Source organism: Ruegeria hyattellae, from assembly GCF_041537925.1.
GTDB lineage: Bacteria > Pseudomonadota > Alphaproteobacteria > Rhodobacterales > Rhodobacteraceae > Ruegeria_C.
Genome location: NZ_JBGOSH010000003.1, coordinates 332,452 through 553,587, shown reverse-complemented (window position 1 = coordinate 553,587; position 221,136 = coordinate 332,452). Strand labels below are relative to the sequence as shown.

Here is a 221,136-nt window from a genome sequence, read left to right as displayed (position 1 = left end):
GATCAGGCGCTGGCCAGCTATGACATGGACACTCAGGTCGCGGTCTATCAGAACCTGCGCGCGCTGCTGCCGGACACCACGGTGATCTATATCAATGACGGGTTCCAGACGCCGGAAGTCTTTGACCAATTCATTGAAGTGAAACAGGGCCGCATCGTCAGTGAAGAGACCGCCGACATGGTTGCCGAAGACGGCGTGTCCTCGGCCGACCTGACCCGCAAATTGCGGGCGCTGGAACAGACGCCCTTGTTTTCCGGGTTGGACCGCAGTCAGCTGCGCCTGCTGGCCTTTGGCGCGCGCTGGTACAATGCCGGGGCGGGGGATGTGGTGTTCCTCAGGGATGATGAACCGACCGACGGTGCCTATGTGATGATTGAAGGCGATGCCGGGCTTTATCTGCCGAAACCCGGTGACGAGGCGGATGAGCTGATCCTCACCGTCGGCCCCGGCGCTCTGGTGGGTGAACTGGGCCTGATCCGCAAGGAGCCGCGCGCGCTGAGCATGGTGGCCGAGACCGATATCACCTGCCTGCGCATCGGCGAAGAGGAGTTCCTTGCCGTGGTCGAACATGACGCCGCCGTGGCTTATAAGCTCCTGCAGGTGGTGGCGGGGTATGTGTCGAACTAGACGGCGCGATCAGCGATCATGGCTTTCGCACTCTTCCAACTCCATGAAGGCGCGTAGACCCGTTGCCTCATCGTCCTCGAAATTCTCCCCGGTCACGGTAAGCGCCGCGATGCGGTCGAAGCGGAACGTGCGGAAATCCTGACGCAGCTCACACCAGCCAGAAAACATCCAGCCATCGGCCAGGTTCCAGATCACCAGCGGGTGCACGCGGCGATCCGATCGGGTTCCGGTGCCATTCTCATAGCTGATCTGCAGGACCTGCCGGCGGCGGATCGCCGCGCGCAGCGCGCCGACATCCGGTGTCGTGCCGGTCTTGCTTTGTAGATTGAAATAGGGCGCGTCGGCCAGTCGGCGCTCTTCGGGTTCGGGCAGGCCCGCCTGCAGCTTGGCGCGCACCTCCCGTGCCGCCACCGCCAGCACCGGATCACCGGTGCGTTCCACAAAGGACAGCCCCACGGCCAGCGCGTCGATCTGGTCATGGGTAAAGGTCACGTTGGGCAGATCAAAGCCGGGCCGTAGCAGATAGCCGATCCCGGCCTCGCCCTCGATCGGCAGGCCCGATGCCTGCAAATGCGCGATGTCGCGATAAATGGTGCTGACGCTGACCTCGAACTGTGCGGCCAGGTCGGTGGCCCGGCTGACCTGACGGCTCCGCATTTCGTTGACCAGCCTGAACAACCTCTCTGCACGGCGCATCTGCTTTGGAACTCTCCGTTTCTCAGACCCAGCTTATAGCATGACGATCGCGCCGGTGCGTCTATTCCGCAGCGGTTGCTTCGATCTCGAACAACAGTGGCGCAAGCGCAAGCCGGCTCACCCCCAGCAGCGTCATCGGCGGCGCAGCACCGGTAAGACCAAACCGCGCGCTCAGCAGGTCGAAATGCTTCATCGCCTCGTCCACATCGGTGGCATAGATTCCCAGCCTCGTGACATTGGCAAGCCCCATGCCTGCCGCCTCCAGCACCGCCTCAAGATTGTCGAGGCTCAGCGCGATCTGGCCGCGCATATCGCCGGGGTGTTGCGGCTGGCCATCGGAATCAACGGCGGTTTGGCCCGCGCAGACCAGTTGTCGGGTGCCTTCCGCAAGCAATTCGGCTTGGTTGTAGCCGAGTTTCAGGGACCATGCCCATGGGTTCACAGCAGTTCGTTGCATTGGTTTTCTTGTCCTCATCAGGAATTCAGGGACTCCCAATGAAGCACAGCACTCCTCTCACCGTTGTGAGAGGAGTGTGAGAATAATTGCCCCGTCAGCCTTTCTTGGGTGGCGCCCCGCCCATGAACGCGTTTGCACCCGTATAGTCGCAGGGCGCCTCCTGCATCTGCAGGTGCAGGCCGTCGCCTTCATAGGGGTGCGCGCGGGCCAGTGCCTCGTCGATCTCGATGCCGAGGCCGGGCGTGTCTGGCGGGGTCACGAAGCCGTTTTCGACCTTAAGCGATCCCTTGATCAGATCGGAATGGAACGGTGTGTCGATACTCTCGATCATCAGCAGGTTGGGGATTGAGGTGGCAAGTTGGATATTGGCAGCCCATTCCACCGGTCCGGCGTAAAGATGCGGGGCCATCTGGGCGTTATAAGCCTCGGCCAGTGCGGCGACCTTCTTCATCTCCCAGATGCCGCCCGCGCGGCCCAGAGCCGGTTGCAGGATCGTGGCCGCGCCCGCGCGCAGCACCGGAGCGAACTCGGCCTTGGTGCAGAGCCGCTCGCCGGTAGCGACGGGGATCGAAGTGGCGCGCGCCACCTTGGCCATTTCGTCGATGTTGTCTGGGGGGATCGGCTCTTCGAACCAGAGCGGGTCATAGGGCTCGATGGCCTTGGCGAGCCGGATCGCACCTGCGGTCGAGAATTGGCCATGGGTGCCAAAAAGCAGATCCGCCCGGTCGCCCACGGCATCGCGGATCGCCTCGCAGAACGCCACCGACAGCGTGATGTCAAGCTTCGCAGGCATATGGCCGCCTCGGATCGTATACGGCCCGGCGGGGTCGAATTTCACCGCCGTATAGCCTTGCCGCACCATCTCGCCGGCGCTTTCCGCCGCCATCTGCGGCGATGTCCAGAACCTGTCCAGCGGGTGTTGAGGTAGGGGGTAGAGATAGGTATAGGCGCGCAGCCGGTCATTCATCCGCCCCCCCAGCAGGGCATAAACCGGGCGGTCGCGGTCTTTGCCGAGGATGTCCCAGCACGCGATTTCCAACCCCGAGAACGCGCCGATCCCGGTCAGATCGGGCCGCTGGGTAAATCCGCTTGAATAGGCGCGGCGGAACATTAACTCGATGTTTTCGGGGTTTTGACCCAACATATGCCGCTCGAACACATCGCGGATCACATGGGTCATTGCATCGGGTCCGATGGAGGAGGCGTAGCATTCACCCCAGCCGGTGATCCCGGTATCGGTGGTCAGTTTGACCAATATCCAGTATCGCCCGCCCCAACCGGGGGCAGGCGGCGCTGTGATGATGACGTCGAGATCCTGCAGTTTCATCATTCTACCTCCGTCGCGCGGGGATCAGCCCGCTGCCCCGTCCCGATCAAACAGGATCACGTTTCGCTTGGCGCTGCCGGTCTTGGTATCGGCAATCGCCTCGTTGATCTGATCCAGCCGCCAGCGCCCCGAGACCAGCTCGTCCAGTTTCAGTCGCCCTTGCTGATAGAGGTCGATCATCCATGGAATATCCCGCTGGATCACTACATCGCCCATCTTCGACCCGATCATGCCTTGCCCGATTGCGGCGAGGATCACCGGCTCGTAACTGGCCTGCGCACCCGAATGCGGCATACCGATCATCACGACGCGCCCGCCACGCCCCAGATAGCGGGGCGCTTGTTCATAGACCGGGATCGCGCCAACGGTGACCAGAACCGCATCAGCACCGCGCCCGCCCAGCGCCTTGTAGGCCGCTTTCCACGGCGCGTCCCGCGTGCCCAGAACACCATGCGTGGCCCCGAACTCCTTGGCGATCTCCAGCTTTTCCTCTGTCATGTCGACCGCCACGATCCGGCGCGCACCGGCGATGCGTGCGCCCTGAATGGCGTTGAGACCAACGCCGCCCGCCCCGATCACCACCACGTCCTGACCGGCCCGCAGCTTGGCGGCGTTGACCGCCGCACCGACGCCGGTGATGACGCCGCAGGACAGAAGACAGGCGGCGTCGCGCGCCATGTCTTGCGGGATTTTCACGATCTGGCGGTGGCTGACCACAACCTTTTCCGCAAAAGCCCCGCAGGCCATCGCCTGATCCACCGGCGCGCCGCTTGCATCACTCAGAGGCCCACCCATCGTGTCATAGGGCGTTTCGCAAAGCGTGGGCGTGCCGCCCGCGCAGCTTGGGCAGTCACCGCAGGCCCGGATCAAAGTGACCACCACCGGGTCGCCCAGTTGGAGATCGCCGCAGGCGTCGCCCATCGCGGTGACGATACCGGCGGCCTCGTGGCCATAGATGGCGGGCAGATTGCCACCCCATGCCCCCTCGGCAAAGGTGATGTCGGAATGACAGATGGCGACCGCGTCCAGCGTCACCTCGACCTCGCCCAGACCGGGCGAGGCCAGGGTCACCTCTTCGATGATCAGCGGTTCCCCGAATGCGCGGCAGACCGCGGCCTTGATTGTTGCCATGAAACTCTCCCCTGATTCAGGCCAACGGTGGACCGGTGTTTTGCCCTTCGCAAGGCAGAATCCGCCAAAACAAGGTCGCTACCAAACATCTCGTTTGGGAACGCGCACAAAAACCACCAGCCCGATGGCCATCAGCCCTAGCGCCAGCAGGAAGGGCGCGCCCGGCAGGAAGATCGGCGCGCCTTCGCGGGTGAAGGCGGCGAAAACGCTGGTCATCATCAGCGGCGATAATATCGTCGACAGGGCCTGGACCGCCGCCATCACCCCCTGCAACTCTCCTTGCTGGTTGTCGGGCACGCGCTTGGACATCATCGCCTGTAATGTTGGTGTGACCACCGCGCCAATGGCCGTGATCGGTGTGAACAGCAGAGCGACCAGACCACTGGTGACAAACGCCAGCACGCCAAAGCCCGCAAACTCGAACAGGTGGCCAAGGACCACCGTGCGCCGCTCACCGAACCAGCGCGTGATGTAGCGCAGCAGACCGCCCTGAACCAGCACCAGCGCCGTGCCATAGACGCCCAGCGACAGGCCGATCATCTGCGGTGACCAGTCAAAGCGGGCAAGCGTGAAATAGGCCCAGATCGCCGGGTAGACATAGATCGCGATCGAGTAGAGCAGATAGACCCACAGCAGCGCGGTCACGCCCGGTATCCGCATCATCGCCCGGAACGCGCCCAGCGGATTGGCCCGGCCCCACGTAAAGGCGCGGCGGGTGGCGTCGGTCACGGTTTCGGGCATCACGAACCAGCCCAACGCAAAGTTCAGCCCGGCCAGTAGCGCGGCGGCGTAGAACGGGGCGCGGGTGCCCATCTCGGCCAAGAGCCCGCCGATCATCGGGCCCAGCACGAATCCGACACCGAATGCGGCGCTGAGCAGGCCGAAATTGGTGGCTTTTTCTTCGGGTTTCGACTGATCGGCGATGAAAGCCGCCGCCGTGGCATGGGTGGCCGCCGTGACGCCGCCCACGATGCGACCGATCAGCAGCAGCCAGATCGACCCGGCCACCGCCATGACCAGATAGTCCAGCGCCATCACGAACAGCGACACCAGCAGAACCGGTCGGCGGCCATAGGCATCCGAAAGGTTGCCCAGAACCGGGCCGAACAGGAACTGCATTACCGCAAACGCACTGCTGAGGACACCGCCCCACAGCGCGGCATCGGCCAGCGTGCCGCCCTCTACCTCGAGTATCAGTGTCGGCATGATCGGAAAGATCAGCCCAATGCCCATCGCGTCGATGACCACCGTGGTCAGGATGAACACAAGCGGCAGGCGCATCAGCGGGCCAGATGCCCGATTTGTGTCAGGAAGCTTGTCAGCAGGGCTGCATAGTCTTCGGGTTGTTCGACGCAAGGCAGGTGGCCTGCGCGGCGGATCAGCTTGAACTCAGACCCCGGCACCAACTCGACGGTTTCACGCACCAGATCGGGCGGGGTCGAGCCATCCTCGGACCCGGCAATGCCCAGCGTGGGCAGGCGCAACCCGCTGGTTGGTGTATAGAAATCGGTGCCCGAGATGGCGGCGGAGCAGCCCAGAAACCCCTCCAGCGGTTGCCGGGTCAGCATGTTGCGCCAGAGGGCCAGATCGGGCGTGGCGCGAAAGGCGCGCGAGAACCAGCGCTCCATCGTGGCATCGGCCAACGCCTCGATCCCACCACTGCGCGCCGCTTTGATCCGGTCGTCCCACATGGCAGGCGTGCCAATCTTGGCCGCCGTGTTCGACAATACCAGCCCGCGCACCAGATCCAGCCGCTTCACTGCCAGCCCCTGCGCGATCATGCCCCCGATGGACAGGCCCACGAACACGCATTCATGCACACCCAGATGGTCCAGCAAGCGCTCGGCGTCGCGCACCAGAGCCCCCATCGCATAAGGCCCGTCGGGCACCGAAGACAGGCCATGACCGCGCTTGTCATAGCGGATGATCTTCAGCCCGTCGGGAAGATGCGGCATCAACGGGTCCCAGAGCCGCAGATCAGTGCCCAGCGAATTTGCAAAGACTACCGGCGCGCCTTCCGGGTCGCCATCGACGCGGTAGTGCAGCTGCACATCGCCCAGATCGGCCATCCGCATCCGGCTTACCCCTCGCGCTCGCTGTCCAGCCGGACATGGGCCATGATCTGCCCGTGATCCGAGGCGAGCTTGTTATAAGGCGCCTCGGGATGACTGCCATCGGTCAGGTGGTCGTTGAAGACGCTGAAATACTCCATCTCGCCGATCGCCTTGCCATAAGCATTGTCAAAATGGCGCGACATGTAGATCTGGTCGATGCTTTCATAAACGCCCCCAAAGGCCGAGGTATAGACCATGTCACGCAGGGATTTGCGGATGAACATCTTTTCCGCCGAGCGCAGGCGCACCCGGTCGACCGCTTCGGTGATCTCTTCGTTCTCTTTCTTCGAATAACGGTCATTGGGTTGCTTGGCGTCATGGCGCAGCATCCAGGAATAGTTCTTGAACGGCACCTCTCCGGCGATGATTTCGGAACTGACCGCATGTTCGCCATCGTTGAAATCTCCCAGCACCATCACGGGATGGCCCTTGTCCAGTTCCGCCACGATCTCGCGCCGCAGCACCCAGGCCTCGGCCATGCGCCGCAGCGCCGCCCGCAAGGCCCCCATGGCGCGGCCCACCGGATCATAGGAGGTCAGCACCGCCTCGGGCGCGAATTCTGCGCCCTCGGGGCGGGGGAACTCGCCCAGTTTGGATTTCAGATGGCAGTTGAACACCGTGATCACCGTGCCGCCCACCGGGATACGCACCTTGAGGATCGGGCGCGACAGCTTCTCCAGCCGGAAATGGCCCGCATCACCGCCGCCCAGTGCGGACATCGGGATATCCAGCGGTTCCTCCAGCAGCTGGATCACCTCGGGCTCTTCGGCAAAGCCGTGGCGCGACAGCAGCGCAAGACCGGGACGCCGTTCGCCGGGCGCGCCATCATTGACATTGGGCGCAAAGGCAAGCACCGCCTGCCCATAGCCGCCAAAGGCCAGTTTCCGGAAGATCGCCTTGCGGTGATAGCGCTTCGAGGCATCGGGGATGGTCGCCTCATTGGCCGCTGCGCCCCGCTTGTCGGCCTCGTCAATCACATCCCGCAGGGTCTCGTCATCGAAGATTTCCTGAAAGCCGACGATATCGGCATCCATGGTCAGCAGCTGGTCGGCCAACCAGTCTTTCTTCCAGGCGTATTCTTCTTCGGTATAGCGCTGGAACCGGTAGTATTCCTGATCCGCGCCGATCAGGTTCTTGACGTTGAACGAGGCAATGGTGAACCGGGTCATGATCTACTCCGCATAGCGTTCAAGGGCGTGGCGAAATAGCGTGGCATCCACATTGCCGCCCGAGGCGACGACGATCACCGCCTCGCCCGCAATCTCACCCCGGCGCAAGAGCGCGGCTGCCAACGCCACCGCGCCACCCGGCTCCAGCACCAGTTTCAACCGCGCAAAGGCCAGCGCCATCACGTGCATCGCCTCATCCTCGGACACGGCCAGCCCCGGACCGCAGAGGCGTTTGATGATCGGAAAGGTGATCTGGCCGGGCTGCGGCGTCAGGATCGCGTCGCAGATATTGCCGCCCTCGCGCGGGTTGCGTTCGCGTTTGCCCGAGGCGAGCGAACGGCGCATGTCGTCAAAATCTTCAGGTTCACAGGTGCGGGCGCGCAGACCGGGGGCATGACCCTCAAGCGCCAGTGCAATGCCCGAGGTCAACCCGCCGCCGCCGCAACAGACCAGCACGTCCGCCTCGGTCACGCCTGCGTCTCGTGCCTGCCGCGCAATCTCCAGCCCGGTTGTGCCTTGCCCGGCGATCACCTGCGGTTCGTCATAGGGTTTGATCAGGGTCAGGCCGCGTGTCTCGGCCAGCTCCGCACCGATCTCTTCGCGGCTTTCGCGCTCGCGGTCATAGAGCACTATATCACCGCCCAGGGCGCGTGTGTTATCGATCTTCATGCGCGGCGCGTCGGCGGGCATTATGATGGTTGCGGGCACGCCGTGCAGAGCCGCGGCATGGGCCACGCCCTGCGCATGGTTGCCCGAGGAAAAGGCAATCACGCCGCGCGCGCGCGTCTCGGGCGCCAGCGCCGAGATCGCCGACCACGCGCCACGAAACTTGAAGCTGCCCGTATGCTGCAGGCATTCAGGCTTGATCAGAACCCGCCGCCCGGCAAGCTCATCCAGAAACGGCGAGGACAGCAGAGGCGTCTCGCGGGCATGGCCCTTGAGGCGCTTTGCAGCAGCTTCGATGAGGCTGAGATCGGTCATATCTGGTCCACCACCTGATGAATGACATGAAGCGCTTCGGGTTCGTCCAGAAACGGCACATGGCCGCGATTGGGCACCTCGGCCGAGACAAGCCCCGGATGGCTCTCCTGCATCTTTTGCAGTGTTTCGCTGGTGAAGAGGTCGGAATTCGCGCCGCGTATCACGCCGGTCGGGATGGGTTTCAGCGCCTCGAACAGCGGCCAGAGGTCTGGTGGCGGCCCGGCCTGCGCCTGTTCCAGCAATGCGTCGCGCAGCTTGGCATCATAGCGCAGCGTCAGCCCATCCTGGCTCTCGTCGTACTGAAAGTTGGCCTGCTCGCGCCAGCGCCCCAGCGGGACGCCGGGAAATTCGGGGTCCATGAATTTCTTGAGGCCCACCGCCGCCTGATCCAGTGTCTTGGAATTGGGTAGTATCCCAACATAACCCATGATCCGTTCCAGACCGGCAGGGGCGACCTCGGGGCCGATATCGTTCAGGATGACGGCGGCCAGTCGGTCGGGATGGGTCGCGGCCAGCACCATCGACACCAGTCCGCCGCGCGACGTGCCCAACAGCGACACCTTGTCCAGTGCCAGATGGTCAAGCAGCTCGATCACATCCAGCGCCTCGCGCGCGATATTGTAATGCATATGGTCGGGATCGTAATCCGAGCCGCCACGACCGCGAAAATCCAGTGTCAGCAGGCGCAGGTGCACCAGATGCGGTTTCACGAAGTTGAAATCATCGCCATTGCGGGTCAGGCCGGGCAGGCAAAGCAGGGGCACACCCGCGCCCTCATCACTAAAATGCAGCCGCAACCCGTCGGTGGTGGTGAAAGATGGCATCAGGCCCTCGCCAGTTCGGGGATGGAGGTCAGGTCGGACAGGATATGCGTCGGACGCCAGGGCAGGCGGTCGACCGGCTCGCCTGCGCGGTTGACCCATGCGGTGACAAATCCGTACCCGCTGGCACCGGCAGCGTCCCAGCCGTTGGAACTGACGAACAGCACGGCGTCACGGGGGGTGTCGAACCGGCTCTGCACGAGGTCATAGACCTTGGCATCGGGCTTGAAGACACCGACGCTTTCCACCGACAGCACATCATCCAGCACATCGCCGATCCCGGCCGATTGCACCGCCCCGTCCAGCATCTGCGGCGAGCCGTTCGACAGGATCGCGGTATTCAGCCCGGCGGATTTCAACGCGGCCAGCATCTGCGGCACTTCCGGATAGGCCTGCAATTCCCAATAGAGATCCAGCAGGCGCTGGCGCAGAGCGGGGTTTCCGTCCAGCGTGCACGCCTCAAGCGCCCAGTCGAGGCCCTCCTGCGTGACGGTCCAGAAATCGGTGTGGGCGCCGGTGATGGCGCGCAGCCAGGTATATTGCAGCTGTTTCAGCCGCCAGTGATTGGCCAGTTCGGCCCATGTTTCCACCAGCGCGGGGAATGCAGGCTCGGCCGCTGCCTGCCTTGCGGCGGCGCTTACGTCGAACAGAGTTCCGTAGGCGTCGAATACGCAGGTTGTGATCGCCATGATGCTGCCTCCCGTCCGGGGGCACACTGGCATAGGATTTCAACGGGTGAAAGATGCGTCTTGAGTGGTGGGGAAATCGCGGCTTGCCCTCAGTCGGGGCCGCCGCCATAACCAAGGAAACCACCTGTCATGTCGATCACCACGGCCAGCCGCGAGGCGTGCTCGCCACCCTCCTTCGGTTGGATCGAGGCCGGATACTGCCCGATTTGCGAGGTATCGGACTGCACCGCAGAGATGACGAGGATCAGGGCCACCGCCCCGCCGGCGCCAACAATGGCAAGGCGGATGTTGCGCAGCAGTCGGCTGAGCAGCGAGGGCGCGTGTGAGGGCGCGGGTTTTGTGAAATCGAGTGCGGTCATGACATCAGGGTGATTCACACTTGCGACAAAAAAACGGCATCGCAATGACGATGCCGTGGTTTTTGTCTCTTTGTTGATTCAGTGGAAACGATCGCTACATCGCTTCCGGCTGCGGCATGCCCAGAACATGGAACCCGCCATCGACGCGGATGATCTCGCCCGAGGTGCAGGCCCCGGCATTCGAGGTCAGGTAGACGGCCGTGCCGCCCACTGCTTCAAGCGTTGCATTACTGCGCATCGGTGCGTTCTGGTCGCAGAACTTTAGAGTCTTGCGCGCGCCGCCGATGGCCGCACCGGCCAGTGTTTTCATCGGGCCAGGCGAGATGGCGTTGACGCGGATTCCGTCAGGGCCGAGGTCATTGGCCAGATAGCGCGTCGCCGATTCCAGTGCCGCCTTGGCCACACCCATCACGTTGTAATTGGGCACAACCCGGTTCGAGCCCTGATAAGTCAGCGTCAGGATGGTGCCGCCATTGTCCTTCATCATCGGATAGGCCCGGCGCGACACTTCGATCAGCGAATAGGCCGAGATGTCCATCGAGTTCTTGAAGTTCGCCCGCGTGGTGTCCAGGAACCGGCCAGTCAGTTCGGACTTGTCCGAATAGGCGATGGCATGGATCAGAAAGTCGATCGTTGGCCAGCGTGCCGACAGTTGCTCAAACGCGGCATCCAGCGAGGCATCGTCGGTCACATCCACATCGACCATGAAATCCGACCCGACGCTCTGCGCCAGAGGCTCCAGCCGCTTACCAAAGGCTTCGCCCTGATAGGTAAAGGCCAGCTCGGCGCCCGCCTCGTGCATCGCCTTCGAGATGCCCCAAGCGATGGACCGGTCATTGGCCACGCCCATGACGAGGCCCCGTTTTCCCTGCAGTACTTGCGACATGTTCTGTTACCCGTTGTATTTCGACAGGATCATCGACCCGTTGGTTCCGCCAAAGCCAAAGCTGTTTGTCATCACGCTGTCCAGCCCGGCATCCAGCACGGTCTGGGTGGCGATTTCCTCAGGCTTCAATTCCGGATCCAGCGTCTCGACATTGATCGAACCGGCGATGAAATCATGCTCCAGCATCAGCAGCGAGAAGATCGCCTCAAGCGCGCCAGCGGCGCCCTGCGCGTGGCCGGTGAGCGACTTGGTTGAGCTGATCGGAGGCTGCTTGCGGTCGGCAAAGACGCGGCGCACCGCTTCGACCTCGCCCACGTCGCCGACGGGGGTCGAGGTGCCATGAGCGTTGATATAACCCACCTCGCGACCCTCGGGCAGCGTCGCCAGCGCCAGTGCCATCGCCCGTTCGCCGCCTTCGCCCGAAGGGGCCACCATGTCATGACCATCCGAGGTGGCAGCATAACCGGTGACCTCGGCATAGATCTTGGCACCGCGCGCCTTGGCGTGCTCCAGCTCTTCCAGCACGACGATGCCGCCGCCGCCCGAGATCACGAACCCGTCGCGATTGGCGTCGAATGCGCGCGAGGCCTTGTCGGGCGTGTCATTGTATTTTGACGACATAGCGCCCATGGCGTCGAAAAGGCAGGACAGCGTCCAGTCCAACTCCTCGCCACCCCCTGCGAACATCACATCCTGTTTGCCCAGCATGATTTGCTCGGCGGCGTTGCCGATGCAATGTAGCGAGGTCGAGCAGGCCGAGGTGATCGAATAGTTGATGCCCTTGATCTTGTAGGCGGTGCTCAGGTTGGCGCTGATGGTCGAGCACATGCATTTCGGCACCGCAAAGGGTCCGATCCGCTTGGTGGCACCGGTTTTTAGCACGGTCTGATGCGCGGTCAGCATGGCGCTGGTCGATGGCCCGCCCGACCCGGCGACCAGACCGGTGCGCGGGTTCACGACATCGCTTTCGTCGAGCCCGGCATCGGCGATGGCCTGACCCATGGCGATATGGGCATAAGCCGCACCGGGACCCATAAAGCGCAGCGCCCGTTTATCGACATGTTCCTTGACGTCGATATCCAGCGCGCCCGCGATCTGACTGCGGAACCCGTGTTCGGTCATTTCAGCGCTGGCGGTAATGCCTGATCGCCCTTCCTTGAGCGAGGCCAGGACCTCGTCAACATTATTGCCGATCGATGAGACGATCCCCAGACCGGTGACGACGACGCGACGCATGAGCGTTCTCCTTGAAAACTGGCGTGGGTTAGCTTTCGGTGGCCAAGCCCACTTTCATGTCTTTCACGAGATAAATCTCTTCTCCATCCGCCAGCACGCGGCCATTGGCCACACCCAGCTTGAGCTTGCGGTCGATGACCCGCGTGAAGTCGACATAATAGGTCAGCATCTTGCGGTCGGGTTTGACCATGCCCTTAAGCTTGACCTCGCCCACGCCCATCGCCATGCCCTTGCCGATCATGCCGCGCCAGCCCAGATTGAAGCCGGTCAGCTGCCACAAGCCGTCAAGGCCCAGGCAACCCGGCATGATCGGGTTGCCGGGGAAATGGCAGGTGAAGAACCACAGGTCGGGTTTGATGTCGAATTCGGCCACAACATGGCCCTTGCCGAACTCGCCGCCATCGGCGGACACTTCGGTGATCCGGTCCATCATCAGCATCGGCGGCTCGGGCAATTGCGCATTGCCGGGGCCGAACAATTCGCCGCGGGCGCATTTCAGCAGTTCGTCTTTGTCAAAGCTGCTCGGGTATTGGGCCATGCCGCGGCGTCTCCTGCAAATGGTCACATGCGTTTTATCTGGACCCGTCTAACACCGGCGCGCGCCCTCCTGCAAGAGGAGCGCAACGGCACAATTCGGGCCCGCAAGGTCTTGCGAATGAATTTCATTTGAACTTTTGCCCCGCTCCGCCCTATATACTATAACGACGACGTTCAGGTAAGCGATCATGACGCCAGATAGCCAAAAGATAGCCACCGACTGGCTGGTCGGGGCCGGGTTGCGGCCCACACGGCAGCGCGTGGCGCTCGCCGAATTGCTGGTGGGCGACGGAAATCACCGCCATGTCACCGCCGAAAGCCTGTTCGAATCCTCAAAGGTTTCGGGCTCTGCGGTGTCGCTGGCCACGGTCTACAACACGCTGCGCGCCTTCTGCGAGGCCGGTGTGCTGCAGGAGATCACAGTGGACGGGTCGAAAAGCTATTTCGATACCAACACCCATGACCATCCGCATTTCTACTGGGAAGACGAAAGCCGCCTGTCGGACGCGCCTTCCGAAGAACTGGTGATCCAGCGGCTGCCCGATGCGCCCTTAGGGGCTGAGATCGCCTCGGTCGATGTGGTGATCAGGCTGCGCAAAAAGCAGTAACTACGCGTTTCCAAGGCAGGCAATCAAGGCGCGTTCGGCGACAGCGACGGACGGATCGGCCGGGCCGGTGCCGTGGCGCGCCAGAACCACTGCCTCGGTTGCTTCGGGATCGGGGATTGGCAGGCTGACCAGCGGCATGTGATCATAGCTGACGTCATGGGATGGGCTTGCATAGCTGATGCAGATCCCTTCGCCATGCGCTGCAAAGCTGCGCTGCAGCTCCAGCGAGGCAGCCCGGTGCGCGACGCTTGGCGTCAGACCGTTTCGCCGGAACAACCCTAGAATGTGCTGCGCGGACAGCCCTTCGCGCGACAGGATCAGAGGATGGTCCTGCAGATCGGCCAGCGTAACATGTCGGGCCCTCGCCAGCGGGTGCTGCGGTGACAGGATGGCGCGCGGGCTGCTGTCGAACAGCTTGTGCCGGGTAAAGCCCGAATCCATTCCCAGGTCATAGGTGATCGCCAGATCGATCTGCCCATCGGTCATACCGGCAATCATCGCCTCGAACCCATCGACACCATAGGACACCGAGACATCCGGTATGTCGTCGCGCAGCCGGTGCAGGGCCGGTGCCAGCAGGAACGGGGCCAGATCGACGAAACACCCCAACCGCATCCGGGTCGCACCGGGGCCGGGTGTATTCGACCCTTCCAGCCGGGCGGCGTTGCTCAGTAACTGATCGGCGTCTTCGATGAACCTGCGCCCCTGCGGCGTGAGCGCCATGGCCGATCCCCGCTTGCGGGTGAACAGGGGATATCCCAGATGCGCCTCAACCCGCGTCAGCGCATTGGACAGGGCCGGTTGCGAGACATTCAATTGATGCGCCGCCGCCGACAAGCTGCCATGCCAACCGATGGCGCTGATATATTCATACTGGCGGAGCGAGATATATAACATGAAGTTAATACTAGCTTTGAAAGATATGATTTGAACAGGGTGCCTGGACATGCACAGAATTGACGCGCGCGACAAAGAAGGAGACTGCCATGACCCGCCCTCTGGTTACTCAAGAGATGATCGACTCCTACCAGCGCGATGGCGTGGTGGTGATCCGTGGGCTGTTCGACGGCTATGTCGATCAATTGCGCGCGGGTGTTGCGGCCAATATGGACGCGCCCGGCCCCTATGCCTCGGAAAACAAGAAGGCGGGCGAGACCGGGCGGTTCTTTGACGATTACTGCAACTGGACCCGTATCGAGCCGTTCCGGCAGGTGATCGAGGCCGCGCCCGCGGCCGCCGTGGCCGCAGATCTGATGGGCTCGGATCGGGTTCAGATGTTTCACGACCATGTGTTGGTCAAGGAACCCGGCACCTCGATGGCAACGCCTTGGCATCAGGACGGGCCGTATTATTTTGTTCAGGGGCAGCAGACGGTTAGCTTCTGGGCGCCACTCGACCCGGTCCGCGAGGCGACGCTGCGCTGCGTGATAGGCTCGCATCGCTGGGAAAAAGAGGTGCTGCCGACCCGCTGGGTGGCGCAGGAGGGGTTTTTCCCCGACGAAGGCCAGTACATGCCGGTGCCCGACCCCGATGCCGAGGGTATGGAGGTTGCCGAATTCGAGATGGCTCCGGGTGATGCCGTCGCCTTCAACTTCCGCACCCTGCATGGCGCGCGCGGCAATACCAGCGCCAGCAGGCGGCGGGCGTTTTCGCTGCGGCTGGTGGGTGACGATGCGCGCTATGTCGAACGTCCGGGCCGCACCTCGCCGCCTTTTCCGGGGCACGGGATGCAGCCGGGCGAGCACCTGCGCGAAGACTGGTTTCCCATTCTCTACGAACGCTGAGGCGACTTCCTGGCACCGGTCGACCCCGCGGGCAGAAACTGCTATCGGGGTGAAGCCCAAGCCAGCCCGCAACAGCCCGGAGTAGAAAATGGATGACGACACACCAACGGGCGAGCTGACCCTGCGCACCTTGGCGATGCCCAAGGATGTGAACGGTAATGGCGACATATTCGGCGGCTGGGTGCTCAGTCAGATGGACATGGCGGCGGGAATCACCGCCGGCACACGTGCAAAGGGCCGGGTCGCAACGGTGGCAATCGACGCGATGAAATTTATCCGGCCAGTGCAAGTGGGCGACGTTCTTTGCGTCTACAGCCATCTGCAACGGATCGGGCGGACCTCGATGGCGATCGGGCTCGAAGCCTGGGTGCTGAGGGATCGGGTAGGGTCCCGGCAGAAAGTGACCGAGGCGGTGTTCACCTTCGTGGCGATCGACAGCGATGGCCGCCCCCGCCCCGTCGAAGGCTGACCCTTACTTCGAGATCAGAACCTTGCCCGGTTTCGGTTTCGGCCATTTGCCGTTGCCCTGCTGGATCACATGGATCAGCTCATGGGCCAGCAGCTTTTCGTTCTTGGCGTCGCCCGGCTTGGCCAGAAAGATCTTGAACCCGTCGGTAAAAGCCTTGGCCTTGACCTTCTTGCAGACCTCTTTGCAATTTCCGCCCACATGCAGGCGAACCTTGTTCAGCTTTGCCTTTTTGAACACCTCTTCGACGCCTTTCTTGACGCCTGCGGGCAGTTTCAGTTCCTTGGTGTCCTTTGGCAGGGCATCACATTTCTTCAGCCGGGCTTTCTTGCCCTTGAGCGGCTCGGCGATCTTTTCGACATCTTGCGGTTTGAGGGCCATTCGGCGGGTCTCCGGTTTCAGGGCGTCCTGTTTGAGCTAAACCCTCAGCGCCGCTGCGGTCTGTGAAAATATTCACAGCCCCCCGGCAATGCCAAAGACAGGGGATGACCGGGCAGGAGGATCTGCCCGGTCTTCGCGATCTCAGGCCAGCGTGATGTCGTCGGCGCTTTCGCGGCCATCGCGACCGGCGCGCAGCTCGTAATTCACTTTCTGGTTGTCGGCCAGGCCGGTCAGGCCGGCGCGTTCGACGGCCGAGATATGCACGAACACGTCATTGCCGCCATCGTCGGGCGCGATGAAGCCGAAGCCTTTGGTGGTGTTGAACCATTTCACGGTGCCTTTGGGCATATCCGTGGTCTCCTTCAGATTATTGCTGCCCGCGGGGTGCGGCAGCCCGGCGTCGTTGTCTGGATCGAGAGACTGAACGCCGGTGGTCGGAGACAGTGATCGATAGAATAACGTAGCGCCCCAGATATGCCATCCGGCGGGCTATCGGGCAAGTGTTGCGGTCGATCGCATCCCGCGGGGCGGGTCGGTGCCTAGCAAATACGCCGGGGTGCGTGGCGGACAAAATCGCGGGAATCTGCTAAGATAGGGGCGTCACAACAACCAAGGGGAGGACAAGATGACCTATGTGACCATCACAACCTGGGAGAATGCCGACGGTGTCGATTATGACCAGACGATGAAGAAGATAACCGAAACGCGCCTGCCCGCGCTGCGCAATCTGGGCGCTTCCCGCGTGACCGTGGTGCGCACCAGCGAGCGCACCAGCGCCGCCATAACCGAATGGCCCGACGCCGCCACCCGCGATGCTGCCGAAACTGCCATTGCCGCTGTACGCAACAAAGTACAGTCCGAAGACTTTTCACGCATGACCGGAGAAATGAAGGGAGAGGTTGTCGCGGATGTGTAGGATGGGTGTTGCCACCCATCCTGAGGTCTTACTCAGCCGATTCAGGCGAGTTGGATGTTCGTCGCGCTTTCGCGGCCGTCACGGCCAGCTTCGACGTCATAGGTCACTTTCTGGTTGTCGGCCAGGCCGGTCAGGCCTGCGCGCTCGACAGCGCTGATGTGGACGAAAACGTCCTTGCCACCGGTTTCCGGTGCGATAAAGCCGAAGCCTTTGGTGGTGTTGAACCATTTCACGGTGCCATTAGCCATATCCGTGGTCTCCTGTTTTGGTCTGTTGCCCGCGTCAGTGCGGCAACCTGGCGTAGTCGGTCTGGATCGATAGACTGAACGCCCTGAGAAGGAGACAGTGGGTCGAAAAAGAATAACGTAGCGCGCATTACATGAGGGCGAACGGTTTGGATTGCAAGGTTTATTGCACACCCGACGCGAAAGCGGCGGATTTCCCGTCATTTGCACAGCACATCGCACGGCACGGGCGCTTGCCCTGCCGTTTTGACAGTAGTTTTGCCTGACCCGGTGTATAGGCCAAAGGAAATGGCGGCGCCGCCAATCCGGAAAGTTGAACGGGGCATTGTTCCCCGCGCCCGAAAACGCTTAAAGGCGCCCCTTGTGCCAGAAGGGGCCGGTTTCCTGGTGGTCCGGTATGTCAGGCCGGGCCATGTCGCGACCGGCCAAAGATGACTCGCGACCAGTTAAGGCGCGGTGAGCCGGGCGCGCGGTGGTCCGAGCGCGTGCGTCACGCTAGACTGTCGGCATTTCCCAGCCCCCGATTTGAGGAGTTCCAGATGTCCGCACCGCATATCGTCACCGTGATCGGCTATTTCTCGATTTCGTCCGAAAACGCTGCCGCCTTCCGCGAAAACTGCGCCGCCATGGTGGCGCTGCACGACAAAGAGCCGGGCCATCTGGCTACCGCCTATGGCTTTTGCTCCGACGGCACCGCGGTCTCGCGTGAGGATTATGACAGCGCTGAGGCGGTGCAGCGGCATATGCAACTGGGCAGCCACATTTTTGAGAGTACGCAGGCGCTAGTGCAGATCACCGGGGTCGAATTGCATGGACCAGCCGAAGAGATCGACAGGTTGCGCGATCTCTTCAGTGCAATGTCGCCCCGGTGTTTCGTGACCGAATATGGGTTCCGGCGCTGAGCGGCCCGGCCCTGTGCTTCACAGCATCTGATAGCTGACCGGCACGAAACGGAATCCGTCGCCGCGCTGTTCCACAAAGCCTGCGGCGGGGAAGGGCATGTGATAGCCGATCATCGGCACTCGGTCGGCAGCCAGCATGCCCAGAACATCGCGGCGCGCCTGTGTGGCGGCGGCCTTGTCCATGTCGAACCGCACCTCCCATTCGGGATGGGCGAAGGACCAGACATAGTGGTTGGCCAAATCGGCGGTCAGCACCAATTGCTGCCCCCCACTATCCAGCAGATAGACCATGTGACCGGGCGTATGGCCAAAGGCCGCTTTGGCGGTGATGCCCGCGGCAATGCTGCCGCCATCCTCGATAAAGCTCATCTTCTCGGCCATCGGCGTGACATTGGCCTTGACCATATCGCCGACCCGGTTGCCCTCATCGGCCTTGGCCCAGAAATCATACTCGGTTGATCCGGTCACATAGCGGGCATTGGCAAAGGTCGGTGTGCCATCAGTCATCATGCCGCCGATATGGTCGGGGTGCATATGGGTTATCACCACCACATCGATGGCGTCGGGGGCCACGCCTGCCGCCGCCAGTGCGGTGATGATGCCGCCCTTGCCCAGCCCGGTATCGAAGAGGACCAGCTCTTCGCCCGCATCGACTAGCGTCGGGGTAAAGAAGAACTGCGCGCCGTCGGCTGAGATGAAGTTGTCTTCGGACACCTTTTGAAAATCTTTGTCCGAGGCGCCGCCACCAAAGATATCTTTTGCGCCATCCACCGGGGTGGTGCCGTCAAGCAGCGTCGTGACCGTCATGTCGCCCAGCTTGAAGGTGCGCGCCACCGGGCCTGCGGCGTTACCGCCATGGCCCCCGGCAAACGACGGGGTGGCAAGGGCTGCGGCGGGAAGGGCGGCGGCGGATGCAAGTGCTGCACGGCGGGTGAGTTTGAGTGTCATGGTCTTCCTCCTGTGGGTCGCTTTCTTCGCGAGATAGGTCGCGCGGGCAGACTTCCCAGCCTTGTTTCATCGCATCTATGTGATTGCGGCAGAGAATGATAAAATCTTAACCCATGACGCAGAACAAAACAGTCCCGACCGGCGCCGATGTAGGTGGGTTCCTGGATGCGGTGGCGCCCGCCTCGAAAGCCGCTGATGCCCGGATGTTGGATACGCTGTTTCGCAAGGCGACCGGGTATGAACCGGTGATGTGGGGCCCGTCCATTGTGGGGTATGGCCGCTACCATTATCGCTACGCCACCGGGCGCGAGGGCGAATTTCTGGCCACCGGGTTCTCACCGCGCAAGGCAGCACATTCGATCTATATCATGCCGGGCTATGCCGATTTCGGCCCCATCCTGTCGAGGCTTGGCAAGCACAAGACCGGGCGATCGTGCCTTTATGTGAACAAGCTGGCCGACATAGATCTCGACGTGCTGGAGGAGCTGGTCCGCGCCGGGCTACGCGATCTGAACACCCATTGGCCGGTGCAGCCGACCTGAGCGCCTGACAGGTTCTCGCAGCGAATAGACGTCACTGCGCTTTGCGCGCCTGCGAGAAGGACAGCAGTTTCTTGGCGTTTTCATCCCACAGATGCAGGCGCGCATTCGACAGGCTTTCCCGAATCGTCATCCGATTGCTTTGCGCCAGCACCGCGTGATCACGCAGAACTTCGGGCAGGCGATAGAACGGGATACGGCTATAGAGGTGGTGAACATGGTGAATGCCGATATTGGCGCTCACCCATTGTAGCACCGAGGGCAGCACGTAATGCGAACTACCATGCAGGGCGGCGTCATGCAGGTCCCAGTCTGCCTCGTTGGCCCAATGGGTGGTTTCAAACTGGTGCTGGACATAAAACAGCCAGACACCCGCTGTCGCGGCAAGAAGCGTTGTGGGCAGGAAAATCAGCAGGATCGGCAGCGCGCCTCCGAAATAGTAAATCAGTGACAGCGCGGCCAGGATGCCCGCATTCGTGCACATCGCGCTGATCCAGTATTTAGCCTTGTTGGTGAACCCCAAGGGCAGTCGGTTCTGCAAAAAAAACAGGTATCCGGGGCCGAGACCGAACAAGGTGATGGGATGGCGATAAACTCGGTACATCAGGCGCTTAAGTGGCGTCAGGGCGCGATATTCGGCAACTGTCAGCGTGTGGATATCGCCCATGCCCCGCCGCCCCAGATTGCCCGAGGCACTGTGATGGATGGCATGCGATCGCCGCCAGACATCGTAGGGCGTCAGGGTCAGAATCCCGATCACGCGGCCCAACCAGTCTCCGACGGTGCGGTTGCCGAAAAAGGCGCTGTGTCCGCAATCGTGCTGGATGGCAAACAGGCGCAGCAGAAAACCCGCATTGCATAGCGAGATCGCAAGCGTCAGCCAGAGGCTGATCGACAGCGCGTACCACGCCAGCGCCCAAAGCACGATGAAAGGACCCAATGTGACGGCAAGCTCGAACGCGCTGCGCTGTCCGTCCGGTTCGCGATACTTCGATAGGACCTTGATCCAATCACGTGCATGTACCGGTCCGGGGTTTTGCCGAAAATCCTGGGGATTGTGATGCATATGCCTGCTTCTTGTCGTTCTGGGCAATCGTGATAAACGAAAGCTGCGGGTAAGCAACGCTTAATGCTTGTTCCCTTGACGATCTTTCTAAACCGAATCCCCGATCGTGCCGCGTTGCTGGACAAAGCGAAGCCGCTGTGACAACAGACGCGCCAACAGGAGACACCCATGACCACCACCCGTTTCGCCCCTTCGCCCACCGGCTTTATCCATGTGGGTAACCTGCGCACCGCGCTGATGAACTACCTGATAGCCCGCAAGGCGGGGGGCACCTTCATCCTGCGGATCGACGACACTGACCCCGAGCGGTCGAAGGAAGAATATGTCGACGCGATCAAACAGGACATGGACTGGCTGGGCCTGCACTGGGACCGGGTCGAGCGTCAGTCCGAGCGGCTGGACCGCTATGCCGAGGCCGCCGACCGACTGCGCGAGATGGGGCGGTTCTACGAAGCATTCGAAACGCCCACGGAACTGGACCTCAAACGCAAGAAGCAGCTCAACATGGGCAAACCGCCGGTCTATGACCGCGCGGCGCTGGACCTGAGCGACGACGAGAAAGCGGCGCTCCGCGCCGAGCGCGGCACTGGTGTGTGGCGCTTCAAGCTGGAACAGGCGCGTATCAACTGGACCGACGGTATTCTGGGCGACATCTCGATTGATGCGGCGTCGGTTTCCGACCCAGTGCTGATCCGGGGCGATGGCCAGGTGCTCTATACGATTGCCTCGGTGGTGGATGATACCGAAATGGGCGTCACGGATGTGGTGCGCGGGTCCGATCACGTGACCAATACCGCCACCCAGATTCAGATCATCGAGGCGCTGGGCGGCACCTGCCCGCGTTTCGCGCATCACTCGCTGTTGACCGGCCCGCAGGGCGAAGCGCTGTCCAAGCGCCTTGGCACGCTTGCTCTGCGCGACCTGCGCGAGGCCGGTGTGCAGCCGATGGCGCTGCTGAGCCTGATGGCGCGGCTGGGGTCTTCGGATCCGGTGGAACTGCGCAGCGACATGGATGAACTGGTCGAAGGGTTCGACATCACCCGCTTTGGCGCGGCCCCCACCAAGTTCGACGTGCAGGACCTTTTTCCGCTGACCGCGCGCTATCTGCAGTCGCTGCCGCTGTCAGCAGTGGCTGACACTATCGCCGGTCTGGGCGTGCCTCTGGATATCGCCGAGCCGTTCTGGCTGATGGCACGCGAGAACATCACCACGCTGGATGATCTGGCGGGTTGGTGGACGCTCTGCCGCGACGGGGCCGAGCCGCTGATCGACGACGATGACACGGGTTTCATCGCGCAGGCCATGACCCTGCTGCCCGAGGGGCCACTGGGACCCGAGAGCTGGGGTCATTGGACCGCAGCAGTGAAAGAGGCGACGGGCCGCAAGGGCAAGGGTCTGTTCATGCCTCTGCGCAAAGCACTGACTGGCATGGAGCGCGGGCCGGAAATGGCCACGCTGCTGCCCCTGCTGAAGGTGATCCGCGCGCGCGGCTAAGGCGGTGCGCCCTCCGGGTGCGGTGTTCTTGACCCGCAGGCGGGCCCGGTCCTAAGCTCCGGGACCCGTCCCGATGCCGGAGGCCATAGCCCCGTGTACGAAGACCTATTACCGCACGATCTGCCTACTGAGGCTGAGCGACTTGATCGCATGGCGCGCGCGCATGACCCTGATACCTTCGCGGTGATCGACCGGCTCAATCTGCCCGCAGATGCGACCTGCCTCGATATTGGCACCGGGCGTGGCAGTGTGGCGATCCGGCTGGCCGAGAACCTTCCCCACGCAAGTGTCACCGCCAGCGATCTCGACCTGTCTGCGGTGCGTGAAAACAACCTGGGCAATCTGACCCTCGTGCGCATCGACCTGCGCGAGAATGACCTTGGTAAGGGAATCTATGACCTGATCCATTGCCGCGCGGTCCTGTGTTTTCTGCCGACCCGGACCAACGCGCTCGCCCAAATCCTGCGCGCGCTCAAACCCGGCGGCGCGCTGGTAGTGACCGAGATGGATTTCGGGCGCATCGCCGCAGGCCCCAGCCGGTTCTGGGCGATGTTCTGGACGGCCTATCTCGACTTTGCGGCGGCACAGGGCTGGGATTTGCAGTTCGGCAGCGCCCTGCCAAGGCAGCTGTCGCAGCTTGGCTTCAGCGAGATCGATGCGAGGCATATCGAGCCCATGCTGAACCCTGCAGGAGACACTGCCGGGGCGGCGGAGGCGGAAACATGGTCGCTGACGCTGGCGACCTTGGCCCCGAAACTGATCGGGGGCGGTTTCATTTCCGAGGCGATGTTGAAGGACGCGCTGGATATCATCCGTAACCCGGACGCATGGGTGCCGGGGCCGGGTTTCATGGTGGCCAGCGCCCGCCGGCCCTTCGGATCCAAATAGCGTCGGCGGACCAGGTTACTGGAACCAGCCATCCACTGTGTCTGCGTTCTCTTCTACCCAGGTCTTGGCGAATTCCGCCGGGTCCTGGTTTTCGACCGTCAGCGCATAGGTCATTGCAGACAGCGTATCGGTGTCCAGCGAGACATTGCCCAGCATCGCCGCAACTTCGGGCTGTTCGGTCTCAAGCAAGGTCGCATAGCCGATATTGAGCGACGCGGTATCCCAGGCGACGCCCGCTGTCGATTTCTCCAGCCAACCTGGCGTGGGCGAGGGGGGTACTATCACCCACTGGCGCGCGTCAAAAGTGGGCTCTTTCAGGACAATCAGATCATGCAGGACAAACATGTGATGCGGTGTGTAGCAGAAAAAGACGATGTTCTTGTCCGCCTTGATCGCAGCCTCGACATCCGCCAGCGCCGCACTTTCCTCCATCACCTGCAGGGTCATGGTCTTGTCATAGCCGTAGGACCGGGCGCGGATCTGTTCGATCGGAGTTGATCCCCAGCCCTCTGCACCGATCCAGACCTCGCCTTTGCCATTGCCATCACTGTCGAAGTTCTTGGCCATTTCCGGGTCCCGCAACTGCTTGATGTCGGTGATCCCGGTTCTGTCGGCGGTGCCTTTTGTGACGCACATCGCCTGCGTGCCCTTGGCCGCAAGGGGCGACAGTTTGATCGATTTCTTGCCATCGACATATTGCCTCTTGAGGTGGTCGAGATTGGGCAGCCAGGCCTCGGGATGGACATGGATCGTGCCGGCATCCATCCCTTCGAACACAGCGGTGTTCGAGCCGTCCTGCAGGTCCACTTCCAGATCGAGTCTGTCCTCGACAGCGACCTTCAGGATATGCGCGGTGGCCTGAACGGAGGGCCAGTTTGGCACACCTATCACCACATCCGCAGCCATTGCGGCGGGGCCGTGGGCGATCAAAGCAGCCGCGCAGCAGAGCGTCATCAGTTTGTTGGGAAACATATCGAACTCCTCTCTGAAGGGGTTTCGATCAACGAAAGGACCCGGACACGCGCCCATGTCATCAATCGGTTCTGTCTTGATGGTACTGGCTGCGCGTGAAATTTTCCATTGCTTGCAGGGTCGCACGCGCCCAGCGGGTCCTGGCCCGGCCAGTTGCCCCGTTCAGAGCCGGTCGACCTGGGTCACGCCGATCCGCGCCAGCCGGTCATCGACAAAACGAATCTCTTCAGGGCTGAGCATTTGGTGGCGGGGATAGCGAGGCGCCGCGCGGTCGTTCAGCACCGGGCCAGTCCAGCCATCAGTGGTGGCGATGAACCGGTCGACCCCCTCGGGGCCATAGACCCGCAGATAGCCCTGAAACACCACGTCCAGATAGCTCAGCACGATGGGATGCGCGGCGCTTGCGGGCGCGTGACGATGTTCGGGCACGGCATAGACCGCGATCTCGACCTCGTGGGTCAACTTGTGCGAGATCGCATCGGTGGCGGCGATCCGGTCATAGGCCCATTCGCGTTGGTCCAGCGCCTGCCAGTCGTCGCCGGGCACATGGGCGATCATGCCGTCGATCTCGGCAGCGGGGTCGGGGATCGCGGTCAAAAAAGCCACCGGGCGCAGGCCGGTATGTCGCCATGCCCGCCGCCAGCCGCGCAATGTTGCTCTCTGGGGATCGGGGAAATCATGGGTGGCGGTGTTCACCAGGCTGCCGTAGCCAAAGAAATAAGGGTCTGCCATCGATGGTCCCGGGTGCAATGATGCGATTGATGTATGTCAAACCGGTATTTTCCCGTCTGTGCAATATAGGTGCATCACTTTCTTGCGAGGATTTCCGATGCGCATCACCAAAAGGACGAATATCGCAATCCGATTGCTGATGTATTGCACTGCGCATCGCGACCGGCTGGTTACCAAATCTGAGGTGGCGGCGGCCTGCAACATCTCGGAAAACCATCTGGCCCATGTGATCAACCAGCTTGCCCAGCTTGGGATCGTGCACACGATGCGCGGCCGCAAGGGCGGGTTGGCACTGGCGGTCCCGCCGGAAGAGCTTCGCATCGGCGAGGTGTTTCGCCAGATCGAGGGTGACCTGCCAATCGCCGAATGTTTCGCCGATGCCGACAATTCCTGCCCGTTGACCCGGGCCTGCCGATTGCGCATCGCGCTGCAGAAGGCGGCCGAAGTGTTCTATGCCTCGCTGGACGAGATCACGCTGGATGGGCTGGTTTGCGGCAACACCGACCTATTGCGCCTGTTGCAACCGGTCAGCTGCGGGCGCAACGCTACTCGCGGGCGCGCAGAATCCGGGCAGGGCGGGCCGACAAAGGACCCCATGCAAAGCAGAGCCCGGCCAGAAGCGTTGCAAGAATTCCGCCTGTGACGATGGTCAGGGCCGAGGGCCAGATTACGCTGAACCCGGTCTCGAGGATGTAGTGGCTGACCGCCCAGCCTCCGGCGATGCCCGCTGCCAGCGCCACGATCCCCGCCGCCGCGCCCAGAAGCGCCGAGCGCAGCGCAAAGCTGAGCAGGATGCGCCGACGCGTGGCCCCCAGCGTCTTGAGCAGCGCCGCTTCATAGGTGCGCGCCGTGACCGCCGCCGCCGCCGCGCCGATCAGCACCAGAAACCCGGTTACCAGCGCCGCCGACGCCCCCAGCGCGGTGGCCGCCGCCAGCCCTGACAGCACCTCGGTCACCCGGTCGATCGCGTCGCGCACCCGGATCGCGGTGATGTTGGGAAATTGCCCTGCCAGATCACGCAGGATCGCCGCCTCGGCCTGCGGTTCAGCATAGACGGTTGCGATGAAACTGTGCGGCGCGGCCTCGAGGGCGGCAGGGTTCATCGACAGGATGAACCCCATTCCGGCGGTCGAGAAATCGACCTCACGGAACGAGGTCACTTCCGCGGTGATGTCGCGGCCAAGGATGTTGACGGTCAACATGTCGCCCAGGCTCAGCCCCATCTCGGCGGCCTCTTCGGCGGCAAAACTCACCAGCGGCGGCCCGTCATAATTGGTGGGCCACCATTCGCCCGCGGTCAGTTTCGCGTCCTCTGGCCGCGCGGCGGAATAGGTGACACCCCGGTCGCCCTGCAGCACCCAGTGTTCGCCGGCAATCTCGCGTGCGGGTTTGCCGTTAATCCGGGTGATGATGCCGCGCAACATCGGGGCGCTTTCGACGCGGCCGACGGCGGGGTCGTCGGCCAGCCGCTGGTTGAAGCCCTCCATCTGGTCCTTCTGGATATCGACGAAGAAATAGCTTGGCGCGATATCGGGCAGGTTGCTGGAGATTGCCCGGCGCAGGTTGCCATCAATCTGGCCCACTGTTGCCAACACAGACAGGCCAAGCCCCAGCGACAGCACCACCGCCCCTGCGCCCTCGCCATTGCCCGAGATCGCGGCCAGCGCCCAACGCAGCGCCGGGCGACCCTGCGCGCGCGGTTTGGCGGCGCGGGCGGTACGGCGGATGAGGACGGCAGCAATTGTGAGCGCCAGCAACGCACCAGAGAGCCCCCCGGCGGTCCACAGCGCCAGCCGGGCCGAGCCGCTGAACCACGCCGCCAGCCAGACCAGCGCCGCCAGTCCCGCCAGCGTGGCGAGGATGTATCGCGCGCGCGGCAGGCCGTGCAGCCCGGTTATGGCGTCGCGGAACAGGGTCGCGGGGCGAATCTCTTCGGTGCGCGCCAGCGGCCAGAGCGTGAAGATCAGCGCGGTGAGCATCCCGTAAACGGCGGCCTCGGCGAGCGGGGTCGGGTAGATCGTGAAGTCTGCCGGGATCGGCAGACGGGACTGGATCAGCGGGCCGAATGCCAGCGGCGCACCCGCGCCGATCACAAGGCCGATCCCGATGCCCAGCACCGACAGCACCCCGATCTGGATGAAATAGACCTGAAACACCGTCGCGCGATCCGCCCCCAGCGTGCGCAACGTGGCGATCGTGGCGGTCTTGTCACCCAGATAGGCACGCACGGCGGCTGACACACCGATGCCGCCCACCGCCAGCCCCGACAGGCCCACAAGGATCAGAAACGCGCTCAGACGGTCGACAAATTCGGCAATCCCCGGCGCGCCGTTGCGGGCATCGGTCCAGCGCATGCCGGTGGTCTCGAAGCGGTCTCGGGCGACCGAGGCCAATTTTGCAAGATCGACTCCCTCGGGCAGATCCAGCCGGTATTTGGTCGAATAGAGCGTGCCCGACGCCAGCAGGCCCGAGGCCGCAAGGCTGCCTGTGCGCAGCAAAGTGCGTGGGCCCAGCCGGAACCCGTCCGCCGCACCGTCGGGTTCATGCGCGATGGCCGCGCTCAGGATGAACTCTTGCGTGCCCAGCCGGAAGCGCTCGCCCATGGCAAGCCCCAGCCGGTCGATCAGCACCCGCTCCATCACGGCGCCGGGGATGCCGTCTTGACCCCCAAGAGCGGTGTCGAGCGGCATGTCCGGCTCCAGCCGCACCGCGCCGACCAGCGGATAGGCACGGTCCACTGCCTTGACCTGCGTCAGCGCGCGGGTGGGTTCCACGCCATCCACTACGGCCATCGAGCGGAAATCGACCACCTCGGACACGGCCCCGGCAGTGGCGTCCATCCAAGCGCGCTCGTCCGCTGTGGCGAAGCGATAGGTGAATTCCATCTCGGCGTCGCCACCCAGCAGCGCGGCCCCTTCGCGGGCCAGTCCGGCATCAATGCCCGAGCGGACCGTGCCGACCGCGGCGATGGCGGCCACCCCAAGCGCGAGGCAGGCCAGAAAGATGCGAAACCCCCGGACGCCGCCGCGCAGTTCGCGCCGTGCGATACGGGTGGCGACCGCAAGGCTCATTCCGCCGCCTCGCGGGCGGCGTCCGCGACAATGCGGCCATCGCGCAACCGGACCACCCTGTCGCAGCGTTCCGCCAACGAATGGCTGTGGGTGACCAGCACCAGCGTTGCGCCATGCCGGTCGCGCAGGTCAAAAAGCAGCTCCATGATCGCCGCCCCGTTGGCCTCGTCCAGATTGCCGGTCGGTTCATCCGCCAGCAGGATCGCCGGGCGCGGGGCCGAGGCGCGGGCCAGCGCCACACGCTGCTGTTCACCCCCCGAAAGCTGCGCCGGGTAGTGATCCAGCCGGTGGGACAGCCCCACCGCCTCCAGTTCCGCGCGCGCGCGGGGCAGGGCGTCTTTCGCCCCGGCCAGTTCCAGCGGCGTTGCCACGTTTTCCAGCGCGGTCATGGTCGGGATCAGATGAAAACTCTGGAACACCACGCCCATCCGGTCGCGGCGGAACCGAGCCAGCGCATCCTCATCCAGCGCGCTCAGGTCCTGACCCAGCGCGGTGACCTTGCCGGATGTCGCGCTCTCCAGCCCTCCCAGCAGCATTAGCAGCGAGGATTTGCCCGATCCCGACGGCCCCACGAGGCTGAGCGTTTCACCGCGCGGAACCCGCAGCGTGATGCCGCGCAGAATTTCCACCCTCCCCGCATTGCCATCCAGCGACAAACACGCATCTTCTAGGTGTAGAACGGGGTCGGTCATTGCTGGATCCTGTGGTGGCCTCAAATGGATATGGAGTGGTTGGCACGATGCGCAAGGGTCTGATGAGTGGTCTCTTTTGTCTATGGGCTTTTGCGATCCCGGCAGAGCCGGTGCAGATCGTGGCGCTGGGTGACAGCCTGACGCAGGGCTATGGGCTGGTGCCCGAGCAGGGCTTTGTCGCGCAGCTGCAGGGTTGGCTTGTCGCGCAGGGCGTCGAGGCCGATCTGATAAATGCGGGTGTGTCTGGTGACACCACCGCGGGCGGTGCGGCGCGGGTGGACTGGGCGCTGACACCCGAGGTGGATGCGATGATCGTGGCGCTGGGCGGCAACGATCTGCTGCGCGGGCTGGACCCGGCAGAGGCGCGCGGGAACCTGACGGTAATCCTTGAGGCCGCGCGCGGGGCAGGTATCCCCGTGCTTTTGGTCGGGATGGACGCGCCGGGCAATTTCGGGCCGGATTACAAGCGGGCCTTCGATGCTATCTATCCCGATCTCTCGGCGCAGTTCGACACGCTTTACGCTAGGGATTTCTTTGCCGGGCTGGGCGTGGACACCCCGGCTGAGGCCCGTGCCTTCATGCAGCCCGACGGCATCCACCCCAATGCCGAAGGTGTGGCGCGGATCGTGGCGGTCCTTGGCCCGCAGGTTGCGGAATTGGCGGAACTGGCCGAAGATCGGGGCAATTGAGCCCAGACAACTGACCTCGGCACCGGAGCCTTGCATGCCCGGACGTTTCTTTCTGACCACCCCCGTCGCGCGGGTTGCGCGGGCGCTTGGCGTGCCCGACCCGAGCGCGGCAGACGGCGCGCGGCGCAATATCCAGCCGGGGCAGGAGGTCTGGGTGCTGACGGTGAACGGGCTGCAGCGGATGCGTTGGGGTATTATTCCGGTGGGCCGGGTCAATGCGCGTGGGCGGCCGGTGATGGAAACGATCATCAATGCCCGCTCGGAGACAGTCTTTGATAAATCCGCCTTCGAAGGTGTGGGCCGCGTCGTGATCCCGGTGGATGGCTGGTACGAATGGACCGGCAAGACCCGCCGCAAGACCGCCTGGCGCCTCTCGGCACGGGATGGCGGATTGCTGCTGTTTGCCGGGATCGCCGATGTCTGGACCGCGCCGGGTGGGCAGGCGCTGCACCAGGTGGCGGCGGTGACCTGCACACCCAACGCGGATGTGCGCGAGATCCACCATCGGATGGGTGTGATCCTGCAGCCCGGCGATGTCGGGCGCTGGCTTGGAGCGTCGGAAAACGCGGCGCGAGACCTGATGCAGCCCTTGCCCGACGGCATGTTGCTGGTCGAGGTTGCCGATGATGTCGACTGGTCGGGCGCCTAAGGTTCAGAGGCCCCGCTCCAGATTGGCCAGTTCCGCGCGCGTGTAGCTCTGCGCGATGACTCCGTCATCCCCGGGCTGAAAGTATGGGTCCTGCGGCAGGCAGTTCAACTCGCATAGCTGGGTGACCCGCCTGGTGCGGCTGTCGATGAACCAGAGCCGCCCACCCGGCGTCGCGACAAAACCGTTGACCCGCTCGCGCTTGTCGCTGTCGATATCGATGACGGTGGGAAACTCGGCGGGCACTTCGGGGTCGTAGGACCCATGGGTGTGCATCGAGGCCAGCAGCGTCGATCCCGGTTCAGGCAGTTCCGGAGTGCATCCGTCATGCCCGCCGCGCACCATCTGGGAAAACCCGAGGCTTTCATCCGGCATCCGCAGCAGATAGCCACAATATTCCACATCGGTTTCGAAGGATAGCGCTTGCATTCCGGCAAAGCGCATCTTGACTGCCGCAACCACGTCCGGAGTGGGGCGCACGGGGTCTGTCGGGACCTGTCCAACGGTGCAGCCGGCGCAGAGCAGCAGCGCCGGCCAGGCCCGGGCAGGATATGACCGGGCGGGGATCAGAGCACCGTGACCACAGTGCCGACTGGCACCCGCTCATAGAGGTGGACCACATGCTCGTTCAGCATCCGGATGCAGCCGTTCGAAACCGCATGACCGATGGTCTGCGGCTGGGTGGTACCGTGGATGCGGAAATAGGTGTCGACGCCGTTCTGGAACAGGTAGAGCGCGCGCGCGCCGAGCGGGTTGTCGGTGCCGCCCGGCTGGATGTAGTCGTTGTCAACGAATTTGGAGTAAGCCACCGGATCGCGTTCGATCATCTCGGGCGTGGGTCGCCATGTGGGCCATTCCTTCTTTACGTCGATAGTGGCAGTGCCGGTGAATTCCAGCCCGGCCTTGCCGACGCCGCAGCCATAGCGGATCGCCTTGCGTGGCTCGGTGACGTAATAGAGGTAGAAGGACCGCGGCAGCACCAGCAACTGGCCGGGCAAGTATTCCTTCTTGATACGCACCTCTTGCGGGGTGGGATCAAACACGGCGGGGTCTTTGGCCAATGTAATCTGCGGCAGGGCGGTGGCCGCTGCGGTGGCCAGAAATGTACGGCGGGAAAGCATTAGATACTCGTCGGTTGCTGTCGATATGCCACAAGTGTTGCGACGGCGGGGCTTGCGGTCAACTCCTCAGCCTGTTTTAGCGAATCAATCGCGGAATTGTGTGATCGGTCTGCACTCGCCGCGCGGCTTGATGCGATAAATCGGTTCGATTGTCGGAGGCTTCCCCTTGGATGGCGGACGGAAGTGCTATTGTCTTGTCGACCGATCCAGCAATGGATCAGAAAGGAGTTCTTCGACAAAGTAGCTCAGCAATTGCAGCCGGCCGCTGACCCCGGCCTTTTTGTAGACCGCCGCACTTTGCGCCTTGATCGTGCCTTCCTTTGTCTGACGCAGGGTGGCGATTTCGGCCATCGACAGCCCTTTGATCGACAACATCGCGACATCGCGTTCGGCCGCGCTCAATCGCCATTCGTCGAATTGCCGGGTGATCACCTCGGCAAAGGCCCCGCTGGCAACGTCGATCTGCCGCCGCATTTGCCGCGCGCGCGCTCCCTGCGCCCGGATCAGGGTGATCGTTGCAGCCAAGCCGCCGATCAGCGCCAGCGCCAGCAGCATCTCGAACCGGTGCAGATGCCGGAAGCCAAGCGCTTCGCCGCCGGTCCAATCCATCACCGCATCGGCCAGAAAGAAGGTGGCGCAGAACCCCTGCACCACCAGAAGGAGCCATAGCAAAGACGTCTGTGATATCCGCATCCGGCTCCCTTGGTCCTAGGCCGTCAATCGTCGTTTTCGTCCTCGATCTCGATGGCGGTGACAACGCCATCAGATTTTGAAAGGACCAGTTCAGTTTCGACGCCATCTTTCACAAGTTCAACCTCGATCTCGCCATTCTCGAACTCGATCTCTTCCACCACATAGCCCTGCGCCTCCATCGCGGAGCGGATTGCAGCCTCGTCCGTGCCCAGCTTGTCGCCGAGGCTGACATTCGCCAGGACCAGGACCGGCGTTGCCGCAAGCAAGGTAGTCAGTGTCAGTGTCTTGAGCGTTTCCATATCGCATCTCCTTCATGCTGCGTGTTGGGTGAGGCCGACCTGTGCCCCGGCCTGCGCTATTGCGATTGGATTTCGGTTGGTTTCGGGGGCGATTGGACCAAAGTTTATGCGAGAAATTCGGTTGTTCGTTCGAATCCGCGGTGTAGCGTGCCAAATGGCTAGAGGAGGCCGGATGTGATCGAATTCAGACCCGCCAGAACGCAGGACCTTGACGCCTACTACCGTATCTCGCTGCTGACCGGAGATCTGGGCCGGGATGCCAGCGCGCTTTATGATGACCCCAAACTGATGGGTCATATCTATTCGGCGCCCTACCTGCTCCATTCGCGCGATCTCTGCCTGTCAGTGATCGCGGACGGCGCGGTCGCAGGGTATTGTGTGGGGACGGCCGACACCACCGGCTTTGCGGATATCCTGGAGCGCGACTGGTGGCCAGCGCTGCGGCGGCGTTACCCGGTGCCAGATCCGACCCGTCAAACGGTCTGGACCGCTGATGAGCGGCGTATCGCGGCGGTCCACCACCCTGTCTTTGCTCCCCGAACCATCACAGACTGCTATCCTGCGCATATCCACATGAATCTGCTGCCCCGGTGTCAGGGCCATGGCGTCGGGACGCGCCTGTTGCAGGAGTGGTTCGGCATTGCGCGGGCGCAGGGGGTGGAGGCGGTTCACCTCGGCGCCAATTTTGGGAATCGGAGCGGCATTGCGTTCTGGAGCAGTCAGGGCTTCGTGCATCAATCCGTCGAAGGTGATCGGCGCACCTTTTGGATGGCGCAGGATTTGCCCCTGACCTGATAGCCCGCATCAACAAAAAAAGCCCCGGCGCGGTGGCCGGGGCTTTCTGATCAGTCAGAGAGGCAGATTATTCTGCGCTTTCCTCTTTCTTTTCTTTCTTCTCGGCAACGACTTCTTCGCCGGTTTCCTGATCGACCACTTTCATCGACAGGCGGACCTTGCCACGGTCGTCGAAGCCCAGCAGCTTGACCTTCACTTCCTGACCTTCCTTCAGAACGTCTGAGGGATGGTTCAGGCGGCGGTTTTCGATCTGGGACACGTGAACCAGACCGTCGCGCTTGCCAAAGAAGTTCACGAAGGCACCGAAATCGACGATCTTGACGACCTTGCCGGTATAGACCGCGCCTTCTTCCGGCTCTGCCACAATCGCGTGGATCATGTCATAGGCCTTCTGGATGGCGTCCCCGTTGGGCGAGGCGATCTTGATCACGCCATCGTCGTTGATGTCGACTTTGGCGCCCGACACTTCGACGATCTCGCGGATCACCTTGCCGCCCGAACCGATCACTTCGCGGATCTTGTCGGTGGGGATGTTCATGGTCTCGATGCGCGGGGCGTGGACCGAGAATTCGTTGGTCTCGGACAGGGCTTTGCCCATCTCACCCAGGATGTGAACACGGCCGTCCTTGGCTTGCGCCAGGGCTTTCTCCATGATCTCGGGCGTGATGCCCGCGACCTTGATGTCCATCTGCAGCGAGGTGATGCCGTTCTCGGTACCAGCCACCTTGAAGTCCATGTCGCCCAGGTGATCTTCGTCACCCAGAATGTCGGACAGGATCGCGTAAGAGCCGTCTTCTTCCAGGATCAGACCCATCGCGACACCGGCCACCGGTGCTTTCAGCGGAACACCCGCATCCATCATCGACAGCGAACCACCGCAGACCGACGCCATCGAGGACGAGCCGTTGGATTCAGTGATCTCGGAAACAATGCGCACGGTGTAGGGGAAGTCGGTCGCGGCGGGCAGAACCGCCTGCAGGGCGCGCCATGCCAGCTTGCCGTGACCAATTTCCCGACGGCCCGGAGGGCCCACACGGCCCACTTCACCAACCGAGTAGGGCGGGAAGTTGTAGTGCAGCAGGAAGTTGGATTTGAAGTTGCCATGCAGCGCGTCGATGAACTGTTCATCGTCGCCGGTGCCCAGCGTGGTCACAACCAGGCCCTGCGTCTCACCACGGGTGAACAGTGCCGAGCCATGGGTCCGCGGCAGCAGGCCGGTTTCGCTGACGATCGGACGGATTTCATCGGTCGCACGACCGTCGATCCGCTTGCCGGTTTTCACCACGTCGCCACGCAAAATACCCGCTTCGAGCTTTTTCATGGCCGAACCGAGATTGGCGTCGTCCAGTTGCTCTTCGCTCAGAGCACCCTTGATGGTCTCACGCGCGGCGGCAACAGCGGCGGTGCGCTCCTGCTTGTCGGTGATCGCAAATGCGGCGCGCATTTCGGTCTCACCGGCCGCTTTGACGGCTTCGTACAGCTCCGAGTAATCGGCGGGCTGGAAGTCGAACGGCTCTTTCGCGGCGTCTTCGGCCAGATCGATAATCAGGTCGATCACCGGCTGGATCTGCTCATGCGCGAATTTCACTGCGCCCAGCATTTCCGCCTCGGACAGCTCATAAGCTTCGGATTCGACCATCATCACGGCGTCTTTAGTACCGGCGACAACCAGATCAAGGCGCTGTTCGGGGTTCAGGCGCAAGTCCTGCATGTCGTCCACGGTGGGGTTCAGGACGTATTCGCCATCCTCGAAACCGACGCGGCAACCGGCGATCGGGCCCATGAACGGGGCGCCGGAAATGGTCAGCGCAGCAGAGGCGGCGATCATCGCAACCATGTCCGGGTCATTGACCAGATCGTGGCTGAGCACGGTGCACATCACCAGAACTTCGTTCTTGAAGCCGGGAACAAACAGCGGGCGGATCGGACGGTCGATCAGACGCGCGGTCAGCGTCTCTTTCTCGGTCGGGCGCGCCTCGCGCTTGAAGAAACCGCCCGGAACCTTACCGGCGGCATAGTATTTTTCCTGGTAATGCACGGTCAGCGGAAAGAAATCCTGACCGGGCTTTTGCTGGCGGGCATAGGTCACGTTGGCCATGACACTTGTTTCGCCCAGCGTGGCAATGACCGAGCCGTCCGCCTGACGGGCAACCTTGCCGGTTTCCAGTGTGAGCGTTTCCTCGCCCCACTGCATGCTTTTCGTCGTTACATCAAACATATGCGTATCCTAGATGGGAGCACTCCCGGCCCTCCGGGTCTCCCGTTTGCATGGCGGCCCCATTGCCGCCGACCCCTTCCATCTTCTTTGGGAGTGCCGGGGTCCGGGCACACCGTCTCAGATTCTGCGGCCATACCGCAGAATGGGCCGGATTGGAAGTGCCAGCAGACCGGATCGCACATCTGGCTGTTCCATGCCGAATGCGTGGCTAAGGTCGTTGAGAATTCGGGGCCGGTGCGCGCCCGCATCAGGGTGTTTCACACTCTGAGCAACACCCGCGCCGGAGACCCGCTCAGTCCCGTCAAGTTCAGAGGCACGGTCGCGATCTGGCCGTGATCGGGCATGTCGCCAAGGCGCGCGCAGCACAGATCCTCAGCCAGAAACTTTCCCGCCTGCGCCAGGGTCAGGTGCAGCCAGAGCGGGTCGTCATCTGCCACGCGCAGTTCTCCGGCCAGAACCCAGACGCTTGCGGGCAGCTCGAGCAGGGCGCGCAACGCTTTGGTCTGTGCCAGATGCGGCGCACGGGCGTCGAGAAACAGGTGGCTGGCTCCGGTCCAGTCCGGCGTGGCGCGGTTGTCTTGCAGCGTTCCGGCATCGACGCGTTGGAATGTGCCGAGCATGTCGCCGGGCTTCATTGCTTCGATTGTCGCGCCGCTCGCGACGAAATGGGCTGGGGCGTCGATATGGGTGCCGGTCTGGGTCCCGAGTGCCAGCTGCCAGACCTCGAACCGGTTCTTGTCAATGGTTGCCCAGGGCTTCGCAGCAATCGGCGGGTCGGCATAGCCATCCTCGGCATAAATCACGGTTTGATCGTTAAGCGGGGATGTCAGGTCGATCCAGTTGGACATGCGTCGCTCCCTCCGTTGCCGGAAACAGAAATAGCGGAGCAGGTCACCGCCACAAAACGCAAACGCCTGCTCCGAGGAGCAGGCGTTTCGGTGCCGATCGGGTCCGGGTTTAGCGGCGCAGGCCCAGACGCTTGATGAGGTCCTGGTAACGGGCCTCGTCCTTGCCCTTGAGGTAGTCCAGCAGCTTGCGGCGCTGGGCAACCATCTTCAGAAGGCCACGGCGGCCGTGGTTGTCCTTCTTGTGGGTCTTGAAATGTTCGGTCAACGTGGCGATGCGTGAGCTGAGAACAGCAACCTGAACCTCGGGCGAACCAGTGTCGCCGTCCTTGGTTGCGAATTCTTTCATGACGCGTGTTTTTTCTTCGGTAGTGATCGACATCGGGGTCTCCTTGTAGGGTAAGAGTGAATGGCGCAGGCCGGGATGTCGTCCAGCACAGGCCCATGGAGAGTGAACCGACCCGGTGATTCCGGGACGGATGCGCGCGTATACGGGGATTTTCAAGCAATGGCAAAGGAATTATGCGCCGTCCTCGGGCCGCGCGATCCGGGGCTATAATGGCGCCGCCCCCGTGGCTATCAGCTCCGGCAGGCTTTGGGCGTCGACCAGCAGAATGTCGGCGGGGTCGATCACGCTTGCCGAATTAAGTGTTGCGACTGGGATGCCGTCGAGCAGGATGCGGGTCAGGCCGTTCTGATCGGGTTCGGACGCGACAGTAATGTCCGCGCCGGTCTGTTCCGGGCTGTCGACCACCAGAACGAGACGGTCCTCGAGCGGGTCGAAATCCATGATCCCGGTCTCGTCCCCCTCGTCCTCGCCGGGACTGACATAGATCTCATCCGCGCCCGCGCCACCGGTGACAATGTCGCCCGCGCCGGCAAGGATCGTATCCCCGCCATCGCCACCATTGAGATAATCGGTGCTGTTGTCGCCGGGGTCGTCCGTTCCGATCACCAAATCATCCCCTGCACCGCCAAAGAGGCTGTCCTGTCCCGTGCTACCTGCCAGCGTATCCTCGCCATAACCGCCATGCAGCGCGTCATCCCCGCGCCCGCCATCCAGACTGTCGGCGTCCTGACCGCCGTAGATTGTATCGGCCCCGTCATCGCCCTGCAGGTGATCCTGCCCGAAATGGCCGAAAAGGCTGTCGTCCCCATCACCGCCATGCAGGGAGTCATCACCGTCCTGCCCGTGCAGCGTATCCGTGCCTGCGTCGCCGGACAACAAGTCCTGCCCATCCGCTCCGTGCAGGTCGTCATTGCCATCCCCGCCAGTCAGGGTGTCATCGCCGCCATAGCCGTTGATCTGGTCTTCGCCACTGGCGCCCTCGAGCACGTTATCGGCAGCATCACCGGCTATGATCTGATGAATCAGATCCGGAGGGTCCTCCGTCGTATCGGTGCCTTCTCCTTCACCGTTCCGCGCCTCCTCGGCTATTAGAGTATCCTCGTCCGGTACCAGATCATCTTCATCCGTTTCGTCACCCTGCTCGGGCTCGATCGAGGTCAGTAGGACCGCGCCGCCCGCTGCCATCAGGCCCATAACGCTGGCAAATACGATCATCCTGCACCTCCGCCTGTTGTCGCACCGGGCCTCTGCATCAGAACATACAGAGAACGATTGGGTCAAAGCTATAAACCAAAGGTGGTTAATATCTGATTAAACAGGCCAGACTTCAGGCTGCTGCGCATAGGCCACATAGAGAGGATGTCGCGGGTGACCCTGTTTGGTCAGGCCCACGTGATACAGCGTGTGCCCTGCTTCGCGCAGCAACGCCTCGACCCGCGGACCCCGGTCCAGATGCGCGCCATGGGTGCCCCAGGCGGCGACCACCTGATCGGCCCAGGCGGCCCCGTCCAGAATCGCGGCATCGTTGTCCGGACCGACCGGATCGGCGGTGGCGCGCATCTTGCGCGGGTCGGTCTCGCGCCAGGCGAAGATGTTTGTGACCTGAAACGCACCGAAGCCAAGCGTCCGCGCCCGCCGCTCGCAGCGTTCGACTGTAGGGTCGTTTTGCACCTCGGTCGCAGTCGACGGGTTCAGCATCACAAAAAGCGCCTTGCGCCCAGCCGGATCCCAGACCCGTGTGAGGCTGTAGCGATAGCGCTCGCAATCGGAATAGACCGCGGTCGAAGGCGCATCGCCCTTGGTATGGGTACGGGTGATCATCCATGCGCCTTAGCATGTGGCCTGAACGGTCGCAAATTCGTTTTGGCAACGGGAAATTGGCTGTACTGACAAATGGGATTGGCGTCAGGTGCCGAACGCAATTCAAGCTGTCATATGCCAAGGAGACCTGCGTGGCACGAGACCCGATGTCGGACGGGAAGAAGTGTTTTTTGAGTGCTTTTCCTGACAGACCACGCCCTGATTACCCGCAGGATAGTTCCGCCCAGACAGTCGCTCGCTCTAATCCATGAAAAAACTAGCGAAAGAACCGCGGTATCCCCTCCATCACGGTCGTTTCGTTCCCAGCGTCTTACGTCTGGCTGGTGGGCCGCGCCGGTGCAGTCATTGCCGTTCACGTCATTTATCGGGTCGCCTATTTCGGGTCAATCCGGCCGCGCATGAAGTTGGATGAGGCCTAAGCGCCGACGATCTGCGTGGCGTTGGCGGCGATGTTTGCGGGCGCCTACCTGCTGCAACTGCTCCCCTAGGTAGCGCTTGCGGCATTGCTAGAAACACGCGAAGGTCGATGACTATGGCAGGTTTCTTCGAGTTCTCGCACGAAACGCAGGCCCTCATGACATTAGGTGTTGTGGCGGTCATGTTCACGCTGTTTATCCGCGAGGTCTATCCCCCCGAAATCACTGCAATCGGTGGTGCGGCGGCAATGCTGGCGCTGGGGCTTTTGCCATACGATGACGCCGTCGAGGTGTTGTCGAACTCGGCCCCCTGGACAATTGCAGCGATGTTCATCGTAATGGGCGCATTGGTACGTACGGGTGCCTTGGAATGGTTCACCAAACTGGCCATGGCCAAAGTTGACACAAGCCCGGTTTTGGCCATCGGTTCGTTGATGGTTTTCGTTGTGCTGGCGTCAGCTTTTGTCAACAATACGCCTGTCGTGCTGGTAATGATCCCAGTCTTCGTACAACTTTCATCCAGATTGGGGATTTCGGCAAGCAAGCTGTTGATCCCACTCTCTTATATGGCCATTCTCGGCGGTACGCTGACGCTGATCGGCACATCGACTAACCTGTTGGTCGATGGTGTGGCGCGGGCCCGTGGAATGGAACCGTTCTCGATTTTTGAGGTTACACCGCTGGCGGTGCCGCTTGTGATCTGGGGCGGTTTCTATTTGCGGTTCATCGCGCCGCGGCTTCTCCCAGATCGCGCGAGCATGGCAAGCATGCTGGGGGGCAAATCCAAGAAGAAGTTCTTCACCGAAGTCGCCCTTCCTGAGGATAGCTCGCTGATAGGTAAAAAGGTAACCGATGTTGATCTTCTTTCAGGCCAAGGCGTGCGGTTGATCGATGTTCTGCGCGGAGACCGGTCGCTGCGACGCGATCTGGCGGCTATTGAACTGCTGGCCGGTGACCGGATCGTTCTGCGGACGCAGATGCAGGAATTGCTGGGCCTGCAAGCCAGTCCGGACGTGCGTTTGGTCGACAAGCTCAGTTCGCGCGAGACAAAGACCGTCGAAGTGCTGATCACACCAGGTGCAACGTTGGTCGGCCGATCCCTAGGCAATTTGCGTTTACGGCGGCGTTACGGCGTTTACCCACTTGCCGTGCATCGGCGCAATGAGAATATCGGCACCAAACTTGACGAGGTGATCGTCCGTGTCGGCGACACACTGCTGCTGGAAGGTGCGGCCGAAGACATCGCCCGCCTGGCTGCTGATGCCGGGCTAGTGGATGTGAACCAGCCTGCGGAGCGGGCATATCGGCGCAGCCACGCCCCGCTTGCAGTGGCAGCCCTTGCTGGCATCGTCATTCTTGCAGCATTTGGCGTGGCACCTATTCTGCTACTGGCCGTGCTGGCAATGGCGGTTCTATTTTTTACACGGTGCATTGACGCAGACGAGGCATTTTCGGTGATCGACGGGCGGTTACTGGCTCTGATCTTTGCGATGCTGGCGGTTGCTATGGCGCTTGAGACCTCAGGAGCAATTGAGTTGGTCGTCGAGATCATTGCGCCACCGATTGCGGTTCTGCCGCCGTTCCTGATCGTCTGGGCTATCTATCTACTGACATCCGTGCTGTCTGAGTTGATCAATCACGCGGTTGCGGTGGTGCTGACCCCGGTGGCCATTGGTTTGGCGGTGAACATGGGCATTGACCCCCGGCCGCTGGTGATCGCGGTAATGATCGCGGCCAGTGCAACCTTTGCCACCCCAATTAGCTATCAAACCAATATGATGGTGTACGGACCAGGAGGATATCGTTTTACAGACTTTCTCAAAGTTGGCATCCCGCTGAATCTGTCAGTCGGGCTGCTGGCCTCTGCGCTAATCCCGCTGATGTGGCCGTTGTAAGACGGGCCCCAGGTGTTCAGTCTCGGCATCTGGCGCCTTTGATTTTGCCTTAGCGAGGACCTCACCCAACCGCTTCACGGCTCCGTCATAATCTCGTCGCTGCGCTTTGCTCACAATTGGAAAGTTGTCAGCGAAGCGCTCGAAGTTAGTCATAGGAAACGTAGACATAAGGTCGTTGTGTGCTGCTATTGCCTCGTCTGATTGACCCAGCATCGCATAGGACAGGCAGCGGAATACAAGTGCCGAGATTTCTTGTGGCCCGGATAAGGAACTCGAAACGCAACGCTCGTATTGGCCTGCCATAAATGCAATGCCTGCTTCAGCAAAATAGAACCAGCTTGGGGGAGCCGTGTTCGCCTTGAGCACTTTGTCAAGAATGGAACTGGCGCGTTCAACATCGTCGGTCAGTACCGATTTGGCAGTCGCCGTGCATACCATTGCATCCGAGTCTCCTGCCATTGTAGCTTCGGCGCGTTCCAACATCACAAGTGCGCTGTCCAAATTACCAATGCGTGCAGTATTCATCGACATTAGAGCGAGATTAACCGGATCGGTGGGGGCAAGATTGAAGGCAGTTTCAAATGCAGTATTTGCCCGTTCCAAGTATCTACGATCACGTCCAGGAATGATCGCAAAAGCCCAGCGAAGCTCTAGAGCATAGACAAGCCAAGCTCTTGCGAACGTTGGGTCGAGTCGCACGGATTGTTCAAGGTGATACAAGGACCGCTGGAGGTTTTCGGCGTCCAGCCGCATTTCAAGATCACATCCCAAGACAAAGTGCTCAAAGGCATTCAGTTTGCTTTCCCGTTTGCGCGTAACTGACTTAAATTCAGCGCGGTGTAGTTCTCCGTGCCAGCCAGTCAAAGCCAGGACGACGGTATTCACGACCTCATCAACGACTGCCAGAGGATCATCGCCTTGGAGATCAAGGCGCTCCCCCCACAGGCTGTTGCCGGTTCTGGCATCGACAAGCTGGATGCGTGCGCGGATGACATGCGCGAAACGCGCGAAATTGCTTTCAAGGATGTAATCCGCCTGAACGTCCTGTGCAAAGGCGCGAATATCCGTCACTTCGTTCGAGGAGAAGGTGCTCTGGCGTGCCACCACGCCGACATAGTGGAACCGCGCGAGGTGATTAATGATGTCCGACGCGATTGCATCAGCAATGTCGCTCATGTCTTTGTCGTCGTTTGCCTCAGGTTTCAGCACCGCAACCGTCGGGCGGTTTTCTTGTTGTCGCGGTGGGTGTGCCACAAGATCGGCAGGAGCAACGTCGATCTCGTTAATCAACCGAAATCCTTTGCCACGAACGGTTTCGATATATTTTGGTTGCTTGGCGTCGTCTTTAAGCGCTGCACGTAGATCATGGATATACTCGCGCACCAAGTCGGGCGTGACATGCAATCCTGGCCAGACCTCTTCAAGGAAGGTTTTGGTGCTGACAATCTCGTCTTTGTACTTCCTAAGGCATGACAACACAGCCGCCGCCTTCGGCGTGAGTTGAACGATCTGTTCTGGGCAAATCAAACGATCATCGGATTCTGAGAAATACCACCCAGACACTGTAGCACTCCCATATTCTCTTCAAGCCTAGCAATAAAGACCTTGCCTTTACAGATAAATGTTAGGCGCAAGTGGCCTACGCAGCGAAGAACCCGCAGCTTTCAACCAGCTTTGTTCGGGTTTTGATCTTGCTTCGATTGGATTGTGTCCACCGCGACGCTGGAGCCAGGGCGGTAGTGTTTCAAGCTATCGACAGACCCGTTGATCTGCCGGTTCAAATATCGCCAAGCCATCAAGAACATCGAAACGCCCGCGAACCATTCGGACCGCGGGCGTATCGATCTTTGCGCCGAGTTCAAAGCAAGAAAACAAAATCGCTGTCGGTCAGTGCGGTCTGGTCCTCGACGGTGATCACGAAGTCCGTCCCGAATGGAATCTGATCAATGATCGATTGCGTCAGGATCGGCTGATCCGGATTTTGGGTGCCGAGAAAGTCAATGACGGTGTCCCCGTTATCGACCGAGATGCCGATGTCGTCATCGTCCAGAAACCCGTCACCGTCGCTGTCCATCGAATTGAAAGTCATTGCGAAATTGCCGGAGTCAAAGCCGATCAACGCAATCTGGTCACCCGGTCCAAACTGGTGGATGGTATCATGGCCAAAGCCAGCATCCTCAATGGCAAAAAGATCATCGTCGATACGGAAAATGAACATGTCGTCCGCACCATCTCCGCCAAACAGCTCGTCGTCGCCTCTGCCGCCTTCAAGATGATTTCGTGATCCGGCTTCGATCCCGGATTGCGCAACACCTTCCTGCTGGACCACGTCGAATGGGGCAAATCCATAGATGTCGTCGTCGCCACCGCCGCCGCGTACGGTGTCACTGCCGCCCGCACCATAGAGGACATCATTGTCATTGCCGCCTTCGATCAGGTCATTATCGGCGCCACCATTGATGACGTCCCGACCGGTGCCGCCAAACAGTTCATCTGTACCATACTGGCCCCTCAGAAAATCATCACCGGCATCCCCGTTAAGAATGTCCGCCTCAGCACCACCTTCCAGCGTGTCGTCTCCATCACCGCCGCTCAGCGTATCTTCACCGGATCCACCACGCAGGGTATCTTCACCGGAGCCCCCACTCAGTTCGTCGTCTCCTGAGGCACCGCGCAGCATGTCATTTCCTGAGCCACCCTCCAGCGTATCATTGCCGTTGTCACCATAGAGCTGGTCATTGTTGGCTCCGCCATTGATCTCATCATTGCCACTGCGACCCCGGATGATGTCGTTGCCTCGGCCGCCGTCCATGGTGTCATGGCCAGTGCCGCCGTCCATCCGATCGTGACCCCAGCCGCCGCTCATCCGGTCATTTCCTGACCCACCCAACATGCGGTCGTTTCCACTACCCCCGTTTAGCGTGTCATTGCCGCCGCCCGCGTCCATGTAATCGCTGCCGGAGCCACCGTTCAGAAGATCCCGACCGTTGCCTATCCCGCCGCGCATATTGTCGTTACCGCGACCTCCGCGCAGGACATCATCTCCTGATCCGCCATCCATGAGGTCCTTGCCACCTTCACCCAACAGAGTGTCGTTGCCGTTCACGCCGCTCATGTTATCGTTGCCGACACCGCCCTGAAGCCGGTCATTGCCCGATCCGCCGACAAGAGTGTCTGCTCCCCTGCCGCCATAAAGCGTGTCATTGCCCACTTCACCAAAGAGCTTATCGTTCCCATACCCGCCTGACAGGCGGTCGTTGTAGGTCAGTATTCCGATGACCGGTGGCAAAAAGGCAGTTGAAGCCGACATCGCAATTGGCCCAGCGGATGCCCCCGCAGGCCGAAACGCCTGTTCAAATCCGCCAGGACCAACCGGACCACTTGGTCCGATCTGGTCGCCATAAATCACGTCATGTCCGCGCTGACCAAAAATCACATCGCTGCCCGAGCCGCCGTACACAGTATCGCTGCCATCGTCTGCTCGTATCGTGTCATTTCCGGACAATCCGCGAATTCGGTCTGCGAATTCGCTGCCGTTTAGGATGTCTGCAATCGGGCTTCCGTTGATAATCATCTGGTTCTCCAATGAAATATTGAAAGTTGAAACGTGGTCTCAAGCGGTTATGCCGCTTGGCCGTTGCGATAAAATATGCGCGTCATCAGTCTAGGGGTGCGCGCGGCTCCTGTCCGTTGTGCTTGTGTTGATTCTTCGTCCAACGTTCAGACAACGCCCATTTGCATATCGATAGATGCCGGAAGGCCACTGCGAACGACCGTGATAGCATGGGTACCCCCACTCAACGGCATCGTTTTGTGCCAGAGTGGTGAAGTATCACCAAGCAATGAGAAGCGTATCCACGGGCGATTTTACATTGATCGGGGTCGATCACTGAGAGGTTGTTCAAGAGGGTTTTTCATTTGCACGGTGCCGCTGAAGATGGCTCGGTTGTGTTTCACAAGAAGCTGTCCCGCATGTCTTGATCGCTCCCTCTCGTGACAGTGCTGCGCGATGCACTGTCGGGCAAGGGACAAATTGCGCTCGTACGGGGCGGCGAAGCGGAAGACCATGCCGAGCGTCGAGCATCGATCGCATAACTGCTTGAACAACCCGGCTGAGAATTCCTACCAGCCAACGCGACAACGAAAGAAGGTGGTGAAGCGGTTCAAGTCAGCAAGGCGCCTGCAACGCTTCGTACTCATCCACGACCCGGTAGCCAACCTGTTCCAGCTGCCCCGCCACGAAATGACATCAGCCGACTTTCGGGAAATGCAGTCTCTTGCTGCGCAAACCTGGCAGTAAATTGCACAGGCCTCAGCAGCCTAATCCCAAAGTTGGTGGAACTCGCTGGCCCGAAGAACTTAAGCTTATGGTGCCTTCCCCACCAATCCCTGCTGATAGTGCCGATGATGCGCAACAACACGGTGGTCGCCTACCGGATCGAATAGGTGCTTCGCCTCTAGTAACCTGCCTCGATTGATTGGTTGAAGCGCCTAGATAGATGCGCGTCTGCTTTGGGCTCAAAGCTGGCCTTGGGCGACACTAGGAAAGACTAGGCGGGGTTCAAGAGAAGGCTCTGCCAGGTCGGCGCTCTTGTGTCAGAGCGGTGGAATTCATGACCTAGCGCTCTTGTCCGGTCGGCGCATATTGTCGGATATGATAGGGCTGTGATCGAAACAGACGTTTCTTCGGTCCGGGTTGTCGGTTGCGATTGCAAGGCGGAGGTTCGATGAAGAAGTTTGCGCGACGCGCGTTCCTTGTGGGCGCGGGCGGTGTGGCAGGCTGGGTCGCGGCAGAGCGGTTCGGTGCAAAGCAGCCGGTTTATGCCGGGGCGAAACGTATCGTGCCTGCCTCGGGGGAGGGTGTGCTCAACGATGCCAGCGGGCTGTCGGCGACCCCGATCCATAAGCATATCGTCATCGGCGAAGACCCCGGCGACATGCTGGTGCAGGCTCTCCGAACCCAGATGCGAATGGCGCGCCAGGACGGGCGCGCCTTCAATGTTGGCGCGGCGCGGCACTCGATGGGGGGGCAGGCCATTCCACGCGACGGGATTGCGGTCACGTTCGAGAACAACCAGATTGAACCGGATGTCAATGCGGGCCTGTTCCGCGCCCATGCCGGCGCGCGCTGGTCCGATGTCATCGCAGCCCTCGATCCGATCGGTTATTCGCCCAAGGTCATGCAATCGAACAACGATTTCGGGGTGGCAGCGACCTATAGCGTGAACGCCCATGGCTGGCCGGTGCCCTTTGGTCCGATGGGTTCGACGGTCCGCTCGCTCAGGATGATCCTGCCTTCGGGTGATCTTGTCACCTGTTCGCGCAGCGAGAACGCCGATCTCTTTGGCCATGCGATGGGCGGCTATGGCCTGATCGGTGCGATTGTCGACATGGATATCGAAATGGAGCGCAATGCGCGGCTCTATCCGCTTTATGAGGTCATGCCTGCGGATGAATTCAGCAGGGCGTTTGAGGCAGCGCTTGCAGACCCCGAGGTCATGATGGCCTATGGTCGATTGAACGTGCAGCGCGCGGTGTTTTTTGAAGAGGCGCTGCTGGTCACCTACCGCAAAGCCGACGATCAGCAAGACCTGCCACCCGCTACCGGTTCGGGTTGGATGTCACATCTGGCAAGCCGGATCTACCGCGCCCAGCTTGGCAGCGAGCCGATGAAGGATTTCCGCTGGTGGAATGAAACAACAATCGGCCCCAGCCTGAGCACAGGCGACGTGACCCGCAACAGCCTGATGAACGAACCGGTTGTGACGCTGGATGACCGCAACCCGGACCGCACCGATATACTGCATGAGTATTTCATGGGCTTCGACCGGTTCAACGATTTCCTGATCGCCTGCCGTGAGGTGATCCCGGCCTCGTACCAGGAATTCCTCAACGTAACCCTGCGGTATGTGGCGACTGACACCGAAAGCACGTTGTCTTATGCGACGGTGCCACGGATTGCGGCGGTCATGTCTTTCTCTCAAGAACTGACCGAGCGGGCCGAGGCCGACATGGCGCGGATGACCGAGGCGTTGATCGACCGGATCGTGGACATCGGCGGCAGCTATTATCTGCCATATCGCCCGCATGCGCGGCTCGATCAACTGGTTGCGGCATATCCGCAGGCCCCGGCATTCACCGCGGACAAGCGCAGACTGGACCCCGATCTGGTGTTGCGGAACAACTTTTGGGACAGGTATCTGAGCAAGCTATGAGCAAACTCCAGAAAATCGCGATCTTCTATTTTGTTGCGCTGATGATCGCGGCCTCGATCAACTACATTCCCGGTCTGACCGATGAGAACGGGTTGGCCTTTGGTATCTTCGCGCTGGATTTCTACGATGATGCGCTGCACGTGGCCTCGGCGCTGTGGGCGCTTGTTGCGGGTTTGATGTCGCGCAATGCGGCGCGGATGTTCCTTGTTCTGTTTGGCGCGGCTTATCTGGGCGACGGTATATTCGGAATATTCACCGGGTTCGGGTTTCTGGATATGGGGATTTTCACCAACGCTTCGCTCGGCATGGATCTGTCGCTTGGGCGTTTTCTGGCGAACCTACCGCATCTGGCCCTTGGCGGTTTCGGACTTTATGCCGGGCTCTTCATCGAGCGTCGCGCATGAGGGTTCTCTGGCGCTGGGTTGGACGTCTGTTCTTGGTTCTTGCTCTGCTTGGCGTCGTGCTGGTGGCACCGGTCATATATGTCGAGGTGCGCTGTCAGGGCGATCCGATCGCCCAGGACTATGCCGCGCTGCTGCCACCTGAACACCACCGGGCGGAATCGCGCACGTTCATGACCTATCCGGAATGGCACATCGTTCACGCCTATGACGATTACGGCAAGGTGATCAGCACCGGTGATCCGCACGACTATGGCTATCTGCGCAGCATCGGAGCGTTCTGGTCCTCGCTCTGTCACCTGTCCGAACGATCCGCTGCGCATGGCGGCATCGACGGGTCGACCAAACAGATGGTCTATGTGATCGGGTCGAGCTTCACGCTCGAACTGATGATGAAGGCCGCGTATGAGGAAACCATCGGACGCGTGGCCACGATGATCCGAGGGTCCGTGAGGACCGAAACGGATGATCTATCGGCGCAGCAGGCGGCGGGGTATGCCCGGTTCCTGCAGCAGATTCCGTGGTACAAATGGGATTTCCGCATGGATTCCGAGGCGTTGGACGCCGTGCAGGGCCAGGGGTTTCGTGACACTGAACGCAAGACGGCGCTTGGCCTCGAATACGCGGCAAAGGCGGCTTATGCGGATGTGATCGCTGCTGCTGTCGAGGGGGTCGGGGCGGATGAGTTGACCCTGCGCATGGTGGTGCGCGGTACCGACCCGATTGGCCTTGCGTCTTACAACGGTGTGGAGCTTGTCGAAAGGCATAGCGAGGGTTTTGTCATCGAAACGCCACGCTATCGCGCGCTCACCACCCTTCTGGTCGATATGGCGGGGGATGGCATCGACTTCGTCGAGATCGCCGGCAATGACGATATCCTTCTCACCGCGATATCGTCACAGACCGAGCATTCCGACGCGCTCTACAGCTTTGCCCGGCAGGGTTACGGGGATTACCGCCATCTGATTGTGGTAAAGGTCACGGATCTGGCCGAACGGCTGCGGCAGTTGAATAGCGATGGCCTCGAACTGGAACATATCCATGACTATTAGGCAGGTTCTGCTCGCCCTGCCACTGCTCGTTTTGGGGTGGCTGCTGACGCTGGTTGCGGTCAGCCTGATGACAGATGCGGCCCCGGCCTATGTCGTGGTGTTGCCGTCTTCTGAGTTCGTGGACCAGTTGGACGCGGACATGTCGGTGCTTGCGGCAGGTTCGGTCACGGTGACGCTTGCCGCAGAAGACCCGCGCGCGGCGATGCGACTCTACCGGGCCGGGGCGCGACTGGTGTTGCCTGCGGGCCTGCCGGGATGCTTGCCCCTGCCCAAGCAAGCGCTGAAACAAGGCCGGGGCTAGGCGGGGCGCTGCCCGCCCTGCGCGAGAACGACCCCAAGTGCCACGATGCCCGCGCCCAGTGCCTGCAACCAGTCCCACCCGGCACCCAGAACCACCATGAGGATCATCACGTAGAAGGGCGCGGTGTTGATGTGAAAGGACGCCACCGTCACACCCAAATTGCTGATCGAGGCGACGAACAACACCTGGCTTAGCCCCAATGCAAGGCATGCATAGATCAGCAGCATGCCCATCTGGCCGGTATCGACAGGTCCAAGCGGCATCAGGTCATGTCCAAGGGCAAAGCCGGTCAGGCAGATCACCGACATTGCGATCAACCCCCCGGCAAGCGTGATCGTGCCACGCCCGATGGTGGACAGATTCGGGAAATCGCGCGCGGTCACCATGCCAGCCCAGGTAAAAAGGATGGTCGCAATCACAGCACATGCGGCACCGACCCCGATCTGGCTGGGCTCCAGCGCGCTGGTCGCAACCACGCCGCCGGTGATCGACGCCGCAACCCCCAGCGCAAATCGCCAGCTCATCCGCCTGGCCTTTGCAAAAAGCTCCAGCACCGCGCCAACCAGTGGCGCGCAGGATGCGATCAGCGCGACGGTGACCGGATCGGTCAGAGATTGCGCCAGCAGCATCAGATAGGTCCCGGCGCCAAAGCCGATGCCTCCGACCCAGCACGCGCGCATCCAATTGGCGTCCAGAACCTGCCGGTGGCCGTCCAGCCAGAGCCAGATCGCGATCATAAGCGACACTGCAACCGCAAAGCGCGCGGTGATCAGGGTAAGCGGCGGCCATGTCTGCAACAGGACCTCGGCCGCAGGAAACCCTGCCGCCCACATCATCATCGATGACATGCCCAGCAGGTTGCCGTTCAGCACAAAGCTGCGCCCCCCGTAACCGGTATCATGGCCACGGACGGGATCGGGTCCGAAAGTCACTCCGCGATCCTTTTGAATGTATGAAGACTTGGGCCGAATCGCCCTGTCCCGATCATCTCAGATCATCCGGCTTCCGCGATCTGGCCTGATTTCGACAAAAGGTCGTTTTTGATCGTTTGGGTCTTGCCGCGTGACCAGTTTGGCGGTTTTGTCTGTCGGACAAAGAGGTCACATGCCCCGATTTGCCGCCAATATCAGCCATCTGTTCCGCGAACTGCCCTATCCCGAGCGGTTTCGCGCGGCGGCAAAGGCGGGGTTCGCAGGGGTCGAGGTTCTTTACCCCTATGAACACCCCGCCAAGGAAACCCATCGCGGGTTGCTGGCCAATGGGCTTGAGCTGGTCCTGATCAATGCACCACCGCCCAACTATACCGGAGGCACGCCGGGTTATGCCGCCATTCCCGGCGGCGAAGAGCGGTTTCGGTCCGATATGCGGCGCACCCTGCGCTTTGCCGGTGAGATCAAGCCGGGCTTCATTCACGTCATGGCCGGGTATGATCTGGGACCGGAGGCATTTGAGACCTTTGTGCAGAACCTGCAATGGCTAGCCGATCAGGCTCCGGCGCAGCGCTTCACTATCGAGCCGCTGAACCCGGTGGCGCAGCCGGGGTACTTTCTGAACGATTACCAACTGGCCGAGGATGTGCTGACGGCGGTCGTGCGAGACAATGTCGGGCTGCAATTCGACAGCTTTCACGCGCAGATGATCCACGCGGATGCGGCGGGTATCTGGGAGCGTTTTGGTGCAAGCGCCTTCCATGCCCAGATCGGCGCCGCGCCGAGTCGCAGCGAACCCGGGCCAGGCCCGATCGATTTCCCGGCGCTTTTTGCGGCGATCGACGCCAGCGGTTATACCGGCTGGGTCAGCGCCGAATACACCCCCTCACGCGCCAATACCGACGAGACGCTGGATTGGATGTCATGGAGTTAAACCGGTCATGATCCCACCCCGTTACACCCATGCTGTAATTTGTCTGATCACTTCCGGGCTGATGTCCTGCATCGTGACCTGTGTGGCCACGATCAAGGCCATCGGTATGGGGCCGCAGACCTTCGGCGACTGGATGGCAGCGTGGAGCCTAAGCTGGCCGATTGCCTTTGTCGTGATCTTGATCGCAGGGCCGCGCATCCGGCAATGGGTAGACAGCAAGACGCGCCGCGACTGAGGCTCAGTGCGCCTCTGCCCAGTTCGCGCCTTGACCTGCATCCACCACAAGCCGCACATCCAGCTTCACTGCCGGGTCCGAGGCACCTTCCATCACGTCGCGGGCCGCCTTGGTGGTTGCGTCCACTGCGTCTTCGGACACTTCGAATAGCAATTCGTCATGCACCTGTAGCAGCATTTTTGCAGGCAGATCGGCGATTGCCGCAGGCATCCGCACCATTGCGCGACGGATCACATCGGCTGCCGTGCCTTGGATCGGCGCGTTGATGGCGGCGCGCTTGGCAAAGCCCGCATGCGGGCCCTTCGCATTGATCTCGGGTGTGTGAATCTTGCGGCCAAAGAGCGTCTGCACATAGCCGTGTTCCTTGGCGAATTTGACCGTTTCATCCATGTAGGTGCGGATGCCGGGGAAACGCTCGAAATACCGGTCGATGAAGCCCTGCGCCTCGGCTCGCGGGATTCGCAGGTTGCGCGCCAGACCAAAGCCCGAAATGCCGTAAATCACCCCGAAATTTATCGCCTTGGCCTGACGGCGTATGTCCGGCGTCATCTCGTCCAGCGGTACGTCGAACATCTCGGACGCGGTCATGGCGTGAATGTCCAACCCGTCGGCAAAGGCCTGTTTCAACGCGTCGATCCCGGCGATATGGGCGAGAATGCGCAGCTCGATCTGGGAATAGTCGAGCGAAAGCAGCACATTGCCCGGCTCGGCCACAAACGCCTCGCGAATGCGGCGGCCTTCTTCGGTGCGCACGGGGATGTTCTGCAGGTTCGGATCGGTCGAGGCCAGGCGGCCCGTGTTGGCCCCGGTGATCGAGTAGGACGTGTGGACCCGCCCGGTATCGGGGTTGATATGGGTTTGCAACGCGTCGGTGTAGGTCGATTTCAGTTTGCTCAACTGCCGCCAATCCAGCACCCGGCGCGGCAGTTCATGTTCGGTGGCGAGGTCTTCGAGGATATCCGCGCCGGTCGAATATTTTCCGGTCTTGCCGCGCTTGCCGCCGGGCAGCGACATCTTGTCGAACAGGATCTCGCCCAGCTGCGCCGGTGAGCCGACATTGAACGTCTCGCCCGCCAATTCGTGGATTTCCGCCTCAAGCCCGGCCATCTTCTGGGCGAATGCGTTGGACATGCGGCTCAAGGTCTCGCGGTCGACCTTGATTCCGTGCATCTCCATCTCGGTCAACACCGGCACCAGCGGACGTTCAAGCGTCTCGTAAACCGTCGTCACCTGCACTTGATGCAATTGCGGTTTGAAGTGCTGCCAGAGACGCAGGGTGATATCCGCGTCTTCGGCCGCGTAAGCGGTGGCGTCGTCGATCGGCACCTTATCGAAGGTGATCGCCGATTTGCCCGACCCCAGCAGCGGTTTGATCGGGATCGGTGTATGGTTGAGATAGCGCTCGCTGAGCGTGTCCATGCCATGCCCGTGCTCACCACCATGCATGGCGTATGACATCAGCATTGTGTCATCGATTGGAGCTACGGTGACGCCATAGCGGGCAAAGATCTTGGCATCATACTTCATGTTCTGCCCGATCTTGAGGATCGAGGGGTCCTCGAGCAGCGGCTTCAGCAGCGCCAGCGCCTCGTCCAGTGGCATCTGTCCCTCGGCCAACGCGTCCGAGCCGAACAGGTCATCGGTGGCACTCGCGCGGTGGGTCAGCGGGATGTAGCAGGCCGTGCCCGGCTCGACACAGAGCGAAATACCGACCAGATCCGCGATCATCTCATTCAGCCCGGTGGTCTCTGTGTCCACTGCGACCCAGCCGCGCTCCCGGATCTGGTCCAGCCAGGGCTGCAGCGCGGCGGCGTCGCGCACGCATTCATAGTTGGAGGCGTCGAAGGGGATGTCTTCCTGCGGTTCGGCCTCGGGCTTGGCGGGCGCATCCTTGATGGTTGGCGGTTCGACACCCAGTTGATCGGCGATCCGTTTGGTGAGGGTGCGGAACTCCATTTCGGCCAGAAACGCCATCAGCGCCTCGGGCTCGGGGTCTTTGACCTCAAGATCGTCGAGGGTGAAATCCAGCGGGGTTGCCTCATCGAGCTGCACCAGCTTTTTGGACAGCTCGATCTGGTCGCGCTTTTCCAGCAGGGTCTGGCGGCGCTTGGGTTGCTTGATCTCTTCGGCCCTGTCCAGCAGCGTTTCCAGATCGCCATATTCGTTGATGAGCAGCGCTGCGGTCTTCACGCCGACCCCCGGCGCGCCCGGCACATTGTCGACGCTGTCGCCCGCCAGCGCCTGCACATCGACGACACGGTCCGGCCCGACGCCGAATTTCTCGAACACGCCATCGCGGTCGATCCGGCGATTCTTCATCGCGTCAAACATCTCGACACCGCCGCCGACCAGTTGCATCAGATCCTTGTCCGAGCTTACGATGGTCACCCGGCCACCGGCGTCGCGCGCCTGAACGGCGAGCGTGGCGATGATGTCGTCAGCTTCAAAACCCTCCAACTCTTTACAGGCGATATTGAAGGCTTCGGTCGCCTGACGGGTCAGGGGCATCTGTGGGCGCAGATCCTCGGGCATCGCCTCGCGATTGGCCTTGTAGAGATCATAGAGATCGTTGCGAAACGTGTGCGAGCCCTTGTCGAAGATCACCGCAACATGGGTCGGTGCGTCGGGGCCTGCGTTATCCTCGACATATTTCTGCAGCATGTTGCAGAAGCCGGCCACAGCCCCGATCGGCAGCCCGTCGGACTTGCGCGTCAGCGGCGGCAGCGCGTGATAAGCGCGAAAAATGAAGGCCGAGCCGTCGATCAGGTGAAGGTGGCAGCCTTTGCCAAAGCTAGAGGTCATCGCGCGTGCCTTTGTCGAAATTCAGGTGTCAGGGGTGTTATCGGGCATTTGCGCATTGGCCGCAATCATTGCCAGAGTGCAGGGCGGCTCAGGGCATTGAAAAGCTGCGGGCAGCCTTGTCCCAGATTAATCCGGTCCGGGTGGCAATATTGCGCATCTGCTTGTGCAGGGACCGGTCGTTCAGTCTGCGGCTCATGCTGCGCAAGGGGATCATGTTGCGTTCACCATAGCCGTCGATCAGAAAGAACCCTTTGACCTCGCCGCGGTTACCATAGACGATATTGGCCTCGTGAATGTCGCGCGCGACGACCTGCAGATGGAACAGCCTGCCGACCATCGCATTGAGGTCCCGCAGCATCTCGTCACTCAACTGGTCATCGTGACAGATCGAGGACAGGTGGGTCGCAAGCTCTCCGGTCTTGCTGGTGATGCGTTCAAAGACCGAACCCGGCCCCAGATCGGTCTGCACCACCCCGAGCGAGCGCGCCAGTGGGGTATGCGCGATCTCTTGCCCGACCTTCAATGCGGTTTTCAACTCGCATTCGATCTCTTTCAGCGTGTTGCGGTGGACGGAATCGGGAAACATCTTCCATGCCAGTCGCTTCGCCCAGGTGTGGTTGGTGTAATGCTCCCTGATCGGTTTGATCTTGATCAGCAGGTCAGGCTCGCCCGGGCAGGCATAGACGGTTCGGTGCCCGCCGCTGGCAACCGGTTCCAGGTCGGACAAATGGAAGAGCTTGGCGGCAAAGAGCATCCGGCCTCCGTCAACTAGGTCAACCTTGCGGGGCGCGGCCCTTCAGGACGTATTTGCAGTCGCAATAGGGGCACTCGACCCAGCCGGTGTCTTCGGGGATCTGCAACCAGACGCGGGGATGCCCCAGAGCGCCTTCGCCACCATCGCAGGAAACGCGGCTGGTCTCGGCGGTTCTGGTTTCCGGCGCGTCTATACTCATCGCTGGCAGTCCTTCTGGTGTTGTCGGCCCGGCGGGCTTGGATTAGGTGCCTTTTATGAGCGATGAGCCAGCAAGGGGCAAGACCGTCAGATGACGCAGGACGCCATTCGGATCGAAGGACTGGTCAAGACCTACAAGGGCGGTCGGGGCATAGCAGACAATCGGGCATTGAATGGCATCGACCTGCAGGTGCCGCGCGGGTCGGTCTTTGGCCTTCTGGGGCCGAACGGCGCCGGGAAATCGACTCTGATCAACATTCTGGCGGGGCTGGTGCTGAAGACATCTGGCAAGGTCACGATCTGGGGTTTCGATCAGGACGCCAATCCGCGCCAGTCGCGCGCTTCGATCGGGGTGATGCCGCAAGAGTTGAACCTCGACCCGTTCTTCGGTCCGCGCGCGGCGCTGGAGGTGCAGGCCGGGCTATACGGCGTACCGAAATCGCAGCGGCGCAGCGACGAGATCCTTGCGCTTGTCGGTCTGAGCGACAAGGCCGAGGCCTATGCCCGCACGCTGTCGGGCGGGATGCGGCGACGGCTGCTCTTGGGCAAGGCGCTGGTGCATCATCCGCATGTGCTGGTGTTGGATGAGCCGACGGCGGGGGTGGATATCGAGTTGCGCCAGATGCTCTGGGCCAATGTGCGCCGTTTGAACCAACAGGGTATGACCATCATCCTGACGACGCACTATCTGGAAGAGGCCGAGGCGATGTGCGACGAGATCGCCATTATCGACCATGGCGCGTTGGTGGCGCGCGACAGCACCGCAAATCTGCTGGGACGCCTTGATGCGCGGTCGATGGTGATCGTGCCCGACGGGCCAATAGCGACCTTGCCACGCGCAGACGGCATCGAGGTGCACATGCGCGAGGACGGCGCATTGGTGCTGAGCTATTTTAGCCGCCGCACCAGCGCCGAACAGGTTCTGGCCGCCGTCCGCGAGGCTGGGATCACGATCCGCGACGTCAAGACCGAGGAAGCTGATCTTGAGGATGTCTTTCTGTCCCTGACCGCCGCGCGCTGATCCGCGCTACGCGTCCCGATCCAGCCGTGCCTGGTAACAATTGTTGCGGGACGAGCGGATGTGGATATAGGCGATCTCGGGTTTAACAAAGATACTGCTGGCCGTCTCCATCAGGGACTCTGCCGGGATGATGGTTCCGGTGCCGTAGACGATCCGATTTTCCATGCCATAACCCTTGATCAGGTAATCGGGTGAGGTGGTGAGCACTTCGGGCAGCGTGCCGGTATCCTGATGCCGTTCGCATTGTGTGGCGCATAGGAAAATCGGCCCGGTTTCGGCATAGGGCTGAACCTCGTCAAATGGCCGATGCGCCAGGATCAGCATTTCGGCACCTGCGGGAATATTGCGCAGGCAGTGACGGCAGGGATTGCCGGTTCCGGTCGAAGTGGCGCGCTCGGGCGGAGTGCCATAGGCGTCGGGCGCGCCCGACTGGTAAGCGCGGACCTGATCGGTGGGCAGGGCGGTAATTCTGGGCATGGTGATCTCCTTCTTCCGACAGTCTGACTGATCCGTGCGGGCCGGGGCGATCCGATTCCTGCGCAATGAAGGTTGCACTCACTTTGTTATCTTGGTACCAAGATAATCTTGTAGCGCTGAGGAGCGAACATGAAAAACATTACGCGGGTGCAGACCGGGCTGCGCCTTGAATCGAGGCTGCTGAAGACGATGAAGGGGCTGGCCGAGTATCTCGATATGTCAGTGGCCGAACTGATCGAGGGCATGGTCCTGCATGCCTTCGAAGGTAAGGCGCCGTTCTCGGAGGCGACTTTGAAGAAGATTACAGCACTCAAGGCGGTCTACGATCTGGACCTGACCGCCGAGGACAGTCACCGACTGACGGAGGATCCGGCATGACGCAGGAAAGATACGATTACGCAGTTATGGCGCACGAAATGGCCACCGGGACGTTGAAGCCCGATGGGTTCACCCACCGCGCCCATCTGGGCGTGGCCTATGAGATTTTGTCACGCCACGAGGTGTTCGAGGCGATGGCGATCTATGCCGGTGGCTTGCGCACTCTGACCGAGGCGGCGGGTGTGCCCGAGAAATTCAACGCAACCGTCACATTCGCCTTTCTCAGCCTGATCGCCGAGCGGATGGCGCAGGCGTCTTATGACAGCGTCGAGGCGTTTCTGACCCAAAACCCGGACCTGCTGAGCAAGGGCTTGCTGGACGGTTACTTTTCATCCGACGCCCTGTCCTCACCGTTGGCACGGCGCGTGCCGCTGCTGCCGGGAACCGGGCGGGCAGGGCTGCATTAAGGCAATTTAATTTGACCATCACGTGCGCGGACGCGACAAAGGCGGTTCACCATGGGGACGCCTGAGGATAGAAGGCAGCAAGAGCAGCTTCCGGAGTTTCAGATCATGTCCGCGCCCAAGCCCGTTGTTTTGTGTATTCTCGATGGCTGGGGCCTGTCCCATGACACCGCCGCCAACGCCCCTTATCTGGCCAGAACCCCCACATTCGATGCGATCATGGCGCAAGACCCGCATGCCCAGCTGATCACCCATGGTCCCGATGTCGGGCTGCCGAGCGGCCAGATGGGCAATTCCGAGGTCGGCCATACCAATATCGGTGCGGGCCGTGTGGTGGCGATGGATCTGGGTCAGATCGACCTGGCCATCGAGGATGGCTCATTTTTCGAGAATGCCGCGCTTCTGGACTTCATCGAGCACATGAGGGCCGCCGGTGGGACCGCCCATCTGATGGGGCTGGTCTCGGCCGGGGGTGTGCACGGCCATATCACCCATATCTTCGCTGCGGTGAAGGCCATCACCGATGCGGGGGTTCCAGTCGCCCTGCATGCCATCACCGACGGGCGCGACGTGGCCCCGAAATCCGCCGACGGGTTTGTGGCAGACTTGCAGGCGCAGCTGCCACCCAACGCGCGCGTTGTCACTGTCTGCGGACGCTACTATGCGATGGATCGCGACAACCGGTGGGAACGGGTCGGACAGGCCTATGCCGCCATGATCCGCGGCGAGGGGCGCAAGGCTTCCAGCGCCACGGATGCGGTCGCTGCGGCTTACACGGCGGGCGAGACCGACGAGTTCATCCTTCCCACAGTCATTGGCGATTATGCAGGCCTGAGCGACGGCGACGGGGTCTTCTGCCTGAACTTCCGCGCCGACCGCGCCCGCGAGATTTTGCGGGCCATCGGCGAGCCGGAATTTTCTGAGTTTGATACTGGCCCTCGCCCGAAGCTCGCGGCGCTGTTGGGCATGGTGGAATATTCCGATGGCCATAACGGCTACATGACAACCGCCTATCCCAAGACCCGGATCGTCAACACTCTGGGGGCCTGGGTTGCCAAACAGGGCCTGCGCCAGTTCCGGTTGGCCGAGACCGAGAAATACCCGCATGTGACTTTCTTCCTCAACGGCGGCAAGGAGGTGCCGGAGGTTGGCGAAGACCGTTTCATGCCGAAATCGCCCAAGGTCGCCACCTATGACCTGCAACCCGAAATGTCGGCGGGCGAGGTCACCGACAAGTTCGTCGAGGCGATCGAGGCGGGCTATGACCTGATCGTCACCAACTATGCCAACCCCGATATGGTCGGTCATACTGGCGATCTGGATGCCGCGATCAAGGCCTGCGAGGCGGTGGATCAGGGACTGGCGCGGGTTGCTGCGGCATTGGCCAAGGCGGGGGGTGCGATGATCGTGACCGCTGACCATGGCAATTGCGAGAGGATGGTCGACCCCGCAACCGGCGGGCCCCATACCGCACATACGCTGAACCCGGTGCCGGTCGCTCTGGTTGGCGGGCCCAAGGGTGCGCGGCTGCGTGACGGGCGGCTCAGCGATCTGGCGCCGACGCTGCTGGCGCTGATGGGATTGGAGCAGCCCGAAGAAATGACCGGCGAGAGCCTGCTGGCATGAGGTGGGCCGGACCCATATTCGGGGTCTTTCTCTGGGCCACAGCGGCCAGCGCCGAAAGCAACCCGTCCGAAGCGGCGCGGTTGGCGTCTCAGATGTTGCAAGATGCGTCGATGGCTCTTGACGAGGCAGACGGCGCCCGCAATCGGGTCAGGGCGCTGACAGCGACGGTGCAGGCCTATGAGGCCGGGCTGGAGGCGATGCGCGACGGGCTGCGCCGGGCAGCGATCCGGGAGGCCGAGCTGACCGCCCGGCTGCAGGCCCGCGAGGACGAGATTTCGGAATTGATCGGCGTGCTGCAGACGATGGAAAGTGCGCCGCCGCCGGTGCTGCTGCTGCACCCGTCCGGCCCTCTGGGCGTGGCGCGGTCGGGCATGATGCTGGCCGAGGTGACGCCGGGGCTCAATCAGCGCGCGCAGACCCTGTCGCAAGATCTGGCAGAGGTCAGCGATCTGCGCAGCATCCAGCAGAACGCACTCGCCACCCTGCAGGAGGGCCTGACTGGCGTGCAAACCGCGCGGTCGGAACTGAGCAAGGCGGTTGCTGATCGCACCGACCTGCCGAAACGCTTTACCGAAGACCCGGTGCGCACCGCGATCCTGATCTCGTCGACCGAGACGCTGGATGCCTTCGCAGGCGGGTTGTCCGAGATCGCAGGCGCGGACATCGCCGCGACCAATGCCGATATCTCGGAACGCAAAGGCGGGATTGAACTTCCGGTGGCGGGTGTGCTGCTACACAGGGCTGGGGAGGCGGATGCGGCGGGGGTCAAGCGGAACGGCATGCTTGTAGCCACCCGCCCCCGGGCGTTGGTCACGACCCCTACGGCGGCGACGATCCGCTATCGTGGACCGCTGTTGGACCTGGGCAATGTGGTCATTCTGGAGCCCCAGCCCGATCTGCTCTTTGTGCTGTCGGGGCTGAACGAGGTCTATGGCGAGTCCGGGCAGGTCATTCCAAGGGGGACGCCCGTGGGTCTGATGGGAGGTGCCGCCCCCGAAACCGGCACGATTTTGTCACTAAGCGGTGATGGCACTGGAACTGACAGGTCGGAAACGCTCTATATAGAAGTCAGAGAGGGCGGCAGCCCGGTGGACCCGGAGACGTGGTTCCAAACCGAGAAGGATGGATAAACCAGCATGAAGAAATTCGTGATTGCGGCCCTGAGCGGCTCATTGGCGGGGATCATCGCCACCTCACAGGTGGCGGGCCCTCTGGTCGCGCAGGAGGCCAAGAAAAATGCCAGCGTCTATGAACAGCTTGATCTGTTCGGCGACATTTTCGAACGTATTCGAATTCAATATGTCGAAGAGGTCGAGGCCGGTGAATTGATCGAGGCGGCCATCGACGGCATGCTCACCTCGCTTGACCCGCATTCCAGCTACCTCTCGCCCAATGATGCCGAACAGATGCGGGTGCAGACCCGGGGCGAGTTCGGCGGTTTGGGCATCGAGGTCACGCAGGAAGAGGGTTTCGTAAAGGTGGTCTCGCCGATGGATGGCACACCCGCCGACGAAGCCGGTGTCGAGGCCGGGGATTTCATCACCCATGTGGATGGCGAAAGCTTGCTGGGCCTGACGCTGGACAAGGCGGTGGACCTGATGCGCGGGCCGGTTGGTTCTGAAATCGTCATCACAGTGGTGCGCGAAGGCGAGCAGGAGCCGTTTGATGTTTCGATCATCCGCGACACGATCAAGCTGACCGCCGTACGGGCACGCACCGAAGGCACCAGCGTCGTGCTGCGGGTCACAACCTTCAACGACCAGACCTTTGCCAATCTCGAAGAGGGCCTGATGGAGCAGGTCGAGGAAGCGGGAGGCATGGACAAGATCAACGGTGTCGTGCTGGACCTGCGCAACAACCCCGGCGGTCTGCTGACGCAGGCGATCAAGGTGTCCGATGCCTTTCTTGAGGAAGGCGAGATCGTCTCGACCCGGGGCCGCAACCCCGAAGATGGCGAGAGGTTCAACGCAGGTGACGGGGATCTGGCAGATGGCAAGCCGATCGTGGTGCTGATCAATGGCGGCTCGGCCTCGGCCTCTGAAATCGTCGCGGGCGCGCTTCAGGATCATCGCCGGGCAATCGTTGTCGGGACAAAGAGTTTTGGCAAAGGCTCGGTACAGACCGTGATGCCGCTGCGTGGTGACGGCGCGATGCGCCTGACCACGGCGCGCTATTACACGCCCTCCGGGCGCTCGATCCAGGCGCTGGGCGTGTCGCCCGACATCATCGTGGAACAGCCACGCCGTGCGCCTGCCGAGGAAGAGGAAGAAAACGACCGTCCCTCGCGCTCTGAGGCCGATCTGCGCGGTAGCCTGAACAATGACAGCCTGACCGAAGACGAAATCCGCCAGATCGAAGAGGATCGCGCCAAGGCCGAGGCGACCGCCGAATTGCGCGAACAGGACTATCAGATGGCCTACGCCATCGACATCCTCAAAGGGTTGTCGGCCTTCGGCAACGAATAAACCGGGGACGACCGCCAGGATAAAATGAGCAAGCCGCGCCAATACATGGTGCGGCTTTTTTTGGTGGCCGAATGCAGCTCAGAACTCGTTCCGACTTGATACTTTATGCACGGAGGCCGATGGCATAGACTGCTGGCGAAGGAAGAGGGGGCCCATTGCGATGGAATACTACGACCTTGGCACGTACTCCCGGCCGGTTTCGACGTCGTCGAGTGAAGCACAATTGTGGTTCGACCGGGGATTGGCTTGGACCTACGCATACAATCACGAAGAAGCGATCGAGTGCTTTCGGAAGGCCTTGGCTGCCGACCCCGGCTGCGCAATGGCGCATTGGGGTATCGCGTATTGCATTGGTCCCAACTACAACAAACCCTGGGAGACCTTTGAGGAAGAAGAAAAGCCCGATTGCATCGACCTTGCCAAGACCTCAATCGAAGCGGCAAACGCGTTGCTGGCCAGTCTGACGCCTGTCGAGCGTGCTCTGATCGATGCAATATCCGCACGCTATCCCGCGACATCGGACGTTCAAGACTTTGGCCCGTGGAACGACGCCTTCGCCGAAAAAATGCGCACAGTTCACGCGACATATCCTGGCGATCTCGATATCTGCGCAGTTTTTGCCGAATCGATCATGAACCGAACGCCGTGGCAGCTTTGGGATCTGCCGACCGGCCAGCCAGCGGAAGGTGCGGATACGCTGGAAGCGATCGCTGTCCTCGACACGGCGTTTGAAACCCTTTCGGGCGCCTGGCAGCATCCGGGGTTGTTGCATATGTATATCCACTTGATGGAGATGTCGCCGCATCCGGAACGCGCGTTGCGGCACGGCGATGCGCTCAGCAGACTGGTGCCCGATGCAGGCCATCTTCTGCACATGCCAACACATGTGGATGTGCTTTGTGGGGACTACATGAATGTCGTGTTGCGGAACGAAGCGGCGATCGTAGCGGATCGGAAGTTTCTAAAGCGCGCAGGCGTAGACAATTTTTACTCAGTCTATCGCTGTCACAATTATCATTTCAAAATCTATGGCGCGATGTTTCTGGGCCAACCCAACGTGGCGCTGGAGGCTGCAGAAGAGTTGATAGCCACGTTACCTTCCAACACACTTCGCCCAATGGCAGACTGGTTCGAAGGCTTCATTCCGATGAAGCAGCATGTCTTAATCCGGTTCGGGCGTTGGCAGGACATTCTCGATCAGGTGTTGCCCGAAGAAGAAGAACTTTACTGCGTCACGCTGGCCATGATGCGCTATGCGCGCACAGTAGCCTTGGCCAACACCCAGCGGACCGCGGAGGCGGAGGCCGAACGGGTGCTGTTCTATCAAGCGCTCGAACGGGTTCCGGAAAGCCGTATGCTGTTCAACAACACCTGTCGCGATATCCTGATGGTCGCAGAGCAGATGATGCTGGGCGAGCTGGCTTACCACCAAGGCGACCATGAGAATGCCTTTGACCATCTGCGCAAATCTGTCGAAATTGATGACAACCTGCCCTATGACGAGCCGTGGGGTTGGATGCAGCCCACGCGCCACGCCTTGGGCGCGCTTCTTTTGGAACAGGGACGGGTCGAGGAAGCAGAGGTAGTGTATCGCGCGGACCTTGGGCTCGATGCGACGCTAAGCCGGGCCTGCCAGCATCCGGGCAACGTTTGGAGCCTGCATGGGTTGCACGAATGCCTCACCCAACGTGGTGAGACGGTAGAAGCGGCACATATCAAGTTACAGCTCGACAAGGCCGTTGCACGCGCGGACGTGCCAATCGTGGCGTCCTGCTATTGTCGGCAGAAAAACCTGGCAGCGGAGTGATTTCCCCGGCCGGAGGGCAGTTGGACACGACGTTTGACTGCCGCTTTTTCTGTATGCCGCGCCTGTCTGTTTAGAACAGTTGTATGGCTGTGCTGCAATTTCTCTTGCCTCTTGTTGCGATGGTTGCCGCACTCCGTGAGAAATTGGGATTACCGGTTGGTTTGAGCTGACAGTACAACCGGGTCACCGCCCTCAGCTTCCCCATTCGACGCTTTGCATCTCATGCAGGCGCGAGGCGGTGCGTTCAAACTCGAATGTGCCCTCACCCTCGACATAGAGCATGTCCGGCGCTGCCGCCGCTGAGCAAATCAGTTTCACCTTCGCTTCATAAAGCGCGTCGATCATGGTGACGAAGCGTTTGGCCTCGTTGAAATTGTTGCGCGAAAGGCGTGGAATGTCCTCCAGCACCAGAACCTTCACGGCATCCGCAACCGCCAGATAGTCGCCTGGCCCCAGCATGTGACCGCATAGATCATAGAATGTCGCCCGCGCCACGCCATTTCGAAAGGCGGGCAGGGTGACCGCGCGGCCTTTGACCTGCAGGGTCAGCGGCTCTGCCTGTCCGCCTGCCAGATCACTCCAGACAGACTGAATTTCTCGCCGTGCCTCGGGGCCGATCGGTGTGAAGTAAACCTGCGAGGCCTCCAGCCGGTTCTGGCGGTAATCGGTCGGGCTGACCATTTCCCAGACCTCCATTCGCTCCTTGATCAAATCGATGAAGGGCAGGAAAAGCTGCCGGTTCAGCCCGTCCTTGTAAAGGTCGTCGGGGATGCGGTTCGAGGTGGTGACAACCACCACTCCTGCGTCGAAGAGGGCTTCAAACAACCGCCCGACGATCATCGCGTCGGTTATGTCCGAGATCTGCATCTCGTCAAAGGCCAGCACCTTGGCCGAAGCGATCACCTTGTCCGCCACCGGCGCCAGCGCGTCCTCGACCCCGTCCTTGCGGGCCTGATGCATCTGGCCGTGGATTTCCTGCATGAAGGCATGGAAATGCACTCGGCGGACCGGGATATCACCCAAAGTCTCGACGAACATGTCCATCAGCATGGATTTTCCTCGCCCGACCCCGCCCCAGAGGTACAGTCCCTTGGGCGGCGGCGGTGCCTTGCGGAAGAGACCTCGTTTGATGGGGGCGGCGAGAGCGGCACGGATGCGTTCGAATTCCGGCAGGACCGCCTCCTGCGCCGCATCGGGTGTCAGGGTGCCGTCAGCGACGCGTTCAGCATAATGGGCGATCAGGTCGGTCATGCCGCAGCCATAGCGCAGCGGGGACGGGGTTGGAAAGCGCGCCCATATCAAATTCCCTGATCGTTGCCCGCAAGACTCCTGATTTGACCGCCGCGAATATCGCCGTAAGCTCGGCCCGCCTGAATTGAGACATCAGATGAACCGTGACACCCGCCTGATCACTCCCGTCCTGATCGTGAGCTGCATCATCGTTACCGTCAGCTTTGCAGTGCGTGCCTCTTTCGGTGTGTTCCAGATTCCGGTTTCCGAAGAGTTCGGCTGGATGCGGACCGAGTTCTCGCTGGCCATCGCAATCCAGAATCTTGCCTGGGGGATCGGGCAGCCGATTTTTGGCGCGATCTCGGAAAAGCTTGGCGACCGGAGGGCCATCGTTCTGGGGGCGCTGCTCTATGCCTTGGGTATGGTGCTGTCGGCGGCCTCGACCACTCCACTGGGGCATCAGCTGAACGCCTGGCTGGTGGGGTTCGGGATTGCGGGCACCGGTCTTGGCACCGTGCTGGGCGTGGTCGGCCGTGCCTCAACGGATGAGCACCGTTCGATGTCGCTGGCGGTTGTCACCGCCGCTGGCAGTCTGGGTCAGGTGATCGGTGCGCCCGCCGCCGAATGGATGATGAGCTTTCTCAGCTGGCAGATGGTGTTTGTGGTCTTTGCCGTCGCGATCCTGTCGCTCGTGCTGACCCTGCCAATGATGCGCGCGCCGGAGCGCGCCAGCAAGCAAGAGGTCGAGGAAAGCCTGAGCGCGATCCTGCGAAAGGCGTTTCGCGATCCGTCTTACACCATGATCTTTCTGGGCTTTTTCAGCTGTGGCTATCAACTGGCCTTCATCACCGCGCACTTCCCGGCCTTTGTGGCTGAGATGTGTGGCCCTATCGAAGTTGGCGGCATATTGCATGGCATCGGCATCACCACAACCTCGGCGCTGGGTGCCGTGGCTCTGTCGCTGGTGGGGCTGGCCAATATTGCCGGAACGCTGGCCGCAGGCTGGGCGGGCAAGCATTTCACCAAGAAGTATCTGCTGGCCGGTATCTATACGGCGCGCACGATCATCGCGGCCGTCTTCATCCTGCTGCCGATCACGCCCAGTTCGGTCATTATCTTCTCGGTGTTGATGGGGTCGCTTTGGCTGGCGACGGTACCACTGACCTCGGGGCTGGTCGCGCATCTTTATGGGCTGCGCTACATGGGCACCCTTTACGGGTTTGTTTTCCTTAGCCATCAGATCGGGGGCTTTCTGGGGGTCTGGCTGGGGGGGAGGATGTACGACATCTATGGCAACTATACGGCCGTCTGGTGGGTGGGCGTCGCCGTGGGCGCGTTCAGCGCCGTAGTACATCTGCCCATCCGCGAGACTCGCATGCCCAGCCCGCAGGCTGCCTGATCAGTTCAGACCTTCGCGCAGCCGTTCGCGCATGATTTCCAGCACCTGATCGGAGTGGGTATAGGTCAGACCGTGGCCTGCGCCCTCGATCATCTCTTCGCGGGCCATGCGGCTCCAGGTGGTGAGCTTGCCCATCGCAGAGATCGGGATGATCTTGTCTTTCTGTCCCCAGATCGCCAGGACAGGCAGCCCGGCCTGATGAATCTCGCGATGCTCGACTTCCAGCTCTTGCATGAGAATGCCGCGCAGGCTGGACAGAACACCGGCGATGAAGCCTTGATAGTTCAGCTCCCGCTGTTGCAGATCGACCATGCCGGGGACCGAGCAGGGCACCGAACGTTCGGCATCGGTTTCCCTCTGATGCTTGTATGGGAAGAGAAGCATCATCAGCCAGTCGCCCAATACTGGCATGTCGCGGATGAACCGGGACAGCCCATCAAGCTTCATCATGATGCCTGCCGGGGCGATCAGGACAAGATGACGGATCTTTGGGGCGTGTTTCGCCGCATAACAGGTGGCAATGGAGCCGCCCATGGAATAGCCGATCAGCGTGATTTCATCGGTGACCTCTTCGACCGCAAGCACCTCTTCCAGCTGCTGCAAGAAGAACTCCGCATCCTGTTCGCCTTTGGGCCGGTCCGAAAAACCCCGTCCATAGAGGTCATAGGTCAGCACCCGATAGCCCATCGCGCCCAGCCCTTCGGTGATGCTATCCCATACGAAAGAGGGTGTGGTCAACCCGTGCACGCACACTGCGACCGGCCCGCGCACGGCACCGCCCCATTTGACATGCGTCAGCCCTTGCGACAATTGCAGGAAATGGCCGGGCGCATCGGCTCTGGCATCGTCATCCATCACCTTGCGCCGCGCCTCGGTATAGTAGGGCAGCGCCACGATCATGGCCAGCAGGATCAGGACGAGAAAAAGGATCATTGGGCCTCCTGCCATTTTTCAAGGATATAGCGGCTGGTCATCAGATCCAGATGCGCACCGCCGCCATTCTTGAACAGCGTGGGTCTGGCGGGGTCGGGGATGAAGGCGCTCAAATCATAGTAGTCGGCCAGCAGGTCGTCGCGGGTTATGACACCCGCATCGAGCGGCGTCTTGATCTCGCCGATATGGCCGACGGTTGTGTCGAAACTGTCCACGTAGACCCGGCTCATGCGCAATGCGTCATCATCCGCCTCGCGCATATCCGCACGATAGGCGCCGATCAGGTTGATATGCTGGCCGGGGCGCAGCCATTCGCCCTTGATGATCGGGTCCGACGACATGGTGGCCGTCACAACGATATCCGCCGAATTTACAGTATCAGGCAGAGACGTGGCGACATCGGCGTATCCGACAGTCTTTGCCAGTTCTTCAGCCTTGGCAGTGGTGCGGTTCCAGATCGACAGGCGCGCCTGCGGGAACCCCGCCGCGAACGACTCGCAGAGCGACTGACCCACAGTGCCAGCTCCGACGATCAGAATGCGTTTGCTGTCGGGATCAGCGAGGCGCAAGGCAGCCAGCAGGCTGTCGCCAGCGGTTTTCCATTTGGTGACCAGATGAAAATCGATAAGCGCCGACAGAGTCCCGTCGCGATCGGCAAACAGGTTGACCGCGCCGTTAATCATCGGCTGGTCCTGATCGGGATTTGCGGGAAAGACGGTCGCGGTTTTCACCGCCATGCCCAGCCCGTCGATCCAGGCGGCGCGTGACAGCAACGTGTCCTGCCCGCGATAGAGGAATGTATCGCCTATCTCGGCCTTGGGCAGGCTGTGCCCGTCCGCCAGCGCCTGGGTCAGTTCGACCCAGTCCAACAACGCTTCGCCCTCGTCAAAGGGGATGATGGGGATGCTCATGCCGCCTGATCCGATGTCACCAGACCATCAGAGACCAGCCGCTCTGCCCAGCCTTGCGGCCCGTCGAAATGGTGCGTTTGCCAGCCGCGCGCCTGTGCGGCTGCGATGTTCTTGGGCATGTCGTCGGTGAACAGAAGCGCCTGTGGTTCGACGCCGCAATCACGCTCGACCCGGGCATAGATATCCTCGCGCGGCTTCACGGTGTTCATATGGCCTGAGATATAACGGCGGTCGAATTCGCTGAGGAACGGATAGACCTGTTCGGCCTGCTCGAAGGTCTGGATGCCGAAATTGGTCAGCGCAAATACCGGCACGCCATTGGCCCGCAAGGCCCGCAGCAGGCGCACGGAATGGGGGATTTCGGGTGCGGCAATCTCGATCCATTTGTCGTGCCACATGCGGATCTCGTCGGCCCATTCGGGGTGCTTGTCGACCCATTCATAAACCGTCTCGGTAAAATGCCCGCCCAGATCGACCAGTTCGTTCATGCCGTGCAGGTCAATCTCTTCGAACATGGCGCGGCGGCGGTCTTCACCGATCACGCTGTCATAATAGCGTTCGGGCTGCCATTCGATCAGCACATTTCCGATGTCATAAATGACGGCCTGCGGTTTCACTGCGCGCGCTCCTTTTGCCGTGAGAGCCCGCTAGCGCTTCGCCGCCCGGACCTCCCGCTCCAACACGTCCAGAAAACGGGAGCGGTCGGCTTTTGTAAAGGCTTTGCCGCCGCCCTGCATACCCAACGGGTTGGCGGCGCGCAGATCGGCCATCAGATCGCGCATCGCCAGTTGCTGGCCGATATTGGTGGCGGTGAAGGCCTCGCCATTTGGCCGCAGACAGCGCGCGCCGGCCTCGACGCATTTCGCAGCGAGCGGGATGTCCGAGGTGATCACGATATCGCCCGGACCGCAGCGCTCGGCGATCCACTTGTCGGCCTCATCCGCACCCTGATCGACCACCACGATCTGCACCAGAGGGTTCTGCGACGGGCGCAGCCCGCCATTCGAGACCAGAACCAGCGGCAGCTTGTGGCGGGTGGCCACCCGCTCAGCCTCGGCCTTGACCGGGCAGGCATCGCCGTCGATGTAGAGCGTCACGACCAGAGATGTTCCGCGTGGAATGTCACGTGATCCTCCATGAAGGAGGAGACGAAGAAATAGCTGTGGTCATAGCCCGGTTGCAGCCGGTTGACCGCCTGTTGGCGCCGCGCTGCCATGGCTTCGGCCAGTGCCTCGGGGCGCAGCAGCTTGATAAACTGGTCATGGGTGCCGGTGTCGATCAGGATCGGCCCGTCGAAGCCGGTCTCGCGCATCATCAGGGTCGAATCGTGGCGCGCCCAGTTGCTTTCGTCATCGCCCAGATAGGCGCTGAGCTGCTTGCGGCCCCAGTCTGACCCGGTCGGGTTGGAAATCGGCGCAAAAGCCGAGACCGAGCGAAAGCGGCCCGGCAGGTTCATCGCCAGCGTCAGCGCGCCATGCCCGCCCATGGAATGCCCGGTGATCCCCTGCCGCTCGCCATCGATGGCGAACTTGCCGGTCAGCAGTGCGGGCAGTTCCTGGGCCACGTAATCCCACATGTTGAAATGCGGTGCCCAGGGCTTTTGCGTGGCGTTGACATAGAACCCGGCCCCCTGGCCCAGATCGTAATCGTCATGATCGGCCACGCCGTCGCCACGCGGCGAGGTGTCCGGGAAGACCAGCGCGATGCCCTGTTCGGCAGCCCAGCCCTGCGCACCCGTTTTGGTCATGGCATTTTCATGGGTGCAGGTCAGACCAGAGAGATACCACAACACCGGAACTGGACCATCCTTGGCCTCGGCGGGCAGGAACAGACCAAAGGTCATGTCGCATTTGCACGCCTCCGAGGCGTGTTTATAGACGCCCTGAACGCCTCCGAAACAGGTGTTTTCAGATACGGTTTCCATATGTTCCATCCTTGACCCAGCCGCTGTGTCGTATCGCTATCCTTGCCGGACGGACCTGTAAAGGGTGCCGGACGCTAAGGGGCGGAGGTCAGCGCAATCAGAACGGGTACCGTGAGGATGCTGAGGCAGGTCGATACGAAGATCGCCGCCGACGCCCGGTGCGGCGCGACCCCGTAATGCGAGGCCAGCATGAAGATATTGCCCGCCACCGGCAGCGCTGCCGCCGCGATCACCACCGAGGCCGGGAACGGATCAAGCGGCAGGATAACCAGCACCGCCAGCGCCACGAGCACGGGATGTAGCACCAGCTTGCAAAAGCTGAGCCAACCGGCCACCGCCAGCCGTTCGGTCGATTTCGAGGCCAGCGAGGCACCAATAGCAAACAGCGCGCCGGGCGTGGCCGCGCCGCCAAGGATCGTTAGGAACGACTCCAGCGGCCGATGAATCGGCAGGCTCAATGCCGACCAGATCAATCCGATACTGATCGACACGATCATCGGGTTTTTCAACAGGCCAACCCCGATCAGCCGCAGCATCTGTGCCACCGGAACCCGTTCGCGCCCGCCATTGATCAGGATCACGATCAGGGACGAGAACACGATCAGATCGGTGGCCAGTACCAGCATCACCGGCCCGATCGCCGCCTCGCCGAACAGGAGCGCCAGCATCGGCAGGCCCAGAAAGCCCACATTTCCAATGGCCGCGCATTGCGCCTCGATCGCGGTGGTTGGCACATCCTGACGCCGCAGGAACCCTACGATGCTCGCCACGATATAGACCGTTGACGTCCCCAGCAGGTAGGCCAGGATCAGCCGCCCGCTGAAGATCTCGTTGAAGGGCAGCGTTGCGGAAAACCTAAACAGCATCGCCGGAAGGGCGAAGAAAAAGACGAACTTGGTCAGATAGGTCGTCGCCTCTTGGGTGAAAAAGCGGGTGCGCCCCGCCCAGTAGCCCAGACCGATGATCGCAAAAAACGGCAGCGTTCTGAGAAAGATCTCGACCATGACGCGATTGGTAACACCAAGCGGTCAAAGCTCAACCGGATAATTCACATGTTAAAGCATTTCGCGAAGGGCCCTAACCGCTTCCGATCAGGATACCGGCCGCCAGAACCAGCGACCCGCCCAGAACCACCTGAAACGCTGCGCGAAAGAACGGGGTCTGCATGTACCGGTTCTGAATCCAGGCAATCGCCCAAAGCTCGCAGAATACAACCAGAAAGGCGATTGTGGTTGCGGTCCAAAACTCGGGGATCAGATAGGGCAGCGCGTGTCCCAGCCCGCCCACGGTGGTCATCACCCCCGAGGCCAACCCGCGTTTCACCGGTGAGCCGCGCCCTGACAACTCACCATCATCGGAGGCGGCTTCGGTAAAGCCCATCGAGATACCCGCCCCGACCGAGGCCGCCAGTCCGACAAGAAAGGTGGTCCAGGTATCTTGCGTGGCAAAGGCGGTCGCGAAGATCGGCGCCAGGGTCGACACCGACCCGTCCATCAGACCGGCCAGCCCCGGCTGCACCCAGGTCAGGATAAACTGCCGGTGCGAATTGGCCTCTTCCGAGGTGCGCGCGTCATGATCCAGAAACGTGTCCGCCAGATGTGAGGCGGTTTCCTGATGCCCGGCCTCCTCCACAGCGAGATCGCCCAGCAGCTTGCGGGTGGCGGCGTCGCTGGTGCGTGCTGCAGCCGCCAGATAGAACCGCTCGGCATCGCGCTCCATTCCCTCGGCCTCTTCGCGGATGCGTTCGATGCCCAGATTCTCCACCAGCCAGATTGGGCGGCGTGTATAATATCCTGCCACATGTTCGCGGCGGATCAGCGGAATGGTCGGGCCAAACCGGTCCTCGTGCAGGGCAATCAAGCGCCCTCGGTGGGTGTCTTCCTCGGCAGCCATGCCGTCGAACACCTTGGCCGAGGCGGGATAATCCGCCCTCAGCCGCTCTGCGTAACTGCGATAAATACGGGCGTCGTCCTCTTCTGACGAGATGGCAAGCGCCAGGACCTCCTGCTCAGTCAGGTCCCTGAAGTGTTTGCGATGAGAGAGAAATTTCATGTTTAGCTCGACGCATTAGAATCATTCTAATACACACTATCGTGACGTTAATGAAAGTTCATCCAGAAAGTCATTGAAACTGAACTGATCGGTTTTATTCTCTAGAGGCTTTTCAATCAGGAGCCCTCATGACCGATACCTCGACCATCCTGCGCACCGGACGCAAATTCGACCAAGTGTTGAAAGGCGCCCGAGAGGTGTTCATGGCCGACGGATTCGAGGGGGCCAGCGTCGACGATATCGCCCGCGCGGCGAGTGTTTCCAAGGCAACACTCTACAGCTATTTCCCCGACAAGCGCCTACTGTTCCGTGAGGTAGTGCAGACCGAATGCTGCCGCATGTCCGAACAGATTCTGTCGATGGTCGATGAAACGCAGCCCGCGCGCGAGGTCCTCTCGGTCGCGGCCCAGCAGTTGGTTGCGTTTCTGATCTCGGATTTTGCACAGCAGATTTTTCGTATTTGCGTCGCCGAACGCGACCGGTTCCCCGAACTCGGGTTGGCGTTTTATGAGTCCGGTCCCAAGAATGGCAGGCAACAGCTGGTGGAATACCTGGAAAAAGCCATCGCAAAGGGCGAGTTGAAGATTGACGATGTAGCGATGGCTGCCGAGCAATTCTCGGAGCTTTGCAAGGCCAAGCTCTGGATGGAGGCGGCCTTTGGCATCCGCAACCGTTTCGAACAATCTGAGATCGACGAAGTAGCCAAAGAAGCCGTCGAGATGTTCATGGCGCGCTACGGGATTTAGGCGGCCTTCAATCGAACCTTGAAGCCGCTAGAAACTTTCTTGAGCTCGAATTTTCCGGAATTGCGCAGAAGCGTACTGAGATTGCTGCATCCGTAAGTGCGTGAATCGAAATCTCGGTTATTAGCTATTATTATGTGGCCGAGTTGTCCAAGATGGTACCATTCGTCGTCTTGAGCCATTTTTACCATTGCCCCCTTTATCAGCGGTACCGCATTCTTGGGGCTCACTTTGGAAGAGGTACTTTGGCCGGAACTTATGGGTTTCTCAGGGTCTTCCGCCAAGTTTTCGATTAGCACGAAGCGATTGCAGGCGTTGCGCAATGACGTTGGCGTCTTGCTTTCTCCGATGCCGACAACAGTTAAGCCCTGTTCCCGTATTCTGTTGGCAAGCGCCGTGAAATCGCTGTCGGAACTGACAAGAACAAAGCCGTCAAATCTACCGGAATGCAGAAGGTCCATAGCGTCGATTACAAGGCCTATATCGCTCGCGTTTTTGCCCGATGTGTTTGCCGTTTCTTGCCGGGCAACCATCCCCAGATGTACGACAGTGTCCTTCCAGCCATTCAAATTACCGTTTGACCAATCTCCATAGACTCGCTTCAGCGCGGGTGAACCGAATGAGTTGATCTCTTTCAGGATGGGCTCCGCAAATTTGGAAGAGACATTGTCTGCGTCGATCAAGACTGCAAGCAGTGAGTTCTCGGTTTGGGTCAATTGGTTGTCTCGTGGTTGGATTTTCGGTTTTGGCTGTAAATTGTCGAGGCGGTGAATCGGCCGGGCAAGTATATCCCCGGCTTGAGTCCAATAATTCGTTCAATCGTCAGTACACGACCACCGACCGAATACTCTCACCTGCATGCATCAGGTCAAAGCCTTTGTTGATGTCATCCAACGACAGCGAGTGGGTGATCATTGGATCGATCTCGATTTTGCCGTCCATATACCAGTCCACGATCTTGGGTACATCGGTGCGGCCGCGGGCGCCACCAAAGGCAGTGCCGCGCCAACTGCGGCCGGTAACCAGCTGGAAGGGGCGGGTGCTGATCTCGGCGCCAGCAGGTGCCACGCCGATGATGATCGATTCACCCCAACCCTTATGGGCCGATTCCAAAGCTGCACGCATCACGCCCACATTGCCGGTGGCATCGAACGTGTAATCCGCGCCGCCCTTGGTCAGATCGACCAGATAGGGCACCAGATCGCCCTCGACCTCGGACGGGTTTACGAAATCGGTCATACCGAATTTTTCGGCCATCGGAATCTTGTCGGGGTTCAAATCGACGCCGACGATTTGGTCGGCCCCGGCCAGACGCAGGCCCTGAATCACATTCAGACCGATGCCGCCCAGACCGAAGACGATGGCGCGCGAACCGATCTCGACCTTGGCGGTGTTGATCACCGCGCCGATGCCGGTGGTGACACCGCAGCCGATATAGCAAATCTTGTCAAACGGCGCGTCCTCGCGCACCTTGGCCAGCGCGATTTCGGGCAGTACCGTGTGGTTCGAAAAGGTCGAGCAGCCCATATAGTGCAGGATCGGATCGCCATCGAGCGTTGTGAAGCGCGAGGTGCCGTCCGGCATCACACCGCGCCCCTGGGTTTCACGGATCGCCTGGCAAAGGTTTGTCTTGGGATGCAGGCAATAGTCGCATTCCCGGCATTCCGGTGTGTAGAGCGGGATCACGTGATCACCCGGTTTCAGGCTGGTCACACCCGCGCCCACCTCAAGCACGACGCCTGCGCCCTCATGGCCAAGGATGGCCGGAAACAGCCCTTCGGGATCGGCCCCCGACAGGGTGAATTCATCAGTGTGGCAGATGCCGGTGGCCTTGATTTCCACCAGAACCTCGCCCGCCTTTGGCCCTTCCAGGTTCACATCCATGATTTCGAGCGGTTTTCCGGCTTCAACGGCCACCGCGGCACGTGTGCGCATCACATGTCTCCTTCTGATTTTTTGTGAGCCTGCGTTAAACTTTGTGAGTTTTCAACACTCGTTTCTTAGCCGCTGATGGCGGCCTGCACGCAAGCAGCGCAAACACTTAGTTTTTGCATTGCCTCCGGAATTGACTTAGCCTTTCGCGCAACGCCCAGGCAACAGGGGCCTCTCTTTTTACAAGAAGAAACACGAGCAATGAACAGGCACACATTAGACCTCGCGCTTTCGTCTTTCACGTTTGACGGACAGCACCCCTCGCATTATCGCGACCGGGTCGGGGTGATCGAAGAGCGGGATCCGAATTACGACAATCGGTATGATTTCCATACGCTGATCTATGATTGCTACTTCGACCCCGACGTGGGCGAGGTCATTCTGATCTGCCCGGCATTGCTGAACTTTCGCCGTCTGGTCGAGCAAGCCCGGTTTTCGATTGACGGAACAGAGGTGAAGATCAAGGCTATCGAGGCGCTGTCACGCGGCAACGTGATCCGGTTCCAGTCACCTTCGGGCGCCCCTGCTGAACTGGCCTTTGACCATGAGCTGTTTTCCGGCGCCCTTGCGGTGAACGCACTTCATACGGATGTGTTCGCGGGCAAGAACGCCGTTTATGCGATCTCCAAGGACAACAAGCTGGAATGGATCAGCGATTGGTTGAGCTACTACGTCAAGGAACACGGTGCAAATGCGGTCGTGATCTATGACAACCACTCGACTGACTATTCTATGGAAGCGTTGAAGGAAACGCTGGCCTCGGTCGAGGGGATCGAGGCGTCAGCAGTGGTGCGTTCCTGGTTCCCCTTTGGTCCCGGCGGGGCGGGGAACACCAATTTCAACTCCAAGTTCCTGCATATGACCATGGTCGAGCTTGGACGCCGGCGTCTGCTATCCCAAGCCCGCGCAGTGCTGAATGTGGATATCGACGAGCTAGTTTATTCCCACTCGGGTGCGTCGGTCTTCGATGCCACAGTGGCCTCCGAACAGGGCTATGTGCGCATCGACGGGCGTTGGGCCTTTGCCGACCCGCCCGAGGATGGCACGCTGATCCGGCACAGCGATCACCAGTTCATCCGCAGCGATGGCAAGCCGAAGGTGAACCGTAAGTACTGCATTGCGCCACAGGGCCCTCTGAAAGGCCGCCCGTGGCTGACGCATCGGATCATCTCGCGACGTGATCCCACCGATCCCGATTTCGGGTTTTGGCATTTCCGCCGGATCACCAACAACTGGGACTACAACCGCGAAGATTTCGACACCAACCTGCTAGAGGTCGATCCGCGCCTGACAGACACGATGAGCCGAGCCTTCGGCACCGCGCCCAAAACCCCTGCAAGGCCCAAACCCGACGCCGAACAGACTGAGCGGTGCAAAGCGGAAACGCCGCTGCTCATCACGTCGATGAAAAACGAAGGCCCCTATATTCTGGAATGGGTGGCCTATCACCGGGCCATCGGTTTCGAGCGATTCCTAGTCTACACAAATGATTGCTCCGACGGCACCGACCTGATCCTCGACCGCATGGCCGAGCTGGGTTTGCTCACCCATGAACGGAACAAGGTTCTGCGCCGTGGCCCGCAGAAAAGCGCGTTGAAATACGCCTTCGATCACCCGGAGACGGCGCGGGCCGACTGGATTCTGGTCTCGGATGTGGACGAGTTCCTCAACATCAAGATCGGCGATGGCAGGTTGGATGACCTGCTGAACGCCGTGCCCGAGGCGGATGTGATCCCGGTGACCTGGCGGCTGTTTTCCAACAACGCGCGGGTCGATTTCTCCGACGATCTGGTGATCGAGGATTATACCGACGCCGAGTTGCCCATCGAAAATGGCGGACAAGAGCGGCGCTTTGTCAAATCGCTGTTCCGCCCGCGACCCGAGATCACCCGCTTTGGCACCCATGGGCCGGTGCATGAGCCCGAGGATTTCGCGAAAATCCGCTGGGTCGCCCCCGATGGCGGCGTTGTTGACCCCAAGACCTGCACCCGGCCGCGGGCGCGGTTCGCTTATCCGGTGGCGCAGATTAACCATTATGCCACGCGATCGGTGGACAGCTACCTGATCAAGCGTGACCGGGGCCGGGTGAACCATTTCCGCGAGGTGATGGGTATCGAATACTGGACCAAGATGAACCAGGGCGGTCAGAAGGACACCAGCATCACGCGCTGGATCGACCCGACGCTGTCCGAGATGGCGCGCATCGCCCGGGACAGAAAACTGGCGGAGTTGCTGGAGGCCTCGACCGAGTGGCACAGACAGCGCATTGCAGAGCTGCGGGCGCAGCCGGAATACGAGGCGATGCGATCTGAAATTCTCGGCGCTGGCGCGCCTGCCGTAGCAGAGTGAACCCAACCATTTTCAACCCTTTATAAAAGGAGCCGGCAATGGATACTGGCCTGTCCAAGAATCCGATTGACCACTTGCACCACAGAGCCGCGTCCCGGTCCGCGGAGTTCATCGAAGAGCAGGGGGCGACCTCGCTGATCTTTCCCAAGAAGCAACGTCTCTGGCCGTGGCTGGCGACGCAGATCCCTGATACCGGCCTGATGATGGAGTGCGGCGTGTGGAAAGGCCGCTCGATCAATGCAATGGCGCGGTTTCACTCAAACAGGACGCTTTATGGTTTTGACAGTTTCGAAGGGCTGTCGGAAAGCTGGGTCGGGGTCGATCTTGGCGAAGGCGCATTCGACCTGAAAGGGCAACTGCCCGAGGTGGAAAGCAATGTGGTGCTGACCAAGGGCTGGGTTGAGGACACGCTGCCGCCGTTCTTCGAGAAAGAGCAGGGCGAGATCGCGTATCTGCATGTCGACACTGACACCTATTCCCCGGCTAGGACGATCCTCGGCCTTGCCAAGTCGCGGTTCGTGAAAGGCACGATCGTTCTCTTTGACGAGTTGATCGGCTACCCGTTCTGGGAGGCAGGCGAATACAAGGCGCTGACCGAAGAACTTGACCGTGACCAGTATGAATACATCGCCTTTTCGCAGATGCAGGCGGCCATCCGAATTCTCGGGTAAGGCTGCGGGCCGGGGCCCGGCCCGGCCCTAATGCTCGGCTTCGCCTTTCTTGACCGTGAAGAAGAACGGTTCTTCCAGATCCGACTCGAGCATTTCCTGCGGCACCGCGCCCGGTCCTTGCAGAAAAACACTGGCGCCAAAATGCGCGTGCATGCGGGACAGTTTTTCCATCCGCGCGCTGGTGAGTTCGTCGAAGAAGGTTGAATAGGCCGGCGTCTGCTTCAGTGTATCGATCTTGTTGCGATGCGCCGCCAGCGCCGCGTTATGGGCCGCCGCGATGTCGGGGTCCTGCATCAGAGCGTCGAACTCGGCCTGAAGGCGCGGCAGCATCCGCTGGATGGATTTGTCCGTTTCTGCGTTGTTGTTCATCCGAAACCAGTAGGCGAGCCCCTGATCGCGGTCGACATGGTTCACGCGACCCCGCTCGCGCTTGACCAGAAAGCTCTCGGCCGACCGCACCGCGTAGTGATTGAGCTGCACCAGATCATAGCCGTAGCTGTCCATCGTCGACCGCCAAGCATTGCGGTACATCTTTCGCGGCAGAGGCTTGCCCGATCCGTTGACCCAGCGGATCTGCTCCCAAAGCTGCGGTTTCAGTCCCTTGGGTCGGTGCACGCCGAGCTTCTTGAAGAGGCCGGAATTCCGGTAGAGCGTCTTGAATCCCCAGGCCTGATGCGGTTTGCGGGCAAGCTCGGGCGCGCAGGTGGTGAACCGGCTTGTGACGAAATCGGGGGTGAAATCATGACGGTCATCATTTCCGAACAGCCGCCATGTCATCGAGATCAGGTTGACATCACCAAGTGCGTCAAACAGCGCGTCGAGCGTCCCGTCGCCGCATTTGATGTTGATGAATTCGTCCACATCCATGCAGACAACCCATTCGGCTTGCGCAATCACCGGCTCGCTATCCGCCGCGCTGAGGGCTGCGTGCTGTGGTTTCATCGTCGTGTCGCGATAGGGGTTGTCGCGATGCTGAACGATGCCCTTTGCCTGCAAAACGTCCAGCAGCGTGTCGGTGCCGTCGGTGCAATCGTTGGTATAGACCAGAAAATCGTCGATCCCGATGGCACGGTGATAGGCGATCCACTCCAGTATGAAGGGACCCTCATTCTTCATCGTGGTGACGATGGCCCGGCGTCCGTTGGTTTTGATATCCGTCTTCACAGCAGGGGGCAGGACCGGTTTGGTCTCGAAATGCCGCCCAAGCATCTCGATCAGCGGAGGATGCGCGATCAGGCTGGATTTTGGCACGATGCGAGATACCGCGCTGGTTCGGTGCCGTAGCGCCATGCAGCGGTAGAAGGGCTGTATCTGATCGGGGTCGGGCACCGCGCCGCCCACCCGGATGGCGCGCCACATGCTGTCCTCGGTCAGCGTATCCGGTGCCACGCACCAGCGCCGCCGCGCCCGTTGCGCGTCGAACTGGACGCAGGCGTGATCGCTGAAATCCGGCTTGTCCCCGTTGCGAATGCGCCAGGGATAACAATGCCGCCCGGCCATCGCGACATAGCCAGACGGGCTGGCCGCCGCGCGATCAAAAACGCTTGGCCCGGGCGCGTCGGTCAGCAGGTCATGTACATCGAAATTCGCCACTGCACGGGCCGAGCCGAGATACCGCGCGCGCGCCCATTCATAGAGGATGACCTCGGCGAAGGGCGCATGCCAGGGATTGGCTGGCGGGACCTCCATCCGGTCCTTTCCCGGCGCTTCGGGCACGCTATAGGGGTGAGTCTCCGCAGGCTGGTCCTTGTGTCCCAAGGGGTGGTCGGCCATGACCACCAGAACCGTGCAGTCCGGCCCGTCGGCCAACAGCCCGGCCTCGAGTTCATGGACAAATGTCGGGTCCCCCCCCGGTTCGTCACGGTCAAGGATCACCGCGCCGTTCAACCCATGGGTCCGGTGGTGATAGCGTAGCCAGTCCAGCGCCAGATCCGCCCGCTCGCCATTGCGCAGGGCCAGCGCCACGTCGCGCCCGGCAAAAAGCCCGGTCTCGGGCGGGGTCGGATGGATCGTGACCGGCGCGCTGTTGAGCAGCATAACCAGCGGCCCGGACCACCTGACTGTGACCATGGGGGAGCCGCCCAAAGTTCGCTGCCCGACGATCTCGGCGCGCGGGCCCGCGGCGATCGCCTCAAGTGGCGTGTCGTGGGTGAAGAACAGCTCTGCCTGACCGGGCCGGGTGGCCACCGCGTCCAGCAGCGTCACTGTGCCCTTCTGCACCTTCCGCAATCTGCAGAGCGACAAGGTGCCGGATGATGCTGGCTTGGTCATGAGATGTGCTGCCCGCAATGTGTTTTTCGGTTCCCGGGTCTGACAGCCCGTTTCCCTAAACGTTCTAATGGTCGCGGTCAGCGCTGCCAACGCCTTTCCATTTCGTGCTCGATTCTGGCATTGCGCACGTTGGTGATCTCGACCTGCTTCACGTGCTTGAACAGGCTGTGCCAGAGGTCATATAGGCAAATTTACATGGGTGGGGCTTTTCAAATATATTTAGCAAAGACAGAGATTTGCGATGTAATCCCACATTTACTAATTTTTTAGTTTGACAAATCCGTACTGCCTTCGGATGCTAATCGCGTTCAGGCCTGGCCTGACAATAAAATCTCTAGGGAGGAGAATTATGCGGAAGTATCTGCTATCCGCTGTGGCGGCGTCTGCTGTCATGGCCGGAGGAAGTGCGGCCTGGGCCGATGAGGCCGCCGCGCAACGCTGGATCGACGAAGAGTTCCAGCCATCGACCCTGTCCAAGGATGAACAGCTGTCCGAAATGCAGTGGTTCATCGACGCGGCAAAGCCGTATTCGGGCATGGAAATCAACGTTCTGTCCGAGGGCATTCCGACCCATAGCTACGAATCCGAAGTGCTGACCAAGGCCTTCGAGGATATCACCGGCATCAAGGTCAACCACCAAATCCTCGGTGAGGGTGAGGTCGTGCAGGCGGTTCAGACCCAGCTGCAGACGGGCCGGAACCTCTATGACGGTTATGTCAATGACAGCGACCTGATCGGTACTCATTCGCGGTTGCAACTGGCGTATCCGCTGACCGACATGATGGGCGGCGACTGGGCAGGCACCACCTCGCCGACGCTGGATCTGGATGACTTCATGGGTATCCAATTCACCACCGGTCCCGATGGCAAGCTGTACCAGCTGCCCGACCAGCAATTCGCTAACCTCTACTGGTTCCGCAAGGACTGGTTCGACGACGAGGCCAACAAGGCCGCGTTCAAGGAAAAATACGGCTATGATCTGGGTGTTCCGGTCAACTGGTCGGCCTATGAGGACATCGCCGAATTCTTCACCAATGACGTGAAGGAAGTCGACGGCGTGGCTATCTATGGCCACATGGATTACGGCAAGCGCGCGCCCGACCTTGGCTGGCGCATGACCGACGCCTGGCTGTCGATGGCCGGTGCCGGTGACAAGGGCGAACCCAATGGCATCCCGGTCGACGAATGGGGCATCCGCATGGAAGCGGGCACCTGTAACCCGGTCGGCGCCTCGGTGTCGCGCGGCGGGGCAGCCAACGGCCCGGCTGCGGTCTATGCGATCCGCAAGTGGGATGAATGGCTGCGGAACTATGCGCCTCCGGGTGCCGCGTCTTACGACTTCTACCAGTCGCTGCCGGCGCTCAGCCAGGGCAACGTGGCCCAGCAGATCTTCTGGTACACCGCCTTTACCGCAGACATGGTCAAGCCGAAGTCCGAAGGCAACAACACCGTGGATGACGAGGGCACGCCGCTCTGGCGGATGGCGCCCAGCCCGCATGGTCCCTACTGGGAAGACGGCCAGAAGGTTGGCTATCAGGACGTGGGGTCCTGGACCTTCCTGAAGTCGACCCCGGCGGATCGTGCACAAGCTGCCTGGCTCTACGCTCAATTCGTGACCTCCAAGACCGTCGATGTGAAGAAGTCCCATGTGGGTCTGACATTCATCCGCGACAGCTCGGTCAACCACGAGTCGTTCACCGAACGCGCACCAAAGCTGGGTGGTCTGGTCGAGTTCTACCGCTCGCCTGACCGTGTGGCATGGTCGCCGACCGGCATCAACGTGCCGGATTATCCGAAGCTGGCCCAGATCTGGTGGCAGCAGATCGGTGACGTGAACTCGGGTGCCTTCACCCCGCAAGAAGCGATGGACCGCCTGGCCGAAGAGATGGACATCACCATGGGCCGTATGCAGGCTGCTGATGAAAGCGCCGGCGTCTATGGCGGCTGTGGTCCGCGCCTGAACGAACCGCAGGATGCGGCCTTCTGGCTGGAGAAGGAAGGCTCGCCAAAGGCCAAGCTGGAAAACGAAAAGCCGCAGGGCCAGACCGTCAACTATGACGAGCTGGTGGCGCGCTGGCAGGCCCAGTAAGCCTATGAAACACGGGTCGCCGCATTTGCGCGGCGGCCCGATCTGGGGACAGGACCTGCCGGTGACCGGCCCGGTCCATCTTGGAACCTTCGCAATATGATTGAACTACACGACGTGACGAAGCGCGTGGGTCAGGTGACCCATATAAAGCCCACCACGCTGACGCTCGAGCCCGGCCAATTCAACGTCCTGCTGGGGGCGACCGGTGCGGGCAAAACCTCTTTGATCAAACTGATGGCCGGGCTTGACCCAATGGCGAGCGGCCGCATCCTGATGGATGGCGAGGACGTCACCAAACAGTCGACGCAGAAACGCCGCATCTCTCTGGTGCACCAGTTCTTCGTCAACTATCCGCATATGTCGGTCTTTGAAAACATCGCCTCGCCCCTGCGCGTCGCGGGCATGACCAAAAGCGAGATCGAGGGCCGGGTGGAAGAGGCCGCAGACCTGCTGCAACTGCGTCCCATGCTGCAACGTCGCCCCAGCGAATTGTCGGGTGGTCAGCAACAGCGCACCGCGCTGGCGCGCGCCATCGCCAAGGACAGCCGGGCGGTGTTTCTGGACGAACCGCTGGCCAATCTGGACTACAAACTGCGCGAGGAATTGCGCGAACAACTACCCGACCTCTTTGCCGGGCGCGGTGCGGTGGTTGTCTATGCCACCTCCGAGCCGGAAGAGGCGCTGTTGCTGGGCGGCAAGACCGCCCTGATGGATGACGGGCGCGTGACACAATTCGGCACGACATCCGAGATTTATCGCAACCCCGAGAACCTGAGCGCCGCGCGCGTCTTCTCGGACCCACCGATCAATTCCGCTGCCGTGACTAAATTGGGCAGCGAGGCGCAGCTTTCAGGTGGGGCCTCGTGGAGGCTGACCGGAGCGGCGGCTGACTTGCCTGACGGGCTTTACTCCGTAGCGATCCGTCCGCACCGGGTGCTGCCAACTCGGACAAGCGACGCGGATGTCGAACTCAAGGGCCGGGTGATCGTCACCGAACTTTCGGGTTCGGATTCCAGCGCGCATTTCCAGTTGGGCGCGGATGCCTGGGTCTCGCTGTCCTCGGGCGTGCATCCCTATCAGATCGGCGAGGATCACATCTTTTACATGGACCCTGGTCACTGCCGTTATTTCGGGCAGGACGGGAAACTGGTGGCCTGACATGGCGCAAATCACGCTTTCGAACCTGAAACACAGCTATTATCCCAACCCGAAAGGGCCGGATGACTACGCGTTGAAAGAGATCGACGTGACCTGGCGCGACGGCGGGGCTTATGCGCTGCTGGGGCCGTCGGGTTGCGGCAAGTCAACGTTGCTCAACATCATCTCCGGGCTGCTCACCCCGTCCGAGGGGCGCATCCTGTTCGATGATCGCGACGTGACGCAATTGCCGCCCGATCAGCGCAACATCGCGCAGGTGTTCCAGTTCCCGGTGATCTACGACACGATGACGGTGCGGGAAAACCTGGCCTTCCCGCTCAGGAACCGGGGCGCGGAACCCGGCAAGATTACCCAGCGGGTGCAGGAAATCGCGCAGATGCTGGACGTGGTCGAGATGCTCGACATCCGCGCCGCCGGTCTGAGCCCCGACAACAAGCAGAAAATCTCGATGGGCCGCGGGTTGGTGCGCGATGATGTGAATGTGGTGATGTTCGACGAACCGCTCACAGTGATCGACCCGCATCTGAAATGGAAACTGCGTTCGAAACTCAAGGAGCTGCACCAGCGGGTGCAGGCCACGATGATCTACGTGACCCATGACCAGACCGAGGCGCTGACCTTTGCCGACGAGGTGGTCGTGATGCAGGAGGGCGAGGTGGTGCAGATCGGCACACCGGTAGAGCTGTTCGAGCGGCCCCAGCACACATTCGTGGGCCACTTCATCGGTTCGCCGGGCATGAACGTTCTGCCCTGTCAGGCCGTGGGCGACCGTGCCATGTTCGAAGGGCACGAAGTTGCTTTGGAAGGCCCGGTGACCGGCGATGGTGGCACGCTGACCCTGGGTGTGCGCCCGGAACATGTGGCGATCTCTGACCGCGGCGTGCCCGCCCATGTCACCAAAGTGTCCGATGTCGGGCGGCATTTCGTCGTCGATGCAATGGTGGGCCAGACGCCTCTGAAAGCGGTGTTGGACCATGACGCTCCGGAACAGGGCAGCGAAGTGCGTCTGAGCTTCAAACCCGCGCAAACCCGCGTTTATCGCGACGGCTGGATCGCAACGCAGGAGCGCGCGTCATGAAGACCGAAAACCAGAAAGCGTGGCTGTTCGTGATCCCGGTGCTGGCGCTGGTGGCGTTCAACGCGTTGATCCCGATGATGACGGTGGTCAACTATTCGGTGCAGGAAACCTTCGGCAACAACCAGTTCTTCTGGGAAGGGCTGGGCTGGTTTGAACAGATCCTGCGCTCCGACCGGTTTCAGGCCGCTTTGGGGCGGCAGTTCATGTTCACCATCATCATCCTCTCAATCGAGGTGCCGCTGGGCATCATCGTGGCGCTTTCGATGCCGCGCAAAGGGTTCTGGGTGCCGGTCTGTCTGGTGCTGATGGCCCTGCCGATGCTGATCCCGTGGAACGTGGTTGGCTCGATGTGGAACATCTTTACCCTGCCCAAGATCGGCCTGCTGGGCTACTTCCTGAATGACGTTCTGGGCATCAATTATGACATGACTCAGCAGCCTATCTCAGCCTGGATCACGGTGGTTGTGATGGATGTCTGGCACTGGACGTCGCTGGTTGTGCTGCTGTGTTATGCGGGGCTGGTGTCGATCCCCGACGCTTATTATCAGGCGGCCAAGATCGATGGGGCCAGCGCCTGGTCCGTGTTCCGCTATATCCAATTGCCCAAGATGAAGGCGGTTCTGACCATCGCGGTGCTGCTGCGGTTCATGGACAGTTTCAACATCTATACCGAGCCCTTCGTGCTGACCGGGGGCGGCCCAGGCAACTCGACCACGCTGCTGTCGATTGATCTGGTGAAGATCGCACTCGGGCAGTTCGACCTCGGCCCGGCGGCGGCGATGAGCCTGATCTATTTCGCGATCACTTTGCTGGTCAGCTGGGTATTCTACGTCTTGATGACAAAGGACGATCAACAATGAAGAAACGATCCGTCATCCCGATCCTTTATATCGCGTTCCTGATGCTGCCGATTTACTGGCTGGTGGCGATGTCGTTCAAAACGACGAACGAAATCCTGTCGGGCTTTTCACTGTTCCCGCAGACCTTCACGCTGGAGAACTATACCGCGATCTTCACCGATCCGACCTGGTATTGGGGGTACATCAACTCGATCATATACGTGACGCTGAACACGATTCTGTCGGTCTGCGTGGCCCTGCCTGCGGCGTATGCCTTCTCGCGCTATCGGTTTCTGGGCGACAAGCAGCTGTTCTTCTGGCTTTTGACGAACCGGATGGCCCCGGCGGCGGTGTTCGCCTTGCCGTTCTTCCAGCTCTATTCCTCGATCCACCTCTTCGACACGTATCTGGCTGTGGCACTGGCGCATACGCTGTTCAACGTACCGTTGGCGGTGTGGATTCTGGAAGGCTTCATGCGCGGCATCCCCAAGGAGCTGGACGAAACCGCCTATGTCGACGGCTATTCCTTCCCGGCCTTTTTCGTGAAGATCTTTCTGCCCAACATCAAGGCGGGTGTCGGTGTCACGGCGTTCTTCTGCTTCATGTTCTCCTGGGTCGAGATGCTGCTGGCCAAGACCCTGACCGCAGTCGAGGCCAAGCCGATCGCGGCTGTCATGACTCGCACCGCCTCCAGCGCGGGCTATGAGCTGGGTCTGCTGGCCGCCGCCGGTACGCTGACCATCATTCCGGGCGCCATCGTGATCTGGTTTGTCCGCAACTACATCGCGCGTGGTTTTGCGATGGGGAGGGTCTGATGCTGGGACGTTTGACACTGACCGTCGCCCTTGTGCTGCCTTTGCAAGCGATGGCGCAAGCGAAGGCAGGCTGGGGGAATGTGGGCGAGCCCGAAGAGAAAGGTTTTTCCTGGACTGACCCTTTGTGGCCCGATTTCTGGATGGCCTGGACACCGGCAACGCTGGTGGTGTTCATCGGTATCTTTTCCGCCATCGCGGTGATCGGCCTGCTGGAAGGGGTCAAGTACCGGGACGGGATCGAACGAAAGGGCGTGCTGGGTCTGACCACCACGCTGGGTGACCGGCTGTTCATCACGCTGTTGGGGTCAGTCTATATCTTTCTGGCCTGGCTTGGCATCATGGGTCAGCCGATCTGGATCCCGCTCTTCATCGCGATCGGGTGGGGAATTTTCGTGTTCTGGAAAGTTTAGGCTTTGAGAATGCGCGCCATGCTGGTTTGTTTGGACCCGAAGCGCGTGAATGAACTGGTAGCTGGACGGAAATGAGGAAAAGAAAAGCGGGAAATCTGCTGACGGATGTCGAGCTGGAGTTCATGACAGAGCTTTGGGAGCTTGGCGAAGGATCGGTGCGCGACGTGCTTGGGCAACTGCCTCCCTCGCGGGGGCTGGCCTATACCTCTGCCGCGACGGTGCTGCGAATCCTCGAGGACAAGGGATTCGTCAAAAGCCGAAAGCAGAACAAATCACTGATCTACACGCCGCTTCTGGCAAAGGACGCCTATCAGACGCGTTCATTGAAAAACCTGTCTCAGACCCTGTTTGACGACACCCCGGCCACCCTGGTCGCGCGGCTTGTCGACGATGCCGGGCTGACCGAGGCTGATCTTGAGGAAATTCGGGCGCTGGTGGAGAGGAGGCTCCGGAATGATGGCGGCTAAACAGATCCTTGAGGTTTTCGTCAACCTGAACATCATGCTTGTTCTGGGATGTCTCATCTGGTTGGGGCTGCAAGCGCTCGCGGCCAAAAGCGCGCTGCGGCATGCGTTCATCCTGCAACTGGCAGCGCTGAAGACTGTTCTGGTGCTGATTTTGCTCAGCCCCGTGCTTGCCATCGCGGCAACTCACGCGGTCGAGCTGTTCTCGCCGGGCCGTAGCCTCGTGCTGAGCGATATGGTGGTTGCCGCCTATCTGCGCGGTGACATCGCCATGGATGCCATCCGGTTCGAGGAGGTTCTGAACGCGCGAGAAAACTGGACCGAGCGTTTTCTGCTGATGAATACGAAAGGACCCGCCATTGTTGCCGTGCTGTTGGCAGCGGGGATGATGGTTGCGATCCTGCGCCTGGCCCGGTCTGCACTGCAGTTGCACAGGCTGCTGGCGGATAGCTATCGCTGGAAACGCGTGGGTCCGGTGGATATCCGCCTTTCGGACCGGATCGCGGTGCCGATGGCGACACGCGGGGTGTTCCGGCGGCATGTTCTGTTGCCCTCGGATCTGATCTCGGACAGCGACCGCCGCCGCATTGCGATCGCACATGAGCTGCAACATTTCCGGCAATCGGACCTCGAATGGGAGATCGTGTTCGAACTGATGCGCCCGTTCTTCTTTTGGAACCCGGCCTTCACCCTGCTCAAGCTGCGGTTCAACCGGCTGCGCGAACTGGCCTGCGATCAGGCCGTGGTCAGCCGGTACCGGGTCGCCCCGCTGGATTATGCACGCTGCCTGCTGCATTTTTGCGAAAGATCGGTGGGCCTTGCCCAGGCGCAGCGGCTGAACGTGGCGCTGCTGAGCGCTGGCCGCAAGGATGCCCGGCAGGAACTGGCCAATCGTCTGCTGTCGCTTAAATCCACGGCCAGCCAGCTTTCGGCCCCGCGCAGGCATCTGATCGCGCTTGCCTGTGTCATGGGTACATTTCTGTCCTTTGCGGGCGCTTCTCTGGAGGCACCAAAGGACTGGAGCCATGACCGGCTTATGCTGTCGACGGTGGTCAACCTTGAGCGGCTGCGCGCGGATCGTTGAGCACCACACAGGCCGGGAATTGATCGGATCGCGGCGTGCACCATTGCCTCAGTTTGCCGTGATTCCAGCGCGTCAGGCTTGATTTGACAAGAAAATGCGGCAAGGCTGAACCTATGAACATGCAGCCTCCAAGCCGGTTTCCCGCCGGACAGGCCCAGATGCAGGTCGCGTTCGACCGGCGCGAGCTTAGCCTAATTCTCTCGGTTTACGGGCGCATGGTCGCCGCCGGAGAGTGGCGGGATTACGGTATCTCAAACCTCCGCGACAGCGCCATATTTTCGATTTTCCGGCGCACGGCCGAACATCCGATCTATCGGGTCGAAAAGCAGCCCAGGCTGCGCAATCGGCAAGGGATGTATTCAGTGATCGGGATGGATGGGCAAATCCTCAAGCGCGGGCAGGACCTGAAAGCGGTGCTAAGGGTGCTCGAGCGCAAGCTGATCCGTGCGATTGATCCCGACTGAGCTTTCGCGCGACGGATCAGAGCCGTTTGTGGGCCGTGACAGGCCCGTCGCCCTGCGTCTGAATACGCGTAATCGCTGCCTCCAGTGGTTCATATGCCACCGCCATATGGCCCGCATTTGCATGTAAAATGGTTTGCGCGTCGGCGACCCAGGCCACATGCCCGTTCCAGAACAGCAAGTCGCCGCGCTCGGGCGGGGTCCCACCGGGCAGCGCTTGACCCAACTCCGCCTGCTGCAGGTCACTGTCGCCGGGGCAGGCGATACCGCAGGCCAGCAGCCCGGCCTGAACCAATCCCGAGCAATCGATGCCGAACCGGCTGTTTCCACCCCAGAGATAGGGCGTTCCCAGAAACCCTGCCGCCACCGTTACCGGTTCGCTCATCAGCGTGTTGATTCCCGACAGATGGACCAATGGCACAAAGCCCAGCGGCGTCTTGGTAAACCCGTTGGTGACTTCGGTAACCTCCATCCGGCTGGCGAAGCTGAGCGACGCGGTCTCGGGCGATTTCATATCGGGTTTCGCATAGGCATGGGTCGCGGGTGCAGAGACCCAATGCGTGGCCTGCGTGACCGGGGCCAGCGTGTCAGCGGGCAGATAACCGACATAGCGGTCCTTGTCGGCCTGTACAAACGCCCAACCATCGCGATCCTCGAAAACGCGCAGTGTTTCGCCATAAAGCAGTTGTCGATCGCGCTTGCCCTCGGGCGACCGTAGCAGATCGATTACCGGTTGGTTAACCTGTCTTGCAGAGCCCTCGACCCGGCGCACGCCCTCCGGTACATCGCACAGATGGGCTGCGGCGACCCGGGTGTTCATCGGTGTCAGGCGCGGATCGCTCATAGGTCCAGCAACGCGGGCAGGCTTTCAAGCAAGGTGCGCGGGCCCTGCGCGGCCCCGCCTTTCGGACGGGCCGGAGCCTTTGCCGGTTGCCAGCCGTAAATGTCGAAATGGATGTAACGCGAGGCTGTCACGAAGCGGCGCAGGAACAGCGCGGCGGTGATCGACCCGGCAAACCCGCCGCCTGGCGCATTGTCCAGATCGGCCATGTCCGGTTCGATCATGCTTTCATACGGAGTATGGAACGGCAGCCGCCAGACCGGGTCGGCGACCCGCGCTGCCGCTTCGCTGAGGCTGCGGGCCGCGGTCTCGTCATCGGTGTAGAAAGGGGCCAGATCCGGCCCCACCGCTACCCGCGCAGCGCCCGTTAGCGTGGCCATGGAGATGACCAGATCGGGCCTGTCCTCATCCGCCAGCGCCAGCGCATCCGCCAGCACCAGCCTGCCCTCGGCGTCAGTATTGTTGACCTCGACCGTCAGCCCCTTGCGCGAGATCAGGATGTCGCCGGGCCGGAAGGCGTTTCCGGCCACCGCGTTTTCGACCGCCGGGATCAGGACGCGCAGTTGCACCGGCAGATTCAGCGCCATGATCATCCGCGCCAGACCCAACACATTCGCCGCGCCGCCCATATCCTTTTTCATCAGCGCCATGGCCGAGGCCGGTTTCAGGTCCAGCCCGCCCGTGTCGAAACAGACCCCCTTGCCAACAAGCGTCAGGTGCGGGCCGGTGTTGCCCCAGTTGAGTTCGATCAGACGCGGCGCCTGTTCGGCAGCGCGCCCGACCGCGTGGATCATCGGCAGGTTCTGTGCCAGCAAGTCATCGCCCTGAACTGTGCTTGCGGACGCGCCGAACTCGTCGGCCAGCGCGAGCGCCGCCGCCTGCAACTGCTTCGGCCCCATATCGGCGGCAGGGGTGTTGATCAGGTCACGCGTCAGCGCCTCGGCATTGGCCATTGCCTCGATCCGGGCGCGGTCGACCCCGCCGGGGGCCACCAGACGGGCCTTGCTGCCGGTTTTTGTCTTGTACCGGTCAAAGGCATATCCGCTTATCAGCCAACCAAAGCATTCAGCCGAAAGCGCTTCACCGGTCAATTCGGCTTCAAGCCGGAATATACCTTCTGGCAAATTCTCGGCTGCAGCGGCCAAACAGAACCGCTTGCGTGCCCGGCCTTCGGGCGTTCCGTAGCCTAGCAGGGCACAGCGCGGCCCGCCCTGGGCCGAGGGGATCAGCAAGGCCTGTCCGATCCTGCCTGTGAACCCGTTGGCCGCGACCCAGTCGCGGGTAACCTTGTCCTGATCGGCCAGCCAGCCCGCCAGCGCGGATTGTTCAAGCACATGCGCGGGCAAGGCGGTTTCGGTCTGATCGGCGAAGGCAAGGGTCATGATGTCTGCTCAGTCATTGGAGTTGGCCCCAGACTAGCCTCACCGTTGTCGCCCGCAAGTCCCTCAGACCATCAGATCACGCTGGTCCCAGATCGCAGTCAGCGACCGTTCGCCCACCCGGATCAGACGATAGAGCGTCGCGCCCGTCGCCACGGGATCCTCATTGTCGATCGTGTCGGTCACGTCAGCAGCCACGCGGGCCAGTGCCACCATGCCGACCTGCTCGGCGATAGCGACCAGCGAGCGCGCGCTCTTGCGCAGATCGCACCAGTCCTTGTTGCGCCAGAGCCGTTCACAGACCGACAGACGAACGGCCAGTTCCTCGACGGTGCGACACACAACGTCTTCGGCCGACGAATCGCCCAATTCCCGATAAAGCGCGGCCACTTGGCCGGGATCCAGACGAACGGATTCGTCCTGTACCAATGCGACAATCTTGTCCACCACACGCACCCTTGATTCATGTGCCCCCACGGCACGCGGCCATCCTGAGCCTTGAGTGGTTTGCAAAAGGTTGCCTTGGCTGTGCAAAAAACCTCGAATTTGCGGCAAATAGGAATTATTGCGTGTGAAACCGAACGAACAGGACAGGTCAGAGAATATGGAATACGCCCGGCCCCTGCCAAGCTATCTGGTGCAGCGCTATCACGGATGGAAGGCTACAACCTATGCCGAAAACCACGCTTGGTATCAGCGCCTGGCCACCGAAGGCCAGCGCCCGCGCGCGATGGTGGTCTCGTGCTGTGACAGCCGTGTACATGTGACCTCGATTTTCGGGGCCGATCAGGGCGAGTTCTTTATCCACAGAAACATCGCCAACCTGGTGCCGCCCTATCTGCCGGATGGCGATCACCACGGCACGAGTGCGGCCATTGAATACGCGGTGACCGCGCTCAAGGTCACGCATCTGATCGTGTTAGGCCATTCGCAGTGCGGCGGGGTGCAGGGCTGTATCGACATGTGTCATGGCAAGGCGCCGCAGCTGGAAGCCAAGGAGAGTTTTGTCGGGCGCTGGATGGACATCCTGAAACCGAAATTCGAACTGGTGGCCGACATCGAGGATGGCGAGGAACAGGCGCGCCAGTTCGAACGACAGGCGGTTGTGGCCTCGCTGGAAAACCTGATGAGCTTTCCCTTCGTCGCCTCGGCTGTCGAGAATGACACGCTAAGCCTGCACGGACTCTGGACCGATATCGGGGCCGGCGGGCTGGAATATTACGACCCATCCAGCCAGAAGTTCAAACCGGTCTGACCGGGACAGGGGCCGCTTCAACTGACCGCCATCGCAGCCATGCTTTCCGAGATCTGTTCCAGGAACTGGCTGCCGATAGTGGAAAGTGGGCGTTCCCGCGCGGTCACGATCACCACATCCAGCAGGATGCGCGGCGCGAAACGGCGCAGCACATAGCCGCTGCCATCATCGCTCGACAAGGTGAAGGGATCGACAAAAGTCGCGCCCAGACCCTCTTTCACCATGTTGAGCGCATTGCGGAACAGATCTGTCTGGCAGCGCACCCGCCAATGGGCGCCGACCGAGTGAAATGCCTCGCGGGCGCGGCGGTTGACCATGTGATCGGCCCCCATCACGATGAAGGGCACGTCGCTTAGCAGGGCAGGGGTCAGCACCTCATGTTCGGCAAGCTTGCTGCCCTCGGGCAGGGCGCAGACGATCTCAAAAAAGAACGGGATCTTGTGCAGCCCGTCATGGCGTACTGGTAGTTCGCAGATCCCGATCTCAAACAAGCCGGCCATCACCCACTCCTGTATTTTCGAGGAATATTGCGATTGGAATGCGATGGTCAGGTTCGGCTTGTTGGCGGTGAAGCGTGCGATCTGACCGGGCATGAACCCAAAGGCCATCGCGTGACTGGTCGCCACCTGCAATTGCCCCGCTTTCTGGTTCTGCAGGTCCACAACGGCCTGGTTTACATGGTCCAGCCCGCGCACGATGGTATCGATCTCGTCGAACAGAACAACCGCCTCTGGCGTGGGCAGTAACCGGCCCCGGCTGCGTTCGAACAGGCGCAGCTTGGTCCGGCGCTCCAACTGAGCCAGAAGGTTCGAGATCGCGGGCTGCGACACGCCAAGCTGTTCGGCAGCGCCGGTCACGGTGCCGGTGTCGATGACCGCGTGAAAGGCCTGATATTGGCGGAAATTGGTCTGCATGGGTAGAGTGTATAAGATTTCATGATACCCTGGCAAAAACATAATATTGGAAATGATGAGGTTTGCCGCGCACACTTCCCCAACGGCAGGGAGTACGGCGTGTCGAACCTTGATCAGCGCATTACCGGTTTCGATCTGTGGCATCTGGCATTGCCGGTGCGATCGGCACGGGATCACGGCATCGGCCGTGTCGAGGGCAGTTGCGAGGTCATCATCCTGCGGCTGACTTGCGAAGACGGGACGCAAGGATTTGGCGAGGCCTCACCCTGGTCGGTCTTCACTGGCACGCCCGAGGCAAGTTATGCCGCGCTTGACCGCTACTTGCGTCCTTTGGTTGTCGGGCGTCTCGTTGCGGATCGCTCTGCGATCATGGGTCAGGTGGCACGCGCAGTCGCCCATTGCACTGAGGCTAAGGCGGCGCTGGACAGCGCGCTGCTGGATTTGACCGGTCATCTCTCCGACGTGCCGGTCTGGGCCCTACTGGGTGGGCGCTGCCGTAGCCGAATCCCGCTCAGCTGTTCGATCGCGAACCCGGATTTCGACGCCGACATTGCCTTGATGGAGCGCCTGCGCGACAATGGCGTCGGGATCATCAAGCTGAAAACCGGTTTTCGCGACCACGCTTTTGACGTCATGCGGCTGGAGCGGATCGCCCGCGATTTCCCCGACTTCCGCGTGCGCGTCGACTATAATCAGGGGCTGGAAATCGGCGAAGCCATGGACCGTGTGCGCGACGTGGCGCAGTTCCGGCCCGATTTCATTGAGCAGCCAGTGCGCGCGGCTGAATTCGACATGATGGCGCGCCTGCGCGCGGCCACTGAGGTTCCCTTGCTGGCCGATGAAAGCGTCTTCGGCCCAGAAGACATGTCCCGCGCCGCGCGCGAAGGTATTTGCGATGGGGTGTCAATCAAAATCATGAAATCTGGCGGGCTGGGTCGCGGCCAGACGGTAGCCCGGATCGCCGCGGCGAACGGTCTGACGGCTTATGGCGGAGATATGTTCGAGGCCGGTCTGGCCCATCTGGCAGGAACTCACATGATCGCCGCGACCCCGGAGATCACGCTGGGCTGCGAGTTCTATCAGGCCAGCTTTTACCTGCGCGAAGACATTCTGGAGACGCCGTTCCCGGTTGCTGAGGGTCATGTGATCGTGCCGGGCGGAGCAGGGTTGGGCGCGGTGCCGGATATCGAAAAGCTGAACCATTACGCAGTCAGGACGCCCGAATGAACCAGGCAGGGTCAATATACCGTCGCTGCCCGCGCGGCTTGGTCATACTGGCCGGACATCAGCCGCATCAATGCGGACAACCGGCCCATCTGTTCCGCTTCGATGCCAACCTCGTTCATCGCGCGCAACAGCAACGCTTCGCGGATTTCACGGTACCGATCGCAAGCGTCTGCGCCCTGTTCGGTGGCCTCGACCGTCTTTTCTTTGCCCTGTTTGCCTTCACGCACCAGCCCCGCCTTGGCCAGTTTCTTGATCGCGTAATTGACCGTGTGGGTGTCCTCGACATTCAGCACAAGGCAAATATCCGCAAGTTTCTTGGGTTTGCCGCGATGGCGCACCGTGTGCAAGACGCACACTTCGAGCGAGGACAGGTCCGCAAACCCCGCCGCCGCCATGCAGCGTGTCGTCCAGCGGCCAAAGGCGTGGCTCGCGATGATCAGCCCGAACTCGAACTCGCTGACCTCGGGAAAGCTGCCATCGGCCAGATGGGCCGACGATACCACCGGTCCGAGAGAGGGATCTGACATGCGCGTGCTCCATCTAATTCAGATGTTTTGTAAACATTTTGTTGACGTTTTGTCAATGTGTGCGATCCTGTGTCCCGGAGAATCGGTGTGCGGCACAGACGCACCCGGTGGGAGACAGCAATGACCACAGACCGGAAAACAGTGGCCATCATTGGCGCGGGCATCGTTGGGGTGTCGGCGGCAATCTGGCTGCAACGCGCAGGCCATGACGTCATCCTGATCGACCGCAAGGGCCCGGCCGAGGGCACGTCTTATGGCAATGGCGGCGTGCTGGCATCCTGCGCGGTGGTGCCGGTCACCACGCCGGGCCTGATCGCCAAGGCGCCGAAGATGCTGTTCAGCGCCAATCAACCCTTGTTCCTGCGCTATGGCTACCTGCCGCGCCTGCTGCCCTGGCTGGGAAAATACCTCTCCCATGCCAATGCCGACGACACCACACGCATCGCCTCGGCCCTGACCCCTATCGTCGGAGACAGCCTTGAGGATCACACGGCATTGGCTGCGGGTACGGGGGCCGAGCACTATATTCACCCCTCGGATTATCTGTTCCTCTATGACGACCGCGCGCATTTCAATGGCGACGCGTTTGTATGGAACCTGCGCAAGGCAAACGGTTTTCAGTGGCAAGAAATGGAGGGCGCGGACCTCCATGCCTATGATCCGGCGTTTTCCAAAGATCTGACATTTGCGATCCGGCTGGGCGACCATGGCCGGATTTCTGACCCCGGTGCCTATGTGCAGGCGCTTGCCCGCCACCTTGAGACGCAAGGTGGCCGTTTTCTGCGCGCCGATGTCGAGGATGTGGTTCAGGAAAACGGATCACTCACCGGCATACGGGCAGGCGGAGAGACGATCGACTGCGACGCGGCCGTCCTTGCCACCGGCGCCTGGTCCGGCCCGCTGGCTAACAAGCTGGGACTGAACGTGCCGCTGGAATCCGAGCGAGGCTATCATCTGGAATTCTGGGAACCTTCGGTTATGCCGAAATCGCCGGTGATGATCGCGGGTGGCAAATTCGTCGTGACACCGATGGAGGGTCGAGTCCGTCTTGCCGGTGTGGTCGAATTCGGCGGGCTCGATGCAGGCCCCTCACGCGCGCCGCTGGAATTGTTGCACCGCAACGCGATCAAGGCGCTGCCGGGTCTGCGCGGGGCGCATGTGACCGAGTGGATGGGCCATCGCCCGGCCCCGGCGGATTCGATCCCCGTGATCGGCGAAGTGCCGGGTATCAAGGGGGCCTTCACCGGCTTTGGCCACCACCATATTGGCCTGACTGGTGGGCCGAAAACCGGGCGCCTGCTGGCGCAAATCATCTCGGGCAGGCAACCAAATATTGACCTGAGCGTCTATTCACCGGCACGCTTCGCAAAGGCGGGATAACAAAAACCAACAAGCCGACAAAACCAAAATAGGGAGAAAGAACATGAAAAGATTTACGCATCTGCTGGCCGCCACGGCCCTGACCGCGGCAAGTGCCGCACCGGCTCTAGCCGAGAAATGGGATATGCCGATGGCCTATTCCGGCTCGAACTTCCATTCGGTGACCGGCGCGGAGTTCGCCAAGTGCGTGACCACCGGCACACAAGGAGAGATCGAGATCGTGACACATCCGTCCGGCTCGCTCTTCCCCGGTGCGCAGATCAAGCGAGCGATCCAGACCGGGCAAGTGCCCATCGGTGAGCGGCTGCTGTCAGGGCATCAGAACGAAGATGCCATCTTCGGCGTGGATTCCGTTCCCTTCCTGGCAACGTCTTTCGACGATGCCGATAAGCTCTGGAACGCCGCCAAACCGACGCTGGAAAACGTGCTGGCCGATCAGAACCTGACGTTGCTCTATTCGGTGCCTTGGCCGCCGCAGGGGCTGTATTTCCGGGACGAGGTAAACTCGGTCGCGGATATGGAGGGGGTCAAGTTCCGCTCCTACAACAACGCCACGGCGCGTCTGGCGGAACTGACCGGTATGCTGCCGGTCACCATCGAAGCGGCCGAGATCAGCCAGGCCTTTGCCACCGGCGTGGCCGACTCGATGGTCAGCTCGGGCGCCACCGGATATGACCGCAAGGTCTGGGAAAGCCTGAACCACTTCTACGAAGTCGACGCTTGGCTGCCGCGCAACTACATCATGGTGAATTCCGATGTCTGGTCGGGTGTGTCAGATGGCAACAAGGCGGTTGTGCAGGCTTGCGCCGATCTGGCCGAATACGCAGGCACCTGGCGCGCGGTTCAATATACCGATTTCACTCTCAAAGGTCTTCGCGATGGTGGCATGAGCGTTGCGCCGGCCAGCGACCAGCTGAAAGGCGAGCTGCAGCAGATCGGCGAAACCATGACCGCCGAATGGCTTGAGGCAGCGGGCCCGGATGGCGCGGCCATCGTCGAGGCGTTCAAGGCGTCAAAGTCGGAATAAACCCGGCCTTTCGGGGCAGGCCTGCGGTCTGCCCCCAACCCCAACAAAACATGGACAGGGGGACCTCATGGCACTCGCAAAGCGGCTGCGCGCCGCGCTTGATTTCCTGTATCTCGGCTCGGGTATTCTGGCCGCGCTCTGCCTGATCGCGATCCTGATCCTGATCGTGGTGCAGATGCTGGCCCGCTGGACGGGAGAGGTCTTTCCCGGAGCGCCCGACTATGCCGGTTACGCCATGGCCGCCGCCTCTTTCCTGGCCTTTGCCAACGCGCTGAACCGAGGTGCGCATATTCGGGTGTCGATCCTGATCAACGCGGTCGGGCCAAAAGTGCAGCGGATCATCAATATCTGGTGTTTCGCCATCGGCACGGCGGTGGCGTGGTACTTCGTCCGCTACTGCGTGAACTTCGTGTACTGGTCGTGGAAATTCAACGATATCAGCCAGGGTCAGGACCGCACCGCACTGTGGATACCGCAATCGGTGATGCTGCTGGGCGCTGTCATCTTCGCCATTGCGCTCACCGATCACCTGATCAGCCTGATCCTGAAGGGCGATCACCGCATCCAGCGCGATCTTGTCGATCAGAGTTTCGGTGAATGACATGCCGCTCGCCAAAGGGATACCAGCCATGATCCGCACCGCCACTGCCATCGCTCTATTCGCCGTTGCCCCAGCACTTGCGTTTGCCGAGGGCGCCATCACACGGACCGAGCTGTCCCGTGCCGATGTGCCCGGCTCTGACACCCATGAGGTCATCGTCGCCCGGCTTGAGATCGAACCGGGTGCAACGGTGCCACGCCATACCCATAACGGCGACGAACACCTCGTCGTGATCACCGGAGGCACCATGCAGACCGTTGACGGCAAGCAGATTCCGTTTCCCGACGGCATGGCCGCGCATTTCCCGCAAGGCAAACCCCATGGTGGCCTGACCAATGCAGGCGATACCGTGATGATCGCCATCACCACCCACGTGGTCGAAAAGGGCAAGCCCCTGAACGTCCCGGTCGATTGATGCGGAAAGGATAAGACATGGAAGACTTTTCGATCATCATCCTGTTTCTCTTCGTGCTCTTCCTGCTGCTGGGCACCGGGGTCTGGGTCGGGCTGGCGCTGATGGGCGTCGCTTGGGTCGGCATGGAGCTGTTTACCTCGCGTCCCGTGGGTGATGTCATGATCACCACGATCTGGACGGCCTCATCCTCCTGGACACTGACGGCGCTGCCGCTGTTCATCTGGATGGGAGAAATCCTGTACCGAACCCGGCTAAGCGAAGACATGTTCAAGGGACTCGCACCCTGGATGGCCGGGCTGCCCGGTGGGCTGGTCCATACCAATATCGTGGGGTGCACGGTCTTCGCAGCCGTTTCCGGATCGTCGGCGGCAACCCTGACAACAGTTGGCAAGATGTCGATCCCGGAGCTGCGCAGGCGGGAGTATCCCGAGGAGTTGATCATCGGCACACTGGCCGGTGCCGCGACATTGGGCCTGATGATCCCGCCCTCATTAACGCTGATCGTCTATGGCGTGACTATTAACGAAAGTATCTCGAAGCTGTTTTTCGCAGGCATTCTGCCGGGCCTCGTGCTGGCGTCGATGTTCATGGCCTATGTGGCGATCACCAGCAGGGTTTCGAAGACGTGGCAACCCAAGGCCGAACCGCCACTGACCATGGGCCAGCGCATCGCCAATTCCCGCTTCCTGCTGCCGGTGATCTGCCTGATCATGGTGGTGATCGGCTCGATGTATTTGGGCTATGCCACCGCGACCGAGGCGGCGGCCTTTGGCGTGATCGGCGGGCTGGTTCTGGCCGCCAGTCAGGGCTCGCTCACCTGGCAGACCTTCACCGAAAGCCTGATGGGCGCGACACGCACCTCGGCCATGATCGCGCTGATCCTTGCGGGGGCTGCGTTCCTGTCGCTGTCGATGGGGTTCACCGGTTTGCCGCGTGGACTGGCCGACCTGATTGCACAATGGGAACTTAGCAAGTTCCAGCTGCTCATGGTGCTCTTGGTCTTCTACATCGTCCTGGGGATGTTCCTTGACGGGATCTCGTCGGTGGTACTGACAATGGCGGTGGTCGAGCCGATGGTACGCCAGGCGGGGATCGACCTGATCTGGTTCGGCATCTTCATCGTGGTTGTTGTCGAGATGGCGCAGATCACGCCGCCGATCGGGTTCAACCTGTTCGTGCTGCAGGGCATGACCAACCATGAGATGGGCTTCATTGCCCGTGCCGCCTTCCCGATGTTCCTGATCATGGTACTGATGGTCTTTGTGCTGATCCTGTTCCCGGAAATCGCCACCTGGCTGCCCGAGAACCTCAGGCAAGCCCCCGGAGGCGGCTAGCGCCGCCTACACCTCACCCCCGAGACTAACAAAAAGGGCCCGCAAGGGCAGTCCTGCCGCATGACCGCGCTCATCTTCATCGCCAGATATGGGAAATTCGCGCTGATCTGCGGGTTGCTGGCCGGGCTGCTGTTGCCTGATGTCGCACAGGTGCTGCGGTGGTGGATTCCCGAACTCGTGTCGCTGCTGCTGCTTCTGACCGCTTTTCGTATCGGGTTGGTCGATACGCTCGCCAATCTGGCAGAGCTGCGCCGGACGGTGCTGGCGGTGCTGATCCTGCAATTGGCCCTGCCGGTCGGGGTCCTGCTGATCGTGATACTGCTGGGCCTGCCGGCGTCATCACTTGTGCTGGCGCTCGTGCTGGTGATGGCTGCCCCTTCGGTCACCGGATCGGCCAATTTCGCGATCCTGCTCAACGGCGATCCAGCCCCGGCGCTGCGCTTGCTGATCCTTGGCACCGCGCTGCTGCCGCTGACCTGCATTCCCGTTTTTGCCCTGCTGCCAGGTTTCGGGGATATCGGCGACGTTCTGGCCGCCGCGATGCGCCTGCTGGTGGTCATTCTGGCGGCGGCGGCGCTGGGCTTTGCCCTGCGTCACTGGCGCGCGCCTGACTTGTCGGAGCGGGGTCGCAAGGCCACGGACGGTCTAACCATGATCGTGCTTGCCGTCGTGGTGATCGGTCTGATGTCGGCGGTCCGCCCGGCATTCGAAAACGACCCTGTGGAACTGGCCTTCTGGGTTGTGGTCGCTTTTGCGCTGAATTTCGGTCTGCAGGTGGCGGCCTTTTTCACCCTGCGCGGTCGGGGGTCCCCTGCCGCCACGCCACTGGCCATCGTTGCTGGCAACCGCAATTTTGCGCTGTTCTTTGTCGCGCTGTCGCCCGAGGCGACGGACCCGCTTTTGATCTTTCTGGGCTGCTACCAATTCCCGATGTACCTTACCCCGGCTCTGTTGCGGAGGCTTTATGACCCACGCTGACGCCTTTCCCATGATCCGCCCGCTTGGGTTGGACGGTCTACTGGTCAGTTTTGCCGACACCATGTCGGAACCGGCCAACCGCGCGGCGCTCGCCTTTCGCGCGGCACTCCTGTCGGATCTGCCCGAGGGCGTGCTCGAGACATCAACGTCGCTGACCTCGGCCTATCTCCGCTTTGATCCGCTGGTATTGCCGCACGCGGCGCTGCAGTCGTGGCTGGGGCAATTGCTCGCCATACGGAATTGGTATGCCGCGCCTTTGCCTGCCGGGCGCAGGCTCTGGCGGGTGCCCACGGTCTATGGCACCGATCTGGCCCCGCAACTGGAGGAAGCCGCAGCATTGGCGGGTCTGTCGCCGGAGGATGCGGTGCAAAGGCTCAGCACATCGCGGGTCCGCGTGCTGACCATCGGTTTTGCGCCCGGCCAACCATATCTCGGCTCGCTTGGCCCGGAGTTTAACATCCCCCGGCAGCAGGAGCTGACACCGATGGTGCCCGCCGGAGCGCTGATTCTGGCGATCTCGCAATTCGTGCTGTTTTCCGGTCCCGCACCCACCGGCTGGCGGCATGTGGGGCAGACAGCCTTCCGGTGTTTCCGCCCGGAACAGGAACACAGCTTTGCGTTGGCCGCCGGTGACGAAATGGTCTTCGAGGCGGTCTCACCCAAGGAATTTGCCGCTATCGACGATCGCGACGCGGGCGGCAATGGCGGCGCGCAGGCCGAGGAGATTCCGGCATGAGCCTGATCGTTCACAGCAACGGCCCGGCCTGTACGGTTCAGGATCAGGGGCGCCCTGGGTATCTGGATCAGGGCCTGTCCCGGTCGGGCGCAGCCGATCTTCTGGCGCTTCACGAGGGGGCGGCGCTGCTGGGCCAGCACCCCAGCTGCGCGGCGCTGGAAATGGCGGGATTCGGCGGAAGCTTCGAGGCGGCGGTCGAGGTGAGTATCGCGCTGACCGGCGCGCCGATGCAGGTCAGTATCGATGGCGCTCAGGTTGCGTGGAACGCCTCGCACAGTTTGACGAAAGGGCAGGTCCTGACCATCGGTGCCACGCGGCAGGGTACGTATGGCTACCTGCATGTCGCCGGCGGGATCGATGCGCCGTTGATGCTTGGCGCGCGCGCAACCCATCTGACCGCAAATATCGGCAGGGCGGTCGCGCCCGGGGACATGTTGCCGGCTATCGGCGGCACGGCGGCGGGCGGTTACAAGATCACCAGCACCGACCGGTTCACCGGCGGTACCCTGCGCGTGATCGCCAGCGCCCAGACCGGGTTATTCAGCGCCGCCACGCTCGAGCGGTTGGAACAAACCACGTTCCTCCGCGGAGCGCGTGCCAACCGAATGGGCATGCAACTGGAGATGGACGGCCCCGGATTTGCCGCCGAGGGGCAGCTGAATATCCTCTCCGAGGTCATTACACCCGGCGACATCCAGATGACCGGCAGCGGCAATCCGTTCATCCTGCTGCCCGAGTGCCAGACCACCGGCGGCTATCCCCGGATCGCCACGGTGATCCCCTGCGACCTGCCGCGCGCGGCGCAGGCCCCGGGTGGTGCGCCGCTGCGATTGCAGTTCGTGACACTGGAGGAGGCTCTGGCATTGCAGGCCGCCTTCGAAGCTGAGCTTGCGCGACTGCCCACTCGCCCCGAACCGCTGGTGCGCGATCCGCATGACATCAGCGATCTTCTGTCCTACCAACTTGTCAGCGGCGTGGTGTCCGCAACCGATCAGGGAGAGTAAGCGCATGACCTCAGTGGATCTGAATGCCGATATGGGCGAAAGCTTTGGCCCCTGGAAGATGGGCGATGACGAGAGCCTGCTGGACATCATCACCAGCGCCAATATAGCCTGCGGCTTCCACGCGGGCGATCCGGATGTGATGGCCAGCACCATGGCTCTGGCGGCGCGGAACGGGGTTGGCATCGGGGCGCATCCCGGTTTCGGTGACCTTCAGGGCTTTGGCCGCCGTCGCATGGTGCTGCCGCAGGACAGCCTGCGCAATCTGGTGCGCTACCAGCTCGGCGCGGCGCGGGGGATGGCGCAGGCGCTGGGGACGCAGGTGCGGCATCTGAAGCTGCACGGCGCGCTCTCAAACATGGCCTGTACCGACTACGACATGGCGCGCGCCTGTTACGAGGCGGCGCTGGAGGTTGACCCCGACATCATCATCATGGTGCTGGCCGCGACCGAGATGGAGCGCGTGGTACGCGATCTGGGCTGTCGCTGGGTGGGCGAGATCTTTGCCGACCGGGCCTACAATGATGACGGTACACTGGTGGATCGTTCGTTGCCGGGCGCGGTGATCCATGACCCCGAACTGGCGGGGCCGCGTATCCTCGAGATGGTCCGCGAAGGGGCGATCATCACCGAAAGCGGCAAGCGTATCGAGACCTCGATCGATACGATCTGCCTGCATGGCGATACGCCAACCGCCGTACAACTCGCAGGCTCTGTCCGGAGCTGCCTCACTGATGGCGGTGTTGATGTGACGATGTTTTCCGGGCCCGGTAGCTGACAAAAAAAGACGGCCACGTGGTGGGGCGTGGCCGTCAGATCGTCATGGTCCGGGTCTTTTTTTATTAGGAGGGCCCGATCATGAAACACGTGACGTTGCGGGCCTGAAGCCTGCGGCAGGCCAAGTCGGCCTGTTCGCGCGTCATGCCCTGAAACGTCGCTTCAAACCCTTTCGATGATTTGTTTACCTTGCGCAGCGTGCCATCAAGTGTCGACATCTCGGCCAGAGCGGTGCGCAGCAGTACCTTCTCGGCCTTGTAGCGGGTCGTATACCGGCCCACATTGACACCCCAATGATGTCCGCCCGAGGTCGAAAGCCGCGTGACAATCTCTGGCTTCGCGGCCGGTGTGCTCACACCGGGGGTCGCGTTCGCCAGCACCAATTTCTCGGGTCGCATGGCGGGGCGGGTAGCCGAAGAGGGCTGCGGCGTTACGGTTTTTGATCCAACATCTGCCGCCACGATGGCTGCGGTGATGCCGGCCTGAATCCGGTCGCCATTCTGCTGGGCGTTTACCGCCACCGCACTGGCGACCACGGTCGCATCCGCGCTTGGGCGGATACGTGGCCGGAGGCTTTTCTTGGGTGCACTCGCCAGACGGATAGTTTTGCCCTGGTCGGTATCGCCAAGACCCGAATTGCCAGCATAGGCCGGGCGACCCGGCTTGCGGATCGGCGCACGTGAGGGCGCGCGGCGGAACCCCATATCAAGCAGCTCGGCCACCCGTGCATTGCGCGACGCGGTGGATTGACCGCCAAAGACGGTGGCGATCACGCGCTCGTTGCCGCGTTTTGCCGACGCCACAAGGTTGAAGCCCGCAGCGCGGGTATATCCGGTTTTTATCCCGTCGGCGCCCTTATAGGCACCCAGCAGACGGCGGTTGGTGTTGTTCACCGTCTTGATCCCGGCATGGGTCGATTTGCGCGAGAACAGATTGTAATATTGCGGATAATCATACAGCAGATGACGGCCCAGATTGGTCATGTCACGCGCTGTCGACAGATGCCCCTTTTCGGTCAGGCCATGCGCGTTCTTGAACGTTGTACGCGTCATTCCCATCGCTTTGGCGGTCCGTGTCATCCGGCGCGCAAAGGCGGCCTCGGATCCGCTGATGGTGATCCCGATGGCGGTGGCCGCGTCATTGGCCGATTTTACCGCAGCCGCGCGGATCAGGTAGCGAAACGCGATTTTCTGACCTGAGCGCAACCCCAGTTTCGAAGGAGGTTCCGCCGCGGCTGCTCTGGGAATGCGCACCTGCGTGTCCAGGTCGATCTCGCCATTTCGAATCGCTTCGAACGCGATGTAGAGGGTCATCATCTTGGTCAAAGACGCGGGATGTAGCCGCGTATCCGCGTTGCGTGAATGCAGAACCTCTCCTGTTCTCGCATCTATCACCATCGCCGCATAGGGCGCTGCCGCGACACTGAGCGGCAACAGCACGCAGAGCCACAGAAGTGTGAGTATAATAAGGCCCCATCGGGCCGGTTTCATCCGCCGAACCTGCACGATCATTTCTCTATCTGCCTCTGGCCGCCTGATTATTTCGGGCTGGCTCTGTTTGATAATTGCCTCAACGCTAACACAGTGGCGGATTGAAATAAACGGTGAGATTCAGTCGAACGCAAAAATTGGGACAAATGGGAAACCCATATCTAGTGGTTGAACTCAGCTTTTCCGCTAAGAATGCGATTGCCTAAAAATTGCTGCGTTTTCTTAATGTGCCGGGCTTACCCCAACATGCGGACCAAATCCGGAAGGCCCGACAAATCAGGCAGTTCGTGGAACCGGGCCGCGTGGTCCGGTGTCTCGGCCCGTTCCAGATCCCACAGCAACGCGTGCGGTACGTGAACACCCCAGCCGCCGACCTGAATGACCGGCGCCACATCCGAGCGAATGGAATTGCCGACCATCATCGCGTGTTCCGCGCCCTCACCGTGGCGTGCAAAGAGTTCGGCATACACCCCCGCGGTCTTTTCCGAAACGATCTCGACCGCGTTGAAGAGATCACCCAAACCCGATTGGGCCAGCTTGCGTTCCTGATCCAGCAGATCGCCCTTGGTCACTAAGATGACCCGATGGGTATCTGCCACCGTCGAGACCGCTTCGCCCGCATGTGGCAGCAATTCGATAGGATGGGCCAGCATGTCGTGGCCGGCTTCGATCAGTTCGCGGATCGCCGAAGTGGGCACGCGGTCGTCGGTGACCTCCAGCGCGGTTTCGATCATCGACAGAACAAAGCCTTTGATACCATAACCGTAGCGGCCCAAATTGCGCCTCTCGGCTGCCAGCAATCGATCCATCAAATGGTCGCGTTCGGCGTGATTCGACAGCAAATCTGCAAATCGGTCTTGGGTCAGTTGGAAGAAACGCTCATTGTGCCAGAGCGTGTCGTCGGCGTCGAAACCGACAAGGGTCAGGTTGCGTGACATGCGGTTTGTGATCGCGGGCTCTTTTCGTGGGTCATGGAAAAGGTATATAACCCCCTATGTAATTTCCAAGCGAGAGCGGATTCTCTGCACCATGCAGCTTTTTCCTGTCACACTATCGAACGAGCCGGACGAGGATCCGGCCCTGTCGATTCTGGTCGAAACCCGGCCCAAGACCCAACGCCCGCCGCTCTACAAGGTGCTGCTGCTGAATGACGACTATACGCCGATGGAATTCGTTGTGCATGTGCTGGAGCGGTTTTTCGGCATGACCCATGCACAGGCCTTCGAGGTGATGCTGACTGTGCACAAGAAAGGGGTCGCGGTTGTGGGCGTCTTCAGCCACGAGATTGCCGAAACCAAGGTCGGTCAGGTCATGGATTTCGCCCGCCGCCATCAACACCCGCTGCAATGCACCATGGAAAAAGAGGAGTGAGGCGGTTGACCGCCCCGACCTCAGAGCGCAGGCTCGCCCGCACCATTCGGTGACGGCGCAGGATCAACCCACGCGATGTCAATACGCCTAGACCTTGCCCGCGACAGTGGCCTGACCTTGTCGGATGCGCTGTCCGTCATGCTGCCCACCCCGGCGCAGGACCTGTCCGATCTGCCCCGGACAACCGAGGTGGTGCAGCCGTTCAAACCGTTCCACGACCATTTCACGGATCAGGGGTTCCACTGCGCCCATGCCAGCGACGCCCCCTGCAATGATGTCATCCTGTTTATCCCGCGCGCCAAAGCACAGGCACGGGTGCTGCTGCATCAGGCCTGCCAGCGGGCCAGCGGTTGGGTCGTGGTGGACGGGGCCAAGACCGATGGCATCGACAGTCTGTTGAAAGAGGTGCGCAAGCGCGTGCCGGTCGAGGGACCGATTTCCAAGGCCCATGGCAAAATCTTCTGGTTCGGGGCCAACGCGGAGGCGTTTTCGGAATGGGCAATGGCGGGCACCGCGCTGCCCGGCGGCTACAGAACCGTGCCGGGAGTGTTCTCGTCGGGCGGGGTCGACCCGGCATCCGAGCTGCTGATCCAGGCCATGCCGGACCGCCCCGGCGCTAGAATCGCCGATCTGGGGGCCGGCTGGGGGTATCTGTCCGCGCAGCTTCTGGGTCGTGATGGCGTGCAATCGCTCGATCTGGTCGAGGCCGATCATACCGCGTTGGACTGCGCGCGCCAAAACGTCAACGACCCACGTGCCCGGTTCCACTGGGCCGATGCCCTGACCTGGACCGCACCCGAGCCGCTGGATACCGTTGTCATGAACCCGCCTTTTCACACGTCGCGCGCCGCCGTTCCCGCGCTTGGCCGTGGCTTCATCGCGGTGGCCGCGCGCGCGCTTGCGCCCAATGGCCAGCTATGGATGGTGGCCAATCGCCATCTGCCCTACGAGGCCGCGCTCGAGGCGCATTTCACCCGGTTTGAAGAACATCGCGGCGATGGCCGTTTCAAGATATTCAACGCCTCTCGCCCGCGCCGCCGGGTCGGGGCAACCTGAGCAAGAGCGGGAGGAACAGATGTCTTATTCCATTGCCGGAAAGACAGCCATCGTCACCGGTGCAGCCGCTGGCATTGGTCTGGCGATCGGCCGCCATTTCGCCGACAAGGGCGCCAATGTCGTGTTCGCCGACATGGACGAGAAACGCCTGGCCTCGGAACTGGGCGAGAACGGCGAGACCGAGAATATCCGCTATTTCGCGGGTGATCTGCGCGAAAGGCTGACGCTGGCCAATCTGCTCTCGGCATCGCTCGACGCGTTCGATCAGGTCGACATTCTGGTCAACGGGGCGCGGCAGGTGGTGCCGACCGATCCGTTGGACATGGATGACGAATCGACCCAGACGCTGCTGAACCAGAACCTGATGCCGGCCTTGCGGCTCAGCCAACTGGTGGCGAAGCGGATGATCAAGCAGGCCGGTGACAACGAGGACGCACGGCAGGCAGGCGCGATCATCAACCTGTCATCGGTGGCAGCGCGGCGCACCCACCCCAACCTACTGGCCTATTCGGTCTCAACGGCGGCGCTGGATCAGATGACCCGCTCGCTGGCGGTGGCGATGGCACCGCACCACATCCGGGTGAACGCGATCGCGCTGGGCTCGATCATGAGCGCGTCGCTGCAGGCCGCGCTCAAGGACAACCGCGAATACCGCCGCGATATTGAGAACCACACGCCGCTGGGTCGGATCGCGGCCGCCACCGAACTGGCCGAGGCGGCGCAGTTTCTCGCCTCTGAGGCGTCAGGCTTCATGACCGGTCAGATCATGACGCTGGATGGCGGGCGTACCCTGTTGGACCCCGTCGAGGCCCCGGCTCACTGACATGCTGAAGAAAGACATGGAATGACCCAGGCAATGGATGCCCAAAAGGCACAAGCGGCAGCTTGGTTCCGCAAGTTGCGCGACGAGATCGTTGCCGCTTTCGAAGGGCTGGAGGACAGCCACACGACGGGGCCGCTTGCGGACGCTTCTGCGGGCCGGTTCGAGGCTAAAGAGACCCGGCGCACATCCGAGGACGGATCGGATGCAGGCGGCGGGCTGATGTCGGTGATGCGCGGCGGGCGCGTGTTCGAAAAGGTGGGTGTGAACGTGTCCGAGGTCTATGGCACCTTGTCAGACCGCGCGCAGTCGGCCATGGCCGCGCGCAAGGGCCTGCCGGGGATGAAGGATGATCCACGCTTCTGGGCCTCGGGAATCTCTCTGGTCGCCCATATGCAGAACCCACATGTGCCTGCTGTTCACATGAACACCCGGATGTTCTGGACCCCGCATGCCTGGTGGTTCGGCGGGGGCTCCGATCTAAATCCCTGTATCGAGTATGCCGAGGACACCACCCATTTCCACGCCACCCAGAAAGCGCATCTGGACCCGCACGGGGCCGGGCATTATCCGCGGCTTAAGGACTGGGCGGATGAGTATTTCTACATCCCCCACCGCAAGCGCGCGCGTGGCGTGGGTGGGATCTTCATGGATGATTACTGCACCGGCGACTGGGACGCGGATTTTGCACTGACGCAAGATATTGGCTGCGCCTTTCTGCCCGCCTTTGTGCCTCTGGTCGAGAAGCGGCGTGTGCAGCCGTGGTCAGACGCCGACAAAGAGGTGCAGTACCGGCACCGGGGTCTCTATGCCGAATACAACCTTGTCTATGACCGGGGCACGAAATTCGGGTTGGAGACGGGCCACGATCCTGACGCGGTGCTGATGAGCCTGCCGCCGATTGCAAAGTGGTACTAGGCTGACCGCCACCCGGCCTCGCGCATCGCCGCACCATAGCTGGGGGCCATGTTCATCTGCCTACCATAGCCTTTGCCCAGCAGCAGCTTGTGCAGCTTGGGGAGGTTATAGCAGGGCACATGCATGATCATGTGGTGTTCGAGGTGGTAGTTGACCCAGTAGGGCGCCACAAAAAGCCGCGCCACGGGCCCGGCCAGTGTCGTGCGCACATTTCGGAACGGGTCGTCGGATTGTTCAGTCGCGCCATGTTCGGCGATATTGCGCACCCTCAGAACCAACTGGAACCACGTGAGATAAGGCAACAGCCAGAAGGCCAGCCCCCACCACCAGTCGCCAACCAGTCCCATGATCAGCATCACCCCCAGAAAAACGGGCACCGTAACCCAGAAATGCAAGCTCTTGAAGCTCTGGGCGAAATCGGCCTCTGCCGCTTCTATCGCCTCATGATCCCCCGCCATGCGCAGTGCCATGGAGATCTGCCCCACCAGTTGCTTCACCCCGGTCTGCCCGGTCAGATCCCGTGTGAATTTGCGCCGCATCGAGGCATGCGAGGTCGGGAATTTCGATGAAAGCGGCAGGTCGGGATCCTTGTCGGACTGGGTAAAGCGGTGATGGGTCAGGTGATAGCGTCGGTAAGCGTCGAGGTCGGCCAGAATGGGCTGTGCGCAAAACCACGAGCCCACGACATCATTGAGGTGCTGACGCTGGAACAGCGCGTTATGCGCGGCCTCATGCATCAGGATCGCCAGCCCCAATTGACGCGACCCAACGATCATCACGGCGAGCAGAAAGGTCAGCGGGTTGGGCCAGAACCCGAACAGAATAAGCGCCAGCGCAATTGTACCCCAGCAATGCAGCACCAGCCAGGCACCCCGTAAGTCCGACCGGGCGGCCAGGGGGCGAATCTCGTCAGATGTCAGATAGGTCTTTCCCGGAGTCATGGCGGGCCACCTCCCTACGCTAAGTGTCCCAGAGACAGCGGGCCTTTGTCAAACAGGCCGTGGCGTCAGTCGCGCCACTCGAAGAAGCCTTCGCCCGCTTGCCGCAGCATGTCTTCGGCCATGTCGCGGCCGAGTTCTACGCCATCCGCAACCGTGCAGGAGCGGTCTTCGAAAACCGCCTCAGACCCGTCGGGGCGCAGGACCTGACCACGCAGGCGCAACGTGTCGCCATCGATCTCGGCCAACCCGGCAATCGGCGTTTCACAGGACCCGTCCAGAGCGGCCAGAAAGGCACGTTCGGCGGCCAGCCGGCGCTGAGTTTCTTCATGGTGAATGCGGGCCAGCAATGCGCCTGCGCGATCATCATCGCCGCGCCGCTCAATCCCGATGGCGCCTTGCGCAATGGCAGGCAGCATGTCGTCCGGCGAGATCGGAGTCGCGGGCACCTCACCCATGTCCAGCCGGTTCAGCCCGGCCAGCGCCAGAAAGGTGCATTCCGCCACGCCTTCGGACAGCTTGCGCAGGCGGGTCTGCACATTGCCCCGGAACTCCACCACATTCAGGTCGGGCCGGCGATTCAGTAATTGCGCGCGCCGGCGCAGCGACGAGGTCCCGACAACCGCGCCCTCGGGCAGGTCGTCCAGCGTGGTCAGCCCAGGTGAGATAAAGGCGTCGCGCACGTCTTCGCGCTGCAGGAACGTGTCCAGCACAAGCCCCTCGGGCTGCGCGACCGGCATGTCCTTGGTCGAATGTACCGCGATGTCGATATCGCCGCGCAGCATCGCCTCTTCGATCTCTTTGGTGAACAGGCCCTTGTTGCCGATCTCTTTCAGCGGCCGGTCCGCGTCGATCAGTTTGCGATTGTCGCCGCTGGTCATGATCACGGTGATCTCGAACGCGTCATGCGGCAGGTCATGCGCCTTGGCGAGGCGTTCGCGGGTTTCATAAGCTTGCGCCAGCGCAAGCGGCGAACCACGGGTGCCGATTTTCAGCGGGTCGGACGGGGAGGGCAGAGCATGTGTCATGACGCACAGCTTTAGTCGCGTCACTTTGCCCTGACAACGGGGGAATGCTTGACAAATTGCCGCTCAGCATAGACCGGTGTTGCGCAATCAGATTTAGGGACAGGCATGGCCGTGACAAAAACGATACTGCGCGCATTGGCGGGTGAGGTTCAGGACATGCCGCCGATCTGGATGATGCGGCAGGCGGGACGCTACCTGCCCGAATACCGCGCCACCCGCGCGCAGGCGGGCGATTTCCTGTCGCTGTGCTACAATCCCGAACTGGCGGCAGAGGTCACGCTGCAACCGATCCGCCGCTATGGGTTTGATGCGGCAATCCTTTTTGCCGATATCCTGCTGGTGCCGCAGGCGCTGGGCGCGGATCTGTGGTTCGTGACGGGCGAGGGGCCACGGCTGTCGACCATCACGACACAGGCCGAGTTCGATGCGCTCAAACCGGCGATGGATATTCACGAGACTCTTTCCCCGATCTATGAGACCGTTCGCATCCTGTCGCGGGAATTGCCGTCTGAGACCACGTTGATCGGCTTTGCAGGCGCGCCCTGGACCGTGGCGACCTACATGATTGCCGGGCGCGGCACGCCTGACCAGGGTCCGGCCCATGCGCTGCGGCTGGAAAACCCGGCGCTGTTTGATGCGCTGATCAGCCGGATCACGGCGGCGACCATCGACTATCTCTCGATGCAGATCGAGGCCGGGGCAGAAGTGGTGAAGATTTTCGACAGCTGGGCCGGGTCATTGCCCGACGATGCGTTTGAGAAATACGCGGTCGAGCCGACCCGAGCGATCACGCGAGCGCTCAAAGATCGCCACCCCGGCATCCCGGTCATCGGATTCCCGCGCGAGGCCGGAGAACACTATGTGGGCTTTGCTCGCAAAACCGGCGTTGACTGTGTTGCTCTGGACAATTCCGCCGACCCGGATTGGGCGGCGCGCCATGTGCAGGTCGATGGTTGCGTGCAGGGCAATCTGGCATCGCGGCATATGGTGACCGGCGGGCAGGCGCTGGTGGATGAGACCCGGCAGATCGTGCAGGCGTTTTCCAGGGGGCCACATATCTTCAATCTGGGCCACGGCATCACGCCGGATGCTGATCCGGAGAATGTGCAACTGATGATCGACACGGTGCGCGGCAACTAAGACCCATTCAGGGCGTGGCGGGAAACTGCGCCCGGATTTCCTCGCTGTGCTCTCCCCGCTGCGGGGCGGGCTGTGGGATTGTCGTCTGGCCATCGAAGCGTGGGGCGGGCGCGGCTTGCAGAGCGCCCTCCGTCTCTCGCCAGACCTGCCGATGCTGGTTCATGGCATGGTCCCGGGCCTCTATCGGGCTCAGAACCGGTGCGACGCAGGCGTCGCTGCCCTCGAACATCTCGGTCCAATGCGCACGGCTGTGCTGGTCAAAGATCGCGCTCAGCCGTTGGGTCAGACGCGGCCAGAGCGCGCGGTCGAATTGCCGGGCAAACTCGGCGTCCTCTTCCAGCCCCAGATGGCTCAGGAATTGCTGGTAGAATTTCGGCTCAAGACATTGCACCGAAACATAGCCGCCATCTGAGCAGTGATAGGTCCGGCTCCAATGCGGGCCGTCCAGCAGGCTTTCGCCTCGCATCTCGGACAGATTGCCGGATTGCCGCAGGCTCATCAGCAGGTTCATCATATGCGCCGAGCCGTCATAGATCGCCGCATCCACGACTGTGCCGCTGCCACTGACCCGTGCCTTCAGCAACCCCGCAAGTATCCCGGACACCAGATACATCGCACCGCCGCCGATATCGCCCACCAGCGTGGCCGGTGACAGCGGCGCCTCACCCGGGGCAGAGCCATACCAGAGCGCGCCAGACAGGCCGATATAGTTCAGATCATGCCCGGCGGCAGAGGCCAGCGGGCCGTCTTGTCCCCAACCGGTCATGCGACCATAGACTAGGCTCGGGTTGCGCGCATGGCAGGTCTCGGGGCCGAGGCCCAGCTTTTCCATCACACCGGGGCGGAACCCTTCGATCAGCGCGTCGCAACCGGCAACGATCCGCTGCGCGGTCTCATAGTCGTCCTGGTCCTTGAGATTCAGCTCGATCGAGCGTTTGCCGCGATCCAACAGCGACCTGTCCGGCTGACCGGGATTTGGAGGACCTCCCTTACGGTGAATGACGATCACATCGGCCCCCAGATCAGCCAGCGTCATTGCCGCGAAGGGAGCAGGGCCAAGCCCTTCAAATTCAACGATGCGTATTCCGTCCAGCATTAACGTCCCCTGTCCCGTTTGCCTTACCGTGGAACACTGACGCGCCGCCGCGCAAGCCTTCGTGACTTCTGTTGTTCTCGCAGGAAGACGAACAGGCCCGCGCCCATGATCAGGATCATGCCGATCCAGATCTCGAGATCGGGCAATTCCGACCAAATCAGCCAGCCCCAGAACACCGCCATCGGCAACCCGACATATTCGAAGGGCGAGAGGGTGGCGGCGTCGGCCAGCCGGTAGGCCTGGCTCAGCGTGTAGCCGATTACCGCGACATTCATGCCCAACGCCAGCAGGAAAATCCAGTCGCCCTCGCCGGGCCAGACCCAGGCCCGGAACAAAAACAACAGGCTGGGGTCATCTGTGCCTTCGGCAAAGCGCCCGTCGCCCGCGATCAGGTAAAAGCCCAGAGAGACAAGGATAAACACGGCCTGCATGTAACAGGCCAGCGCCGAGGCCTTGGTCGTCGCGCCAAGCTTGCGCGTCATCAGTTGCAGCAGCGCATAGGTCAGCGCTGCGAGCAGCGGCAGCAGCAGCACAAGGCGGTTGGCCACCAGGGCGTCGCCGCTTTCCCAAGGTCGCTGCATGATGATCACGCCGATGAAGCCGACCACAACTGCGCCAATTCGCAGCGGCCCGACCTTCTCACCCAGCATCGGGATCGACAGTAGCGTAATAAAAAGCGGCGCCACGAAAAACAGCGCTGTAACATCGGCCAGAGGCATCACCGCCAGCGCCATAAAGAAGCACATGTTCGAGGCCACTACCAGCAGGCCTCGCAACAGATGCAGCAGCGGTTGCCGGGTTTTGAGGATCGAAAAGCCTCCCTCATACTGAACCAGCGCAAGGGTGAGGATCAGCCCGATCGATGCACGGAACATCACGATCTGATGCAACGGGTAGTCGCCCGACAACTGCTTGATGATCATGTCGTTGATCGAGATGCAGATCATGCCGACAACAATGCAGGCGATCCCGGCGGCGGGCCGGTTTTGGGCCAAAGTCTCCATGTGATGCTCCTCCGGCGCACCATGAATTTGCGCGCCCGGTGGTTCAGGGCTATCAGAGCCGGGCCTCATGTCCATAAGTATTGCGACGAAATCTGTCGCAATTCCCGGATCATCTGCGCATTCCTGTGGGGTTTTTTGTGCATTTGCGCCCTGTCGTCCCGATCCGTCGCGCGATAGGATCGCCGGCGGAACAGGGGCGGCACATGAGCACAATTCTCTCGATCAAGGATCTCAGGAAATCTTACGCGGACGGTTTCGAGGCCCTGAAAGGTGTCACGCTGGACATCGAAGAGGGCGAGATACTTGCCCTTCTGGGCCCGAACGGGGCAGGCAAGACCACCATGATCTCGACGATCTGCGGGATCACCATGCCGACCTCGGGCCAGGTAACCGTCGGGGGCCATGATATCCTGAGCGAGTATCGCGCGGCGCGGCGGATGATCGGCCTTGTGCCGCAGGAGATCGCGTTGGAACCCTTCGAAAAAGTGATCAACACCGTGCGACTCTCGCGCGGCCTGTTCGGGCTGGGGCGCGATGATGCACGGATCGAGGATATTCTGCGCAAACTGTCGCTGTGGGACAAACGCCGGAATGCTGTCAAAGAACTGTCGGGCGGCATGAAACGCCGGGTGCTGATCGCCAAGGCGCTGGCGCATGACCCGCGCATCCTGTTCTTAGACGAGCCCACCGCCGGCGTGGATGTCGAACTGCGCAAGGACATGTGGGAGATCGTGCGCGAACTCAAGCAAAACGGCGTGACGATCATCCTGACCACTCACTACATCGAAGAAGCCGAGGCCATCGCTGACCGTGTCGGCGTCATCAATGGCGGCGAGTTGCTGCTGGTTGAGGACAAGGACAGCCTGATGGCGCAGATGGGCAAGAAACATATCGAGGTGATGCTCACTGAACCCGTCGATGCGATCCCCGAGGCGCTGCGGGACTATGACCTGACCTTGAACGGGGCGGGGGAGTCCTTTGTCTATTCCTATGACATCCACGGTGAGCGGACCGGCATCACCTCGCTTCTGAACGACGTGGCCAAGGCCGGGCTGGTGCTGCGCGACGTGCAGACACGGCAAAGCAGCCTTGAGGAAATCTTCGTCAACCTCGTGTCAGGAGAGCAGGCATGAACTGGGCTGCTATTGCCGCCATCTACCGATTCGAGATGGCCCGCTTTTTCCGCACGCTGGCGCAGAGTTTTTTCTCGCCCGTCCTGTCGACCTCGCTTTATTTTATTGTCTTCGGAACTGCCATCGGCAGCCGGATCGAGACGATCGAGGGCGTGTCCTATGGTGCGTTCATCGTGCCGGGGCTGGTGATGCTGTCGGTGGTGACGCTGTCGATTTCGAACGCCTCGTTTGGGATCTATTTCCCGAAATTCCTCGGTACAATCTACGAGCTTCTGTCCGCGCCCATCAATTTTCTCGAAGTGGTTATCGGCTATGTTGGCGCCGCCGCGACCAAGGCGCTTTTCGTGGGGCTGGTGATATTGGGGACCGCCACGTTCTTTGTCGATATGCGGATCGAACACCCGATTGCCATGGCGGCCTTTCTGATCCTGACCTGCCTCAGCTTTTCGTTGCTGGGGTTCATCGTCGGCATCTGGGCCAGTAATTTCGAGCAGATGTCACTGATCCCGCAACTGGTGATTACACCGCTGATCTTTCTGGGTGGCACATTCTATTCGATCACCATGCTGCCGCCGGTCTGGCAGACCATCACCCTGTTCAATCCGGTGGTCTATCTGGTGTCCGGATTCCGGTGGTCTTTCTACGGTCTGGCCGATGTGCCGATCTTTTTTAGCCTGCTGGCAATTGCTGCCTTTACCGGCATTTGCCTTGCCATCATCTGGTGGATATTCAAGACTGGCTGGCGCATCCGCAACTAGGAGCACGTTGCAAATATGTCCGCCCGGCCGTTGAAACGCGCCCAAGCACGCCAATACTGCGGCTGCGTACCTTGTCTGCGACGAAACGGCAATCTACATGGGCATTCATGAAACTGCGCCTCCCATTCCTTAATAACCCGCCTCTTGTCGCCGTGGTCCGCCTGTCCGGGGCCATCGGGATGAGCGGTCGCGGCACTCTCAATGACGTCACGCTGGCCCCGATGCTGGAACGCGCCTTCCGGCGTGGCAAGCCCGCTGCCGTTGCGCTCCAGATCAACTCACCCGGTGGCTCGCCGGTGCAAAGCTCGCTGATCGGATCGCGCATTCGTCGCCTGTCCGAAGAGCTGAGCGTGCCGGTCTATGCCTTTGTCGAGGATGTCGCCGCATCGGGTGGCTACTGGCTGGCGTCGGCGGCGGATGAGATCTGGGCCGATGAAAGCTCGGTCGTGGGGTCCATCGGCGTGATCTCGTCCGGGTTCGGCGCTCATATTTTCCTGGCGCGGCAAGGGATCGAACGCCGGGTTCACACGGCGGGCCGGTCGAAATCCATGCTCGATCCGTTTGCGCCCGAAAAGGAAGAGGACGTCTCGCGCCTCAAGGTGCTTTTGGCTGAGATGCACCAGACCTTCATCAATCAGATCAAGACCCGGCGCGGTGACAAGCTGAACGACAATGGCAACCTGTTCACCGGAGAATTCTGGTTGGCACGGCGCGCACAGGAACTGGGCCTGATCGACGGCATCGGCCATCTCAAACCCAAGATGCAGGAACGGTTCGGGGAAAAAGTGCAGTTCCGCCGCTATGGCCTCAAGAAACCAATCCTTCTGCGCCTGGGCGCTCAGGTGGCGCAGGACGCTGTCGCCGGGCTGGAGGAGCGGGCGGCCTACGCGCGCTTTGGTCTCTGACGTGATTTTGAAAGTTGTCCTTCTTTTTCTAATCGGCATGGCGGTTCTGGCAATGTTCGGCAAATTGCGATTTCCGGGCCAGACTAAGTTGCGCTCGGCCCGGTGTACGGGCTGCGGACGGTTTCGTATCGGTAAGGGACCGTGCCGCTGCGGGCAGGGGGGGCGTTCATGACAGCGTGGCTGCTTTCCAGCCTCGGTCTGATCATCCTGCTGCTGGCGGGTGACGTGCTGGTCCGTGGCGCGGTCAACCTGAGCCTGCGTCTGGGCGTGCCCGCCCTGATCGTCAGCCTGACCATCGTTGCCTTCGGAACGTCGGCGCCTGAATTGCTGATCGCGATCAAGGCTGTTGAAGAGAACGCCCCGGGCATCGCGCTGGGCAACGTCGTCGGTTCGAACACCGCCAATATCCTGCTGGTGCTGGGCCTGCCCGCGCTGCTGGCCACCCTGCACACCAGCGAGTGCAACAGTCGCAAAACCTATGTTTTCATGCTGGTATCTTCGGTGCTGTTCATTGGGCTGGCCTTTCTGGGCGAGTTCACCTTCTGGAGCGGCGCGATCCTGCTGGCCGTACTGGCGCTGGTGCTGGCAGATGCGTTCCGCGATGCTAAGGCGCATCGCAGGGCCTGCGGTGCCGCGGATGAGGTGGAGGATCTGGAAGAGGCCGATCCCGATATGCCGTTCTGGCGCATTGGCCTCTATCTGCTATTGGGCATCATCGGCCTTCCGATGGGCGCGCATCTGCTGGTGGAAAGCGCCACCGTGATCGCCCGCACCTATCATGTCAGCGAAACCGTGATCGGCCTGACACTGGTGGCGATCGGGACCTCTTTGCCAGAGCTTGCGACTACGGTCATGGCGGCGCTGCGCCGTCAGGCGGATGTGGCGCTGGGCAATGTGATCGGGTCGAACATGTTCAACCTGCTGGCCATCATCGGCATTGCCACATGGTTCGGTCCGATTCCGGTCGATCCCGAGTTTTTGGAGTTCGACCTCTGGGTCATGCTGGGTGCGTCGGTGCTGCTGTTCCCGTTTGTGTTCGGGAAAAAGGACATCACCCGGATTTGGGGGGTGATCCTTACCACCCTCTACGTCGTATATATCGTGAGCGTTTTGCTGTAACCCGCAGCGGGGGAGTTTGGGCATGGCCCGTGCATTGGTCACAGGTGCAGGTATTCGGCTTGGCCGCGAGATGGCGCTCTATCTGGCGCAGCGCGGCTTTGATGTGGCAGTGCATTACGCGACCTCGGAAACCCCCGCAAATGACACGGCGGAGTCCATCAGGGCGCAGGGACGCTCAGCGGTCGTGCTGAAAGCGGACTTGGTGAACGAGGCCGAGGTCGAGGCGCTGTTGCCGCGCGCGGCGCAGGAGCTGGGCGGGCCGGTCACCTGTCTGGTGAACAACGCCTCGGTCTTTGAATACGACAATATCCACTCAGCGACCCGGCACGGTTGGGACCGGCATCTGGAAAGCAACCTGCGCGCACCCTTCGTGCTGACGCAGGCCATGGCGAACCAGGGTTTTGCGATCCGGACTGACGAAAATGACGAACCCCAGGCCACCGGGCTGATCGTCAACATGATCGACATGCGGGTGCGCAAGCTGACGCCCGAATTCATGACCTATACGATCGCGAAATCCGGACTGTGGACCCTGACCCAGACGGCGGCGCAGGCGCTGGCCCCCGCCATCCGCGTGAACGCTATCGGGCCGGGTCCGACCCTGCGCGGACACCGGCAATCCGAGGCGCATTTCGCCGCGCAACGCGCCAACACGATCTCGGGGCGGGGATCGAACCCGTCGGATATTACCGCCGCGCTGGGGTATTTGCTGGACGCGCACGCGGTCACCGGGCAGCTGATCTGCGTCGATGGCGGCCAGCATCTTGGTTGGAAAACGCCAGATGTTCTGGGCGTTGAATAAGCCTGCGCGATGCAAGTTTTGCACCGCTCGCATTTCTGTTACTTAATCGTTACAAAAATGTCTTTATTTTCATACACTTGCTACGTATCAAAAAATATTCACTTTGAAAACAATGTGTTATGTTAGCGCCTAATTTTTGTGCAAATCAACGAAGCCCCCTGTTTTCAACGAATTTCTGTGGTTGGCGGGAAGATATACGCATGGTTATCCACAGAAGCCGTGGATTTGTTTTCCCTTGAACTGACCCTCGCAAGATTGCAGCCCCCCGCCCAGAATCATATCTGTGGGCCATGAATGAAGTGCCCGACAGAATCACCGATCCCGCGCCCGTGGGCTATGCCTGCATTCAGGCCTATCTGAAAACGCTGGACAGCTCGCCCGGCGTGTACCGGATGCTGGATGCGCAGGCGCGGGTTCTTTACGTGGGAAAGGCGCGCAATCTGCGGGCGCGGGTGTCAAACTATTCCCGCCCTGGCCACTCTCCGCGGATCGAGCGGATGATCGGCGAGACCGCCTCGATGATGTTCCTGACCACGCGCACCGAAACCGAGGCGCTGTTGCTGGAACAGAACCTCATCAAGCAGCTCAAACCGAAATACAACGTGCTGCTGCGCGACGATAAGAGCTTTCCCAACATTCTTGTCTCGAAGCAGCATGGCTTTGCGCAGATCAAGAAGCATCGCGGTGCGAAGAAGGAAAAAGGCACCTATTTTGGCCCATTCGCCAGCGCGGGTGCCGTAAACCGGACGCTGAACCAGTTGCAAAAGGCGTTTCAACTGCGCAACTGCTCGGATTCCATGTTCGACAGCCGGACGCGGCCCTGCCTGCTGTATCAGATCAAGCGTTGTTCCGGTCCCTGCGTCGGGCTGATCTCGGAACCGGATTACGCCGCGCGCGTAAAGGACGCCGAACGGTTCCTGTCCGGGCGATCCACCCGAGTGCAGGAGGAACTGGCCGAACAGATGCAACTGGCCTCGGACGCGATGGAGTTCGAACGCGCCGCGGGCCTCCGCGACCGGATCAAGGCGCTGACCAGCGTGCAGACCAGCCAGGGCATCAACCCTCGCGGTGTGAGCGAGGCGGATGTGATCGCGCTGCACATGGATAGTGGTCAGGCCTGCGTGCAGGTGTTTTTCATCCGGGCCAATCAGAACTGGGGCAATCGCGATTTCTATCCCCGCGTTGGCGCAGATGTCTCAGCGGCCGAGGTGATGGAGGCGTTTCTGGGCCAGTTCTATGATAACAAGGAACCGCCGCGTCAGTTGATCCTGTCCGATGCGATCGAAAACGCTGATCTCATGACCGAAGCGTTGACCGAGAAAGCCGGGCGCAAAGTCGAGATACTGGTGCCGCAGCGCGGAGAGAAGGCCGAACTGGTGTCGGGTGCTCTGCGCAATGCGCGCGAGTCGCTGGGCCGTCGCATGTCGGAAAGCGCCACCCAGGCCAAGCTGTTGCGCGGGCTGGCCGAGGCGTTTGATCTGGATGCGCCGCCCGAACGGATCGAGGTCTATGACAACTCGCATATCCAGGGCACCAACGCGGTCGGCGCAATGATCGTGGCCGGGCCCGAGGGGTTCATGAAAAACGCCTATCGCAAGTTCAACATTCGCGGCAATGACCTGACCCCGGGCGATGATTTCGGCATGATGAAAGAGGTTCTGAATCGTCGTTTCGCCCGCCTGCTGAAAGAGGATCCCGATCGCGAAATGGCGCTTTGGCCCGACTTGCTGCTGATCGATGGCGGGGCCGGTCAGGTCAGCGCCGTGCAGGAGATCATGACCGCACATGGTGTCGATGACATTGCCATGGTGGGCGTCGCAAAGGGCGTCGACCGCGACCACGGCAAAGAGGAATTCTACCGCACCGGCCAACCCGTCTTTGCGCTGAAACGCAACGATCCCGTGCTGTATTTCGTGCAGCGTCTCAGGGATGAGGCGCATCGGTTCGCCATCGGCACCCACCGGGCCAAGCGCGCCAAGGCAGTGGGCGCCACGCCGCTTGATGAGATTGCCGGAGTGGGTGCGGCGCGCAAACGGGCTCTGCTGGCGCATTTTGGCAGCGCCAAGGCCGTCAGCCGCGCCAATCTGGCCGATCTCAAGGCGGTCGAGGGCATCTCGGCCGGGCTCGCGCAAAAAGTCTATGATTTCTTCCACGACAAAGGCTAAATCAGTGGCTGCGAGATTTATCGCACCTCATCTTCCAGTTCCCGCAACGCCGGGATAAGGTCCGGTCATGAAATGGAACCTGCCGAACATATTGACCTTGCTACGACTTCTCGCGGCGCCAGGGCTTGCTGTCATGTTTTTGTATTTCACCCGGCCATATGCGGACTGGTTTGCGCTGATCCTGTTTGTTTCCGCGGCGGTGACGGACTGGTTTGACGGCTATCTGGCACGCGCCTGGAAGCAGGAAACCAAGATCGGCGCGATGCTGGATCCGATCGCCGACAAGGCGATGGTGGTGATCGCGCTGATGATCCTTGTGGGTTATTCGACCGAGCACTGGACGCCCTGGCTGGTCCTGCCCGCAACAGTCATTTTGTTCCGCGAAGTGTTCGTGTCGGGGCTGCGCGAATACCTGGGCGACACGGCGGGTACGCTCAAGGTGACGAAACTGGCCAAATGGAAGACCACGACGCAGATGATCGCCATCGCGGTTCTATTCAGTCAGGGGATCTTCGAGCATTATCTGGTGATGTCGTCCTTTGGCATGGATCAGCAGTTGATCGACGGGATCATGGCGGGCACGGTCGAGGATCTGAACGGGCTGCGCTGGAAGCTGGATGGTATGATCTGGTCCGGTCGCGTTGGCCTCTGGCTGCTTTGGATCGCGGCGGCGCTGACATTGATTACCGGTTGGGACTACCTTATTAAATCTATGCCGCATCTCAAGGAGACGCAATGATGGACGTGCTCTATTTCGCATGGGTCCGCGAGCGGATCGGCATCCCGAAGGAGAAGCTCGAGACCGAGGCCGCGACCGTGGCCGATCTGGTTGCCGAACTGATCGCTCGCGAAGACCGCTATGCTGCGGCATTTGCCGATCTTTCGGCGCTTCGGGTCGCGCTGGATCAGGAACTCAGCGATTTTAGCGCGCCACTGAACGGTGTGCGTGAAGTGGCCTTCTTTCCCCCTATGACTGGCGGATAATTCAATGCGCGTTTCGGTTCAGGAAGAACCTTTCGAACTGGGTGCCGAGGCCAACCGCTTTGCGGCGGGTGATACTGGCAGCGGTGCCATCGTCACTTTCACCGGCGTGGTGCGCGATCTGGCGCAGGGTAATCTGGACGTGATGGAAATCGAGCACTATCCGGGCATGACCGAAAAGGCCATCGAGGCCATCGCCGACGAGGCGCGCCAACGCTGGTCGCTGAGTGACGTGCTGGTGATCCACCGCCATGGCCGTCTTTTGCCGGGGGACCGGATCATGATGGTTGCCACAGCCGCGCGCCACCGCAAGGATGCGTTCGAGGCGGCGGAGTTTCTGATGGACTATCTGAAATCCCGCGCGCCCTTCTGGAAGAAGGAAATTACGGGCAAGGGCGCTGACTGGGTCGCCGCAAAGGACGAAGACGAGGCTGCGCTCGACCGTTGGTGATCAGTTGACGCTGTGGAGCCGCGCGCGCAATTCCTCGGCCTCCAGCCGGGCATCGCGCAGCCCGTCCATGGCCGCGCCCAATTCGGCCTCGGTCTGGGTCAACTGGTTGGTTAGTTCCGCCTCGCGCTGCTGCAGATAGGTGATCGCCTGATCGCGGGTTTCCTCGGCCTCGTGCAACTCCTGACTCATCCGGTCCAGATCGGCGACATCGCTTTGCCGAACACGGGTAAAGCGGTGTACCAGCCAATTGGCGAACCAGCCCATCGCAAAGGCGACAAATAGGATGATCGCTGTGGTGATGATGAATTCGGTTCTGTTCATTTAATCGTCCTGTCCGCTTTCGGCATCCGCTTCAGTCTCGGGCTCGGGCTGTTGTTCGACCGCTTCCAGCCCGGTCTGGGTCTCGGGGATCGGATCGGGGCGGATCAGGTGGAACTTGATGCGCCGGTTGGCTTCGCGGCCCGCTTCGGACTTGTTGTCGGCGATGGGGTCGTTCTCGCCGTAACCGACCGCTGTGAAACTTGAGGTCAGCACCCGGCGGGCACGCAGCTCGTTCAGGACCGATTGCGCGCGGGCCTGGCTGAGCTGCAGGTTCATCTCTTCGCGGCCCTGACTGTCGGTATAGCCCTGAATCTCCATCCGGATGCCACCGCATTGATCCAACACATCGGCGATGCGGTTCATTGTGTCCAGCGAGTCACCGGCGATGGTGGCCGAGCCGGGTTCAAAGGTGATCTTCGCCTCGCTCTGGATCTCTGCCACCCGGCCTTCGCAAACCTCGGGGTCGAGCGGCTTGTCGGCGGGTTCGGGCGGTTCCTCATAGGTGATCGACAGGTCGAACCCTTGCGCCTCGCCCAGTTTTTCGGCGAGTAGCCGCGCCGCCTGCGCGCTGGCATCCTCAAGGTAGCTGACCCCCTGCAGCGCTACGCTGTCCGGGGTGACGGTCAGCACACCGTTACGCAGCAGCGACAGCGTTTCCAGGCCGGCCAGAACCCGAACCGGCCATTGCGCGGGCAGGTCCGGCACGATCCGCGTGGCGGTATGCACCACGTCCGAGCCGAAGGCGGCTTTGGCATAGCTGTCCACCATGTGACGCATGTTCTCGTCCGCCAGACGTCCGCGCAGTTGCACCTGTCCTTCGGGACTGAGTGTCGCAGTGAACTCGACCGGACCCGAGGGGTCGTCCTCGACCGGTTGCGGCAGTACCGCGTGCAGGGCAAAGACCGCTGGAAGGTCAGCCTGAAGCTCGCCGATGACCCGGTCGAACTGCCCCTGATCGGTGCCTTCGGCAGCGATCAGCGTGATATCTGCGTCTGACATGGTGACGGATCCCCGGCCCAGCGCGGTCACCGCGTCGATGCTGAGTTCGGCAGCCGCGCCCCATTTTGGCGAAGGTACGCCCAGTCCGATGACACAGGCCTGTTCGATCGCCACGCCAGCGCGCCGTGCGGCGGCGGCGATCTGGTCGCGCGCGCCCGCGCCGTCGGCGGAACAGGCGTCAAACCGCGCGCCGTCCTCGTCGATCAGGAACCGCAATGTGAACGGGGTGATCACCGGGCGCGGAGCGGAGATTTCAAGCCGGATGCGCAGCCCGTTCGGGGCAACGCGGGTTAGCGTTTTCTCGATGTTGGTCTTGTTTTCGGCACTGTCAGCGATGGCGGTGACACTAACCAGGTCCGGACCCACCGAAATCTTGGAACGCGGTAGCACTGACAGCGCCGTCGCGGCATAATCGATCGCGTCGCTCCAGCCTTCGGGCTCAGCATAATCGGCGGTTTCCAGCAGGTCGGTCACGCCGCCGTGGTCGGGAATGCCGCGCAGCTGGTCGATCAGGCCTTCGCGATCCATCGTTGCCGGGACCAGCCCGATGATCGAGATGCCGCTGTCATTGCGCAGGATCTCGGCCGAGAAACGTGGAGCGCGCAGATTTGCCGTTGGGATGATCTCCATCTCATCGATGACGCGCGAGGCTTCGACCTCGTTCCCGACGACGGTCAGGGCGTTGAACCGGGTCGCTTCGTCGGAGGCGGTTCCGGTCAGCACCACACGCAGCCCGTCCGCCTGCACCTCGGCCCAGTCATGTCCACTCAGGTCAAGCGCTCGGCGCACCGAGATTTCCGAGGCGTCCTCAACCGCCTGAACCGCGAAACCGGCTGCGATCACGCAAAGCCCGGCGGCCAGCGCGAAGGTCAGGGCAGCGATGAACGTCTGGGAAATACGCATGGGCCGAGTCGGTTTGTCGTCCTTTGGGTCCGGATGTCTTACAAGGCTGTTGGCCGGGGTGCAATCAGACCAGCAGCGCAGCGCAGAAGAAGACTAGCGGGATCAGGCCGGTGTCGCGATTGACCCGGAACAATTGCAGCAGTTTTGCATTGTCCTCGATATCGAGCCCGCGCAATTGCCAGGCCATGTGCCAGCCCATCGCCCAAGGTCCAGCAAGCGCCAGCACCAGGGCCATCAAGGGTGCATCGGGCAAGGTGGCTTCGATCACCGCCAACCCCATCAGGGCGACGGTAGCGGCTAGAAAATACTTCAGCCATTGCGCCGTGTTCTGCCCGAATAGTCGTGCAGTCGATTTGATGCCGATCAGTTCATCGTCCTCGGTATCCTGATGGGCATAGATTGTGTCATAAAACAGCGTCCAGGCGATCCCGGCGGCATAGAGAAAGACCGCAGGCCAGCCCAGCGATCCGCTATGCGCAGTCCAGGCCAGCAGCGCGCCCCAGTTGAAGGCAAGGCCCAGAAACACCTGCGGCCACCAGGTAAAGCGTTTGGCGTAAGGATAGATCGCGACAGGCAGCAGGCTGAGAACGCCCATCGCAATGGCAGCGCGGTTGAAGCTGAGCAGGATGCACAGCGCCAGCAGGCATTGCAGGATCATCCATACATACGCGCCGGTCAGCGTGACCTGCCCCGACGGGATAGGGCGCGACCTTGTGCGCGCGACCTGGGCGTCAAACTCGCGGTCAGAGATGTCGTTCCATGTGCAGCCCGCACCGCGCATCAGCCACGCCCCGAGGGCGCATCCCGCCACAATCCAAAGATCGCCCATGCGCGGATCGTCACCCGCCAATATGGCAAGCGCAAGACCCCACCAGCAGGGGATCAACAGCAGCCAAGTGCCAATAGGCCTGTCCGCGCGGCTGAGCCGCAGATAGGGGCGGGCGAATCCGGGAGCATAGCTATCGACCCAATTGCCCGAAACCGAGTCCGAGACCTTGCCGTCTGGTGTTGGCGCATCGCCTTGCATATGTAGGCTCTCATGAGTGCAAAGATCAGGCTTTATGTAGAGCACCCGCTGGGGCAGGGGCAATCGGTTCCTTTGACGCGGGATCAGGCGCATTACCTGTTTGGGGTGATGCGGCTGGCAGAGGGTGCGTCTGTTGCCCTGTTCAATTCGCGCGACGGCGAATGGCTGGCCGAGGTGGCCAAGGCGGGCAAGCGCGGCGGGTCTCTGACCTGTAGCGAAAACACCAAGCCCCTGCAGATGCCGCCCGACATCTGGCTGCTCTTCGCGCCGATCAAAAAGGCGCGCACCGATTTCATCGTAGAAAAAGCCGCCGAAATGGGCGCGCGTCGGATCGTACCGGTCCAGACCGCCTTTACCAACTCCGACCGAATCCGGCAGGACCGGTTGCAGGCCCATGCGATCGAGGCGGCAGAACAATGTGGCGGGACTTTCGTGCCCGAAGTGAGCGAACTGCAAAAACTCGACCGCCTGCTAGCTGATTGGCCCGAGGATCGGCAGTTGATGTTCTGCGATGAGGCGCTGGTCGGAGCCGGGCAGGCGTTGCACGACGCAGGGTCGGGTCGCTGGGCGATCCTGATCGGCCCCGAAGGCGGGTTTTCCGACAGTGAACGCGCGCGGCTTTCACAGGCCGAGTTCGCCCATGCGGTCAGCCTCGGGCCACGCATCCTGCGGGCCGATACGGCGGCGGTTGCGGCGATGACGGTCTGGCAACAGGTGCTGGGGGACTGGTAGATGCGGCGCGCGACGCAAGATGACACCGCCGCGATCGACATGTTCTTCTCGGACCATATCGAGACGTCTATGTTTCCCCTTTCCAACCTGCGGACCCACGGTCTGGATGGGGCGCATCCGCGCGGGATCTCGGTCTGGATCGACCCGGATACCGGTGGGCTGCTCGCGATCACGCGCGAAGGCATGATCCTGCCGCAACTGCCCGGTTTCATGGATTGGGCGCGACTGAAGCCGTTGCTGACGGGCCGACAATTGATCGGGTGCACTGGCGAGACATCGCAGGTCCGTGCACTGTTACCGGCATTTGGCCTGCAGGATCGGCCCGTGAATAATAACAGCGATGAACCGCTGATGCGCCTGAGCCTCTGCGATTTGGCAGAGCCAGGCGGCGAGGGTCGGCTCGTCCCGCTTGCGGCCGTGCCGCGAGAAATAATCGAGGCCTGGCGCGCGGCGTATCACCGCGAGGTTTTGGGCACTCCGGCCGATCAGGCCGAGGTAGTGGCACGCCGCGATGTCGCTGCTTACATCGCAGCGGATACCCATCGCGCCCTTATGTTGAACGAGACACCTGTTGCAATGACCGGCTTCAATGCGATCTGCGGCGATGTGGTTCAGGTCGGCGGTGTCTTTACGCCCCCGGATCACAGGCAGCGAGGCTATGCGGGTCGGGCACTTCATTTGCATCTGGCCGAGGCCAACCGTTCTGGCAAGAAGTGCGCGATTCTGTTTGCGGCTTCCATGGCGGCGGTGGGAGTCTACAAACGCACAGGCTTTGAGATCATCGGATCTTATTCGATGTGCCTGTTCAGGGACTCCGAGCGGGTTAGTTGACCCCGCATCTCGTTTATCGAGGGCTTGAAGATTGCCCGGCACTACACACCTTAACCACATTGGCGCAGCCGCCCGCTCGCAAGTCACTGAAGAAAGGCCGGACCCATGAGTTTCATCCGCCCCGAGGCAAAGCTGACTCTCTGGAAATGGCGCGAAGTGCTGGTTGCGGCGGCCCTGCTTTTGGTCGGCCTCAGTTGGATCGTCGGGCCGGGGGGCTTGCTAGCATGGCTGGGCTGGCTTCTGCTTGCTGCAGGTGTTGCGTTGATTGTTATCGGTATCCAGCGCGTGCGGTTCCGATCGGGCACAGGCGGGCCGGGTGTGGTTTTGGTGGATGAAGGGCAGATCAGCTATTTCGGCCCTCTGACAGGCGGCGTTGTCGCAGCGGCGGATCTGGATCAACTGACGCTCGACCCGACGTCGAAACCCGCACATTGGGTGTTGCGGCAGCCGGGCCAGCCGTCGCTGCATATTCCCGTCAATGCCGAAGGAGCCGAGGCGCTGTTTGATGTCTTCGCGGCGCTGCCTGGCCTGCGGACCGAGTCCATGCTGGCCGAGCTTGGCGGTAGGTCCCCACACCCGGTTGTGATCTGGGAACGGCATTCAAGTCGCCCGGCGCAGATGCGGCTGCATTGACACCCGCCGCGTTTGTGACCACGACTGGCGTTTGAACGAAGCAGTCAGCATCGGAGCGAGCCATGTCCATTCCCCAATCCGGCGGCGGGCCGATCGAACGGCACGAACAACTGGCCGAATACCTTGCGGACGGGTGCAAGCCCAAGGACCAGTGGCGGATCGGGACCGAGCACGAGAAGTTCGGCTATTGCAAAGATACGCTGAAACCGCTGCCCTTTGAGGGCGAGCGCTCGATTCTGGCCGTGCTCGAGGGCTTGCGCGATGGCCATGGCTGGGCGCCGGTGGAAGAGGGCGGTAAGCTGATCGGACTGGAGAAGGACGGCGCCAATGTCAGCCTTGAACCGGGCGGGCAGCTGGAACTCTCCGGCGCCCCGCTGGAGACCATTCATGAGACTTGCGATGAGGTGAACGCGCATCTGAGCGATGTGAAGGACATCGCCGACAAGATCGGAGTGGGTTTCATCGGGCTTGGGGCTGCGCCGATCTGGACCCATGAGGACATGCCTCTGATGCCCAAGGGCCGCTACAAGCTGATGGACAGCTACATGCAGAAGGTCGGCACGATGGGCCGGGTGATGATGCGGCGCACCTCCACCGTGCAGGTCAATCTCGACTTCTCTTCCGAAGCGGACATGGTTCAAAAGCTGCGCGTGGCGATTGCGCTGCAACCGGTGGCGACCGCGTTGTTCGCCAATTCACCATTCCTCGAAGGCAAGCCCAATGGCCACAAAAGCTGGCGCAGCCGGGTCTGGCGCGATCTGGATGCGGACCGGACCGGCATGGTGCCCTTTGTCTTCGACGATGGATTCGGGTTCGAGGCTTGGGTGCAATACGCGCTCGATACGCCGATGTATTTTGTCTATCGCGATGGTGTCTATCACGACGCGCTGGGCCAGTCTTTCCGCGATTTCCTGAAGGGCGAACTGCCCGCGCTGCCCGGTGAAACGCCCACGCTCAGCGATTGGGCCGATCATCTGACCACGCTCTTCCCCGAGGCGCGGATCAAGAAATTCATGGAGATGCGCGGCGCGGATGGCGGGCCGTGGCGTCGGCTTTGTGCCTTGCCGGCGTTCTGGGTCGGCCTGATGTATGATCAATCCGCGCTTGATGCGGCCTGGAATTTGGTCAAGGGCTGGAGCGCTGAAACGCGCGACGCGCTGCGCGTCGAAGCCTCGGTACATGGATTGCAGGCGCGGGTCGGCGATATCGATATGCTTGCTCTGGCACGCGAAGTGGTGACGATCTCCGAGGCGGGTCTGAAGGCGCGCGCGCGTCCCGGCGTGGGTGGCATGGTGCCGGATGAAACCCATTTCCTGAACGCGCTCAAAGACAGTCTGGAAAGCGGCAAAGTGCCCGCCGACGAATTGCTGGATCATTACAATGGCGACTGGGGCGGTGATCTGACCCGGATTTACGGCGAGTACAGCTACTGACGCTCAGCCCATCAAGGTGTTGGCATCGAACCAGACTCGGAGACGTGTAATGGCCAGCGATCCGATTGAGACGCGCAAGTCGACCGAGGGCATGGTTGATTACAACCGGAATTCCTCTGCGCAGCAGCAGCATGCAATCATGCAGGCCGATCATATCCGGCGTCTGGTGGGCAAGCTTGGCCGGGTCGAGCCGGAGTTGCGGCTGGTTGATTATGGCTGCGGACCGGGCATGAGCGCGATCGAAACCGTACGCCCGGCCATTGAAACCTATCGCGCGCAATTCGCTGATGCGCCGATCGCAGTTTGCCATTCGGATCAGCCGGGGAACGACTGGAATGCGCTGTTTGGACTGGTCAACGGCCCCGATGGCTATCTTTCGGACAACGGCCCGCTGCGGGTCGAGGCGGCGGTGGGGTCGTTCTATGACCGACTGGTTGCCGAGAATTCCGTGTCCCTGGGAACCTGTTTCTTCGCCAGTCACTGGCTTAGCCATGCGGTTCGGCTGAACGCGCCCGGCACGGTCTTGTTCAACGATCTGCACGGCGCGGCGCGCGTGCAATTGGCAGAGATGGCGTACCGCGACTGGGTTTCCTTCCTGCGTCACCGAACGGCGGAACTGAAACCCGGCGGGTATCTTTTGGTCTCCGCGCTGGGGTCGGTTCCGGACGCGGCAGAAGCAAACGGAGCGGCGGCCGCCGGACGCGGTATTTATCGCGCCATGCAGGCCGTTGCACAGAGCATGGCCGATGACGGTATGCTGGACGCCGAGGTGCTGAACGGCTTTGTCTTTTCCCTGTGGTTCATGACCGCGACCGAGGCGTCCGAGGCGATTTCCGGTGATCCCATACTGGCAACTGCGTGTGAGGTTGAGCATCTTGCCGTGACGCCGGCGCCCGAAAACCCCGATGATCTGTTCAAGGACAAGGTCGATGATCCGGCGGAATATGCCCGGCTTTATGTGGGTTACACAAAGGCGTTTGCCGACTCGACCTTGCGTACCCAGCTTTTTGAACCATCTGCGCAGGCACCAGATGCCGCCAGTGAACTGGCTGATGAGTTCTACCGCAGGCTGGACGCGCTCTACCGAGCGCATACGACTACATATGCCTGCGAAATCTGGCACCTGACCGTGGCGTTGCGGCGGCGCTGAGCGGTATTCGCCGCAGCCGGATTGCCAAAAAAAAAGGCGGCAGGTTTCCCCGCCGCCGATTGCACTATTCGCTAAGACCGGATTACTGCTGCAACGAGGCAGGGTCCTTGTCGGCGATGTTTTCCCAGTTCGCGCTCGCCTTTTCGATGAAACCGGGAATGTCGCCTTCCCAGCGTTCCTGAATGTCAGGCGAAATGTTCAGATACAGCTTGTCGTCGACGATCTTCCAGACATTAGGGTCACCGTCGAACTTGAACCCCATCGCAGCACCGAATGCGCAATAGCCGCCATAGACCGGCAGATAGGCCTCGGGGTTGCGCTCGAACTCGGCCTTGCTCTCTTCCGAGGCAAAGCGGTAGGTGGCGTCGTTATAGGTCGAGGTGATTTTCCAGTTTCCCGGCGTTGCCTCACCTTCAGTGAAATAGGCCACGGGGTCATGTCCCTGCAGGGCGAGGCCGGTCGAGGACGCGTTCAACTCAACGCCCGCCGCCAGAGCGGATGTCGCCAGAGCAACCGAAAGTGCGACGCCGCCGAAGAGAGCTTTTACCTTGTTCATGATGATAACCTTTGTTGTGGGGTGCATCAGCCACATTCGAAAATGCTACGCGGATGATGCGTGTGTTGTTCCGTGCGGCCCTGAATTTGCCGTCACGCAACATCACCTGTTCATCCCAGTGGTCACGTTCAAAACAAGTAATGGTGATTGTGTGCTGGTGAACGGACCCTGTGCAATCACGCTCAGGGTCCGCCGTCTGGCTGGCCCGCTCACCCGCTTTGGATCGGTTCAGGGCTTGACCCTGAACCGGCGCGGTTCCAGCCATCCGATCACGGGTTTGCGGCGCGCGGCGTATCCTGCCACCGAGCGGTCCAACCGATCCGCCAACACGGGCAGGCGGCTGACCGGAACCTTAGGGAACAGATGATGTTCGCGGTGATAGAACATCAGATAGGCCAGCCGCGCCAACAGGCCCCGCTGACTGCGGGCCGCGACGCCGCTGTCATGGGTGCCCTGATGAGTGATCCAGACCGCAAAAAGCGCGGCGAGGCACTGGGCGACGCTCATCGCGGCCACATGCAGCAGCAGGACCTGAGAACCGGTCAACAAGGCGATGGTGATGACGGCAATCACGAGGCTCCAGTCAATCAGGATGCGTCTGCGCCCCCGCGCGTTCGAGCCCGTCCATGCGGCGCGATTGATATCAACCGGAAAGAGCGGGCCATAGATCAGCACCTGGGGCAGGGACATATGCCCGCATTTCCCTTCGCAGTCGCCGGGCCCCATCGCATGCTTGTGATGCAGCAGATGGCAATGGCTGAAGGCATGGTTCGACCCTAGCATTAGGGCGCTCAGCACATGCATCACCAGATTGTCCCCCATACGGGCCAGGCCGAGATTACCGTGGATTGCTTCGTGATTTAGGCGCAGGGCGCAGAGGAAGAACATGAAGCTTCCGATGCCGCCCAGCGGCCACAGGGATGTGCCATAGAGTGCCAAAGAAAACAGCAGCCACGGCAGCGGAAGCATCAATTCCTTCGCTTTGGTCCAACGGCTCATCGGTACCAGATCGGTCCAGGTGATGCCGCGCGGCGGACGCTCCGGGTGCCGGGATGGGTTCAGATCGGTCATGTTGACGCTCCCTTTGTGAATTGCTTGGGACGAACTGCCATGCGTCCAAGTATGCAATAATGACAGTTATTTCTGTTATGAGGGAAATATCGGTGCAAATTTTTTTAAACTGACATTTCCTTCTATTTCTTGGGCAACAGGCGGGCGACGCGACCGCCCAGCTTGACGACGGCAAGCTGTATGCCGCGCGGTAGCCTGCGAACGTCGACATACCAGTCATCAAACATCTGCATCGTATCCAGGGTCTCTCCGATACGCTGACGTATTTTGGCTGAGGTGCCGTCGGTCTCGGCCTCTTTCGCCACTTCACGCAGGGCTGCCAGGGTCGGTGCGAATTCCCGTTCGCGGCGACCTTCGACCACCGCCTTTGTCAGGTCGAACATGTCTCGGATCGAGTGAAAATGATCGCGGCGATCACCCAGTTGCCGGCTGGCCTTGACCAGCTTCCAGCTCTGCAACTCTTTCAATCCGTTGGAAACATTCGAGCGCGCAAGGCCCAGCGTGTCGCAGATGTCATCGGCTGTCAGCGGGTCGGGTGAGATATGCAACAAGGCATGGATCTGCGCCACCGAGCGGTTCACGCCCCATTTGGTGCCCATATCCCCCCAGTGAAGGATGAAATCCTGCATGGCTTGCGTCAACTGCATCGAGTATTCCTGTTATTTCAGTATTATCAGAAATTACAGATAAACACGATTCGATCAAGAGACTTGTTCACCATACGCAGGTTTAGGATTTCGAGCCGATCCTGGGTTCGGTCCCGGATTTGATCCGGCCGATGTTCTCGCTATGCCGAAGATAGACCAGCAAGGTCAGAATGATGCCTAGGATGAGCGTGTTCCCAAAGCCCAGAAAAATCGCCCAGAGCGTGGACGATGCAGCAGCTACTAGCGCGCCGACCGAGGATATCCGCGAAACTGCCGCTGCTGCCAGCCATGTCAGGCAGCAGCCGACGCCGACGGGCCAGGCTAGCGCCAGCCAAATGCCCAAAAACGTGGCCACCCCCTTGCCACCCCGAAAGCCAAGCCAGATCGGAAAGCAATGGCCCAGAAAGGCGGCAAGCGCGGCAAACTGGGCGGCTTGCTCGCCTGCAAAGTGGCGCGCCAGCAGTAATGCGATTGCGCCTTTCGCGCCGTCGAACAACACGGTCAGTGCCGCTGCAAGCTTATTGCCGGTACGTAGGACATTGGTGGCACCGATATTGCCCGACCCGATCTCACGCAGGTTGCCCAGACCCATGAGGTGGGCAAAGACCATGCCGAACGGGATCGAGCCCAGCCCGTAGCCGATGATGACCCACAGGATCAGCATGTCGGATGAGGTGTCGCTTGCGAACATCAATTTCTCCGGTAGATGGCCGCTCCGGCCACGTAGGTTGCCAGCACCCTACCTTGCATCCGCTGCCCGTCAAACGGCGTATTCTGCGATTTCGACTGCAGTGTGAACCGGTCGAGGATGAAGGGCGTGTCAGGGTCGAACAACACCAGATCGGCGGGCGCGTCATAGGCCAACCTGCCGCTATCTAGCCCCAAGCGTTTCGCGGGGTTCAGAGACATCGCGCGGAACAGGGTGGGCAGATCAAGCTGCTCGCCATGATAGAGCCGCAGCGCTGCGGGCAGCAGCGTCTCCAGCGCCACTGCGCCCGAGGCGGCCTCTTCAAACGGCAGCCGCTTGCTTTCCTCGTCCTGCGGCGTGTGCATTGAACTGATGATGTCGATCAGCCCGCTGCGCACCGCCTCGATCACCGCCTGCCGGTCGTCTTCCGAGCGCAACGGCGGCTTGACCTTGAAGAACGTGCGGTAGTCGGCCACGTCCAACTCGTTCAGGGTCAGGTGGTGGATCGAGGTTCCGGCGGTAATATCCAACCCGTTGCGCTTGGCGCGCTCCAGCGCGGGCAGGGCGCGGGCGGTGGTGATCTGGTCGGCATGATAGCGGGCGCCTGTCATTTCCAGCAACGCGATGTCGCGGTCCAACCCCATGCGCTCGGCCATTGGCGACACGGCAGGCAGGCCATAAAGCGTCGCGAACTTGCCGCTGGTGGCCGCAGCACCCTGGCTTAGTCCCGGCTCTTGCGGATGGGCGATGACCAACGCGCCACAAGAGCGCGCATAGGTCAGCGCACGGGAAAACACCTTTGTGTTGCTGACAACGTGGTCGCAATCGGTAAAGGCGACGGCACCGGCATCCATCAGGAAGCCGATCTCGGTCATCTCGCGGCCCTCACGGCTCTTGGTCAGCGCCGCCATTGGCAGCACGTTGACCGGTGCCTCCGCCTGCGCCCGGCGGGTGACGAACTCCAGCGTTTCGGGCGTGTCGATCACCGGCAGCGTGTCGGGGCGGGTGACGATTGTGGTGACACCGCCCGCCGCCGCTGCCAGCCCGGCGGATTTGTAGCTTTCCTTGTGCCGCTCGCCCGGCTCGCAGACCTTGACGCCGATATCGACGATGCCGGGGGCCAAGCACTTGCCACTGCAATCGACTATCTCTCCATCGGTCGCGGGTGGCGTATCCGCGCCCCGCGCTGCGATCACGCCGTTGCGGACCAGCAGCCAGCCAGGGCTGTCGGTTTCCGCCTCGGGGTCGATGAGGCGGGCATTGGTGAATAGGGTGGCGGTCATGTCATGGCCCCTTCAATCGCGGCTCTGGTGGCCGCGGAGTCGGCCTGGAACTTGATCAAGTATTTGTCGCCCGGCCGGGTGATGATTTGCACGGCGCTGCCCAGCGTGCGCACGGTTTCGATCTGAGGCAGCGGGATCGTCTGGACCGGGCCACGCAGGGCACCGTCGCGCAGCTCCCAGACCGCGCTCAGCTCTTCCGAAGACATGTACCAGCCGCGCAGCACGATGGCCGCCAACCCGGCGGGTGCGCCTGTCCAGATATAGGGGTTGCCCATCATCCAAAGAATCGCCATGGCCAGCGCCATGCCAAAGGCAGCCAGCCAGGCATGTGCTCGGATATAGGCATGCCTGTCGGGCACGAACCGGATCACAGGATCAGCCATAAAACCCCGGCAATAAGCGCGATCATCACGATAGAGAAAATCGCAAAGCCGATGCGGACCGCTTTGGAGCGTGCCTCGCACGGCGGGGTGCGCGGGGCCGAATAGGGCGCGGCGCTCTTGGTGATCAACGGCTCTGCCGACCAGTCGGTCCGGTCCTCGCGATAACAGCCGACCGGTTCAAGGCGACTGTCCAGCGTCAGGTCCATCGCCTTGCCCCGAAACGCGGCGCTGCGCACCAACATGACCCAACCCATAATCTTGTCCAAGGCCTCAGCGTCCAGTTGATCCTCGGGAATGCCGCAGCCTTCGGACAGGTAGCCATGAAGGCCGAACCCTTCGAGATCCCAGACCGGGAAAATCTCGATCTCACGCGATTCGAGCCCCTCGACACCCAGCAACTGCTCGGCCGCCCCCGGTTCGCGCAGGAACCTGGCGTGCTCCGGCGCGATATCCAGCGCATAAACGCGCAAATAGCCGAACTCGTTTGCATCGACGGTGACCGGATCGCTCATGCCGTAGCCTCCCGGTGATGACGGGCCAGCAGGTCCATCGCCGCCATGCGCACGGCGACACCCATCTCGACCTGTTCCTGAATGACCGAGCGGTTGATGTCATCGGCCAGCGTACCGTCGATCTCGACCCCGCGGTTCATCGGCCCTGGGTGCATCACGATGGCGTCCGGCTTTGCCATTGCCAATTTGGCGGCGTCCAGCCCGTAGCGATGATAATATTCCCGCTCGGACGGGATAAAGCCGCCATCCATCCGCTCTTTCTGAAGCCGCAGCATCATCACGACATCGGCGTCTTTCAGGCCTTCGCTCATATCCTCATATACCTCTGCCCCGAACTCGGCAAAATGCCCCGGCACCAAGGTTGGCGGGCCGATCAAGCGGATGCGGTTCTCCATCTTGCCCAACAGGATAAGGTTCGACCGGGCGACACGCGAATGGGCAACATCGCCACAGATCGCGACAGTCAGCCGGTGCAACCGTCCCTTGGCACGGCGGATGGTCAGCGCGTCCAGCAGCGCCTGGGTGGGGTGTTCATGCCGTCCGTCACCCGCGTTCAGCACCGCGCAGTTCACCTTTTGCGCCAGCAGATCGACGGCTCCGGACTGCGGATGGCGCACCACCAGCAGGTCGGGATGCATCGCGTTCAGCGTCATCGCCGTGTCGATCAGGGTCTCGCCCTTTTTGATCGAACTGGCCTGCATCGCCATGTTCATTACATCAGCACCCAGCCGTTTGCCCGCCAGTTCGAAGCTCGCCTGTGTGCGAGTGGAGTTTTCGAAGAACATGTTGATCTGGGTGAGGCCTGCCAACTCATCCGCGTGTTTCAGCGATTGCCGGTTCAACTCAACATATTTCTCGGCGAGATCGAGTATTGCGGTGATGTCTGATTGGGATAGTTGTTCGATGCCAAGAAGGTGACGATGTGCAAAAGACATGGCTTGGCTCCGAACCGGTGTTGCCAGCGCTTATAGAAAGCTCGGCGGGGCTGAGCAATATCCCGCCTGCCTCAATCTGCTGTCTCAAGGCAGGCACCGTCGTTGCCACAATGCTGACCGGGCTTGCACCAGCGACCATAGCCGCAATCCACCGCCTTGAGCGGCACGCAGCCGCGCCCGCTCGAACATTTGAAGCCGGGGCGGCATTGCGACTCGGTCTCTTCGCACAGGAACCATCCCGCGCGCGGGCAGCGGCCAGGCAGGCAGCCACCGGGATCGGAGCGGTCAACAGGGCGCTGGATGTCCTGGGTGCCGGGCTTTGGCTTGCATCTGCCCGCGCCCGCGCAAACGGTGCCAGGTGTGCAGACGGTCCCGTCGGCGCATTGGGTCGAACCATGCGGTGCGCAACGAAGGCCGCCACTCATGCAAAGCTGACCAACAGGGCAGCTACGCCCGCCACCGCAGTAATTGCCACCAAGCGGGATGCAATGGCCGTCAAAGCTGCAACTTTCGCCCGCGCCGCAGCAATTGCTGGTGCCGCATTGCAATTGACCGGCACGGCATTCGCCGAAACCTTGCGCCAAAGCGGGCAGGCTCCAGCCTGTCAGAAGCGCCAACCAGAACAGGGCAACCAATCGGGTCATGCGAGGCATGCTCGGGGCAGAACGTGCCACTGACAAGCGCTTATCGCCTTTCCACTGATCACTTAAGGTTTAGACTGACACGCATGGAATCGGTGTTTGACCCATATGCGGCGAAGGCCCTGCTGGAATGGCAGGTGGAACTGGGCGCGACGGATGCGATCTCAGATACGCCGGTGGACCGCTATGCACTGGCCGAAATGGCGCCGAAGCCCAAATCCGCACAACCTGCGCAGACCCCGACGACAGTTGCCGCGCGCGACCCCGTTGCAGTGGCGAAAGAGACTGCAAACGCTGCCGGGTCGCTTGACGATCTGAAAGCCGCGATGGCGGCGTTTCATCTGTGCGAGCTGAAGAAAGGCGCGCGCCAGCTTGTCTTTGCCGATGGCATCCCCGGCGCGCGGGTGATGATCATCGGTGAGGCACCGGGGCGCGACGAGGATCGCGAAGGCAAGCCGTTCGTTGGCCGCGCCGGGCAGTTGCTGGACCGGATGCTGGATGCGATCGGGCTGAACCGGGCTGTTTCGGTCTATATCACCAATGTCCTGCCCTGGCGGCCGCCGCAGAATCGTGACCCGAAACCGGAAGAGATCGCCATGATGGTGCCATTTCTGGAACGGCACGTGGCGCTGGCGCAGCCCGACGTGCTGGTGCTGATGGGTAATATCAGTTGTCAGGCGGTGCTGGGCAAACGTGGAATCACCCGGCTGCGCGGCAAGTGGAATCAGGCGATGACACTGCCGGTTCTGCCCATGTTCCACCCGGCCTACCTGCTGCGCCAGCCACAAATGAAACGGCAGGCATGGGCCGATCTGCTGGAACTGAATGCCAAGCTCGAGGGGCACTAGTAATGCGCATTCTGGCCTTTTCCGACCTGCACATGGCGCGCAACCGGGCCGCCGCGATTGTCAAGGCCAGCACCGAGGCCGAACTGGTGATCGGTGCTGGCGATTTCTGCAACATGCGGCAAGGATTGGCGCAAGCGATGGAGATGCTGTCCGGTATCTCGGCCCCGCTGGTTCTGGTCCCCGGCAATGCGGAAAGCGCCGAGGAACTCACTGATGCCGCCAGCGATGGCGTGCACGTGCTGCATGGTCAGGCGGTGGACGTGGATGGCTTGTCTGTCTTTGGACTTGGTTATGGGGTTCCAGAGACGCCCTTCGGATCATGGTCCTGCGATTTGAGCGAGGCAGAGGCCGCTGAACTGCTGGACCGCTGCCAGACCGCCGATGTGCTGATCACCCATTCACCTCCCAAGGGGACCGGAGATGTGACCTCGCAGGGGGTTTCGGTCGGCTCGACCGCCGTGCGCGATGCCATCGAACGCTTGCAGCCCCGGCTATCGGTCTGCGGGCATATTCATGACAGTTGGGGTGCGCGGGGCCGGATCGGCCGCACCGAGATCGCCAATCTTGGACCAACGGTCAACTGGTTCGAGGTCGATGCATGATCGACCCGGTTGTGCTGCTTACGTTTCTGCCGGCAGCTCTGGCGCTGAACCTGACGCCGGGTGCGGATATGATGTTCTGTTTTGGCCAGGGGCTCAGGTCCGGCCCGACGGCCTCGATCGTCGCTAGCGCCGGGATTTCGCTTGGCTCGCTGGTGCATGTGACGGTCGCCGGGCTTGGGCTTGGCGCGGCGGTGGCAGCCATGCCGTGGCTCTTCGACGTGATCCGATGGGTTGGCGTCTTGTACCTGCTCACTCTGGCCTGGTCTGCCATTCGCAACGGTGCTACTCCACCCGATGCGCCCGCAAAGCCGGCCAGACACGCGTTTCGCGACGGGCTTCTGGTCAACCTGACGAACCCGAAAGTGATCCTGTTCGTTCTTGCCTTCATTCCGCAATTCATCGACCCCGCAGCAGGACCGATCCTGATGCAGTTCATGATCCTGGGTACGGTGATCGCGCTGGGCGGCTTTGTCATCAACGCAGGTATCGGGCTGATGGCAGGCGGTGCCAGTAGGCATCTTGTTGGAAATCACCGCGCCGGGCGCATCCTCGGATGTGTCAGCGGCGGTATCTTCACGGCGCTTGCCGTTCGATTGGCCATAATGGAAAGGGCTTAACCACAGATGTCTCGCATTGACGAAAGCATGGATTTTGTCCCCATCCGCGTCGCCGTACTGACCGTATCGGATAGCCGCACGCCAGAGGATGACAAATCGGGGAAAACTCTCGTGGACAGGATAGAGGCGGCGGGCCATTCGGTGGCTGACCGCATGATCCTGCCTGACGAGCGCGCCGAGATTGCCCGCCAATTGCAAAACTGGATTCAGGACCCGCAGATCGACGTAGTGATCTCGACCGGCGGCACTGGGCTCACGGGCCGTGACGTGACGGTCGAGGCACACAGGGACGTCTATGAGAAAGAGATAGAGGCGTTTGGCACGGTCTTCACCATCGTATCGATGGAAAAGATCGGCACATCGGCGGTGCAGTCGCGTGCGACAGGGGGCGTTGCGGGGGGCACATATCTCTTTGCGCTGCCGGGCAGTCCGGGGGCCTGCAAGGATGCCTGGGACGGCATCCTACAAAAACAGCTCGATTATCGCCATCGCCCCTGCAATTTCGTCGAGATCATGCCCAGATTGGACGAACATCTGCGACGGAAGTAAACTCTTCGTACGTTCAAGGCTTTGCAGGCGTCGATAGGGTTGGCAAATTCACCAAGCCCGCTAACCTTTGGTGAGGCAGCACAACGCCACCGGAGAAGGATGTAAGATGCGGTTTTTACGCCAGAGTCTGCTCGGCGTTTTCTTGGTGTCGATGACACTGGCCCTGTTCCTTTATGCCGGTCATCTGGTGTTTGACGCGGTCCGGACCAGCCTTGCCGACAAGGCGCGGCCCGTTGAAGTCCGTGAGCGGGTGTTTGCAGTCAATGTCGAAACCGCTGAGCTGCAGGATGTGGTCCCGGTTCTCGAAGCCTTCGGTCAGGTGCAGAGCCGCCGCACGCTGGAACTGCGTGCGGCTGCGGGCGGGCGGGTGCTGGAACTGTCACCGGAATTCGAAGAGGGAGGTACTGTCTCGGCGGGCGACGTGCTGGTGCGGATCGACCCGGCGGATGCCCAGACCGTTTGGGACCGCGCCTCATCCGACATGATGGACGCCGAGGCCGAAGAACGCGACGCCGAGCGCTCCCTTATTCTGGCCCGCGACGAGTTGCAGGCAGCCATCGACCAGTCTGAACTGCGCGATAAGGCCTTGCAGCGGCAGCTGGATCTGGCCGAGCGCGGCGTCGGAACCGCTGCGGCAGTCGAATCAGCAGAGCTTGAGGGCGCCTCGTCCCGGCAGGCCGTACTGGCGCGCCGAATCTCGGTCGCGCAGGCCGAGGCGCGGGTGGACCAGACCGAAACCCGTCTGATGCGCGCCCGCAGCGCCTTGTCACTGGCCGAGCGCGATCTGCGAGAAACCACCGTGACCGCCCGGTTCGATGGCACGCTGAACGACGTCAATCTGGTCGAGGGGCGGCTGGTTTCGGCTAATGAGAAACTGGCCGAACTGGTCGACCCCGACGCGCTCGAAGTGGCGTTTCGCGTCTCGACCGCGCAATATGCGCGGCTGCTCGATGACGAAGGGGATTTGATCGCGGCACCTGTGATCGTGTCGTTGGAAATCACCGGTACCAACCTGACTGCCCGCGGTTTGATCAGCCGCGACAGCGCGGCTGCCGGTGAAGGCCAGTCCGGGCGGCTCATCTTTGCCCGGCTAGAGGCGGCACGCGGCTTCAAACCCGGAGATTTCGTCACCGTTGCGGTTGAAGAACCCGCATTGCAAGCGGTCGCGCGCCTGCCCTCCTCGGCCCTGGATGCGGCCGGTACCGTTCTGGTTCTGGGCGCCGATGACCGGTTGGAGCTGCTGCCCGTCCGCCTGGTCCGCCGGCAAGGCGACGAGGTTCTGCTGCGCGGCGACGGGTTGGCCGGGCGCGAGGTGATTGTCGGGCGCACGCCGCTGCTGGGGCCAGGAATCAAGGTGCGCCCGGTCCGCAGCGAGGCGCAGGTGGTACCGGCGGTCTCACTGCTGGAACTCAGCGATGAGCGTCGCGCGCGGCTGGTGGCCTTTGTCGAAGGCAGCGATGGTATGCCGCCTGATGTGAAAGTGCAGGTTCTGGGGCAATTGGCGGAACTGCGCGTGCCCGAAGATCTGGTGCTGCGGATTGAATCCCGGATGGGGGGATAGCCCACCATGGTCCGCGAGATCCCAGGCGCGGCGGGCGGGCTGCTCAGTTACTTCACCCGGCATCGCACGGCGGCCAACCTGTTGTTGGTGGTAATGCTGGTTCTGGGTGCGGCGGCGATCCCGAACATGCGGGCACAGTTTTTTCCCGATGTGATCATCGAGGATATGCGCATCAGCGTCGATTGGGATGGCGCGGGCCCCGAGGATGTGGACAGCGCCATTGTTCAGGTGATGGAACCCACGCTGCTGGCGCTTGACGGGGTGGCCGGCTCCGAAGCGCGATCCCGCGAAGGGCGGGCCAATCTGACACTGGAATTCGAGGCGGGCTGGGACATGTCGCGCGCCTCGGACGATGTACAGGCAGCGGTTGACGGAATAACCACGCTGCCCGAGGACGCCGAAGAGCCCAAGGTCCGGCGCGGCGGCTGGCGTGACCGGGTCACCGATGTCGTCATCACAGGCCCCGTTGAGCCGGCGCAGCTTGGCCTGCTGGCGGATGAGCTTGTCACGCGCCTGTTTGCCGCCGGTGTGGCGCGGACCGCCATTCGAGGTGTTGCTGCACCGCGCACCATCATCGAAGTGCCCACGATGCAGCTGATCGCCAATGACATAACGATGGCGCAGATCGCCGATGCCATCGCGGGCGAGGTGGACACAAACCCGGCCGGCGATGTGACCGGTGCTAATGCGCGCGTGCGCACCGGTGTTGAAAAACGCTCGCCCGAAGATATCGAGGGCATCGTGCTGCGCTCGAACCCGGACGGCTCGAAACTGCTGGTGAGCGATCTGGCCACCATCCGGGTCGAGGGGGTGGACCGCGAGCGCAGCTATTTCGTGGGCGATGATCCGGCCATGTCGATCCGCGTCGACCGTGCCGATGGCGGAGACGCGATCGAGGTGCAGCGCCTGGTCGAAGAAGTCGCCGCCGAGATGCAAGCCAGTCTGCCGCAGGGCGTAACGGTCGAACTGATCCGCACCCGGGCCGAGGCGATCACCGGGCGGTTGAACATTCTGGTCGACAACGGGCTGGTCGGGCTTGGTCTAGTGGTCTGCCTGCTGTTTTTGTTCCTCAATGCCCGCATCGCCTTCTGGGTCGCGGCGGGCATTCCGGCGGCGATGTTTGCGGCGATCGCGCTGATGTATATCGGCGGTCTGACCATTAATATGGTCAGCCTCTTTGGCCTGATCATCACGCTGGGCATCGTGGTGGATGACGCAATTGTTGTGGGCGAACACGCCGATTTCCGCGCTCGGCGACTGGGTGAGAACCCCGTTGTCGCCTCGGAACGCGCAGCGCAGCGCATGGCGATGCCGGTTCTGGCGGCGACCCTGACCACGATCATCGCCTTCTTTGGCCTTACCGCTATCGGCGGGCGGTTTGGAGAGTTGATACAGGACATCCCCTTCACAGTGATTGCAGTACTCGCCGCCTCGCTGGTGGAGTGTTTCCTGATCCTGCCCAACCACATGTCCCACGCCATTGCACATTCCGCCAAAGAGCATTGGTATGACGCACCCAACCGCATCGTGAACCGGGGCTTCCGCTGGGTGCGCGACACCTGGTTCAGACCGCTGATGGGTTGGGTCGTACAGGCCCGCTATGTCGTGATCGCAGGCGCATTGGTGCTGCTTGCCAGCCAGATTGCTTTGTTCATTCAGGGCGATGTGCAATGGCGCTTTTTCAACGCGCCGGAACGTGGGTCCGTAACCGGCAATATCGCCATGGTCGAGGGGGCGAACCGCGCCGACACGATGGCCATGCTGGCCGAGTTGCAGCGCGCCACGGATGCGGTCTCGGACCGGCTAGAGCGGCAATATGGCTGGTATCCGGTTGACTATGTCATGGTCGAGATCGGCGGCAATGCCGGTCGTGCCCTGTCGGGAATGGAGGGCAAGGAGACCGACCTCCTGGGCGGGCTTTCGATCGAACTGATCGACGCCGACCTGCGCCTTGACCAGGACGAAGTCCCCTATTCCAGCTTCCAGTTCATTGCCGAATTGCAGGAGGAGATCCGTCGCCACCCGCTGGCCGAAGTGGTCAGCTTCCGCGGCTGGCGGTCCGGCCCCGGCGGCGATGCGCTGGATGTGCAGTTCTACGGCGCCGATGTCAGCACGTTGAAAGCTGCGTCCGAGGATTTGCAGGCCGCCGTACTGCGCTATCCGGAGGTGTCAGCCGTCGAGGACAATCTGGCCTATGACAAGGAAGAGGTGATCCTGGATCTGACCGCGCAGGGACAAGCGCTGGGCTTTACCATCGAAACGCTGGGCCGCGCGCTGCGCAACCGACTGAACGGGATCGAGGCAGCCACCTATCCCGACGGCCCGCGCAGCGCTGAGATTCGCGTGGAACTGCCCGAGAACGAATTGACCGCCGACTTTCTGGAACGCACGCTGATGCGGTCTCCCTCGGGCACCTATGTGCCGCTCGCCGATATTGTCACTGTCCAGCAGCGGACCGGGTTCTCGACCGTGCGGCGCGAGAATGGCGTGCGGGTGATCTCGGTCACTGGCGACATCTCCGAAGATGACCCGGCCCGCGCAGCGGAAATCGAGACCGCCCTGCGCACCGAGATCCTGCCCGAGATCGCCAGCACGCGGCAGGTCGAATGGCGGCTGGCGGGACTGAGCGAGCAGGAAGACGAGTTCCTGACCGACGCACGAACCGGCCTGATCCTGTGCCTGACTGGTATCTATCTGGTGCTGGCTTGGGTCTTCGGCAGTTGGACAAGGCCGGTGGTGGTGATGGCGGTGATCCCCTTTGGTCTCGTGGGCACGATCTGGGGGCATTATGTGTGGGAAGTTCCACTGAGTATGTTCACAGTTGTGGGCCTTCTGGGCATGACCGGGATCATCATCAACGATTCGATCGTGCTGGTCACGACGATCGACCAATATGCCGAAGAGCGCGGTCTTGTCCCCTCGATCATCGAAGGCGCGGCGGACCGATTGCGACCGGTGATGCTGACCACGCTGACCACAGTCCTGGGACTAACTCCGCTTCTATATGAAGGTTCGCAGCAGGCGCAGTTCCTGAAACCCACGGTGATCACGCTGGTCTATGGCCTGGGCTTTGGCGTCTTTATGGTGCTGCTGCTGGTTCCGGCTCTGATTGCCATACAGCGCGATGTCGGGCGGCCCGTCAGCGCCTTGCGCCGGGGGCTGCGCAGTTCCGACGCGCGAATCCGCCTGGCGATTTTGGGCAGCGGAGTTGCAACGCTCGGCTGGTTGGTACCCACCATGATCTGGCCGCTGGTCACCGGCGCACTGCCCGCGCCACTGGCGGCTTTCACGTCCGGAGGCGGAATACGTAGCGGGCTGGTCCTGTTCTTTGCGGGTGCTCTAGTGATCCTGCTACTGAGCTGGCTGGCCTCGGCGATTTATGCGGCACGGCTCACCAGAACCCGCTCCTGAGCGCCAGTTGTAGAAGGTCTGGCACGCGGGCACTCATCGGCAGATCTTTTGCCAGAACCTTGCCCACATCGAACCATTGCGCATCCGAGACATCATCGGCCGCCTGAACGGTGCCGCCGACATAGCGGCAGGCCACGCCAACCAGCAGGTAGTGCAGATCGACATTGCCATCCTCGCCATGCTGCAACAGGTCCAGATTGGTCAGGTAATCGATCGGCTCGGCATGGATGCCGGTTTCCTCGTGCAACTCGCGCGTTGCCGCCAAAAGCGCGGTCTCGCCCCATTCCACATGACCACCGGGAAAGCCCCAAAGACCGGCATCGGGCTTGTTGCGGCGTCTGGCCAGCAGCACCTCGCCGTCGCGTAGAACCACGGCAAGCGCTCCGATCTTGGGAACTTGCGTCATCCGGGCGCCGCTGGGCAGCCCTGAATGTCGACCGCGTGTTTCGAGCCCAGCACGGTGATCCGGATCTCGGACCGGTCCAATGTCATCGGGCCGTTGCGCTCGCCCACAAATTCCGATGACGAGATCAACGTGTTGCCTTGTCTGCGGGTATCAGATGGAGCGGCCCAAATTGCAGGATCGCCGGGTTCAAATATGGCAACCTCAGTGCCACCCGCCGATGGCATGGCGATCCGTGCCTCGATGCGGACGCCCTGACCGGTGGGTTGCAGGCGGCAGGCGACCGAAGTTACCCCGGCCTCTTTGCTGGAATAGGGGCGTTGCGCGAAGGCAGCGATAATCGCGGGGTGGCGGCCCGCCCCGGCATCGAGCTTGTGATCGAAATCGAGCGTGCTGGGGATGCAGACATCCTTGCAGATGCCAAGCTCCATTTCGCCGCGCAGGCGCACCGGTTTGTTTGCGTTGCGCGGCGAGATCTCGATCGGCAAGACAAGCTGGTCGGTATAGCCAATGCTGCGCAATCCGTTCTGGTCGTGGATTTCGGGTGTGGGCCAGGTGATGTCGATCCCGCCCAGATTGCGTGACGCCCCCCAGTCAAAGCGCGGCGGTATCCCCGCGTCGCCGGGCGCGCGCCAATAGGTCTTCCAGCCATCCGCAAGGGTCAGGCGCAGCGCACTCAGATAGGTGCCCCGTTCGGTCCGCCCCCCGTCCAGCACATCGAGCTGCACAATATCGTCCATGTTTTGCGACAGGGCCGGGGTGGCTGCCAGCGTGGCGAGCAACAAGAGGGGGAACGCGTGTTTCATCATGGTTCCTAAATGCGCTCTCGCCGGGGAAATTCCAACTCACGTTAAGGTCAGTGCCGGTAATTTCAACCCACACGTGCCGCTGCCCTTGCGTCCGGCAGCGGGCGGGGCCATTGTTGAATCAGCAAGGAGATTTGCCGGAACATGATGGACCTTACCGGACAGCTGCTGATCGCCATGCCAGGCATGGGTGATCCGCGTTTTGAACATTCGGTTGTTTTCATCTGCAGTCACGGTGAAGACGGGGCAATGGGCCTGATCGTGAACAAGCCCGCCGATCTGCGCGTTGCAGCCCTGCTAACGCAACTGGATATTCCCTGCGAGATGCCGGTGGTGAACGACACGCCGGTGCGGTTTGGTGGGCCGGTCGAAACGGCGCGCGGTTTTGTCCTGCATTCCCCCGACTACGACGCCAACCTGCATTCGATGACTGTCGACGACGGATTCAGCATGACCGCGACGCTCGACATTCTCGAAGACATGGCCAAGGGCACCGGACCCGAGCGGAGCCTGCTGATGCTGGGATATTCCGGCTGGGGACCGGGGCAGTTGGAGGATGAGATCGGCGAAAACGGCTGGTTGACGGTTCAGGCCGACCCGGCGCTGATCTTCGATATCGCCGATGATCGCAAATGGGAGGCGGCGCTAAAACTGCTGGGCATCGATCCGCTGACCCTGTCGGCCAGCGCCGGGCACGCCTGAGGTGAACTAGATATTGCGCGGCGCGGCGGCGCGACGCAGGCGGTCGTTGATCGCGGCGCCAAGCCCATACTGCGGGATCATTGCGACTGCAATCGGCCGGCCGGTCTGGTCCAGTTCATGCAGCGCCGCAAAAAGCCGTGCCGCCGCTTCAATCAAATCGCCCGATTGCGACAGGTTCACATCGCAATCCATGTCGCCAAAGCCCAGCAATAACTCGTCGCCACGCCGGTCCAAGGCATTGAGGCGCACACTGGAGGATGGCGCATAGTGCGACTGCAACTGACCCGGCGCGGTGATAGCCTCTGCCCCGTTGCGGGTCAGCGGGGCCGCGCCGAGTACCTCAGCGACTTCATCAGCGCTGATTCCACCGGGTCGCAGCAGGGTGGGCCGGTCGAACAGCCCCAGGATCGTCGATTCCAGCCCGACCGTGCAGGGCCCGTCGTCCAGAATGGCCTCGATCCGGCCGTCCAACCCCGCGCGCACATGGGTGGCACTTGTCGGGCTGATCCTACCGGAGGGATTGGCCGAGGGTGCCGCAATTGGGCCGTCGAACGCGCTTAGCAACGCGCGCGCCGCCGAATGGGCAGGTACCCGCACTGCCAGCGTGTCGAGGCCGGCGGTGACGAGGGGCGATATACCATGCCCCTCCAGCAAGGGCAGCACCAGCGTCAGCGGACCTGGCCAGAACGCCCGCGCCAGCCTTTCGGCCTGATCGGACCAGGACACATATCGCTTTGCGGCCTCAACCGAAGGCAGATGGGCGATCAGCGGGTTGAAGCTTGGCCGTCCCTTGGCCTCATAGATCGCGGCCACCGCGTCATCGTTGCGCGCATTGCCGCCCAGCCCATAGACCGTTTCGGTCGGAAAGGCGACCAGACCACCGGAGCGCAGGATGCCGGCCGCCCGCGTGATGTCGGCGAGCGTGGCGCTCAGACGTTCGGTTTTTGTGCCCATCATTGTCGGTGACGCCGCGTTCTGGTTGCTTGCATTAGGGTGTCGGTTAGATATTTACAAAACTAAGTTCAATACAGAATTGACTTAGGCGCTGCCCTGCCGACGTGGCAGCCCCGCCCTATGTGACCGAGGTTCTCATGCCCTATACCGCACCGCTCTCCGACTATGAATTCCTGCTATACAACGTTGCGGGACTGGATGGGATCGCCGCGACCGACCGGTTCGCCGATGCTGACCGCGATGTCGTGTCCGCCATCCTGAACGAAGCTGGAAAGATGTGCCGCGACGTGTTGGAGCCGTTGCGCCGGGTAGGCGACCTGCATCCCGCGACGCTGGAAAACGGCGTGGTGCGGACACCTCCGGGCTTTGGCCACGGCTGGAACGCGATCGCCGAGGGAGGCTGGGTCGGCATCAGCAGCGATCCGGGTTTTGGTGGCATGGGGCTGCCGATGACCGTGGCAACCGCCGTGAACGAGATGATGAGCGCCGCCTGCCTGTCGCTGCAGATCGCGCCGTTGATGACCCAGGGCCAGATCGAGGCGCTGGAACACCATGCCAGCGACGAGCTTAAGGCGCTGTACTTGCCCAAGCTGATTTCGGGCGAATGGGTTGGTACCATGAACTTGACCGAACCGCAGGCGGGATCCGATGTCGGCGCGCTCAGCACGCGGGCGGAACCGAACGGGGATGGCACCTATGCGGTGAGCGGCCAGAAGATCTTCATCAGTTGGGGCGACAACGATTTTTCTGAAAATGTCTGCCATCTGGTTCTGGCACGGCTGCCGGATGCAGCTCCGGGCACCAAGGGCATCTCGCTATTCCTGGTGCCGCGCAACCTGCCCGACGAAAACGGCGCGCCCGGGGTGGCGAACACCCTGAACGTGGTCTCGCTGGAGCATAAGCTGGGCCTGCATGGCTCGCCAACATGCGTGATGCAATATGACGGTGCCAAGGGATGGCTGGTGGGCGAGCCGCACAAGGGTATGGCGGCCATGTTCACCATGATGAACAACGCGCGCCTGGGCGTTGGTGGGCAGGGTGTCGGGATCGCCGAAGGTGCCTATCAGCACGCGCTGGCCTATGCGCAGGAACGCAAGCAGGGCCGCAGCGCGCCGACTGGGACCATCCTCGATCACGCCGATGTCCGCCGCATGCTAATCGAGATGCGGGCCGATACCTTTGCCTCGCGCGCCATTCTTCTGGCATGTGCCGGGGCCATCGACATGGGTCACGCCACCGGTGATGCGAACTGGATCGCCCGCGCCGCCTTTCTGACCCCGATCGCCAAGACCTTCGGCACCGAGACCGGCATCTGCGTGGCGGAAACCGGTGTTCAGGTGCATGGCGGCATGGGCTTTATCGAGGAAACGGGCGCGGCGCAGTTCTATCGCGACGTGCGCGTGACGGCGATTTACGAGGGCACCAGCGGCATTCAGGCGATGGATCTGGTAAGCCGCAAGATGATGGATGGCGGCGAGGCCGCAGCCCGTCTGCTGGATGAGATCGAGGACCACGCCGAACGCGCCCGCGCCACGCTGCCCGAACTGGCAGGTCCGGTGTGGGAGGCCACGGAATCCTTGCGCGAGACCACCGAATGGCTGGTTGCCCAGGGCGACATGAATGAACGTTTCGCTGGTGCGCTGCCTTATCTGCGGGCCTTTGCCCGGGTGCTGGGCGCGCATTACCACCTGGTTGCGGCGCTGGCCGAACCCGAGGGACCGCGCGCCAAGCTGGCACGGTTCTACATCCACGCCCTGCTGCCCGAATATACCGGTCTACTGGTGCAGGCGCAGAACGGTTCCGCCGACCTCTTTGCACTCAGCGCTGACGATCTGGCCGCGTGATGGACGGATTGCCACCAACCGGTATCCGGCACCCGTGGCAGGACCCGCCCTCGTCGGGCGATGCGATCGAGGTGGCCGACGGCGTGTTATGGATGCGCCTGCCGCTGCCGATGAAGCTGGACCATGTGAATGTCTATGCTCTGGATGACGGGGATGGATGGACGATCGTCGATACCGGGTTCTCGTCGAAGAAGACCCGCGCGATCTGGCAGGGGCTGATCGACGGGCCGCTGGCGGGCAAGCCGGTGCGGCGGGTTCTGGTCACCCATCACCATCCCGATCACATCGGCAATGCCGGTTGGTTCCAGACCGAGTTCGGCGCGGAACTGGTCACCACCCGCACCGCCTGGCTGTTTGCGCGGATGCTGACGCTGGACGTGCAGGAAACCTGGCCCGAGGAAACTCTCGATTTCTACCGCAGCGCCGGGATGGACGCGGAGATCCTTGCGGCGCGCATGTCGCAGCGCCCCTTCAACTTTGCCGACATGGTCTATCCGATGCCGCTGGGTTTCACCCGGATCAAGCAGGGTGGCCACATCCGGATCGGCGGGCGCGACTGGGAGATTCACACCGGCAACGGCCACGCGCCCGAACATGCAACGCTGTGGAGCCGCGACGGGGATCTGGTGCTGACCGGCGACCAGATCCTTAGTTCCATCAGCCCCAATATCGGCGTTTATCCAACCGAGCCGATGGCCGATCCGCTGGCCGAATGGCTGGAAAGCTGCGAGCGGCTCTCCGGTCTCGCCCGGCCTGGCCATCTGGCGCTGGGCGGGCACAAGCTGCCGTTCAGCGGATTGCCCTTCCGGATGCGGCAGTTGATCGACAACCACCACGGCGCGCTGGACCGGCTCAAGGGTCATCTGGATGTGCCGAAACCAGCCTCGGACTGTTTTCTGCCGCTGTTCAAACGCAATATCGGCGAGGGCGAATACGGGCTGGCGCTGGTCGAAGCGGTTGCGCATCTCAACCATCTTTACCACATTGGAGCGGTAGATCGTGACCGCCGGGCCGATGGCGCCTGGCTCTATCAGCGCAAGGGGTAAGGCATGGGCGACCAGATCGAGACGGCGGCAGAAGCGATTGAAAGTGACGCGCTGCCGCGCTGCCACGAAGTGCATGCCGATCCCAAGAGCCCCGCGCGGATGGATCAGGGACCGCATCCGGTGCCGGAATCCGCGCAGAAAAAAAGTCCGGCGCAATGGGCCTATGAGCGGCTGATCATCTATATCCGCAATTTCGAGAAACAACTCGATGCAAAGCACGAGGTCGCCATGGGCTTTACCGGCGGCGACGCCGGTGTGCTGCGGATCGAAGGTATGGGTTATTACGACCCCGATATTGTCACTTTCTACGGTAGCGATGCGGGTGGTGCAAAAACCCAGCTGGTCCAACATGTGAGCCAATTGAACGTGATGCTGCGCGCGCTGCCCATCCCCTCGGAAGAGGAACCGGCGAATCGCATCGGGTTCCGTCTGGCCGCCGATCTGGAAAACACCGCGAGTTGAGCGGTTTCGCTTGCCCTCCGGGCCGTTGACCCATTCTATGAGGGCAAACGGACGGAGGGACAGAAATGGCGCATTTGACCGCGGTGGTGCGGGCGTATCGTGATGCCTGGGGAAGGCGACGCATCTTTGTGCCGCTCTATGTCGTCCTCCGCCTGTTGACCGTTGCCCTTATCGCTCCGGGGGTGGCCGTTGCGATCAATCTTGCGGTTTCGCTGTCCCATCAATCTGCGCTGACGGATCAGGAAATAGCGCTCTTCCTGCTCTCGCCGGTAGGGTTTGTCGTTGGTGTGGTCGTTTTGAGCATCGTTCTGGTGGCCGAGATACTGGGCTTTGCCGTCATGGCCGCCAGCTTGCGAGTCGAGACCGGCAATCTCTGGCAGGCGGCGTCTGTTGCGCTGCGGCTCGTATTGCGCAAGCTGGCGCGGCTACTGGAATTTGCGATGCGGCTGGTGTTGCAGGTATTGCTGCTTGTGATGCCGTTTGCCGCCGTTGCCGGGTTCATCGCATGGTGGGCGCTGACGGAATATGACATCAACTATTATCTCACTTTCAAGCCACCCTCGTTCCTGATTGCGGCGGGCCTGATCGGACTTGTTTGCCTCGTCTTGGCCTGGGTTCTGATCCGACGCCTGTCGGGCTGGGCGCTGGCGCTGCATATGGTGCTGTTCGAAGATATGCGCCCCAAGGCGTCCTTTGCCGTGAGCATGTCCCTGATGCAGGGCAAACAGACCGCGCTCAAGCTGCGGCTGGCGCTGTGGCTGATCGTTCGCGCCGCGATCGCTGCGCTAATCGCGGCGCTGGCGGGCGCTGCGCTGGGGCTGATGCCAGTGCCGGATGAGGGTGGGCTGGCTCTTGTGTTGCGGCTGAGCATGGCTGTGGTCGTGTTGTGGTCGGTACTGGGCCTTGTGCTGGCGGCCACGGCGCTGGGGGCGCTGGCGGTACTGCTGGACGGGTATCTGGACCACCCGGTGCATCTGCAGCCGCATCAAGGTAAGACGGGATTGCGGGGCCGGCTGATCGTGGCGGCGGGTCTGTCGATACTGGCGGTGATCGCAGGTGGATGGGTCGGAAACGCGGTTCTCGCGCGGGTACAGGATGACAAGCCGGTTGCGGTGATCGCGCATCGAGGGGCTGCGGGTCTGCGTCCGGAAAACACCATGGCATCGATACAAAAAGCCATCGAGGATCAGGCCGATTGGGTTGAGATTGACGTCCAGGAGACCGCCGACGGCGTGGTCGTGGTCATGCATGACAGCGACTACATGAAGCTGTCCGGCGTAGACCTGAAGATCTGGGACGCAACCATGGGGGAGCTGGACGGGATCGATATCGGAAGTTGGTTCGACCCGGCTTACGCGGACGAGCGTACCCCAACACTGCGCGATGTTCTGGCCGCCGCTCGGGGCAAGTCCAATGTGCTGATCGAGCTGAAGTATTACGGCCATGACGAGGATCTGGAAAACCGGGTGATCGCCATCGTCGAAGAACTTGGTATGCAGGACCAGATCGCCACCATGTCGCTGAAGTATCAGGCGGTGCAGAAGATGCTCAAATTGCGTCCCGAGTGGCGCACCGGCGTGCTGGCGGCGACCGCAATTGGCGATATGGCAGGGCTTGAGGGCAATTTTGTCGCGGTCAGCAGCACGATGGCGCGTCCGGGCCTGATCCGCTCAGTGCAGGAGGCGGGCAAGGATTTCTATGTCTGGACGGTGAACGACCCACTGGAAATGTCCAAGATGATTTCGCTAGGTGCCGACGGCGTGATCACCGATGAACCGGCGCTGGCCAAAGAGGTGATCCGCATCCGGCAGGACCTGGGCCCGAGCGAGCGAGTGCTCTTGTGGTTTGTCGAGGAAATGGGCGTTGATCTGACACAGGGCAACTACCGTGACAACAGCCCGTAATCTCGCCTTCGGTTTCTGCCTTCTGGCGCTGCCGGCCTCCGCGCAGGACTTTGGCAAAGCGCTGGAGATGCCCGCGCATCGCACGTTGATGGAGCTTCGCGCAACTGCCGATCTGCGCCCGTTCGAGACCGATGGTTGTTCGGGCGGTCTGTCCAGTTCCTGGGAACTGGTCGCCGAAACCTTCCCTGATTTCGAGGAAAGTTTCGACGGTGCCCCGCCATGGGAGGCGTGCTGCGTCACCCATGATCGCGCCTACCACGATGCCTCGGGCGCGGTAGAGGCAGATCAGAGCTTTGAGTCCCGGCTGGTAGCTGATCAGGCCCTGCGCGCCTGCGTGATAGCCACCGGGGCAGGGCAGGAGCAGGCGCTGTCCGAGCAATATGACGTTTCACAGGACAGCGTGCGGCAGGCTTATGCCAATATCGCCGGGGCGATGTATCTGGCGGTTCGGTTTGGCGGCGGGCCATGCTCTGGCCTTCCCTGGCGCTGGGGCTATGGCTATCCGGCCTGCGACCCCTTCGGCTGGACCACCCCTACACGCGATTGATGTGGTGACACGGGTCTGCGAATGCAGTATCCACCTGTTAAAACGCGAATAGGATAGTGACCCATGGCAGATCATAAACACGGCGAAATGGACATCAAAGATCAGATTGCAACCTTTGACGGGTTCGTCAAGTTCACCACCTGGACCGTTATCGTGATCCTTGGGATCCTTGTGTTCCTGGCCGTATTCGCTACCTGATCCGGCAGTAGTTCCCCTTGTTCCGCTCGCTTCTCGCCTGCGCGGTGGCGCTGACGCTTGTCGGCTGCACCCAAAGCGCGCCCAATGCCGATCCCCAAGCCATTGCGGCGGTGTCCTACCGCGATGCAGGACCGGCCTATCTGACGCTCTACACGATGGTGAACAACCGCACCGGTGGTGGCGGCCACTCGTCGCTGATGATCAATGGCAGCGAGCGGGTGATCTTTGACCCGGCGGGATCGTTCAATGCCGATATCGTGCCAGAATACAATGATGTGCTCTACGGGATCACGCCGGCGGTCGAACGCGCCTATCGCGGCGCCCATGCCCGCAGCACCTATCACGTGGTGCGCCAAAAGGTCGAAGTGACGCCGGAGCAGGCCGAGATCGCGCTGCAGCTGGCCAAGCAGAATGGCCAGGTGATGGGGGCATGGTGTTCCAACGCCACGGCGCGACTCTTGAAGCAGGTGCCGGGGTTCGAGCAGATCGATATGGTCTATCAACCCGTCAAGTTGCAGGAACAGTTCGAACAGATACCGGGCGTGGTGACCGACCGGTATTACGAGGACGACGATGAGGACTTGCAAAAGGGTCTGACCGAGGGCAATGCCGACCTGAACCAGCAGGTTCAAGGGTAGGCGTTACCCCGCCAGAAAGAGCAGGCCGTATAGCGTTGCGGCCCCGGCGAGAATGCCGAAGATTACGTTTTTGCTGACATACCCAACCACCAATGCCATGGCTGCGGCGCTCATATGGGCGATGTCCGGTTTGCCTCCAGTGGCGCTGGGCCAGACAACCAGGGGTGCCACCATGGCCGGAATGATCGCGGCAGCGGTATAGCGCAAATGCCTGAGCAGCCAATCCGGCATGGCGCGCCCGCCGACAAACCCAATGAACACGAAGCGCAGGGCGAAACTACCCACCGCCAGGCTGGCAATCACGATCCAGATCGTCGACGAGTCAAGGCTGATCATGCCGCCGCCCTCCGCCGTTCAAGCACCAATTCGCTGCGCGCGCCCGCCATCATCCCGGCACAACCCGCGATCAGCAGCCCGAGATTGTAGGGAACGGTGGTGGTCAGCAAGGCGACGATGATGGCGACCAGCGCCGCGACCACATGCGAAAAGGTGCGCAACATCGGCCCGACCATGGCCAGAAACGTGATCGGCAAGGCGAAATCCAACCCCCAGCTTTCGGGAATGCGCGTGCCCACCACCGCGCCCAAATAGGTGGCGACCAGCCAGGCAGGCGTCAGCGGCGTCACGACGCCAAAGAAATAGCGAATGCGTTCGGGTACCCGCATCTTTGGCTCTTTCTCGAATTGCATCATCGAACAGGCATAGCTTTGATCGATGGTGAAATAGGCCGCGAACGCCCTCTGCCAAAGCGGCGCGGCCCCCAGGTAAGGCGTCAGCGAGGCCGAATACATCGCCACCCGCAGATTGACTGCCAAGGCAGACAGGATCGCCACGATAGTGGGGGCATCGTCGCGCAGCAGGTGCAGCGCGGTGAATTGCGCGGCCCCGGCAAATACGGTGGCCGAAAATGACATGGTCTGTACCACGTTCAGCCCGGACTCGGTCGCGAGCAAACCAAAAAGCATGCCGAAGGGGACAGCCATCACGATAAAGGGCGACCCGTCGCGGAAACCTCTCCAGTAGTAGGATTTCGTGGTGGTGATTGCCATGATCCGATCCTAAGTTGGCCCAGACCGCAGTAACGGGCTTGCGAAAGGGTTGCAATTGGCCAGATCGGACAATGTCTCGGACTATATCATCGCCCCCGACCCCAAGGCGGCCCGCCTGACGCGATCCGTTGAGGGCGTCGACCAGAACGGCACGTCCGAGGTCATTTTGGTGGTCGAGGAACGACCGCTGACCATCTACCTCAACGCGCAGGAGATCGTCACCGCCATGACCATCGGGGACTATCCCGACTATCTGGCGCTCGGATTCCTGCGCAATCAGGGCATGTTGCTGGAGGATGACGAGATCACTGGCGTGGACTATGACGAGGATCTTGAAACCATTGTCGTCCGGACGCAGCGCGAAACCTCGTACGAGGACAAGCTCAGGAAAAAGACCCGCACCAGTGGCTGTGCGGTAGGTACTGTCTTTGGCGACATGATGGAGGGGCTGGAGGGTGTTCGCCTGCCGCAGACCGCTGTCCGCACCTCTTGGCTCTATGAGTTGGCGGCCAAGATCAACCGTACCCCCTCGCTGTATCTGGAGGCCGGCGCCATTCACGGCACGGTTCTGTGCCATCAGAACCGCCCGCTGGTCTATATGGAGGATGTGGGGCGGCACAATGCGGTCGACAAGATCGCTGGTTGGATGCTGTCCAAGGGTGTGCAGGCGGATGACAAGATCCTCTACACCACCGGGCGGCTGACCTCGGAAATGGTGATCAAGACCGCAATGATGGGCATCCCGGTCCTGGCCTCACGCTCTGGTTTTACCGCCTGGGGAGTCGAGATCGCGCGGGAACTGGGCCTGACCCTGATCGGCCGCATGCGCGGACGGCGCTTTGTGTGTCTGGCGGGTGAGGAGAGGCTGCTGCGCGACGTTGATCCTTCAACCGTGCCTCATGAGGACAAGAAACAACGTCGAAAGAGCGCGGAGTGATGGCGGGGGACGATGCATCATGAAACAACCGCTTGGTGTTATATTGGCCGGAGGGCTGGCCACGCGGATGGGCGGTGGTGACAAGGGGTTGTTATCCTTGGGCGGCACAACCCTGCTGGAACGGGTGATCGACCGGTTGGAACCACAGGTCAGCGGGCTGGCGCTGAACGCCAATGGCGATCCAGCGCGGTTTGCCAAGCTGGGCCTGCCGGTTCTTGGTGACAGTATCGATGGCTTTGTCGGGCCGCTGGCGGGCGTGCTGGCCGGGATGGACTGGGCTGCCGGGCAGGGCGCGGAGACTATCGTGACAGCAGCGGCGGACACGCCGTTTTTTCCGTGCGATTTGGTTCCGCGCCTGTTGCTCGCCGCCGAAGGAATGCAGCACCCGCTGGCGCTTGCCGCGACGCCGGACCCGAAACGGGGCATCGCGCGGCAGCCGACATTCGGGCTGTGGCCGGTTGCGCTGCGCGACGATTTACGCGCGGCGCTGGCGGGCGGATTGCGCAAGGTCGTGCTCTGGACCGAGGCGCATCAGGGGCGCGAGGCGCTGTTCGAGACGGGCAGCATTGATCCCTTCTTCAACGTCAACACGCCCGAGGATCTGGCCCGGGCCGAAGCGATGCTGGAGCACGGATGAAGATTTATGGTGTCACCGGCTGGAAAAACGCCGGCAAGACCGGGCTGATGGAGCGGCTGGTGGCCGAGATCACCGACCGTGGCCATTCGGTCTCGACTATCAAACACGCCCACCATGCCTTCGATGTGGATCAGCCCGGGCGCGACAGCTATCGCCACCGCGTGGCGGGCGCACAGGAGGTTTTGCTGGCCTCGGGCCATCGCGTTGCGCTGATGCAGGAGTTGCGCGGCGCGCCCGAGCCCGCATTGTCGGACCTGCTGGCGCGACTCTCGCCGGTCGATTTGGTGCTGATCGAGGGTTACAAACGCGAACCGCACCCCAAGATCGAGGCGTTCCGGGCCGAGGCGGGCAACGACCTGATCGCGCCGGATGATCCCAGCATCCGGGCGGTGGCGAGCGATTGTGCCCTGACCATCGACCGACCGGTATTCGAACTGGGAGATACCAGCGCTATCGCCGATTTCATCCTGTCCGAGGTGGATTTGTGACACCGTTCCAGACCATTGCCATGGTCGATTGGTCCGGCGGCAGCGATACCGGGCAAAAACCACGCAAGGATGCAATCTGGGCCTGCGTTGCCCGCAATGGGACCCATGAGACCCCGGTTTACCTCCGCAACCGGGGCTTGGCCGAGCGCTGGCTGGCGGACCTCATCGCGGAGGAGCTTGATGCCGGTCGCCGCCTGATGCTGGGCTTCGATTTCCCGTTTGGCTATCCGGTGGGCTTCGCGCGGGCGGTCACCGGCACCGACGATCCGCTGATCCTCTGGGACTGGTTTGCGGACCGGATCGAGGATGCACCGGATCGCAACAACCGCTTTGATCTGGCTGGGCAGATCAACCGGGGATTTGGCGGGCAGGGGCCGTTCTGGGGCAATGGCCTGAAACGCGATGTCACGGGTTTGCCGCGCAACAAGCAGGGTTACGAAAACCCGTTTCCCGATCGCCGCGCGGTCGAGCACCTGGCAAAGGGCAGCTTCACCTGCTGGCAGATGTCGGGGGCGGGCGCGGTCGGCGGGCAGGTGATGATGGGGCTGCCGGTGCTGGCCCGGCTGCGCCATCGGTTCGCCGCGCAAATCGCGGTCTGGCCGTTCGAGGCGCTGGACAAACCCGTTGCCTTTGTCGAAATCTGGCCCTCGCTGACGCTTGGTGCCTCTCCGACGGACAGGATCAAGGACGCCTGGCAGGTTGAACGTGTCGTGCGGCACATTGCGGGGTTGCCGTTAAACGCGCTGGCTCAGAGGCTGACGGTAGATGCACCAGAGGAGGGGTGGATATTGGGTGTGGATCAGAACCGGAGCACGATAATGCCCCCACCGCTGCGCAACGACTGCTTCTCGCTGCCTGCCGGAGTGACCTGGACACCGGTCGACGAGGCTCTGGCGCTTTTGCACGACCGGCTCAGCCCTGTCGCGCCCATCGAAGAGATACCGGTCATCGAGGGGTTGGGTCGCGTCCTGGCCGAGGGTTGCGTCGCCCTGCGCGCCAACCCGCCACAGCCGAACACTGCGGTGGACGGCTATGGGTTCTCGGGTGGACTGCCCGAGGGCGTGCATGTGCTGCCACTGGTCGAGGGGCGCTCAGCGGCAGGTGCGTCGTTCGGGGGGACGGTGCCCGCAGGCCATGCGATCCGTGTGCTGACCGGGGCCACGCTGCCCGAAGGGGTCGACACCATCGCTCTACAGGAGGATGTTACCGTCGAGCCGGGCAGGATTGCCCTGAACGGGCCGCTTAAGACAGGCGCGAACGCGCGGCAGGCAGGCGAGGATGTGGCGCAGGGCGACATCGTGCTGGCGGCGGGTCGCGTGCTGAGTGCCGCCGATTTGGCGCTGGCCACGGCTGTCGGGATCGCACACCTGCGCGTGCGAAAACCGCTGAAAGTGGCGGTTCTGTCCACCGGCGACGAGTTGACCGACCCCGGCGAGGATGCCGGACGCGACGGGATCTATGACGCCAACCGCCCCATGCTGTTGGCCGCCCTGCGCGCCTTCGGGCATGAGCCGGTGGATATGGGTCGGGTAGGCGATGATCGCGCGGCCCTGAAACAGCGTCTGGACGCGACCGCGAAGGCGGCTGATGCGATCCTGACCAGTGGCGGCGCCTCGGACGGGGATGAGGACCATATGTCCGCGCTCCTGCGCGAAGCGGGCGCGATGCAGGAATGGCGCATCGCGATCAAACCCGGACGGCCTCTGGCGCTGGGCCTTTGGGGGGGCAAACCGGTCTTTGGCCTGCCCGGAAATCCGGTTGCGGCACTGGTCTGCACGCTGATTTTTGCCCGACCGGCACTGGCACAACTGTCCGGGGCGGGGTGGTCGGAACCACAGGGCTATGACCTGCCTGCTGCATTTGAGAAGCGCAAGAAACCGGGCCGCCGCGAATATCTGCGCGCTCGGGTTCGGGAGGGCCGGGTCGAGGTCTTTGCTTCGGAAGGGTCGGGGCGGATCAGCGGGTTGAGCTGGGCAGAGGGGCTTGTGGTATTGGACGACGGGGCCTGCCACATCATACCGGGCGACGCGGTGAGATACATTCCTTACGCCAGCTTCGGCCTCTAGCGGGCTACGCAAATTGGTCTAATAACCGGTTTCCAATTGTCGGTTTGCGCCTCAGTCGAAGGTCCCCGCAACACGTCCCAGCAGCATGAAAGCCCGTGAGGTGCGGGTATCGCTCAGCGCCGAGATTTCCGCATCGCTCGCGTCCGGTTCGAACTCGGTGAACATCTGGTCGAAGCGGCGCAGGAAGTGATGCGCAGCGTCGCGAAAGATCGGGTCCTGCTTCATCCGCCCCGAAGTCAGCGCCAGCGACGACCGATCGCGCACGCCACCAAGAGAGGCCACCGCGCGGCCCCGTGTGCCTTGCGCAAACTGCCGCCAGATTTCGGGCCGGGCCATGTCGGGGCGCAAATCGTCCATATAGATCCCCTCCTGGCTGAGCAGGGTCAGAACATCCTGCGCGGCCTGGATCAGCTGAGCGGATTGGCGATTTTTCAAGGCGCGCCGGAGCGCGGAAAAACCTGCCGTGTCGTCGGCGCTTTCGGGGAAATTCAGCGCGTGGATGAAATCACCGCGCGGCAGCGGAGGTCTCAGATCCTCCGGGGAGTTGCCGAGGGCCAGCGTCGCCTGATCCTCGGTCTCGGTCGAGGCGGGTTCCGCCTCGGGTTCGGGCTCGGTCGGGTCCGAGGCCCGCCGCTTGGTCGAGAAGGTCGCCAGCGTGGTTTCGGTCTTCTTTGCGGTCTTGACGATTTCATCCAGTTTGCGCGTTACCGAAGGCTCGGAACTGATTGCGGCGTTCTGCTGCTGGCTGACATAGGCATTGCGGATTGCGTCGATCGCGGCCTGCAGGCGCTGGCTTTCCTCGCGCATCACCCGGCTTGCCCGTGCCGTCATCGCGGCCACCCAGATCATCGCCACAGGCATGAAGATCGCCAGCATGGTGACAAACATGCTGACACCGCCAGCATTTGCGCCATCTGTCGGAATTACCACAAAGAAGATCACCGAGATCGTCAGCCAGGCGATGCTGAGCGCCAGCGCGGCAATCTCGATCCCCGAGACCGAGGGCCGCTGCGGCGGTCGGTCATAGATCCCCAACGGGGTCGGACGTGACTTGTCGGCGCCGGGTGTCTTGCCGGTCATGAGAGCGCTCCGTCAGGCGTAGGCGACTTTGAGAACCTCGTAGGCCCGCTCGCCGCCCGGGGTGCGGACCTCGACGCTGTCGCCCTCTTCCTTGCCGATCAGGGCGCGGGCGATGGGCGAGCGGATGTTCAGCAAGCCGGCCTCGATATTGGCCTCATGCTCGCCGACGATCTGCCATGTCTTTTCCTCGTCGGTGTCTTCGTCCACCAGCGTGACCGTCGCGCCGAACTTGATCGCGCCGTTCAATTTGGCCGGGTCGATCACATCGGCAAGCGACAGCACACCTTCAAGTTCCTTGATGCGGCCCTCGATAAAGGACTGCTTTTCGCGAGCGGAATGGTATTCGGCATTCTCCGACAGGTCGCCATGTTCGCGGGCTTCTGCGATGGCTTTGATGATGGCCGGACGCTCAACGGATTTGAGCTGCTTGAGTTCACTTTCCAGCGCGGCGTACCCGGCTGGTGTCATCGGGATTTTTTCCATGGTCGTCTTGCCCGCACGCTACAAATTGAGTCGCCCCGCCGCGCAGAGCGCCGGGGCGACAGGAAGGGTCAGCGTTTACCTGACCCAAACCGGGGGTGGATTGCAAGGGCGCAATGCCCGGTTGCGGGCGGATTGCAGCCTATTTGTAGGACACGACCTCAAACTCGACGCCGTTGTCATCGTCGAAGTAGAACCGCTTGCCCGGTTCGTAATCCGCGTGGGATTTGGGTGTGAAGCCTGCTTTGATGACGCGTGCCTCGATTGCGTCCAGATCTTCGACGACGATGCCGACATGGTTCAGTCCGCCGATCACGTCATAGCTGCGCTCGCCTGAGGGCGACGCGCGTGGCGGGGTATAAAGCGCCAAATAGCTGGATCCGGTGCCGACATGCACCGTATATCCGCTATCTATCGCGGCGCCCTCCCAGCGGATTTTCCAGCCGAATACGGCCTCCATCCAAGCGGCGGTGGCCTTTGGATCGGCGACGGTGAAATTGGTGTGTTCAAGGGTGGCGGTCATCTGCGAGCTCCATTGAATTTCATTGCCACGGTCCATTTTATTTTCTAAACCTAGCTTGAGGTCAAGCTATTTGGGGTGAACAGAATGGCAGTATCAGAAGGGTTGCCGATCGGAGCACTTGCCGGGCGTACGGGGCTGGCGGTGTCGGCCATTCGCTATTACGAGGCGCAGGGCCTGCTGAAGCCCTGGCGCAATGCAGGCGGGCAGCGCCGCTATCAGCGCGCCGATATCCGCAGGCTCAGCTTTATCATGATTGCGCAGCAATTCGGGTTGTCATTGCCAGAGATTCGCGAGGTTCTGGCAAGCCTGCCCAACAACCGCACCCCCACGCCCAAGGATTGGGCGCAGATCGGGGCCGCGCTACGGGGGTACCTTGATGCGCGAATCGATACCTTGCTGCGCTTGCGCGACAATCTGGATGGTTGCATCGGTTGCGGGTGCCTGAGCTTGCCGAAATGCAAGCTGTATAACCGTGACGATATCGCGCAGACCAAGGGAACCGGGCCCCGATATTTGCTTGGTGATCGCCCGGATGTCTGAATTTGCCGCATTGCTGAGGTGTTACGCCGTGTTCTGATTGACCCGATGGTCCTTTGACAGGTAATCAGCCTCGAATCAAAGTTGCGCCCGAGGGGCGAGTTCGGACAGGAACCAAGGAGTCCGCTATGGCCGAGATTGAACGCGAAGCGATGGAATATGACGTGGTGATCGTCGGCGCGGGCCCTGCGGGTCTGTCGGCGGCAATACGCCTGAAACAGCTGGATGCGGACCTGGATGTCGTTGTCCTGGAAAAGGGCTCGGAAGTGGGCGCGCATATCCTGTCGGGCGCGGTGCTTGATCCCTGTGGCCTGGACGCGCTGATCCCCGACTGGAAGGAAAAAGGCGCACCGTTGAACGTGCCGGTGGAAGAAGACAATTTCTACATGCTGGGTGAAGCGGGTAAACTCCGTGTGCCGAACTGGCCGATGCCGAAGCTGATGAACAACCACGGCAACTACATCGTCTCGATGGGCAATGTCTGCCGCTGGATGGCCGAACAGGCCGAAGAGATGGGTGTCGAGATCTTCCCCGGCATGGCGTGCTCGGAAGTTGTCTATGGTGACAATGGCGAAGTGAAGGGCGTGGTTGCCGGTGAGTTCGGCAAGAACCCCGACGGCACGCCGGGGCCGGGCTATGAGCCGGGCATGGAACTGCACGGCAAATATGTCTTCCTGGGTGAGGGCGTGCGAGGCTCGCTCAGCAAGGAAGTGATCGCGAAATACGACCTGCAAGCCGGGAAGGAGCCGCAGAAATACGGCGTCGGCATGAAGGAAATCTGGGAGATTGACCCGGCCAAGCACAAAGAGGGCACGGTCACCCACACGATGGGCTGGCCGCTGGGCAGCAATGCCGGGGGCGGCTCGTTCATCTATCACCTGGACAACAACCAGGTCTATGTGGGCTTCGTCGTTCACCTGAACTACAAGAACCCCTACCTGTTCCCCTACATGGAATTCCAGCGTTTCAAGCACCATCCGATGGTGGCCGAGTTGCTGAAAGGCGGCAAGCGCGTAGCTTACGGCGCGCGGGCGATCACTGAAGGCGGGCTGCAGTCGATGCCCAAGCTGGTCGCGCCCGGTGTGGCGCTGCTGGGCTGTTCGGCAGGCATGGTAAATGTGCCTCGCATCAAGGGCAACCACAACGCGATGCTCAGCGGTAAGGCGGCGGCCGAGGCGGCGTTCGACGCGATCAAGGCAGAGCGGTTGGGTGACGAGCTGTCGGCCTATGAGACCGACGTACGCGATGGCGCCATCGGCAAGGACCTCAAGAAGGTGCGCAACGTCAAGCCGATGTGGTCGAAATGGGGTCTGCTGCCCTCGCTGGCGCTGGGCGGGCTGGACATGTGGACCAACTCGGTTGGATTCTCGTTGTTCGGCACGCTCAAGCACGGCAAGACCGATGCGGCGGTGACCGAAGAGGCCAGCAAGCACAAGCCGATCGACTATCCCAAGCCCGATGGCAAGCTGTCCTTCGACCGGTTGACCAACGTATCGTTCGCGATGACCAACCACGAGGAAAGTCAGCCCTGCCACCTGCAATTGCTCGACCCCAATGTGCCGCTTTCGGTCAACTTGCCGAAATTTGCAGAACCGGCGCAGCGCTATTGCCCCGCCGGAGTTTATGAAGTGGTCGAGGAAGAGGGCAAGGATGCGCGCTTTGTGATCAACTTCCAGAACTGCGTGCATTGCAAGACTTGCGACATCAAGGACCCGAGCCAGAATATCAACTGGACCACACCGCAGGGCGGTGATGGGCCGAATTATCCCAATATGTAGGCAGAAACCCGGGCAATGGCGCGCTCGTGAAGCGTGCGCCATTGCCTCTTGCGTCGCGACTGCTTAGCTTGTCTGCCGAACAACGATAAAAGGCAGGCGGTTTCGTGTTTTCCATCCTTCGACCGGCGGCAGGTGCCGCCATCGCGTTGACCCTGATGGCATCGCAGGGGCTTCTGGCCGATTCGGGCGCAGGCGCATACCTCGCCGGACGCCAGGCGGTCTATGAAAAAGACTTCGAGATTGCCGCGCGCTATTACAGCCGCGCTCTGTCCGAAGACGCCCAGAACCCCGCATTGATGGAACGGGTCGTCCAGTCGAAACTCGCGCTAGGAGATGTGGATGGCGCGCTGCCCGTGGCGCAGCAGATCGAAGAGGCGGGCCTGCGCAGCCAGTCGGCTCATATGGCCGCCGTAGCCGGGCTGATCGCCGATGAGGATTACCAAACACTGCTGGCGCGTGAACCCGAGAAGCTGGGCGTCGGCCCGCTGATCGACGGCTTGCTGGCGGGCTGGGCGCATCTGGGCACCGGCGCTGCTGCGAAGGCGCTTGCGCAATTCGACGAGGTGGCGGCGCAGGAGGGCCTGAAGGGGTTTGCGCTCTATCACAAGGCGCTGGCGCTTGCATCGGTCGGGGATTTCGAAGGGGCCGAAGCCCTGTTCTCGGGCAATGACGGTCAGTTGACCACCATTTCGCGCCGCGCAGCGATCGCGCGGGCCGAGATCCTGTCGCAGCTTGACCGCAATGAAGACGCGCTGATGATGCTGGCGGAGGTGTTCGGGGCCCGTACCGATCCCGGCCTGGATCACGTGATCGAAAGGCTTGAAGCGGGCGAGCGGCTGCCCTTCTCGATGGCGCGCAACGCCAAAGAGGGTATGGCCGAGGTGTTCTTCACCATCGGGGCGGCGCTCAATGGCGAGGCCGCAGACGACTATGCGCTGATCTATATCCGCACGGCTACCTATCTGCGCCCCGGCCACATCGACGCGCTGCTGCTGTCGGCCGATCTACTCGAGGATCTGGGCCAGCTCGATCTGGCCGTCGAACTGTACAAGAAAGTGCCCTCGGACAGCCCCGACCACCACGCCGCCGAACTGGGCCGCGCCGAGGCTTTGCGTCGTTCGGCCAAACCCGATGCGGCGATCGAGGTGTTGGAGCAGCTCTCGGTCGATTACCCGGATCAGCCGATGGTGTTTTCCTCGCTGGGCGATCTGTTGCGGCAGGAAGAGAAGTACGAGGCCGCAGTGGCAGCTTATGACCGGTCGCTGGACCTGACCGAAGCCGACGATCCGGGGCTCTGGTTCGTTCTCTATGCGCGCGGGATTTCGCATGAGCGGCTCGATCACTGGGACGAAGCCGAGGCGGATTTTCGCAAGGCGCTGGAACTGAATCCCGATCAGCCGCAAGTGCTGAACTATCTGGGCTATTCGCTGGTCGAGAAGCAAACCAAACTGGATGAGGCACTTGACATGATCCAGCGTGCCGTTGCCGGGCGCCCCGACAGCGGCTACATCGTCGACAGTCTGGGCTGGGTCCTTTTCCGCCTGGGCCGCTATGACGAGGCGGTTGGCCATATGGAAACGGCAGTGGAGTTGATGCCCATCGACCCGGTCGTCAACGATCACCTGGGCGATGTCTATTGGGCGGTCGGCCGCACGCGAGAGGCTGAGTTCCAGTGGAAACGCGCGCTGTCCTTCATCGACCCCGCCGATACCGACGGCGAAGCCGACCCCGAACGCATCCGGCGCAAGATCGAGCTGGGTCTGGACGCGGTTCTGTCCGAAGAGGGCGCCAAGCCGCTGCAAGTGGCCAATGACGGTTAGGGCCTTCGCCCCCGCCAAGATCAACCTGACCCTGCATGTGACCGGCCAGCGCGACGACGGTTATCACCTGCTGGATTCGCTGGTTGCGTTTGCGGATATTGGCGATCATCTGGAATTTAGGCCGGGACCGGAGCTGTCAATCGAGGTCACTGGTGAACACGCCCAGGGAGTTCCTGCGGATGAGCGCAATCTGGTCTGGAAGGCGGCGCAGGCGGTCGGTTGGAAGGGGGTTGTGCGTCTCGACAAGGTTCTGCCGCATGGCGCAGGGATCGGGAGCGGCTCGTCGGATGCAGCCGCGACAATTCTGGCTTTGTCTAGTCTAGGGGTAGGTATTACGCCGGAACTGACAGTGTCACTGGGGGCGGACGTCCCCGTCTGCATGGCGGCAAAGGCCGCGCGGATGCAGGGTATTGGCGAACAGGTCACGTCCCTCAGACTGCCTCCCCTGCCGGCGGTGTTGGTCAATCCCGGGGTTCCGGTGCCCACCGGTCCGGTGTTCGCAGCGCTTGTCTCACGCGAGAACCCGTCAATGCCGACCGATCTGCCGGAGTTTGAAACAGTTGAAGGGTGCGCCCTTTGGCTTGGGGCTCAACGCAACGATCTGGAGATGCCGGCTGTGGGCGTAGCGCCCGAGATCGCGCAGGTCCTTGATGAATTGAGATCGACCACCCGTGCCCTGCTAGCCCGCATGTCCGGGTCCGGGTCGACCTGCATTGCGCTCTATCCCACCATGAAAGCTGCCCATTCAGCAGCCTATGAGATCGGCGCGGCGCATCCCAACTGGTGGTGCCGCGCGGTTGAACTCAGTTGAGCCGCGAGACGACGTAGTCGGTCAGATCGCTCAACAGGTGGCGGATCTCATGATCCGGCAACACGTCCAGCGCGGTCTTGGCCTTGTCCGCCCAGCGGTTTGCATCAATGCGGGTCGATTCGAACGTGCCGTATTTGCCCATCAACGCCAGCGCGTGCTCCAGGTCGCCTTCTGACTGACGGCCCCGTTCGATGGTGCGCTGCCAGAAGGCGCGTTCCTCTTCGGTAGCTTGCGCCACGGCCTTGATTACCGGCAGCGTCAGCTTGCGCTCGCGGAAATCGTCCCCGACATTCTTGCCGGTCGCTTTGGCATCACCCTGGTAGTCCAGTAGATCGTCGGCGATCTGGAAGGCCACGCCCAACGCATCGCCAAAGTTGAAAAGCGCCTTTACCTGCGCTTCCGGCGCGCCTGAGATCACGCCGCCCACCTCGGTCGCCGCCGAGAACAGCGCCGCGGTCTTGCCGCGCACTACCTGCAGATAGACATCTTCGTCGGTGGCCAGATTGCTGGCCGCCGTCATCTGCAGCACTTCGCCCTCGGCGATGGTGGCGGCTGCATTGGCGAGGATGTCCAGAACCCGCAGCGACTCGGTCTCAACCATCAACTGGAAACTGCGCGCAAACAGGTAATCGCCTACCAGAACCGAGCTTTTGTTGTCCCATAGCAAATTGGCGGTCGGGCGCCCGCGCCGCTGGCCGCTTTCATCGACCACGTCGTCATGCAGCAGCGTCGCAGTATGGATGAACTCCACCGTTGCGGCCAGCTTGATGTGATGGTCTCCGGGATAGCCAAACAGCCGCGCCGCCGCCAGTGTCAGCATAGGGCGCAGGCGCTTGCCACCTGCTTCGACCAGATGCGCGGTGACCTCGGGGATGCGCGGCGCATGACGCGACGCCATCCGCGTCTGGATCAGGGTGTTCACCCCTTCCATCTCGGTTTCCAGCAATTCGGCCAACCGCTCATGCGGCTTCGAGATCGTGGCGCTGTCCATCACACCCCCGTTGCAAGGCTCGACATTGGTCTCACCTTGCCCTTACATCCTGCTCCATGAAAGAACTTCTGCGCAGCACCGATCCGACCATCATGGCTTTCGCAACCGCCCTTCTTGAGGGCGAGGGTATAGACTGCTTTCAGATGGACGTAAACATGAGCATCCTCGAAGGCGGCATCGGCATTTTCCCGCGCCGGATGATGGTGCGCGAGGGGGATTACGACCGCGCGATTCGCGTGATGCAGGACAACGAAATCCCGCTGGGAAAATGACCCGTTTCACCGAGCAGGAGCTGAGCTGTGACGCCTTTTTGGGCGGGAAGTTTCATCTTTTTCAACCACATAACGGTTACCGCGCTGGAGTCGATCCGGTGTTTCTGGCGGCCAGCGTTCCGGCGCAGTCGGGACAGGCGGTTCTTGAACTGGGCTGTGGGGCGGGCGCGGCGATTCTCTCGCTGGCCACAAGGGTGCCCGATCTGGTGCTGAGCGGCGTCGAAATTCAGCCCGCCTATGCTGATCTGGCGCGGCGCAATGCCGCGCATAACGGTGTCGCGCTGGAGGTGATCGAGAGTGATCTGGCCAATCTGCCTGCGCCCCTGCGCAAACGCCAATTCGACCATCTGCTTGCCAACCCGCCCTATTTCCGGGGCGGTGCCCACTGTCCCGCGCGTGATGCGGGACGCCGCAGGGCGCTGGGTGAGGAAACACCGCTCACCCTCTGGATAGATACAGCCGCGCGTCGTCTGAGATCGCGCGGGTATCTGCATATGATTCAACGGGTTGAGCGGTTGCCGGACATGGTGTCCGCCTGCGAGGGCCGGTTGGGTTCGCTCGAGGTATTGCCGCTGGCTGCCCGCACCGGACGGCACCCAGATCTGGTTATCTTACGTGCCCGCAAAGGGGGCAGGGCCGACTTCCGCCTGCTCGCCCCGCTGATTCTGCACGCGGGTGCGCGGCATGAGCGCGATGCCGAAAGTTACCGTCCCGAGATACAGGATGTGCTGCGCAACGGCACGGCCTTGCGCTGGCCATAGGCGAAGATCGGCGAAAGCGCGCAATTCCTGATAAAAACCGTGCGCCTGCAGCGTGACAGACGCGAAAGGATATGTTCAAATCGTTCGGCAACTTATTCAGAGGAGGATTGCTATGAGCCTGAGTGCGCACCTGACCGAACTGAAGAAGAAGCATGAACATCTCAGTCATGAAGTCGAAGAAGCGCAGCGTGCACCAGGAAGTGACGGGCTCCACCTGTCTCAACTGAAGAAAAAGAAACTGAAGCTCAAGGAAGAGATTGAACGGCTGTCCGCCTAAGCGGAGAGACTGGCGCGCGCCGCAATCAAGGCTCCGCCAGTGACCAGTGCGGCCGCGATTGCCAGAGCCCAAGTCGGCTCGGCAATCCCGGTTAACACAAGGACGGCGGTAGATAGGATCGGCGCAGCATAAGAGCTGGTGCCGAGTAGTTGGATATCGCCGCGCTTGATTCCGATATCCCAGACATAAAATGCCAGTCCCACGGGCCCGAGGCCGAGCGCTGCCACTGACAGCCAGCCGATGGTGCTCTGTGGCCAGACGGTATCCTCAAGTGCAAAATGTAGCCCCCAAGACGCGATGGCGGTAATCACGCAAAACACCGCAACCGAACTCGTGGGCGTGTCGCCCAGGCGCCGGGACAGCACCGAATATCCCGACCAGGTGAGTGCGCAGAGAAAGGCCAGCCCGTAGCCCGCCAGATACTCTGCCTGAAACCCGGAGCCGGTCCCGCTTGCGATGATCAGCGCCGCGCCGGCAAAGCCGATCAGGGCACCCAGCAGGTGGCCCGGACGTAGTTGTTCACCGGGCAGCAGGCCGGAAAACAAAACGATCAGTAGCGGCCACATATAGGCGATCAGCCCCGCCTGAGCCGCCGGCGCCAGCCGCAAGGCCGAAAAATAGAGCGCGTGATACCCAAACAGGCCAACCGCGCCGAACAGGAAGACCTTTGGCGGCACTGTCTGCAACCTGCCGAACCCGCCGGAACACCCGGTCCAGATCAGCCCGAGCGTGCCGCCGATCGTGAAGCAGATCGCGTTCATCAATAGAGGTGGGGTCGGCGCCGACCCAACCGTGAACAGGGCCAGCAGCGACCATAACAGGACGGCGACAAATCCAATGGCGGTGGCGCGGTGTTTGGTCATGCAGGGGGGATATCCTCGACAGGAACGATCTTGAATGCGTCCGAGACATGGGCGGTTTTTTCGATCTCGGTGACAAACCAATCCCGGAACGCGGCAATCTGCGGGCGCATTTCCGCTCCGGGCAGGCACAGGAATCGGAAATGGCCTGCGGTTTCAATGGCGATTTTGAACGGAGCGACAAGGCGGCCCTCGATCATGTCCTTGAGGATCATGGCGCGGCGACCCAAAGCAACCCCGATCCCGGCCAGCGCGGCATCGACGGCGTGATCGGCGTTGGAAAAATGCGCGCCATGGGTCGGCGTGAAATCGATCCCAACCGCCCGAAACCACGTTGGCCAATCCGCTGGCGGTTTCAGAAAACCGATCGAATCGTCATGGATCAACGGTGCGTCTGTCAGGCTTTCGGGGGTCGGGAATTGCGCCGCCAGTTCCGGCGTCATGACAGGTGTCAGCCATTCTTTTCGCACAGGCACCGAATACAGCCCCTCGTCCGGGCCGTATCCAAACCGGATCGCCACATCCACGTCGTCACGTTCCAGGTTCACAACACGCAAGGTGGCCGAGAACCTCAGATCGATCTCGGGATGTTCACGGGCAAAGTCATAAAGCCGCGGCGCCAACCATTTGGCTGTCAGGGCGGGGCCAGCGGTCACCGTCAACGTTGTGTTGTTGTCCTGCAGCCGCCTTGTGGCCTGCCACGCGGTCTGTAGGGCAGCGAACCCGTCGGCGGTGCCGGGGGCCAGGGTGCGTCCGGCGTCGGTCAGTTTCACGGCGCGGTTCAGGCGCCGGAAAACCGGTTGGCCCAGTTGCTCTTCCAGCGACTTGATCTGAAAGGACAGCGCCGCCGGGGTGACATTCAGTTCCTCGGCTGCCTTGGCAAAAGACATGTGCCTTACGGCGGCATCAAACGCACGCAGGGCGGTCAGAGGGGGCAGGCGATCCGGCATGGTCGGTTAAGAATATCTTGTGTGATGCTGCAGAATGTCTTGTTTGTGCAAATGAAATGCAACGATCATATTTGGGTCAAGTCAAACGAAACTTTTCTGACAGGAGGCCAGGATGATCGAAGTGACGACAAATCCCGCTGCACACCGAGCATTTCTCAAGGCGCATGAAGAGCGTTCGAAAGCTCTCAGGTCGTTCTGGCATTGGCTGACAGGTTCCCGCTGAAGCAGCGCGCGCGTTCTTACGGGATGAAGGTGAGGGCCGGTCACGTCGACCGGCCCTCTTTCGTTTATTCAGACGAAGAACTGTGCGCCGTTGGCTGAGATGGTCGAGCCGTTGACAAAGCCTGATTCGTCAGAGGCCAGGAACGCGACGCAACGCGCGATCTCTTCCGGTTCGCCCAGGCGACCTGCGGGAATCTGGCTGATGATCGAGTCGCGCACCTTCTCAGGCACTGCCATCACCATTTCGGTCGCGATATAGCCGGGGCAGACCGCGTTGGCCGTGATGCCGGCCCGCGCGCCTTCCTGAGCCAGCGATTTGACGATGCCCAGATCACCAGCTTTGGTCGCGGCATAATTCGCCTGCGCGAACTGGCCCTTTTGGCCGTTGATCGAGCTGATCACGATGACACGGCCGAATTTGCGCTCGCGCATGCCCGGCCAGACCGGGTGGACAGTGTTGAAGACACCGGTGAGGTTGGTGTCGATCACCTGATGCCACTGTTCCGGTGTCATCTTGTGGAACGGTGCGTCCTTGGTGATGCCCGCATTGGCCACCACGATGTCGATCGGCCCCAGATCGGCCTCGACCTTTTCGATGCCGGCCTTCGATTCGTCGTAATCGGCGACGTTCCATTTGTAGGTGGCGATGCCGGTTTCGGCGGTGAAGGCGGCGGCCGCTTCTTCATTGCCGGCGAAGGTGGCGGCGACATTGCAGCCTTCCGCTTTCAGAGCCTTGGAAATTGCTGCGCCGATGCCGCGTGAGCCACCGGTGACGAGTGCCGTTCGTGCCATTGAGGGGTCCTCCAGATTATTCTGACCTTGGTAATGTTGTTACTGCCCTGATCCGGGATGCGCAATTATATTGCTGCCGTTTTGTTGTCTTTTGACGTGTCTATTCTGTCGCAGGTCCAGCGTACCGATTGGATCGCAAAGAAAAGGGCGCCCAAAAGCGCCCTATTCGGTCCTGATTGACGCCGCTCAATCCCGCTCGACGCAGAGGGCGACACCCATCCCGCCGCCAATGCACAGCGTGGCGAGGCCTTTCTTGGCGTCCCGACGCTTCATTTCGAAGAGCAGCGTGTTCAGCACCCGGCAGCCCGATGCACCGATCGGGTGGCCGATTGCGATCGCGCCGCCGTTCACGTTCACGATTGACGGGTCCCAACCCATGTCCTTATTCACGGCGCAGGCCTGTGCGGCAAAGGCTTCGTTGGCCTCGACCAGGTCAAGGTCGTCCACCGACCAGCCCGCTTTTTCCAGCGCCTTGCGCGAGGCATAGATCGGACCGACGCCCATGATCGACGGGTCCAGACCGGCGGTGGCATAGGACGCAATTCGCGCCAGCGGCTCGATGCCGCGCTTTTCGGCATTGTCTGCCGACATTAGCAGGGTCGCTGCCGCGCCATCGTTCAGACCGGATGCGTTGGCAGCAGTGACCGAGCCGTCCTTGGCGAAGGCCGGACGCAGCTTGGCCATGGCTTCCATGGTCGCGCCGTGGCGGACGTATTCGTCGCTGTCCATCACGATGTCGCCCTTGCGGGTCTTAATGGTAAAGGCGGTGATTTCATCGGCGAACTTGCCCGCTTTCTGGGCGGCTTCGGCCTTATTCTGGCTGGCCACGGCGAACTCGTCCTGCATGTCGCGGCTGATCTGCCATTTCTCAGCGACGTTTTCGGCGGTCTGGCCCATGTGATAGCCGTTGAAGGCGTCCCACAACCCGTCGCGGATCATGGTATCGATATATTTCATGTCGCCCATCTTTTGGCCTGCCCGCAAGGCAGCGGCATGGGGGCTGAGCGTCATGTTTTCCTGTCCGCCCGCGGCCACGATCTCGGCGTCGCCCAACTGGATGTGCTGCGCGCCAAGCGCCACGGCCCGCAAGCCCGAACCGCAGACCTGATTGATTCCCCAGGCTGCGCTTTCCTGTGGCAGTCCGGCATTGATATGCGCCTGCCGGGCTGGGTTCTGACCCTGAGCCGCAGTCAGGACCTGACCCAAGATGGTCTCGCTGACCTCGCCCTTGTCGACGCCCGCGCGCTCGACCACGGCTTCCAGCACAGCCGCGCCAAGATCATGTGCAGGTGTGTTGGCAAATGAGCCGCCAAAACTGCCGACGCCCGTCCGCGCCGCCGATGCTATTACTACGTTTGTCATGTGGTCAGTCCTCTGCCGTCAGGGTCAGCGGAACGTATTTGACGCATTCGGGATCCTCACAAGGTCCCCAGAGCGCCCAATCATCTCCGCTCTGACACTGGCAATAGCGCAACGCTGCAGATGCAGCAACCGGTAGCTTTGCAGCATCGGCACGGATCATCCGACGTGAGAGGCAGGTTCAGGCTGTACGGCGTTCGCTGTCCGTCTGCCAGGGTGGTTTGACGCTGGGCGCGCCAAACAGATAGCCCTGCAGGGCATCGACGCCCGCCTCGACCAGAAAGCGGGCATCGTCCTCGGTCTCGACCGATTCGGCCACGATCAGCATGTCGAACTCACGGGCGAGCGCGATCAGCGACCGGACCACAGATTGATTGTCCGAATCGGAGCTGACCTGGCGGACGAACTGGCCGTCGATCTTCACGGCATCGAAGAAGAAGTCACGGAACAGGCTGAACGACACCGGGTCGGCACCGTAATCGTCGAGCGCAAAGGCGATTCCGAGACCTTGCAGTTGGTCAATGAAATCGATCACCAGTTCAGGCACAGTCATCGCCGACCCTTGATTGATTTCAAGGATCAGCCGCTCGCCCAGCGTTTCGTCCTGTTTCAGGAAACGTTCCAGGATACGCATCCAACGCCTGTACCCGATGGACCGCGCCGACATGTTGATCGACAGGCGAATCTGCGGTGCCTTCGAAAGTGTTTTCAACCCGGTTTCCAACGCGATACAGTCGAGGTCGCGCCCCACTTCGGTATTTTCGACCGCCGGCATGAACTCGCGCGCGGGAATCACCCGGCCGGTTTCGTCCAGAACCCGGATGAAGCCCTCATAAAACGCGACCTGATTAGGCGCGCGGGCCTGCATCACCGGCTGAAAGGCCAGCATGCATTGCTTGTGCCGGACCGCATCCTTAGCCATTTGCAGCACTGATCTGTCGCGCCGTTCAACCGCGTTGTTGAGCGGGCTCTCGGCACCTTCTGGAAGATCGTTATTCCGGCGTTCTCGTTTCAGGATCATGACCTGGGTTCCTGCGCGACAAAGGGACCGGGCCAGCTTTTATCAAAACAGTTAACAAGCGCCTAAAGCGCGAATTTTTGGTGAATTGGAACTATTAGTGCAGGGCTGGCTGTCACCGCCCTATTCGTTGTTCGGTTCGTTCGGCCATCGGTGCCGCATTCCGATTTGCGGACCCTGCGGTGCCGACGTAGCTTGCCTTCTGCATGCGCGCGTCATCGAAACGCGGTTTCTGCGGGTTCAGGAGCCGCGGCAGACTGACCAGTACGCAGCCCATTGCACCCGCACCCATCAACGCCAGGCCGGTGACATAAAGCAGCGGAACGTCGGGTAGCACCTGCACAGCAAAAGAGGCAAGCAGAATCCCAATACATCCGGCAAACAGAAAAAAGCGCATCGATGTGGTCATGACCATCGTCATCCCAGTTCTGGTTGCTGCGGGGCAACACTCACCCGGCAGGATTTTTGCCGCTCTTGAAGTGACATCTATTTAGAAAGCCACCTGCCGGTATTCAATGGAAGGAGGCTGCAGCGATACCTCATCTATCCCGCAAGTCTTTGGCAGAATGTGGAAAGATAATGGGAAACATAAAGGCGTTTCCGACCAATTGGTGCCAGAATTGACTGCCTGATAGGTATAGTTCACGACATCGCGCCGCACAGATACGGCCTGACTATCCCGCGGCAGGGACATGTTGGTGCTGATACCACAGGTTTTCTTGGTTAACTCCCGGACTTGACCAATTCGGTGATGATGGCCTTGGCGCTGTTCGAGTTCCAGTCGGCGTCGCCACGCATGCGCGCGATCTCGTTTCCGTCGGGGTCGAGGATGACAGTGATCGGCAGCCCCAGAACCGCCATGTCACGGGCGACCGCCTGTTTGGGGTCTTGATGACGTGGCAGGTTGTCAATGCCGGCCTCGTCGAAAAACTTCCGGATTCCCGCAGGCGCGTTGCGGCCGGTTGCAAGCGTCAAAACTTCGAACCGATCGCCGCCGAACTCCGCCTGAAGCTCGGACAGCATCGGCATTTCCTTGCGGCAGGGGGCGCACCAGGTAGCCCAGAAGTTCAGCAGAACATATTTGCCCTGATAGTCGGCAAGCGACCCGGTTCCCGCGCCATCGGCCAGCTCGAATCGGTTGGCCGAAGTCGCCTTGGGTTCCAGATGAAAGACCAGCTTTTTCATCGAGCCTTCGCGCAGCGCTTCCAGCGCGGCAATATCTTCGCCAGCCGCATTTGCACCCGAGGCGAGGGCGGTATAGACGAGCGCAAGCAACAGTTTCTTCATATCCCCTCCGAAGGGTTTTCAGACCAATGACCGACACGACCTCGAACCAGATGTGGGGCGGCCGCTTTGCCGCCGGACCAGACGCGATCATGGAGGCAATCAATGCCTCGATCGGGTTCGATCAGCGCATGGCCGCGCAAGATATCGCAGGGTCGCGTGCCCATGCGGCGATGCTGGCCGCGACAGGTGTGATAACTGATAGTGACGCGCAGGCCATTCGGGAAGGGCTGCTCACCGTTTTGTCAGAGATCGAGGCGGGGGAATTCGTCTTTTCCACCGCGCTGGAAGACATCCACATGAATGTCGAGGCGCGGCTGAAAGAGATCATCGGCGAACCTGCAGGGCGTCTGCATACGGGCCGAAGCCGGAATGACCAGGTGGCGACCGATTTCAAACTCTGGGTGCGCGATCAGTTGGATGCGGCCGAATCCGGCCTGCTGGCCCTGATCGCGGCACTATTGTCGCAGGCCGAAGCGGGCGCCGATTGGGTGATGCCCGGCTTCACCCATCTGCAGACCGCGCAGCCGGTGACCTGGGGGCATCACATGATGGCCTATGTCGAGATGTTCGGGCGTGACCTGAGCCGTGTGCGCGACGCGCGCGCCCGAATGAACGAATCGCCTTTGGGGGCGGCGGCGTTGGCGGGCACTTCCTTTCCGGTCGACCGGGACATGACGGCCACGGCACTGGGCTTCGACAGGCCCGCTGCCAACTCGCTTGACGCGGTCAGCGATCGGGATTTCGCGTTGGAGTTTCTGTCTGCGGCCTCGATCTGCGCCATGCATTTGTCGCGCTTTGCCGAAGAACTGGTGATCTGGTCTTCGGCGCAGTTCCGGTTTGTGACATTGTCCGACCGGTTTTCAACCGGCTCATCGATCATGCCGCAAAAGAAGAACCCCGATGCCGCCGAGCTGATCCGCGCCAAGGTGGGGCGCATCTACGGGGCGAATACCGCGCTGATGATGGTGATGAAGGGGCTGCCGCTTGCCTATTCCAAGGACATGCAGGAAGACAAGGAGCAGGTCTTTGACGCCGCTGATAGCTGGATGCTGGCGCTGGCCGCGATGGAGGGCATGGTGCGCGACATGACCGCTAATCGCGAATGCCTTGCGGCGGCGGCAGGCAGTGGGTTTTCCACCGCTACCGATCTGGCCGACTGGCTGGTGCGCGTGCTGGGCCTGCCGTTCCGCGATGCCCATCACGTGACCGGCGCGTTGGTGGCGCGTGCAGAAACCCGCGGCTGCGATCTGCCGGACCTGACTATTGAAGAGATGCAGGAAACCCATGCTGGCATCACGGAGGATGTCTACAGTGTTCTTGGCGTCGAAAATTCGGTAAACTCGCGGACATCTTATGGTGGAACCGCCCCGGCTCAGGTGCGGGCGCAGGTTCAGAGATGGAAGGACATGCTGGGATGAAACGCGTTGCCGCACTGACCGCGATCGTTCTGCTGGCCGCTTGTGAGTCGACAAGTACCGGCGTCGGCGCCTCGGTTGGGGCCGATGGCGGTGCGGTGGGCGTTGGCGCCAGCTCCGGTCCGGTGAACGTCGGGGCGGGAACCGGTGGCGTTGGGGCCAGCGTGGATGTCGTCGATACCGGCAATGCGGCGGTGACGGTCGGGACCGGTGGTCCGGCGGCCTCGATGCGGGTTGGCAATTCGCCGATCCGGGTGGGTCTCGGACTGGGCGGATTGAGGTTGGGAATATGAAGCAACTCAGCCTGCTTGCCCTGCTTGCCCTCGCGGCCTGCGGCGCCGATGGTGAACCGGTGCAGCCGACGCTGAACGCCCATGGCGGTCTCGGCAGCAGTGGCGGCTATGTCGGCGGCGCGGTTGGTCTGAACAAGGGGCCGCTGAGCATCTATCTGGGGTTCTGAGCCAGTTCAGGCTGGCGGCATCCCGGTGGCGTGCTATCTCCGCCAAAACAACGGAGACCTCACCATCATGAGATTTCTCTTCCTCACGCTCGCCATCTGGGGCGCGATTCATCCAATGTACTATTTTTTGCAATGGTTCCGCGAGAACGGCTTTGACCTTTTCGCGATGACGGAGGCCTGGCACGCCAATGCGGCAAGTTCGGGTCTGGTTTGGGACCTGACAATCGCGGCCGTCGCCCTAACCCTGTGGATCATTGCCGAGACCGTCACCCGCAAGGACTGGATCAACCTGATCGCCATCCCCGCAACTTTCTGCATCGGGGTCAGCTGCGGATTACCTCTTTATTTGTTTCTGCGGTCCCGACCCTAAGGGGACGCTGAGAGTATTGTCTTATTGAGATCGCGGCGGCTTTTGCGATTACGTTCCTGCGTGATCGCAATGCGGACGAACCTGCTATTTGGAGCTTTGACGCTGGTCTCACTGTTCACCTAGTTTGGACGAAAGTAATCCAAGGCAAGGACTGGCATCATGATTAAGATAAGCCTTCGGTATCCCGACAGCGAAGACGGGCGCTTCGATATCGACTACTATGTGAACAAACACGCACCTTGGGCTCGGAAGCTGATGGGTGCCGCGCTGAAGGGATTTGAAATTGAACAAGGCGTCAGTGGCCGGGAACCCGACTCAAATCCAACCTATGTTGCAATTGCCAATCTGTATTTTGACTCTGTAGACGACTTCAAATCATCGTATGGACCAAACGCAGTCGAAATCCAAAGCGACATTTGTAACTACACTGGTATCCAGCCCACGATGCAAATCAGCCAGGTGAAGGACTCACATGTGCCAACAATGGCGTAGCCGCGGACTTAACCGAGCGGGATTCGGCCATGTATACTCCGGCTTGATACAGTCGTTCTCTACCACGTGAAGGTACGTCCGCTGTGGGCTCTTAACACCCATTCGTAGCGCCCGACCTGAAAGACCAATCTAGATTCGAAGATACGGCGATCTGCTAGAAGATCTGGCCAGTGTAAGAGCAACAACCCCATTGATCCGGCAAGGCATTTCAGTCTAAGCGCGGGCGCATGGATCATTTTCTTTATCGCGACGGCTGCCTCTATGCCGAAGATGTGCCAGTAACCGAGATTGCTGCCTCGGTGGGTACGCCGTTCTATGTCTATTCCACTGCGACCTTGCTGCGCCATTTCCGGCTGTTCGACGAAGCGCTGGAAGGGACCGAGCATCTGGTCTGCTATGCGATGAAGGCAGCCAGCAATCAGGCGATACTGATGACGCTGGCGCAGGCCGGGGCGGGCATGGATGTGGTCTCGGAAGGGGAGTATCTGCGTGCGAAAGCGGCAGGTGTTCCCGGTGCCAGGATCGTGTTTTCCGGGGTCGGAAAGACGGCGCATGAAATCCGCACCGCCCTGATCGGCGGCATCCGGCAGTTCAACATCGAATCCGAGCCCGAGATGCAGGTGATCTCGGCTGTGGCATCGGAACTGGGCGTGACCGCCCCGATCACCATTCGGGTGAACCCGGATGTCGATGCAAAAACCCATGCCAAGATCGCCACCGGCAAATCCGAGAACAAATTCGGCATCCCGATCGCACGTGCGTCGGAGGTCTATGCGCTGGCGGCCTCGCTGCCGGGGCTAAAGGTGATCGGCATCGACGTGCATATCGGCTCGCAACTGACCGAGCTCGAGCCGTTCGAGCTGGCCTATAAGAAAGTCGCTGAACTGACCGAGCAGCTGCGCAGCGAAGGCCACGATATCCGCCGCCTCGATCTCGGTGGGGGGCTGGGCATTCCTTATGCGCGTTCCAACGAAGCCCCGCCTCTGCCGGTGGAATATGGCGCTCTGATCAAGCGGACGGTGGGCCATCTGGGCTGCGAGATCGAGATCGAGCCGGGTCGCCTGATCGCGGGCAACGCGGGGCTGATGGTGTCCAAGGTGATCTATGTAAAATCGGGCGAAGGGCGGGATTTTCTGATCCTCGACGGGGCCATGAATGACCTTATCCGGCCCGCCATGTACGAGGCGCATCACGATATCGTACCGGTGATCGAACCGGCACCGGGGGTGGAACAGCGGCCCTATGACATCGTAGGTCCCGTCTGCGAAAGCGGTGATACCTTTGCCAAACAACGCAACATGGCGACGCTGACCGCGGGCGATCTGGTCGCCTTCCGTAGCGCAGGGGCTTACGGCGCGGTCATGTCGAGCGAATACAATACCCGCCCGCTGATCCCCGAAGTTCTGGTGCATCAGGATCAATTCGCGGTTATTCGCCCACGTCCGACCTTTGACGAAATCATAAACCGCGATACCATACCCGGGTGGCTTTGACGCTTTAGCGGCGCTGGCCCGTCAGGAGGCCAAGTTACGTGTCAAACCGGTCCAAATACCTGCCTGTCCCGCGCTGGTCGCTGGGACTGACCCGATTGGGGATGCTCTCGGAACGGGTATTGCGCAGTTTCTGGCCCCTGATTTCGATCCTTCTCACGGTCTGTGCCCTGTTGATGTTGGGCATTCACGATCTCGTCCGGGTCGAGTTTGTGTGGGCCAGCGGTGCGGCAGCTGTTGTCGGATCGTTGGTGGCGTTGGTCTGGGGCGCGCGGCGCTTTCACTGGCCCACGCGGGCCAAGGCGCTGGCACGGCTGGACCAGACCTTGCCGGGTCGCCCGATTCAGGCGCTGATGGACGATCAGGCGATCGGGGAACGGGATACGGCCTCGGTAGCGCTCTGGCACGCGCATCAGGACCGCATGGCCGCACGGGCCGCCACCGCCGCACCGGTGCAGCCAGATTTGCGGCTGGCCGCGCGTGACCCATACGCACTGCGCTATGCGGCTTTGCTGCTGTTCTGTGTAGCGGTTCTGTTTGGTTCGGTCTGGCGGGCCGGGTCGATTACCGAGATGACGCCCGGCGCGGCCACCGCCGCTCACGGCCCGACTTGGGAAGGTTGGGTCGAGCCGCCGCGCTATACCGGGTTACCGACACTCTATCTGAACGACATCTCCGACGCCGATCTGGATACTCCCGAAGGCAGCCGTATCATACTTCGCTTTTATGGCGAGGTCGGCGCACTGCGCCTGACCGAAACGATATCGGACAGCGGGGCCGAGGCTGCATCTGAGCCCGAGCAGGCACTGGTCGTCACGCGGGACGGAACCCTGACCATCGACGGCAATGGCGGGCGCACATGGGCGGTGAGCGTGGTTGCAGACACCGCACCGCAGATCGCCGTGGCCGGTGTGGCCGAGGCGCAGGCAGCAGGGCAGATGACGTTGCCCTTCACCGCCAGCGACGACTACGGCGTAGTGTCCGGCATGGCCGAGATCGCGCTTGATCTAGCCTCGGTGGACCGCCGCCATGGGCTGACCACAGTGCCGGACCCGCGCGAGGCGGTCTCGGTGGATCTGCCGATGCCGATCACCGGCGACCGCGACATTTTTACCGAGGACCTGATCGAGGATTTCTCGCAGCATCCATGGGCCAACCTGCCGGTGAAGATCACGCTCACCGCCCGCGATGCAGCGGATCAGCTGGGCGCAGCGGAACCGCTACAGACCAACCTGCCTGCACGCCGCTTCTTCCAGCCCTTGGCGGCGGCGGTCATCGAACAGCGGCGCGACCTGCTTTGGGCGCGCTCGAACGGACCGCGCGTCGCGCAAATCCTGCGGGCAGTCTCGCACCGGCCCGAGGAAGTGTTCCGCTCGCAGACCGCCTATCTGCGCCTGCGGGTGACCTTGCGGCGACTTGAGACCTTCAACGAATACGGGCTGAAGCCCAAGCAGCAGGAAGAGATTGCGCAGGCGCTCTGGGATCTGGCGATCATCCTAGAAGAAGGCACGCTATCGGACGCGCTGGAGCGGCTGCGTCGCGCGCAGGAGCGGCTGTCGGAAGCGATGAAGAACGGAGCTTCGGATCAGGAGATCGCCGAACTGATGCAGGAGTTGCGTGAGGCAACTGACGACTATCTGCGCCAATTGCAGCGGCAGGCCCAGCAGGACGGGGAAAACAGTGACGAGCGTCAGCCGGGCCAGGATAGCGAGACGATGCAGATGACCCAGGACGACCTGCAGCGCATGATGGACCGCATTCAGGAGTTGATGGAACAAGGCCGCATGGCCGAAGCACAGCAGGCGTTGCAGGAACTTCAGGAAATGATGGAGAACATGCGCGTCACCCAGGGCCAGGGGCAGGGTCAGCAATCCGAAGGTCAGCAGGCAATGGAGGGGCTGGCCGAGACCCTGCGCAATCAGCAAGGCCTGTCCGATCAGGCGTTCCGTGATCTGCAGGAACAATTCAACCCCAACGCAAACCGTGGCGAAAGCCAGCAGAACGAGGGCCGCAGCGGTGGTGCCGGGCGCGGTCAAAGCCATGAGGGCGAGGGCGGACAGGGTCAGGGCGACGGCCAACGGCAGGGAGAAGGCGCGGAGCAAGGCGGAGACGGGCAGGGCTCGCTTGCCGACCGCCAGCAAGCGCTGCGCGATGAGCTGCGCCGCCAACAACAGGGCCTGCCCGGCGAAGGCACGCCCGAAGGCGACGCGGCGCGCGACGCACTCGATCGCGCCGGGCGCGCCATGGACGGCGCGGAAGAATCGCTGCGGCAGAATGACATGGCTGATGCCATCGACCGGCAATCCGAGGCGATGGAGGCGTTGCGCGAAGGCATGCGCGCATTGGGAGAAGCGCTGGCGCAGCAACAGCAGCAGCCCGGCCAAGGTACGCAAGAGGGCGACATGCGCGCCCAAAACCGCGACCCGTTGGGCCGCAACCCGGGATCGCAGGGGTCGATCGGAACCGATGAGCAGCTGTTGCAAGGCGAGGACGTCTATCGCCGCGCCCGCGAATTGCTGGACGAGATCCGTCGCCGCAGCGGTGAGGGCGAACGTCCGCAGATCGAGCTGGACTATCTCAGACGGCTGCTGGACCGGTTCTGACCGGCCTCGCAGCGCTTGTTGCTAGGGCAGAAAACCTGATGCCTGCGAATCCAGCCAGATCCGCGCCTGATCGACAATTGCAACATAGGCGCTGACCATCGGTTCGGCCTGCGGAATCGTCTTGGCGATCGGTGGGGCGTAGAGATACAGCAGCGCCAGAACCAGCCCCAACAGGATCATCGACATGAAGCCACGGCGGAAGCCGCCGCTTTGGCGGGCTGGCGGGGCCTCTTCCGTGACTTCGGATTCGGTGGGCGCGGTGTCGGCCTCGCCATTGTTGCGCAGGGTCGAGTTAATCTCGTCGATATTGGGAAATAGCCCGCGCCGCGTGCCGGTTTCGGCAGCGGCATGATCGGCGACTGGCTCTTCGCCGCGAATGCGTGCCATGCGGTCGCGGGCCTCGCGAGCGCGGCGTTCGGGTTCGTCACCGGGATGGGTTTCTAGCCCCAGTTCGGGCTGGGTTTCCAGGCTTTCAGCCTCGGAAGACCGCAGCTGCTCTTCGCGCTCGGCCTCTGCTCGCAGAATGTCGGATACAGCAGTATCGAGGTTGCGCGTGGCGGGTTCCGGCGCAATGTCCTCTGGCTCTGGCTCTGGCTCTGGCTCTGGCTCTGGCTCTGGCTCTGGCTCTGGTTCCGATACCATGTCCGGCACAGGGGGCTCAGCGTCGTGGTGGTATTCCGACCCGGCCGAGCCTGGTGCGGGCTCAACGCTGTTTTCGGGGGCTGCCGCAGGGGGTTCTTGAGGATGCTCTTCTGCAATATCCGCCTGCGCGACGGGGTGGTCGGGATGCGTCTGATACCAGGTATCGCCGCAATTGGAGCATTGCACATCCCGTCCCTCTGGCGGGATGACCTCGCTCGGGACCTCGTATTGAGCGCCGCAATTCGGACAAGTAAGACGCATTCTGCCTCCGGGTTCGGGATCTGCCTGTTTTGGTTTTTGCGTGATGATAAGTTCTTAATGTCTGGGCGAAAAGGGAGATTTGGAAAATCTCACCAGAAGTGTCGCCAAACCGCCCCGGTCGGGGCATTGAAACCGCATCCCGACTAGGGCAAGAAGGCGACCAAAGAAACAAGGGGGCGGTGTTGATCGAGCTCGAAAACGTGGGCTACAGCTATGGCGGTGGCGAATTGCTGAGCAATGTCTCGGTGTCGCTTGCGCCTGGTTCGTTCCATTTCCTGACCGGCCCTTCGGGCGCGGGCAAGACCACCTTGCTGAAACTGTGCTATGGCGCGCTGCTGCCGACGGCAGGGCGGGTGCAGGTGTTTGATCGCGACATGGGCGCGTTGGACCGCGATGATCTCGCCATGCTGCGGCGCCGTGTCGGCGTCGTGCATCAGGATTGCCGCTTTCTCGACCACCTGCCGCTGTCAGAAAACATTGCCTTGCCGTTGGTTGCGTCGGGACGCGGCCAAGGGGGGGAAGGCGACAATCTGAAAGAGCTGATGAGCTGGGTCGGTCTGTCGTCGCGGGCCGAGGCCTTGCCACCCGAACTTTCAGGTGGTGAGCGGCAGCGCGCGGCGTTGGCCCGCGCGGTGATCATGTCGCCGGATGTGGTTCTGGCGGATGAGCCCACCGGAAATGTCGACTGGGACATGTCGCAGCGCCTGCTGCATCTGCTGGTCGAGTTGAACCGGATGGGCAAGACGGTACTGATCGCGACCCATGACCTGAGCCTGATCCGCGCCGCAAAGAGCCAGATACAGGCCCGCGTACTGCGAATCTCGAACAAGGGCTTGCAACTTGCGGGGGCCGACTTGTGAGTAACGGAACCATCCGGGGATTGCTGCTGAGCGACAAGCAGGCTGACCGTGTTGTCCCGCCGACTGGCTTCACCGCGCAACTGACGGTTTTTGTCGCCGGCGCGATGGCGTTTCTGGCGGTGTTTGCACTGGCGCTGTCGCTGGCCTCGGGCCGGCTGGCCGACCGCTGGTCGCAGGAGCTCGCGAAAGCGGCAACCATGCGGATCAATGCTCCCGCCGAGCAGCGCACGGCACAGACTGAGACTGCGTTGAAAATCCTGCGTCAGACACCGGGAGTTGCCAATGCCCGCGCGTTGTCGACCGAGGAGCAGGCCGCGCTCCTGTCTCCGTGGTTCGGCCCGGACCTGCCCATCGACGCGCTGCCGGTGCCGCAACTGATCGAAGTCACCGCAGGCGAGCCGGGCTATGACATTGCCGGGCTGCGTCTGCGGCTGAACGCCGAGGTGCCGGGCGCGGTGCTCGACGATCACACCCGCTGGCGCGAACCGCTGGTCGATGCGGCCAATGGGTTGCGCCGTTTGGGCCTGATCGCGATCCTGCTGATCGGCGGAGCGACGGCGGCGATGATCTCCCTGGCTGCTAACGCGGCGCTGGCGGCGAATGCGCAAGTGATCGAGGTTCTGCGGCTTGTGGGCGCCAAGGATGGCTATATCGCCGGGGCTTTCGTTCGCCGCTTCACCCTGCGCGCCCTGATCGGAGCAGCAGTGGGAGTTGTGTTCGGCATGATCGGCGTGATGCTGTTGCCCGCCGCTTCGGACGAGGGCGGGTTTCTGACCGGCCTGGGCTTTCGCGGCATCGGCTGGGCGCTACCATTGCTGATCCCGGTCTTGGGGGCTGTGGTCGCCTTTGCCGCCACTTGGGCTGCAGCCCGGCGCAGATTGAAGGAGTTGAGTTGATGGCAGTTCAGTGGCTTCGTTCGCTTGTGTTCACGATCGTCATGTATCTGTGGATGGCGGTGGTAGGCATTCTGTTCTCGCCCTATGCGCTGCTGTCGCGTAACGGCGCTTTACACGCCTGCAAGTTCTATGCGCGGTCGGTGATCTGGATGGCGGGCTGGATGATTAACCTCAAGGGCCAGGTGCGCGGTCCAGTGCCGACCGGAGAAGTAGTGATCGCGGCCAAGCACCAGTCGTTTTTCGATATCATGCTGATCTTTGCCGCGGTTCCGCGCGCTAAGTTCATCATGAAACGAGAACTGCTCTGGACGCCGTTCATCGGCCTTTATGCCAAGCGGCTGGGCTGTATTCCGGTCGATCGCGGTAAAAGGGGCGCAGCGGTCGCCAAGATGGTCAAGGATGTGGCGTCTGAGTTCTCGGAAGCGGGGCAATTGGTGATTTACCCGCAAGGCACCCGTGTCGCGCCGGGTGTGTACAAGAAATACAAGGTCGGGACGGCGATCCTCTACGAGGGGCTGAATTACCCTTGCGTCCCGGCGGCGACCAATGTGGGCGTCTTCTGGCCCCGAAGTGGCATCCTGCGCAAGCCGGGTATGGCAACGGTGGAGTTTCTGGAAACGATCGAACCGGGTATGGACCGCGACGCCTTCACGGCGAGGTTGGAGCAGATGATCGAAACACGGTCCAACGAGTTGATACGCGAGGTGGGGTTCGAGGTGAAAGACCGTCCTTGACGCCAGTTCGTACAAGCAAAGACCGGCCAGACGGGCCGGTCTTTTTTCTTAATTTGACCCTGATCAGCTGTGGATCGGACCGTCACCGCAAGCCAGCGCCGCCTCGCGCACGGCTTCGGAATAGGTTGGGTGGGCGTGGCAGGTTAAGGCCAGATCCTCAGCCGAGGCACCGAACTCCATCGCCACACAGACCTCGTGGATCAGGTCGCCTGCGCCGGGACCGATAATATGCGCACCTAGGATGCGGTCGGTGTCCTTGTCGGCCAGAATCTTGACGAAGCCATCACCGGCGAAATTCGCCTTGGCGCGTCCATTGCCCATGAACATGAACTTGCCGACCTTGTAGGCGCGACCCTGTTCCTTGAGCGTAGCCTCGGTTTCGCCCACATTGGATACCTCGGGCCAAGTGTAGATCACTCCGGGAATGACGCCATAATTTACATGACCATGCTTGCCCGCGACCTGTTCGGCGGCGGCCATGCCTTCGTCTTCGGCTTTGTGAGCCAGCATCGGACCGTCGATGCAGTCGCCGATCGCATAGATGCCCTTGACGTTGGTCTGCCAGTCCTTGCCCACCTTGATCTGACCGCGCGGGCTCATCTCGACACCCAGCGTGTCCAGACCCAGACCTTCGGTATAGGGTTTGCGCCCGGTGGCAACCAGAACCGTGTCGGCATCAATCACATGCTCACTGTCATCCTTGCGCAGCTTGTAGGTGACCTTGGCCTTGGTCTTGGTGGCTTCGGTCTTTTGAACCGCAGCGCCCATGATGAATTTCATGCCCTGTTTCTTGAGGATGCGCTGGAAGGTCTTCTGCACCTCGGGGTCCATGCCAGGCGTGATTGCGTCGAGGAATTCGATCACCGTCACCTCGGCGCCCAGACGCTGATAGACGGAGCCGAGTTCCAGCCCGATCACACCTGCGCCGATCACTACCAGCTTCTTTGGTACTTTGCCCAATGCCAGCGCACCGGTGGAAGTAACGACCACCTTTTCGTCCACGTCAACACCAGGCAGTGACGACGGTTCCGAGCCGGAAGCGATGATGATGTTCTTGGCGCTGTGGGTTTCGTCGCCCACTTTGACCTGACCGGCGGCGGGGACGGAGCCCCAGCCTTTGAGCCAGTCGATCTTGTTCTTCTTGAATAGGAATTCGATGCCCTTGGTGTTCTGGTCGATCGTGTCGGTTTTGTACGCCAGCATCTGCTTCCAGTCGACCGAGGGCGACTTGCCCTTGAGGCCCATCTTGGCGAAGTTGTGCTCGGCCTCATGCAGGGAATGGCTGGCATGCAGCAGTGCCTTGGAGGGGATGCAGCCGACGTTGAGGCAGGTGCCGCCCAGCGTTTCGCGCCCTTCGGCGACGGCGGTTTTCAATCCCAGCTGGGCGCAGCGAATAGCGCAGACATAGCCGCCGGGGCCAGCTCCGATTACGATGACGTCATAACTTGCCATTTTGGTGGTCCTTCACGATCTTGAGGCCTGAGCCTCGACAGTCTCGGTACTAGGGTATTTGCCTATGCTTCCGGACAGTGACATTTACACCCATCCTGACCCTAATAGCCGAATTCTTCGAAATCTTTCGCATAAATCACTTCGATCCGTGAGAGCGCCTCTGCGGAAAGCAAAGTCTCTGGATCAAAGTCCGACACGTTTCTATTCGCCCTTGGTGTGACCCAATTGTCTGGTAGAGGCCGGTCCAGACGTTCCGCGATGTCCCGGTAGAACGTCTCCATCTCTTCTGTTTTGCCAATTAGATGGGGCCTCAAAACGCGAGGTTTGATACTTGCCACCTGTGGTCGCCAGTGACGGTTGATGGTGTCAACACCATGATTTTCGATCATGATCTGAATGTAGTTGAGGAATTTATCCATCCCCCGCGAGGTCCGAACATCACGCTGCCAATCGAAACCGACCAGCGCGTTCATTCGCAAGCGCTCGTCCGAGAACCACACGTGCCGCTGATCGCTGGACGCGCACAGATACAGGAAAGCCGAAGTTGCCCTGCTGGTCGGGTTTCGAACTGTAGTCAAACGCAGCGTGGTTTCGAGTACCGCGAGGCCCGAGGACAAAGCGGATATTTCCCGATACACGTTGGCTGACGTCAGCCGATGAGCCGCGGCGTCGGGATTGATGTCGCTGGGCGGATCAATTTGCGTGGTGAGCGAAACGCCGAACTCCAACTCGAACAAGAACCTTTTGGTCGAGGACGTGCCGGTCTTGCCGTTGCCCTTGTAAGCCCAGCGCAGGCTAGGGGGGACAACAACTTCACTCATGAAGATGCGCGCTGAATCGATTGTCGGAAAGTCCTCTGGAAAACGCTGCACCGCGGCTTCCAATTGGCTGTACCGTTCGCGAGGTCGCAATTCCGGTTCGTGAAATATCGTCGCCATGGATCGAGCTACCGCAACTTGAGAATTCTGGACAGAAGGTGCCTCCTGCCGGGCGCAGTGTGGAATGGGCACACAGGTTTGATTGCCTTTCAGGTTTACACAGGTTCCAGTAGCTTCACCTCAACATGCGCCACACCACCGCGTTCGTGGTACATGGCGAGGTCTTCGGACTTCAGGAAGGCGCTGGCCTTGTTCAGATTAGTAATCTCGAACATCGCGATAGCGTGGTTGGCGCGATCGGGGTCGCGCCACACATGCAGGTCCTTGATCCCGGCGGCTTTGCGCGCCGGTTTGTCTTCGTGAAACACCTTGAGCCAGACGTCAAAATCGGCCACATCGGCCTGCCAGAGTACATGTGTCGCCATGGTTACAGATCCATCAGCAGGCGGCGGGGGTCTTCCAGCGCTTCCTTGACGCGCACGAGGAAGGTCACCGCACCTTTGCCGTCGACGATGCGGTGGTCGTAGGTCAGCGCCAGATACATCATCGGGCGGATGACAACTTCGCCGTTGATGGCCATCGGACGGTCCTGGATCTTGTGCATGCCAAGGATACCCGATTGCGGCGGGTTCAGGATGGGTGAGGACATCAGCGAGCCATAGACGCCACCGTTTGAGATCGTGAAGGTGCCACCCTGCATTTCGGCCATGCTGAGTTTACCATCACGGGCACGTTTGCCCTTTTCGGCGATGGCCTTTTCGATGGCTGCGAAAGACATCGCGTCGGCGTCACGGATCACCGGAACGACCAGACCCTGCGGCGTACCGGCGGCGACGCCCATATGCACGAAGTTCTTGTAAACGATGTCGGTGCCGTCGATCTCGGCATTGACCTCGGGCACTTCTTTCAGCGCGTGGCAGCAGGCCTTGGTGAAGAAGGACATGAAGCCGAGCCGCACGCCGTGCTTCTTCTCGAACTGGTCCTTGTACTGATTTCGCAGCGCCATCACCTCGCCCATGTCCACTTCATTATAAGTGGTCAGGATCGCGGCGGTGTTCTGGGCATCCTTCAGCCGTCTGGCGATGGTCTGGCGCAGGCGGGTCATCTTGACGCGCTCCTCGCGCGTGGCATCCTCAGCGGCTACCGGCGCGCGCGGTGCCTGGGCGACGGCGGGGGCGGCGGCTGGTGCTGCGGTTGCTGCGGCGGCAATGGCGCGGGTCACGTCCTCTTTCATCACGCGCCCATCTCGACCGGTGCCTTGCATCTGATCAGCGCTCAGCCCAGCCTCGGCCATGGCTTTTTCGGCCGAGGGCGCGTTGGCGATGTCCTTGCCGCTTGTCGCGGCGCTTTCCGCTGGTACTGCCGCGGCCGCGGGGGCAGGTGCCGCGCCGCTGGAAGAGCCCGAGATCACCGCCAGTTTGGCGGTGGCGTCCACGGTTGTGCCTTCGGGCGCGTTGATTTCCGCCAACACACCCGATGCGGGTGCGGGCACCTCGACCGAGACCTTGTCGGTTTCCAGCTCACACAGCATTTCGTCCTGCGCGACACTGTCGCCCACCTGTTTGAACCAGGTGGAAACTGTCGCTTCGGTGACCGATTCTCCCAGCGTGGGCACCATCACGTCGACCGATCCGCCGGAGGCTGCGGGCGCCGTGTCGGCGGCGGGGGCAGCGGCAGGCGCGGGGGCCGCGCCTTCACCGGCGCTGATGGTGGCGAGCAACGCATCGACGCCAACGGTTTCGCCTTCAGCGGCAACGATCTCACCCATCGTGCCAGCGGCGGGCGAGGGGACCTCGACCGTGACCTTGTCAGTCTCCAACTCGCAGAGCATCTCATCAATGGCGACGGCATCGCCGGGTTTCTTGAACCAGGTGGCGACCGTGGCTTCGGTCACGGATTCGCCAAGCGTGGGAACACGAACTTCGGTTGTCATCGGTTACTTTCCTTCGATGCTCAGCGCTTCGTTCACGAGCGCCTCTTGTTGGAATTTGTGCTGACTGGCCAGACCGGTCGCGGGTGAGGCCGAGGTGGCGCGTCCGACATAGCGGGGACGCGTGTGTTTGGCTTTGATGCGGGTGAGCACCCATTCGATATTGGGTTCGATGAAGCTCCAGGCGCCTTGGTTTTTGGGTTCTTCCTGACACCAGACGATCTCTGCCCCCTTGAAACGCTCCAATTCGTTGATCAGCGAATGGGCCGGGAACGGGTAGTATTGCTCGATCCGCATCAGGTAGACATCGTCGATGCCACGCGCATCGCGTTCTTCCAGCAGGTCGAAATAGACCTTGCCCGAACACAGCACCACTCGCTTGATCTTGTTGTCGGGTTTGAGCTTGGTGTCGGAATTGCCGTGCTGAGCGTCATCCCAAAGAACCCGGTGGAAGCTGGACCCGGTGGTGAACTCCTCGGTCTTGCTGACCGCCAGCTTGTGACGCAGCAGCGATTTTGGCGTCACCAGGATCAGCGGCTTGCGGAAGGTGCGGTGCAGCTGACGGCGCAGGATGTGGAAGTAGTTTGCGGGTGTGGTGCAGTTTGCCACGATCCAGTTGTCCTGACCGCACATCTGCAGGAATCGTTCCAGCCGTGCCGAGCTGTGTTCGGGGCCTTGCCCCTCGAAACCGTGCGGCAGCAGGGTGACAAGGCCCGACATCCGCAGCCACTTGCTTTCACCCGAGCTGATGAACTGATCGAACATGATTTGCGCGCCGTTGGCGAAATCGCCGAACTGCGCCTCCCACAGGACCAGCGCATTGGGTTCGGCCAGCGAATATCCGTACTCAAAACCCAGCACTGCATATTCGCTGAGCATCGAGTCGATCACATCATAATGCGATTGCCCGGCACGGATGTTATTGAGCGGGTAATAACGGTCTTCTGTGTCCTGATTGACGAAGCCGGAATGCCGTTGTGAGAAGGTGCCGCGCGTGGCGTCCTGACCTGATAGGCGGACCGGATAACCCTCGGTCAACAGTGAGCCGAAGGCCAGCGCTTCACCGGTCGCCCAATCGAACCCTTCGCCGGTTTCGAACATCTTCTTCTTGGCTTCCATCAGCCGGCCCACGGTCTTGTGCATGGGGAAGCCTTCAGGAACACGCGACAGAGCGACACCGATCTCGGCAAAGGTCTCGGGATTGATGGCTGTGTCGCCGCGGACATATTCGTCTTTGCTCTTGTCCATATGCGACCAGCGCCCATCCAGCCAGTCGGCCTTGTTGGGCTTGTAGTTCTTTCCGGCCTCGAACTCTTCGTTCAGATAGGCCTGGAAGGCGGCCTTCATATCCTCGATCTCGCCCTCGGGAAGCAGTCCGTCCTTGACCAGTCGCGCGGTATAGAGGCTGAGCGTGGTTTTGTGGGTCTTGATCCGCTTGTACATGATCGGGTTGGTGAACATGGGCTCGTCGCCCTCGTTATGCCCGAAGCGGCGATAGCAGAAGATGTCGATCACCACGTCCTTGTGGAACTTCTGCCGGAACTCGGTCGCCACCTTGGCGGCATGCACGACCGCCTCGGGGTCGTCGCCGTTCACGTGGAAGATCGGTGCTTCGACCATCAACGCGATGTCGGTGGGGTAGGGGCTGGAGCGACTGAAATGCGGCGCGGTGGTAAAGCCGATCTGATTGTTCACCACGATATGCATGGTGCCACCGGTTTTGTGCCCTTTCAGACCTGATAGGCCGAACCCTTCGGCCACCACACCCTGACCGGCAAAGGCCGCGTCGCCATGCAGCAGGATGCCCATCACCTTGGTGCGGTCGGTGTCGTTCAGCTGATCCTGCTTGGCGCGAACCTTGCCCAGAACCACCGGGTTCACCGCCTCAAGGTGACTGGGGTTGGCGGTCAGCGACAGGTGTACCGTGTTGCCGTCGAACTCCCGGTCGCTGGACGCCCCGAGATGGTATTTCACATCACCCGAACCATCGACATCTTCGGGCTTGAAGCTGCCGCCCTGAAACTCGTTGAAAATCGCCTTGTAGGGCTTGGCCATCACATTGGCGAGGATGTTCAGACGCCCCCGGTGCGGCATGCCGATCACGATATCCTGCAGGCCCAGCGCACCGCCGCGCTTGATGATCTGCTCCATCGCCGGGATCAGGCTTTCACCGCCATCCAGGCCGAACCGCTTGGTGCCCATATATTTGACATGCAGGAATTTCTCGAACCCTTCGGCCTGCACCATTTTGTTCAGGATCGCCTTACGCCCTTCGCGAGTAAAGCGGACCTCCTTGCCGAACCCCTCGATCCGCTCTTTCAGCCAGGCGGCCTCGTCCGGGTTCGAGATATGCATGTATTGTAGCGCGAAGGTGCCGCAATAGGTGCGTTTGACGATCTCGACGATCTGCCGCATCGAGGCGACCTGCAGACCCAGCACGTTGTCGATGAAGATCGGTCGGTCCATATCACCATCGGTGAACCCATAGGTTTTGGGATCAAGCTCAGGATGCGGGGTGCCGGACCGCATGCCCAGCGGGTCCAGATCGGCGACCAGATGGCCCCTGATGCGATAGGCCCGGATCAGCATCAGCGCCCGGATCGAATCGAGCACTGCACGCTTGATCTGATCATCGCTGACTTCGACCCCTGCGCTTGCCGCCTTGTCCTTGATCTTCTTGCCCGCTGCCTTGGTTTCAGTCACCGGCCATTCCCCGGTCAGTGCGCCGGTGACCTCATCGGCAGGCACCGGCGGCCAATCGGCCCGCGCCCAGGACGGGCCCGCCGCATCGGCCTTCACATCCAGCTCGGCATCGCCCATTTGTCGGAAAAACTCGGCCCAGGCGGCATCCACCGCGTTGGGGTCGTTGGCGTATTGGGCATAGAGCTGCTCCAGATAAGCCGCGTTGTGCCCCTGCATGAAGCTGGAAGCATGGAACTGGTCGTTGGGCGATTGGTCGGTCATGGCGTTACCTCATATGGGTTGGGACCGTATTTGTTGGTGCCGGGTTGGCTGGGGCGGGTCAGCCACCACAGCATAAGAAGCGGCGATAGCACGAGAATGACTAACGTCGGGATCACGATCAGGAGCGTGGCGCGGGTAAAGAGGATGTCGAGCTTGTGCGCGCCGCTATGCCCAAAGGTCGAGGCAAGGCCGATGCCAAAGACCAGCATGGCAAGCGCGCCAAGCGCCAGCAGAATGGGAAACAGAGCATAAAGTCCGCTGCGCCCGCTATCATGCATCCGCCGCCACGCGACGGCGAGGTGGGGCAGAAAGACGATCAGCGCAACGATGCTTTGAACCGGGCCGTTCGAACTGGCCGTCACGGTGGTCGTGTCATTCACCTGCGTCTCGGTCACTTGGGTGAAGAATTGCCAGTCGATGAACCCGGCCAGCACGCTCCAGATCACGACGAAGAGGAAAAAGAACCAGTATTCGGGGCGAGAGGCCCGCCCCGAAAAGGTGAGGAACTTTGAGAAACACGTTCTGACAGCTTCGCCAAACGTCATAGGTTCCGACCCTCCCAGATCAGCCAATTGGTGACCAAGCGGCCTTAACCAATCGCTTCCAGCACGGCCTCACCCAGCTGCGCCGGGCTTTCGGCCACGACGATACCGGCAGCGCGCATGGCTTCGATCTTGTCCTCGGCGCCACCTTTGCCGCCGGCGACAATCGCACCCGCATGGCCCATGCGTCGGCCGGGAGGGGCTGTGCGGCCGGCGATGAAGCCTGCGGTGGGTTTGGAGCGGCCCTTCTTGGCTTCATCGGCCAGGAATTGCGCGGCTTCTTCCTCCGCTGAACCGCCGATTTCACCGATCATGATGATGCTCTCGGTCTCGTCATCACCCAGGAACCATTCCAGCACGTCGATGTGCTCGGTGCCTTTGATCGGGTCACCGCCGATGCCGACGCAGGTGGACTGTCCCAGACCCACATCGGTGGTCTGCTTGACGGCCTCATAGGTGAGCGTCCCCGAACGCGACACAACACCGACCGAGCCGCGCTTGTGGATGTGGCCGGGCATGATGCCGATCTTGCAGGCGTCGGGCGTGATGACGCCGGGGCAATTGGGCCCGACCAGACGGCTGCTGGAGCCTTCCAACGCGCGCTTGACCTTCATCATGTCCAGAACCGGGATGCCTTCGGTGATGCAGACGATCACCTCCATCTGTGCGTCGATCGCTTCGAGGATCGAGTCGGCGGCAAAGGGGGGCGGCACGTAGATCACCGAGGCATTGGCCTCGGTCACATGCTTGGCCTCGTGGACCGAGTTGAACACGGGCAGGTCAAGATGCGTCATCCCGCCTTTGCCCGGCGTCACACCGCCAACCATCTTGGTGCCATAAGCGATGGCCTGTTCGGTGTGAAATGTCCCCTGCGAGCCGGTCAGGCCCTGACAGATGACTTTGGTGTTTTCGTCGATGAGGACTGCCATTTTTAGGAGTCTCCTTGATTATGCAAATTTGTGGCTTTGGTCGCCGATTGATAGGCCCAGTGCGCGTTGAAGACTGCGCGATACACCTGATCGAAGTTAGCCTTTAGAAGAGTTGCCCTGAACTTTAGCTGATTTCGCCCCGCCCAAAAGTTCCGCCGCGCCGAAGCCTCTGGTGAAAAGTTGAGAACAATGTAGCTGTTCAATCCAACGGTCTTCGAAGAGATTGAGGCTATGTCTTTCCAAGGCATCTCGGTTAGAGATTTCGGAAAGACAGTGATCCCCGTGTCCGAGATGCGGCAGAGCATTTTGGGAAACCTCATCAAATTGATGATTTCCTTGATGCCAATCCAGCCAAAGACCAATGCAGCAAACCAACCAGAAAGGTACGCCCGTGTTGGGTTATGAAATGTATCGGAGGTTTGAACCATCCAAATACCGCCAACAAAGAACAAGACGCAAACTCCGAGCACGAGTGTGGTTTCATCTTTTGAACGCTCAAACACCACAGAATGCTGATTGGTTGTGCTATTGGACAAAGCTCAGCCCTTAACCGCCTTGACGATTTTTTCGGCACCATCTTTCAGGTTGTCCGCCGCGATCACGTCCAGGCCAGAGGTGTTGATGATCTCTTTGCCTTTCTCGACATTCGTGCCTTCCAGACGCACGACCAGCGGAACCTGCAGGCCGACCTCTTTCACCGCGGCCACAACGCCCTCGGCGATGACGTCACAGCGCATGATGCCGCCGAAGATGTTGACCAGGATGCCTTTGACCTGCGGGTCCGAGGTGATGATCTTGAATGCCTCGGTCACTTTCTCTTTGGTGGCGCCACCGCCCACGTCGAGGAAGTTGGCAGGCTCGGCCCCGTAGAGCTTGATGATGTCCATCGTCGCCATCGCCAGACCCGCGCCATTGACCATGCAGCCGATCTCACCATCCAGCGCGATGTAGTTCAGGTCGTATTTGGAGGCTTCAAGTTCCTTGGGGTCTTCTTCGGTCGTGTCGCGCAGCTCGGCGATATCCGGGTGGCGGTAGACCGCATTGCCGTCAAAGCCGATCTTGGCGTCGAGCACTTTCAGGTCGCCGCTGTCGGATACGATCAGCGGGTTGATCTCCAGCATCTCCATGTCCTTCTCGATGAAGGCTTGATAGAGCTGGCCCATCAGTTTGACGCATTGCTTGACCTGCGCGCCGGTCAGACCCAGCGAAAAGGCGATGCGGCGGCCGTGATAAGGTTGATAGCCGGTGGCGGGATCAACCGAGAAGGACAGGATTTTCTCGGGCGTTGAGGCGGCGACCTCTTCAATGTCCATGCCGCCCTCGGTCGAACAGACGAACGAGACGCGGCTGGTCTGGCGATCCACCAGCAGGGCGAGGTAAAGCTCGGTCTCGATGCCGGACCCGGCCTCGATATAGATGCGGTTGACCTGTTTGCCCGCCGGGCCGGACTGATGGGTGACCAACGTGCGGCCCAGCATCTTCTTGGCTTCGTCAGCGGCTTCTTCTACCGATTTGGTCAGGCGCACACCGCCTTTTTCACCGGCGTCAGCCTCTTTGAAGCTGCCTTTGCCGCGTCCGCCCGCGTGGATCTGGGCCTTAACGACCCAGAGCGGTCCGTCAAGCTCTCCGGCGGCGGTCTTGGCTTCGTCGGCGCGGGTGATGACCTGACCGTCGGACACCGGAGCGCCGTAGCTGCGCAGAAGCGCTTTCGCCTGATATTCGTGGATGTTCATGAAAACTGTCCCGTGTGGCTGCGTTTGGGACTTTCTGGCGTGTGTGATATGTGGATTTAAAGGGTTTTTTGCAGGAACTGTGGAAAAACAGTCGATTTTCGGTATTTGTGATCACACGAAAAAATGTGTGATCACAAATTTACGACACCAGGTGTTCCGAGGGTTTTGTAACCCGTCTGAAACGGATGATTCTGGCCGGAACGAAAAATGCGCGCCCGCTTGGACGCGCATTCACTATGTGCGATAGATCGGGGCGGTTAAGCCAGTGACGAGTCGATTCCCTTGCAGGCCTCGACCAGCCCTTTGACCGCATTGACCGAATTGTCGAACATCGCCTGCTCGTCCTTGGTCATCTTGATGTCGATGACACGCTCGATCCCACCTGCGCCGATCACGGTCGGAACGCCCACATACATGCCTTTGAGGCCAAGTGCACCGTCCACATAAGCCGCACAGGGCAGCACACGTTTCTGGTCTTTCAGATACGCCTCGGCCATTTCGATTCCGGCGGTTGCGGGCGCATAGAAAGCCGAGCCGGTTTTCAGCAGGCCAACGATCTCGGCGCCGCCATCACGGGTGCGCTGCACGATTGCGTCCAGATTTTCCTGGCTGGTCCAACCCATCTTGACCAGGTCGGGCAGCGGGATGCCTGCAACGGTCGAATAGCGCGCCAGCGGCACCATCGTGTCGCCATGGCCCCCCAGAACAAATGCGGTGACGTCTTTCATCGACACGTCGAACTCTTCGGCCAGGAAGTGGCGGAAGCGCGCGCTGTCCAGAACGCCGGCCATTCCGCAAACCTTGTTGTGCGGCAAGCCCGAGAATTCGCGCAGGGCCCATACCATCGCATCCAGCGGGTTGGTGATGCAGATGACAAAGGCGTTCGGCGCATTGTCGCGGATGCCTTCGCCGACGGATTTCATCACTTTCAGGTTGATGCCCAGCAGGTCGTCGCGACTCATCCCTGGTTTGCGCGGCACGCCGGCGGTCACGATGCAAACATCCGCGCCCGCGATGTCGGCATAAGACTGGGTGCCCTTGAGGGCGGCGTCGAACCCTTCGGAGGGACCGGATTCGGCAATGTCCAGCGCTTTGCCTTCGGGGGTTCCCTCGGCAATGTCGAAAAGAACAACGTCACCGAGTTCTTTCAGGGCTGCGAGGTGGGCAAGTGTGCCGCCGATCTGACCTGCGCCGATAAGCGCGATCTTGGGTCTGGCCATTGGAATGTCTCCGCTTCCGAGATTGAAATCGCGGCTGTGCTAGTCGTTAATGGCGCGGCATGCAAGTGTTCTGCAACGCGGCATGGGCGCAGGGGCGCTCTATCGCTCTGCACTTGGCTGGGCTAAACCTCGGGCCGGACAGTTCTATTTGGGATGGCGCGATGCCTGAGCTTGACCCCTGGTTTTTTGCAGTCGCCATACCGGCGGTGATCTTTGCGGGCTTTTCCAAGGGCGGCTTTGGAGGCGGCGTGGCCTTTGCCTCGTCGTCGATCCTGGCAATTGTATTGGAGCCGGGGCAGGCGCTGGCGCTGATGTTGCCGCTGCTGATGTTGGTCGATGTTGCGACGCTGAAACCCTATTGGAAACGCTGGAGCATGCGCGATAGCTGGGTTCTGATTCTCGGCGGACTTCCGGGCGTCGCGTTAGGGGCGTGGCTCTACAAGGCGACCGATGCCGATCTGCTGCGCCTTCTGATCGGGGGTATTTCCGTGGGATTCGTGATCTGGCACCTGTCGCAGAGCCGTGGCTGGGTGCGCGGATTCCAACATGGGCTGACGGCACCGGCGGGGCTCTTTGCGGGGCTTGTGGCGGGGTTCACCAGTTTTGTCAGCCATGCGGGCGGTCCGCCAGCGGCGGTCTATCTGCTGGCCCAGCGTCTGGGCAAGACCGAGTATCAGGCCAGCACCGTGCTTGTGTTCTGGGTGATCAACTTTGCCAAGGCGATACCCTACGCTTATCTGGGGCTGTTTACACTGGAAACGATTTGGGCCGATCTGCTGCTGGCCCCTTTTGCATTGCTGGGGGCCTGGCTGGGTGTGCGTGCGCATTGGATGGTGCCAGAGCGGCTGTTCTTTTCGCTCGCCTATCTGTTGCTGATGATCACAGGTTGCAAACTGATCTGGGATGCGCTGACCTGACCCCTGTACGCGGCAGCTGAAAAGCTGCGCGGCGCGTCTGCATCAGGCATCCTTGCCCTGGGCCGGCGCGGCCTCGGCCAGTGTTTCATAGGACTGGCCCGAGGCAACAAGGCAGGTCATCCCGTTCGGCAGTGTGACCGTGATGGTCCACGTCCCGGTGGTGTCCGAAGCAAAGACCTCCATCACCGATCCCTGTTGCACCAGCCCGATGCCACGGCGGCTTTCGCCATATTTGTCGGAAAGCCGCTCCAGCACCACGTCGCGCGGTGCACAGTTGTTTTGTTCTGCCTGTAGCTGCTGTGCGGCCAGCGCCATCAGGCCCAGCCCCATTGTCATCTTGATAAACCCGCGTGTCATTGGTGGCCTCGCTAATCTGAAACGGTGAGAACAGGCTGCGCGACGGGCACTGATACAGGGTTAACGTGACGTTTCACGCGGATGCAACGGGCTTTTGCTGCGCTGCGGCGAAATTGTTCTTGAACTTTCCGGCAGAAAATGCACCTTTCCGCGCAATTATATTGCTCAGGAGAGGCTCATGGATCAGCGCCAGCGACCCTATCGTTCCGTTTTGTACATCCCGGCATCGCGTGAGCGCGCGCTTGAGAAAGCCAAGACGCTGCCGGTCGATGCCATCATCTTTGACCTCGAAGACGCGGTCTCGACCGACGAAAAGGATGCCGCGCGCGAAACGCTGAAATCCGCGCTTGCGCAGGGTGGGTATGGCAACCGTTTCAAGATCGTGCGGATCAACGGGCTAGACACGCCCTGGGGCCGGGCCGATGCCGAGGCGGTCCGCGAAATGGGTGCGGATGTGGTTCTGGTTCCCAAAGTCGGATCGGCGGCGGATGTGGATGCGGTCGCGGCGATCACCGGCAACATGTCCGTCTGGGCAATGATGGAAACACCGCGTGGTATGCTCAACGCCGCCCAGATTGCGGCGCACCCGCTGATGGCGGGGTTCGTGATGGGCACCAATGATCTGGCCAAAGAGTTGCAGACTAACTTCCGCCCCGACCGCGAACCGCTGCTAACATCGCTGGGCCTGTGCCTGCTGGCGGCCAAGGCTGAGGGGCTGGTCATCATCGACGGGGTTTATAATGCGTTCAAGGATGTTGATGGTCTGGCAGTCGAATGCCAGCAAGGCCGCGATATGGGTTTTGACGGCAAGACGCTGATTCACCCGGTGCAAATCGAGGTGGCGAATAAAGCGTTTGCGCCCTCCGACGGAGACATCGATCTGGCCCGCCGTCAGATCGCCGCTTTTGACGAGGTTCATGCGCAGGGTCAGGGTGTTGCCGTGGTCGATGGCAAGATCGTCGAGAACCTGCATGTTGCAACCGCACGTGAAATTCTGGCAAAAGCCGAAGCAATTCAGGTCATGCAAGCGGAGAGCTAGCTTATGGGTTTTGTCCTTTTGGTCCTTGGTCTGGCGCTCTGGTGGGGCGCCCATCTGTTCAAACGTCTGATGCCAGAGCAGCGGCAGGCAATTGGGGACAAGGGGAAGGGCGTTGTCGCTCTGGGCTTGCTGTTGGCGATCATCCTGATGGTGATCGGGTTCCGCATGACCCCGTTCATCCATGTCTGGGCACCGCCCAGCTTTCTGGTACATGTCAACAACCTGCTGGTGCTGATTTCGATCTGGATGATGAGCCCGGCGGGCCAGAAAGGCCGCCTGCTGAATGGCGTGCGCCATCCAATGCTGACAGGCTTCGGCCTTTGGGCCATTGCGCATCTGCTGGTGAATGGCGATCTGGCGGGCATGGTTTTGTTCGGCGGGCTCTGGGCTTGGTCGATTGCCGAAAAACTTGTGATCAACCGGGCTGAACCGGGCTGGATACAGGGTGAGCCGGGCACGTTGGGCAAGGACGGGATGTTCTTTGCCGCCTCTGTCGTGCTGCTCATCATCATCGGGTTGATCCACGGATGGATCGGTCCGTGGCCTTTTGGAGGCTGAAGGACGTCCGACATGCCATTGCTCTATCGCCTTCTGACCGAGGAGGACACCTCGGCCTTTTGCCACAAAGTCAGCGCCGCTCTGGCAAAGGGCTGGGACCTGCACGGTGACCCGACTTATGCCTATGACCACGCCACCGGCAAGATGCGTTGCGCGCAGGCGGTCACAAAACAGATTGATGGGGCCTACGCTCCTGACATGAAGCTAGGTGAACAGTAATGAGCAAGACCAATTCGGGCTTTTTCTTCGAGGATTACAGCGTCGGGCAGACATTGAAACACGCGGTGCCGCGCACCGTGTCGGGGGGCGAGCGGGCGCTGTATCATGCGCTTTATCCGGCACGCCACGCGCTCTATTCCTCGGACAGTTTCGCGCAGGCCTGCGGCCTGCAGGCCAGCCCGATCGACGATCTGGCGGCGTTCCACGTGGTATTCGGCAAGACCGTTCCCGATATCTCGCTGAACGCGGTGGCCAATCTGGGCTATGCCGAGGGGCGCTGGCTGAAACCGGTCTGGGCGGGCGACACGCTGCGCTCGGAATCCGAGGTGATCGGGTTGAAACAGAACTCGAACGGCAAGACCGGTGTGGTCTATGTGCGCACGCAGGGTCTTAACCAGCATGACGAGGTGGTGCTGGAATATTGTCGCTGGGTGATGGTGCGCAAAAAGGACTTGGACGCGCCCGCGCCCGAGACCGTGCTGCCGGACCTGTCCAAGGTCATCCCCGCTGAACAGCTTGTGGTGCCCGAGGGGCTGGATTTCTCGAACTACGATTTCGCGCTGGCGGGCGAGCCGCATCGCTGGGATGATTACGAAGTCGGTGAGAAGATCGACCATGTGGATGGCGTGACCGTCGAAGAAGCCGAGCATATGATGGCTACGCGCCTGTGGCAGAACACCGCCAAGGTGCATTTCGACGTCACCGTGCGGCCCGAGGGGCGGTTGATCTATGGCGGGCATGTGATTTCACTAGCGCGCACGCTCAGCTTCAATGGATTGGCCAATGCGCAGATGATCGTTGGCCTGAATGCCGGGGCGCATGCGAATCCCTGTATGGCGGGCGACACTGTCAAGGCGTGGTCCGAAGTGTTGGAAAAGGCCGAAACCAGCGTGCCCGGCGTCGGCGCGATTCGATTGCGCTTGGTCGCAACCAAGGGCGGCGAGCCGTTCCAGCTTAGAACCGAAGAAGGCCGGTATCGTCCCGAAGTGCTGCTGGATCTGGACTATTGGGCGCTGATGCCGATTTAAGAGCGGCGGCGCGCCAACCTGACAGGCTTTTGACTACACGTACGAAATTTCGTGCTAGTCTCAAGCCATGTTCGGATTGCGCGCCTTCGCACTGACAACACTCCTCTCATCTCCGGCGCTGGCATGTGATCTGGCGCTGGCGCTGGCGGTGGATGTGTCCGGCTCGGTCGATTCCCAGGAATACCGTATCCAGATGGACGGGCTGGCCCATGCGCTGCGCGACCCAATCATTTCCGAGGCGCTGGTGCGCGGGCAAGCGCAGCTCATGCTAGTCCAGTGGACCGGTTCGTCGCGCCAGCAAGTCACTATCCCCTGGACTGGGATCGACAGTTTCGACGCGATCGACCGGTTCGCGGATGCGGTCGCCGCGGACAAGCGCGTCTGGCGCAACTTCTCGACCGCAATCGGCGAGGCGCTGGCCACCACCATGGTCCGGTTCGACGAAGTTGCCGCCTGCAAGCGGCATTTGATCGATCTGTCGGGTGACGGCATGTCGAACGAGGGAGTCGAGCCGACCACCCTGCGCGCCGACCTCGCCGCCCGCAACATTACAGTCAATGCCATCGCAATCGAACAGAGCGAGCCCGATCTGACGGCGTATTTCTTCGAAAACGTGATCATGGGGGATGGCGCATTTGTGGTCACAGCAGGCGGATTTCGCGACTATCCCGAACGGATAAGAAAGAAACTACTGCGCGAGGTCACCGAACAGACCGCTGCGGCTCGGTGAAACAAGATTCGTTTTCTTTCAATAGTGTCTGTATAGAATGACGACGAAGCCGATCTTGCGCGTATTGTGTGATCACAGCCAAAGGGTGCGTGATCACAAAATGTGGAAACGCAGTGAATGTGACAAAAAACACCGGCAGTTTGCGCTCGCAGCACGTGACAGGACGATAAAATCCGCTAAAACCGTTGCAGCTAATCGAAAGGAGCCAACATGGCAGATGTTAACAGGGGCAATCGCCCGCTTTCTCCGCATCTGACGATCTATCGCCCGCAGTTGACCTCCGTAACCTCGATTCTGACGCGGATCACCGGCAACGCGCTGATCGTCGCGGCCCTGCTGATCGTCTGGTGGTTTCTGGCCGCCTCGACCTCGCCCGAGGCCTTTGCCCGGGCGGATTGGTGGATCACCTCGCTGCTGGGCGACGTGGTGATGGCGCTGTCGCTCTGGGCGATCTGGTATCACACGCTGGCCGGTATCCGGCACCTGATCTGGGACAACGCGTTGGGGCTGGACATTCCGGTTGCGGAAAAGCTGGGCTGGGCCGTTGTGATCGGCTCTTTTGTCCTGACGCTCATCACCCTCATCTTCGTCGCGTAAGGAGACACTCTCATGCGTTATCTTACCGACCGCAAGCGGGCCGATGGCCTTGGTTCTGCCAAAGCCGGCACCGCGCATTTCTGGTCCATGAAAGTCAGTGCGGTTGCGCTGCTGTTTCTGGTTCCGCTGTTTATCTTTACCTTCGGTCCGATGTTGGGCGAGCCGCATGACGCGGTGATCGCCTATTACAGCAAGCCGTTCCCCGCCATCGTAGCCGTGCTGACCTTGATCGTGGGCTTCAAACATTTTGCCGAAGGCGCGCAGGTTCTGATCGAGGACTACGTTCATGGGCTGGCCCAGAAGATCCTGATCATACTGGTCATCTGCCTTTCTTACGCAGCAGCCGCGGCGGGTGTTTTCGCCATCGCGCGCATTGCTCTCTGACGCGCCTTAGGAGTTCTAACACATGGCTGCTTATGAATACGAGAAGCATGAATATGACGTCGTTGTGGTCGGTGCCGGTGGTGCGGGTCTGCGCGCCACGCTGGGCATGGCCGAACAGGGGTTGCGCACTGCTTGCGTGACCAAGGTTTTTCCGACCCGTTCGCATACCGTTGCGGCGCAGGGCGGCATCGCCGCCTCGCTGTCGAACATGGGCCCCGACCACTGGCAGTGGCATATGTATGACACCGTCAAGGGCTCGGACTGGCTGGGTGACACTGACGCGATGGAATACCTTGCGCGCGAGGCGCCCAAGGCGGTCTATGAGCTGGAACACTACGGCGTGCCGTTCAGCCGTACCGAAGAGGGCAAGATCTATCAGCGTCCCTTTGGCGGCCACACCACCGAGTTTGGCGAAGGCCCCCCGGTGCAGCGCACCTGCGCCGCCGCTGACCGGACCGGGCACGCGATCCTGCACACGCTCTATGGGCAAAGCCTCAAGAACAACGCCGAGTTCTACATCGAATACTTCGCCATCGACCTGATCATGTCCGAGGACGGGCAATGTCAGGGCGTCGTCTGCTGGAAGCTAGACGACGGCACGATGCATGTCTTCAACGCCAAGATGGTGGTGCTGGCGACGGGCGGCTATGGCCGCGCCTATTTCAGCGCGACATCGGCCCACACCTGTACTGGTGATGGCGGTGGCATGGTGGCACGCGCCGGTTTGCCGATGCAGGACATGGAGTTTGTGCAATTCCACCCGACCGGCATTTACGGCTCGGGCTGCCTAATCACCGAAGGCGCGCGGGGTGAGGGCGGATACCTCACTAATTCCGAGGGCGAACGCTTCATGGAGCGCTATGCGCCCCATTATAAGGACCTCGCGCCACGCGACTATGTCTCGCGCTCGATGACGATGGAAATCCGCGAGGGACGCGGCGTCGGTAAGGACGGGGATCACATCCATCTGAACCTCAGTCACCTGCCCGCCGAGGCACTGCATGAGCGTCTGCCGGGGATTTCCGAGAGCGCCAAGATCTTTGCCGGTGTCGATGTCACCAAGGAGCCCATCCCGGTTCTGCCGACCGTGCACTATAATATGGGCGGTATCCCGACCAATTACTGGGGCGAGGTTCTGAACCCGACCAAGGATGATCCGACCGCGCTGGTGCCGGGCCTGATGGCCGTGGGTGAGGCGGGGTGTGCCTCAGTCCATGGGGCCAACCGTCTGGGCTCGAACTCACTGATCGACCTGGTAGTTTTTGGCCGCGCCGCTGCGATCCGCGCTGGCAAGGTTGTTGATCCCGAAACACCTAACCCAGTGCTCAACCAGGCTTCGGTCGACAAGGCGTTTGACCGCTTTGATGCCGTTCGCAACGCCTCTGGTGCGGTGCCGACTGCTGAGCTGAGGCTTGAGATGCAGCGCACCATGCAGGCGGATGCCGCGGTGTTCCGCACCTCCAAGACGATGGCAGAAGGGGTCGAAAAGATGACCGCGATCGCAGCCAAGATGGATGACCTTCAGGTCACCGACCGGTCGCTGGTCTGGAACAGCGACTTGATGGAAAGCCTGGAACTGACCAACCTGATGCCCAACGCACTTGCCACCATCGTCGGCGCCGAGGCACGCAAGGAATCGCGTGGCGCCCATGCGCACGAGGATTTCACTACGCGCGATGACGAGAACTGGCGTGTCCACACCGTCTCACGGTTCGAGGGCAACAAGGTTGACCTCAGCTATCGCCCGGTGATCGTCGACCCGCTTAGCACTGAGGCCGATGGTGGCATCAATCTGGAAAAAATCGCGCCCAAGGCGCGGACCTTCTAAGGAGAGGATGACATGGTACAACTGACCCTCCCCAAGAACAGCCGCATCACAACAGGCAAAACCTGGCCCAAGCCTGATGGCGCGACCAATGTCCGCAAGTTCCAGATCTATCGCTGGAACCCCGATGACGGCCAGAACCCGCGTGTCGATACCTATTTCCTGGATATGGATGAATGCGGCCCGATGGTTCTGGATGCGCTCATCAAGATCAAGAACGAGATCGACCCGACGCTGACCTTTCGCCGGTCCTGCCGCGAGGGCATCTGCGGGTCCTGTGCGATGAATATCGACGGGATCAACACGCTGGCCTGTATCTACGGGATGGAAGAGATCAAGGGCGATGTCAAAATCTATCCGCTGCCACATCTGCCGGTGGTCAAGGACCTGATCCCTGACCTGACCCATTTCTATGCCCAGCATGCCTCGATCATGCCGTGGCTGGAGACCAAGACCAACCGCCCGGCGAAAGAGTGGAAGCAATCCATTGAAGACCGCAAGAAACTGGATGGTCTCTATGAATGCGTGATGTGTGCGTCCTGCTCTACCTCGTGCCCGTCCTACTGGTGGAATGGCGATCGCTACCTCGGCCCTGCAGCGCTGCTGCATGCCTATCGCTGGATCATCGACAGCAGGGATGAAGCCACTGGTGAGCGGTTGGACGAATTGGAAGACCCCTTCAAGCTTTATCGCTGTCATACCATCATGAACTGCGCAAAAACTTGCCCCAAAGGCCTGAACCCGGCCAAGGCGATCGCAGAGATCAAGAAGATGATGGTGGAACGCACCGTCTGATCGGCGCAAACCAGCTCTGAACAAACCTCTGGCGCCACCGCCAGAGGTTTGTTCGTTCTGAATGCGGCGTTGCGACGCGGATGCGCCAGGCGCATGTCCAGATTGCACAGACATGGGATGCATCCGGGTGCTTGAGGATATAGTTTGACCGCAGGGAGGGTGTCGAACCAAAGGATCGGGTCATGAAACTCTCTGAAACCCTAACAACATCCGCGCAAGCGGCGCTGGACTATCTCGAGGACGCCTGGGCTTATTATTGCCCGGCGCCGGTCGAGACGACATCGGATGAGCAGGAGCCGGACCTGTTCCAATACGCCAACGCGGCCTGAACGCTTCGTAGGCAGGGCGCTTGTCGCACAGGGCGCAAACAGGTAGGGAACGGGGATGCCCGTTCTCTTGTTATTGCTCGGCCTTGCAGTCTTTGCTTATTTCTTCTGGCGGTCCAGAACGACCAGCCTGACGCGCGAATGCCGCTGGCGTGAGCATCGCAGCGAGGACCTGTGGCGGTGCAGCGCATGCGGCGCAGAGCAAAAGGGGTTGATCGAACCCAAAGCCTGCCTCAGGCAATAACACTTGCATCTTGTAGTGCACTCTGGCCCTTTCCCGATGGGAGAGGGCTCATCATGACCAAAACACCAGAAGATGCCGACGCGCGACGCGCCATAGCGCCGGTGATCTGCTATCCGAATGACACATTGCCAGAACCGGATTTGACGCTTTACGCGCAAGTCAGGCAGGGTGCGCGGAAGATCGGTGAAACACTGGTTCCGCCACGCGACGCGCGCTGCTTCGAAGTGCCGGCGGGCCATTTCTTTCGGATTACCAGTGTCGAGGGGCCGCAGGTAGGCGATTTGAACTTGTGGAACGCCTCTGAGCTGTCCGAACGTTTCTACTCCGGCAAAACCCGCGCGCTGCATGGCACGCATCTGACCACGGGCGAACGCATGTGGAGCAGCTTTCCCTATCTGCGACCCATGGCAACGATCGTGTCAGATACTCTGGAGTGGTATGGGATCGACAGCTTTGGCGGGTCTGTACATGACGTGATCGGCACGCGCTGCGATCCTTATACCGGCAATCTGCTGGCGGGCACGCAATACCATCATTGCTGTCATTCCAACCTGACGCGCGCCCTTGCGGATCATCTGGGCGTTTCGCCCGACAATGCCGAGGCGCATGTTCATGATGTGTTGAATGTCTTTATGTGCACCGGGTTCACCCGCGACACCGGACAATACTTCATGAAAGCCTCGCCGGTGCGGCCGGGGGACTATTTGGAGTTCTTTGCCGAGATTGATCTGCTGGGTGGGCTCAGCGCGTGTCCCGGAGGCGATTGTTCCGCCGAGCATTCCTCGGATACGGCACCGTGCCATCCCTTGCTGGTCGAGGTATTTGCCCCTACTGAGGGCGCGTTGGATGAATGGTCGCGGCCTGACCCTAATGGCTATGATCGGACGCATGGGTGGGGTCAGGGCGGTTGAACCGCCCCAACCCATTGTTCAGTCGGCAAAAGCGGCGTGCAAAGCGATTTCGACCATGTCGCCGAAACTGCTTTGCCGTTGATCGCTGGGCAGTGCCTCGCCCGTCAGAAGATGATCCGAGACCGTCAGAACCGCCAGCGCGCGACATTTGTACCTGGCGGCCAGATTGTAGAGCTCGGCCGCTTCCATCTCGACCCCCAGAATGCCGTGACGCACCATCTGATCATTCAGGTCAGGCCGTTCATCATAGAACACGTCGGCGGAATAGATGCCACCGACATGGGTGGGGGTGCCCTTTGCCTCCGCTGCGTTGGCGGCGGCCTTCAGAAGGCCCCAATCCGCGCAGGGAGCAAAGTTCAGCTCCTTGAAGATCCCTCGTGACGGGGTGCTGAGTGTCGACGCCGTCATTGCAAGGATCACATCGCGAAGGCCCACATCCTGCTGCATCGCGCCGCAGGACCCGATCCGGATCAGGGTCTTGGCCCCGAAGGTGCTGATCAGTTCATTGACGTATATGGAAAGCGAGGGCATTCCCATGCCGCTGCCCTGAATGGTGACGGGGTTGCCGTTCCATTCGCCGGTAAATCCCAGCATCCCACGCACGTCATTTACCTGTCGCGCATTTTCCAGAAATGTTTCTGCGGCCCATTTCGCCCGCAGGGGATCGCCCGGTAATAGAACGGTTTCAGCGATTTCACCCGGGTTGGCGCCAATATGGATTGTCATGATGAGACTTTATTCAATCAAATTTCCAGATCGGAAATATCTGCGCCCGAGGTCAGCGCGTCGTGAATCCATTGCGGCTTGCGCCCGCGCCCGGTCCACGTCTGTTCCGGATTGGCCGGGTTACGGTATTTGGCGGCCGCCTTGGTGCCTTTTGTGGATTTTTTTGCCTCGCTTTGCAGTTCGGACAGCGAGAACCCAAACTCGGCCGCCGCTTTTTCGGCCGCTTCCAATGCGTTTTTTCTTTCTTTTTGTTCGGCGTTTTTAATCGCCTTTTCGACGTCGGACTGCAATTTCAGCAATTCCTTCCGTGACATCGCTTTCAGATCCATCCCCATTTCTTTCTCCTTTGGAGTTCACCAAAAATAACGTGGCGCTACCGCGTCACCCTAGAGAATTCAATGACGCTGTTCAGCGCCTTTTTCAAGGGTATTGAGTGCGTTTTACGCCGCCATTTGATTTGGATCGGCCAAATTGACAATATCGGACATAATCGAATTCAATTCGAAGTCTTTCGGCGTGTAGATTTTCGCGACACCAGCGGCTTTCAGCTTTTCCGCATCCTCGTCGGGAATGATACCACCAACGACAACCGGAATGTGGCCCAACCCTTCGTTGCGCATTCGCTGCATGACCTCTTCGACCAGCGGCAGGTGGCTGCCGGAGAGGATCGACAGACCAACGACATGCGCGTCATCCTCGATCGCGGCGGTGACGATTTCTTCGGGCGTCATGCGGATGCCGTCATACGAGATGTCCATGCCGCAATCGCGGGCGCGGAAGGCGATCTGTTCGGCACCGTTGGAATGTCCATCCAGACCGGGTTTGCCCACCAGGAACTTGAGCCGCCGCCCCAACTTGTCGCTGACCGCATCAACCTGGCCACGCAGATCCTCGAGCCCTTCGGTCTTGTTCGACACCGAGCGTGAAACTCCGGTGGGGCCGCGATAGGTGCCAAAGGCCTGGCGCATTTCTTCGGCCCATTCACCGGTGGTGACGCCCGCCTTGGCGGCCCGAATAGAGGGCTCCATGATGTTGCCGCCTGATCGCGCCGTATCGCGCAGAGCTGCGAGTGCTTCTTTTACCGCATTGGCGTCGCGACTGCCGCGCCAGTCATCGAGACGGTCGATCTGCAGCTGTTCCACCGCCGGATCGACGGTCATGATGCCGCCATCCTCGGTTTCCAGCGGCGAAGGTTCGCCCTCGATCCATTTGTTCACGCCGACCACAATAGTCTCGTTCCGTTCGATCCGGTTCAGACGTTCGGCATTGGCATCGACCAGACGGGATTTCATGTATTCGATCGAGGCGACCGCGCCGCCCATCCCGTCGAGATTGCCCAACTCAGCCCGCGCACCTTCTTTCAGTGCTTCGACCTTGGCATCGACCGCCGGATTGCCGTCGAACAGATCGCCAAATTCCAGCAGGTCAGTCTCATAGGCCAGGATTTGTTGCATGCGCATCGACCATTGCTGGTCCCAGGGGCGCGGCAAGCCCAGCGCCTCGTTCCAGGCGGGCAGTTGCACCGCGCGGGCACGGGCTTTCTTGGACAATGTCACGGCCAGCATCTCGATCAGGATGCGGTAGACGTTGTTCTCCGGCTGCTGCTCGGTCAGACCCAGTGAGTTGACCTGCACGCCATAGCGGAAGCGGCGGAATTTCGACTCCTCGACTCCGTAACGTTCCAGCAGAATCTCGTCCCAAAGATCGACAAAGGCGCGCATCTTGCACATTTCGGTAACAAAGCGGATGCCGGCATTCACAAAAAACGAGATACGGCCGCAGAGCGCCGGGAAATCCTCGGCCGGGACACGCGGGCGCAGCTCGTCCAGAACAGCGATTGCGGTTGCAAGCGCATAGGCCAGCTCTTGTTCAGGTGTCGCTCCCGCCTCCTGCAGGTGATAGGAACACACGTTCATCGGGTTCCATTTTGGCACGTTCTCATAGCAGTATTCGGCCACGTCCGCGATCATCTTCAGCGACGGTTTCGGCGGGCAGATATAGGTGCCGCGGCTCAGGTATTCCTTGATCAGGTCGTTCTGAACCGTGCCCTGCAGCTTGGTGACATCCGCGCACTGTTCCTCGGCCACCGCAACATAAAGCGCCAGCAGCCAAGGCGCCGTCGCGTTGATTGTCATCGAAGTGTTCATCTGTTCCAACGGGATCTGGTCGAACAGCGTGCGCATGTCGCCCAAATGGCTGACGGGAACGCCAACCTTGCCAACCTCGCCGCGTGCCAGCACGTGGTCGCAGTCATAGCCGGTCTGGGTCGGCAGATCGAAGGCGACGGACAGGCCTGTCTGACCCTTGGCCAGATTGCTGCGATACAGCGCATTCGAGGCTTCGGCGGTGGAGTGACCGGCATAGGTACGAATGAGCCAAGGGCGGTCTTTCTGCGGCTGCGTCATCTTGGGACCTCGCGATCAGATAGGGCAATAATGTTTCACGAGATTGGTGTAGATCGTAATTTTCGGTCAATGTCAATTCGCTGCATTGCGGCACAAAAGGGTTAAATCGTTAGATTGTGGTGGGTTTCGATTGGTGGCAGTTTGGCCGCATGACTGAAACCATCGAGATGCCACTCTGGCTGTTGCTGCTGATTCTGGGCTTCGCCATTGTGGCCGCTCTGGACAAGGTCATGTTGCCTTCGGTCAGGTGGTTCTTTCGCCGCCGCCTGGAACGAGCCGTTGCGCGGCTGAATCAACAGCTGACCCGCCCCATCCAGCCCTTCAAGCTGATGCGGCGACACGACATGATGCAACATATTATATACGACCCCGAGGTTGGACGGGCAGTACAGGCTCATGCGCATGAACATGGCATACCCGAGGCCGTCGCCTCGGAAACCGCCCGAAAATATGCCCGCGAAATCGTCCCGTCCTTTTCGGCCTTTGCCTATTTCTCTTTCGCGATCCGCGCGGCGCGGCTGATCAGCAACGCGCTGTTCCGTGTACGCCTGTCATATGTTGATGCCGAGGCACTGGGCTCCATCCCTGAAGACACCACAGTCGTGTTCGTGATGAATCATCGCAGCAACATGGATTATGTGCTGGTGACCTATCTGGCCGCTGATCAATCCGCGCTGTCTTATGCCGTCGGAGAATGGGCGCGAGTCTGGCCGCTGAGCCGCCTGATCCGCGCGATGGGAGCCTATTTCATCCGGCGCAAGTCACGCAGCGATCTTTATCGCAACGTCCTGGCCTGTTATGTGCGCCACGCCACCGAGGCCGGGGTAACCCAGGCCATCTTTCCCGAAGGCGGGCTGAGCCTGACCGGTGGGATGGGCCCCCCCAAGCTGGGTTTGTTGAAATATATGATTGACGCAGCGCAGGAAAGCGGGCGCGACGTGGTGTTCGTGCCAGTTGCGATTAATTATGACCGGGTGCTGGAAGACACCATTCTGACGGCGGCCGCCAGCCGGAACGAGCGGCGGTTTCGGGCGCGGATCGGGGTCATCTTTGTCTGGATGCTGAAGCAGATCTGGCAGCGCATCCTGGGCCGGTTCAGCCGTTTCGGATTCGCGGCAGTGAGTTTTGGGGAACCGGTCTCGCTCGGCAGTTTCGAGGCGACGCATGATCGGGACCTCACGATCCCGCTGGCGCGCGAACTATCGCAGCGGATCGGGTCATTGGTGCCGGTGTTGCCGGTTCCGCTTACCGCGTGGTTGATGCAGAAAAATGGCGAAATGACCCGTGATGACGTAGTGTCGGCCTTCAGCCGCATCTTTCCGACACTGCCGGGGGGGCAGGCTATCCTGCCGGACGAAGAAATTGCCTCGGCAACCGACGACGCGCTGCAGCAACTGGTGGACCGGCGAATGCTGAAACGCGAAGGCGAGAGGTACCGCTTGTCCGGTGAACGCGCTGATCTTCTGGCCTTTTATGCATGCTCTGTTGCACATCTTCTGGAAACAGAGCCTCCTGTCCATGCGGTCGCAGAAGAAAATGCTGCACCTGCGGGGTCATAAAGTTTCAAAAGCAGCCCAAAATGGGTTGCAATGTTGCGTGAGGGTGAATATCCCTTGCTGAACGCCGCGATTCTGCATTGCGGCAAAAGCGAACAAAGGAGGCCAGCATGGCTTTGGATACCAACGACGGCTCGGCGGCCTACGAAGCGCCGGAAAAAGACCTTTATGAAATGGGTGAAATCCCCCCTATGGGTTATGTCCCCAAGCAAATGTATTCCTGGGCCATCCGTCAGGAACGGCATGGCGAGCCGAACACGGCGATGCAGCAAGAAGTGGTCGATGTGCCCGAGCTGGGCAGCCACGACGTGCTGGTGCTGGTTATGGCGGCAGGGGTCAACTACAACGGGGTCTGGGCTGCGCTGGGTCAGCCGATCAGCCCGTTTGACGGCCATGGCGAGCCTTACCACATCGCTGGCTCTGACGCGTCCGGTATCGTTTGGGCGGTGGGCGATCGCGTGAAGAACTGGAAGGTCGGTGATGAGGTCGTCATCCACTGCAACCAAGACGACGGCGACGACGAGGAATGCAATGGCGGCGACCCGATGTTCTCGCCCAGCCAGCGTATCTGGGGCTACGAGACCCCCGACGGGTCCTTTGCCCAGTTCACCCGCGTACAGGCCCAGCAGCTGATGCCGCGTCCCAAGCACCTGAGCTGGGAAGAGGCCGCCTGCTACACGCTGACGCTGGCCACCGCGTATCGGATGCTGTTCGGCCATCACCCGCATGACCTGAAGCCGGGCCAGAACGTATTGGTCTGGGGCGCGTCGGGCGGTCTGGGATCATACGCGATCCAGCTGATCAACACAGCGGGCGCGAACGCGATCGGTGTGATCTCAGACGAAGACAAGCGCGATTTCGTAATGGGTCTGGGCGCCAAAGGCGTGCTGAACCGCAAGGACTTTAGTTGCTGGGGTCAGTTGCCGAAGGTCGGCAGCTCCGAATATGCAACCTGGTTCAAAGAGGCGCGCAAGTTCGGCAAGGCGATCTGGGAGATCACCGGCAAGGGCAACAATGTCGACATGGTGTTCGAACACCCTGGAGAGGCGACATTCCCAGTCTCCAGCTTTGTCTGCAAAAAGGGCGGTATGGTCGTGATCTGCGCGGGCACTACCGGATTCAACCTGACGTTTGATGTCCGCTACGTCTGGATGCACCAGAAGCGCTTGCAGGGCTCGCATTTTGCCCATCTCAAGCAGGCAGCAGCGGCCAACAAGCTGATGCTCGAGCGTCGCCTCGATCCCTGCATGTCCGAGGTCTTTACCTGGGCCGACCTGCCTGAGGCGCATATGAAGATGCTGCGCAACGAGCATAAGCCGGGCAATATGTCGGTTCTGGTTCAGGCCCCGAAGACCGGGCTGCGCACTCTTGAAGAGGTGCTCGAAGCCGGTCGTTAACCGGATACGAGGGCAATCGCCGCTACAAAAGCCAGCGAATCACATGGATGATTCGCTGGTTTTTTCTGTACCAAAGGTGCCCGGATGTACTTCAACAACTTAGAAAATTCACCCTCGCTATTTCTGGGGAGTGGAAAGCAGCGAATTTCCTAACAAAATTGGCACATGTTATAGTTGAAATTAACACTTCGTTAACGGTTGAGGGGAGAGTGTTATGGCAAGAAACGATTGGATCCTTGATGTGCTGGCGGATCTCAAGACGTTCGCATCGGCAAACGGGTTGGAAACCCTTGCCGAGCAGCTGGGGGACACCCGACTGATTGCGGCCGTCGAGATAGCCAAGCTCGAGGACGAGCCTAAGACACGGGTAGATGTACAGGAAAGCCGATTTGAGCCCCATATTGGAGGAGTTGGACGCCACTGACGGGCTCGATGGGCTGCAGGCCGTATCTGCCGGTCTGCGCGACGCTCTGGGCATAGATCACATCGTCTATCACTGGGTGGACGGCGCGGGGGACCAATATGGCTGCGGAACTTATCCAGAGGATTGGATTCGGCGCTATATCGACAAACAATACCTGCGCGTGGATCCGGTAATTGTCGGCTGTTTCCAGCGGTTTCATCCCGTTGACTGGAAAGCGGTGGACTGGTCGGGAAAGGCGGCGCGGGAGTTTCTGACCGATGCGCTCGATAACGGCGTCGGCAATCAAGGTTACTCGATCCCCGTGCGCGGTCCGAGCGGGCAGTTCGCGCTGTTCACAGCCAATCACAATTGCAGTGACGAGGAATGGCCGGAGTTTAAGGAAACCTACGGCCACGACCTGATATTGATCGCGCATTATTTTAATCGCAAAGCGTTGGATTTCGAAGAAAATCGCGCCCCGCAACCGGTGCGCGCCCTGTCTCCGCGCGAGGTGGACGCGCTGACATTTCTGGCGCTGGGCTACAGCCGCGCGCAGGTTGCGCACTCATTGTCGATCTCCGAGCACACGCTGCGGGTCTATATCGAGAGCGCGCGTTTCAAGCTTGGCGCGCTTAACACAACCCATGCGATAGCTAAGGCGCTGAGCCAGGGTTTGATCGTCATGTAACGCGCGGCCCGCTTGGGTCTAGTGCGCCGGCCGCCTCGGTGACCAGATATTAACCATTCTTACGTACTCCCTTTGTTCCAGATTTCGGACGACAAGGGGAAGTCAAATGCTACGTTATCTTTATGCAGATCAATTGCATCAGCATAGCGACCTGGCGCGATCGATGTTTCAGGATCGGGCAGATCAGTTCAAAACAAGGCTCGGATGGGACGTGACGGTTGATGAGAATGGGGAAGAGCGCGACCAGTATGATGCGCTTAATCCGTTGTATGTCATCTGGGAAAACGCGGACGGGGGCCATGGGGGGTCGATGCGTTTTCTGCCTACGACAGGCCCGGTCATGGTAAACGACGTGTTCGGCCACCTGACTGGCGGTGTGCCGATCTGCAGCCCGTTGATCTGGGAATGCACGCGGTTTTGCCTGTCGCGTGATGCTGATAGCCGGGTGGCAGCCGCCCTGATGCTGGGGGGCGGGGAAATCATGACCGGATTCGGCGTGAGGCATTTCGCGGGCGTTTTCGATGCCCGCATGGTGCGCATATACAAGGCAATCGGATCATCGCCTGAAATCCTCGGGTCAGAGGGTGAGGGACGCGACCGGATCTCTGTGGGATTGTGGGAGTTTACCGAAGAGGCGCGCAACAAAGTGGCAACCAGGGCCGGCATTTCGCTGGATCTGTCCCGGCTTTGGTTCACCCGCGCGTTCGGATCGTCCGGGCACCACCGGTTCGCACAAACCGCCTGACATCGCGGCAAAGCCGCACGCCGCGTCTGGTGATCCGCCGGGCACGGCGATAGGGTCGCGGCATGAGCAGTCCCGCAGTTACATTCTCCGATGATCAGGCCGCTGCTTTCGACAGCGTGACAGATATGCTGCGCCATGCGGGCATTGACCTTGACGACGAAACGCTCCGTCTGTCTTCAGGTACAGAAAGCTCGGGCGTCATGGCGGTGGTTGGCAAGGCAGGGTCAGGAAAAACCCTGCTGCTTGCCGAGATTTACAAGGCGTTAGAAGGGGCCGGCGTTCACATAGTTTCTGGTGATTTCGAAGGCCGCAAGGCGCGCGAGCGCCGCACATTGGCGATCCTTGCACCAACCAACAAGGCGGCCAGCGTGCTGCGCCTGCGCGGTGTGCCCGCAACGACCATCCACCGCATTCTCTATACCCCGGTCTACGACCCGGAATATGAGCGCATCGCCGAATGGCTGGCGGGCAGCGGCGAGCGGCCTGAGGTCGAAGGCATAAGCGACGAGGCGCTGGACCGCGCCGCTGCCTTCTACGAGCGCAACAAATCCATTCCGGGTGCTCTGGCCGCCGCCGGGCTGCGAGGTTCGGATTTCATCACTGGTTGGAAGCGGCGAGATGAACCGCTGGATATCGGTTTTGTCGATGAGGCCTCGATGCTGGACGACCGGCAGTTCGAAGATCTCAAGGAGATCTTTCCGACCCTGCTGCTGTTTGGCGACCCGGCGCAGCTGGCGCCGGTCAACCAGTCGGGCTCGATGGTCTTTGACGGTTTGCCGGAACCGCGCAAGCTGGACCTCAAGCGCATTCACCGGCAAGAGTCCGACAACCCGATCCTAGACCTGGCCCATGCATTGGCCGATCCCGCGTTGGGGTTTCAGGACTTCGAGGACATGATCCAGGACACCGCTCAGCGCGATGATCGGGTTGTATGGGGCGCGCGGGTCGATGTGGATCTGATGGCGCGCAGCCCGGTTTTGGTCTGGCGCAACGCCACACGCATCCGCCTGATCAATGCCTTCCGCTCGGTCCACGGCGCGCCGGAAGAGGCACTGCTGGAAGGTGAACCGCTGATCTGCGACGGCATCGAATTGCCGCTCAAGCACCGCAAGAAACGGTTGGATCTTGAGGCGCGCGGGCTGATCAAGGGCGCGCAGGTCATTTATCTGGGGCCGGGGCGGAAGCCGGGATTCTCAAAATTGCATGTGATCGGGGCAGAAGAACCGCAGGTCAGCGCGGCCTCGATCGTGAAGATCGAAAAACCTGACGAAGAAGAGCCGTTCATCCCCTTCGCCGCGCGCATGGGCGCGACATTTCTGCATGGCGCGGCAGTCACGATCCACAAAGCGCAGGGGTCGCAATGGAACACTGTGCAGGTCTTTGGGCCAGACCTTTACGCGGCGGCCCGGATGGGCCGTGTCGAGGCGGGGCAACCTCTGTGGAAGCGTCTGGCCTATGTGGCCATCACGCGGGCGCAGGATCGGCTGATCTGGGTGGTGCGCAACCGGTTGTCGAAACCCACCTATCCGCTGCGCGTAGATGATCTGCGGCAGGCACCGGCAGCGGCGCTGAAATTGGAGCGGCAGGAGGGGTGAGACTGCCGGTCAGCGGTTGCGCAATACGGTAAACGCGGCAGAGGCGCCCCAACCGGCAAAGATCGCAATTGCCAGCGACATCAGACCGTAGATTGCCGGCTGCTGCCGCGAGAGGTTGAACAGGAAACGTTCCAACCCGACCTTCCGCACATCGATATCAGTCGCGATCTGCGACACGACCTGGCCACCCCGGGTCAGATAGATATGTGTCTTGTAATCGCCCTCGATCAAGTTCGCGGGCATCTCGATTGACGTGCGGAACAGGGTCTGCTGATCCACGGCGACCGTATCCTCACGCACCGAATAAAGCCCTTCGGCCTTGCGAATGCGAATGACGGCCTCGGCGAATTCCTGGGCATCCGCAACCTTCATACTCGCCCCAACAGATCGGATCGCCTGCGGGATCGAAACCTTGTAGCGCAGGTCATCGGTATTGCTTAGCACCTTGTTGAACGGCGCGCTGGTGGCGACCGCATAAAAGCTTGGCGCGGAGTCCACCAGAACGCTGTCCACATTGACCCAGATGCCGAATTTCTTTTCCTTCCGGCGCACCATGACTGGCTTTGACGGGCCGGAAACGGTGATCACGACCTCCAGCGGTTCCGCGTCCGGGATGGGTGTTTCGCGCTTGACCGCGCCAAAGACCAGAATGTCGGACCCGTCGAAGGTCGACGTGATGGCCACCCGGTCATGGCTCAGGCCCAGAACGATCTCTTCTTCGATGGCCTGCGCGGGCAGCGCGGCAAAACACAGCAGGACAAGCAGAGCGCGCCACATGATCAATGCCCTCCATCCGTGCCCAGCGAGAACAGCTCGGCCGGTTGCAGCAGAAGATCCAGCGCCAGCTTGCCACAGACCACCAGAACCATCATCGCCAGCAAAATCCGCAATTGTTCGGCCTTCAGCTTGGTGCCGATCTGCGTGCCGATCTGCGCCCCGATCACGCCGCCAACCAGCAGCAGCACCGCCAGCACAACATCAACGGTAAAGTTGGTGGTTGCGTGCAGCATCGTGGTAAATGCGGTAACAAAGATGATCTGAAACAGCGAGGTGCCGACAACCACCTTGGTCGGCATGCCTAGGATATAGATCATCGCGGGCACCATTATGAAGCCGCCACCGACCCCCATTATGGCCGACAGGATGCCGACAAACACGCCGACGATCAGGGGCGGAATGGCCGAGATATACAGGCCCGAAGTGCGGAACCGCATCTTCAATGGTAACGCGTGGACCCATCCTCGCTGACGCCGTTTTGCTGGCGCCGCACCACCCGCCTTACGGGCTTTGCGGATCGCGTTTAGGCTTTCGATGAACATCAGCCCGCCAACTACGCCCAGAAAGACCACGTAGCAAAGCTTGACCAGCAGATCGACCTGTCCGAGGCTTTTGAGGTAGTTGAACACCACCACACCCAACGCCGCGCCCGTCAGACCACCGGCCAGTAACACCCCTCCCATCTTGAAATCGACGGTTCGCCGCCTGAAATGGGCCAGCACTCCGGAAAAGGACGAGGCGACGATCTGGTTGGCCTCGGTCGCAACCGCGACGGCGGGGGGGATGCCGATAAAAAAAAGCAGCGGTGTCATCAGAAAACCGCCACCGACTCCGAACATGCCGGACAGAACCCCGACGAGGCCCCCCAGACCCAGCAGCAGGAACGCGTTGACCGAAACTTCAGCGATGGGAAGGTAAATTTGCATGTTTACTGTTAATTCACGCCGCATCACAAAATCAACCGCTTATGCTGCCTTGCAGCACAAAGCGCGGATCACATTTTGAGTCAGTTTTGAAGCGGCGAGGTAGAAAAAGCGCCCGTAACAAGGTGAATTGCGGCCCGAATTGGTGCCGCGCGAAATCTTGAAGATGATTGTGGGCTTATAGATCGGTCGAAACTGGCCTTGTTAGAACCCAAGGCCAGGACCGTCTGGCAAACAGGCAGAGGCCCGTTTGCCAGCAATGTTCAAGCGATTCAGAAGTTCAGAACCGGGCAGCTGTCGTCGCTGGTATAGTCGTGAACTTCGATCTCACCTGCGATGATCTTGGCCTTGGCGTCTTCGACCGAGGACTGCATATCGCCGCTGACCAGTTCGGCGTTGTTGTCATCCATGGCATAGCCCACACCATCGGCGGAAAGATCCAGAACCAGAACGCCCGGCTCCATCTCCTCGCCCGCTTTCATGACGTTGTAAACGGCCACGTCGACGCGTTTCAGCATCGATGTCAGAACCTTGCCCGGGTGCAGGTGGTTTTGGTTGCTATCCACGCCGATCGACAGGATGCCCTCGTCAGCGGCGGTTTGCAGAACGCCCACGCCGGTGCCGCCCGCTGCGGCATAAACCACGTCAGCGCCTTGGCTGATCTGCGCTTTGGTCAGTTCCGAGCCCTTCACCGGGTCATTCCAGGCCGACGGTGTGGTTCCGGTCATGTTGGCGATTATGGTCGCATCGGGGTTGGCCGCTTTGACACCCTGTGCATAACCGCAGGCGAACTTGCGGATTAGGGGTACATCCATGCCGCCGATGAACCCGACAGTCCCCGATTCCGACGCCTGCGCCGCCATCATGCCGACCAGATAAGAGCCTTCGTGTTCGGTGAAGCCGATGATCAGCACGTTCGGATGCTTCTCCGGATCAACCCATCCGTCGATTGTGACGAAGTTTGTGTCCGGATAATCGCCCGCGACTTCCTCAAGCACCGAAGCGATGGCGAAGCCGGTTGTGACGACGGGGTTGAATCCCGCCTCGGCGAAACGCCGAACCGCTTGTTCACGCTGCGCCTCGGTCTGGATTTCGATGTCCTTGTACGAGCCGCCAGTATCCTTCGCCCAGCGTTCTGCGCCGTTGTGAGCTGCTTCGTTGAACGATTTGTCGAATTTACCGCCCAGATCATAGATCAGCGCCGGTTCTGCCGTTGCAAGGCCTGCGGTCAATGCAACCGCGGCTGCGGCACCCATCAGGGATTTCATGAGGTTCATTGGATACTCCCGTTGTTTTTTGGTTGAGGGCGCGGGTTGCTCCCGAAGCCCCGGTGATTGATCAACTGTATATGACGCTGGCAATTAAGGCCGTGCCCGGTGCCGGGGGTCAACCGCTTTTTACGGCTGCAGGCAGCCTTGAGCGTGCTTTCCTTCACGGCAAGGCACGCTCCATCGCGATTGCGTCGAGTTTCAGCCCGTGGTCACGCAGGTAGTAGGCCCGCCGCACTCCGCACCGGGCATAGCCGCAGCGATGATAAAGTGACAGCGCCGGTGTATTGTCCTCGGCCACATCCAGAAAGGCGCGCCTGGCGCCATTTGCGGCGGCCTCTTCCTGCCATTGCTCCATACAGTGCCGGGCGAGGCCCTGCCGCTGGTAGGCGGGATCAGTGGCGATGGTCAGCAATTCGGCCTGATCCGCGATCAGCGTGTAGACCGCGAAACACCGCGCATCGCCTGCCTTGTGGGTGAATCGATTCGACAGCAGTGCTTCGAACTCGGTCGCCGACCATGGCCGCGATCCGGTAAAGGCGGCGGCATGGGTTTGTGCCATCTGCGCGGGCGTCATGCGTCCAGAATGACCGGCGGAGGGTCGCTGGCTGGGGCTGCATCTGCCGGGCGGGCGTAGACCGGGGCGGGGGGATGCGTCGCGCCAAGTCGGCGTTCGGCGGTGATCCGGGCAATGGCCTGAGCCAGCTCCTGCGGGTCAATATCGGCATGAACTGGCCCGTCGACCTCGGACCGGGCGACCACGGCGATGCCCGTGTCCGTTTGCAGGTAAAGCTGATCGCGCGGGGCGGGAACCGCGACCTGCTGATCGGGCGGTGCACATAGCGCGCGGGTCTCAAACCCATCCACGCCCACCGACGGAATGCCAAGGCCCAGCGCCAGCCCGCGCGCGGCTGACACCGCGATGCGGATGCCGGTGAAATTGCCCGGACCAGTACCAACTCCGATGGCGTCCAGATCGCGCCAGGTGACACCGGCCCGTTCGAGAACCTCCTCAAGCAATGGCATCAGCCGTTCGGCCTGCCCTTTGCTCATCGCCTCATGGCGCAGGGTCAGCACCTGCTCATCGCGCAGCAATGTGGCTGCGCACCAAGGGCCGGAGGTGTCGAAGCCAAGGATCAGCGTCATCTGTCGCCAGCGCTGTTCAGCGCGTTCCGGCCTGAGCCAGCGGCGCGGTCCAACCCATCGGCAATGTGCAGCCAGCGCAGCCCTTTGTCGGCATGACAATGCAGGAGCGGAGGCAAGTCATCCGCCTGATCCAGCACGCCGATGGGCACGTAGACCTGACCGGGCAGATAATCGAAAGTTGCCGCCAGCGGCGACCCGCAGCGGCCGCAATTCCAGCGCCGCACGCCCGGATGATGTGAGGTCCCGTCGCCCAGCGCGGGATTGGTCGCCAGATCGTTTTGATCGAAGGCGGCAAAAGCCCCCACCGGCGCACCGGTCCAGCGGCGGCAATCGGCACAATGGCAATAGGCCACCGTCAGGGGCGCGGCGGCGGCGGACAGGCGTGTCGCACCGCAATAGCACTGCCCGGTCACGGAAGCGGCCGAGTCAGACGGCAACCGGGCGCACCTCGGTCACTTCGGGGATATAGTGGCGCAGTAGGTTCTCGATGCCCATCTTCAGCGTCAGGGTCGAGGACGGGCATCCGGCACAGGCACCCTGCATATGCAGATAGACTACCCCGCGATCAAAGCCGTGAAAAGTGATGTCACCGCCATCCTGTGCCACCGCGGGACGCACCCGGCTGTCGAGCAGTTCCTTGATCTGGTCGACCACCTCGGCATCTTCGCCGGTATGTTCGGCATGGCCGGACCCGGCCGTGTCGCCATCGTTGATGACCGGCTGCCCGGACTGGAAATGCTCCATCACCGCTCCCAGAATGGCGGGTTTGATATGGTCCCATTCGACGCCATCACTCTTGGTGACCGTGACGAAATCATTGCCCAGAAACACACCGGTCACACCGTCCACCGCGAAGATCCGGCCAGCCAGCGGAGATTTTCCTGCGGTGTCGGCAGAGGGGAAATCAGCGGTGCCCATGTCCAACACGGTCTGTCCCGGCAGGAATTTCAGTGTTGCGGGGTTCGGGGTCGATTCGGTCTGGATGAACATTCTGGGGTCTCCATGATCAGAGCAGCAGATATGCGACCCGTCAGGGCGCAAGTCAAGGTTTAGAACAATTCTAAATCGTGTGGAGGCTAGGTCAAGACCTGCCACCCCTGATCTTTGCCGGGCGCACCCGCGGATCAGGTGATCGCTTCCAGCTTTTCCTTGCTCAGATCGCCTGGCACGATGGTGAACGGGATCGGCAGCGAACCGGACGACCGACTCATCTGTGTGACCAGCGGCCCGGGGCCTTTCTTGTCGGTCCCCGCACCCAGCACCAGTACCCCGATCTCCGGGTCTTCGTTCACCTGGGCGATAATTTCCGGTACCGCCTCGCCTTCGCGGATTATCAATTCGGGCTCGACCGACTGTTTGTCGCGCATCCATTTGGCGAACACTTCGTAATGGGCGTGGATGCGTTCGCGCGCTTCTTCGCGCATCACTTCGCCGACGCCGATCCAGTGATTGAACTCATCCGGAGGGATCACCGACAGGATGGCGACGCCGCCGCCCGTATGGGCCGCACGCATGGCCGCGAATCGCATGGCGTTCAAGCATTCACGACTGTCATCAAGGACGACCAGAAACTTCCGCATGAGGATGGCTCCTTTTCTTCTGGATCATGCCCCAGCAACAGGGGGCTGGCAACCGGTGGTTTTGCAGGTGTCTCAAAGGGTTACCGGTCTGACGCCGCCCAGTCCCAATACAGTTCGCGCACCCGCCGCGCAATCGGGCCGACCTGATAGCCGGTATCTTCCAGTGCGGTGACCGGGGTTACCTTGTTCATGTTGCCCGACATAAAGACCTCGTCTGCGTTGTGAAAATCATCGAAGGACAGCACCGTTTCGTGCACCGTCACGCCGTCCGAGCGCAGATTGGAGATATGCCGCGCCCGTGTGATCCCGGCCAGAAAGGTGCCATTGGGAATGGGTGTAAAGACCTCGCCATCGCGGACCATGAAGATATTGGCGGTGGCCGTTTCCGCCACAT

The 221,136-nt window shown here is 61.2% G+C and carries 236 protein-coding genes and 1 pseudogene (2 of these 237 cut by a window edge); 123 read left to right on the top strand and 114 right to left on the bottom strand.

What is annotated here, in order from left to right; all coding sequences use genetic code 11:
- Nucleotides 1–627: the final stretch of an ABC transporter transmembrane domain-containing protein gene (locus AB1E33_RS10215; protein ID WP_372577275.1), read on the top strand. 2,358 nt of this gene lie to the left of the window's left edge; only the last 627 of its 2,985 coding nucleotides appear in the window; its start codon lies beyond the left edge, outside the window; its stop codon occupies nt 625–627.
- Between the two features lie 9 nt (nt 628–636).
- Here the strand turns inward: AB1E33_RS10215 and AB1E33_RS10210 are convergent, their stop codons facing one another.
- The 14 genes from AB1E33_RS10210 to fabA form a co-directional block, all read right to left on the bottom strand.
- A complete protein-coding gene (locus tag AB1E33_RS10210; RefSeq protein ID WP_372577154.1) occupies nt 637–1,323 on the bottom strand; it encodes a helix-turn-helix transcriptional regulator in 687 nt (228 codons plus the stop codon).
- A gap of 61 nt (nt 1,324–1,384) precedes the next feature.
- Nucleotides 1,385–1,780: a RidA family protein gene (locus AB1E33_RS10205; RefSeq protein ID WP_372577153.1), complete on the bottom strand. Its 396-nt coding sequence runs from the start codon at nt 1,778–1,780 to the stop codon at nt 1,385–1,387.
- Nucleotides 1,781–1,874: 94 nt separating this feature from the next.
- Entirely contained in the window at nt 1,875–3,107 is a 1,233-nt protein-coding gene (locus tag AB1E33_RS10200; RefSeq protein ID WP_372577274.1) for a mandelate racemase/muconate lactonizing enzyme family protein, read from the bottom strand.
- Nucleotides 3,108–3,131: 24 nt separating this feature from the next.
- Entirely contained in the window at nt 3,132–4,238 is a 1,107-nt protein-coding gene (locus tag AB1E33_RS10195) for a Zn-dependent alcohol dehydrogenase (RefSeq protein ID WP_372577152.1), read from the bottom strand.
- Nucleotides 4,239–4,316: 78 nt separating this feature from the next.
- Complete coding sequence (locus AB1E33_RS10190) at nt 4,317–5,519, bottom strand: TCR/Tet family MFS transporter (RefSeq protein ID WP_372577151.1); 1,203 nt, start codon at nt 5,517–5,519, stop codon at nt 4,317–4,319.
- On the bottom strand, nt 5,519–6,313 hold the full coding sequence (gene pcaD, locus AB1E33_RS10185) for a 3-oxoadipate enol-lactonase (protein WP_372577150.1): 795 nt from the start codon (nt 6,311–6,313) through the stop codon (nt 5,519–5,521). Before pcaD ends, AB1E33_RS10190 begins: the two co-directional genes overlap by 1 nt.
- A gap of 5 nt (nt 6,314–6,318) precedes the next feature.
- Nucleotides 6,319–7,521: an endonuclease/exonuclease/phosphatase family protein gene (locus tag AB1E33_RS10180; protein WP_372577149.1), complete on the bottom strand. Its 1,203-nt coding sequence runs from the start codon at nt 7,519–7,521 to the stop codon at nt 6,319–6,321.
- Between the two features lie 3 nt (nt 7,522–7,524).
- Nucleotides 7,525–8,502, bottom strand: a complete 978-nt coding sequence (locus AB1E33_RS10175; protein ID WP_372577148.1) for a threonine ammonia-lyase — start codon at nt 8,500–8,502, stop codon at nt 7,525–7,527.
- Nucleotides 8,499–9,326, bottom strand: a complete 828-nt coding sequence (locus AB1E33_RS10170; RefSeq protein WP_372577147.1) for an alpha/beta fold hydrolase — start codon at nt 9,324–9,326, stop codon at nt 8,499–8,501. Before AB1E33_RS10170 ends, AB1E33_RS10175 begins: the two co-directional genes overlap by 4 nt.
- Nucleotides 9,326–10,012, bottom strand: a complete 687-nt coding sequence (locus tag AB1E33_RS10165; RefSeq protein WP_372577146.1) for a haloacid dehalogenase type II — start codon at nt 10,010–10,012, stop codon at nt 9,326–9,328. Before AB1E33_RS10165 ends, AB1E33_RS10170 begins: the two co-directional genes overlap by 1 nt.
- A gap of 89 nt (nt 10,013–10,101) precedes the next feature.
- The gene (locus AB1E33_RS10160; RefSeq protein ID WP_372577145.1) at nt 10,102–10,371 is read right to left on the bottom strand and encodes a hypothetical protein; all 270 of its coding nucleotides are present in this window, start codon (nt 10,369–10,371) and stop codon (nt 10,102–10,104) included.
- 94 nt (nt 10,372–10,465) lie between these two features.
- Entirely contained in the window at nt 10,466–11,257 is a 792-nt protein-coding gene (locus tag AB1E33_RS10155) for an enoyl-ACP reductase FabI (protein ID WP_372577144.1), read from the bottom strand.
- Nucleotides 11,258–11,263: 6 nt separating this feature from the next.
- Entirely contained in the window at nt 11,264–12,493 is a 1,230-nt protein-coding gene (gene fabB / locus AB1E33_RS10150) for a beta-ketoacyl-ACP synthase I (protein WP_372577143.1), read from the bottom strand.
- A gap of 28 nt (nt 12,494–12,521) precedes the next feature.
- Nucleotides 12,522–13,031 carry a bifunctional 3-hydroxydecanoyl-ACP dehydratase/trans-2-decenoyl-ACP isomerase gene (gene fabA, locus AB1E33_RS10145; protein WP_372577142.1) on the bottom strand — a complete coding sequence of 170 codons (510 nt, stop codon included), beginning with the start codon at nt 13,029–13,031 and terminating at the stop codon, nt 12,522–12,524.
- 187 nt (nt 13,032–13,218) lie between these two features.
- Here fabA and irrA point away from each other — a divergent pair, with 187 nt between their 5' ends.
- Nucleotides 13,219–13,638: an iron response transcriptional regulator IrrA gene (gene irrA, locus AB1E33_RS10140; protein WP_249712782.1), complete on the top strand. Its 420-nt coding sequence runs from the start codon at nt 13,219–13,221 to the stop codon at nt 13,636–13,638.
- Here irrA and AB1E33_RS10135 read toward each other — a convergent pair whose 3' ends face one another.
- Entirely contained in the window at nt 13,639–14,535 is an 897-nt protein-coding gene (locus AB1E33_RS10135; protein WP_372577141.1) for a LysR family transcriptional regulator, read from the bottom strand. It abuts the gene before it with no gap.
- Between the two features lie 89 nt (nt 14,536–14,624).
- Between AB1E33_RS10135 and AB1E33_RS10130 the strand changes: the two genes are divergently transcribed.
- Nucleotides 14,625–15,422, top strand: a complete 798-nt coding sequence (locus AB1E33_RS10130) for a phytanoyl-CoA dioxygenase family protein (RefSeq protein ID WP_372577140.1) — start codon at nt 14,625–14,627, stop codon at nt 15,420–15,422.
- An 88-nt stretch (nt 15,423–15,510) separates the two neighbouring features.
- Nucleotides 15,511–15,891 carry an acyl-CoA thioesterase gene (locus AB1E33_RS10125; protein ID WP_372577139.1) on the top strand — a complete coding sequence of 127 codons (381 nt, stop codon included), beginning with the start codon at nt 15,511–15,513 and terminating at the stop codon, nt 15,889–15,891.
- A 3-nt stretch (nt 15,892–15,894) separates the two neighbouring features.
- Here AB1E33_RS10125 and AB1E33_RS10120 read toward each other — a convergent pair whose 3' ends face one another.
- Entirely contained in the window at nt 15,895–16,269 is a 375-nt protein-coding gene (locus tag AB1E33_RS10120; protein WP_372577138.1) for an eCIS core domain-containing protein, read from the bottom strand.
- Nucleotides 16,270–16,410: 141 nt separating this feature from the next.
- Nucleotides 16,411–16,617: a cold-shock protein gene (locus AB1E33_RS10115; protein WP_249712771.1), complete on the bottom strand. Its 207-nt coding sequence runs from the start codon at nt 16,615–16,617 to the stop codon at nt 16,411–16,413.
- Between the two features lie 277 nt (nt 16,618–16,894).
- Between AB1E33_RS10115 and AB1E33_RS10110 the strand changes: the two genes are divergently transcribed.
- Nucleotides 16,895–17,185: a hypothetical protein gene (locus AB1E33_RS10110; protein WP_372577137.1), complete on the top strand. Its 291-nt coding sequence runs from the start codon at nt 16,895–16,897 to the stop codon at nt 17,183–17,185.
- Between the two features lie 41 nt (nt 17,186–17,226).
- On the opposite strand, the gene AB1E33_RS10105 is transcribed toward AB1E33_RS10110, so the two are convergent.
- A complete protein-coding gene (locus AB1E33_RS10105) occupies nt 17,227–17,433 on the bottom strand; it encodes a cold-shock protein (protein WP_249712767.1) in 207 nt (68 codons plus the stop codon).
- A 536-nt stretch (nt 17,434–17,969) separates the two neighbouring features.
- Here AB1E33_RS10105 and AB1E33_RS10100 point away from each other — a divergent pair.
- A complete protein-coding gene (locus tag AB1E33_RS10100) occupies nt 17,970–18,332 on the top strand; it encodes an antibiotic biosynthesis monooxygenase (RefSeq protein WP_372577136.1) in 363 nt (120 codons plus the stop codon).
- Nucleotides 18,333–18,350: 18 nt separating this feature from the next.
- On the opposite strand, the gene AB1E33_RS10095 is transcribed toward AB1E33_RS10100, so the two are convergent.
- Nucleotides 18,351–19,280, bottom strand: a complete 930-nt coding sequence (locus tag AB1E33_RS10095) for an MBL fold metallo-hydrolase (protein WP_372577135.1) — start codon at nt 19,278–19,280, stop codon at nt 18,351–18,353.
- Between the two features lie 113 nt (nt 19,281–19,393).
- Here AB1E33_RS10095 and AB1E33_RS10090 point away from each other — a divergent pair, with 113 nt between their 5' ends.
- Nucleotides 19,394–19,822, top strand: a complete 429-nt coding sequence (locus AB1E33_RS10090) for a DUF1801 domain-containing protein (protein WP_372577134.1) — start codon at nt 19,394–19,396, stop codon at nt 19,820–19,822.
- A 31-nt stretch (nt 19,823–19,853) separates the two neighbouring features.
- Here AB1E33_RS10090 and AB1E33_RS10085 read toward each other — a convergent pair whose 3' ends face one another.
- Nucleotides 19,854–20,885, bottom strand: a complete 1,032-nt coding sequence (locus AB1E33_RS10085; RefSeq protein WP_372577133.1) for a fatty acid desaturase — start codon at nt 20,883–20,885, stop codon at nt 19,854–19,856.
- Nucleotides 20,886–21,053: 168 nt separating this feature from the next.
- Between AB1E33_RS10085 and gltX the strand changes: the two genes are divergently transcribed.
- A complete protein-coding gene (gltX, locus tag AB1E33_RS10080) occupies nt 21,054–22,379 on the top strand; it encodes a glutamate--tRNA ligase (protein WP_372577132.1) in 1,326 nt (441 codons plus the stop codon).
- 93 nt (nt 22,380–22,472) lie between these two features.
- On the top strand, nt 22,473–23,267 hold the full coding sequence (locus AB1E33_RS10075) for a class I SAM-dependent methyltransferase (protein ID WP_372577131.1): 795 nt from the start codon (nt 22,473–22,475) through the stop codon (nt 23,265–23,267).
- 15 nt (nt 23,268–23,282) lie between these two features.
- Here AB1E33_RS10075 and AB1E33_RS10070 read toward each other — a convergent pair whose 3' ends face one another.
- A complete protein-coding gene (locus tag AB1E33_RS10070) occupies nt 23,283–24,239 on the bottom strand; it encodes an ABC transporter substrate-binding protein (RefSeq protein ID WP_372577130.1) in 957 nt (318 codons plus the stop codon).
- Between the two features lie 162 nt (nt 24,240–24,401).
- A complete protein-coding gene (locus AB1E33_RS10065; protein ID WP_372577129.1) occupies nt 24,402–24,971 on the bottom strand; it encodes a gamma-glutamylcyclotransferase family protein in 570 nt (189 codons plus the stop codon).
- A gap of 97 nt (nt 24,972–25,068) precedes the next feature.
- Here AB1E33_RS10065 and AB1E33_RS10060 point away from each other — a divergent pair.
- Nucleotides 25,069–25,512 (top strand): annotated as a pseudogene (locus AB1E33_RS10060) (RrF2 family transcriptional regulator); the annotation flags it as partial.
- A gap of 4 nt (nt 25,513–25,516) precedes the next feature.
- On the opposite strand, the gene AB1E33_RS10055 reads toward AB1E33_RS10060, so the two are convergent.
- Both AB1E33_RS10055 and AB1E33_RS10050 read right to left on the bottom strand, forming a co-directional pair.
- Nucleotides 25,517–28,042, bottom strand: coding sequence for an ABC transporter permease (locus tag AB1E33_RS10055; protein ID WP_372577128.1), 2,526 nt, complete (start codon nt 28,040–28,042; stop codon nt 25,517–25,519).
- On the bottom strand, nt 28,039–28,734 hold the full coding sequence (locus AB1E33_RS10050) for an ABC transporter ATP-binding protein (RefSeq protein ID WP_372577127.1): 696 nt from the start codon (nt 28,732–28,734) through the stop codon (nt 28,039–28,041). The genes AB1E33_RS10055 and AB1E33_RS10050 overlap by 4 nt, the downstream gene beginning before the upstream one ends.
- A 62-nt stretch (nt 28,735–28,796) precedes the next feature.
- Between AB1E33_RS10050 and AB1E33_RS10045 the strand changes: the two genes are divergently transcribed.
- Together AB1E33_RS10045 and AB1E33_RS10040 are read left to right on the top strand one after the other, a co-directional pair.
- Nucleotides 28,797–29,423, top strand: a complete 627-nt coding sequence (locus AB1E33_RS10045; protein WP_372577126.1) for an arylesterase — start codon at nt 28,797–28,799, stop codon at nt 29,421–29,423.
- Between the two features lie 34 nt (nt 29,424–29,457).
- The gene (locus AB1E33_RS10040; RefSeq protein WP_372577125.1) at nt 29,458–30,072 is read left to right on the top strand and encodes an SOS response-associated peptidase; all 615 of its coding nucleotides are present in this window, start codon (nt 29,458–29,460) and stop codon (nt 30,070–30,072) included.
- 3 nt (nt 30,073–30,075) lie between these two features.
- On the opposite strand, the gene AB1E33_RS10035 is transcribed toward AB1E33_RS10040, so the two are convergent.
- The 4 genes from AB1E33_RS10035 to AB1E33_RS10020 form a co-directional block, all read right to left on the bottom strand.
- Complete coding sequence (locus tag AB1E33_RS10035) at nt 30,076–30,549, bottom strand: DUF4329 domain-containing protein (protein ID WP_372577124.1); 474 nt, start codon at nt 30,547–30,549, stop codon at nt 30,076–30,078.
- Between the two features lie 86 nt (nt 30,550–30,635).
- Nucleotides 30,636–31,190, bottom strand: coding sequence for a L,D-transpeptidase (locus tag AB1E33_RS10030; RefSeq protein ID WP_372577123.1), 555 nt, complete (start codon nt 31,188–31,190; stop codon nt 30,636–30,638).
- A 186-nt stretch (nt 31,191–31,376) separates the two neighbouring features.
- A complete protein-coding gene (locus AB1E33_RS10025; protein WP_372577122.1) occupies nt 31,377–31,883 on the bottom strand; it encodes a helix-turn-helix transcriptional regulator in 507 nt (168 codons plus the stop codon).
- A 23-nt stretch (nt 31,884–31,906) separates the two neighbouring features.
- The gene (locus tag AB1E33_RS10020) at nt 31,907–32,182 is read right to left on the bottom strand and encodes a PepSY domain-containing protein (protein ID WP_372577121.1); all 276 of its coding nucleotides are present in this window, start codon (nt 32,180–32,182) and stop codon (nt 31,907–31,909) included.
- 174 nt (nt 32,183–32,356) lie between these two features.
- Between AB1E33_RS10020 and AB1E33_RS10015 the strand changes: the two genes are divergently transcribed.
- Nucleotides 32,357–32,977 carry a GNAT family N-acetyltransferase gene (locus AB1E33_RS10015; protein ID WP_372577120.1) on the top strand — a complete coding sequence of 207 codons (621 nt, stop codon included), beginning with the start codon at nt 32,357–32,359 and terminating at the stop codon, nt 32,975–32,977.
- 67 nt (nt 32,978–33,044) lie between these two features.
- Here the strand turns inward: AB1E33_RS10015 and pnp are convergent, their stop codons facing one another.
- The 5 genes from pnp to AB1E33_RS09990 all read right to left on the bottom strand — a co-directional run bounded on the left by pnp (nt 33,045) and on the right by AB1E33_RS09990 (nt 38,210).
- A complete protein-coding gene (gene pnp, locus AB1E33_RS10010; protein WP_372577119.1) occupies nt 33,045–35,195 on the bottom strand; it encodes a polyribonucleotide nucleotidyltransferase in 2,151 nt (716 codons plus the stop codon).
- Nucleotides 35,196–35,452: 257 nt separating this feature from the next.
- Nucleotides 35,453–36,043, bottom strand: coding sequence for a cyclase family protein (locus AB1E33_RS10005; protein ID WP_372577118.1), 591 nt, complete (start codon nt 36,041–36,043; stop codon nt 35,453–35,455).
- 109 nt (nt 36,044–36,152) lie between these two features.
- Complete coding sequence (rpsO, locus tag AB1E33_RS10000; RefSeq protein WP_249712723.1) at nt 36,153–36,422, bottom strand: 30S ribosomal protein S15; 270 nt, start codon at nt 36,420–36,422, stop codon at nt 36,153–36,155.
- A 171-nt stretch (nt 36,423–36,593) separates the two neighbouring features.
- Nucleotides 36,594–37,604, bottom strand: a complete 1,011-nt coding sequence (locus tag AB1E33_RS09995) for a calcium-binding protein (protein WP_372577117.1) — start codon at nt 37,602–37,604, stop codon at nt 36,594–36,596.
- Between the two features lie 96 nt (nt 37,605–37,700).
- Nucleotides 37,701–38,210: a DUF1643 domain-containing protein gene (locus AB1E33_RS09990; RefSeq protein ID WP_372577116.1), complete on the bottom strand. Its 510-nt coding sequence runs from the start codon at nt 38,208–38,210 to the stop codon at nt 37,701–37,703.
- Nucleotides 38,211–38,742: 532 nt separating this feature from the next.
- On the opposite strand from AB1E33_RS09990, the gene AB1E33_RS09985 reads away from it, so the two are divergent.
- On the top strand, nt 38,743–40,521 hold the full coding sequence (locus tag AB1E33_RS09985) for an SLC13 family permease (protein ID WP_372577115.1): 1,779 nt from the start codon (nt 38,743–38,745) through the stop codon (nt 40,519–40,521).
- On the opposite strand, the gene AB1E33_RS09980 is transcribed toward AB1E33_RS09985, so the two are convergent.
- Both AB1E33_RS09980 and AB1E33_RS09975 read right to left on the bottom strand, forming a co-directional pair.
- Entirely contained in the window at nt 40,495–42,084 is a 1,590-nt protein-coding gene (locus AB1E33_RS09980; RefSeq protein ID WP_372577114.1) for a winged helix-turn-helix domain-containing protein, read from the bottom strand. The two genes, AB1E33_RS09985 and AB1E33_RS09980, sit on opposite strands and share 27 nt — an antisense overlap.
- A gap of 295 nt (nt 42,085–42,379) precedes the next feature.
- Nucleotides 42,380–44,095: a calcium-binding protein gene (locus tag AB1E33_RS09975; protein WP_372577113.1), complete on the bottom strand. Its 1,716-nt coding sequence runs from the start codon at nt 44,093–44,095 to the stop codon at nt 42,380–42,382.
- A gap of 1,153 nt (nt 44,096–45,248) precedes the next feature.
- Between AB1E33_RS09975 and AB1E33_RS09970 the strand changes: the two genes are divergently transcribed.
- The 4 genes from AB1E33_RS09970 to AB1E33_RS09955 are packed head-to-tail and all read left to right on the top strand — an operon-like array spanning nt 45,249 to nt 48,490.
- A complete protein-coding gene (locus AB1E33_RS09970) occupies nt 45,249–46,736 on the top strand; it encodes an FAD-binding oxidoreductase (protein ID WP_372577112.1) in 1,488 nt (495 codons plus the stop codon).
- Nucleotides 46,733–47,140 (top strand): hypothetical protein, encoded by a 408-nt coding sequence (locus AB1E33_RS09965; protein ID WP_372577111.1) that lies wholly within the window; start codon nt 46,733–46,735, stop codon nt 47,138–47,140. The genes AB1E33_RS09970 and AB1E33_RS09965 overlap by 4 nt, the downstream gene beginning before the upstream one ends.
- A complete protein-coding gene (locus tag AB1E33_RS09960; protein ID WP_372577110.1) occupies nt 47,137–48,189 on the top strand; it encodes a hypothetical protein in 1,053 nt (350 codons plus the stop codon). The genes AB1E33_RS09965 and AB1E33_RS09960 overlap by 4 nt, the downstream gene beginning before the upstream one ends.
- Entirely contained in the window at nt 48,179–48,490 is a 312-nt protein-coding gene (locus AB1E33_RS09955; protein ID WP_372577109.1) for a hypothetical protein, read from the top strand. The genes AB1E33_RS09960 and AB1E33_RS09955 overlap by 11 nt, the downstream gene beginning before the upstream one ends.
- Here AB1E33_RS09955 and AB1E33_RS09950 read toward each other — a convergent pair.
- On the bottom strand, nt 48,487–49,422 hold the full coding sequence (locus tag AB1E33_RS09950) for a DMT family transporter (protein ID WP_372577108.1): 936 nt from the start codon (nt 49,420–49,422) through the stop codon (nt 48,487–48,489). The genes AB1E33_RS09955 and AB1E33_RS09950 overlap by 4 nt on opposite strands.
- Nucleotides 49,423–49,594: 172 nt before the next feature.
- On the opposite strand from AB1E33_RS09950, the gene AB1E33_RS09945 reads away from it, so the two are divergent.
- On the top strand, nt 49,595–50,353 hold the full coding sequence (locus tag AB1E33_RS09945; protein ID WP_372577107.1) for a hydroxypyruvate isomerase family protein: 759 nt from the start codon (nt 49,595–49,597) through the stop codon (nt 50,351–50,353).
- 7 nt (nt 50,354–50,360) lie between these two features.
- Complete coding sequence (locus AB1E33_RS09940) at nt 50,361–50,588, top strand: DUF2798 domain-containing protein (RefSeq protein ID WP_372577106.1); 228 nt, start codon at nt 50,361–50,363, stop codon at nt 50,586–50,588.
- Nucleotides 50,589–50,591: 3 nt separating this feature from the next.
- Here AB1E33_RS09940 and polA read toward each other — a convergent pair whose 3' ends face one another.
- The 3 genes from polA to AB1E33_RS09925 form a co-directional block, all read right to left on the bottom strand.
- Entirely contained in the window at nt 50,592–53,390 is a 2,799-nt protein-coding gene (polA, locus tag AB1E33_RS09935) for a DNA polymerase I (protein WP_372577105.1), read from the bottom strand.
- Between the two features lie 88 nt (nt 53,391–53,478).
- Complete coding sequence (locus AB1E33_RS09930; protein ID WP_372577104.1) at nt 53,479–54,144, bottom strand: YrbL family protein; 666 nt, start codon at nt 54,142–54,144, stop codon at nt 53,479–53,481.
- Nucleotides 54,145–54,163: 19 nt separating this feature from the next.
- Nucleotides 54,164–54,343: a zinc-finger domain-containing protein gene (locus tag AB1E33_RS09925; RefSeq protein WP_372577103.1), complete on the bottom strand. Its 180-nt coding sequence runs from the start codon at nt 54,341–54,343 to the stop codon at nt 54,164–54,166.
- Between the two features lie 90 nt (nt 54,344–54,433).
- Here AB1E33_RS09925 and AB1E33_RS09920 point away from each other — a divergent pair, with 90 nt between their 5' ends.
- On the top strand, nt 54,434–55,363 hold the full coding sequence (locus AB1E33_RS09920; RefSeq protein ID WP_372577102.1) for an ABC transporter ATP-binding protein: 930 nt from the start codon (nt 54,434–54,436) through the stop codon (nt 55,361–55,363).
- Between the two features lie 6 nt (nt 55,364–55,369).
- On the opposite strand, the gene AB1E33_RS09915 is transcribed toward AB1E33_RS09920, so the two are convergent.
- Nucleotides 55,370–55,840, bottom strand: coding sequence for a DUF1203 domain-containing protein (locus AB1E33_RS09915; protein WP_372577101.1), 471 nt, complete (start codon nt 55,838–55,840; stop codon nt 55,370–55,372).
- 129 nt (nt 55,841–55,969) lie between these two features.
- Here AB1E33_RS09915 and AB1E33_RS09910 point away from each other — a divergent pair, with 129 nt between their 5' ends.
- The 6 genes from AB1E33_RS09910 (at nt 55,970) to AB1E33_RS09885 (ending at nt 62,520) form a co-directional block, all read left to right on the top strand.
- Complete coding sequence (locus AB1E33_RS09910; protein ID WP_372577100.1) at nt 55,970–56,218, top strand: hypothetical protein; 249 nt, start codon at nt 55,970–55,972, stop codon at nt 56,216–56,218.
- A complete protein-coding gene (locus tag AB1E33_RS09905; protein ID WP_372577099.1) occupies nt 56,215–56,625 on the top strand; it encodes a hypothetical protein in 411 nt (136 codons plus the stop codon). The genes AB1E33_RS09910 and AB1E33_RS09905 overlap by 4 nt, the downstream gene beginning before the upstream one ends.
- Before the next feature lie 105 nt (nt 56,626–56,730).
- The gene (gene gpmI, locus AB1E33_RS09900; RefSeq protein ID WP_372577098.1) at nt 56,731–58,248 is read left to right on the top strand and encodes a 2,3-bisphosphoglycerate-independent phosphoglycerate mutase; all 1,518 of its coding nucleotides are present in this window, start codon (nt 56,731–56,733) and stop codon (nt 58,246–58,248) included.
- Nucleotides 58,245–59,378, top strand: coding sequence for a murein hydrolase activator EnvC family protein (locus tag AB1E33_RS09895; protein ID WP_372577097.1), 1,134 nt, complete (start codon nt 58,245–58,247; stop codon nt 59,376–59,378). The genes gpmI and AB1E33_RS09895 overlap by 4 nt, the downstream gene beginning before the upstream one ends.
- Before the next feature lie 6 nt (nt 59,379–59,384).
- Nucleotides 59,385–60,713, top strand: a complete 1,329-nt coding sequence (locus AB1E33_RS09890) for a S41 family peptidase (protein ID WP_372577096.1) — start codon at nt 59,385–59,387, stop codon at nt 60,711–60,713.
- A 160-nt stretch (nt 60,714–60,873) separates the two neighbouring features.
- Nucleotides 60,874–62,520, top strand: coding sequence for a tetratricopeptide repeat protein (locus tag AB1E33_RS09885; protein ID WP_372577095.1), 1,647 nt, complete (start codon nt 60,874–60,876; stop codon nt 62,518–62,520).
- Nucleotides 62,521–62,712: 192 nt separating this feature from the next.
- On the opposite strand, the gene zapE is transcribed toward AB1E33_RS09885, so the two are convergent.
- Entirely contained in the window at nt 62,713–63,771 is a 1,059-nt protein-coding gene (zapE, locus tag AB1E33_RS09880; RefSeq protein ID WP_372577094.1) for a cell division protein ZapE, read from the bottom strand.
- Nucleotides 63,772–63,907: 136 nt separating this feature from the next.
- On the opposite strand from zapE, the gene AB1E33_RS09875 reads away from it, so the two are divergent.
- A complete protein-coding gene (locus AB1E33_RS09875; protein ID WP_372577093.1) occupies nt 63,908–65,149 on the top strand; it encodes an MFS transporter in 1,242 nt (413 codons plus the stop codon).
- Here the strand turns inward: AB1E33_RS09875 and AB1E33_RS09870 are convergent, their stop codons facing one another.
- The 7 genes from AB1E33_RS09870 to mbfA form a co-directional block, all read right to left on the bottom strand.
- Entirely contained in the window at nt 65,150–66,082 is a 933-nt protein-coding gene (locus AB1E33_RS09870; protein WP_372577092.1) for an alpha/beta hydrolase, read from the bottom strand.
- A complete protein-coding gene (locus AB1E33_RS09865) occupies nt 66,079–66,993 on the bottom strand; it encodes an ornithine cyclodeaminase family protein (RefSeq protein ID WP_372577091.1) in 915 nt (304 codons plus the stop codon). Before AB1E33_RS09865 ends, AB1E33_RS09870 begins: the two co-directional genes overlap by 4 nt.
- Entirely contained in the window at nt 66,990–67,610 is a 621-nt protein-coding gene (locus AB1E33_RS09860) for an HAD-IA family hydrolase (protein ID WP_372577090.1), read from the bottom strand. The genes AB1E33_RS09865 and AB1E33_RS09860 overlap by 4 nt, the downstream gene beginning before the upstream one ends.
- Nucleotides 67,611–67,640: 30 nt before the next feature.
- Nucleotides 67,641–68,090 (bottom strand): YaiI/YqxD family protein, encoded by a 450-nt coding sequence (locus tag AB1E33_RS09855; protein ID WP_372577089.1) that lies wholly within the window; start codon nt 68,088–68,090, stop codon nt 67,641–67,643.
- Nucleotides 68,087–68,917, bottom strand: coding sequence for an S-formylglutathione hydrolase (fghA, locus tag AB1E33_RS09850; protein WP_372577088.1), 831 nt, complete (start codon nt 68,915–68,917; stop codon nt 68,087–68,089). Before fghA ends, AB1E33_RS09855 begins: the two co-directional genes overlap by 4 nt.
- A gap of 74 nt (nt 68,918–68,991) precedes the next feature.
- A complete protein-coding gene (locus AB1E33_RS09845) occupies nt 68,992–69,921 on the bottom strand; it encodes an AEC family transporter (RefSeq protein ID WP_372577087.1) in 930 nt (309 codons plus the stop codon).
- A gap of 73 nt (nt 69,922–69,994) precedes the next feature.
- On the bottom strand, nt 69,995–70,969 hold the full coding sequence (mbfA, locus tag AB1E33_RS09840; protein WP_372577086.1) for an iron exporter MbfA: 975 nt from the start codon (nt 70,967–70,969) through the stop codon (nt 69,995–69,997).
- A gap of 128 nt (nt 70,970–71,097) precedes the next feature.
- Between mbfA and AB1E33_RS09835 the strand changes: the two genes are divergently transcribed.
- Nucleotides 71,098–71,715 (top strand): TetR/AcrR family transcriptional regulator, encoded by a 618-nt coding sequence (locus AB1E33_RS09835; RefSeq protein ID WP_372577085.1) that lies wholly within the window; start codon nt 71,098–71,100, stop codon nt 71,713–71,715.
- Here the strand turns inward: AB1E33_RS09835 and AB1E33_RS09830 are convergent.
- Together AB1E33_RS09830 and AB1E33_RS09825 are read right to left on the bottom strand one after the other, a co-directional pair.
- The gene (locus tag AB1E33_RS09830; RefSeq protein WP_372577084.1) at nt 71,712–72,428 is read right to left on the bottom strand and encodes an NYN domain-containing protein; all 717 of its coding nucleotides are present in this window, start codon (nt 72,426–72,428) and stop codon (nt 71,712–71,714) included. The two genes, AB1E33_RS09835 and AB1E33_RS09830, sit on opposite strands and share 4 nt — an antisense overlap.
- Before the next feature lie 106 nt (nt 72,429–72,534).
- Nucleotides 72,535–73,647 (bottom strand): S-(hydroxymethyl)glutathione dehydrogenase/class III alcohol dehydrogenase, encoded by a 1,113-nt coding sequence (locus tag AB1E33_RS09825; RefSeq protein WP_372577083.1) that lies wholly within the window; start codon nt 73,645–73,647, stop codon nt 72,535–72,537.
- Nucleotides 73,648–73,845: 198 nt separating this feature from the next.
- On the opposite strand from AB1E33_RS09825, the gene AB1E33_RS09820 reads away from it, so the two are divergent.
- The gene (locus AB1E33_RS09820) at nt 73,846–75,993 is read left to right on the top strand and encodes a glycosyltransferase family 2 protein (protein ID WP_372577082.1); all 2,148 of its coding nucleotides are present in this window, start codon (nt 73,846–73,848) and stop codon (nt 75,991–75,993) included.
- Nucleotides 75,994–76,031: 38 nt separating this feature from the next.
- Nucleotides 76,032–76,664 carry a class I SAM-dependent methyltransferase gene (locus tag AB1E33_RS09815; RefSeq protein WP_372577081.1) on the top strand — a complete coding sequence of 211 codons (633 nt, stop codon included), beginning with the start codon at nt 76,032–76,034 and terminating at the stop codon, nt 76,662–76,664.
- A 27-nt stretch (nt 76,665–76,691) separates the two neighbouring features.
- On the opposite strand, the gene AB1E33_RS09810 is transcribed toward AB1E33_RS09815, so the two are convergent.
- Nucleotides 76,692–78,935 (bottom strand): glycosyltransferase family 2 protein, encoded by a 2,244-nt coding sequence (locus tag AB1E33_RS09810; protein ID WP_372577080.1) that lies wholly within the window; start codon nt 78,933–78,935, stop codon nt 76,692–76,694.
- Between the two features lie 349 nt (nt 78,936–79,284).
- On the opposite strand from AB1E33_RS09810, the gene AB1E33_RS09805 reads away from it, so the two are divergent.
- The 9 genes from AB1E33_RS09805 (at nt 79,285) to AB1E33_RS09765 (ending at nt 87,336) form a co-directional block, all read left to right on the top strand.
- Entirely contained in the window at nt 79,285–81,024 is a 1,740-nt protein-coding gene (locus tag AB1E33_RS09805; protein WP_372577079.1) for an ABC transporter substrate-binding protein, read from the top strand.
- 96 nt (nt 81,025–81,120) lie between these two features.
- Nucleotides 81,121–82,182, top strand: coding sequence for an ABC transporter ATP-binding protein (locus AB1E33_RS09800; RefSeq protein WP_372577078.1), 1,062 nt, complete (start codon nt 81,121–81,123; stop codon nt 82,180–82,182).
- 1 nt (nt 82,183) lies between these two features.
- A complete protein-coding gene (locus tag AB1E33_RS09795; protein WP_372577077.1) occupies nt 82,184–83,260 on the top strand; it encodes an ABC transporter ATP-binding protein in 1,077 nt (358 codons plus the stop codon).
- The gene (locus tag AB1E33_RS09790; RefSeq protein WP_372577076.1) at nt 83,257–84,120 is read left to right on the top strand and encodes a carbohydrate ABC transporter permease; all 864 of its coding nucleotides are present in this window, start codon (nt 83,257–83,259) and stop codon (nt 84,118–84,120) included. The genes AB1E33_RS09795 and AB1E33_RS09790 overlap by 4 nt, the downstream gene beginning before the upstream one ends.
- Nucleotides 84,117–84,914 carry a carbohydrate ABC transporter permease gene (locus tag AB1E33_RS09785; RefSeq protein ID WP_372577075.1) on the top strand — a complete coding sequence of 266 codons (798 nt, stop codon included), beginning with the start codon at nt 84,117–84,119 and terminating at the stop codon, nt 84,912–84,914. The genes AB1E33_RS09790 and AB1E33_RS09785 overlap by 4 nt, the downstream gene beginning before the upstream one ends.
- A complete protein-coding gene (locus tag AB1E33_RS09780) occupies nt 84,914–85,324 on the top strand; it encodes a DUF2160 domain-containing protein (RefSeq protein WP_372577074.1) in 411 nt (136 codons plus the stop codon). Before AB1E33_RS09785 ends, AB1E33_RS09780 begins: the two co-directional genes overlap by 1 nt.
- A 71-nt stretch (nt 85,325–85,395) precedes the next feature.
- Nucleotides 85,396–85,791 (top strand): BlaI/MecI/CopY family transcriptional regulator, encoded by a 396-nt coding sequence (locus AB1E33_RS09775; RefSeq protein ID WP_372577073.1) that lies wholly within the window; start codon nt 85,396–85,398, stop codon nt 85,789–85,791.
- On the top strand, nt 85,778–86,872 hold the full coding sequence (locus AB1E33_RS09770; RefSeq protein WP_372577072.1) for a M56 family metallopeptidase: 1,095 nt from the start codon (nt 85,778–85,780) through the stop codon (nt 86,870–86,872). The genes AB1E33_RS09775 and AB1E33_RS09770 overlap by 14 nt, the downstream gene beginning before the upstream one ends.
- 113 nt (nt 86,873–86,985) lie before the next feature.
- The gene (locus AB1E33_RS09765) at nt 86,986–87,336 is read left to right on the top strand and encodes a DUF2794 domain-containing protein (RefSeq protein WP_372577071.1); all 351 of its coding nucleotides are present in this window, start codon (nt 86,986–86,988) and stop codon (nt 87,334–87,336) included.
- 16 nt (nt 87,337–87,352) lie between these two features.
- Here AB1E33_RS09765 and AB1E33_RS09760 read toward each other — a convergent pair whose 3' ends face one another.
- The 3 genes from AB1E33_RS09760 to AB1E33_RS09750 all read right to left on the bottom strand — a co-directional run bounded on the left by AB1E33_RS09760 (nt 87,353) and on the right by AB1E33_RS09750 (nt 90,009).
- Entirely contained in the window at nt 87,353–88,177 is an 825-nt protein-coding gene (locus AB1E33_RS09760; RefSeq protein WP_372577070.1) for a C40 family peptidase, read from the bottom strand.
- Nucleotides 88,174–89,556, bottom strand: a complete 1,383-nt coding sequence (locus AB1E33_RS09755; RefSeq protein WP_372577069.1) for a leucyl aminopeptidase family protein — start codon at nt 89,554–89,556, stop codon at nt 88,174–88,176. Before AB1E33_RS09755 ends, AB1E33_RS09760 begins: the two co-directional genes overlap by 4 nt.
- A gap of 63 nt (nt 89,557–89,619) precedes the next feature.
- Nucleotides 89,620–90,009 (bottom strand): hypothetical protein, encoded by a 390-nt coding sequence (locus AB1E33_RS09750; RefSeq protein ID WP_372577273.1) that lies wholly within the window; start codon nt 90,007–90,009, stop codon nt 89,620–89,622.
- 148 nt (nt 90,010–90,157) lie between these two features.
- Between AB1E33_RS09750 and AB1E33_RS09745 the strand changes: the two genes are divergently transcribed.
- On the top strand, nt 90,158–90,808 hold the full coding sequence (locus AB1E33_RS09745) for a carbonic anhydrase (protein WP_372577272.1): 651 nt from the start codon (nt 90,158–90,160) through the stop codon (nt 90,806–90,808).
- A gap of 17 nt (nt 90,809–90,825) precedes the next feature.
- Here the strand turns inward: AB1E33_RS09745 and AB1E33_RS09740 are convergent, their stop codons facing one another.
- The gene (locus AB1E33_RS09740; RefSeq protein ID WP_372577068.1) at nt 90,826–91,722 is read right to left on the bottom strand and encodes a LysR family transcriptional regulator; all 897 of its coding nucleotides are present in this window, start codon (nt 91,720–91,722) and stop codon (nt 90,826–90,828) included.
- Nucleotides 91,723–91,821: 99 nt separating this feature from the next.
- Here AB1E33_RS09740 and AB1E33_RS09735 point away from each other — a divergent pair, with 99 nt between their 5' ends.
- Nucleotides 91,822–92,949, top strand: a complete 1,128-nt coding sequence (locus tag AB1E33_RS09735; RefSeq protein WP_372577067.1) for an enolase C-terminal domain-like protein — start codon at nt 91,822–91,824, stop codon at nt 92,947–92,949.
- An 11-nt stretch (nt 92,950–92,960) separates the two neighbouring features.
- Here the strand turns inward: AB1E33_RS09735 and AB1E33_RS09730 are convergent, their stop codons facing one another.
- The gene (locus tag AB1E33_RS09730; protein WP_372577066.1) at nt 92,961–93,476 is read right to left on the bottom strand and encodes a winged helix DNA-binding protein; all 516 of its coding nucleotides are present in this window, start codon (nt 93,474–93,476) and stop codon (nt 92,961–92,963) included.
- Between the two features lie 120 nt (nt 93,477–93,596).
- On the opposite strand from AB1E33_RS09730, the gene AB1E33_RS09725 reads away from it, so the two are divergent.
- The 9 genes from AB1E33_RS09725 to AB1E33_RS09685 all read left to right on the top strand — a co-directional run bounded on the left by AB1E33_RS09725 (nt 93,597) and on the right by AB1E33_RS09685 (nt 101,726).
- Nucleotides 93,597–94,856, top strand: coding sequence for an NAD(P)/FAD-dependent oxidoreductase (locus AB1E33_RS09725; protein WP_372577065.1), 1,260 nt, complete (start codon nt 93,597–93,599; stop codon nt 94,854–94,856).
- Between the two features lie 43 nt (nt 94,857–94,899).
- Nucleotides 94,900–95,883 (top strand): TRAP transporter substrate-binding protein, encoded by a 984-nt coding sequence (locus tag AB1E33_RS09720; protein WP_372577064.1) that lies wholly within the window; start codon nt 94,900–94,902, stop codon nt 95,881–95,883.
- A 67-nt stretch (nt 95,884–95,950) separates the two neighbouring features.
- Nucleotides 95,951–96,484, top strand: coding sequence for a TRAP transporter small permease (locus AB1E33_RS09715; protein ID WP_372577063.1), 534 nt, complete (start codon nt 95,951–95,953; stop codon nt 96,482–96,484).
- A gap of 1 nt (nt 96,485) precedes the next feature.
- Complete coding sequence (locus AB1E33_RS09710; protein ID WP_372577062.1) at nt 96,486–96,899, top strand: cupin domain-containing protein; 414 nt, start codon at nt 96,486–96,488, stop codon at nt 96,897–96,899.
- 17 nt (nt 96,900–96,916) lie between these two features.
- Complete coding sequence (locus AB1E33_RS09705; RefSeq protein WP_372577061.1) at nt 96,917–98,233, top strand: TRAP transporter large permease; 1,317 nt, start codon at nt 96,917–96,919, stop codon at nt 98,231–98,233.
- Nucleotides 98,234–98,293: 60 nt separating this feature from the next.
- On the top strand, nt 98,294–99,211 hold the full coding sequence (locus AB1E33_RS09700) for a bile acid:sodium symporter family protein (protein WP_372577060.1): 918 nt from the start codon (nt 98,294–98,296) through the stop codon (nt 99,209–99,211).
- Nucleotides 99,198–99,947, top strand: a complete 750-nt coding sequence (locus AB1E33_RS09695) for a 5-oxoprolinase subunit B family protein (protein ID WP_372577059.1) — start codon at nt 99,198–99,200, stop codon at nt 99,945–99,947. Before AB1E33_RS09700 ends, AB1E33_RS09695 begins: the two co-directional genes overlap by 14 nt.
- Nucleotides 99,944–100,951, top strand: coding sequence for a 5-oxoprolinase subunit C family protein (locus tag AB1E33_RS09690; protein ID WP_372577058.1), 1,008 nt, complete (start codon nt 99,944–99,946; stop codon nt 100,949–100,951). Before AB1E33_RS09695 ends, AB1E33_RS09690 begins: the two co-directional genes overlap by 4 nt.
- A 4-nt stretch (nt 100,952–100,955) precedes the next feature.
- Nucleotides 100,956–101,726 carry a LamB/YcsF family protein gene (locus AB1E33_RS09685; RefSeq protein WP_372577057.1) on the top strand — a complete coding sequence of 257 codons (771 nt, stop codon included), beginning with the start codon at nt 100,956–100,958 and terminating at the stop codon, nt 101,724–101,726.
- Between the two features lie 64 nt (nt 101,727–101,790).
- On the opposite strand, the gene AB1E33_RS09680 is transcribed toward AB1E33_RS09685, so the two are convergent.
- Both AB1E33_RS09680 and AB1E33_RS09675 read right to left on the bottom strand, forming a co-directional pair.
- The gene (locus AB1E33_RS09680) at nt 101,791–103,215 is read right to left on the bottom strand and encodes a D-alanyl-D-alanine carboxypeptidase family protein (protein ID WP_372577056.1); all 1,425 of its coding nucleotides are present in this window, start codon (nt 103,213–103,215) and stop codon (nt 101,791–101,793) included.
- A gap of 236 nt (nt 103,216–103,451) precedes the next feature.
- Entirely contained in the window at nt 103,452–104,153 is a 702-nt protein-coding gene (locus tag AB1E33_RS09675; RefSeq protein ID WP_372577055.1) for an HAD family hydrolase, read from the bottom strand.
- A 91-nt stretch (nt 104,154–104,244) separates the two neighbouring features.
- Between AB1E33_RS09675 and clpS the strand changes: the two genes are divergently transcribed.
- From clpS to hemF, 4 genes are all read left to right on the top strand, one after another.
- Complete coding sequence (gene clpS, locus AB1E33_RS09670; RefSeq protein ID WP_372577054.1) at nt 104,245–104,586, top strand: ATP-dependent Clp protease adapter ClpS; 342 nt, start codon at nt 104,245–104,247, stop codon at nt 104,584–104,586.
- 75 nt (nt 104,587–104,661) lie between these two features.
- Nucleotides 104,662–105,642: a class I SAM-dependent methyltransferase gene (locus tag AB1E33_RS09665; protein WP_372577053.1), complete on the top strand. Its 981-nt coding sequence runs from the start codon at nt 104,662–104,664 to the stop codon at nt 105,640–105,642.
- Between the two features lie 19 nt (nt 105,643–105,661).
- Nucleotides 105,662–106,465 carry an SDR family NAD(P)-dependent oxidoreductase gene (locus tag AB1E33_RS09660; RefSeq protein ID WP_372577052.1) on the top strand — a complete coding sequence of 268 codons (804 nt, stop codon included), beginning with the start codon at nt 105,662–105,664 and terminating at the stop codon, nt 106,463–106,465.
- Between the two features lie 21 nt (nt 106,466–106,486).
- Entirely contained in the window at nt 106,487–107,380 is an 894-nt protein-coding gene (hemF, locus tag AB1E33_RS09655) for an oxygen-dependent coproporphyrinogen oxidase (RefSeq protein WP_372577051.1), read from the top strand.
- On the opposite strand, the gene AB1E33_RS09650 is transcribed toward hemF, so the two are convergent.
- Both AB1E33_RS09650 and hemC read right to left on the bottom strand, forming a co-directional pair.
- Nucleotides 107,377–108,321, bottom strand: a complete 945-nt coding sequence (locus AB1E33_RS09650; RefSeq protein WP_372577050.1) for a fatty acid desaturase family protein — start codon at nt 108,319–108,321, stop codon at nt 107,377–107,379. The genes hemF and AB1E33_RS09650 overlap by 4 nt on opposite strands.
- 65 nt (nt 108,322–108,386) lie before the next feature.
- The gene (hemC, locus tag AB1E33_RS09645) at nt 108,387–109,346 is read right to left on the bottom strand and encodes a hydroxymethylbilane synthase (RefSeq protein WP_372577049.1); all 960 of its coding nucleotides are present in this window, start codon (nt 109,344–109,346) and stop codon (nt 108,387–108,389) included.
- A gap of 105 nt (nt 109,347–109,451) precedes the next feature.
- Here hemC and hemE point away from each other — a divergent pair, with 105 nt between their 5' ends.
- On the top strand, nt 109,452–110,486 hold the full coding sequence (gene hemE, locus AB1E33_RS09640) for a uroporphyrinogen decarboxylase (RefSeq protein ID WP_372577048.1): 1,035 nt from the start codon (nt 109,452–109,454) through the stop codon (nt 110,484–110,486).
- Nucleotides 110,487–110,493: 7 nt separating this feature from the next.
- Here hemE and AB1E33_RS09635 read toward each other — a convergent pair whose 3' ends face one another.
- Both AB1E33_RS09635 and AB1E33_RS09630 read right to left on the bottom strand, forming a co-directional pair.
- Nucleotides 110,494–111,582 carry a CaiB/BaiF CoA transferase family protein gene (locus tag AB1E33_RS09635; protein ID WP_372577047.1) on the bottom strand — a complete coding sequence of 363 codons (1,089 nt, stop codon included), beginning with the start codon at nt 111,580–111,582 and terminating at the stop codon, nt 110,494–110,496.
- 23 nt (nt 111,583–111,605) lie between these two features.
- Nucleotides 111,606–112,586 carry a DMT family transporter gene (locus AB1E33_RS09630; RefSeq protein WP_372577046.1) on the bottom strand — a complete coding sequence of 327 codons (981 nt, stop codon included), beginning with the start codon at nt 112,584–112,586 and terminating at the stop codon, nt 111,606–111,608.
- Nucleotides 112,587–112,789: 203 nt separating this feature from the next.
- Here AB1E33_RS09630 and AB1E33_RS09625 point away from each other — a divergent pair, with 203 nt between their 5' ends.
- The 9 genes from AB1E33_RS09625 (at nt 112,790) to AB1E33_RS09585 (ending at nt 120,900) form a co-directional block, all read left to right on the top strand.
- Nucleotides 112,790–113,719, top strand: a complete 930-nt coding sequence (locus AB1E33_RS09625; protein WP_372577045.1) for an ABC transporter ATP-binding protein — start codon at nt 112,790–112,792, stop codon at nt 113,717–113,719.
- The gene (locus AB1E33_RS09620; RefSeq protein ID WP_372577044.1) at nt 113,716–114,477 is read left to right on the top strand and encodes an ABC transporter permease; all 762 of its coding nucleotides are present in this window, start codon (nt 113,716–113,718) and stop codon (nt 114,475–114,477) included. The genes AB1E33_RS09625 and AB1E33_RS09620 overlap by 4 nt, the downstream gene beginning before the upstream one ends.
- A 107-nt stretch (nt 114,478–114,584) precedes the next feature.
- Nucleotides 114,585–115,382: a S49 family peptidase gene (locus tag AB1E33_RS09615; protein WP_372577043.1), complete on the top strand. Its 798-nt coding sequence runs from the start codon at nt 114,585–114,587 to the stop codon at nt 115,380–115,382.
- 168 nt (nt 115,383–115,550) lie between these two features.
- Nucleotides 115,551–116,501 carry a calcium/sodium antiporter gene (locus AB1E33_RS09610; RefSeq protein ID WP_372577042.1) on the top strand — a complete coding sequence of 317 codons (951 nt, stop codon included), beginning with the start codon at nt 115,551–115,553 and terminating at the stop codon, nt 116,499–116,501.
- Between the two features lie 22 nt (nt 116,502–116,523).
- Nucleotides 116,524–117,303 (top strand): SDR family oxidoreductase, encoded by a 780-nt coding sequence (locus AB1E33_RS09605; RefSeq protein ID WP_372577041.1) that lies wholly within the window; start codon nt 116,524–116,526, stop codon nt 117,301–117,303.
- Nucleotides 117,304–117,602: 299 nt separating this feature from the next.
- Nucleotides 117,603–119,468: an excinuclease ABC subunit UvrC gene (gene uvrC / locus AB1E33_RS09600; protein WP_372577040.1), complete on the top strand. Its 1,866-nt coding sequence runs from the start codon at nt 117,603–117,605 to the stop codon at nt 119,466–119,468.
- Nucleotides 119,469–119,535: 67 nt separating this feature from the next.
- Nucleotides 119,536–120,207, top strand: a complete 672-nt coding sequence (gene pgsA, locus AB1E33_RS09595) for a CDP-diacylglycerol--glycerol-3-phosphate 3-phosphatidyltransferase (RefSeq protein ID WP_372577039.1) — start codon at nt 119,536–119,538, stop codon at nt 120,205–120,207.
- Nucleotides 120,207–120,452 carry a molybdopterin converting factor subunit 1 gene (gene moaD, locus AB1E33_RS09590; protein ID WP_372577271.1) on the top strand — a complete coding sequence of 82 codons (246 nt, stop codon included), beginning with the start codon at nt 120,207–120,209 and terminating at the stop codon, nt 120,450–120,452. The genes pgsA and moaD overlap by 1 nt, the downstream gene beginning before the upstream one ends.
- A 4-nt stretch (nt 120,453–120,456) precedes the next feature.
- Nucleotides 120,457–120,900, top strand: a complete 444-nt coding sequence (locus tag AB1E33_RS09585) for a molybdenum cofactor biosynthesis protein MoaE (protein WP_372577038.1) — start codon at nt 120,457–120,459, stop codon at nt 120,898–120,900.
- On the opposite strand, the gene AB1E33_RS09580 is transcribed toward AB1E33_RS09585, so the two are convergent.
- The 3 genes from AB1E33_RS09580 to ubiA all read right to left on the bottom strand — a co-directional run bounded on the left by AB1E33_RS09580 (nt 120,901) and on the right by ubiA (nt 124,150).
- A complete protein-coding gene (locus AB1E33_RS09580) occupies nt 120,901–121,221 on the bottom strand; it encodes a hypothetical protein (RefSeq protein WP_372577037.1) in 321 nt (106 codons plus the stop codon).
- A complete protein-coding gene (locus tag AB1E33_RS09575; protein ID WP_372577036.1) occupies nt 121,222–123,123 on the bottom strand; it encodes an OmpA family protein in 1,902 nt (633 codons plus the stop codon).
- A 64-nt stretch (nt 123,124–123,187) separates the two neighbouring features.
- Complete coding sequence (gene ubiA / locus AB1E33_RS09570) at nt 123,188–124,150, bottom strand: 4-hydroxybenzoate octaprenyltransferase (RefSeq protein ID WP_372577035.1); 963 nt, start codon at nt 124,148–124,150, stop codon at nt 123,188–123,190.
- Nucleotides 124,151–124,162: 12 nt separating this feature from the next.
- Between ubiA and AB1E33_RS09565 the strand changes: the two genes are divergently transcribed.
- From AB1E33_RS09565 to AB1E33_RS09545, 5 genes are all read left to right on the top strand, one after another.
- Nucleotides 124,163–124,882 (top strand): 16S rRNA (uracil(1498)-N(3))-methyltransferase, encoded by a 720-nt coding sequence (locus tag AB1E33_RS09565; protein WP_372577034.1) that lies wholly within the window; start codon nt 124,163–124,165, stop codon nt 124,880–124,882.
- Entirely contained in the window at nt 124,883–125,713 is an 831-nt protein-coding gene (locus AB1E33_RS09560) for a GNAT family N-acetyltransferase (RefSeq protein ID WP_372577033.1), read from the top strand. It abuts the gene before it with no gap.
- Between the two features lie 105 nt (nt 125,714–125,818).
- Nucleotides 125,819–126,346: a hypothetical protein gene (locus AB1E33_RS09555; RefSeq protein ID WP_372577032.1), complete on the top strand. Its 528-nt coding sequence runs from the start codon at nt 125,819–125,821 to the stop codon at nt 126,344–126,346.
- 62 nt (nt 126,347–126,408) lie between these two features.
- Complete coding sequence (locus AB1E33_RS09550) at nt 126,409–127,779, top strand: glutamate--cysteine ligase (protein ID WP_372577031.1); 1,371 nt, start codon at nt 126,409–126,411, stop codon at nt 127,777–127,779.
- 49 nt (nt 127,780–127,828) lie between these two features.
- Nucleotides 127,829–128,929 carry a class I SAM-dependent methyltransferase gene (locus tag AB1E33_RS09545; RefSeq protein WP_372577030.1) on the top strand — a complete coding sequence of 367 codons (1,101 nt, stop codon included), beginning with the start codon at nt 127,829–127,831 and terminating at the stop codon, nt 128,927–128,929.
- Between the two features lie 82 nt (nt 128,930–129,011).
- Here the strand turns inward: AB1E33_RS09545 and AB1E33_RS09540 are convergent, their stop codons facing one another.
- From AB1E33_RS09540 to AB1E33_RS09500, 9 genes are all read right to left on the bottom strand, one after another.
- Nucleotides 129,012–129,485 carry a YHS domain-containing (seleno)protein gene (locus AB1E33_RS09540; RefSeq protein ID WP_372577029.1) on the bottom strand — a complete coding sequence of 158 codons (474 nt, stop codon included), beginning with the start codon at nt 129,483–129,485 and terminating at the stop codon, nt 129,012–129,014.
- Nucleotides 129,486–129,713: 228 nt separating this feature from the next.
- Entirely contained in the window at nt 129,714–130,556 is an 843-nt protein-coding gene (locus AB1E33_RS09535; RefSeq protein WP_372577028.1) for a fatty acid desaturase, read from the bottom strand.
- Nucleotides 130,557–130,678: 122 nt separating this feature from the next.
- Entirely contained in the window at nt 130,679–131,203 is a 525-nt protein-coding gene (locus AB1E33_RS09530; protein ID WP_372577027.1) for a GbsR/MarR family transcriptional regulator, read from the bottom strand.
- 82 nt (nt 131,204–131,285) lie between these two features.
- The gene (plsY, locus tag AB1E33_RS09525) at nt 131,286–131,894 is read right to left on the bottom strand and encodes a glycerol-3-phosphate 1-O-acyltransferase PlsY (protein ID WP_372577026.1); all 609 of its coding nucleotides are present in this window, start codon (nt 131,892–131,894) and stop codon (nt 131,286–131,288) included.
- Nucleotides 131,894–133,174 carry a dihydroorotase gene (gene pyrC / locus AB1E33_RS09520; RefSeq protein ID WP_372577025.1) on the bottom strand — a complete coding sequence of 427 codons (1,281 nt, stop codon included), beginning with the start codon at nt 133,172–133,174 and terminating at the stop codon, nt 131,894–131,896. Before pyrC ends, plsY begins: the two co-directional genes overlap by 1 nt.
- Entirely contained in the window at nt 133,171–133,557 is a 387-nt protein-coding gene (locus AB1E33_RS09515) for a hypothetical protein (RefSeq protein ID WP_372577024.1), read from the bottom strand. Before AB1E33_RS09515 ends, pyrC begins: the two co-directional genes overlap by 4 nt.
- Nucleotides 133,542–134,069: a hypothetical protein gene (locus tag AB1E33_RS09510; protein WP_372577023.1), complete on the bottom strand. Its 528-nt coding sequence runs from the start codon at nt 134,067–134,069 to the stop codon at nt 133,542–133,544. Before AB1E33_RS09510 ends, AB1E33_RS09515 begins: the two co-directional genes overlap by 16 nt.
- Nucleotides 134,066–135,004 (bottom strand): aspartate carbamoyltransferase catalytic subunit, encoded by a 939-nt coding sequence (locus tag AB1E33_RS09505; RefSeq protein WP_372577022.1) that lies wholly within the window; start codon nt 135,002–135,004, stop codon nt 134,066–134,068. Before AB1E33_RS09505 ends, AB1E33_RS09510 begins: the two co-directional genes overlap by 4 nt.
- 71 nt (nt 135,005–135,075) lie before the next feature.
- Entirely contained in the window at nt 135,076–135,648 is a 573-nt protein-coding gene (locus AB1E33_RS09500) for a scavenger receptor class F, member 2 (RefSeq protein WP_372577021.1), read from the bottom strand.
- Nucleotides 135,649–135,731: 83 nt separating this feature from the next.
- Here AB1E33_RS09500 and AB1E33_RS09495 point away from each other — a divergent pair, with 83 nt between their 5' ends.
- From AB1E33_RS09495 to AB1E33_RS09470, 6 genes are all read left to right on the top strand, one after another.
- A complete protein-coding gene (locus tag AB1E33_RS09495; RefSeq protein ID WP_372577020.1) occupies nt 135,732–136,493 on the top strand; it encodes a uracil-DNA glycosylase in 762 nt (253 codons plus the stop codon).
- A gap of 2 nt (nt 136,494–136,495) precedes the next feature.
- Nucleotides 136,496–137,095, top strand: a complete 600-nt coding sequence (locus AB1E33_RS09490) for a metallophosphoesterase family protein (RefSeq protein WP_372577019.1) — start codon at nt 136,496–136,498, stop codon at nt 137,093–137,095.
- Nucleotides 137,092–137,712 (top strand): LysE family translocator, encoded by a 621-nt coding sequence (locus AB1E33_RS09485; RefSeq protein ID WP_372577018.1) that lies wholly within the window; start codon nt 137,092–137,094, stop codon nt 137,710–137,712. Before AB1E33_RS09490 ends, AB1E33_RS09485 begins: the two co-directional genes overlap by 4 nt.
- Nucleotides 137,713–137,718: 6 nt before the next feature.
- Nucleotides 137,719–138,261 carry a molybdenum cofactor biosynthesis protein B gene (moaB, locus tag AB1E33_RS09480; protein ID WP_372577017.1) on the top strand — a complete coding sequence of 181 codons (543 nt, stop codon included), beginning with the start codon at nt 137,719–137,721 and terminating at the stop codon, nt 138,259–138,261.
- 106 nt (nt 138,262–138,367) lie between these two features.
- The gene (locus AB1E33_RS09475) at nt 138,368–139,822 is read left to right on the top strand and encodes an efflux RND transporter periplasmic adaptor subunit (RefSeq protein ID WP_372577016.1); all 1,455 of its coding nucleotides are present in this window, start codon (nt 138,368–138,370) and stop codon (nt 139,820–139,822) included.
- 6 nt (nt 139,823–139,828) lie between these two features.
- Nucleotides 139,829–143,233 carry an efflux RND transporter permease subunit gene (locus AB1E33_RS09470; RefSeq protein ID WP_372577015.1) on the top strand — a complete coding sequence of 1,135 codons (3,405 nt, stop codon included), beginning with the start codon at nt 139,829–139,831 and terminating at the stop codon, nt 143,231–143,233.
- Here AB1E33_RS09470 and AB1E33_RS09465 read toward each other — a convergent pair.
- Nucleotides 143,214–143,639: an NUDIX hydrolase gene (locus AB1E33_RS09465; RefSeq protein WP_372577014.1), complete on the bottom strand. Its 426-nt coding sequence runs from the start codon at nt 143,637–143,639 to the stop codon at nt 143,214–143,216. The genes AB1E33_RS09470 and AB1E33_RS09465 overlap by 20 nt on opposite strands.
- The gene (locus AB1E33_RS09460) at nt 143,636–144,442 is read right to left on the bottom strand and encodes a protein-disulfide reductase DsbD domain-containing protein (protein ID WP_372577013.1); all 807 of its coding nucleotides are present in this window, start codon (nt 144,440–144,442) and stop codon (nt 143,636–143,638) included. Before AB1E33_RS09460 ends, AB1E33_RS09465 begins: the two co-directional genes overlap by 4 nt.
- A gap of 147 nt (nt 144,443–144,589) precedes the next feature.
- On the opposite strand from AB1E33_RS09460, the gene AB1E33_RS09455 reads away from it, so the two are divergent.
- A complete protein-coding gene (locus AB1E33_RS09455; protein ID WP_372577270.1) occupies nt 144,590–145,144 on the top strand; it encodes a YqgE/AlgH family protein in 555 nt (184 codons plus the stop codon).
- 6 nt (nt 145,145–145,150) lie between these two features.
- Here the strand turns inward: AB1E33_RS09455 and AB1E33_RS09450 are convergent, their stop codons facing one another.
- A complete protein-coding gene (locus AB1E33_RS09450; RefSeq protein WP_372577012.1) occupies nt 145,151–146,101 on the bottom strand; it encodes an L-threonylcarbamoyladenylate synthase in 951 nt (316 codons plus the stop codon).
- Nucleotides 146,102–146,235: 134 nt separating this feature from the next.
- Between AB1E33_RS09450 and AB1E33_RS09445 the strand changes: the two genes are divergently transcribed.
- From AB1E33_RS09445 to AB1E33_RS09415, 7 genes are all read left to right on the top strand, one after another.
- Complete coding sequence (locus tag AB1E33_RS09445) at nt 146,236–147,942, top strand: acyl-CoA dehydrogenase (RefSeq protein ID WP_372577011.1); 1,707 nt, start codon at nt 146,236–146,238, stop codon at nt 147,940–147,942.
- Complete coding sequence (locus AB1E33_RS09440) at nt 147,942–148,988, top strand: MBL fold metallo-hydrolase (RefSeq protein ID WP_372577269.1); 1,047 nt, start codon at nt 147,942–147,944, stop codon at nt 148,986–148,988. Before AB1E33_RS09445 ends, AB1E33_RS09440 begins: the two co-directional genes overlap by 1 nt.
- 3 nt (nt 148,989–148,991) lie before the next feature.
- Complete coding sequence (locus AB1E33_RS09435) at nt 148,992–149,450, top strand: DUF6173 family protein (protein ID WP_372577010.1); 459 nt, start codon at nt 148,992–148,994, stop codon at nt 149,448–149,450.
- A 65-nt stretch (nt 149,451–149,515) separates the two neighbouring features.
- Nucleotides 149,516–151,354 (top strand): glycerophosphodiester phosphodiesterase, encoded by a 1,839-nt coding sequence (locus AB1E33_RS09430; protein WP_372577009.1) that lies wholly within the window; start codon nt 149,516–149,518, stop codon nt 151,352–151,354.
- A complete protein-coding gene (locus tag AB1E33_RS09425) occupies nt 151,338–151,901 on the top strand; it encodes a hypothetical protein (RefSeq protein WP_372577008.1) in 564 nt (187 codons plus the stop codon). The genes AB1E33_RS09430 and AB1E33_RS09425 overlap by 17 nt, the downstream gene beginning before the upstream one ends.
- 63 nt (nt 151,902–151,964) lie before the next feature.
- Entirely contained in the window at nt 151,965–152,099 is a 135-nt protein-coding gene (locus AB1E33_RS09420) for an aa3-type cytochrome c oxidase subunit IV (protein WP_372577007.1), read from the top strand.
- A gap of 17 nt (nt 152,100–152,116) precedes the next feature.
- Nucleotides 152,117–152,737 (top strand): hypothetical protein, encoded by a 621-nt coding sequence (locus AB1E33_RS09415; RefSeq protein WP_372577006.1) that lies wholly within the window; start codon nt 152,117–152,119, stop codon nt 152,735–152,737.
- 3 nt (nt 152,738–152,740) lie between these two features.
- Here the strand turns inward: AB1E33_RS09415 and AB1E33_RS09410 are convergent, their stop codons facing one another.
- Together AB1E33_RS09410 and AB1E33_RS09405 are read right to left on the bottom strand one after the other, a co-directional pair.
- Nucleotides 152,741–153,073 (bottom strand): branched-chain amino acid transport AzlD family protein, encoded by a 333-nt coding sequence (locus AB1E33_RS09410; RefSeq protein ID WP_372577005.1) that lies wholly within the window; start codon nt 153,071–153,073, stop codon nt 152,741–152,743.
- Entirely contained in the window at nt 153,070–153,786 is a 717-nt protein-coding gene (locus AB1E33_RS09405; RefSeq protein WP_372577004.1) for an AzlC family ABC transporter permease, read from the bottom strand. Before AB1E33_RS09405 ends, AB1E33_RS09410 begins: the two co-directional genes overlap by 4 nt.
- Before the next feature lie 49 nt (nt 153,787–153,835).
- Here AB1E33_RS09405 and AB1E33_RS09400 point away from each other — a divergent pair, with 49 nt between their 5' ends.
- Genes AB1E33_RS09400 through AB1E33_RS09385 form a run of 4 tightly spaced genes read left to right on the top strand, consistent with a single transcriptional unit; the run spans nt 153,836 to nt 157,914 of the window.
- Complete coding sequence (locus tag AB1E33_RS09400) at nt 153,836–154,723, top strand: formate dehydrogenase accessory sulfurtransferase FdhD (protein WP_372577003.1); 888 nt, start codon at nt 153,836–153,838, stop codon at nt 154,721–154,723.
- Between the two features lie 19 nt (nt 154,724–154,742).
- The gene (gene mobA, locus AB1E33_RS09395) at nt 154,743–155,360 is read left to right on the top strand and encodes a molybdenum cofactor guanylyltransferase MobA (protein WP_372577002.1); all 618 of its coding nucleotides are present in this window, start codon (nt 154,743–154,745) and stop codon (nt 155,358–155,360) included.
- A complete protein-coding gene (gene mobB / locus AB1E33_RS09390; RefSeq protein WP_372577001.1) occupies nt 155,357–155,848 on the top strand; it encodes a molybdopterin-guanine dinucleotide biosynthesis protein B in 492 nt (163 codons plus the stop codon). Before mobA ends, mobB begins: the two co-directional genes overlap by 4 nt.
- Nucleotides 155,845–157,914, top strand: a complete 2,070-nt coding sequence (locus tag AB1E33_RS09385) for a molybdopterin-binding protein (protein ID WP_372577000.1) — start codon at nt 155,845–155,847, stop codon at nt 157,912–157,914. Before mobB ends, AB1E33_RS09385 begins: the two co-directional genes overlap by 4 nt.
- 51 nt (nt 157,915–157,965) lie before the next feature.
- On the opposite strand, the gene AB1E33_RS09380 is transcribed toward AB1E33_RS09385, so the two are convergent.
- The 3 genes from AB1E33_RS09380 to AB1E33_RS09370 form a co-directional block, all read right to left on the bottom strand.
- Complete coding sequence (locus tag AB1E33_RS09380) at nt 157,966–158,994, bottom strand: hypothetical protein (RefSeq protein WP_372576999.1); 1,029 nt, start codon at nt 158,992–158,994, stop codon at nt 157,966–157,968.
- Between the two features lie 12 nt (nt 158,995–159,006).
- A complete protein-coding gene (gene greA / locus AB1E33_RS09375; protein WP_372576998.1) occupies nt 159,007–159,477 on the bottom strand; it encodes a transcription elongation factor GreA in 471 nt (156 codons plus the stop codon).
- A 139-nt stretch (nt 159,478–159,616) separates the two neighbouring features.
- Nucleotides 159,617–159,997, bottom strand: a complete 381-nt coding sequence (locus AB1E33_RS09370) for a VOC family protein (protein WP_372576997.1) — start codon at nt 159,995–159,997, stop codon at nt 159,617–159,619.
- A gap of 84 nt (nt 159,998–160,081) precedes the next feature.
- Here AB1E33_RS09370 and soxR point away from each other — a divergent pair, with 84 nt between their 5' ends.
- The 4 genes from soxR (at nt 160,082) to AB1E33_RS09350 (ending at nt 164,943) form a co-directional block, all read left to right on the top strand.
- Nucleotides 160,082–160,537, top strand: coding sequence for a redox-sensitive transcriptional activator SoxR (gene soxR / locus AB1E33_RS09365; RefSeq protein WP_372576996.1), 456 nt, complete (start codon nt 160,082–160,084; stop codon nt 160,535–160,537).
- A gap of 125 nt (nt 160,538–160,662) precedes the next feature.
- Nucleotides 160,663–162,312: an electron transfer flavoprotein-ubiquinone oxidoreductase gene (locus AB1E33_RS09360; RefSeq protein ID WP_372576995.1), complete on the top strand. Its 1,650-nt coding sequence runs from the start codon at nt 160,663–160,665 to the stop codon at nt 162,310–162,312.
- Between the two features lie 155 nt (nt 162,313–162,467).
- Complete coding sequence (locus AB1E33_RS09355; protein ID WP_372577268.1) at nt 162,468–164,132, top strand: tetratricopeptide repeat protein; 1,665 nt, start codon at nt 162,468–162,470, stop codon at nt 164,130–164,132.
- Complete coding sequence (locus AB1E33_RS09350) at nt 164,122–164,943, top strand: 4-(cytidine 5'-diphospho)-2-C-methyl-D-erythritol kinase (protein WP_372576994.1); 822 nt, start codon at nt 164,122–164,124, stop codon at nt 164,941–164,943. The genes AB1E33_RS09355 and AB1E33_RS09350 overlap by 11 nt, the downstream gene beginning before the upstream one ends.
- On the opposite strand, the gene AB1E33_RS09345 is transcribed toward AB1E33_RS09350, so the two are convergent.
- Nucleotides 164,936–165,934, bottom strand: a complete 999-nt coding sequence (locus tag AB1E33_RS09345; protein ID WP_372576993.1) for a polyprenyl synthetase family protein — start codon at nt 165,932–165,934, stop codon at nt 164,936–164,938. The genes AB1E33_RS09350 and AB1E33_RS09345 overlap by 8 nt on opposite strands.
- A 56-nt stretch (nt 165,935–165,990) precedes the next feature.
- On the opposite strand from AB1E33_RS09345, the gene AB1E33_RS09340 reads away from it, so the two are divergent.
- From AB1E33_RS09340 to AB1E33_RS09330, 3 genes are all read left to right on the top strand, one after another.
- On the top strand, nt 165,991–166,206 hold the full coding sequence (locus AB1E33_RS09340; RefSeq protein WP_372576992.1) for a putative signal transducing protein: 216 nt from the start codon (nt 165,991–165,993) through the stop codon (nt 166,204–166,206).
- A complete protein-coding gene (locus AB1E33_RS09335) occupies nt 166,203–166,967 on the top strand; it encodes a tRNA1(Val) (adenine(37)-N6)-methyltransferase (RefSeq protein ID WP_372576991.1) in 765 nt (254 codons plus the stop codon). The genes AB1E33_RS09340 and AB1E33_RS09335 overlap by 4 nt, the downstream gene beginning before the upstream one ends.
- A gap of 112 nt (nt 166,968–167,079) precedes the next feature.
- On the top strand, nt 167,080–167,244 hold the full coding sequence (locus tag AB1E33_RS09330; RefSeq protein WP_306196709.1) for a YdcH family protein: 165 nt from the start codon (nt 167,080–167,082) through the stop codon (nt 167,242–167,244).
- On the opposite strand, the gene yddG is transcribed toward AB1E33_RS09330, so the two are convergent.
- From yddG to AB1E33_RS09295, 7 genes are all read right to left on the bottom strand, one after another.
- Nucleotides 167,241–168,107, bottom strand: coding sequence for an aromatic amino acid exporter YddG (gene yddG / locus AB1E33_RS09325; protein WP_372576990.1), 867 nt, complete (start codon nt 168,105–168,107; stop codon nt 167,241–167,243). The two genes, AB1E33_RS09330 and yddG, sit on opposite strands and share 4 nt — an antisense overlap.
- The gene (locus tag AB1E33_RS09320) at nt 168,104–169,054 is read right to left on the bottom strand and encodes a transcriptional regulator GcvA (RefSeq protein ID WP_372576989.1); all 951 of its coding nucleotides are present in this window, start codon (nt 169,052–169,054) and stop codon (nt 168,104–168,106) included. The genes yddG and AB1E33_RS09320 overlap by 4 nt, the downstream gene beginning before the upstream one ends.
- A gap of 291 nt (nt 169,055–169,345) precedes the next feature.
- A complete protein-coding gene (phbB, locus tag AB1E33_RS09315) occupies nt 169,346–170,068 on the bottom strand; it encodes an acetoacetyl-CoA reductase (protein ID WP_372576988.1) in 723 nt (240 codons plus the stop codon).
- A 186-nt stretch (nt 170,069–170,254) separates the two neighbouring features.
- A complete protein-coding gene (locus AB1E33_RS09310) occupies nt 170,255–171,430 on the bottom strand; it encodes an acetyl-CoA C-acetyltransferase (protein ID WP_372576987.1) in 1,176 nt (391 codons plus the stop codon).
- 178 nt (nt 171,431–171,608) lie between these two features.
- Nucleotides 171,609–172,448 carry an EAL domain-containing protein gene (locus tag AB1E33_RS09305; RefSeq protein WP_372576986.1) on the bottom strand — a complete coding sequence of 280 codons (840 nt, stop codon included), beginning with the start codon at nt 172,446–172,448 and terminating at the stop codon, nt 171,609–171,611.
- 112 nt (nt 172,449–172,560) lie between these two features.
- Entirely contained in the window at nt 172,561–172,854 is a 294-nt protein-coding gene (locus AB1E33_RS09300; RefSeq protein WP_372576985.1) for a hypothetical protein, read from the bottom strand.
- 314 nt (nt 172,855–173,168) lie between these two features.
- Nucleotides 173,169–173,732, bottom strand: coding sequence for a TlpA disulfide reductase family protein (locus AB1E33_RS09295; protein WP_372576984.1), 564 nt, complete (start codon nt 173,730–173,732; stop codon nt 173,169–173,171).
- A 26-nt stretch (nt 173,733–173,758) separates the two neighbouring features.
- Here AB1E33_RS09295 and argH point away from each other — a divergent pair, with 26 nt between their 5' ends.
- The 7 genes from argH (at nt 173,759) to AB1E33_RS09260 (ending at nt 180,562) form a co-directional block, all read left to right on the top strand.
- Nucleotides 173,759–175,150 (top strand): argininosuccinate lyase, encoded by a 1,392-nt coding sequence (gene argH, locus AB1E33_RS09290; protein WP_372576983.1) that lies wholly within the window; start codon nt 173,759–173,761, stop codon nt 175,148–175,150.
- A complete protein-coding gene (locus AB1E33_RS09285; protein ID WP_372576982.1) occupies nt 175,147–175,440 on the top strand; it encodes a hypothetical protein in 294 nt (97 codons plus the stop codon). Before argH ends, AB1E33_RS09285 begins: the two co-directional genes overlap by 4 nt.
- Nucleotides 175,437–175,607 carry a hypothetical protein gene (locus AB1E33_RS09280; RefSeq protein WP_372576981.1) on the top strand — a complete coding sequence of 57 codons (171 nt, stop codon included), beginning with the start codon at nt 175,437–175,439 and terminating at the stop codon, nt 175,605–175,607. The genes AB1E33_RS09285 and AB1E33_RS09280 overlap by 4 nt, the downstream gene beginning before the upstream one ends.
- A 67-nt stretch (nt 175,608–175,674) precedes the next feature.
- The gene (locus AB1E33_RS09275; RefSeq protein ID WP_372576980.1) at nt 175,675–175,977 is read left to right on the top strand and encodes a DUF2834 domain-containing protein; all 303 of its coding nucleotides are present in this window, start codon (nt 175,675–175,677) and stop codon (nt 175,975–175,977) included.
- A 159-nt stretch (nt 175,978–176,136) separates the two neighbouring features.
- The gene (locus AB1E33_RS09270) at nt 176,137–176,469 is read left to right on the top strand and encodes an EthD family reductase (RefSeq protein ID WP_372576979.1); all 333 of its coding nucleotides are present in this window, start codon (nt 176,137–176,139) and stop codon (nt 176,467–176,469) included.
- Between the two features lie 227 nt (nt 176,470–176,696).
- Nucleotides 176,697–177,962 carry a diaminopimelate decarboxylase gene (gene lysA / locus AB1E33_RS09265; RefSeq protein WP_372576978.1) on the top strand — a complete coding sequence of 422 codons (1,266 nt, stop codon included), beginning with the start codon at nt 176,697–176,699 and terminating at the stop codon, nt 177,960–177,962.
- A gap of 38 nt (nt 177,963–178,000) precedes the next feature.
- A complete protein-coding gene (locus tag AB1E33_RS09260; protein WP_372576977.1) occupies nt 178,001–180,562 on the top strand; it encodes a TIGR02302 family protein in 2,562 nt (853 codons plus the stop codon).
- 21 nt (nt 180,563–180,583) lie between these two features.
- On the opposite strand, the gene AB1E33_RS09255 is transcribed toward AB1E33_RS09260, so the two are convergent.
- Nucleotides 180,584–181,465 carry a zinc-ribbon domain-containing protein gene (locus AB1E33_RS09255; RefSeq protein ID WP_372576976.1) on the bottom strand — a complete coding sequence of 294 codons (882 nt, stop codon included), beginning with the start codon at nt 181,463–181,465 and terminating at the stop codon, nt 180,584–180,586.
- 182 nt (nt 181,466–181,647) lie between these two features.
- On the opposite strand from AB1E33_RS09255, the gene AB1E33_RS09250 reads away from it, so the two are divergent.
- From AB1E33_RS09250 to AB1E33_RS09240, 3 genes are read left to right on the top strand one after another with little or no spacing between them, the layout of a single operon-like run.
- Nucleotides 181,648–182,325, top strand: coding sequence for a cell division ATP-binding protein FtsE (locus tag AB1E33_RS09250; protein ID WP_372576975.1), 678 nt, complete (start codon nt 181,648–181,650; stop codon nt 182,323–182,325).
- Entirely contained in the window at nt 182,322–183,221 is a 900-nt protein-coding gene (locus tag AB1E33_RS09245) for a cell division protein FtsX (protein ID WP_372576974.1), read from the top strand. The genes AB1E33_RS09250 and AB1E33_RS09245 overlap by 4 nt, the downstream gene beginning before the upstream one ends.
- Nucleotides 183,221–183,955 carry a lysophospholipid acyltransferase family protein gene (locus tag AB1E33_RS09240; protein WP_372576973.1) on the top strand — a complete coding sequence of 245 codons (735 nt, stop codon included), beginning with the start codon at nt 183,221–183,223 and terminating at the stop codon, nt 183,953–183,955. Before AB1E33_RS09245 ends, AB1E33_RS09240 begins: the two co-directional genes overlap by 1 nt.
- 63 nt (nt 183,956–184,018) lie before the next feature.
- On the opposite strand, the gene lpdA is transcribed toward AB1E33_RS09240, so the two are convergent.
- The 10 genes from lpdA to mdh form a co-directional block, all read right to left on the bottom strand.
- Nucleotides 184,019–185,407, bottom strand: a complete 1,389-nt coding sequence (gene lpdA, locus AB1E33_RS09235; RefSeq protein WP_372576972.1) for a dihydrolipoyl dehydrogenase — start codon at nt 185,405–185,407, stop codon at nt 184,019–184,021.
- Between the two features lie 101 nt (nt 185,408–185,508).
- Nucleotides 185,509–186,345, bottom strand: coding sequence for a sulfotransferase family 2 domain-containing protein (locus AB1E33_RS09230; protein ID WP_372576971.1), 837 nt, complete (start codon nt 186,343–186,345; stop codon nt 185,509–185,511).
- A 95-nt stretch (nt 186,346–186,440) separates the two neighbouring features.
- Complete coding sequence (locus tag AB1E33_RS09225; RefSeq protein WP_372576970.1) at nt 186,441–186,710, bottom strand: hypothetical protein; 270 nt, start codon at nt 186,708–186,710, stop codon at nt 186,441–186,443.
- A gap of 2 nt (nt 186,711–186,712) precedes the next feature.
- Complete coding sequence (gene odhB / locus AB1E33_RS09220; protein WP_372576969.1) at nt 186,713–188,218, bottom strand: 2-oxoglutarate dehydrogenase complex dihydrolipoyllysine-residue succinyltransferase; 1,506 nt, start codon at nt 188,216–188,218, stop codon at nt 186,713–186,715.
- A 3-nt stretch (nt 188,219–188,221) separates the two neighbouring features.
- On the bottom strand, nt 188,222–191,179 hold the full coding sequence (locus AB1E33_RS09215) for a 2-oxoglutarate dehydrogenase E1 component (RefSeq protein ID WP_372576968.1): 2,958 nt from the start codon (nt 191,177–191,179) through the stop codon (nt 188,222–188,224).
- The gene (locus AB1E33_RS09210; RefSeq protein WP_372576967.1) at nt 191,176–191,724 is read right to left on the bottom strand and encodes a DUF805 domain-containing protein; all 549 of its coding nucleotides are present in this window, start codon (nt 191,722–191,724) and stop codon (nt 191,176–191,178) included. Before AB1E33_RS09210 ends, AB1E33_RS09215 begins: the two co-directional genes overlap by 4 nt.
- A 44-nt stretch (nt 191,725–191,768) precedes the next feature.
- On the bottom strand, nt 191,769–192,650 hold the full coding sequence (gene sucD / locus AB1E33_RS09205; protein WP_372576966.1) for a succinate--CoA ligase subunit alpha: 882 nt from the start codon (nt 192,648–192,650) through the stop codon (nt 191,769–191,771).
- A 2-nt stretch (nt 192,651–192,652) separates the two neighbouring features.
- Entirely contained in the window at nt 192,653–193,186 is a 534-nt protein-coding gene (locus AB1E33_RS09200) for an STM3941 family protein (protein WP_372576965.1), read from the bottom strand.
- A gap of 3 nt (nt 193,187–193,189) precedes the next feature.
- A complete protein-coding gene (gene sucC, locus AB1E33_RS09195) occupies nt 193,190–194,383 on the bottom strand; it encodes an ADP-forming succinate--CoA ligase subunit beta (protein WP_372576964.1) in 1,194 nt (397 codons plus the stop codon).
- 257 nt (nt 194,384–194,640) lie between these two features.
- Nucleotides 194,641–195,603 (bottom strand): malate dehydrogenase, encoded by a 963-nt coding sequence (mdh, locus tag AB1E33_RS09190; RefSeq protein WP_372576963.1) that lies wholly within the window; start codon nt 195,601–195,603, stop codon nt 194,641–194,643.
- Nucleotides 195,604–195,764: 161 nt separating this feature from the next.
- Here mdh and AB1E33_RS09185 point away from each other — a divergent pair, with 161 nt between their 5' ends.
- A complete protein-coding gene (locus AB1E33_RS09185) occupies nt 195,765–196,520 on the top strand; it encodes a sulfite exporter TauE/SafE family protein (RefSeq protein ID WP_372576962.1) in 756 nt (251 codons plus the stop codon).
- 42 nt (nt 196,521–196,562) lie between these two features.
- On the opposite strand, the gene AB1E33_RS09180 is transcribed toward AB1E33_RS09185, so the two are convergent.
- Nucleotides 196,563–196,877: a hypothetical protein gene (locus AB1E33_RS09180; RefSeq protein ID WP_372576961.1), complete on the bottom strand. Its 315-nt coding sequence runs from the start codon at nt 196,875–196,877 to the stop codon at nt 196,563–196,565.
- A gap of 178 nt (nt 196,878–197,055) precedes the next feature.
- Here AB1E33_RS09180 and AB1E33_RS09175 point away from each other — a divergent pair, with 178 nt between their 5' ends.
- From AB1E33_RS09175 to AB1E33_RS09125, 11 genes are all read left to right on the top strand, one after another.
- Nucleotides 197,056–197,916 (top strand): HpcH/HpaI aldolase/citrate lyase family protein, encoded by an 861-nt coding sequence (locus AB1E33_RS09175; RefSeq protein WP_372576960.1) that lies wholly within the window; start codon nt 197,056–197,058, stop codon nt 197,914–197,916.
- A gap of 3 nt (nt 197,917–197,919) precedes the next feature.
- The gene (locus AB1E33_RS09170) at nt 197,920–198,474 is read left to right on the top strand and encodes an NnrU family protein (RefSeq protein ID WP_372576959.1); all 555 of its coding nucleotides are present in this window, start codon (nt 197,920–197,922) and stop codon (nt 198,472–198,474) included.
- Between the two features lie 12 nt (nt 198,475–198,486).
- A complete protein-coding gene (locus tag AB1E33_RS09165) occupies nt 198,487–198,693 on the top strand; it encodes a DUF1737 domain-containing protein (protein ID WP_372576958.1) in 207 nt (68 codons plus the stop codon).
- Complete coding sequence (locus AB1E33_RS09160; protein WP_372576957.1) at nt 198,693–199,721, top strand: MaoC family dehydratase; 1,029 nt, start codon at nt 198,693–198,695, stop codon at nt 199,719–199,721. The genes AB1E33_RS09165 and AB1E33_RS09160 overlap by 1 nt, the downstream gene beginning before the upstream one ends.
- Before the next feature lie 67 nt (nt 199,722–199,788).
- A complete protein-coding gene (locus AB1E33_RS09155; RefSeq protein WP_372576956.1) occupies nt 199,789–200,451 on the top strand; it encodes a DUF1194 domain-containing protein in 663 nt (220 codons plus the stop codon).
- 210 nt (nt 200,452–200,661) lie between these two features.
- Nucleotides 200,662–201,048 carry a succinate dehydrogenase, cytochrome b556 subunit gene (gene sdhC, locus AB1E33_RS09150; protein WP_372576955.1) on the top strand — a complete coding sequence of 129 codons (387 nt, stop codon included), beginning with the start codon at nt 200,662–200,664 and terminating at the stop codon, nt 201,046–201,048.
- Between the two features lie 12 nt (nt 201,049–201,060).
- A complete protein-coding gene (gene sdhD, locus AB1E33_RS09145; protein ID WP_372576954.1) occupies nt 201,061–201,432 on the top strand; it encodes a succinate dehydrogenase, hydrophobic membrane anchor protein in 372 nt (123 codons plus the stop codon).
- A 22-nt stretch (nt 201,433–201,454) separates the two neighbouring features.
- A complete protein-coding gene (sdhA, locus tag AB1E33_RS09140; RefSeq protein WP_372576953.1) occupies nt 201,455–203,260 on the top strand; it encodes a succinate dehydrogenase flavoprotein subunit in 1,806 nt (601 codons plus the stop codon).
- 12 nt (nt 203,261–203,272) lie between these two features.
- The gene (locus tag AB1E33_RS09135; RefSeq protein WP_372576952.1) at nt 203,273–204,052 is read left to right on the top strand and encodes a succinate dehydrogenase iron-sulfur subunit; all 780 of its coding nucleotides are present in this window, start codon (nt 203,273–203,275) and stop codon (nt 204,050–204,052) included.
- A 182-nt stretch (nt 204,053–204,234) separates the two neighbouring features.
- Nucleotides 204,235–204,381 carry a hypothetical protein gene (locus AB1E33_RS09130; RefSeq protein ID WP_372576951.1) on the top strand — a complete coding sequence of 49 codons (147 nt, stop codon included), beginning with the start codon at nt 204,235–204,237 and terminating at the stop codon, nt 204,379–204,381.
- Between the two features lie 294 nt (nt 204,382–204,675).
- Nucleotides 204,676–205,533: an urea carboxylase-associated family protein gene (locus AB1E33_RS09125; RefSeq protein WP_372576950.1), complete on the top strand. Its 858-nt coding sequence runs from the start codon at nt 204,676–204,678 to the stop codon at nt 205,531–205,533.
- A gap of 18 nt (nt 205,534–205,551) precedes the next feature.
- Here the strand turns inward: AB1E33_RS09125 and deoD are convergent, their stop codons facing one another.
- The 3 genes from deoD to AB1E33_RS09110 all read right to left on the bottom strand — a co-directional run bounded on the left by deoD (nt 205,552) and on the right by AB1E33_RS09110 (nt 208,664).
- Nucleotides 205,552–206,259, bottom strand: a complete 708-nt coding sequence (gene deoD, locus AB1E33_RS09120) for a purine-nucleoside phosphorylase (RefSeq protein ID WP_372576949.1) — start codon at nt 206,257–206,259, stop codon at nt 205,552–205,554.
- A 17-nt stretch (nt 206,260–206,276) separates the two neighbouring features.
- Entirely contained in the window at nt 206,277–206,594 is a 318-nt protein-coding gene (locus AB1E33_RS09115) for an H-NS histone family protein (RefSeq protein WP_372576948.1), read from the bottom strand.
- 105 nt (nt 206,595–206,699) lie between these two features.
- Entirely contained in the window at nt 206,700–208,664 is a 1,965-nt protein-coding gene (locus AB1E33_RS09110; RefSeq protein ID WP_372576947.1) for a methylmalonyl-CoA mutase family protein, read from the bottom strand.
- A gap of 149 nt (nt 208,665–208,813) precedes the next feature.
- On the opposite strand from AB1E33_RS09110, the gene AB1E33_RS09105 reads away from it, so the two are divergent.
- The 6 genes from AB1E33_RS09105 (at nt 208,814) to AB1E33_RS09080 (ending at nt 215,048) form a co-directional block, all read left to right on the top strand.
- The gene (locus tag AB1E33_RS09105; RefSeq protein WP_372576946.1) at nt 208,814–210,223 is read left to right on the top strand and encodes a 1-acyl-sn-glycerol-3-phosphate acyltransferase; all 1,410 of its coding nucleotides are present in this window, start codon (nt 208,814–208,816) and stop codon (nt 210,221–210,223) included.
- Between the two features lie 107 nt (nt 210,224–210,330).
- Complete coding sequence (gene ccrA, locus AB1E33_RS09100; RefSeq protein WP_372576945.1) at nt 210,331–211,617, top strand: crotonyl-CoA carboxylase/reductase; 1,287 nt, start codon at nt 210,331–210,333, stop codon at nt 211,615–211,617.
- Nucleotides 211,618–211,831: 214 nt separating this feature from the next.
- Entirely contained in the window at nt 211,832–212,041 is a 210-nt protein-coding gene (locus AB1E33_RS09095) for a hypothetical protein (RefSeq protein ID WP_372576944.1), read from the top strand.
- On the top strand, nt 211,989–212,708 hold the full coding sequence (locus AB1E33_RS09090; RefSeq protein ID WP_372576943.1) for a helix-turn-helix transcriptional regulator: 720 nt from the start codon (nt 211,989–211,991) through the stop codon (nt 212,706–212,708). Before AB1E33_RS09095 ends, AB1E33_RS09090 begins: the two co-directional genes overlap by 53 nt.
- Before the next feature lie 106 nt (nt 212,709–212,814).
- On the top strand, nt 212,815–213,453 hold the full coding sequence (locus tag AB1E33_RS09085; protein WP_372576942.1) for an acyl-homoserine-lactone synthase: 639 nt from the start codon (nt 212,815–212,817) through the stop codon (nt 213,451–213,453).
- Nucleotides 213,454–213,515: 62 nt separating this feature from the next.
- Nucleotides 213,516–215,048, top strand: coding sequence for an ATP-dependent DNA helicase (locus tag AB1E33_RS09080; protein ID WP_372576941.1), 1,533 nt, complete (start codon nt 213,516–213,518; stop codon nt 215,046–215,048).
- Nucleotides 215,049–215,057: 9 nt separating this feature from the next.
- Here AB1E33_RS09080 and AB1E33_RS09075 read toward each other — a convergent pair whose 3' ends face one another.
- The 9 genes from AB1E33_RS09075 to AB1E33_RS09035 form a co-directional block, all read right to left on the bottom strand.
- Nucleotides 215,058–215,825: a TIGR02186 family protein gene (locus tag AB1E33_RS09075; protein WP_372576940.1), complete on the bottom strand. Its 768-nt coding sequence runs from the start codon at nt 215,823–215,825 to the stop codon at nt 215,058–215,060.
- 2 nt (nt 215,826–215,827) lie between these two features.
- Nucleotides 215,828–216,751 carry a sulfite exporter TauE/SafE family protein gene (locus tag AB1E33_RS09070; protein WP_372576939.1) on the bottom strand — a complete coding sequence of 308 codons (924 nt, stop codon included), beginning with the start codon at nt 216,749–216,751 and terminating at the stop codon, nt 215,828–215,830.
- A 269-nt stretch (nt 216,752–217,020) separates the two neighbouring features.
- Entirely contained in the window at nt 217,021–218,025 is a 1,005-nt protein-coding gene (locus AB1E33_RS09065) for a BMP family lipoprotein (RefSeq protein ID WP_372576938.1), read from the bottom strand.
- A 154-nt stretch (nt 218,026–218,179) separates the two neighbouring features.
- Nucleotides 218,180–218,578, bottom strand: coding sequence for a GNAT family N-acetyltransferase (locus AB1E33_RS09060; RefSeq protein WP_372576937.1), 399 nt, complete (start codon nt 218,576–218,578; stop codon nt 218,180–218,182).
- Between the two features lie 11 nt (nt 218,579–218,589).
- Nucleotides 218,590–219,162: a tRNA (adenosine(37)-N6)-threonylcarbamoyltransferase complex dimerization subunit type 1 TsaB gene (gene tsaB, locus AB1E33_RS09055; RefSeq protein ID WP_372576936.1), complete on the bottom strand. Its 573-nt coding sequence runs from the start codon at nt 219,160–219,162 to the stop codon at nt 218,590–218,592.
- Entirely contained in the window at nt 219,159–219,599 is a 441-nt protein-coding gene (locus AB1E33_RS09050) for a GFA family protein (protein ID WP_372576935.1), read from the bottom strand. The genes tsaB and AB1E33_RS09050 overlap by 4 nt, the downstream gene beginning before the upstream one ends.
- Complete coding sequence (locus AB1E33_RS09045; protein WP_372576934.1) at nt 219,589–220,152, bottom strand: NifU family protein; 564 nt, start codon at nt 220,150–220,152, stop codon at nt 219,589–219,591. Before AB1E33_RS09045 ends, AB1E33_RS09050 begins: the two co-directional genes overlap by 11 nt.
- 134 nt (nt 220,153–220,286) lie before the next feature.
- Nucleotides 220,287–220,742, bottom strand: a complete 456-nt coding sequence (locus AB1E33_RS09040; protein ID WP_249707419.1) for a universal stress protein — start codon at nt 220,740–220,742, stop codon at nt 220,287–220,289.
- 80 nt (nt 220,743–220,822) lie between these two features.
- A protein-coding gene (locus tag AB1E33_RS09035) for a branched-chain amino acid aminotransferase (RefSeq protein ID WP_372576933.1) crosses the window boundary here: on the bottom strand, nt 220,823–221,136 show its final stretch. Its footprint extends 550 nt past the window's final position; 314 of the gene's 864 nt are visible here — the last part of the coding sequence; its start codon lies beyond the right edge, outside the window — the gene reads right to left on this strand; the stop codon is at nt 220,823–220,825.

Bases quoted from the DNA above. Each gene is read 5' to 3' on its own strand.
- AB1E33_RS10210 (WP_372577154.1), bottom strand. From the start codon at position 1,323: ATGCGCCGTGCAGAGAGGTTGTTCAGGCTGGTCAACGAAATGCGGAGC.
- AB1E33_RS10205 (WP_372577153.1), bottom strand. From the start codon at position 1,780: ATGCAACGAACTGCTGTGAACCCATGGGCATGGTCCCTGAAACTCGGC.
- AB1E33_RS10200 (WP_372577274.1), bottom strand. From the start codon at position 3,107: ATGAAACTGCAGGATCTCGACGTCATCATCACAGCGCCGCCTGCCCCC.
- AB1E33_RS10195 (WP_372577152.1), bottom strand. From the start codon at position 4,238: ATGGCAACAATCAAGGCCGCGGTCTGCCGCGCATTCGGGGAACCGCTG.
- AB1E33_RS10190 (WP_372577151.1), bottom strand. From the start codon at position 5,519: ATGCGCCTGCCGCTTGTGTTCATCCTGACCACGGTGGTCATCGACGCG.
- pcaD (WP_372577150.1), bottom strand. From the start codon at position 6,313: ATGCGGATGGCCGATCTGGGCGATGTGCAGCTGCACTACCGCGTCGAT.
- AB1E33_RS10180 (WP_372577149.1), bottom strand. From the start codon at position 7,521: ATGACCCGGTTCACCATTGCCTCGTTCAACGTCAAGAACCTGATCGGC.
- AB1E33_RS10175 (WP_372577148.1), bottom strand. From the start codon at position 8,502: ATGACCGATCTCAGCCTCATCGAAGCTGCTGCAAAGCGCCTCAAGGGC.
- AB1E33_RS10170 (WP_372577147.1), bottom strand. From the start codon at position 9,326: ATGCCATCTTTCACCACCACCGACGGGTTGCGGCTGCATTTTAGTGAT.
- AB1E33_RS10165 (WP_372577146.1), bottom strand. From the start codon at position 10,012: ATGGCGATCACAACCTGCGTATTCGACGCCTACGGAACTCTGTTCGAC.
- AB1E33_RS10160 (WP_372577145.1), bottom strand. From the start codon at position 10,371: ATGACCGCACTCGATTTCACAAAACCCGCGCCCTCACACGCGCCCTCG.
- AB1E33_RS10155 (WP_372577144.1), bottom strand. From the start codon at position 11,257: ATGTCGCAAGTACTGCAGGGAAAACGGGGCCTCGTCATGGGCGTGGCC.
- fabB (WP_372577143.1), bottom strand. From the start codon at position 12,493: ATGCGTCGCGTCGTCGTCACCGGTCTGGGGATCGTCTCATCGATCGGC.
- fabA (WP_372577142.1), bottom strand. From the start codon at position 13,031: ATGGCCCAATACCCGAGCAGCTTTGACAAAGACGAACTGCTGAAATGC.
- irrA (WP_249712782.1), top strand. From the start codon at position 13,219: ATGACGCCAGATAGCCAAAAGATAGCCACCGACTGGCTGGTCGGGGCC.
- AB1E33_RS10135 (WP_372577141.1), bottom strand. From the start codon at position 14,535: ATGTTATATATCTCGCTCCGCCAGTATGAATATATCAGCGCCATCGGT.
- AB1E33_RS10130 (WP_372577140.1), top strand. From the start codon at position 14,625: ATGACCCGCCCTCTGGTTACTCAAGAGATGATCGACTCCTACCAGCGC.
- AB1E33_RS10125 (WP_372577139.1), top strand. From the start codon at position 15,511: ATGGATGACGACACACCAACGGGCGAGCTGACCCTGCGCACCTTGGCG.
- AB1E33_RS10120 (WP_372577138.1), bottom strand. From the start codon at position 16,269: ATGGCCCTCAAACCGCAAGATGTCGAAAAGATCGCCGAGCCGCTCAAG.
- AB1E33_RS10115 (WP_249712771.1), bottom strand. From the start codon at position 16,617: ATGCCCAAAGGCACCGTGAAATGGTTCAACACCACCAAAGGCTTCGGC.
- AB1E33_RS10110 (WP_372577137.1), top strand. From the start codon at position 16,895: ATGACCTATGTGACCATCACAACCTGGGAGAATGCCGACGGTGTCGAT.
- AB1E33_RS10105 (WP_249712767.1), bottom strand. From the start codon at position 17,433: ATGGCTAATGGCACCGTGAAATGGTTCAACACCACCAAAGGCTTCGGC.
- AB1E33_RS10100 (WP_372577136.1), top strand. From the start codon at position 17,970: ATGTCCGCACCGCATATCGTCACCGTGATCGGCTATTTCTCGATTTCG.
- AB1E33_RS10095 (WP_372577135.1), bottom strand. From the start codon at position 19,280: ATGACACTCAAACTCACCCGCCGTGCAGCACTTGCATCCGCCGCCGCC.
- AB1E33_RS10090 (WP_372577134.1), top strand. From the start codon at position 19,394: ATGACGCAGAACAAAACAGTCCCGACCGGCGCCGATGTAGGTGGGTTC.
- AB1E33_RS10085 (WP_372577133.1), bottom strand. From the start codon at position 20,885: ATGCATCACAATCCCCAGGATTTTCGGCAAAACCCCGGACCGGTACAT.
- gltX (WP_372577132.1), top strand. From the start codon at position 21,054: ATGACCACCACCCGTTTCGCCCCTTCGCCCACCGGCTTTATCCATGTG.
- AB1E33_RS10070 (WP_372577130.1), bottom strand. From the start codon at position 24,239: ATGTTTCCCAACAAACTGATGACGCTCTGCTGCGCGGCTGCTTTGATC.
- AB1E33_RS10065 (WP_372577129.1), bottom strand. From the start codon at position 24,971: ATGGCAGACCCTTATTTCTTTGGCTACGGCAGCCTGGTGAACACCGCC.
- AB1E33_RS10055 (WP_372577128.1), bottom strand. From the start codon at position 28,042: ATGAGCCTTGCGGTCGCCACCCGTATCGCACGGCGCGAACTGCGCGGC.
- AB1E33_RS10050 (WP_372577127.1), bottom strand. From the start codon at position 28,734: ATGACCGACCCCGTTCTACACCTAGAAGATGCGTGTTTGTCGCTGGAT.
- AB1E33_RS10045 (WP_372577126.1), top strand. From the start codon at position 28,797: ATGAGTGGTCTCTTTTGTCTATGGGCTTTTGCGATCCCGGCAGAGCCG.
- AB1E33_RS10040 (WP_372577125.1), top strand. From the start codon at position 29,458: ATGCCCGGACGTTTCTTTCTGACCACCCCCGTCGCGCGGGTTGCGCGG.
- AB1E33_RS10030 (WP_372577123.1), bottom strand. From the start codon at position 31,190: ATGCTTTCCCGCCGTACATTTCTGGCCACCGCAGCGGCCACCGCCCTG.
- AB1E33_RS10025 (WP_372577122.1), bottom strand. From the start codon at position 31,883: ATGCGGATATCACAGACGTCTTTGCTATGGCTCCTTCTGGTGGTGCAG.
- AB1E33_RS10020 (WP_372577121.1), bottom strand. From the start codon at position 32,182: ATGGAAACGCTCAAGACACTGACACTGACTACCTTGCTTGCGGCAACG.
- pnp (WP_372577119.1), bottom strand. From the start codon at position 35,195: ATGTTTGATGTAACGACGAAAAGCATGCAGTGGGGCGAGGAAACGCTC.
- AB1E33_RS10005 (WP_372577118.1), bottom strand. From the start codon at position 36,043: ATGTCCAACTGGATCGACCTGACATCCCCGCTTAACGATCAAACCGTG.
- rpsO (WP_249712723.1), bottom strand. From the start codon at position 36,422: ATGTCGATCACTACCGAAGAAAAAACACGCGTCATGAAAGAATTCGCA.
- AB1E33_RS09995 (WP_372577117.1), bottom strand. From the start codon at position 37,604: ATGATCGTATTTGCCAGCGTTATGGGCCTGATGGCAGCGGGCGGCGCG.
- AB1E33_RS09990 (WP_372577116.1), bottom strand. From the start codon at position 38,210: ATGATCACCCGTACCCATACCAAGGGCGATGCGCCTTCGACCGCGGTC.
- AB1E33_RS09985 (WP_372577115.1), top strand. From the start codon at position 38,743: ATGGCAGGTTTCTTCGAGTTCTCGCACGAAACGCAGGCCCTCATGACA.
- AB1E33_RS09975 (WP_372577113.1), bottom strand. From the start codon at position 44,095: ATGATTATCAACGGAAGCCCGATTGCAGACATCCTAAACGGCAGCGAA.
- AB1E33_RS09970 (WP_372577112.1), top strand. From the start codon at position 45,249: ATGAAGAAGTTTGCGCGACGCGCGTTCCTTGTGGGCGCGGGCGGTGTG.
- AB1E33_RS09965 (WP_372577111.1), top strand. From the start codon at position 46,733: ATGAGCAAACTCCAGAAAATCGCGATCTTCTATTTTGTTGCGCTGATG.
- AB1E33_RS09960 (WP_372577110.1), top strand. From the start codon at position 47,137: ATGAGGGTTCTCTGGCGCTGGGTTGGACGTCTGTTCTTGGTTCTTGCT.
- AB1E33_RS09955 (WP_372577109.1), top strand. From the start codon at position 48,179: ATGACTATTAGGCAGGTTCTGCTCGCCCTGCCACTGCTCGTTTTGGGG.
- AB1E33_RS09945 (WP_372577107.1), top strand. From the start codon at position 49,595: ATGCCCCGATTTGCCGCCAATATCAGCCATCTGTTCCGCGAACTGCCC.
- AB1E33_RS09940 (WP_372577106.1), top strand. From the start codon at position 50,361: ATGATCCCACCCCGTTACACCCATGCTGTAATTTGTCTGATCACTTCC.
- polA (WP_372577105.1), bottom strand. From the start codon at position 53,390: ATGACCTCTAGCTTTGGCAAAGGCTGCCACCTTCACCTGATCGACGGC.
- AB1E33_RS09930 (WP_372577104.1), bottom strand. From the start codon at position 54,144: ATGCTCTTTGCCGCCAAGCTCTTCCATTTGTCCGACCTGGAACCGGTT.
- AB1E33_RS09925 (WP_372577103.1), bottom strand. From the start codon at position 54,343: ATGAGTATAGACGCGCCGGAAACCAGAACCGCCGAGACCAGCCGCGTT.
- AB1E33_RS09920 (WP_372577102.1), top strand. From the start codon at position 54,434: ATGACGCAGGACGCCATTCGGATCGAAGGACTGGTCAAGACCTACAAG.
- AB1E33_RS09915 (WP_372577101.1), bottom strand. From the start codon at position 55,840: ATGCCCAGAATTACCGCCCTGCCCACCGATCAGGTCCGCGCTTACCAG.
- AB1E33_RS09910 (WP_372577100.1), top strand. From the start codon at position 55,970: ATGAAAAACATTACGCGGGTGCAGACCGGGCTGCGCCTTGAATCGAGG.
- AB1E33_RS09905 (WP_372577099.1), top strand. From the start codon at position 56,215: ATGACGCAGGAAAGATACGATTACGCAGTTATGGCGCACGAAATGGCC.
- gpmI (WP_372577098.1), top strand. From the start codon at position 56,731: ATGTCCGCGCCCAAGCCCGTTGTTTTGTGTATTCTCGATGGCTGGGGC.
- AB1E33_RS09895 (WP_372577097.1), top strand. From the start codon at position 58,245: ATGAGGTGGGCCGGACCCATATTCGGGGTCTTTCTCTGGGCCACAGCG.
- AB1E33_RS09890 (WP_372577096.1), top strand. From the start codon at position 59,385: ATGAAGAAATTCGTGATTGCGGCCCTGAGCGGCTCATTGGCGGGGATC.
- AB1E33_RS09885 (WP_372577095.1), top strand. From the start codon at position 60,874: ATGGAATACTACGACCTTGGCACGTACTCCCGGCCGGTTTCGACGTCG.
- zapE (WP_372577094.1), bottom strand. From the start codon at position 63,771: ATGACCGACCTGATCGCCCATTATGCTGAACGCGTCGCTGACGGCACC.
- AB1E33_RS09875 (WP_372577093.1), top strand. From the start codon at position 63,908: ATGAACCGTGACACCCGCCTGATCACTCCCGTCCTGATCGTGAGCTGC.
- AB1E33_RS09870 (WP_372577092.1), bottom strand. From the start codon at position 66,082: ATGATCCTTTTTCTCGTCCTGATCCTGCTGGCCATGATCGTGGCGCTG.
- AB1E33_RS09865 (WP_372577091.1), bottom strand. From the start codon at position 66,993: ATGAGCATCCCCATCATCCCCTTTGACGAGGGCGAAGCGTTGTTGGAC.
- fghA (WP_372577088.1), bottom strand. From the start codon at position 68,917: ATGGAAACCGTATCTGAAAACACCTGTTTCGGAGGCGTTCAGGGCGTC.
- AB1E33_RS09845 (WP_372577087.1), bottom strand. From the start codon at position 69,921: ATGGTCGAGATCTTTCTCAGAACGCTGCCGTTTTTTGCGATCATCGGT.
- mbfA (WP_372577086.1), bottom strand. From the start codon at position 70,969: ATGAAATTTCTCTCTCATCGCAAACACTTCAGGGACCTGACTGAGCAG.
- AB1E33_RS09835 (WP_372577085.1), top strand. From the start codon at position 71,098: ATGACCGATACCTCGACCATCCTGCGCACCGGACGCAAATTCGACCAA.
- AB1E33_RS09825 (WP_372577083.1), bottom strand. From the start codon at position 73,647: ATGCGCACACGTGCCGCGGTGGCCGTTGAAGCCGGAAAACCGCTCGAA.
- AB1E33_RS09820 (WP_372577082.1), top strand. From the start codon at position 73,846: ATGAACAGGCACACATTAGACCTCGCGCTTTCGTCTTTCACGTTTGAC.
- AB1E33_RS09815 (WP_372577081.1), top strand. From the start codon at position 76,032: ATGGATACTGGCCTGTCCAAGAATCCGATTGACCACTTGCACCACAGA.
- AB1E33_RS09810 (WP_372577080.1), bottom strand. From the start codon at position 78,935: ATGACCAAGCCAGCATCATCCGGCACCTTGTCGCTCTGCAGATTGCGG.
- AB1E33_RS09805 (WP_372577079.1), top strand. From the start codon at position 79,285: ATGCGGAAGTATCTGCTATCCGCTGTGGCGGCGTCTGCTGTCATGGCC.
- AB1E33_RS09800 (WP_372577078.1), top strand. From the start codon at position 81,121: ATGATTGAACTACACGACGTGACGAAGCGCGTGGGTCAGGTGACCCAT.
- AB1E33_RS09795 (WP_372577077.1), top strand. From the start codon at position 82,184: ATGGCGCAAATCACGCTTTCGAACCTGAAACACAGCTATTATCCCAAC.
- AB1E33_RS09790 (WP_372577076.1), top strand. From the start codon at position 83,257: ATGAAGACCGAAAACCAGAAAGCGTGGCTGTTCGTGATCCCGGTGCTG.
- AB1E33_RS09785 (WP_372577075.1), top strand. From the start codon at position 84,117: ATGAAGAAACGATCCGTCATCCCGATCCTTTATATCGCGTTCCTGATG.
- AB1E33_RS09780 (WP_372577074.1), top strand. From the start codon at position 84,914: ATGCTGGGACGTTTGACACTGACCGTCGCCCTTGTGCTGCCTTTGCAA.
- AB1E33_RS09775 (WP_372577073.1), top strand. From the start codon at position 85,396: ATGAGGAAAAGAAAAGCGGGAAATCTGCTGACGGATGTCGAGCTGGAG.
- AB1E33_RS09770 (WP_372577072.1), top strand. From the start codon at position 85,778: ATGATGGCGGCTAAACAGATCCTTGAGGTTTTCGTCAACCTGAACATC.
- AB1E33_RS09765 (WP_372577071.1), top strand. From the start codon at position 86,986: ATGAACATGCAGCCTCCAAGCCGGTTTCCCGCCGGACAGGCCCAGATG.
- AB1E33_RS09760 (WP_372577070.1), bottom strand. From the start codon at position 88,177: ATGAGCGATCCGCGCCTGACACCGATGAACACCCGGGTCGCCGCAGCC.
- AB1E33_RS09755 (WP_372577069.1), bottom strand. From the start codon at position 89,556: ATGACCCTTGCCTTCGCCGATCAGACCGAAACCGCCTTGCCCGCGCAT.
- AB1E33_RS09745 (WP_372577272.1), top strand. From the start codon at position 90,158: ATGGAATACGCCCGGCCCCTGCCAAGCTATCTGGTGCAGCGCTATCAC.
- AB1E33_RS09740 (WP_372577068.1), bottom strand. From the start codon at position 91,722: ATGCAGACCAATTTCCGCCAATATCAGGCCTTTCACGCGGTCATCGAC.
- AB1E33_RS09730 (WP_372577066.1), bottom strand. From the start codon at position 93,476: ATGTCAGATCCCTCTCTCGGACCGGTGGTATCGTCGGCCCATCTGGCC.
- AB1E33_RS09725 (WP_372577065.1), top strand. From the start codon at position 93,597: ATGACCACAGACCGGAAAACAGTGGCCATCATTGGCGCGGGCATCGTT.
- AB1E33_RS09720 (WP_372577064.1), top strand. From the start codon at position 94,900: ATGAAAAGATTTACGCATCTGCTGGCCGCCACGGCCCTGACCGCGGCA.
- AB1E33_RS09715 (WP_372577063.1), top strand. From the start codon at position 95,951: ATGGCACTCGCAAAGCGGCTGCGCGCCGCGCTTGATTTCCTGTATCTC.
- AB1E33_RS09710 (WP_372577062.1), top strand. From the start codon at position 96,486: ATGCCGCTCGCCAAAGGGATACCAGCCATGATCCGCACCGCCACTGCC.
- AB1E33_RS09705 (WP_372577061.1), top strand. From the start codon at position 96,917: ATGGAAGACTTTTCGATCATCATCCTGTTTCTCTTCGTGCTCTTCCTG.
- AB1E33_RS09700 (WP_372577060.1), top strand. From the start codon at position 98,294: ATGACCGCGCTCATCTTCATCGCCAGATATGGGAAATTCGCGCTGATC.
- AB1E33_RS09695 (WP_372577059.1), top strand. From the start codon at position 99,198: ATGACCCACGCTGACGCCTTTCCCATGATCCGCCCGCTTGGGTTGGAC.
- AB1E33_RS09690 (WP_372577058.1), top strand. From the start codon at position 99,944: ATGAGCCTGATCGTTCACAGCAACGGCCCGGCCTGTACGGTTCAGGAT.
- AB1E33_RS09685 (WP_372577057.1), top strand. From the start codon at position 100,956: ATGACCTCAGTGGATCTGAATGCCGATATGGGCGAAAGCTTTGGCCCC.
- AB1E33_RS09680 (WP_372577056.1), bottom strand. From the start codon at position 103,215: ATGAAACCGGCCCGATGGGGCCTTATTATACTCACACTTCTGTGGCTC.
- AB1E33_RS09675 (WP_372577055.1), bottom strand. From the start codon at position 104,153: ATGTCACGCAACCTGACCCTTGTCGGTTTCGACGCCGACGACACGCTC.
- clpS (WP_372577054.1), top strand. From the start codon at position 104,245: ATGCAGCTTTTTCCTGTCACACTATCGAACGAGCCGGACGAGGATCCG.
- AB1E33_RS09665 (WP_372577053.1), top strand. From the start codon at position 104,662: ATGTCAATACGCCTAGACCTTGCCCGCGACAGTGGCCTGACCTTGTCG.
- AB1E33_RS09660 (WP_372577052.1), top strand. From the start codon at position 105,662: ATGTCTTATTCCATTGCCGGAAAGACAGCCATCGTCACCGGTGCAGCC.
- hemF (WP_372577051.1), top strand. From the start codon at position 106,487: ATGACCCAGGCAATGGATGCCCAAAAGGCACAAGCGGCAGCTTGGTTC.
- AB1E33_RS09650 (WP_372577050.1), bottom strand. From the start codon at position 108,321: ATGACTCCGGGAAAGACCTATCTGACATCTGACGAGATTCGCCCCCTG.
- hemC (WP_372577049.1), bottom strand. From the start codon at position 109,346: ATGACACATGCTCTGCCCTCCCCGTCCGACCCGCTGAAAATCGGCACC.
- hemE (WP_372577048.1), top strand. From the start codon at position 109,452: ATGGCCGTGACAAAAACGATACTGCGCGCATTGGCGGGTGAGGTTCAG.
- AB1E33_RS09635 (WP_372577047.1), bottom strand. From the start codon at position 111,582: ATGCTGGACGGAATACGCATCGTTGAATTTGAAGGGCTTGGCCCTGCT.
- AB1E33_RS09630 (WP_372577046.1), bottom strand. From the start codon at position 112,586: ATGGAGACTTTGGCCCAAAACCGGCCCGCCGCCGGGATCGCCTGCATT.
- AB1E33_RS09625 (WP_372577045.1), top strand. From the start codon at position 112,790: ATGAGCACAATTCTCTCGATCAAGGATCTCAGGAAATCTTACGCGGAC.
- AB1E33_RS09620 (WP_372577044.1), top strand. From the start codon at position 113,716: ATGAACTGGGCTGCTATTGCCGCCATCTACCGATTCGAGATGGCCCGC.
- AB1E33_RS09615 (WP_372577043.1), top strand. From the start codon at position 114,585: ATGAAACTGCGCCTCCCATTCCTTAATAACCCGCCTCTTGTCGCCGTG.
- AB1E33_RS09610 (WP_372577042.1), top strand. From the start codon at position 115,551: ATGACAGCGTGGCTGCTTTCCAGCCTCGGTCTGATCATCCTGCTGCTG.
- AB1E33_RS09605 (WP_372577041.1), top strand. From the start codon at position 116,524: ATGGCCCGTGCATTGGTCACAGGTGCAGGTATTCGGCTTGGCCGCGAG.
- pgsA (WP_372577039.1), top strand. From the start codon at position 119,536: ATGAAATGGAACCTGCCGAACATATTGACCTTGCTACGACTTCTCGCG.
- moaD (WP_372577271.1), top strand. From the start codon at position 120,207: ATGGACGTGCTCTATTTCGCATGGGTCCGCGAGCGGATCGGCATCCCG.
- AB1E33_RS09585 (WP_372577038.1), top strand. From the start codon at position 120,457: ATGCGCGTTTCGGTTCAGGAAGAACCTTTCGAACTGGGTGCCGAGGCC.
- AB1E33_RS09580 (WP_372577037.1), bottom strand. From the start codon at position 121,221: ATGAACAGAACCGAATTCATCATCACCACAGCGATCATCCTATTTGTC.
- AB1E33_RS09575 (WP_372577036.1), bottom strand. From the start codon at position 123,123: ATGCGTATTTCCCAGACGTTCATCGCTGCCCTGACCTTCGCGCTGGCC.
- ubiA (WP_372577035.1), bottom strand. From the start codon at position 124,150: ATGCAAGGCGATGCGCCAACACCAGACGGCAAGGTCTCGGACTCGGTT.
- AB1E33_RS09565 (WP_372577034.1), top strand. From the start codon at position 124,163: ATGAGTGCAAAGATCAGGCTTTATGTAGAGCACCCGCTGGGGCAGGGG.
- AB1E33_RS09560 (WP_372577033.1), top strand. From the start codon at position 124,883: ATGCGGCGCGCGACGCAAGATGACACCGCCGCGATCGACATGTTCTTC.
- AB1E33_RS09555 (WP_372577032.1), top strand. From the start codon at position 125,819: ATGAGTTTCATCCGCCCCGAGGCAAAGCTGACTCTCTGGAAATGGCGC.
- AB1E33_RS09550 (WP_372577031.1), top strand. From the start codon at position 126,409: ATGTCCATTCCCCAATCCGGCGGCGGGCCGATCGAACGGCACGAACAA.
- AB1E33_RS09545 (WP_372577030.1), top strand. From the start codon at position 127,829: ATGGCCAGCGATCCGATTGAGACGCGCAAGTCGACCGAGGGCATGGTT.
- AB1E33_RS09540 (WP_372577029.1), bottom strand. From the start codon at position 129,485: ATGAACAAGGTAAAAGCTCTCTTCGGCGGCGTCGCACTTTCGGTTGCT.
- AB1E33_RS09535 (WP_372577028.1), bottom strand. From the start codon at position 130,556: ATGACCGATCTGAACCCATCCCGGCACCCGGAGCGTCCGCCGCGCGGC.
- AB1E33_RS09530 (WP_372577027.1), bottom strand. From the start codon at position 131,203: ATGCAGTTGACGCAAGCCATGCAGGATTTCATCCTTCACTGGGGGGAT.
- plsY (WP_372577026.1), bottom strand. From the start codon at position 131,894: ATGTTCGCAAGCGACACCTCATCCGACATGCTGATCCTGTGGGTCATC.
- pyrC (WP_372577025.1), bottom strand. From the start codon at position 133,174: ATGACCGCCACCCTATTCACCAATGCCCGCCTCATCGACCCCGAGGCG.
- AB1E33_RS09515 (WP_372577024.1), bottom strand. From the start codon at position 133,557: ATGGCTGATCCTGTGATCCGGTTCGTGCCCGACAGGCATGCCTATATC.
- AB1E33_RS09510 (WP_372577023.1), bottom strand. From the start codon at position 134,069: ATGAGCGATCCGGTCACCGTCGATGCAAACGAGTTCGGCTATTTGCGC.
- AB1E33_RS09505 (WP_372577022.1), bottom strand. From the start codon at position 135,004: ATGTCTTTTGCACATCGTCACCTTCTTGGCATCGAACAACTATCCCAA.
- AB1E33_RS09500 (WP_372577021.1), bottom strand. From the start codon at position 135,648: ATGACCCGATTGGTTGCCCTGTTCTGGTTGGCGCTTCTGACAGGCTGG.
- AB1E33_RS09495 (WP_372577020.1), top strand. From the start codon at position 135,732: ATGGAATCGGTGTTTGACCCATATGCGGCGAAGGCCCTGCTGGAATGG.
- AB1E33_RS09490 (WP_372577019.1), top strand. From the start codon at position 136,496: ATGCGCATTCTGGCCTTTTCCGACCTGCACATGGCGCGCAACCGGGCC.
- AB1E33_RS09485 (WP_372577018.1), top strand. From the start codon at position 137,092: ATGATCGACCCGGTTGTGCTGCTTACGTTTCTGCCGGCAGCTCTGGCG.
- moaB (WP_372577017.1), top strand. From the start codon at position 137,719: ATGTCTCGCATTGACGAAAGCATGGATTTTGTCCCCATCCGCGTCGCC.
- AB1E33_RS09475 (WP_372577016.1), top strand. From the start codon at position 138,368: ATGCGGTTTTTACGCCAGAGTCTGCTCGGCGTTTTCTTGGTGTCGATG.
- AB1E33_RS09470 (WP_372577015.1), top strand. From the start codon at position 139,829: ATGGTCCGCGAGATCCCAGGCGCGGCGGGCGGGCTGCTCAGTTACTTC.
- AB1E33_RS09465 (WP_372577014.1), bottom strand. From the start codon at position 143,639: ATGACGCAAGTTCCCAAGATCGGAGCGCTTGCCGTGGTTCTACGCGAC.
- AB1E33_RS09460 (WP_372577013.1), bottom strand. From the start codon at position 144,442: ATGAAACACGCGTTCCCCCTCTTGTTGCTCGCCACGCTGGCAGCCACC.
- AB1E33_RS09455 (WP_372577270.1), top strand. From the start codon at position 144,590: ATGGACCTTACCGGACAGCTGCTGATCGCCATGCCAGGCATGGGTGAT.
- AB1E33_RS09450 (WP_372577012.1), bottom strand. From the start codon at position 146,101: ATGATGGGCACAAAAACCGAACGTCTGAGCGCCACGCTCGCCGACATC.
- AB1E33_RS09445 (WP_372577011.1), top strand. From the start codon at position 146,236: ATGCCCTATACCGCACCGCTCTCCGACTATGAATTCCTGCTATACAAC.
- AB1E33_RS09440 (WP_372577269.1), top strand. From the start codon at position 147,942: ATGGACGGATTGCCACCAACCGGTATCCGGCACCCGTGGCAGGACCCG.
- AB1E33_RS09435 (WP_372577010.1), top strand. From the start codon at position 148,992: ATGGGCGACCAGATCGAGACGGCGGCAGAAGCGATTGAAAGTGACGCG.
- AB1E33_RS09430 (WP_372577009.1), top strand. From the start codon at position 149,516: ATGGCGCATTTGACCGCGGTGGTGCGGGCGTATCGTGATGCCTGGGGA.
- AB1E33_RS09420 (WP_372577007.1), top strand. From the start codon at position 151,965: ATGGCAGATCATAAACACGGCGAAATGGACATCAAAGATCAGATTGCA.
- AB1E33_RS09410 (WP_372577005.1), bottom strand. From the start codon at position 153,073: ATGATCAGCCTTGACTCGTCGACGATCTGGATCGTGATTGCCAGCCTG.
- AB1E33_RS09405 (WP_372577004.1), bottom strand. From the start codon at position 153,786: ATGGCAATCACCACCACGAAATCCTACTACTGGAGAGGTTTCCGCGAC.
- mobA (WP_372577002.1), top strand. From the start codon at position 154,743: ATGAAACAACCGCTTGGTGTTATATTGGCCGGAGGGCTGGCCACGCGG.
- mobB (WP_372577001.1), top strand. From the start codon at position 155,357: ATGAAGATTTATGGTGTCACCGGCTGGAAAAACGCCGGCAAGACCGGG.
- AB1E33_RS09380 (WP_372576999.1), bottom strand. From the start codon at position 158,994: ATGACCGGCAAGACACCCGGCGCCGACAAGTCACGTCCGACCCCGTTG.
- greA (WP_372576998.1), bottom strand. From the start codon at position 159,477: ATGGAAAAAATCCCGATGACACCAGCCGGGTACGCCGCGCTGGAAAGT.
- AB1E33_RS09370 (WP_372576997.1), bottom strand. From the start codon at position 159,997: ATGACCGCCACCCTTGAACACACCAATTTCACCGTCGCCGATCCAAAG.
- soxR (WP_372576996.1), top strand. From the start codon at position 160,082: ATGGCAGTATCAGAAGGGTTGCCGATCGGAGCACTTGCCGGGCGTACG.
- AB1E33_RS09360 (WP_372576995.1), top strand. From the start codon at position 160,663: ATGGCCGAGATTGAACGCGAAGCGATGGAATATGACGTGGTGATCGTC.
- AB1E33_RS09355 (WP_372577268.1), top strand. From the start codon at position 162,468: ATGGCATCGCAGGGGCTTCTGGCCGATTCGGGCGCAGGCGCATACCTC.
- AB1E33_RS09350 (WP_372576994.1), top strand. From the start codon at position 164,122: ATGACGGTTAGGGCCTTCGCCCCCGCCAAGATCAACCTGACCCTGCAT.
- AB1E33_RS09345 (WP_372576993.1), bottom strand. From the start codon at position 165,934: ATGGACAGCGCCACGATCTCGAAGCCGCATGAGCGGTTGGCCGAATTG.
- AB1E33_RS09340 (WP_372576992.1), top strand. From the start codon at position 165,991: ATGAAAGAACTTCTGCGCAGCACCGATCCGACCATCATGGCTTTCGCA.
- AB1E33_RS09335 (WP_372576991.1), top strand. From the start codon at position 166,203: ATGACCCGTTTCACCGAGCAGGAGCTGAGCTGTGACGCCTTTTTGGGC.
- AB1E33_RS09330 (WP_306196709.1), top strand. From the start codon at position 167,080: ATGAGCCTGAGTGCGCACCTGACCGAACTGAAGAAGAAGCATGAACAT.
- yddG (WP_372576990.1), bottom strand. From the start codon at position 168,107: ATGACCAAACACCGCGCCACCGCCATTGGATTTGTCGCCGTCCTGTTA.
- AB1E33_RS09320 (WP_372576989.1), bottom strand. From the start codon at position 169,054: ATGCCGGATCGCCTGCCCCCTCTGACCGCCCTGCGTGCGTTTGATGCC.
- phbB (WP_372576988.1), bottom strand. From the start codon at position 170,068: ATGGCACGAACGGCACTCGTCACCGGTGGCTCACGCGGCATCGGCGCA.
- AB1E33_RS09310 (WP_372576987.1), bottom strand. From the start codon at position 171,430: ATGACAAACGTAGTAATAGCATCGGCGGCGCGGACGGGCGTCGGCAGT.
- AB1E33_RS09305 (WP_372576986.1), bottom strand. From the start codon at position 172,448: ATGATCCTGAAACGAGAACGCCGGAATAACGATCTTCCAGAAGGTGCC.
- AB1E33_RS09300 (WP_372576985.1), bottom strand. From the start codon at position 172,854: ATGACCACATCGATGCGCTTTTTTCTGTTTGCCGGATGTATTGGGATT.
- AB1E33_RS09295 (WP_372576984.1), bottom strand. From the start codon at position 173,732: ATGAAGAAACTGTTGCTTGCGCTCGTCTATACCGCCCTCGCCTCGGGT.
- argH (WP_372576983.1), top strand. From the start codon at position 173,759: ATGACCGACACGACCTCGAACCAGATGTGGGGCGGCCGCTTTGCCGCC.
- AB1E33_RS09285 (WP_372576982.1), top strand. From the start codon at position 175,147: ATGAAACGCGTTGCCGCACTGACCGCGATCGTTCTGCTGGCCGCTTGT.
- AB1E33_RS09280 (WP_372576981.1), top strand. From the start codon at position 175,437: ATGAAGCAACTCAGCCTGCTTGCCCTGCTTGCCCTCGCGGCCTGCGGC.
- AB1E33_RS09275 (WP_372576980.1), top strand. From the start codon at position 175,675: ATGAGATTTCTCTTCCTCACGCTCGCCATCTGGGGCGCGATTCATCCA.
- AB1E33_RS09270 (WP_372576979.1), top strand. From the start codon at position 176,137: ATGATTAAGATAAGCCTTCGGTATCCCGACAGCGAAGACGGGCGCTTC.
- lysA (WP_372576978.1), top strand. From the start codon at position 176,697: ATGGATCATTTTCTTTATCGCGACGGCTGCCTCTATGCCGAAGATGTG.
- AB1E33_RS09255 (WP_372576976.1), bottom strand. From the start codon at position 181,465: ATGCGTCTTACTTGTCCGAATTGCGGCGCTCAATACGAGGTCCCGAGC.
- AB1E33_RS09240 (WP_372576973.1), top strand. From the start codon at position 183,221: ATGGCAGTTCAGTGGCTTCGTTCGCTTGTGTTCACGATCGTCATGTAT.
- lpdA (WP_372576972.1), bottom strand. From the start codon at position 185,407: ATGGCAAGTTATGACGTCATCGTAATCGGAGCTGGCCCCGGCGGCTAT.
- AB1E33_RS09230 (WP_372576971.1), bottom strand. From the start codon at position 186,345: ATGGCGACGATATTTCACGAACCGGAATTGCGACCTCGCGAACGGTAC.
- AB1E33_RS09225 (WP_372576970.1), bottom strand. From the start codon at position 186,710: ATGGCGACACATGTACTCTGGCAGGCCGATGTGGCCGATTTTGACGTC.
- odhB (WP_372576969.1), bottom strand. From the start codon at position 188,218: ATGACAACCGAAGTTCGTGTTCCCACGCTTGGCGAATCCGTGACCGAA.
- AB1E33_RS09215 (WP_372576968.1), bottom strand. From the start codon at position 191,179: ATGACCGACCAATCGCCCAACGACCAGTTCCATGCTTCCAGCTTCATG.
- AB1E33_RS09210 (WP_372576967.1), bottom strand. From the start codon at position 191,724: ATGACGTTTGGCGAAGCTGTCAGAACGTGTTTCTCAAAGTTCCTCACC.
- sucD (WP_372576966.1), bottom strand. From the start codon at position 192,650: ATGGCAGTCCTCATCGACGAAAACACCAAAGTCATCTGTCAGGGCCTG.
- sucC (WP_372576964.1), bottom strand. From the start codon at position 194,383: ATGAACATCCACGAATATCAGGCGAAAGCGCTTCTGCGCAGCTACGGC.
- mdh (WP_372576963.1), bottom strand. From the start codon at position 195,603: ATGGCCAGACCCAAGATCGCGCTTATCGGCGCAGGTCAGATCGGCGGC.
- AB1E33_RS09185 (WP_372576962.1), top strand. From the start codon at position 195,765: ATGCCTGAGCTTGACCCCTGGTTTTTTGCAGTCGCCATACCGGCGGTG.
- AB1E33_RS09180 (WP_372576961.1), bottom strand. From the start codon at position 196,877: ATGACACGCGGGTTTATCAAGATGACAATGGGGCTGGGCCTGATGGCG.
- AB1E33_RS09175 (WP_372576960.1), top strand. From the start codon at position 197,056: ATGGATCAGCGCCAGCGACCCTATCGTTCCGTTTTGTACATCCCGGCA.
- AB1E33_RS09170 (WP_372576959.1), top strand. From the start codon at position 197,920: ATGGGTTTTGTCCTTTTGGTCCTTGGTCTGGCGCTCTGGTGGGGCGCC.
- AB1E33_RS09165 (WP_372576958.1), top strand. From the start codon at position 198,487: ATGCCATTGCTCTATCGCCTTCTGACCGAGGAGGACACCTCGGCCTTT.
- AB1E33_RS09160 (WP_372576957.1), top strand. From the start codon at position 198,693: ATGAGCAAGACCAATTCGGGCTTTTTCTTCGAGGATTACAGCGTCGGG.
- AB1E33_RS09155 (WP_372576956.1), top strand. From the start codon at position 199,789: ATGTTCGGATTGCGCGCCTTCGCACTGACAACACTCCTCTCATCTCCG.
- sdhC (WP_372576955.1), top strand. From the start codon at position 200,662: ATGGCAGATGTTAACAGGGGCAATCGCCCGCTTTCTCCGCATCTGACG.
- sdhD (WP_372576954.1), top strand. From the start codon at position 201,061: ATGCGTTATCTTACCGACCGCAAGCGGGCCGATGGCCTTGGTTCTGCC.
- sdhA (WP_372576953.1), top strand. From the start codon at position 201,455: ATGGCTGCTTATGAATACGAGAAGCATGAATATGACGTCGTTGTGGTC.
- AB1E33_RS09135 (WP_372576952.1), top strand. From the start codon at position 203,273: ATGGTACAACTGACCCTCCCCAAGAACAGCCGCATCACAACAGGCAAA.
- AB1E33_RS09130 (WP_372576951.1), top strand. From the start codon at position 204,235: ATGAAACTCTCTGAAACCCTAACAACATCCGCGCAAGCGGCGCTGGAC.
- AB1E33_RS09125 (WP_372576950.1), top strand. From the start codon at position 204,676: ATGACCAAAACACCAGAAGATGCCGACGCGCGACGCGCCATAGCGCCG.
- deoD (WP_372576949.1), bottom strand. From the start codon at position 206,259: ATGACAATCCATATTGGCGCCAACCCGGGTGAAATCGCTGAAACCGTT.
- AB1E33_RS09115 (WP_372576948.1), bottom strand. From the start codon at position 206,594: ATGGGGATGGATCTGAAAGCGATGTCACGGAAGGAATTGCTGAAATTG.
- AB1E33_RS09110 (WP_372576947.1), bottom strand. From the start codon at position 208,664: ATGACGCAGCCGCAGAAAGACCGCCCTTGGCTCATTCGTACCTATGCC.
- AB1E33_RS09105 (WP_372576946.1), top strand. From the start codon at position 208,814: ATGACTGAAACCATCGAGATGCCACTCTGGCTGTTGCTGCTGATTCTG.
- ccrA (WP_372576945.1), top strand. From the start codon at position 210,331: ATGGCTTTGGATACCAACGACGGCTCGGCGGCCTACGAAGCGCCGGAA.
- AB1E33_RS09095 (WP_372576944.1), top strand. From the start codon at position 211,832: ATGGCAAGAAACGATTGGATCCTTGATGTGCTGGCGGATCTCAAGACG.
- AB1E33_RS09090 (WP_372576943.1), top strand. From the start codon at position 211,989: ATGTACAGGAAAGCCGATTTGAGCCCCATATTGGAGGAGTTGGACGCC.
- AB1E33_RS09085 (WP_372576942.1), top strand. From the start codon at position 212,815: ATGCTACGTTATCTTTATGCAGATCAATTGCATCAGCATAGCGACCTG.
- AB1E33_RS09080 (WP_372576941.1), top strand. From the start codon at position 213,516: ATGAGCAGTCCCGCAGTTACATTCTCCGATGATCAGGCCGCTGCTTTC.
- AB1E33_RS09075 (WP_372576940.1), bottom strand. From the start codon at position 215,825: ATGTGGCGCGCTCTGCTTGTCCTGCTGTGTTTTGCCGCGCTGCCCGCG.
- AB1E33_RS09070 (WP_372576939.1), bottom strand. From the start codon at position 216,751: ATGCAAATTTACCTTCCCATCGCTGAAGTTTCGGTCAACGCGTTCCTG.
- AB1E33_RS09065 (WP_372576938.1), bottom strand. From the start codon at position 218,025: ATGAACCTCATGAAATCCCTGATGGGTGCCGCAGCCGCGGTTGCATTG.
- AB1E33_RS09060 (WP_372576937.1), bottom strand. From the start codon at position 218,578: ATGGCACAAACCCATGCCGCCGCCTTTACCGGATCGCGGCCATGGTCG.
- tsaB (WP_372576936.1), bottom strand. From the start codon at position 219,162: ATGACGCTGATCCTTGGCTTCGACACCTCCGGCCCTTGGTGCGCAGCC.
- AB1E33_RS09045 (WP_372576934.1), bottom strand. From the start codon at position 220,152: ATGTTCATCCAGACCGAATCGACCCCGAACCCCGCAACACTGAAATTC.
- AB1E33_RS09040 (WP_249707419.1), bottom strand. From the start codon at position 220,742: ATGCGGAAGTTTCTGGTCGTCCTTGATGACAGTCGTGAATGCTTGAAC.